Raw genomic sequence first — 194,531 nt, 5'->3', positions numbered from 1 at the left:
CAGGCGGCGCGGCCACCTCGACGGCCGGCAACGGCGCGGCAGGGACGGGCGGCGCGGGCGGCGCTTCCACGGCGACGGCGGCAGCCGGCGGCGCGGGTACGGGCGGCGCTGGCGGGTCGGGCGGTGCTGGCGGCGCGATCAGCGTGTCGACGGGCACGTTCGACATGTCGAACGCGATGTCGAGCGTCGGCCAGTCGGCAGCGGGCATCATGATCGCCAACCAGAACAGCGGCGCGGCGTCATTCGTGCAGCAGGCCGTCACCGTGCAGGCGAATCTGACCGTCGGTCACTGAGCCTCGCGTAGCAGTCAGTGGTACGAACGACTGCGGGGCGCGTAACAGCGCTCCGCAGTCGGGATGCCGCCGCCATGCGGATGCGGCGCTCGCGGGTCCCGGCCACCGGACCGGCGGGTCGCGCAACGCGTGGAGAACATCGCTGACATCGAGCGTGACGCAGCGTCCTGTGCGGACGTGCGGCACGCCAAGGAGACTGCCATGCAAGCGCAAAAACGCTTTGCGCAGCTGGTATTGCCCATGGCCGTTGCGCTGCCCGCGTTCGCGGCGCAGAGCGCGATGGCCGCCGACGTTTCGGGCGCGGCGTCGATCGCGCCCGTGGCGAATCCGCCGGCCACCGCTGCGGTCGTGCCTGCCGCCACCGAAGCGGGCGCGCCCGCGGTCACGGCCGCCGCCGTAGCGCCTGCTTCACCGGCAGCCGGTACGACCGGGCAGGACGCGAAGGCCGCGCAGGACAGCAAGGACACGACGTTCGGCGTTGCGATGAGCAGCGACCAGCTCGACGAACATCGTGGCGGCGACGCGCTGATCGGCACCAACAACCTGACCGGTTCGGTCGAAGGCAATCTCGCGAGCCACGTGGCGACCGGATCGAACGTGGTCGACGGCGGATCGTTCGCGAATTCGAGCGGGCTGCCGACGGTGATCCAGAACACCGGCGCCAACGTGCTGATCCAGAACGCGACGGTGCTGAACGTGCGTTTCGGCGATTGACGCGACCGACGCGGAGACCGATGCGATGAAACGACTTGCCATCCGGATCGCGCTCGCGTGCGCGGCGTGCTGTGCCGCGCTGCCGGCGTGCGCCGACCCGATCATGGTCAGCGACCCGTCGGGTGCGGACTACAACCTGCACGTGACGAGCCTGAAGGAGGCGCGCTTCAAGCGGACCATCCGTCAGCAGTATGACTTCAGCTGCGGATCGGCGGCGCTCGCGACGCTCCTGACCTATCAGTACAACTATCCGGTGACCGAGCAGACCGCGTTCGCCGAGATGTACAACAGCGGCGATCAGGCGAAGATCCGCCAGTTCGGTTTCTCGCTGCTCGACATCCGGCGCTTTCTGATCGCGCACGGTTTCCAGGCGGACGGCTACGAAGTGCCGCTCGACAAGCTGATCGAAACCAACACGCCGGCGATCGTGCTGATCACCGAGCATGGTTACCACCACTTCGTCGTGATCAAGGGCGTGCGCAACGGCCGCGTGCTGGTGGGCGACCCGGCGACGGGCACGCGTTCGATGTCGCGCGAGAGCTTCGAGTCGAAGTGGGAGGACCACGTGCTGTTCGTGATCCACAACCGGCATGAGATGGCGACCTTCAACGACGCGCGCGACTGGCACGTCGCACCGTCGGCGCCGCTCTACACCGGCATTCCGCGCGACAGTCTCTTCAACGTGACGGTGCCGAAGCTGGGCCCGGGCGAATTCTGAACGAACGACATTGCGCCAGGAACTGCGATGAGACCAGAACCCCTCAAGCTCGCCGGCATCGTCACCGTGCTGTTCGGCGGCGTGTCGTGCCTGAGCGCGACCGCGATGGGGGCGGAGCTGCTGGCTGTCGCGGCGGGCAGGATCGTCCCGTTTCCGGATGCGTTGCCCGATGCGGCCGGCGACCGCAGCGACGTGTCGAACCTGCCGGTCGCCAGTCATGATGCAACGCGCGATGCGACGGGCGATGCCGCGTGGCACGCAATGGTGCGCGTCGCGAGTTCGGCGCCCGATGCGCTGAATGGCGCGCGCGATGGCGCGCTGTCGGAGGCGAGCGCCGAACAGTATGCGATCAGCGCGCGCGGCGCGTCGGCGCAGGCCGTGCAGCTCAGCGCACAGGCGGGCGTCACGGACGCGCCGGCGGCGCAGACCGATGTGGACGCCGATGCGATGCCGCAGGGCGCGCAGGCCGCGTTGAACGCGCCTGTCGCTTCGGTCGATACGCAGGCGCATCGTGCGGATGATGACGTGGTCGCTGCGCCGAGTGCGGATGCATCGATCGACGTGAATTCGACGGCACGTTCGGACGTGACGGTCGTGACTGTGATGCCTGCGGTGCCTGCGGTGCCCGGGGCAAGCGCGGCATCCATTCGCGCGGATGCGGTGACTGAGCGCGTGGCTGTGGCGGCTGTGGCGGCCGAACCTCAAGCTGGTGACAGCAACGCGGAGACGGCGAACGCTGCCGATGGCTCGGCACCTCCCGCGCTTGACCCGGCAGCGCCGCCCATCGCGAACGATGCAACGATCCCGACGCGTGCTACAGGAACGGTCGAAGCGGCGACGGCCGATGCCGCGGTGGTGCACGAGCACGACCGCGATCCGGCAGCGACGCCCGGCTTCGCGCTCCACGCAGCAGGTGCGGCGAACGAGCCGCAGCCCGTGCCCGCGACGGCAGCCGCACCCGTGATGGTGCAACCGTCACCGGTCGTAGCGACGACAGCCGGGCGGCCCGAACCGCGGCACGAAGCGAAACACGAAGCGCAACACGAAGCGCAACACGAAGCGCAACACGAAGCGCAACACGAAGCGCAACACGAAGCGCAACACGAAGCGCCGCGCACGCAGCGGCTGGACGCGTCGGCGCTCACGCTCAATAGCAGCGTCTCCGTCGACACCGCGCCGCATTCAGCCAAAGACGACAGCGGCGGCTGGAGCGACGAAAAGCTCGCGTTGGTCAGCAACGACAAACTCGACTCGATGCGCGGCGGCTTCGAAACGCCATCGGGACTGATGGTGTCGTTCGGCATCACACGGGAAGCGTTCGTCAACGGCACGATGGTGTCGTCGGCGTCGGTCACTATTCCGGACGTCGCGCATATGACCACGCAGCAGGCGCAGATGCTCGTCGCAGTGAATTCCGCCGGGCTGATCCAGAACGGCGCCGGCAACATCGTGCAGGGCGCGCTGCCGCAACTCGGCGGCACGACGATCCAGAACACGCTCAGCAACCAGCAGATCCAGGCGCTGACGACGATCAACACGACCGTCAACTCGCTCGCGATCTTCCAGGGACTCAACATCGCGAACACGTTGAACAACGCGCTGACGAGCGCGATCCATCCGCGCTAGCGGATGGACTTCGAACACTGCGCAGCACGAACGCGCGATGCCTTCGGCGAAGGCGTCGCGCGCATCACGTTGTGCGGAAGCGAAACGCGCGTAGGGAAAACGCGCGTTCAAACCCTCAGAACGACATCGGCAGGCGCAGCGTGAGCGTGAGGTCCGGCGTATCGCGCGTGAGGCCCGCGCCGATCGAGAAGTTGATCGTCGTCTTCGGCGACAGCCGGTACGAATAGCCGAGCAGCAGCGTGCCGAGAATCAGGCGCGTGGTGCCCGGCACCGTCGCGCCGTTCTGCGTGGTGGTCATCACGATGCTCTGGTCGTAGCCGAGACTCACCGAGGCCTTCTCGTTCAGCGACAGACCCATGCCGATATTGAAGCCGTACACGTCGCCCGGCTGCACCTTGCCGAGCGGCTCCTTCACGCCGTTGAGCAGCGTCAGGCTCTCGTTTGCGCCGAAGCTGTGCAGGTAGCTGAAGTTGCCGAAGAACACGACCGGGTCGGTCGGAAACAGCCACGTCAAACCAGGCTGGATCGCGTAGAAGCCCGAACCGGTCGGCTGCTGCAGCGGCAGACCGGTGCCCGTGGTGTTCGCGATGCAGGTGGTCACGCAATCCGTGACGACGTCGAACGGGCTCTTGCCGGTGGCGGTCTTGAAGCGCAGCCAGCCGACGTAGTACATCTTGTCCGGGCCGCCCTGGTTCAGCTGGTAGCGCATCGTCATTTCGACGTCGCCGATGCCGTTGCCGTTGCTGCTGATCACCGAGTTCTCGGCGGTGCCCGTGAACACCTGGCGCGAGACCGCGTCGTTGGTCTGGTACACGTACGGCACGCGCACTTCGAATTCGAGCCGGTTCGTGAGGCCGTAACGGAACGCGACGCCGCCCGTGAGCGTCGTCGTCCTGACTTCGCTCACGTTGATGAGGCCGATCAGCAGCGCCGGGATGATCGTATAGCCGACGAGCGACAGCTGGTCTTCGGACGAGTACTGGAACTGGAAGTACGGTTCGACGACGAGCGTGCCCTTCGGCGTCAGCACGCCCGGCTGCTCGAAGATCGGTGCGACGGAGGGCGGCCGGGTGTCCGGCACCGGCGCCTCGCCCACCGGCTGCTGCGCGTTCGGCTGGCCGCTGTTCTGTCCACCGTTCTGCGCGCCGTTGTCAGGATTGTTCTGCGCGACCTGGTCCGCCGCGACGGCTTGCGCCGCGGCCGTCGCGCCGCCCGTCGAAACCGTTGCGTTCGAAGGGCCGCCGCTGGTTGACACCGTCGCGCTGCCGACCGGCTGGCCGTTCACGTCGGGGCTGCCGGCGCCGCGCTCGTTCTCCAGCTTGCCGGTCTCGATCTCGCGGCTCAGCCGGTCGAAGTTCGCCTCTTCGTCGGCGAGCTTGCGCTTGAGTGCGTCGAGTTCCTTGATGCGCTGGTCGAGTTCCGCGCGCAACGCCTTGATGTCGGCCTGGGTCGCATTGGCCGCCTGGGTTTCGAGCGACTGCGCGTGAGCCTCGGTGCCGAACAGCAGCAGCGCCGCTGAGCTGATCGCACTGGCACGACGTAACGGCATGCTCCTCATGATGCTGTCTCCACGAATTCTGGCGTCGGACAACCCCGGAAAATTCGACAACAGCGTTCGGTATCCACGGCCTGGAAATGCTTATGTTGACCTAAACATCGGCTCGCGGAACCTTCTCAGCCTAGTGCATCGACCCTTGCGGCGTCATCAGGCGAACCCTGGCGAACTGGCCGCTTGCGTGCGCTTCCGCACATAGCGGCGGGTACGGGTTTTTCGCGTTCGTACGGCGCATGCATGGGGTCCCACCACCGACGTTCTTGTGCGTTCGCACATCGCGCGCGCTGTGTATCGGGCGCATAATCCATGGCGATCCGCCGCGCGTCCTGGTCGCGCCGTCTTATGCCTCGCGGATCACGGAATCCGAGTTTCGAAGCACAGCGATAGCCGCCCGATGTGGAGGACATCATGCAAGCAAAGAACGAAGAAGCCGTCGCACATTTGATTGACGACGTCGTGGGGTTTGCACGGAGCCGGTTGCCCGAGCCGGCCTTCGCGGCCGTCGAGCCTTTTTTGCGGCACTACTACGATTTCGGCGACGCGGACGACATTCAAAGCCGCGGCATCGCGGATCTATACGGCGCCGCGATGGCGCACTGGCAGACGGCCCAGCGTTTCGTGTCCGGCAACGAACGGCTGCGCGTCTACAACCCGATACTCGAGCAGCACGGCTGGCACTCGGATCACACCGTGATCGAGATCGTCAACGACGACATGCCGTTTCTCGTCGATTCGGTTTCGATGGCGGTGAACCGTCTGCATCTCGCGCTGCATTCGGTGCTGCACCCGGTGTTTCGCATCTGGCGCAGCGCCGATGGCGCGATCGAACGCGTGAGTCTCGGCGCGGAGACAGCCGACGCCAGAGGCGCTGCGGACTCGGGCCGTGCACCGCAGGCGGCGGATGCCGGGTCATCGTCATCGCAACTCGCGTCGTTCATCCATTTCGAAGTCGATCGATGCGGCGATGCGGCAAAGCTCGATGCGCTGCGTGACGAAATCGTGAAGGTGCTCGGCGATGTGCGCGCATCGGTGGAAGACTGGCCGAAGATGATCGACACCGCGCGCAGGACGATCGCGGAAATGAAGGCGAGGGAGAGCGGCGCCGATGCGGTGGAGGCGCGCGCGTTCGTCGAGTGGATGGTCGCCGATCACTTCACGTTTCTCGGTCAGCGCGATTACGAACTGGTGAAGCACGGCGACGGCCTCGGGCTGCGCGGCGTGCCCGGCTCCGGCCAGGGCCTGTTGCGCGAAGACCGGCGGCCGGCGGGCGCGAACGACGTCACGCCGTTGCCGCCCGCCGCGGCCACGATCATCGAGGGCGCGTCGCCGATCTTCCTCACCAAGGCGAACACGCGCGCCACCGTGCACCGGCCTGGCTATCTCGACTACGTCGGCGTGAAGCTCGCCGACGCGAACGGCAAGACCGTCGGCGAGCGGCGCTTCATCGGGCTCTATACGTCGACGGCGTACATGGTGTCGAGCGCGGAGATTCCGATCGTGCGGCGCAAGTGCGCGAACATCGTGCGCCGTGCGGGTTTTCTGCCGAAGGGGCATCTCGCGAAATCGCTCGTCACCGTGCTCGAAACCTGGCCGCGCGACGAGCTGTTCCAGGCGAGCGAAGCGGAGCTGTACGATCTCGCGCTCGGCGTGTTGCGGCTGCAGGAACATCAGCGCACGCGGCTGTTCGTGCGGCGCGACCGCTTCGACCGCTTCGTGTCGTGCCTGCTCTTCGTGCCGCGCGACAAGTACAACACCGATCTGCGCCGGCGCGTCGCGGCGCTGCTGATGGATGCGTACAACGGCAACAACGTGGAGTTCACGCCGCTGCTGTCGGAGTCGACGCTCGCGCGGATTCACTTCGTCGTGCATGCGGAACCCGGCGCGATGCGCGAAGTCGATACGCGCGAACTGGAAGCGCGCCTCGTACAGGCCACGCGCCGCTGGCAGGACGATCTTGCAGATGCCTTGCTCGACGCGTACGGCGAAGAGCAGGGCAACCGGCTGCTGCAACGCTATGGCGATTCGTTCCCCGCCGGCTATCGCGACGACTACGCGGCGCGCACTGCGGTACGCGATATCGAGCTGATCGAACGCGTGCAGGGCAGCGAGCGTCTCGCGATGAACCTGTACCGGCCGATCGAAGCGGGGCCGCGCGCGTTCCGCTTCAAGGTATATCGAACCGGCGCGCCGATCGCGCTGTCGCGCAGCCTGCCGATGCTCGAGCATCTCGGCGTACGCGTGGACGAAGAGCGCCCGTATCTGATCGAAGCACCGGACGTGCAGCCCGCGTGGATCCACGACTTCGGCCTCGAACTTGCCGATGATGCCGAGTTCGACATCGAGCGCGTCAAGCATCTGTTCGAGGCGGCGTTCGAGCAGGTCTGGACCGGCGCGATCGAGAACGACGATTTCAACCGCCTCGTGCTGCGCGCGCATCTCGGTGCGCGCGAGGTCACGATTCTGCGCGCGTATGCGAAGTATCTGCGCCAGGTCGGTTCGACCTTCAGCGACGCGTATATCGAGCGCGCGCTGACCGGCAACCCGGCCATCGCCCGGCAACTGGTGGAACTGTTTATCGCGCGTTTCGATCCCGCGCTCGGCGACGCGCGCGAAGCGAAATCCGAGGCGCTCCTGAATGCGATCGGCCAGGCGCTCGACCAGGTGCCGAACCTCGACGAAGACCGCATCCTGCGGCAGTTTCTCGGCGTGATCAGCGCGACCGTGCGGACCAACTACTTCCTGCGCGATGAGCACGATGCACCGAAGCCGTTTCTGTCGTGCAAGTTCGATCCCGCGAAAGTACCCGGCCTGCCGGAACCGAAGCCGATGTTCGAGATCTGGGTGTACTCGCCGCGTGTGGAGGGCGTGCATCTGCGTGGCGGACGCGTTGCGCGCGGCGGTTTGCGCTGGTCCGACCGTCGCGAGGATTTCCGTACGGAAGTGCTCGGGCTGATGAAGGCGCAGATGGTGAAGAACGTCGTGATCGTGCCGGTGGGATCGAAGGGCGGCTTCGTCGTGAAGAATCCGCCGCCGCCGGGAGACCGCGAGCTGTGGATGCGCGAAGGCATCGCGTGTTATCAGACCTTCCTGCGCGGTCTGCTCGATCTGACCGACAACCGTACCGTGGACGCGATCGTGCCGCCCAGGCAGGTGGTGCGGCACGACCCCGACGATCCGTATCTCGTGGTGGCGGCGGACAAGGGCACCGCGACCTTCTCCGATTTCGCGAACGCGATCTCGCAGGAATACGGCTTCTGGCTCGACGATGCGTTTGCATCCGGCGGCTCGGTCGGCTACGACCACAAGAAGATGGGCATCACCGCGCGCGGCGCGTGGGAGTCGGTGAAGCGGCACTTCCGCGAGATGGGCGTCGATACGCAGACCACCGCGTTCAGCGCAGTGGGCGTGGGCGACATGTCGGGCGACGTGTTCGGCAACGGCATGCTGCTGTCCGAGCACATTCGCCTGGTCGCGGCGTTCGATCACCGGCACATCTTCCTCGACCCGAATCCCGATCCGGTCACGAGCTTCGCGGAGCGCAACCGACTGTTTGCACTCGAACGCTCGAGCTGGTCCGACTACGATCCTTCGTTGATCTCGGCGGGCGGCGGCGTGTTTCCGCGCACCGCGAAGGCGATTCCGCTATCCGCGCAGGTGCAGAGCGCGCTCGGCATCAACGCGCCCGCGCTGGCGCCGGCCGATCTGGTGCGCGCGATCCTGCTCGCGCCGGTGGATCTGCTCTACAACGGCGGCATCGGTACGTACGTGAAGGCGACGCGCGAAACGCATGCGCAGGTGGGCGATCGCGCGAACGACGCGGTGCGCGTGAGCGGCGCGGAGCTGCGTTGCAAGGTGGTCGCGGAAGGCGGCAACCTCGGGCTCACGCAGCTGGGCCGCATCGAGTTCGCGCAACGCGGCGGCCGCATCAATACCGATGCGATCGACAACTCCGCGGGTGTCGACTGCTCGGATCACGAGGTGAACATCAAGATCCTGCTCGGTCTCGTGGTGGCCGACGGCGAGATGACGGAGAAGCAGCGCAATGCATTGCTCGCCGAAATGACCGACGAGGTGGGGCTGCTGGTGTTGCGCGACAACTACTACCAGACCCAGGCGCTGTCGATCGCGGGTCGCTACGCGGTCGAGCTGCTCGATGCGGAAGCGCGCATGATGCGCTGGCTCGAACGCCTCGGTCGCCTGAACCGCGTAATCGAATTCCTGCCCAGCGACGACGAAGTCACTGAACGGCAGAGCGCGAAGCTCGGTTTGACGACCCCTGAACGCGCGGTGCTGCTCGCGTACAGCAAGATGTGGCTGTACGACGCGCTGCTCGATTCCGATGTGCCGGAGGATCCGCTCGTCGCGTCGATGCTGGTCGACTATTTCCCGAAACCGTTGCAGCAGCGTTTCGCGGAACCGATGCAGCGGCACCCGCTGCGCCGCGAGATTCTCGCGACACATCTGACCAACGCGCTCGTGAACCGGGTGGGCTGCGAGTTTGTGCACCGGCTGATGGAGGAGACCGACGCGGCGGCGAGCGACATCGTGCGCGCGTGCATCATGGCGCGCGACGTGTTCGGGCTCGACGACGTATGGCGCAGCATCGATGCGCTCGACAACCGCGTGCCCGACGACATCCAGGCGCGCATGTTCGTCGACGTTGCGCGGCTGGTGGAGCGCGCGGCCGCGTGGTTCCTGCGGCAGATGCAGACGGGCACGGTCGAAACCGGCAGCCGCAATGCGCTGCTCGCGCGCTGCCGCGAAGCGGTGGAGCGGCTCGCGCCACAGCTGCCGTCGCTGTTGCCGCCCGATGCGCTCGATACGCTGTCCGAGCGGCAGCGTGTGCTGGTCGATGCGGGCGTGGATAGCGAACTCGCGGTACGGGTGGCGAGCGGCGACATCTCGGCGGCGCTGCTCGATATCGCGGAAGTGGCGACGAGCAGCGAGCGCAGCCTCGAAGTGGTCGCGGGCGTCTACTTCGCGCTCGGCACGCAGCTGAATTACGGCTGGATCGGCGAGCGCGCGAATGCGCTGCCGACTCCGACGCATTGGGACATGCTCGCGCGTGCCGCGGCGCTGGCCGAACTCGCGCGTCTGAAGCGCGCGCTGACGGCGAGCGTGCTCGCGCATTCGCCGTCGGCGGCGAGTGCGGGTGAGGCAGTGGATGCATGGCGCGACACGCACACGGCGCCGCTCGAACGCTACGCGCGGATGCTCGCGGAGCAGCGCGCGACAGGCGGCGCGAGCCTGTCGATGCTGCTCGTGATCGTGCGCGAAATGGCGGCGCTGGAAAGAGCGGGGTAGGCGCGCGTCGCTCCGTCACATCCGCTTCTTCGTTACGCCTTCGCGACGATGACACTGTTGTATGCTTCACTGCAGCGGGCCGGTCAGGCCCGTTGCTTTTTTCAGGAGCGGGTGCGCGGCGTGCTTGGGTGTGTCCGGCATGCCGTGCCCGATGCCCCGCTGTTTGCGACACAGTCCGCACAACCCGCACGACTCTCAAGACGATCCGCCGATGAAAGAAGAATCGCCGAAAGCCATTTTGTACGCGCTCGCCGCGAACCTCGGTATCGCCGCTATCAAATACGCGGCCGCCGCGTTCACCGGCTCGGGCTCGATGTTCGCCGAGGCGATCCACTCCACCGCCGACTGCGGCAACCAGCTGCTGCTGCTGTTCGGCCTGCGCCAAGCGCGTCGGCCCGCCACGCCGCTGCATCCGCTCGGCGCGGGCCGCGTGATCTACTTCTATTCGCTGCTCGTCGCGTTGCTGCTGTTCTTTGTGGGCGGTGCGTTTTCCGTGTACGAAGGCATCCACCGGCTGATCGCGCGCGAGCCGTTGCAGTACGCGTTCGTCGCGCTCGTGGTGCTCGGCGTGTCGGTCGTACTGGAAACGCTGTCGCTGATGGGCGCGATGCGCGAGATCCGCAAGGAGCATCCGGACAAAACCCTGTGGCGCTGGTTTCGCGAGACGCGAGAATCGGAGCTGCTGGTGGTGGCGGGCGAGGACATCGCCGCGCTCGCCGGTCTTTCGATCGCATTCGTCGCGGTGCTCGCGACCATCGTCACCGGCAACCCGGTGTTCGACGCGCTCGGCTCGATCGGCGTCGGTCTGCTGCTGATGGTGATTGCGTGGCTCGTGGCGCGCGAGGTGAAGTCGATGATGACCGGCGAATCGGCGAGCCCCGAGGTGCGCCGCGCGATCGAGGCGCATCTGAACGCGCGCAGCGAGATTCGCAGCATCATCAATCTGATCACGCTGCAATGGGGGCATCATGTGGTCGTCGCGGTGCAGGCCGAGATGATCGACTACGAGAGCGGCCGCGCGATGGTGGATGCGATCAACGTGATCGAAGCCGATCTGCAGGCCACTTTTCCGCAGGTGCGCTGGGTGTTCTTCGAGCCCGACGTGCCGCGTGCATGACTTTCACATTCAAACGAAGGGAATAACAACGATGAAGCTGTTCCGGTTCACCCTGGCCTGTGCCGCCGCGTTGACGCTCGCCGCGTGCGCGCTGCCGTCCGCCAATCATTCGTCCTCGGCTGCGCAGAATGCTGCGGCAGCGGCGCAACCTCGTCAGGTCAAGGTGATGATCGTGTCGATGTTCGGACCCGAGGGCAAGGTCTGGCTCGACCAGCTTGGACCGTGGGAAGACATTCCGGTCGTGGGTCTGTCGGCTGACTATCCGGCCGTGCACTGCAACCAGCAGGACATCTGCGTGATGACGACCGGTATGGGTCACGCGAACGCGGCCGCTTCGATGATGGCGCTGACGCTGTCGCCGCAGTTCGATCTGCGGCACACGTATTTCATGATCGCGGGCATCGCCGGTATCGATCCGTCGCGCGGCACGCTCGGTTCGGCGGCGTGGGCGAAGTATCTGGTCGACTTCGGCATCCAGTGGGAGATCGATGCGCGCGACGCGCCGCGCAGCTGGCATGGCGGCTACCTCGGCATCAACACGAAGAACCCGACGCAGAAGCCGCCGCTCGACTATCGCACCGAGGTGTTCCAGCTGAACCCGAAGCTCGCGGATGCGGCGTTCGCGCTGTCGAAGGATGTCGAGCTGGAAGACAACAGGCAGGCGCGTGCGGCGCGCGCGAAATACCGCTATGCGCCGGCGAACCGGCCGCCGTCGGTGATTCAGTGCGACACGCTCGCGGGCGATACGTGGTGGTCAGGTACCGCGATCGGCAACCGCGCGCGCGAATGGACGAAGATCCTCACGGACGGCAAGGGCGTGTACTGCACGACGCAGCAGGAAGACAACGCGACCTACGAGGCGCTGAAGCGCGCGGCGGCCGCACAGCGTGTCGATCTGGATCGCGTCGCGGTGCTGCGTGCGGGTTCGGACTTCGACCGGCCGCATCCGGGGCAGACCAGTGTCGATAATCTGTTGAACTACACGTCGCAGGGTGGTTTCCCGATCGCGGTGGACAATCTGTTCCGCGCGGGCAATCCGCTCGTGCAGGACATCGTCACGCATTGGGACGATTGGCAGCAGGGTGTGCCGGCTCGCTGAATTTCAATGTACTGAAGTCGTGCTGATGAACCGGGGCCCGACTGAACGCACCGATGAATGATGGCATTTATTCACGCGTTCAGCCGGGCCTCGTTGCGTTCAGTGACGGAACGGAACCCACACGGGTACGTCGTCGTTCCAGTCGTCGAGTTGTGATGGGCTCATGATGTGACTCCTCGATCGATCATCCAGCGTTCAACTTACTGAGCACGGGCGAGACGTTCTTCGCGATGGTTTTCCTGAACCGCGAGACGTTCCGCTTGCGTGCTGCCGATGAGACCCTGGCTCGGGTACGTGGTCTTGTTCAGCGCGGGCAGCGTGCCGTCGCGATACGACGCGTTGAGTTCAGCGCGAACGTCGGCGCGCGACTGCGTGGCCTTGCCGGCCCACGAGTAGTCGTTGTAGCTGCCTGCGTGGCCGATGCCGCCACCGTCAGCGAATGCCGGTGCAGCCACTGCGAACGAAAGAACGAGACCTGCGAAAAGGGTGCGCTTCATGATCCACTCCTGTGTCTATCCGTTTGCGGCACCGACCGTTCGGCGCTGCGACAGGGTGAAATGTAGGCGCGTCGAAGCGCCGGATAAACCGACGATTCGCGAAATGAATTGTTGGAAATTCAAAACAATTTGAGATACGCGCGTGCTGGAAACGCGCGCTGAAGCCCGACTGATGCGGGCTTCGGCTCGTAGGAAGATAGTGCTGGGATAGCGCGCTTCTACGAATGAGAAGCGCAAAAGAAGACGCGCGCTTGGCGCGTCAAACGCTCACGCCACCCACTCGGTGACGATCGGCGTATCGTGAGGCGGCGCGGATTCGCGCTGCTCCGGGGTCTTCAGCGAGCAGGCCTTGTCGAGACTGCCGCGGCCGCTCAGCAGCGGGCAGCGATCGAAAATTTCCGCGATCCAGTCGACGAACACGCGCACCTTCGACGACAGATGCCGGCTGTGCGGATAGACCACGGAAATCGGCATCGGCAGCGGCTTCAGGTCCGGCATCACCTCGACGAGCTGCCCGGTTTGAAGATGCGGCCGCACCATGAAGAGCGGCGGCTGGATCAGCCCGAAGCCTTCCACGCCGCAAGTCACGTACGCGTCCGCATCGTTCACGGACACGCTGCCCTTCATCTTCACCTCGACTTCCTTCCCGTCCACCAGAAACGCCCAGTCGATCACGCGGCCGGTGCGGCTCGAGAAGTAGTTCACCGCGCGATGGCGTTCGAGGTCTTCGAGCGAATGCGGCACGCCGTAGCGTTCCAGATATTCGGGCGCCGCGCATGAAATGCCTTCGAATAACCCTACACGCCGTGCGACCAGCGACGAATCCTGCAATGCGCCGACGCGCACCACGCAGTCGACGCCTTCCTGCAGCAGATCCACCGGCCGGTCGGAGAGGCCCATCTGCAGATCGATATCCGGGTAGCGAGTGTGGAATTCACACAGCGAAGGAATCACGATCAGCCGCCCGATCGCGCCCGGCATGTCGACGCGCAGCTTGCCGTGCGGCTTGCGGTTGCCGCGCTGGAAGCTCGATTCGGTCTCTTCCACTTCCTGCAGGATGCGCACGCAACGCTCGTAGTACGCGGCGCCGTCCGGCGTCAGCGACAGACGGCGCGTGGTCCGGTGCATCAGGCGCGTGCCGAGAAACGCTTCGAGATTCTGGATGATCGTCGTGACCGACGCGCGCGGCATGTCGAGCGTCTCCGCGGCGCGCGTGAAGCTGTTGGTATCGACGACACGAGTGAACACCTGCATGGCCTGAAGACGGTCCATGACTTACCTCCGAAAGGGCCGGCGCGGCTGGGACATGAACGCTGGGACGGCGTTGAGCGCCGGGCCACGCGGCGATTTCATCGCCTGCGATTGTTCAGGGGCACCGAATTGTGTTGCCGGATTATAGGCATTTATTTGCGAGTCTGCCGAACACACAATTCACACCATTCGATATTCAATGCGCTCGTGCGCCATCGACATGGATGCTTTCAAAACGCCGTTCCCGTTCGTGACTGCCGCCGCCGAGCTCGTGCCCGAGCCCGCCGCGCCGGAAATCGAAGTCACGGACGTGCGGATCGACGGCCATGCCCAGGCGATCACGCTGAGGCTTTACCGGCGTGCCGGCGCAAGCGGCCTGCCGGTGCTGTTGTACTTCCACGGCGGCGGTTTCGTGCGCGGCTGCGTCGACGATGCCGACACGCCGTCGCGCTATTTCGCCGAGCATCTGCCGGCGCTCGTGGTTTCGGTCGGCTACTCGCTTGCGCCGCAGTTTCCGTTTCCCGCGGCGCCCGAAGACGCGTATCGCGCGGCGCAGTGGGTGCTGACCGGCGCGCGCGCATTCGGCGGCAACCCGAAGCGGATCGGCGCGGCGGGGCACGACTCGGGCGGCCAGCTCGCGAACTGTCTCGCGTTCATCGCGCGCGATCGCGGTGACGTACGGATCGACGCTCAAGCGTTGCTCGGCCCGATGCTCGACCCGAGCCTGACGCGTCTCGGCGACGAACGGCGGCTCAGCTCCGACATCACCGCGAGCGAATGCGCGGCGTGTTATCGCGCGTATCTGCCGCAGGCTTCGCAGCGTCTGCATCCGTACGCGGCGCCGCTCGAATCGATGCGGCTCGCGGGGTTGCCGAAGACGCTGATCGTGACCGCGCAGAACGACGTGCTGCACGTGGAGGCGGAGAAGTACGCGAGCAATCTCATCGCGGCGGGCGTGCATACGCAGGTGGTGCGCTATCCGAGCGTGTCGCATGCGGGCATCGCGAGTTACCCGGCCGCATTGCAGGAAGTCACCCGGTTCTTTCAATGGCGCTTCGAAGTGCGCGCCAGCCGATAAAGCAATTAACCAGAAACCAGAAAACCCGGAGGTCAGAATGGCACAGCTTTCCCTTTCAAAATCGCGTGTCGCGCTAGCGGCGGCTGCAGTGCTCGTCGTCGCGGGGCTTGCGACGTTCGGCGTGATTCGTGTGGATGCGAGCTCGCCGCCGCAATCCGCGTCGGCGATGTTGCCGGAGGTCGACGTCGCCACGGTGATCGACAAGACCATCACCGAATGGCAGCAGTATTCAGGCCGTCTCGAAGCGATCGACAAGGTCGAGGTGCGTCCGCAGGTGTCGGGCACGATCGTGTCGGTGAACTTCAAGGACGGCGCGCTCGTGAAGAAGGGCGACACGCTGTTCGTGATCGATCCGCGTCCGTACCAGGCCGCCGTCGACCAGGCCGCGGCGCAGGTCGCGGCCGCGCAGGCGCGCACCGGTTACACGCAGAGCGACTGGGAGCGCGCGCAGCGGTTGCTCGCGGACAACGCGATCGCGAAGCGCGACTACGACCAGAAGCAGAATGACGCCCGCGAAGCGAGCGCGAACCTGAAGGCCGCGCAAGCCGCGCTCGAAGCCGCGCAGATCAACCTCGGCTACACGCGCATCACGGCGCCGGTATCGGGCCGCGTGTCGCGCGCCGAGATCACGGTGGGCAACGTCGTGTCGGCGGGCGCGAGCTCGGCGCCGCTGACATCGCTCGTGTCGGTGTCGCCGATCTACGCATCGTTCGACGCGGACGAGCAGACCTATCTGCGCTACATCCATCAGGCGAACCAGGGCGGCGCGGTACCGGTCGATCTCGGCCTCGCGGATGAAATGGGCTACTCGCGTCACGGCACGATCGAATCGGTCGATAACCAGCTCGATACGTCGTCGGGCACGATCCGCGTGCGCGCACGTTTCGACAACGCGGACGGCACGCTCGTGCCGGGTCTGTATGCGCGTATCAAGGTGGGCGGCAGCAAGCCGCACGCGGCGCTGCTGATCAACGAAGCCGCGATCGGCACCGATCAGGACAAGAAGTTCGTGCTGGTCGTCGATCAGAACGGGCACGTCGCGTACCGCGAAGTGCAGCTCGGCAGCCAGCAGGGCAACCTGCGCGTGATCACGTCGGGCCTCAAGGAAGGCGAGCGGATCGTCGTGAACGGCACGCAGCGCGTGCGTCCGGGCGGCGAAGTGCGCGTGCACATGGTGCAGATGGACGGCAACGACAGCGACGACGATCAGGCGGCCGCGCAACCCGCCTCGCAACCGTCAGCACAACCTGCGGCACAGGCTTCGGCTAAACCCGCGCAGAAAGCACCGCAGAAAGACGCACAAAACGCGACGCATGGCAACGCGAAGAACTCGTGATCCGGGTTCGTCGTTTCCTGCCTCTGCGTAGACACTTTTTGAGCTTCTCATGAACATATCCAAATTCTTCATCGACCGGCCGATCTTCGCGGGCGTGCTATCGGTGCTGATCCTGCTGGCCGGCGTGATCTCGCTGTTCCAGCTGCCGATCTCCGAGTACCCCGAAGTCGTGCCGCCATCGGTCGTCGTGCACGCGCAGTATCCGGGCGCGAACCCGAAAGTGATCGCCGAAACGGTTGCGTCGCCGCTCGAAGAGCAGATCAACGGCGTCGAAAACATGCTGTACATGCAGTCGCAGGCGAACAGCGACGGCAACCTGACGCTGACGGTCACGTTCCGTCTCGGCACGAACCCGGACCTCGCGACGCAGCTCGTGCAGAACCGCGTGAACCAGGCGCTGCCGCGTCTGCCGGAAGACGTGCAGCGGCTCGGCGTGACGACGATCAAGAGCTCGCCGACGCTGACGATGGTCGTGCACCTGATCTCGCCGAACAACCAGTACGACATGACGTACCTGCGCAACTACGCGCTGCTCAACGTGAAGGACCGCCTCGCGCGGATCCAGGGCGTGGGCGAAGTGCAGCTGTGGGGTTCGGGCGACTACGCGATGCGCGTGTGGCTCGATCCGCAGAAGGTCGCGCAGCGCGGTCTCACCGCAACCGATGTCGTGAACGCGATCCGCGAGCAGAACGTGCAGGTCGCGGCGGGTGTGATCGGCGCATCGCCGTCGGTGCCGGGCACGCCGCTGCAGTTGTCGGTGAATGCGCGCGGGCGTCTGAACACCGTGCAGGAGTTCGGCAACATCATCCTGAAGACCGCACCCGATGGCGCTGTCACGTATCTGCGCGACGTCGCGCGGGTTGAGCTCGCCGCGTCGGAATACGGTCTGCGTTCGCTGCTCGACAACAAGCCGGCGGTCGCGCTCGCGATCAACCAGGCGCCGGGCGCGAACTCGCTCGCGATCTCGTCGCAGGTGCGCGACGCGATGAAGGAGCTGAAGCAGGACATGCCCGATGGCGTGGACTACAAGATCGTCTACGACCCGACTCAATTCGTACGCTCCAGTATCGAGGCGGTGGTGCATACGCTGCTCGAAGCGATCGCGCTCGTGGTGGTGGTCGTGATCGTGTTCCTGCAGACGTGGCGCGCGTCAATCATTCCGCTGATCGCGGTGCCGGTGTCGATCATCGGTACGTTCTCGCTGCTGCTCGGCTTCGGCTTCTCGATCAATGCGCTGTCGCTGTTCGGGATGGTGCTCGCGATCGGGATCGTGGTGGACGATGCGATCGTGGTGGTCGAGAACGTCGAGCGGAACATCGAGCGCGGGCTCTCCGCGCGCGAGGCCACTTACAAGGCGATGCAGGAAGTGAGCGGGCCGATCATCGCGATCGCGCTGACGCTGGTCGCCGTGTTCGTGCCGCTCGCATTCATGAGCGGTCTGACGGGCCAGTTCTACAAACAGTTCGCGATGACCATCGCGATCTCGACGGTGATCTCGGCGTTCAACTCGCTGACGTTGTCGCCGGCGCTGTCCGCACTGCTGCTGCGCGGTCACGACGAGAAACCCGACTGGCTGACGCGCGCGATGAACGCGGTGTTCGGCGGCTTCTTCCGCCGCTTCAACAAGGTGTTCCATCGCGGCTCGGAGAACTACAGCCGTGGCGTGAAGGGCGTGCTGAGGCGCAAGGGCGCGATGCTCGCGGTCTATGCGGTGCTGCTTGCCGCGACGCTCGGCGTTGCGCACATCGTGCCGGGCGGCTTCGTGCCGGCGCAGGACAAGGAGTATCTGATCGCGTTCGCGCAGTTGCCGAACGGCGCATCGCTCGACCGCACCGAGAACGTGATTCGCGACATGAGCGCGATCGCGCTGAAGCAGCCGGGTGTGGAAAGCGCGGTGGCGTTCCCGGGTCTGTCGGTGAATGGCTTCACGAACAGTTCGAGCGCGGGCATCGTGTTCGTCACGCTGAAGCCGTTCAAGGATCGCGGCAGCAAGGCGCTGTCCGCCGGTGCGATCGCGGGCGCGCTGAACCAGCAGTACGCGCAGATCAAGGACTCGTTCGTCGCGGTGTTCCCGCCGCCGCCGGTGCTGGGCCTCGGTACGCTCGGCGGCTTCAAGATGCAGCTGGAGGACCACGGCGCGGTGGGTTACGCGGCGCTCAACAAGGCCACCCAGGACTTCATCAAGAAGGCTTCGCAGACGCCTGAACTCGGGCCGACGTTCTCGAGCTACCAGATCAACGTGCCGCAGCTGAACGTGGATCTGGACCGCACGAAAGCGAAGCAGCTCGGCGTGCCGGTGACGGACGTGTTCGACACGATGCAGATCTATCTCGGCTCGCTGTACGTGAACGACTTCAACAAGTTCGGCCGCGTGTATCAGGTGCGGGTGCAGGCGGATGCGCCGTTCCGCAAGAACGCGGACGACATCGGTCTGCTGAAGACGCGCAACGCCGCGGGCGACATGGTGCCGCTGTCGTCGCTCGTCACGGTGACGCCGACGTATGGGCCGGAGATGGTGGTGCGCTACAACGGCTACACCGCAGCCGACATCAACGGCGGTCCGGCACCGGGCTTCTCGTCGGGCCAGGCGCAGGCGGCGGCCGAACGGATCGCAGCGCAGACCTTGCCGCGCGGCGTGAAGTTCGAATGGACCGATCTGACCTACCAGCAGATTCTTGCCGGCAACGCGGGCCTGTGGGTGTTCCCGATCAGCGTGCTGCTCGTGTTCCTCGTGCTCGCCGCGCTGTACGAGAGCATGACGCTGCCGCTCGCGGTGATCCTGATCGTGCCGATGAGCGTGCTGTCCGCGCTGACCGGCGTGTGGCTCACGCACGGCGACAACAACATCTTCACGCAGATCGGCCTGATGGTGCTGGTGGGCCTCGCATCGAAGAACGCGATCCTGATCGTCGAGTTCGCGCGCGAGCTGGAGCATGACGGGCATTCGCCGCTGTCGGCGGCGATCGAGGCGAGCCGCATGCGGCTGCGTCCGATCCTGATGACCTCGATCGCTTTCATCATGGGCGTGGTGCCGCTGGTGCTGTCGTCGGGTGCGGGTTCGGAGATGCGTCACGCGATGGGCGTCGCGGTGTTCTTCGGCATGCTGGGCGTGACGCTGTTCGGCCTGATGCTGACGCCGGTGTTCTACGTGGTGCTGCGCACGCTCGCGGGCGGCAAGATCCACGTCGCGCAGAAAGACTCGCCGCGAATTGCCGTTCCGGCGGCCGAATAAGGAGAACCAGAAAAATGGAACGGAATGTATTTTTCGGCGGCCTGGGTCCGCTAGGTCGATTAAGCCGGGCGGCAGGCAGCGCGTTGCTGCTGGCGCTGCTCGCGGCGTGCTCGGTCGAGCCGCCGTACCACCGGCCCGATGTCGCGGCGCCGGCGGCCTTCAAGGAAGCGCCTGCGCTGCCGGCGAGCGAAGCCGGCACGTGGAAGCCCGCACAACCGGCTGACGACGCGCATCGCGGCGAATGGTGGACCGTGTTCGGCGATACCACGCTGGACTCGCTCGAACAGCAGGCCGCCGATGCGAACCAGAACCTGAAGGCTGCGGCGGCGCGCGTGCAGGAAGCGCGGGCGGTGACCCGCGCAGCGCGTTCGCAGTGGTTCCCGTCGATCGACGCGGGCTTCAGCCCGACGCGCGAACGGCTGGCGCCGGTGACGCTCGAAGAGCCGCAGAACGCGAACGTGCCGACGCAGACGGTGTGGACCGCGCAGGCCACGGTGTCGTACGAGGCGGATCTGTTCGGCCGGGTCAGCTCGAACGTGAACGCGGCCACCGCGGACGCGCAGCAGAGCGAGGCGCTGTTCCGCTCGGTGCAGCTCGCGCTGCAAGCCGACGTCGCGCAGAACTACTTCCAGCTGCGCGAGCTCGATACCGAAGTGCAGCTGTACCGCAAGACCGTGTCGCTGCGCGAGGACACGCTGAAGCTCGTCGAGCGCCGCTTCAAGGAAGGCGACATCAGCGAGCTGGACGTGGCGCAGGCGCGCAACGAGCTGTCGACGGCGCGCGCGGATGCGGTTGGCGTTGCGCGGACCCGTGCGGCGTCCGAGCATGGACTCGCGATCCTGCTCGGCAAGGCGCCGGCGAACTTCACGTTCCCGGAAACGCCGCTCGATCCGGTGACGGTTCGGATTCCTGCAGGTTTGCCTTCGGCGCTGCTCGAACGCCGTCCCGACATCGCGGCGGCCGAGCGGGCGATGGCCGCGGCCAACGCACGCGTCGGGCTCGCGAAGTCGGCGTTCTTCCCGAAGCTCGATATCACGGGCGCGGCAGGCTTCGAATCGGCGACGCTCGGCGATCTCTTCATGTGGTCGAGCCGCACGTTCCTGCTCGGGCCGCTGTCGGGCACCGCGCTGACGCTGCCGATTTTCGACGGCGGCCGTCGCAAGGCCGATCTCGCGCAGGCGCGCGGCAAGTACGACGAAGACGTCGCGCAGTATCGGCAGCAGGTGCTCGTCGCGTTCCGCGAGGTAGAGGACAACCTGTCGGACCTGCGGCTGCTCGACGATCAGATGCACTCGCAGAGCGACGCGGTGAATGCGTCGGAACGCGCGTCGCATCTGTCCGACGTGCAGTATCAGGAAGGTCAGGTGAGCTATCTGAACGTGATCGATGCGCAGCGCTCGGTGCTCGACTCGGAGCTGCAGGCGAGCCGGTTGCAGGGCGTGCAGGCGGTGTCGACCGTCAATCTGATCCGCGCGCTCGGCGGCGGCTGGGGCGATGTCCAGGTGGGCGATGCGAAGACGCAGGATGCGGCGAAGGTGTCGTCCGCGGCGCCGGCTTCTGCTTCCGCGGTTGCAGCCGCTACGGTCGCAGCAGTGGAGCAGAAGGGTACGACGAATCGCTGATATCGCTGACGTTGTGCGCAGCGGTTCGCTTACCGCTGACGAAACGGCATGCGCGAGTCACCTCGCGCATGCCGTTTTTCATTGGCGCGCAACCCCTCGTGCTCTTCGCGAACCTATATCGCGTCTGACGATTTCCTTTGAAAAAACGCTTGGTAGACCGTCGAAACCCGCGTCACTATCATCGTCTGTTTCTCAGTGGCGGTGGACCTTGCGGAGGCACCATGAACGATCCACGCGAAGCGACGAAGCTCGATGCGTCTTTCCAGTCGGTGCTGGATGCGCTGGTCGAACGGCTGCGCGCGAGCGCCGCAACGCGCGATCGTGCCGGCGGACATGCGTCGGAAGAAAAACAGTGGATCGCCGATACGGGGCTGCTGACGCTCGCGGTGCCCGCAGCCTTTGGCGGCGAAGACGAACGCTGGCCGCGCATCTACGCGACGATCCGCGCGATCGCGCGGGTCGATAGCGCGCTTGCGCACCTGCTCGGCTTCCAGTTTCTGCAGACCGTGAGCGTCGACGTGTGGGGCAATGCGGCGCAGCGCGAACGCTATCTGCGTGGCACGGTTGCGCATCGCTGGTGGTGGGGCAACGCGGTGAATCCGCTCGACACGCGTCTCGTCGCCACCGCGACGGGCGACGGCGGTTATCGGCTCGACGGCGTAAAGGGCTTCTGTTCGGGCACGCGTGGCTCCGCGATGATGACCGTGTCCGGGCACGACGCCGCGAGCGGCCAGCCGGTCTTCGGCGTCGTGCCGACGGACCGCGCTGGCATCACCGTCAACGAGGACTGGGACCCGATCGGGCAGCGCCAGACCGACAGCGGCAGCGTGTCGTTCGCAGAGGTTCGGCTCGAACCCGACGAGGTGCTCGTGAGGCCGGACACGCCGCACGCGTCGTTGCGTACGCTGATCTCGCAGCTCGTGCTGACCAACCTGTTCGCGGGCATTGCCGAAGGCGCGATCGACGAAGCGCGCCGCCACGTGCTCGCGTCAGGCCGGCCGTGGATCGCATCCGGCGTGGCGAAAGCCGCCGACGACCCGTATCTGATCCAGCGCTTCGGCGAGATGCGCGTGCACGCGGTGAGCGCGGCAGCACTGACGGACCGCGCCGCCGAGGCGCTCGAAAGCGCGTGGCGCAACGGCGATGCGCTCGATGCGAACGGTCGCGCGGAGGTCGCGCTCGCGGTATCGGAGGCGAAGATCGTCGCGCACCGCGCGGCGCTTTATGCCGGCGAAAACCTGTTCGACGCGTGCGGCGCGCGTGCCACGGGCCAGGCCGCCGCGCTCGACCGCTTCTGGCGCAACGCGCGCGTCCACACGCTGCACGACCCCGTCGACTATCGCGTGCGCGACGTCGGCCGCTATGCGCTCTCGGGCATTCTGCCGGAGGTTTCTTTGTACACTTGAGTCCGCCGGCGGCGTGCCGGCGCCGCCCTCGGCCGGTGAAGCCCGGGCGCTATTCATGATTTCGCCTGACCTCGGGGAGCGCCGGTCTTGCCGTACAAACTACCCACCACCGCCACTGCGCCGTTCTGTCCATCGGAAGTGCAGGGCAGCGTCTTCGTGCCGCCCGGCGCGCCGCTCTGGAAGAAGATCCTGCAGTTCGCGGGGCCGGGCCTGCTGGTCTCGATCGGCTACATGGACCCGGGCAACTGGGCCACGGATATCGAAGCCGGCTCGCGCTACGGTTACAGCCTGCTGTTCGTCGTCGTGCTGTCGAGCCTCGCGGCGATGGTGCTGCAGTGCCTGTGCATGCGGCTTGGGATCGTCACCGGGCAGGATCTCGCGAAGCTCTCGAACCAGCGTTATGCACCGTGGGTGGCGCGCGTGCAGTGGATCCTGGCGGAGATCTCGATCATTGCGTGCGATCTCGCCGAAGTGCTCGGCGGCGCGCTCGCGTTCCATCTGCTGCTGAAGTGCTCGCTGCTGGTGGGCGTGATCCTCACCGCGTTCGACACGGTGATCGTGCTGGGCCTGCAGGGCAAGAAATTCCGCGACCTCGAGGCGATCATCCTCGGCCTGATCGCGACCATTGGGCTCGGCTATGTCGTCGAGCTCGCGCTTGTGAAGCCGCACTGGCCCGCGGTGTTCGCGGGGCTGGTGCCGTCATGGAGCGCGCTCGACTCGCGCGAGCCGCTGTATCTCGCGATCGGCATTCTCGGCGCCACCGTGATGCCGCACAACCTGTATCTGCATTCGTCGATCGTGCAGACCCGCGCGGTCAAGCGCGATCATGCCGGCATCGCGCAGGCGATCCGCTTCTCGCGGCTCGACACGATCGGCGCGCTGACGCTCGCACTGCTGATCAACGCGGCGATCCTGATCCTCGCGGCCGCCGCGTTCCACGCGACGGGCCACAACCAGGTGACCGAAATCGAGGACGCTTACCGGCTGCTCGCGCCGATCGTCGGCACAGGCGCGGCCGCGGTGCTGTTCGCGGTCACGCTGCTGGCGTCGGGCCAGAGCTCGACCTTCACCGGCACGGTGGCGGGGCAGGTGATCATGGAAGGCTTCCTGAACCTGAAGATTCCGTGCTGGCAGCGGCGGCTCGTCACGCGCGCGCTCGCGCTGATTCCGGCGCTCATCGGCGTCGTCGTGCTGGGGAATGGCGCGGTCGGCCAGCTGCTGGTCGCGAGTCAGGTGGTGTTGAGCCTGCAGTTGCCGTTCGCGCTCTATCCGCTGATCCGGATGACGGACGATCGCGCGCTGATGGGCGCGTTCGCGAACCGCTGGCCGACGCGCATCGTCGTATGGACGCTGTTCGTGCTGATCACGGCGGCGAATCTCTGGCTGGTGGTGCAGACGGTCGGATGGATCGCCTGAGCGTCGGGCTTGCGCTCAGGCGGTCTGGACCGGGTTGAATCTGCTGGGAAACTGCTTCGGACCGGCGCGTAGTGGACTGAATGTCCGGGCGAGACTGCCGCTACGCGCGGTGTAGAGCCGGGTTGAATCCCGGGTTGAAACCTGTCACGCGGCTTCGGGGATCGTGATGGTTTCGGCGGCGACGATCTGTTCGACCGGCGGCACCACTTCTTCCACTTCGACGGTAACCGGCGTCACGATGACGGTCGGTTGCGCGGCTTCCTTCGCGGCGGCCTTCTTCGTCTTGCCGGCACGCGACGGCGGCTGGCATGCGCCGCACACGACGTTGTTCTGCAGGTCGTGCTTATGAGCGACGAACTTGCCGCTGCAACGGCAGCACGGCGTCAGCTGCAGGATCTCAGCGTCGAAGAAGCGCACCAGCGTCCACGCGCGGGTCAGGTCGAGCACCGGCTCCGTGTCGCTGTGCTTGCAGTGCTCGAGGTACAGACGAAAACCCTTCGTCAGCGCGTCGAGGTGCGAGCATTGCGCTTCGTTCTTCAGGAACAGGTACGTGTTGTAGAACAGCGACGCGTGGATGTTCGCGAGCCACGTCATGTACCAGTCCGCCGAGAAGGGCAGCATGCCCTTCGGCGGCGATACACCCTTCACTTCGCGGTACAGGCGGATCATGCGGTCGCGGGAAAGCGTGAGTTCGCTTTCGAGGACCTGCATGCGGGCGCCGAGTTCGATCAGGGCGATCGCGCGGAACACGTCGGCTGCGTCTTCCGTGAGGCTGCGCTTGAGCATGGCCGTCTCCGTCCGGTTACGCGAACTGTTCCGCGGGCTGACCTGCGAGCAGGATCGCCGCGTGCGTCGAAGCAACCTCTGCGTGCTTCGTGGTCTGCGTCAACGCCGACAGCATCGTGTGGTCGTTGAAGCGGAAGAAGCACAGGAGCTGGTCCGAACTCGCCAGCTTGACGACCTGCGCCAGCGAAAGGCCGGACAGCAGATCAGCCATCTGCGACGACAGACCAAGGCGGAACATGCCCACCGCCTTGTCCTCACGCAGCATGCGCTGCGCAAGCATGATGTAGGAAAGATTGATTTCGCGGATTGAATCCAGCGTCTCGCTGCTACGGTCCATTTTGAAAGATTCCGAAGCCCCGATGTCATCTTCGGCATTTTTTGCCGTTATCTTTTATGCCCTTGCCGGTCGGTAAAATCTGCCGGACTTGTTACATCCCGCCGATACAACTTGTTACATGTCGTAACAGCGTTGAGCGAATTGTATGAAGGTGTTTTTGATAAAGCAATACCTATCTCAAAATTTTTTTCGAAAAAACCACAGCGCCATTCGGCAAAATTTTCCGCTGTCAAAAATAAAACATAAAAGGCAATTTCGGGCGCCATTACTGGAGCACTTTTTCGCGCGGAAACCCTTATACAGCAAGGCTTTATGCGGATTGGTGAAAACCCTGCTTCAAACAGGCTATGAAAAGGAAAATCAGCTTCAGAGCAGAAAGGCGCTAGAAAGCAGGCAAGATTTTCGGTAAAAATGACGCCGCTTTCGTGGTCAGACGAAAAGTATCCGACCCATAATTTTGAGCGGCGGGTTTGTATCATCGCGGTGCAGATTTGTAACTCTCGGGTCGAACCCTTAGACACAGGTCGTTACAAGTGACGTTTGTTATAGACAAACTGGTTAGCCAAAAACGCGAAAATTGTGGCTAAAAAGTGTATTTATAGGCGTTTTAGGTGGGGTCACTGTAGGGATTTGCTGATTTTTCGGTAAGTTCGCCCGTTTCGAACTGACGATGGACTGGCGGCGAACGGGGCGTGGATGCGCGTGGCAGGGGGTGCCCGGCACGTGTTACGGCAGGACGGCGGGCCGCCGCTGGCGGCCGCGGAGGAAGGATGCGGGGGAGTTACTCGGCGTCGTGGAAGATCACGCCGAGCGTATGGCGGTGGCCTGCGCGCAGGCGGCTCACGCCATGGCGCAGGTTCACGCGGTAGACGCCGCGGGTGCCTTGCACCGGGCGGTGGTGCACAGCGAACACGACGCCATCGCCCTGCGCGAGCGGTACGACCTCGGCGCGCGACTGCATCCGCGGCCGCTGCTCGGTCATCACGAACTCGCCGCCGCTGAAGTCGCGGCCGGGTTCGGACAGCAGGATCGCGATCTGTAACGGAAACACGTGCTCGCCGTACAGGTCCTGGTGGAGGCAGTTGTAGTCGCCGGGGCCGTATTGCAGCAATAACGGCGTCGGGCGGCGCTGGCCGGCCGCGTGGCAGCGCGCGACGAACGCTTCGTGCGCGGGCGGGTAGCGCGTGTCGATATTCATCGTGGCGTTCCAGCGGTTCGCGATCGGCGCGAGATGCGGATACGCGGCAGTGCGCAGCGCGCCGACCAGATCGGGCAGCGGATAGCGGAAGTAACGGTACTCGCCGCGCCCGAAGCCGTGGCGCGCCATCACGACGCGGCTGCGGAACACGTCGTCATCCGTGTAGAGCGCGCTCAGCGCCTGGCAGTCGGCGGGATCGAGCAGGTTCGGCAGGGTCGCGCAGCCGAACGCGTCGAGCTCGCCGCCGACGCGCGGCCAGTCGAGCGCGTCGATCCGTTGCGCGATGGTTTCGATGGTTCTCGCGGACTGCGGGCGAGGGTGGCGGCTGGACGCTCGTGCGGTTTCTGAGGCCGTCGTGGTGTCGTCGACGTCGTCTGTCGGCAGGGAGAGCTGGTGCATATCGGGTCCGTGCAAGGGAGATGCTGATGAACCCAGTGTACGGATCCCGCGAGCCGCGGACACTCCACCGCTTGCTCTCTCATTCGACGCCAACGTGCCGCAACCTCCGCCGCGGGCGATGCAGCACGCCGCGGTGCGCTGCCGTGCGCGCCGCGTCCTGCGGCTGCGGCGGCAGATCCGTCGGACGGTCGATCGGCTCGCCGGGAAACAGGGTCGCGTAGCGGTTCGCGAGTTCGTTGGCCGTTTCCGCCGCCTTGCGCCATTGCTGGATGCGCCGGTGCGCTTCGGTCAGCCGCTCGACGCCGCGGTGCGAGACGTCCGCGCGCGAGCCGCCGGACGCTGCGATCTGGCGCGCCACGTCGGCTTCGGCGCTGGCTTCCTGGGCGGTCCAGTAGCGTTCGCCTTCTTTCGCGCGCCACCACGCCTGCCCGACGATGCAGCGGTACGACGCGCGGCGGATCCTGAGCCGCGCATGCCGGAAGTCTTCGCCGCCCGCGTTTGCGTTTTCAACGGCGGCGAGCGGCGGCGCATCGGCATGGTTTGCCAAAGCGGCGCCGGCATGACCCGTATCGAACTGATGCAGCAGGAACCGGTACGCGCACAGCTCGCTGATCAGGATCGTCACGGTGTTCTCGACCTGGTTCGGCTCGAACTCGATCAGGTCGCGCACCGCCTTGCGCGCGCTTTCGAGCATCAGGAACTGCATGTAGAGCACGGTCGCGAGCCCTTCGTGCCATGCGTCGTGCGGCTTGCCGCCGGTGGTGGGCGCGGGGATGCGCGAGAGATTGCGCAGCGCGTCCTTCATCGCCTTCAGGTAGGTGTAGAACGCGGTCACGTTGGTGACGACGTTCGCGTCGAGCGCGCGCAGGTCGCTCGCGTTCTGGTCGAACACGGGCGTGTAGGTCTCGTTGCTCGGCTCGTGATCGAACGGGTGACGGATCCGCTCGATCAGTTCCGGGTCCGGCGCGCGGCGGTTGCCGAGATCGGCGTTGAACGCGTCGACGTAGCGGCGCGCGAGATCGACGATCGTGAACACGCGGCAGAGTGTGGTGATCTCGCACGCGAACAGATCGACCACGCCGAGCCGCGCGCTGCCCGACTGGTAGGCCCAGCCCATCACGCCGCAGCCGATCGCGAAGACGACGCTCACGAACGGCCCGCTATCGACGATCGCGTCGCTTGCGAGCGCCATCCACGACCTGACGCTGTGCGGCCGGGCGGGGTCGGCGGGCGTGGCGTCCCAGATGATGCGCGCCGCCTCGAAGAACACCGCGAACACGAAGCAGAACGCGACGGCATAGAGCGTGAGCGACACGATCAGACGCAGGTCGGCGACGTGGCGCGAGCCCAGCAGCCGGTTGAGCGTCGCGGCCGAGCCGTCCTCGCGCAGGTGCCGCACGATCTTGACCGGCGACAGGATTTCGGAGAGGGCCATGCTTGCCTCCTGCTGACGACGTGCGACCGGTGTTGCGATTTGCTGTGCGAACCGCAGCGTGGCGCATGGCGAGGCTGTCCGCGGCCGCGCCATGCGCCGGAGCGCATCGTGCGCGCTCGCGGCGCCGTCCGCCCCGATGATTAGACGGCGAGCGGCGGGAGGGTTTTGAACGGCGGTTTCAAGCAGGCCGACAAACAGGCAGACAAAAGAACGACTAGGCCTGCGCGTTCTCCTTAGCCGCATACGCGCGCAACGCTTCCGCGGTCGCTGCATCGGCGGGAAAGAACGCCTCGATCGCGAGTTCGGACAGCGTGACGTCGACCGGCGTGCCGAAAACCGTCGTCGTACTGAAGAATGATAGTAGGCCCAGCGGCGTGCGCATCCTGAGCGGCACCGCGATCTGGCTCATCGCGGCGGCAGCGGGGTCGTCGTTTGCCGTGGCGTCCGCATGCGGCGGCGTCGCATAGGCGGCGAGTTCCTCGCGCAACGCGGCAAGCGTGGCGTTGCCGCTCACGTCGATCTGCCGCTGCAGGCGGGCGAGGATGTGTTCGCGCCACGCATGCCAGTTGACGATCGAACCGGCGAGACCGTCCGGATGCAGGCTCAGGCGCAGCGCATTGACCGGCGGTGCGAGCAGCTTTGGGTCGGCGCCCGCGACGAGCGGCGCGAGCGCGGCATTCGCGGCGACGATCGTCCAGTGCCGGTCGATCGCGAGCGCCGGATACGGCTCGTGTCCCTTCAGCACGAGTTCGATCGCGTGGCGCGCGCTGTCGAGCTGCGGATCGTCGAGCGGCCGCTCGCGGAACATCGGCGCGTAGCCGGCCGCGACCAGCAGCGCGTTGCGCGCGCGCAGCGGCACCTCGAGCCGTTCGGCCAGATGCATCACCATCTCGCGGCTCGGCAGCGCGCGGCCCGATTCGACGAAGCTCAGGTGGCGCGTCGAGATTTCCGCTTCGGATGCGAGCAGCAGCTGGCTCATGCGGCGACGCTGGCGCCATTCGCGCAGCATTTCGCCGACCGTGCGGCTGACGGAAGCGGCAGATAAAGCAGACGAAGCAGACGAAGCCGGCGACGGTGCGCCGTGCGGAAACGGGATCGTGTTCATGTTGCCGATGATAGTCAAACGCCGCCGCGATTCCATTACCTCATGAGTAATCGACCCGCGGCCTCCGATCGACGACGCTTCGATCTGTGCCGACGCGTTTCCTGCTCCGCAACAACGCGAAGCAACGCGCCGAGCCGCTCTTCGTCAACCTGCTGCAAGGAGTCTGTGATGACTACGCATACCGATCTGATCGACCGCTACTTCGATGCCTGGAACGAGACCGATACCACGAAGCGCCGCGCGCTGATCGCGGCGACGTGGACCGTGGATGGCGCCTATGTGGATCCGCTGCTGTCCGGCGATGGCCATGAAGGCATCGACGCGATGATCCACGCCGTGCATGGGCGCTTTCCCGGCCACACGTTCCGCCGCACGACGCAGGTGGACGGCTTCGCGAACCGGGTGCGCTTTTCGTGGGAACTGACGACGCCGGACGGCAACCCGATCGTGAAGGGCTCCGATTTCGGCGTGGTCGATGACGGCGGACGGCTGCAGGCCGTCACCGGTTTTCTGGACGCGCCGCCGGCCGCGGCGTGACTTACGAGGCAGCCTGCTCGTGCACGACGTCGGCGGTGTCCGCAACCTCGGCAACTTCAGCGGCGGCGTGCGCGCTGTCACCGGCCAGCGCGAGCTGCGCTGGAGCCGCTACAGCCGGCACGGCGGCCGCCGCGCTGCCGTCGCGCCGCGTGAGCTTGCCGTCGATGGCCGCGCCGACGTCCATCCGCAGCTGCTGGTACAGGATGTTGCCGGTCACGTACGCATTCGGCTGCAGCTCGACGAAATGCTCCGCATAGACGTCGCCGACGATGCGGCCGTTCACGATCACGTCGTAGCCGTGCACGTTGCCTTCGACCGAGCCGCGGTCGCTCAGCACCAGCAGCGTCTGCGTGCCGCTCTTGCCGATCACGTTGCCCTTCACGTGGCCGTCGAGACGCAGACCGTCGCTGAATTCGAGATCCCCCGTGATGCGCACGTCGTGCGCGACGAGCGTCGCGAGCTTGGTCTGCTGGATGACGCCAGGCTTCGTTTTCCTGAACATGGATACGACCTTCGATAGAGTGAAACAGCGGCGTCGTGAGGGCGACGCCGTGGCCCGCGGGCAGCGCGCTTCGCGCGGCGCCCGCATCGCTCAGCGCGGCTTGTTCGCCTCGCCGCGCAGAAACTTCAGTTCGGTGTCGAGCCGGCTCGCTTCGGCCGCCGACGCATCCGCGCTCTTCTGCACGGCCGCGCGCGACGCCTTTTCCTGCGCGAGCGCGAGCCGCGTGCGTTCGAGTTCGGCTTCGACATCACCGGGCGCGGACAGCGTGGCAGCTGGCAGCGCCGGCGCCGCGCAGGGCGCCGCCGCCGGCTCGCTGTGCGCGAAAGCGCTTGTGCCTGCGCCGCGCAGCTGCCATGCATGCATCGACAACGCGCCGCCCGCGAGTCCGAGCAGCAGCAGCCCGACCGGCACGCCGACACGCATGAACGCGGGCCGTACCTGCCGCAGCGCGTAGCTGCGCTGCGACAGATGCAGTGCGCGGCGGTCGCGCGGATTGCGCTTCGTCGCGTTAGCCATGCGGGCCGGCGCCGAACAGCGCGAGATAGGTGACGGGATCGACGGGCGCACCGTCCACCAGCACTTCGAAATGCAGATGCGGACCGGTCGAGCGGCCGGTCGTGCCGACCAGCGCGATCGGCTGGCGCGGCAGCACGATGTCGCCGGCTTTCACGAGCAGCTTCGATGCGTGGCCGTAGCGCGTCATCAGCCCGTTGCCGTGATCGATCTCGACCGCGTTGCCGTAGCCGGTCTTCTCGCCGGCGAATACGACGCGGCCGCCCGCTGTCGCGAGGATCGGCGTGCCGGAGGGCGCGACGAGGTCGACGCCGGGATGAAAGCTGAGGTGTCCTGTGAACGGGTCGATGCGGTTGCCGAACGGCGAGCCGAGGCGCGCGCCGTCCACCGGCATGCGGCCGGGAAACGCGGTGTACGCGAGCGCGTCCTGCGAGGTCAGCTGTTCGAGCAGCGACAGCTCCACGGACAGACAGTCGATCTGCTGCTGCGTCGCCGCCGCGTTCAGATGCGCCGAGAGCCACGTGCCGCGCGGGCACGGACGCGGCGGCAGTAGCGGGCCGCCTTCGCCGTCGTCGTCGCTCGCGGTGTCGGGATTGCCTGGTTGTGCGGACGAAGCGGCGTTCGGGTCGCGCGCGCGCAGCGCTGCGCCGGAGCCGGTACCGCCCGCGGCTGCGCTTGCCGACGCGGCGGCTGCAGCTGCAGCCATACGACGGCTCAACGCCAGCCGTTGCGCGCCAGTCGAGGTGGCCGCGGGCGCCTTGCCGCCGAGCCGCGACTGGAAGCTGCCGAGCGCGTCCACCTGGCTGCCGAGCCGTTCGATGCGCGGTCCGAGCTGCGACAGCTGCGCGTCGAGCCGGCCGAGCTGGTCGATCGTGTAGTCGTGTTCGAGGCTGGGTTTCGTCGGCACGACTTCGCGCTTCGTCGAAGCAAGATGAAGGCCGATCACGATACCGGCGGCAAGTGACACCGCCGTGGCGACGCCGGCCGCGGCCAGCGCGAAGTGCGCGGCCGCGCGGCGCGTGATGAAGCTGACCTCGCCGTGGCTCAACGTGCGGGATGTGCCGAAGATCGAAGCCATCAGCGCCTCTCCCCGGACGTGGGGCAGTGCCCGGCCAGGGGCAACGGGGACAGCGGAAACAGGAAGGAATGCATACGGGTCGTCACGAACGTGGCTCTCGCGCGCTGCGTCGCTGTGAAGGGGGAAAACTGAACCCGTGATTGTCACCCAGGTCCGGCGGAATCCGTCTCAAATTTAAGTCGCGCAATGTGCGCTGCATAGCCATACGGCCTTACACAATGCCGTCCATTCAGCACAAACCCTGAACAGAGCGAACCATAACAACACTTGTTATGATCCTATCAAGTGATGTACAGTGAATGAGAACAACCGATCAGCGGTAAGTGTGCATTGCACCATTTTTGCCGCGCTCTTCGTGGTCTCAACGGACGTCTCATGCCTGAAGTCTCCATTCCGAGTTCGTCGGTCGTCGCGCTGCATCGCGGCACGACGGCCCATCCGGTGCGCAACCCCGGCCTGCCGTTCGATGCGTCCTGGCTCGACGGCCTGCGCGTCAACCAGTCGGCGGTCGAACGCCGTACCGCCACGCTCGCCACGCGCCGCACCGTCAAGAAGGATGCGCAGGCCGCCTGGCTGCTGAAAGCGGTCTCGTGCATCGACCTCACCACGCTCAACGGCGACGACACCGAAGGCCGCGTGCGGCGCCTGTGCGCGAAAGCCCGCCAGCCGGTGCGCGCCGATCTGCTCGACGCGCTCGGCGTCGCGCCGCACGAGCTGACCACGGGCGCCGTCTGCGTCTATCACCGCTTCGTCGCAGCCGCGGTCGATGCACTGGCCGGCAGCGGCATCCCGGTCGCGGCGGTCTCCACCGGCTTTCCCGCCGGCCTGATCCCGCATCCGCTGAAGCTGAAGGAGATCGAGGCTTCGGTGGCGGACGGCGCACGGGAAATCGACATCGTCGTCACGCGCGAATATGTGCTGACCGGCAACTGGCAGGCGCTCTACGACGAGGTGCGCGACTTCCGCGCCGCCTGCGGGCCGGCGCACCTGAAAGCGATCCTCGCGACGGGCGACATCCGCACGCTGTCGAACGTGGCGCGCGCATCGATGGTGTGCATGATGGCCGGCGCGGATTTCATCAAGACGTCAACCGGCAAGGAAGGCGTCAACGCGACGCTCGACGTGTCGCTCGTGATGGTGCGGATGATCCGCGAGTATCTGGAGCGCACCGGCATCCTGATCGGCTTCAAGCCGGCGGGCGGCGTGTCGAACGCGAAGACCGCGCTGTCTTACCAGATCCTGATGAAGGAAGAGCTGGGGCGGCCGTGGCTCGAACCGGAGCTGTTCCGCTTCGGCGCGTCGAGCCTGCTCGCGGATATCGAGCGGCAGCTCGAGCACCACGTGAGCGGCCGCTATTCCGCGTTCCATCGCCATCCCGTCGCGTGACGCGCCGGCAGCACCTGCACCGAGACCAACCGAACCGATTCAGCCCATGAGCGTAGCCGAGTATTTTTCATCGATGGACTACGGTCCCGCACCCGAGGACGACGCGCCCGCGCGCGCATGGCTTGCGCAGCACGACGCGAGCTTCGGGCATTTCATCGACGGCGCGTGGCACGCGCCGCAGTCGGGCGAGCGCTTCGCGTCGCATGCGCCCGCCAGCGGCGAGCTGCTCGCGCAGATCGCGCAGGGCGACAGCGCCGACGTCGACGCGGCAGTGACCGCCGCGCGCGCCGCGCAGCCCGGCTGGCTCGCGCTGGGCGGCCATGGCCGCGCGCGTCACCTGTATGCGCTCGCACGCATGGTGCAGCGGCACAGCCGCCTGTTCGCGGTGCTCGAAGCGCTCGACAACGGCAAGCCGATCCGCGAAACGCGCGACATCGACATTCCGCTCGTCGCGCGCCACTTCCTGCATCACGCGGGCTGGGCGCAGCTGCAGGACGCCGAGTTCGCGGACTTCGCGCCGCTCGGCGTGATCGGCCAGATCGTGCCGTGGAATTTCCCACTGCTGATGCTCGCGTGGAAGATTGCGCCCGCCATCGCGCTCGGCAACTGCGTGGTGCTGAAGCCGGCCGAATACACGCCGCTCACTGCGCTGCTGTTCGCGGAGGTCGCGCATCGCGCCGGGCTGCCGAAGGGCGTGCTCAATGTCGTAACGGGCGACGGCCGCACGGGTGCCGCGCTCGTCGAGCATGCGGACGTCGACAAGCTCGCGTTCACCGGTTCCACTGAAGTAGGCCGGCATATCCGCCAGGTCACGGCGGGTTCGGGCAAGTCGCTGACGCTCGAACTCGGCGGCAAGTCGCCGTTCATCGTGTTCGACGACGCGGATCTGGACAGCGCCGTCGAAGGCGTGGTCGACGCGATCTGGTTCAACCAGGGGCAGGTGTGCTGCGCGGGTTCGCGGCTGCTGGTGCAGGAAGGCGTCGAGGCGCGCTTCGTCGACAAGCTGAAGCGCCGCATGGCGACGCTGCGCGTGGGCCCGTCGCTCGACAAGAGTATCGACATCGGCGCGATCGTCGATCCGGTGCAGCTCGATCGCATCACGTCGCTGGTCGAAGCGGGCCGCCGCGAAGGCGCGGAAATCTGGCAGTCGCAGTCGCCGGATCTCGATCTGCCCGGCAAGGGCTGCTTCTATCCGCCCACGCTGATCACGAACGTTGCGCCCGCATCGACGCTTGCGCAGGAAGAGATCTTCGGCCCGGTGCTGGTGACGATGAGTTTCCGCACGCCGGACGAAGCTATCGCGCTCGCGAACAACACGCGCTACGGGCTCGCCGCGAGCGTGTGGAGCGAGACCATCGGCCGTGCACTTGATGTTGCGCCGAAGCTCGCGTGCGGCGTGGTCTGGGTCAACGCAACCAATCTGTTCGACGCGGCTGTCGGGTTCGGCGGCTATCGCGAATCGGGCTATGGGCGCGAAGGCGGCCGCGAGGGCATCTACGAATATCTGAAGCCGAAGGCGTGGCTTAAGCTGCCGAAGCGCAAGGCGGTGGCGCGCAAGGCGCACGTCGAAGCGGAATACGACGCGCTCGACACGGGTCTGAATTCGAACGTCGCGCTGCTCGACCGCACGCCGAAGCTGTATATCGGCGGCAAGCAGGTGCGGCCCGACGGCGGCAACTCGCTGACGGTGCGCGCGCCGGATGGGCACGTGGTGGGCGAGGTCGGCGCGGGTAATCGCAAGGACATCCGCAACGCGGTGGCGGCGGCGCGCGGCGCGGCCGGCTGGTCGGCGACGAGCGCGCACAACCGCGCGCAGGTGCTGTACTACGTCGCGGAAAATCTCGCGGTGCGCGGCGCGGAGTTTGCTGCGCAGCTCGTCGCACGCACGGGCGTCGAGTTGAAGGATGCCGAGGCGGAAGTGGACGCGTCGATCGCGCGGTTGATGACCTACGCCGCGTGGGCCGACAAGTTCGATGGCGCGGTCCATGCTCCGCCATTGCGTGGCGTCGCGCTCGCGATGCACGAGCCGCTCGGCGTGATCGGTATTGCGTGTCCGGACGAAGCGCCGCTGCTCGGCTTCGTGTCGCTGGTGGCGCCGGCGCTCGCGATGGGCAACCGCGTGGTGGCGATTCCGAGCGAAAGCGCGCCGCTGACGGTGACGGACTTCTACCAGATCGCGGAGACCTCGGATCTGCCGGCGGGCGTGCTGAACATCGTCACTGGCGAACGCAATGCCGTGTTGCCCGCGCTCGCGCGCCACGACGACGTGGACGCAGTATGGTGTTTCGGCCATGCGGACGACGCGGCGCAGGTGGAACGCGATTCGACCGGCAACCTGAAGCGCACCTTCGTCGATCACGGCCGCCAGTTCGACTGGCACGACCGCGCGAGCGAAGGACCGCTGTGGCTGCGCCAGGCCGTGCAGGTGAAGAACGTGTGGATACCGTATGGCGACTGACACTGCCTGAGCAGGCAAGCCAACCGAACATTGGAGGAGACAACGTGCTGAAGAATCTGGACCCGCTGCTCAACGCCGACATCCTGCACGCGCTGCGCGCGATGGGACACGGCGACGAAGTCGTGATCTGCGACGCGAATTTCCCGGGCGACTCGGTCGCGCGCCAGACGGTGCTCGGCAAGCTGCTGCGGCTCGACGGCGTCGATGCGCCGCGCGCGATCCGCGCGGTGCTGTCGGTGCTGCCGCTGGATACCTTCGTCGAAGATCCGGCGTCGCGGATGGAAGTGGTCGGCGAGCCGAACACGATTCCGGCCGTGCAGCGCGAAGCGCAGGCCGAAGTGAACCAGGCGGAAGGGCGCGAGGTGCCGTTCGCGCCGATCGAACGCTTCGCTTTCTATGAGCGCGCGAAAAAAGCCTACTGCGTGATCGCGACCGGCGAGGGACGCGGCTACGGCTGCTTCGTCTTCAAGAAAGGCGTGTTCCTCGCGCCCGACGCACCGAAGGCCTGACCCGATGAATACGCCAGCGAAGCAGGGGCGCGTCGTCATTCTCGGCATCTTTGTCGCCGACCTGACGTTTCGCGCGCCGCGCATGCCGCAGATCGGCGAGACGATCGCGGGCACGTCGTTCCTGATGGGACCGGGCGGCAAGGGCTCGAACCAGGCGGTCGCGGCCGCGCGCGCCGGCGCCGACGTGGTGTTCTGCACGCGCATCGGCAACGACGCGTTCGGCTCGATCGCCCGCGCGACGTGGGCCGCCGAGGGCATCACCGCGCGCGCGAAGGTGCTCGACCACGTGTCCACCGGCGCCGCGCACATCTTCGTCGACGAGAACACCGGCATGAACGCGATCATCGTCGCGTCGGGCGCAGCGGCCACGATGGACGCAAGCGACGTCGATGCGATCGAAGCCGACATCGCGTCCGCGCGGGTGTTCGTCACGCAGCTCGAGCAGCCGCTCGCCGCCGCGCGGCGCGGTCTCGAAACCGCGCGCAAGCACGGCGTGACGACGGTGTTCAATCCCGCGCCGGCCACGCCGCTCGACGATTCGATTTTCCCGCTGTGCGACTACATCACGCCGAACGAAACCGAAGCCGAGATCCTGACCGGCGTGCCGATCAGGAGCGTCGACGACGCGCGCCGCGCGGCCGATGTGCTGCTGGAGAAAGGCGTCGGCACCGCGATCGTGACGCTCGGCGAGAACGGCGCGCTGTTCCATAACCGCGAGCAGTCCACGCACGTGCCGGCGTTCAGCTGCGGCAAGGTGGTCGAAACCGCGGGTGCGGGAGACGGCTTTACGGGCGGCTTCGCGGCGGCGCTCGCGCGCGGCGACGAACCGCTCGCCGCGGTGCGTTTCGGTTCGGCGCTCGCGGGCATTTCGGTTACGCGCGCGGGCACCGCGCCGTCGATGCCGACGCAGGACGAAATCCAGCAGGTGCTGAGCCAGTCGCCTCAGCCGGTGTGATGTATCGCTCGCGATGCGCGCGGGAGGCCGGTCGTCCGGTTCCGCGCAAACCGCATCGCGCAGCCTGAACGGAGTGCAGAGTTGCCATGAAGTCCTCGTTTGCCGCAAGCCGGCTGTTCTCCGACCGGCAGCTGAATTTTCTGCTGCTCGTCAACGTCGTGATCGTGCTGATCGGCACGGTGCTGTCGCACGGCCAGTTCGTCGACATCGACAACATGCAGTCGATGGGCGGCCAGTTGCCGGAGCTCGGGCTGCTCGCGCTCGGCATCATGCTGTCGATGATCTCGGGCAACGGCGGCATCGACCTGTCGGGCGTGGGGCTCGCGAATCTCTCTGGCATGGTCGCGGCGCTCATCGTGCCGAAGTTCGTCAGCGGCGACGATTCGCCCGCGTCGTACACCGCGCTCTTCTGCGTGATCACGATCGCGATGGGTTTCGTCGGCGGGCTGATCAACGGCTTCGTGATCGCGAAGCTGCGCCTGACGCCGATTCTCTGCACGCTCGGCACGCAGCTGCTATTCACGGGCACGGCCGTCGTGCTGTCGAACGGCGCATCGGTGCACGTCGATTACGTGGATCCGCTGTCCGACATCGGCAACGGCAACTGGTTCGGCGTGCCGATCGCGTTCTGGATCTTCATCGCCGCGGTGCTGTGGTTCGGCTGGCTGCTGAAGCGCAGCCCGTTCGGCCTGCGGCTCTACCTGATGGGCACCAACCCGAAGGCCGCGTTCTATGCGGGCATTCCGCGCGACCGGATGCTGGTCCTCACGTACATGATGTGCGGCGTGCTCGCGTCGATCGCGGGCCTCATCAGCACGACGCACACGCTCTCCGCGAAGTGGGACTACGGCAACTCGTACCTGCTGATCGCGATCCTGATCGCCGTGATGGGCGGCGTGAATCCGGCGGGCGGCTATGGCCGCATCGTCTGCGTGTTCTTCGCCGCGACGATGCTGCAGTTCCTGTCGAGCCTGTTCAATCTGATGGGTGTGTCGCAGTTCTTCGGCGACTGCACCTGGGGTTTCCTGCTGTTGCTGTCGCTCGCGTTCGCCGGCGGCGAGCGGGTGCGCGCGATCTTCGGTCTCGCGCGCACGAATTCGCCGGCACAGCGTTAGCGGCATCGACCGCCACACACCATTACCACCGTTCGAAGCGATTCAAAACAAGGAGACAACGTAATGAAACTGACCCGACTGGGCGCCGCGCTGGTGGCTGGCGCGCTCTTGACCGGCGCCGCTGCCGCGTATGCCGCGAACAACTACACGATCGTGACGGTCGTGAAGGTGACGGGCATCAGCTGGTTCAACCGGATGGACGAAGGCGTCAAGGAATTCGCGAAGGACAACGCCGGCGTGACCGCGTATCAGACCGGGCCGGGCCGCGCGGACGCCGCGCAGCAGCTGCAGATCATCGAGGACCTGATCGCGAAGAAGGTGAGCGCGATCGCGGTCGTGCCGTATGACCCGCCGACGCTCGAACCCGCGCTGAAGAAGGCGATGGACCGCGGCATCAAGGTCGTCACGCACGAAGCGGACAACGAGAAGAACACGATGGTCGACATCGAGGCGTTCGACAACAACGCCTACGGCGCTGGCCTCAACGAGCGTCTCGCCGCCTGTATGCACGACGAAGGCAAGTGGGCCGTGCTGGTCGGTTCGCTCGGCAGCCGTTCGCAGGTGCAGTGGGCCGATGGCGGCATCAACAACGCGAAGGCGAAGTATCCGAAGATGGATCTCGTCGAGCCGAAGCTCGAGACCAACAACGACGGCGAGCGCGCCTATGAAGTGGCGAAGGAAGTGCTGCGCAAGCATCCGGACCTGAAGGGCTTCCAGGGTTCGTCGTCGCTCGACATCATCGGTATCGGCCGCGCGGTTGAAGAAGCCGGCCTGCAGGGCAAGATCTGCGTGTACGGCACGGGTCTGCCGACGGAAGCCGGTAAGTACCTCGAAAGCGGCGCGGTGAACGGCATCGCGTTCTGGGATCCGAAGCTCGCGGGCGAAGCGATGAACAAGATCGCGCTGATGCTGCTGCAGGGCAAGACGGTGAAGAACGGCGACGACCTCGGTCTGCCGGGTTACAACAAGGTCACGGTCGAGAAGGGTCCGGGCAAGGGCATCATCGTGCGCGGCCAGGGCTGGGTGAACGTCGACAAGTCGAACTACAAGAACTATCCGTTCTGATGCAGTGACGTCGCGCCGCGCTTCTTCGGTTCTTGAAGCGCGGCGTGCCGTTTAACGATTGCGGTATTGCCATGACGAATCAGGATGCAGGGTCCACGCCGTTCCTCGAAGTGGTCGGCGTGCACAAGCGGTTCACCGGCGTGCATGCGTTGCGCGGCGTGAGCCTGTCGTTCCAGCGCGGACAGATCTACCATCTGCTCGGCGAGAACGGCTGCGGCAAGAGTACGTTGATCAAGATCATCTCGGGCGCGCAGCCGCCCGACGAAGGCGAGCTCGTGATCGAAGGCCAGCGGCATGCGCGCCTCACGGCGCTGCAGTCGCTCGCGGCCGGCATCGAGACCGTCTATCAGGACCTGTCGCTGCTGCCGAACATGAGCGTCGCGGAAAACGTCGCGCTGACCGGTGAGCTCGCCGAGCACGGCGGCCGGCTCGCGCGCACGTTCGATCGTAAGGCGCTCGCGCAGACGGCGGCGCGCGCATTGAAATCGGTCGGGCTGCCGGGCGACGCGGAGTTCCTGAACACGCTGATCGAGCAGCTGCCGCTCGCGACGCGCCAGTTGGTCGCCATCGCGCGGGCGATCGCGAGCGAGGCGAAGTTCGTGATCATGGACGAACCGACCACGTCGCTCACGCAGAAGGAAGTGGACAACCTGATCGCGGTGCTCGCGAATCTGCGCGCGCACGGCGTGACCGTGCTGTTCGTGAGCCACAAGCTCGACGAATGCTATGCGATCGGCGGCGAGGTGATCGTGCTGCGCGACGGCCAGAAGATGGCGCAGGGGCCGATCGCGAACTACACGAAAGCGCAGATCAGCGAGCTGATGACGGGCCGGCAGCTGTCGAACGAACGCTATCGCGACGGCGATCCTGGCAACGATGTCGTGCTCGATGTGCAGGGCTTTACGCGCAACGACCAGTTCCGCGACGTGTCGTTCAGGCTGCATCGCGGCGAGATTCTCGGCATCACGGGGCTGCTCGACTCGGGCCGCAACGAACTCGCGCGCGCGCTCGCGGGCGTGTCGCCCGCAACGGCGGGGCACGTGACGCTCGATGGCCAGCCGGTCGCGCTGCGCACGCCGTCGGACGCGAAGTTTTTCCGCATCGGCTACGTGCCGGAAGACCGCCTGAACGAAGGGCTCTTTCTCGACAAGCCGATCCGCGACAACGTGATCACCGCGATGATCTCGAACCTGCGCGACCGCTTCGGGCAGATCGACCGCAAGCGCGCGATGCAGCTCGCCGAACAGACCGTGAAGGATCTGCAGATCGCGACGCCGGGCGTCGACAAGCCGGTGCAGTCGCTCTCCGGCGGCAACCAGCAGCGCGTGCTGATCGGCCGCTGGCTCGCGATCGACCCGCGCGTGCTGATCCTGCACGGTCCGACCGTCGGCGTGGACGTCGGTTCGAAGGACATCATTTACCGCATCATGCAGCGGCTGTCGAAGAACGGGATCGGCATCATCCTGATCAGCGACGACCTGCCGGAACTGCTGCGAAACTGCGACCGGATCCTGATGATGAAGAAGGGCCGCGTCGCCAGTGAATATCGCGCCGAAGCACTCGACGAAGCCGAGCTGTATCGCGCGCTGCTGTCCGAGGCTGCGTCGGACGCTGCCGAGGACACTACCGTATGAGCCGCACCATGACGACCCCCACCGTGATCGACGTCGCACCGCACGTCAAACCGCCCGGTTTGCGCGCACGTCTTACCCGTCAGCCGGAATGGTTCACCTTCGCGCTGATCGTCGTGATGTGCGCGGTGGTCGGCGCGATCAATCCGCGCTTCTTCCAGTTCGCGACGCTGTTCGACATGCTGCATTCTGCGACCACGATCGCGATCTTCGCGATGGGTACGCTCGTCGTGCTCGCGTCGGGCGGCATCGACGTCTCGTTCACCGCGATCGGCGCGCTGACGATGTACTCGATCACGAAGGCCGTGTTCGCGTGGTGGCCGGACGCGCCGTTCGCGCTGATCCTCGTGATCGGCGCGGTGGGCGGCACGCTGCTCGGGCTGATCAACGGGCTGCTGGTGCACCGGCTGAAGGCGCCGTCGCTGATCGTGACGATCGGCACGCTGTACCTGTACCGCGGCATCCTGCTGACCTTCGTCGGCACGACGTTCTTCATGACGATCCCGCACAGCATGGACCACTTCGGCCGGCTGTCGCTGTTCTCCTACGAAACCGCCGACGGGTTGCGCGCGGTGCTGCCGGTGTCGGTGCTCGCGCTGTTCCTCGCGGCCGGCGTCACGTGGTGGCTGCTGAACCGCACGATGATGGGCCGCGCGGTCTACGCGATGGGCGGCAGTCTCGCGATCGCCGAGCGCCTGGGCTACAACCTGCGCGCGATCCATCTGTTCGTGTTCGGCTATACGGGCATGCTGGCGGGCGTCGCGGGCATCCTGCACGTCGCGAACAACCGGCTCGCGAATCCGTTCGACCTGGTGGGCTCGGAACTCGACGTGATCGCGGCGGTGATTCTGGGCGGCGCGCGCATCACGGGCGGCACGGGCACGGTGGTCGGCACGCTGCTCGGTGTCGTGCTCGTGACGATGATCAACAACGTGCTGATTCTGGTGGGCGTGCCGAGCACCTGGCAGAAGGTGATCGTCGGGCTCTTCATTCTGCTGGCGGGTACGCTGTTCACGCTGCAACGCAAGAACTGAGCCGCGCGATGTGACGCGATACGACGACGTGACGATGTGAAGAAGGCCGCGTGGATGCGCGGCCTTCGTGTTTTCTTTGAGTCTTTGAGAAGGGCTCCCGCTACTGGCGTTGCCGCTTTTCCTGACCTTTCTCGGTGATGATCGAATCGAAGTCGTCGATCTGCGAGAAGCGCACGGCCTTCACGACGCCCATCTTGCTCGTATCGACGACGAGATGGCGCTCCACCGCGCTGGCCATCGCGGCCTGTTTCACCGCGACTTCGTGGAAGTTCCAGCAGGTCACGCCGCGCGCTTCATCGACGCCGCCCGCGGAAATGAACGCCTTGTTGATGCCCATACGGTGCAGCACGTCGATGCCGTCTTCGCCGGAGAACGAATCCGACGACGGCATATAGACGCCGCCCAGCAGGATCATGCGCACGTTCGCCTTGCGCCGCAGTATCTCCGCGACGTTCAGCGAGTAGCAGACGACGGTGACGTGCCAGTCGTTCGGGATCAGCCGCGCGAGCGTGGTGAGCGTGGTGCCGCAGTCGATGAAGAGGGTTTCGTGATTCGCGACCAGTTCGGCCGCGAACCCGGACGCTTCGGCTTTGGCCTGCGCGAAGTGGTCTTTTTCCTGTTCGAGCGAGTAGCCCGCGCTGCCGCTGTTGGGGACGTCGTTCGCGCTGACGATGTAGCCGCCGAGATAGGTGAACTGCCCGGGGCTCGCGGCGATATCGCGCCGCACGGTCATCTCCGACACGCCGAGGAGCGTGGCCGCATCGCGCAGACGCATCACGTTCTGGCGGGCCAGTGCATCGGCGAGCGCGCGAAGGCGTTCAGGTTTCTGCATGACGGAGCGGTCCTCGGGGATGCGTTATGTTTTGCTCGTAATTCTGGGAGGATTGTAACAGGCGCAAACAGAATCGGTGTGCTTAAAAATAGTGCGGCGCACTGCGAGTCGTGGTGGCATGGTGGGCATGCGCGAGACTTCCAGCGTTTGGGTACGCGGTCTGCACAAACGTCCCGATGCGCTTATGCTCGCAGGCGATGGAAGGCCGCATCTGCCGCATGGCGGGGGAACTGTGACGGGGCGGCCCGGTCTGTGCTTTATCTTTGAACAGGAGCGAACTCATGACGCGACCCGTCGATTCCGGCGTAATTCTCATCGCACGTCTTGCACTGGCCGTGCTGTTCCTGTGGGGCGGTGTGATGAAGCTGATGGGCTACGCGGGCTTCGTCGGATATCTGCACTCGAAGGGCGTGCCGTTCGTGCAGGTCGCGGCGCCGATCGCCACCGCCATCGAAGCGCTCGGCGGCCTGTGCCTCGTGCTCGGTTTCAGGATGCGCGCGGTCGCGCTGATCATGGCGGTCTACACGATCGCGACGGCGGTGCTCGGGCACGACTTCTGGAACGTCACCGATGCGGCGTTGCAGCGCGATATGGTGATCCACTTCTGGAAGAACGTCGGCATCGCGGGCGGCTTTCTGCTGCTGTACGTGACGGGCGCGGGGCGCATCAGCATCGACGGTGCGCGCGCGCCGCGCAGCGGTCTCGGGCTGTGATGACCCCGGCTTCCATGAAGCGGAGGGTTCGCGCAATGCGTAGCATCGTTTTCGAAACGAACGGAGAGGCGCAATGATCGAAAATTTCGACGCGACGGTGGGCGGTCAGGTGCAGCAGTTCTGTGCGAGTCTGGGCGAAGGGCCACGGCCGCATCGCGTGATCATCAGCAGTGCCGACACCGCGAAGACGCTGGTGATCTTCGATGTGTCCGGCTTGCTCGGCGCGCTCAAGGCCGAGATCGAGGAGCCGGAGAAGCTGATCGCGGATGCGATCAGCAAGGCGCAGGAAGACGGTCTGCTCGAAGTGGCGTTGCGGACCGGCGAGATCCAGGAGGCGGCGCTTTAACGCGCGCTTGTTGCGCACTTAATGCGCGCTGGCCTGCGCCGCACTGCGTTGCGCTTCCTCGTGGCGCGCATGCGGATGCGGGTGCACGAGGCGGCCGAGCACGGCGCCGGTGAGCAGCAGACACACGGCCACGAACGTCGACGCGTGCAGGCCGAACACCACGTGCTCCGCCGTGCCGCCGCTCGCGAACGCGCCGAACAGCGCGACGCCGACCGCGCCCGCGGCCTGGCGCGCGGTATTGAGCACGGCGGACGCGGTGCCGGCGCGCTTCGCTTCCACTGACGCGAGCACCGCGGTCGTCATCGCCGGCACGGCGAGTCCCATCCCCGACGGAATCAGCAGGAACGGCACGAAGATCAGCGCGATCGGCGTCTGCGCATCGACGAAATGGAGCAGGCCGTAGCCGAGCGCGCCGACCAGGCCGCCGATCACCATCGGCACGCGCACGCCGTAGCGTCCTATGACCCAGCCGCTCGCGACGTTCGATACGAGAAAGCCGCCTGTCAGCGGCAGGAACGCGAGGCCCGCCTGGAGCGCAGTGTAGCCGCGCGCCTGCTGCAGGTAGAGGCTCAGCACGAACACCGTGCCGTAGTAGGTCAGGTTCACGCAGATGCCGAACAGCACCGCCGACGTGAACGTGCGGTCGCGGAAGAACGCGAGCGGCACCATCGGTTGCGCGGTCCGCGATTCGGCGATCACGAACGCAATGCCGGCCGCGACCGCCAGCGCCAGCCCGCCGAACACGAGCGGATGCCCGATGCCGAGCGGCCGGCCTTCGATCACCGCGCCGGTGAACGCGGTCAGCGCGACGATCGCGAGCAGCTGGCCGGGCAGGTCGATGCCGCTGGCGCGCGCGCCGCGCGGTTGTCCCGGCGCGTGCGGCACCCACGCCCAGATCGCCCACAGGCCCGCCGCGCAGATCGGCAGGTTGACGAGAAAGATGCTGCGCCAGCCGAACGCGGCGATCAGCAGGCCGCCGATCACCGGGCCCGCGGCGATCGAGATCGCGCCTGCCGCGGTCCACAGGCCGACCGCGCGTGCCCGCAGCTTCGGATCGTGCCGGCAGGCCTGGTTCAGCAACGCGAGCGAGTTCGGCAGCATCGCCGCGGCGCCGACGCCCTGCACCGCGCGCGCGACCACGAGCGTCGTCGCGTTCAGCGCGAGGCCGCACGCGAGCGACGATACCGCGAAGAGCGCGATGCCCGCGGCGAACATCCTGCGTGGACCGAAGCGGTCGCCGAGCAGGCCCGCCGAGAGCATCAGTACGGCGAACGCAAGCGTGTACGCATCGACGATCCATTGCAGACCTGCGACGCGAGCGTGCAGATCCGTGCCGAGCTTCGCGAGCGCGATGTTGACGATGGTCACGTCGAGCTGCGTGACGACGAAGCCGACGCTGACGGTCGCAACAAGCTTCGCGAGCGCCGGCGTGAAGGAGGAGGATGGGTTCGGGTTCATGGCTACATCGTAGGGCGGGGACCCACGACGATGTTTCGGCGTCACGTGAAATATGCGTGCAGCGTCGGGTGCGCCATTGTGCGCGATTCCAGGTCGGATATGCGCGTCTTTCTTAGATTGGCAAGCGGTCTCGCGTGATACGTGACCGCGAACCTTCTGCTGTATATGCCGACATTTCTGCAAACGAAGGCAATTCGGATAAGTCCGAGCTACCCGCTGTGGGCCGCTTCGCACAATCGCGTGGCGTCGTTGTTCTTTTCGAACATCGGCCGCGTGCTGTCGCGCGATCACATCTTTGCGATGGTCTGGGGTCGCGAGTTCCGCGAGTGCACGCGCACGATCGACAGCCACGTATCGCGGCTGCGACTGTTGCTCGAGATCGAGCCGCAAAACGACTTTCGTCTGCAGCCGGTTTACAAGAGCGGCTACCGGCTCGTGCAGCTGAGCGGTGCGGAACGGAACGCGGAACGGCTCGCCGAAAGGCAGTTCGGCACGCTGGGAGAGCGGATTCCTGAGCGGACTCCTGAGCGGATCCCCGAATGGCCTGCCGAGCGGCTTCCCGAATTGCTCGCCGAACGTCGCGGCCGCCGTGGCGAGCCTCGCGCCGCGAGCAGTGCGGAACCGCTCGACGAAGCGCTTCGTGTCGAGCGCGCCGCGGCCTGAACGGTTTCAGCGGCGGTTTTCAGCAGCAGATTTCAGTAGGTGGGGTTGAGGGCGCGCCCGCATAACGCGGTGCGCGCCTTTTTTTCCCCTTTCGCCCTTCGTGCTTCGGTCAGAGCTTCGGCAGCGCCGGGCGCGTTTCCAGCGCATGACGGATCAATGCTTCGACCGCCTTGCGCTCGTCGCCGGCGAGCGGCAGGCGCGGCGGCCGGACCGGCTCCGTGCCGAGGCCGACCATCGCTTCCGCGAGCTTGATGTTCTGCACGAGCTTCGACGAAACGTCGAGCGCGAGCAGCGGCGCGAACCAGCGATAGATCGCGCGCGCTTCCTCGAGGCGGCCTGCTTTCACGAGTTTGTAGATCGCCACCGTCTCGTTCGGGAACGCGCACACGAGACCCGCCACCCAGCCGTGCGCGCCCATCAGCAGCGCTTCCATCGCGAGATTGTCGACGCCGCAGAGAATCGCGTAGCGATCGCCGACCGCGTTGATCAGATCCGTCACGCGCCGCACGTCGCCGCACGACTCCTTGATCGCGACGATCTTCCTTTCATCGGCGATTTCCGCGAACATCCCGGGCGTCATGTCGACGCCGTATGCAAGCGGATTGTTGTAGATCATCAGCGGCAGCGCGCTCGCATCGGCGACCATGCGGAAGTGATTGAGCGTCTCGCGCCGGTCCGACAGATAGCGCAGGCCCGGCAGCACCATGTAACCGGCCGCGCCACGCTTCGCGCCGGCCTCGGCCTGGCGGCAGCCGTCGAGCGTGCTGTTCTCGGCGATCGTCAACAGCACCGGCACGCGGCCGCGCGATGCGTCCACCGCGATGTCGAGCACCGTCAGTTTCTCGTCGAGCGACAGCGTCGACGCTTCGCCGAGCGAGCCGCACACGATGATGCCGTCCACGCCCGCGTCGATCTGCGCTTCGATGTTCTGCTTCGTCGCTGCTGCGTCTATGCTGAAATCCGCGTTGAACTTGGTGGTGACGGCAGGCAGTACGCCTTCCCAGATATGTGCCACGACTGCTCTCCTGAGTGGGATGATGTCGACGCAGTGTAAGCAGCGGAAAACGCGGCGTCTTGCGCGATTCGCGCGCCGGCGATGACGATTTTGGCATAGCGTTGCCCGCCGTCCGATGTTGTGCCGATATCGTCATCATTCGCGCTGAACGCCGACAAGACGCGTGGGCGCCGCGTTTCTACCATGGCGCCATGAAAACCCTCAACGTGATCGATTCCCATACCGGCGGCGAGCCCACGCGCCTCGTCGTTTCCGGTGGGCCCGAGCTCGGCGGCGGCACGCTCGCCGAGCGTCTCGACGTGTTTCGCACGCGCTTCGACGTGTGGCGCGCGGGCATCGTCAACGAGCCGCGCGGCTCGGACGTGGTGGTCGGCGCGCTGCTCTGCGAGCCCGACGATCCGTCGTGCGCGGCGGGCGTGATCTTCTTCAACAACGTCGGCTATCTGGGCATGTGCGGACACGGCACGATCGGTCTCGTCGTGTCGCTTGCGCACATGGGCCGCATCAAGCCGGGCCGCCATCGGATCGACACGCCGGTCGGCGTCGTCGAGGCGACGCTGAACGACGACGGCAGCGTGTCCGTGCGCAACGTACCGGCATACCGTTATCGCCGCGCGGTGAGCGTGGATGTGCCGGGGCACGGCATGCTGACGGGCGATATCGGTTGGGGTGGCAACTGGTTTTTCCTCGTGGCGGATCATGGCCGCTCGCTCGATGCATCGCGCATCGGCGAATTGACCGCGTTCTCGTCGACGATCCGCGATGCGCTGATCGCGCAGCAGATCACCGGCGCGGACGGCGCGCTGATCGATCACATCGAGCTGTTCGGTCTCGCGTCGCGCGACGGTCTGGACAGCCGCAGCTTCGTGCTGTGTCCGGGCAACGCGTACGACCGCTCGCCGTGCGGCACTGGCACCAGCGCGAAGGTCGCGTGTCTCGCCGCGGACGGCAAGCTCGCGCCAGGCGCGGTGTGGCGCCAAGAGAGCATCATCGGCAGCGCGTTCGAGGCGAGCTACGTGGCGGCGGACGCGCAGGCGGCCCGCACGGCGGAAGCGGCCGGCGCGCAGGGACCCGCGGTGATCCCGACGATCACCGGCAGCGCGTTCGTCACCGCCGAGGCGCGTCTCGTTTTCGATCCGCGCGATCCGTTTGCGTGGGGCATTCCGACGGCTTGACCCGAGCGTGCATGAGCGCATGACACAGATGGTGATTCGATGAACCGCGAGGCGAGTCCCGCAGTGCGTCCATCTCGCAACGCAACCGCGGACGTCGTGATCGTCGGCGCGGGCATCGTCGGCGCGGCGTGCGCAGCCGAGCTCGCGGCGCACGGCCTGCGCGTCGAAGTGGTCGATGCGCGCGGCATCGGCGGCGGCGCGACGGCGGCGGGCATGGGCCATCTCGTCGTGATGAACGATTCGCCGGCCGAATTCGCGCTCTCGCGCTATTCGCGCGATCTCTGGCTGGAGCTTGCGCCGCAGCTGCGTTCGCGCGACGCTTTTTCGCGTTGCGGCACGCTGTGGGTCGCCGCCGACGACGAAGAGCTCGACGCCGCGCGCGCAATGCACGCGGCGCTCGCGACCCAGGGTATCGAAGGGCAACTGCTCGACGTCGCCTCACTAAGAGCCGCGGAGCCGGCGCTCGCTGCGTCGATGGCGGGCGGCCTGCGTATCGAGCACGACGCGATCGTCTATGCGCCGACGGTCGCGCAATGGCTGCTCGAAACGTCGCCGGCCGCGGCGCGCATCGGCTTGCGGCTCGGTCGCGAAGTCGCGCGGGTCGACGCGCATCGCGTCATGCTCACGAACGGCGAGCATCTCGACGCGGCGCACGTGATCGTCGCGAACGGCATCGGCGCGCGCGCGTTGCTGCCGGCGCTGCCGATCGAGCCGAAGAAGGGCCATCTGCTGATCACCGACCGCTATCCCGGTCTCATTCGCCACCAGCTGCTGGAGCTTGGCTACATCAAGAGCGCGCATCACGCGACCGGCACGTCGGTTGCGTTCAATGCGCAACCGCGTCCGACCGGGCAACTGCTGATCGGTTCGTCGCGCCAGTTCGATACGACCGACCCCGCCGTCGAGATGCCGGTGCTCGCGCAGATGCTCGCGCGCGCCGCGCGCTATCTGCCCGCGCTGCCGACGCTGAACGGCATTCGCGCGTGGACCGGCTTTCGCGCGGCAACGCCTGATGGCTTGCCGCTGATCGGGCCCGCGGGCGAGTTCGCACCCGGCGTGTGGCTCGCGGCGGGTCACGAGGGGCTCGGCGTGACGACGTCGCTAGCCACTGCAAAGCTGCTTGCCGCGCAGATCGTCGGTACGCGTGCGGCGATTCCAGTCGACCCGTATTGGCCCGCGCGGTTCTTCGAACGCGCGGGGAACGTGGGCGATGCAAATGACGTGCGTGGTTCAGATGCGTCGAACGGCGCGTCATGCACGCCAGGCGCGCCGGCCACGGCCGGTACGCTCGCCACGCCAGGCGCACACAGCAAGGACGCCTGACATGCAAACGGGCCCGGTGGTCAATCTCATCCACGTCAACGTCGACGGCGAAACCGTCGAAGTCGCCGCGGGCGCGACGGTCGTCGCGGCCCTCGCGCTGCGCGGTATCGGCGGTACGCGCCGGTCGGTCACGGGCGAGCCGCGCACGGCGATGTGCGGCATGGGCATCTGCCAGGAGTGCCGCGTGACGATCGACGGACGGCCGCACGTGCTCGCCTGCCAGACGCTGTGCGTGGACGGCCAGACGATCCGCACGATGGCACCGCTGGAGCCGCAATGACGACGCACTACGACATCGTGATCGCGGGCGCGGGGCCGGCCGGTCTGCACGCGGCGCAGGCGGCGGCCGCCGGCGGCGCGCGCATCGCGATCCTCGACGACAACCCGAGCGCCGGCGGCCAGGTGTGGCGGCAGGGGCCGTCGCATCCGGTGTCGGCACCGCTGCGCGCGTTGCTCGACGAACTGCGCGCGCGCGACAACGTCGACTGGTGGCCGGGCGCGCGCATCGTCGCGGCGCTCGCGCCACGGCGTGTGCTAGTGGAATCGGCGGCGCGCGGCAGCGTGTGGCTCGACTGGAGCCGGCTCGTGATCGCGACCGGCGCCCGTGAGCGGATGCTGCCGTTCGCCGGCTGGACGCTGCCCGGCGTGACCGGCGCGGGCGGCCTGCAGGCGCTGATCAAGGGCGGTGTGCCGGTGCGCGGCGAGCGCATCGTGATCGCCGGCAGCGGGCCGCTTCTGATCGCGGCACTCGCGACCGCGCGCGATGCCGGCGCGTGCGTCGTCGCGGTCGTCGAGCAGGCGAGTGCGGCGGCCGTGATGCGCTTCGGCGCGGGGCTCGCGGCGACGCCATCGAAGCTCGTGCAAGCGGCGAGTCTGACGCGCGGCTTCGCGGGCACACGGTATCTGACGGGCAGTGTCGTCGTCGAAGCGCGCGGTGCGGGGCGCGTGGAAACCGCGACGATCCGGCGCGCCGATGGCACCACGATCACACTCGACTGCGAACGCATCGCGTGCGGCTACGGGCTCGTGCCGAACCTCACGCTTGCGCATGCGCTCGGCTGCGCGTTGCGCGACGACGCGATCGCGGTCGACGGCGCGCAGCGCACTTCCATCAGCGACGTGTTCGCGGCGGGCGAGTCGACCGGCGTCGGTGGGATGGAGCTGGCCGCGGTGGAAGGGCGCATTGCGGGGCTCGTTGCGAGCGGTCATGCGGGCGAGGTCGATGCCACGCTCGCGAAACGTCGCGCGCACTGGCGGCGCTTCGCGGCCCGCGTGGACCACGCGTTCGCGCTCGGCGACGCGGCGCGCGCGCTGCCGCCGCCCGACACGCTGATGTGCCGCTGCGAGGACGTGAGCGTCGGCGACGTGAGCGCGCATGCAACCTGGCGCGACGCGAAGCTGCATACGCGCTGCGGGATGGGCGCGTGCCAGGGCAGGATCTGCGGCACCGCGGCCGCGACGTGGTTCGGCTGGCGGCCGTGGGATGCGGCCACGCCGCGTCCTCCGTTCAGTCCTACGTCGATCGCGACGTTGATCGCCGCGTGCGATGGCGACGCTGACGCAGCACCTCAGGCACTGCACGAAGGCAGCGAGCCGCGCAGCTAGCGAGCGTCGAAGCGCAGCTGCAGGCGTCGCCGCGAACACACGGCATACCTGTTCTGCACGACGCCCCACGCTTCTATAATCGACCGCAGGCTGTCGAACAAAAATTCGCACACCGCCACGCAAAAAATACCCGCGCACCCACGCACGCCATCGACATGATCACGCCGCCGAACCCGCCTTTGTCCGACGCTTCGCTCGACAGCATGCTCGCGCATTTCACGCAGCTCGAACCGGTGTTCGACGCGATGCCCGACGTGGTGTTTTTCGTGAAGGACGTGCACGCGCGCTACGTGCTCGTGAACCGGACGCTCGTGCAGCGCTGCGGCCACAAGAGCCGCGACGCGCTGCTCGGCCGCACCGCCGAAGACGTGTTTCCGCGCCGCTTCGGGCGCATCTATACCGCGCAGGACAACGCGGTGGTCGCGGTCGGCAACCAGCTGGTCGATCAGCTCGAACTGCATCTGTATCCCGGCCGTCAGCCGGGCTGGTGTCTGACCTGCAAGACGCCGCTGCGCGATGCGTCCGGACGCATCGTCGGGCTGGCCGGCATCTCACGCGATCTGCGCGCTGACGAAAGCAGCCATCCCGCGTATAGCCGGCTTGCGACCGTCGTGCAGTACATCCAGGACAACTACGTGCAGCCGCTGAACCTGAAGCATCTCGCGGCGATGGCGGACATGTCGGTGGCGCAGCTCGAGCGCTACTTCCACAAGGTGTTCCATCTGACGCCGCGCCAGGTGCTGCTGAAAACGCGGCTCGACGCGGCCACCGCGCTGCTCGTGTCGCACGACAAGGTGACCGACGTCGCCGCGCTGTGCGGCTACACCGACCACAGCGCGTTCACGCGGCAATTCAAGGCGACCGTCGGCGTGACGCCGACCGAGTACAGGATGCTGCTGCACGGCGCGCCGAACGGTTGAACCCGGCGGCGCTCAGGCGGGGGAATGGTGGGAATGCGGGAATGCAGTGCGGGTGCGCGACGTGATCGTCACGCGACCCGTTACTTCAGGCCGAAACCGAGGCCGCGCAACACGGCGTTGCCTTCGGGCGTGAGCTGGATGCGCTGTGCATCGCTATCGGCGCTGGCGACCGTTTCCACGAGACCGGCTTCCTGCAGCATCGGGATCTCGGGTTTCGCGTGCGCGTCGATCGGCGCGTGGAGCAGCAACAGGAGCGTTGCGAGCTCATGGTGACTCAGCAGGCGGCGCAGGATGGTCGGCCGCTTCTGTTGGGCCGGGGCGCCGTCCCGGCTACGGCTGATTGTAATCATTCGATACACCTCATACGGGACTTCGTCGGAAAGCATCTTGGGGAGCGAGGCTTAAATGAAACTTAAGGGGCCTCGCTTCCACGTCGGCGACAAGTTTCCTCGAATTACGGGTGTCGATGTGGTGACAAAGTGTGTCAGAAAATGTCAGATGCAAAAAACCTCGCGGCATGCGCTTTCGCGGCACGGTTTCATGCTGGCGACATATTCGTTGTGGCCGCTCGTGCGGCCCTGATGCAGCCCTGATGCAGTTGATCCGGCAACCGGCCGGGGCACGGTTCAGGGCGCGCAGACCTTGCTCGCGCCTTCGATCCACAGGTTGTTCGCGTGGCGCTTGCCCGCGTAGTAGCGGTAGAGGGTCGCGCCGTTGTCGCTGCGGACCTTGATCACGTTCGAGTCGGCGAATTCGAGCATCGTGCCTTGCGGGATCGCGCTCGTCGTATAGCTCGCGTGGTGCTTCGCGGCTTCCTGCTCGACGCAGGCGATCACGTCGCCGGCCGGCCGCTGGGTCTGCTGTTCGACGACCGGATCGCCGGCGTCGGGGTTCTGGAACTGCGCACAGGCGGCCAGCAGAACGGGGAGAACGGAAACGGCGAGGGCGGCGGTGGACTTCTTCAATGGGTCTCCCGGATGTGATGGCTTGCGGCGGCTGGTTCGAGTGACGCACGGCATTCGCCGGCAACAGGTTCAAACCGACGGCCCCAAATGACGGCGAGGGCAGCAGGCGCCATGCCTGCTGCCCTCGCATCGCGGCTTGAAGTCGCAGTTAGCTGTGCGCAGTCAGCGGCGCGCAGTCAACCCGATCAAGCGCCATTATATCGGCCTGCCGCTGGATGCCAGCCGGCCGCTTGCCCAGGAGCCCGCTCCGATCAGAACAGCACCGCGATGCCGAGCATGCCGACGAACTGGCCGCTCGTCGCCGACGGCGTCGAGTTCTGCGAGTCGCCGACCGCCGGCGTCGCCGCGACGATATTGCCGACGCCCTTCGCGCCGAGCGTGTCGCCGCTCGCGTGCTGGTACGCCTGAAGCGCGTACAGCGTGGTGCGCTTCGACAGGTGGTACGCCTCTTTCAGCGAGAACTGGTTGTAGCGCGCCGCGTCGGTCACGCCGTTCGACTTCGAGGCCGCCGTGTACGCATAGGCGCCGGCCACGTCGAACGCCGGCGTGAAGCGGTACACCGCGATCGCGCCGAACGTGTTGAAGATGGCCGTGTCGGTGAAGAGCGAGTGCGCGCCGCGCGCGTACTGCACGTTCGAGTACGACAGGCCGAGCATCAGGTTGCCGATCGTGTAGTCGCCGGCCGCGGCGATGTGCTGCAGCGAACCTGCCGACGCATAGCCGGTGTTGAGCGACGACGTGCCGAAGCTGCCCGTCGCGTTCGGGTCGAACGTGCCGCTGGTCAGGTTCGTGTTGTCGAGCTTCAGGTAGCCGGCCGCGAGGCTGAACGCGTTGGCCGAATAGCGCACCGCGCCGCTGTACGTCTGGCCCTTGCCCATGCTGCCCGCGATGCCGCCGAACGCATACATCGCGCTCGCCTGCAGGCCCGCCCAGTTCGGCGACGTGTAGGTCAGCGAGTTGTTGATGCGGATGGTGGTGTCGAGACCGTCGATATCGCCCGGGTGCGCGCCGGTTGCGCCCGTCAGCCAGTTGCTCGAGGCGAGCGGACCGACGAACAGGTAGTACGGCGTGTACTGGCGGCCCATCGTCGCCGTACCGTACGTCTGGTTCTGCAGCCCGACGAACGCTTCGCGGTTGAAGATCTGCGTCGACGAAGACAGCGCACCGGAGTTCGGATCGAAGCCGTTCTGCAGGTCGAAGATCACGCTGGTGCCGCCGCCGAGATCTTCCGTGCCCTTCATCCCCCACTTCGACGCGTACAGGTTGCCCTGGCGCAGATAGAAGTTCGAATGGCCTTTCTGGTTGCTGGCGTAGACGAACGCGTCGTCCACGGCACCGTACAGCGTGACGCTGCTTTGTGCGAACGCCGGCCCGGCGATCGCGGCCACGCCGGCCGTAAACACGGCTTTTCTGACGATACCGCCTGCTTTCATTGTGCTGTCTCCTTACCTGTGTCGAAAAGTGATGCTGTTTTCCCAGGACTGCCGCCCGGATTTGTTGTCAAATTTTCGGCGAGTATAACGTTTTACTTGTCTGACAACGGGGATTTTTCATGCTGCACTGCGCTTGCGTTGCTGGGCCTGAGCGGCCAGCCGGACCGCCGCGTTAGCGGCGCCGTAACCGTCGTAACCGCCGCGCCGCTCGACGATTTCGAGGAAGAAGCGTTGATCGAGCGCCTCGGTATACGCGTGGAAAAACTCGCCGCCGCGTTCGTCGCGGTCGTAGAGGATGTGGTTTGCCTGCAACGCTTCGAGGAGCTCGTCCGCCAGCGCATAGCGTGCCGCGAGGTCGTCGTAGTAGTTGCGCGGGATCGGCAGCACCGGCAGTCCTTCGGCGGCGAAGCGCGGCAGCGCGGAGAAGATGTCGCGCGTGCCGAATGCGACGTGGTTCAGGCCGGAACCGCGGTAAGTGTGCAGCGACTCGGCGACCGCCGTATGGCGATCCACCGACGCGTTCAGCGCGATCCGCACCGAGCCGTCGCGGCTGCGCAGCGCGCGGCTGCGCATGAGCCCGTACGGGTCCGGCACGAGCCACGCAGGCTCCGCATCGAAGCCGAACGCGGCGCGGAAGAACAGCACCCAGGTGTCGAGCGAACCGGCCGGCATCGACAGCGACACGTGGTCGATGCCGGTCAGCAGATCCTGCGGCGCGGTGGCGGGCGCGAGCACGAAGTCGGCTTCGAAGAGCGTCGGCGCGTCCGGCGTTTCGTCGACGAAGTACTGCAGGCTGCCGTCCGGCGCCTGCACGGCGGGCAGCACGCGTTCGTTCGGACCGACCCGGCCCGAGAATGGCGCATAGCCGAAACCGGCGGCGCGCTCGAACGCGAGCTTCGCGTCGTCGACGCGAATCGCCGATGCGCACAGCGACAGCCCGTGCTGCTGGAAGAACGCGCTCGCGAACGAATCCGCTTCGGCATTCAGCACGATCGACGCCGCGCCGTGCTGGTACAGCGTCACGTCCTTCGAACGGTGTTCGCCCGTGCGCTGGAACTGCAGCTTGCCGAGCCAGTCGGCGAGCCGGGCGCGCGCGGTGTCGTCCACCGCGAACTCGAGGAACTGGAAGCCGACGTGGGCCGGCGCGGGCGGCGGCTCATACAGCGCAGTGGTGGCGGGCGCAGTCTCCGCCGGCGCACGGGATGCGATCAGCGCGCGCGTCTGCTCTTCCAGATACAGCAGCGACCGGTAACCATCGGCGGCTGTGAGCGCGGTCGGCGCGGCGCGGAAGCCATCGTTGAAAATTTCGAGCGACAGCGGACCGGAGTAACCGTTTTCCACGATCTTCGACGTGAAATTCGCGACGTCGAAGTCGCCCTGGCCAGGAAAGCAGCGGTAGTGGCGGCTCCATTCGAGCACGTCCATCGCGAGCTTCGGCGCGTCGGCGATCTGCACGAACGTGATCCGCTCGCCCGGCACGTCGGCGATGCCGTCCACCGAATCATCCAGCGACAGCGTGTGGAAGCTGTCGAGCACGAGCCCGAGATGCGGATGGTTCACCTTGTCCACCAGCCGCCACGCGTGGCTCCAGCGGCTCACGTGGCGTCCCCACGCGAGCGCCTCGTAGCCGGCGAACACGCCCGCGGCGCCGGCGGCTTCGGCAAGCGCGCCCAGCTGGTCGACGATCAGCGCGTCGTCGCCGATCGTATCGGGGGACACATTGCTGCACACGAGGATGCGATCCGTGCCGAGCTCGTGCATCACGTCGAACTTGCGTTTCGCGCGGTCCAGATTGCGCAGCAGGCGCGCGGCGCTCACGCCTTCGAAGTCGCGGAACGGCTGGAACAGCATGATCTCGAGCCCGAGATCCGCGGCGATCCGGCGCACGTCGGCGGGCGAACCATCGAAATAGAGCAGGTCGTTTTCGAAAATCTCGACGCCGTCGAAGCCGGCCGCCTTGATCGCGGTCAGCTTCTCGACGAGCGTGCCGCTGATGGAGACGGTGGCTATCGAGCGCTGCATGTGAAGAACTCCTGTCCGGCCGACGCGGCTGCCTTCTTGTGAAAAGACGGGCCGCCGCGCCGGCGAATCGTGCTGCGTTGCGTCACAAAGTGTACCAATCGGTTAATCCGAAACCGCGTACACCACGACAGAATACGATCAAACAGCGTGAGTCTATACAAACTAACTAGATCGTACAAATTCGTGGAAACCCCGAAAGACAACCCGCGCGCGCGGCGGCACACTGCGGTCACGCTGGCCTGATGTCGCGATCGCGGCGGAAGGCCGAACTACACGGAGCTGTCGAATGAGCAATGCGTCGGTGCTGGTCCTGAACGGACCCAACCTGAACCTGCTGGGCACGCGCGAGCCCACCATCTACGGCGCGGAGACGCTCGCCGACGTCGAACGGCGCTGCCGCGATGCGGCCGCCCGGCTCGAACTCCAGATCGATTTCCGCCAGTCGAACGCCGAGCATCAGCTGATCGACTGGCTGCATGAATCCCGCACGACCGTGCAGGGCATCGTGATCAACCCTGCCGCGTACACCCACACGTCGGTCGCGCTTGCCGACGCGCTTGCCGCGATCGACAAGCCGGTGATCGAGGTGCATATCTCCAATGTGCATCGTCGCGAGGCGTTCCGCCATCACTCATATGTGTCGGCGCTGGCCGAGGCGGTGATCATCGGCTGCGGCACGCAGGGCTACGAGCTCGCGCTCGAGCGGATGGCGACGATCCTGAAACAGAAGGCGAAGGTGCAGTAATGAGTTCGAAATCGTTTCTCGTAGGACTGATCGGCTCGGGTATCGGCGGCTCGCTGAGCCCGGCGATGCATGAGGAAGAGGGCCGTCAGCTCGGCCTCAATTATGTATACCGGCGCATCGACCTGCAGGCACTGTCGGTCGAACCCGACGCGCTGCCGGAACTGCTCGCGTCCGCCGAGCGGATGGGCTTCAACGGCCTGAACATCACGTACCCGTGCAAGCAGCTGGTGATTCCGCTGCTCGATGAACTCTCCGACGATGCTCGCGCGCTCGGCGCGGTGAATACCGTGCTGCTGCGCGACGGCAAGCGCATCGGCCACAACACCGACTGGTCCGGTTTCGCGCGCGCATTCCAGCGCGGTCTGCCCGATGCGGCGATGACGCGCGTCGTGCAGCTCGGCGCCGGCGGCGCGGGCGCGGCGGTCGCGCACGCGGCGCTGATGATGGGCGCGAAAACGCTGACCCTGTTCGACGTCGAAGCCGAACGCGCAGCGTCGCTCGCCGCCGAACTGCAGCAACGCTTCCCGCACGTGAAAGTGCGCGCGGGCGGCACGGAAATCGATCTGCCGGCTGCGATGGAAGAAGCCGACGGCCTGATTCACGCGACCCCGACCGGCATGGCGAAGCTGCCCGGCATTCCGTTGCCCGCCGAACTGCTGCACGCGCGCCTGTGGGTGGCCGACATCGTGTATTTCCCGATCCGCACCGAGCTGCTCGCCGCGGCGGAAGCAGCCGGCTGCCGCACGCTCAGCGGCGGCGGCATGGCGGTCTATCAGGCAGTGGATGCATTCCGTCTCTTCACCGGACTCGAACCGGACGCGGAGCGGATGTTCGCGCATTTTCAGTCGTTGCTGAACCCGTAAGCCAAACTATCAGACGTGGAGGAAGACATGCCGCAATCGTTCCGTGCGGGCGAACCTGGATCGCTCGACTCGCCTAACCAGTCCACCCGGACGGAAGACGGCGCTCGCCCGCAGGCCCCGGCCATGCGCCGCTCGAAGGCGCGTTACCGGATTCTCGCGCTGCTCGCGGTCGGCACGATGATCAACTATCTCGACCGCACGGTGCTCGGCATCGCGGCACCGCAGCTCACGAAGGAGCTCGGCATCAACGCCGCGCTGATGGGCCTCGTGTTCTCGATGTTCTCGTGGAGCTACGTGGTCGCGCAGATTCCGGGCGGCCTGTTTCTCGACCGCTTCGGCAGCCGCGTCACGTACTACCTGTCGATGACGCTGTGGTCCGTGTTCACGCTGCTGCAAGGCTTCGTGCACGGACTGGGCGCGCTGATGACCTGCCGGCTCGGGCTCGGCGTGTCGGAAGCGCCGTGCTTTCCGACCAATAGCCGCGTCGTCGCGACATGGTTTCCGCAGAACGAACGCGCGATGGCGACGGGCACCTATACCGTCGGCGAATACATCGGGCTCGCGTTCTTCAGCCCGCTGCTGTTCGCGCTGATGGGCGCGTTCGGCTGGCGCTCGCTGTTCTACGTGGTCGGTGCCGTGGGTATCGTGTTCGGCGTGGTCTGGTGGCTCTGCTACCGCGAGCCGCGCGACCATCCGGCCGCGAACGAAGCGGAGCTCGCGTATATCGAAGCGGGCGGCGGTCTCGTGCATCGCGACACCGGCAACGCGCAGGACAAGAAGGAATCGCAGAGCCGTCCGTTCGAATGGCGCACCATCGGCAAGCTGCTCAAGCACCGTCAGCTGACGGGCATCTGCCTCGGCCAGTTCGCGGGCAATTCGACGCTCGTGTTCTTCCTCACGTGGTTCCCGACCTATCTCGCGACCGAGCGCCACATGGGCTGGCTCAAGATCGGCTTCTTCGCGATCATGCCGTTCATCGCCGCTTCGGTGGGCGTGATGTTCGGCGGCACGCTGTCGGACTGGCTCCTGCGCCGCGGCAAGTCGGCCAACGTCGCGCGCAAGCTGCCGATCATCGCGGGTCTGCTGCTCGCGTCGACGATCGTGCTGGCGAACTACGTGCAGAGCAACGTCGTCGTGATCGCGATCCTGTCGCTCGCTTTCTTTGCGCAGGGCATGGCGGCGCTCGGCTGGACGCTCGTGTCGGACATCGCGCCGGACGGCCTGCTCGGCGCGACGGGCGGCATCTTCAACCTCGCGGCGAATCTGGCCGGCATCGTGACGCCGCTCGTGGTGGGCTTCATCGTCGCGGCGACCGGCTCGTTCGTCGGCGCGCTCGTGTTCATCGGCGCGATCGCGCTGGTGGGCGCGCTGTCGTACATCTTCATCGTCGGCGACATCAAGCGGATCGTGATCACGGATTGATGGCCTGGCGTGTGTGTGCCGGCGCGCAGGATTCAACGCGCGCTGGATAGACGCAAATGAAAAGCCGCCCGGTGCGTATGCGCCGGGCGGCTTTGTTTTGTGACCTGGGCGGTTGACCTTGCGCAGCAGGCCGCGCGGGACGTCAGACCTGTGGCGGCGCCCGCAGCACGAAGCGCATCACCGCATCGACGACCATCGCGCGATGTCGCGCCCGCAGCCGCGGATGCGACGGGTCGCGGCCGAACGCGGAGCCGAACGTGTGGCGGTTCGCGACGCGGTGAAAGCACAGCGAGCTGATCAGCAGATGCAGGTCGATCGCGTCGATGTCGTCGCGGAACTCGCCCGCGGCGACGCCGCGCGCGAGCAGATCTTCGATCGTGCGCACCACACTGGCGTTGCGCGTCTTGAACGACTTCAGCTGCTCGATGTACTTCGCGCCGTGGATGTTCTCGATCGTCACGAGCCGGACGAAGTCGCGATGACGGTCGTGGTAGTCGAAGGTGAATTCGACGAGCGCGCGCATGCCGTCAGCCGGCGGCAGTTCGTCGATGCGCAGATCCTGTTCGAGCGTGCGGATGTCGCCGTAGACCTTCTCCAGCACGGCTTCGTACAACCCTTCCTTGCTGCCGAAGTAGTAGTACAGCATGCGCTTGGTGGTGTTGGTGCGTTCCGCGATCGCGTCGACGCGCGCACCCGTGAGGCCCATCGACGAAAATTCCTGGGTCGCCACCTCGAGAATGTTGCGTTTGGTCTCTTCGGGATCGTATTTGCGACGGGCTTCGGATGGGGTGCCGTCGTGTTCCGGCCCGGCGGCCGTGCTTGCCTTTTTCATTGTGCGAGGTGGGAGTTTTCAGGCGGCGATAACGGACGATTCTAGCATTTGCTCAACGAAGCCAACGCATCGCGCGCCTGCATGGCCGAGTAGGTGAGCTGCGCGGCCGCAAGCCCGAGGCGCCCGTACGCGCGCGTGAGGCCGAAGCGCGCGAACGCGTCCGGCACCGGACGCTCGCCCGCGATCGCGGCGGCGAGCAGTTCGCCGGAGACGGTGGTGGGCGCCATGCCGTGACCGCCGAAGCCGACCGCGTACCAGACGCCGTCCGCGTTCTGCCCGATCTGCGGCATCTTGTGCCGCGCGTAGCTCATCAGGCCGCCCCATGCGTGGTCGATCTTCACACCGCGCAGCTGCGGATAGACCTTCAGCAGATCGCGCCGCAACAGACGCGCGATCGCGTCCGGCTCGCGCTCGAGAATCGAAATGCGGCCGCCCCACAGGATGCGTGTGTCCGGCAGCGGCCGGTAGTAGTCGAACGCGAAGCGCGTGTCGTACACCGCCGACTGGCAGTCGATCGCGTCGTTCAGTTTCGCGCCGAGCGGCTCGGTGGTCATCACGTAAGTGGCGATCGGCAGCACCGCGCGCTCCACCGGCCGGTAGACGTTGCGCGCATAGCCGCCGCCCGCGAACACCACGTGGCGCGCTTCGACCGTGCCGTTCGCGGTGTCGACTTCGAAGCCCGCGCCGGCGCGCCGCACCGCGACGACCGGCGACTGCTCGAAGAGCGTCGCGCCGCCGGCCGCCGCCGCGGCGGCCACGCCGAGCACGTATTTGAGCGGGTGGAAATGGAACGCGTTGTGCTCCAGCAGGCCGCCGTGATAGCGCGCGGTCTTCAGCTTCGCTGCGAGATCGGCAGCGCTCACGGGTTCCCACTCGACGCCGAACGACGCCTGCATCAGACGCCGCTGCGCATCCAGTCGCCGCGGTTCGTCGAACCAGTTCGCGAGGATCACGCCGGCGTCCGTCGCGTCGCACGCGATGCCGTAACGCTGGATGCGCGCGCGCATCAGGTCGACGGCATCCGTGGTGAGCGTGTAGAGCTCGCGCGCTCGCTCGGGGCCGAGCGTCTTCAGCAGGTCCGCGCAGTCGAGGCTGTAGCCGCCGAACACGAAGCCGCCGTTGCGTCCCGACGCGCCGAAACCGACGCGCTCCGCGTCGAGCACCACGACGTCGCGCACGCCGCGCTCGACGAGACCGAGCGCCGTGGACAGCCCCGCGAGCCCGCCGCCGACGATGCACACCGACGCGCCATGACGGTCTTGCAGGCGAGGGCGCGCGGGCCGGTCGACGGTGGCTTCGTAGAAATTCTGCATCGGAGGGCGGCGTTGGAAAGCGGGGGAAGCGTGCGATCGCGACGGCCGATCGACGTCGGGATGAAACCGTTTGGGATGCCAGGCAGCAGGGCGGTCGGCACCGCGATTCACAGCGCAATCAGGGGCGGATCGATGCCTTGGAAAGCCGCTTGCAGCAACGGTTCCGCAATCGGAAATCGCTGAGTGTATCCGGGAGTTCGACGCGCGAGAAGCCCCCGATAAAAAGTGTTGTTGCGGGTAAAAACGCATCCTGGAACGCGTTCGCAAAGCGCTAGACTTGTCTCAATAAGTGGTCTCTTTTTGAAGTCGACTGGATATTGACGGGGAGAGCAGCATGAACCGACCGCTGCTTAGGTTTCCGCTTCGCACGACGACCGTGGTGCCGGTGTGGCGCTGGGTCAAATGGTCGCTCGTTGCGGCGTTTCTGGTGGTCGTCGTGATCGCGGTGCGAATCGCGCAGATCGAGATCGAAACCTCCCGTTTGCAGGCGCACTACCTGTCCGAGTTGACGCGCGACGTCGGCTTCACTGTGGATGCCGGTCCGAGCGACCGCATCCGTTTCCCGTCCGGCACCGGTCCCTACGATCAACGTTTAGGCTATGCGCAGCTGCCCGCCTTCACGAAGCGGCTCGAAGCGCGCGGCTTCGTGATCGCGTCGCAGGCGCGCGATAGCGACCGCATGCTGTCGCTCGCCGACGACGGCCTGTTCCTGCCGTACGCCGAAAAAGACCAGGCCGGCCTGCGGCTGTTCGACGCGAACGGCGACAAGCTGTTCGGCTTCCGCTACCCGGGCCGCGCGTACGACAGCTTCGACGCGGTGCCGCCGCTGATGGTCAACTCGCTGCTGTTCATCGAAGACCGCTACCTGCTCGACGCCGACCAGCCGAACCGCAATCCGGCGATCGACTGGGGGCGCTTCAGCCGCGCGCTCGTCGATCAGGGCGTGCGCATCTTCAACCGGCATCAGTCGCAGCCGGGCGGCAGCACGCTCGCTACGCAGATCGAGAAGTTCCGCCACTCGGCCGGCGGCCGCACCGCGACGCCGCCGGAGAAGCTGCGGCAGATCGCGTCCGCGTCGGTGCGCGCATATCTAAACGGACCGCAGACGATGCCGGCGCGCCGCCAGATCGTGGTGCGCTATCTGAACTCGGTGCCGCTTTCCGCGCGGCCGGGCGCGGGTGAAATCCAGGGCATCGGCGACGGGCTCGCCGCGTGGTACGGCCGCGATTTCGACGACGTGAACCGCATCCTGAAGGCGCCGCAGACGCCCGCGAATCTTGGCGACCAGGGCGTGGCGTTCCGTCAGGTACTGTCGCTGATGATCGCGCAGCGCGCGCCGTCGTGGTTCCTGCGCAAAGGCTACGGCGATCTGCAGAAGATGACCGACAGCTACCTGCGCCTGCTCGCGTCGAACGGCGTGATCAGCGCGCGGCTGCGTGACGCGGCGCTGGCCGCGCATGCCGATCGCGTCGCGCCGGACGACGTGAAGCGGCCGGTGTCGTACGTCGGCCTGAAGGCGGTGACGTCGATCCGTTCGCAGCTGCTCGGCGCGCTCGGCATTCACGATACCTACGACCTCGACCGGCTCGACCTGCGCGCAACCTCGACGCTCGACAACGGCGTGCAGCAGGCAGTCAGCGCGAAGCTCGCGGAAGCCGCAACGCGCGACGGCGCGAAGGCGCTCGGCCTCGTCGGCTTCGAGATGCTGCGCGCGGGCGACGATCCGTCGAAGATCGCGTACAGCTTCACGCTGTTCGAGCGCCGCGGCGGCGAGAACCTCGTGCGCGTGCAGACCGATAGCGTCAACGAGCCGTTCGACATCAACTCCGGCGCGCGCCTGAATCTCGGTTCCACCGCGAAGCTGCGCACGGTGATCACCTATCTGCAGATCGTGACGGACCTGCACGCGCGCTACGGCGCGATGAGCGCGGCGGAACTGCGGGCCGTGCAGCCGGAGAAGCAGGACGCGCTGACGCGCTGGGCGATCGACTATCTGGCTACCGCGAAAGATCGCTCGTTGCCCGCGATGCTCGATGCGGCGGTGGAGCGCAAGTATTCGGCGAGCCCCGGCGAGCTGTTCTACACCGGCGGCGGCGCGCAGGCCTTCACGAACTTCGATTCCGACGACAACGGCCGCGTGCTGACGCTGCGCGAAGCGTTCCAGCACTCGGTGAACCTGGTGTTCGTGCGGCTGATGCGCGACATCGTGCGCTACGAGATGATCCAGACCTCCGGCCCGTCGTCGCAATGGCTCGACGATCCGGCGCAGCGCACGCTGTATCTGAACCGCTTCGCCGATGAAGAAAGCCGCGTCTATATGCAGCGCTTCTACGAGAAATATCACGGCGTGCCCGCCGACGACGCGATCGCGATGCTGATGCGCCGCGTGCGCAAGGCGCCGCCGAAGATCGCGACCGTGCTGCGCAGCATCGCGCCGGACGAGCCACGGTCGTGGTTCGACGCGCAGATGCGCGCGGCGCTGAAGGGCACGCCCGCGGCGACGTCGCTGACCGATGAAGACCTCGCGAAGCTGTACGCGAAATACGCGATCGACAAGTTCAATCTGAACGACCGCGGCTTCATCGCGCACGTGCATCCGCTCGAACTGTGGCTCCTGAACTACCTGCGCGCGCATCCGGACGCGACGCTGAAGCAGGTCGACGATGCAAGCCGCGACGTGCGTCTGCAGACTTATTCGTGGCTCTTCAAGACGCGTTTTCACGCGACGCAGGACCGCCGCATCCGCCACGAAGTGGAGCTGCGCGCGTACGACTCGATCGGCAAATCGTGGCGCGCGCTGGGTTACCCGTTCGAGACGATCACGCCGTCGTATGCGGCCGCGATCGGCGCATCGGGCGACCGGCCGCTCGCGCTCGCGCAGCTGATCGGGATGGTCGCGAACGACGGCGACCAGTCGCCGACGCACAGCGTGTCCGAACTCGACTTCGCCGAAGGCACCCCGTACGCGACGAAGTTCACGCACGCGCCGGCTGAGCAGAAGCCGATGTTCTCCGCCGATATCGCACGCGTGGTGCGCAGCATGCTGCGCGACGTCGTGCAGGGCGGCACCGGCAAGCGTCTCGCCGACGGCATCACGTACGCGGACGGCCGCACGTTGGAGGTGTACGGCAAGACCGGCACCGGTGACCAGCGCTTCGACGTGTATGCGCCGGGCGCGCGGCTGATCGAGTCGCGCAAGGTGAACCGCAGCGCGACGTTCCTGTTCGTGATTGGCGGCCGCTACTACGGCAGCCTCACCGCGTGGGTGCACGAGCCGTACGCGGCGCACTACGATTTCACGAGCGCGATGTCGGTGCAGTTGCTGAAGTCGCTTGCACCGGCGTTGCAGCCGCTGCTCGACCGGCCGGACGATGGCAAGGACGCGGTCAGGACGGCGAGCACCGAAGCCGCGGCGAATCCGGTCAGCAGCGACCGCTAACACGCATGTGATTCGCGCCGGGGACGATATCGAATCGTCCCCGGCGCAGTTTCATCACGCACTACGCGCGCAACGCTTACGAACTGCTCGCCGTATGCGTGGGCGTGCAATCCCGCATGTACTCCGCATTGAGCCGCGCGCGGGCATCGCTGATGTCGGGCGAGTAGTTGTCGATGGCCGGCCGGTAGCCGACCGCTTCCAGCTCCGTCAGCTCGCGCGTCATATCGTCCTGCGTGACGGGACCGTGCGTTGCCGCGAACGGATAGCTGCGGCATTCCCGCGGCGTCAGATGCGGGGACGCGAAAGCCGCCGAGCTTGCTGCGACCAGCAGCGCGGGCAGGCAGCGCTTCAGTGCTGCGTTCATGATTGTCTTCCTCCATGCGATGGGATCGGGTAGCGGTCCGCTCTTCGATGCGGCTCGGCTACGGACCCAGCTTAGGTGCGGGCGCTTCACAGCCCGGCGTCACGCGCGTGAACGTTTTTTCATGCGGCGACGCGCGACTTCGCTGCTGCATCCATTGCTTCGCCTTTCGTCACCGCGACGCGGTAGCGCGAACCTACGATGCCAGGTTACGGAAGCGACGACGTCTTCCATTCCGACCATCCTCCCGGCTGGAGCCTGGACATGAAGCTCACGAGCATCTTGCAGTGGGGTACGCGCACCGGCGCGCAGGAAGAGAGCGCCGCGCAGTCGCCGGTCGAAGCGGACGCGGCGCGGCGCGCGCGCGAGAGCTCGGCGATGCCCGAGGGTTTGCGCAATCTCGCCGACCGCGTGACCGCGCGCAAACAGTCGGCGACCGCGCGCGACCTGAGCGACGACGACCTGCAGACGTTGATGCGGAACACCACGCTCGGCGGCCGCGCGACACGTGCCGTCTATCGCGAAGTCGTGGCGCGCAACAAGGCCGCGAGTGCGGCGGAGGAAGCGCCGGTGGAACTGCAACCGCTACCGCCGCGCACATCGAGACTGCCGGACGCGATGCGCGTCGCGCTCGACAACCGGACCGCGCGCAGGCAGATCGCGCAGGCTGCGCAGCTCAGCGACGCGGAACTGGAGCAGCATCTTGCGCAACCGGCGCTGCTGTCGAAGCGCGGCGTGCGCGCGCTGCAGCGCGAAGCCGCGAAGCGGCGGGAAGAGCCCGCCGAAACCGAACCGGTGGTGGCGGAACACGAATCCGGTAACGGCGTTGCGCTTGAGGAAGGGCGGGTCGTGCTTGCAGCACCCGTGACCGCCGCTGTCGAGACGCCGCCGCCGGCAACAGTCGCGCGGCCGGGCGGCGCCGTGATCGATCAGGATTCGGGCGCGCTGGACGCCACGCATCTGCGCCAGACCGTCGATGCGCTGACGGCCGCGCTACCCCCGATTCCCGCCGACGTCGCTCGCGTGCATCCGCGCAGCCAGGCGCTGCATGACCGCCTCGCGAGCGAACTCGCGGCGATCGGCGCGGTCGCCGAAGACCCGAACCTGCGTCCCGACCAGAAGGGCCTCGCAATCCGCGACGGCTACGCGCGCGCGGCGCGGACCTCGAAGGTGCTGGCGCGTTATCTGGATCGCGACTACGTGAACCGCGGCGTCGGTGCTAAAGGCGAAGCGCCGGCGCGCGAGCAGGCGATGTCGTACTACCTGATCGCGGGCCTGATGACCGAGCTCAAGCGCACGCATCTCAGCGCAGCGGCGCCGGACCTGATGGCGCACTACGCCGGCCGGGAAGTCGCGAGACTCGAACGCGTCGCGCCCGGCATCAGCCAGGGTGTGTCGGGCCCGAACGTCGCGACCAGCAGCGGCGTGAGCCTCGGTTATTCGGTGGGAGTGGGCAATGTCAGCGGCGGCGCAACGTCCAACCGCGAGTTCTTTTCCGACGACGATCGCGATATCGACTTCTGGACGTCGTACGGCGTCGCGATCCAGGGCGGCCTGGGCAGCAAGATCTCGAACTGGGCCGCGCGCCTGAACGGACAGGCCGCGTACCAGGGCGGCGGCACCTACTTCGAGCACGGCGATCTGAACGAACTGGTGAAGCTGATCGCGAACATGGACGCGAACCGCTCGTGGATCACGTCGTCCGGTCCGAAGACGCGCAAGCTCGTGCATGGCATGGAACGCTTCAAGGGCGCGGTGTCGCAAAGTCTCGACCGCAACTATGTGCCCGCGCCGGAGCGGCCGTATTTCCTGACCGACAAGAAGCTCGCGAAGGGCTTCAACGGCGCGAAGACGGCGCTACTCGCGATGGCGCTCGACGAAGAGCAGCGCAAGCAGGGCGTGACGCCGCGCTTCGGCTCGATCGTCGAGACCGCGTATCCGGCGGTCGGCGACGTGGTGCGGCAGCGCTTGACGGAGGGCCAGCCGCTGCCGCCAGCCACGCGCGGCGACGTGCCCGATTCCGTCGCGTATGCGGACCGCCGCGTGGCGTTCCGGGAAGCGACGCTTGCCGTCGACGGCAGTCTTGGCCGTTCGACGAGCGGCGATGCGAACCTGGGCGCGGACGGCAACTTCGATCTGCTCGCGCGCGGCGACCTGATGCAGTTCTTCACCGAGACCGCCGGCGCGCCGCATCAGATTCTCGATCCGGCCCATCACAAGGATCTGAAAGCGACGCTCGGCGTGCATCGGCAGCTCGACGAGCTGTGCATCGATCCGCCTCCGCGCGCGCTCAGGCTCTACGACGCGACGCGGAAAAAGCTGCAGGGCGAGGGCAGCACCGAACCGATGCCGGCGATGACGGAACGCGACCGCGCGATCTACGGCGACGAAGCGTCGATTCCCGCGCAGTTCCGCAACGCGATCGCGCGTCCGTCGGGGGAGCAGCTGCAGCGCGCGGCAACTGAAGCCGAAGGACTCAAGCATCTGTACCTGAACTTCATCGAAGACGGCGCGACGGTACTCGCGCGCAGCGACCGCGCGTTGCCGCGGCCCGCGCGCGATCAGTTGAACGCGCTGCGTTCCGAAGCGTTCGCGCGGATCAATACGGAGGTGTGGCAGGGCCGCTATCCCGAAGCGGAGGCGCTCAAGCATCCCGAGGACTTCATCGCGCGCAGCCATGCGAGCATCAGTCTTGCGCTCGGCGCGGTCGGCACGCATATCGGCATCGCGAAGGAGCGGCTGTCGCGCGACGCGAACTGGGGCGACGCGCACGCGGTGATGCAGGCGGACCGCAGCTACGCGGAAACCCGCGAGCTGCTCGACAAGCTCTATCTGCCGATGAAGAAGTACGACGTGCAGAAGAGCGGCCCGCTGAAAGACGAGGCGCTGTGGCAGCGCTGGGACGTGCTGCTGCGGGGCACGGCGTCGGGCGGCGCGGAAGTCGATGCGATGGGCGCGCTGCTGGGCCATTGGCACAAGTCGCTCGGACCCGTCAGCCTCACTAACGATACCGGCGGCGTGAGCTTGAGCGCCGAAGCGAAATACCTGTACGCCGACCATCAGATCAACCCCAGCCGGGTCGGCAAGTTCTGGCAGATCACGCTCACGGCGAACGGCGGCAAGCCGCTCACGGGCGCGGCGCTCGAGACGGCGGTGCGCAAGTCGGTCGGCAAGCTCAACGCGGCGCTTGCAACCGATCAACCCAAAATCGACCACGCGGAAATCGCGCGGCAGATGCAGGGCCTCGTGTTCGACGCGAGCGAAGGCAGCTCGATCGTGATCAAGCTGCGTCAGCCGCCGGGTTCGGGCGTGAAGGCGACGCACCTGCAGTACGTGCGCGTGCTCAACAACCAGAACGCGGGCCTCAATGCATCAGTGACCATTCCGACCCACGTCGGCGTGTTCACGCCGGGTATTTCGCATACCGATGCATCGCAGGGCTTCGAAGGTGAGATCGTCGGCACCGATCTGAGCTATCAGATGCTGCAGCACCCGCGGCTCACCGCGTTGCTCGATCATCCGGACGCGGCGACGCCCGAGGGGATGAAGGCGCTGTTCGACGCGAATCCGCGCGTGCGCAACGGCTACTTCGCGACGCCGTCGACGATCGTCGATACGGTGCAGCGCTACTCGGATTTTCTCGGCGCGAAGGCGCGCGCGGTGCAGGAAGGCACGCGCATCGAAGACGCGCCGAAGGTCAACGAGTTCTTCCGTTACTACGCGTCGGAGCCGTTCAAGCGTGTGGCGGAGAGCGCGCAGCACGTGCAGCGGCACGCGCCCGGTTCGACAGTGCCCGGCGCGCAGCCGGCCGCGGCGCCGGCTCCGCTGACGGAAGACGTGAGCCTGGATGGCATCGATCTCGCACAGGCACGCGTGCGGCTCGAAGCCGCGGGATCGATCGAAGCGCGTACCGCGTATCTGTGCGGAGAAGGGCGGCCGTTGCTGGATGCGTTCGCGGCGATCGTCAGCAAGACGCGCGAGATCAACGCCGGCGCGATGTTCCATGCGGAGTCGCGCAATATCGGCTTCCAGACCGTGCTGCGCGATCCGGATGCGCTGCGTCGCGAGAATGCCGAGACGCAGGCGGCGCTGCACGGCAAGACGCCGAGCGGGATTCGCGGACAGTTGCGCAGCGTGTTGCGGCCTGTCGGCAGCGCAGTGGACGCGTTGCCGCTCGAACAGGTCGAGCAGCTTGCGAATGCTTCGACGGATTCGCCGCTGCGCTCGGCGGCGCGGGCGGCGCTTGAACGGCGGCGGACGAAGCTCGATTAGCGGCGCGTGGGCTGGCGCTGGTGCTGCCGATGCGGATAACTAAGCTTCCAGCTCCGTCGCCGGCTTGAGGAACAGCTCGTGGCTCGGCGCGAAGTGCGCGTAGAGCGGCAGGATCGCGCCGCCCATCGCGCGCGCGTCGGCGCCGATCGTGCCTTCGAGCAGTTGCGGCCGCACCATCCCTTCCCACTCGAAGTGATCGAGCACGCGCTCCGTGCGACGGATGATTTCGCGCAGCAGCTGGCGGTCGAGCTGCCCGTCGATCACCACGGCTTCGAGATCGAGCAGCGCGGCCGCGTTCGTCAGCGCGTTCGCGATCGCGGGGCACGCGCCGTCGAGCCATTGTTCCGTGTAGCGCCACAGGTCGGGCGCCAGCGCGCGATGATCGTGCGCGGCCGCGGGCGGCGCGCCGACGTCGCTGAAGAGCTTCTCCAGCACGAATCCCGATGCGGTATGCAGCAGCTGCTTCGCCGGCTGCTGCGCACCGCCGACGATGCCGCCCGCGGTCGGAATCGAGCCGACCGCGCCGGCGTTGCGATGCGGACCGCCGTGCAGGCGTCCGTCGATCACGAGCCCGCCGCCGATGAAGGTGCCGACGAACAGATAGAGGAAGTTGTGAATGCCGCGGCCCTGGCCCATCACGAGCTCGGCGGCGCACGCGGCGGTGGTGTCCTTCGCGAACTCGACCGGCAGGCCGGTCATCGCGGCGATGCGCGCGCCGATGTCGATGTCGTCCCACGCGGCGAGCGCGTCCTCGGGCGCGCCGAGGAAGTTCTGCCAGCCGCCGAGCCACAACGGCGCCGCCACGCCGACGCCGACGATCTTCTTCGCGTCGGCGCCGAGCGAGTCGTTGATGCGCGCGAGCCTCGCCTCGAGCGCGGGGAACAGCTGCTGCGGATCGGGATACGCGTATTCGAACAGATCGCGGCTGCAGATGCGGCCGGTGAAGTCCATCGCCAGCACGTCGAGGCTGCGCCGACCCACCTTCACGCCGACTGTATACGCACCGTCCGGCCGCAACGCGATCGGCACCGACGGCTGCCCGATGCGGCCGCGCACGCGCGGCTGCTTCGCGAGCAGGCCATCGTCGATCAGCCGGTCGATGATCATCGAGACGGTCTGCATCGAGAGCCGCGTCAACCGCCCGACGTCCGCCTTCGGCAACGCGCCGTGCAGACGGATCGCCTGCAGCACGATGCGTTCGTTGAACTGGCGCATGCCGACCTGGTTGGAGCCGACCGGGCGTTTCAGCGGTGACGGGCGAGGTGAGTGCATCGTCGGTTCAGGGTTGCGTGCTGGTTGCCGCGAAGCTGCTTGCGTTCGGAGGTCGCTCAGGCGATCGCCTTCACGTCCGCTTCCTTCGCGCCGGTCATGATCGCGACCGCCTCGGACATGTGAATGTCCGCCTTGTTCACGAGCGCGGCGCGGCGGCCGAGACGCTGGATGTGGATGCGGTCGGCGATCTCGAACACGTGCGGCATGTTGTGACTGATCAGGATCACCGGCAGCCCGCGATCTCGCACGCGCCGGATCAGCTCGAGCACCATGTTGCCTTCCTTCACGCCGAGCGCGGCGGTCGGTTCGTCGAGAATCACGACGTGGCGCGCGAACGCCGCGCTGCGCGCGACGGCCACGCCCTGGCGCTGGCCGCCGGACAGCGTCTCCACTGCCTGACGCATCGAGCGGATACCGATCTGCAGGTCCTTCATCGCGTTGGTGGCTTCGTCGAGCATGCGGCGCTTGTCGATCATCTTGAGCCACTTGCCGCGCCAGCCCGGTTTCACGATTTCGCGGGCGAGGAACAGGTTCTCGGCGATCGTCATCGCGGGCGCGACGGCGAGGTCCTGGTAGACGGTTTCGATGCCCTGTTCGCGCGCATCGATCGGGCTCTTGAAGCGTACCGCGTTGCCGTCGAGCAGGATCTCGCCTTCATCGGGCACGGTGGCGCCGGACAGCGCCTTGATCAGCGACGACTTGCCGGCGCCGTTGTCGCCGATCACGGCGAGGATTTCGCCGGGCTTCACTTCGAAGTCGCAGCCGTCCAGCGCGGTGACCTGGCCGTAGCGTTTGACGAGACCGCGGGCAGCGAGCACGGGCGTGGCGGAGTTCGAGGCGGTTTGGGTGGTCGACATGACAGGCTCCTTGCGCGAATCAGCGGCGATGCGACATTTTGTCGGCGGCAACGGCGAGAATCACCAGAATGCCGGTGATCAGCACCTGGTACACGGACGACACGCCCATCAGCGTGAGGCCGTTGCGGAACACGCCGACAATCAGCGCGCCGAGCAGCGTGCCGACGATCGTCCCCCGTCCGCCGAAGAGACTCGTGCCGCCGAGCACGACCGCGGTGATGCTGTCGAGGTTTTCGGTTTGCCCTGCCTGCGGATCGCCCACGCCGGTACGCGCGACCGACAGCAGCGCGGCGATCCCGTAGATCGCGCCGGCGAGCGTGTAGACGGTGAGCAGGATGCGTTGCGACGACAGGCCCATCAGGCGCGCGGCTTCGGCGTTGTTGCCGAGCGCGTACAGGTGACGGCCGGGCACCGTGTCGCGCAGGATGAACCACGTGCCGAGATAGAGCAGCAGCGTGAGCACGGTGCCGTAAGTGACCTCCGCGCCGCCGATGCCGAACGTGTTGCCGAAGAACATGATCGCGTTCGGCAGGTTCGACACGCTCTCCGCATTCGAGTAGATCTGCGTGACCGCGAACGCGATGTTGAGCGTGCCCAGTGTGACGATGAACGCGGGCAGCTTGATGCGCGTGATCAGCACGCCGTTCAGCAATCCGAACAAAGTGCTGGCGGCGACGCCGCACAGGATCGCGACGACCGGCGGCAGCCCGAGCACGACGGCGAAGCGCGTCATCACGATCGAGCCGAATGCCATCACCATCCCGCACGAGAGATCGATGCCGCCCGTCAGCACGATGAGCGTCTGGCCGATCGCGATGACCGCGACCACCATCGTCTGCTGAAGGATCAGCGAGAGATTCTGCAGCGAGAGAAAGCGGTTGCTCTGCGTGATGAAGAACACGCTTGCGAGTATCAGCGCGAGCAGCGGTCCGATTTCCGCGAGCGACGGCATGTGCTCGCCGAATTTCCGTTGATTGGGCATAGGGGCGGTGGGAGTGGGCATGATGATGTCCTTGAATCCTTGATGCTGCCGCGTACTGGGTCCGGCCCGCCATGCGTTGCGGCGGGTGCGGGACGCGGTCGGTCGCCGGCTGATCCGCGCGGTGCGCGGATCGTCCGGTCCTTCCCCGTGTTACTGGTTACTGGCTTGACGAGTTGACGTGCGTGGGCTGCGTGTGGTGCGCCGCGCGCGTCACTGCCTTAATTGCCCCAGCAGTTCTGCAGGCCGAAGCCCGTGTCCTTGCTCGGTACACCCGACATCGGCTTGTCGGTGATCAGCGTGACACCAGTGTCCTTGTAGCCGCTGACCTTCTTGCCCGTCTTCGCGTATTCGACGCCGGCCTCCACGCCGAGCGCCGCCATCTTCAACGGGTATTGCTGCGAAGTCGCGGCGATCGAGCCGGCCTTCACGTTGCGCACGCCTTCACAGCCGCCGTCGATCGAGACGATCATCACGCCTTTCTCCTTGCCCGCGGATTGCAGCGCGCGATACGCGCCAGCTGCGGCAGGTTCGTTGATCGTGTAGACGAGGTTGATGTTCGGGTCCTTCTGCAGGCAGTTTTCCATCGCCGTCTGGCCCTTCGCCTGATCGCCGCGCGTATCCTGGCTGCACACGATCGACGCATCGCCTTCCTTGATGCCGAAGCCCTGCAGGAAGCCGTTATGACGCAGCACGCCGACCGAGATGCCCGGCGCGAGGTCGAGCGTCGCGATCTTCGCGGGCTTGCCGGCCATCGCGGCCTTCGCGTATTCGCCGATCAGCACGCCGGCCTTGAAGTTGTCGGTGGCGAAGAGGGCGTCGGTCGCGTCCTGCGGCTCCGTCGGCGTATCGAGGGCAATCACCATCACACCCGCCGCGCGCGCCTTCTTGATGCTAGGCACGATCGCTTTCGTGTCGCTCGGCGTGATCAGGATCGCTTTCGCGCCGGCCGTCATCATGTTTTCGATCGCGGTGACCTGGCTCGCGTTGTCGCCGTCGAACTTGCCGGCCGCGCTCAGCAGCTTCGCGCCGTCCTTCTTCGCCTCGGCTTCGGCGCCTTGCTTCATCTTCACGAAGAACGGGTTCGTATCGGTCTTCGTGATCAGGCCGACGATCGGCTGATCGGCATGCGCGAGCGTCATGCCCGCGCACCAGAGCGCGGACGTGGCGGCGCACAGCACAGCGAGCTGCTTTGCGACAGAGCGGGTGCGGGATTGCTGGTTCATGGGTAGTGCCTCCTCCGGTTTGATTGACCACGACGTTGTGACTGAGACTGACAGTCCGACTCCACGATGCCGTGGCGCTCGGGCGCCGCTTCGAACCTGCGCCATCGGGCGGTCGACTAAATCAATCTGTTTTATTTAGTACAGCAGGGCGGCCGGGGAGTGTCAAGGAAGGGTTCAGGCGGGAGGTGCAGGAGGGGATGCGGCGGGTTTTTCGCAAAGCCTTGTGCGGCTTGGGTTTGAGAGTGACTGTGAGACGCTTCGGGGCGCGATGGAATACGGGTAAATCAGGAGAGGGGATCGCGTCGACTAATGTTCATTTGCTCTTTTAATGGGCATTTGATCGGGTTGGGGGGCCGATACATGAGCGATGCATGAGCGTTGATAGAGCGCGACACGACGATCGGGTATCGTGTGTTGAATACCTTGTGCCGTTCGTCCTTCTTCGTCCAACCTAGCCCATGTCTTCAGCCAAATCGGAAACCGGCACGCAGTTCGCCACCTGGTCGCAACGTGCCCGCGCACTCTTCATCGACAGTCTCTGGTGGACCGTGCTGATGGCAGTGATTCCGGTGGGCCCATCGGCGGACGATCTGATGCTCGACCCGGATCGCTTCGTGTCGACGCTCGTGTTCTGGCTGATCGTGCTGCAATGCGTGCCGATCGTCGTGACGGGCGTGCTGTGGCTCGTGTGGGGCACGTCGCCGGGCAAGCGGCTGCTGCGTCTGCGGATCGTCGATGCGGAGTCGCTCGCGCCGATGTCGACGCGTCAGGCGCTGTTGCGCACGGTCGGCTATCTGCTCACGTTCGCGATGTGTGGCGTGGGCTTTCTGTGGGTCTTCTTCAATCCGAAGCGGCAGGCGCTGCACGATCGCATCGCGAATACCGCGGTGATCAGCGATCCGGCCATGCTGGCCGTGTCGGTGCGCAAGGCGAAGGCGGTTGACCGCTGAGATCAGTGCGGCAGGATCGCCCGATGCTGCGCGAACTCGCACAGTGCTTCGGCGCGCTGCTGCGGCATGCCTTCGTGAAAATCCACCGAAAGCGGATGACGTGAGCGTTCCAGCACGATCATCGGTTTCGTGCCGCTGGCCTGCGGACGCATCTGCGACTTCAGGCCGATCGGCGTCGGATAGCCGGGCAGCACGTTCGCGAGCCAGCTGAAGTACGGGCCGCCCGCCCGCCCGCGATCGACCGCGCCGAGATAGTCGTAGAAGCTCTTTTCGCTGAGCGACACCCACATGTCCCACACGAATGGCTCGCCCGAGCCGCTGACCGGAATCTCGAGACGCGCGCGCGCATAGAACTGCCGGTTGTCGATGACGCAGACGTCATCGGACCACCACGCGCGCCCGTCGCGCAGGCCCGCGGGAATGTTCCTGAGATTGTCCGGCATCGCGAATCCGATGCGCGGCAGTTCTTCGTGCCACGCTTCGCATTGACTGCATTGAAACCTGAACATCGGTTCGACACCCTCGTGAGAACGATATGACCGACCTCTGCGTCGGTCCGTCCTTGCTTTCTTGTGGTCGCGCGCGGACCCCGTGCCGCTCGCGGAGGGAGCGCTCAACGTTGCCGCGACGCGCCCGTCCAGCCGGATTAACGGCAGCATGGGGTGATTCTTCAGTGGAAAATCAGGGTTGGACCGGAGCCAGCCCAGAGGGCCTCGATCCGCAGTACAGTGCAAGTGCGCTGCGTGCATTCGGGACCGGTGCTTGCTGAACCAGCAAACAGCCTGAAAAAAGGCGCCCGGGAGGCCGGCGCGCGCTGTGCGTATCCACGCGGCGACGCACCGTGGGCGTTGCATGACCGACGTCGCGCGGTAGGACCGGCCGCGAAGCGATTCTGGCAACCATGGAGAACGGAAAATGACGATCGAATTTACCAGCCGGCGGCATGTGGTAGCCGCCGCGCGAGTCGCATTCGAAGCGAGTGTCAGCGGCAAGGAGGTCTGGTGTAGTGTTTCGCTCGATGCACTAAACGATCACTTCGGGAACCAGGGTACGTCGTCCCATCAATTGATCGCGTCGTTCGAGGCGAATCGCCAGAGGATCGAGACGGCCGCCCGGCGCGTGCTCGAATCGAACGGCGGCCAGTCGGTCGAGCTGGAAACGCGCGACTTCGACTAGCCTCCTTTCATTTCATGCGGCGGGCATGCTTCACGCCGGATTGCTCGCGATGAAGTTCTTGAACGCCGCATACCCCTGCTTCTTCGTCACGCCGTCGTTCTGGATCAGGCCGAAGTTGCCGTCGCCGGTGACGTCGTAGAGTTCGTAGAAGCAGATGCCCGCGATGTTGTATTTCGCGCGGTCCGCAACGTACTCCGCGAGCGCCTTCGAGATGTAGGCCGCACCCTGATCCGCATCGCCCGGATTGAAGCCCACCTCCGTCAGCCACACCGGCACGCCGTACTGCTGCAGGTTCTGCAGCACGTTCAGCGAGGTCGACGTGCCGTCGTAGGCCGACACGATATCGCCGCTCGTCTCGTACCAGTGCCAGCCGGTGTAGTCCCACTGCACGAGCGGATGACCCGTGGTGCCGTCGGGCTGCGTGCCGTTCCACAGCATGTTGTTGAAGCCGACCTCGGTCGTCACGCAGCCGCCGCGGATGATCTTCGCGTTCGGCTGCACCGAGTGGATGCCGTCCGCCGCGCCGCGCAGGAAGCCGCGCACCAGCTGGTAGCGCGTGTTGTCGAACGAAGCCGCCGTTTCGCCGACGCCGATCGAGCACCACTGGTCGATCTCGTTGCCGATCTCATAGATCGGGCAGTAAGCGCTCAGCACCGATGCGATGTTGATGCCGCACTGGTACGCCCAGTTGTAGTTGTCCTGCTCGCTCGACATCATCATCGGCTGGCTCATCGCGAAGCACGGCACGATCGTCACGCCGTTCGCCGCGCCGAGCTGCGCGTAGGTGAGGATCGTTTGCGCATCGCTCGTCGCGCCGTAGCAGTCCAGACGATAGACGGTCACGCCGAGATCGACGAGCGTTGCGATCTGCTGCGCGGGCGTCTGCGTCGCGAACGCACCGACGTTATCGAGCGGATGGCCGTTCATGCCGTAGAAGATCGGCGTCGACGTGAGGCGCGGATCCGCCGACACCTTCCACACGTTGTTCACGTTGATGTACCACGTGCCGTTCGCGTTGCGCGCGTAGATCGTGTGATTCCAGTAGAGCACCAGCGCCGCGCTGACCGGGCAGCCCGTGTTCACGCCCGCCCGCATCACCTTGCCGCTCGAGAGCGTCCACTTGATCAGGTTGCCGTCGATGATCGACGTTCCGGACGGGACCGTCGTGCCCGACGCGGACTCGACGAGCGTCGTCGCTTTCGTGCTTTTCGCGGACGCGGCAACGGCCGCTTCGCTCAGCGTGCTGGTGCCTTCGCTGCCACCGCCGCAGGCGGCGAGCGCAAGCGACCCGGCGCCCATCGCAAGGCCGGTGAGAAACCGGCGGCGCGATTGCAGCGTACCCGCGGCCGGGGCGGCGTCCGTCGACGCGGAGACGGCGGCAGCGCGGAGCGCGCGCACTGCGTTAAACGATTTTTTCAGCGACACGATAGGATTCCTGATTAAAACCACGCGTTCGGTTCGAGATCACGCGTGATCGGTACGACGGGATGGGCGGGCATGGCGCGGAAGGGGGGCCTGTGACGACGCTTCAGCCGGATGCCGTCGCTATTGAGAGCGCCGGCGATCGGTATGGGGTGGCGGCAATATATTCCGATGCTTGCTCTAATTTACGGCATCTTTTACTGTTTAATTAGACGATTGCCAGACTGCCACCTGCAATCAGGAAGGAAATTCCTGGCGCGTTGCGAGTGTATCGGTCGGATTTGCTCTGTCGTGAAAACGCCGAAAAGAAATGCTCGCAAACGTTAAAAATTCGCAAAACAAGAAGTAACGAGAAGTAACAAGATGTGAGTGAGGATGTAACGGGAGGTAACGATTACGTGTCGGAGGCCTGCTGGACCGAGCATGGCGACGGGTGTCGCGAGCGGTTGCCTGACAAGATTGCGCGCGACCGGGCGCGACCTCGATCGCACCGCGGCGCGCGCTATCATTCCGTGCAGGGCCTTGCTTCGTGACGATCCCGCTTCCCAACGGCCGCAGGCGCGGGGTACGATGACGCGTCACGCAACCTGTCAGACAACTGACCACTTATCCGGAGTACCGTATGACTGCATCGGACCAACGCGTCAGCGACGCCGCGCTCGAACAGCTGCGCCACGTCAGCACTGCGACGCTGACCACCCAGCTTTTCAAGCGCGGTCTGCGCAACGTGTTCCTGCAAGGGGTCGCGCCGCTCGTGAAGCCGGCGCCGGGTGCGCCGAACCTGGTCGGGCCGGCGTTCACGCTGCGCAACATTCCCGCGCGCGAGGACCTCGACCACGTCGGCGTGTTCCAGAACCCGGACCATCCGCAACGCAAGGCGGTCGAATCGGCGCCGCCGGGCAGCGTGCTGGTGCAGGACTGCCGCCGTGAGACCGCGACGGCGTCGGTCGGATCGATCCTCGCGCTGCGGCTGAAGACGCGCGGCGTCGCCGGCATGGTGTCCGACGGCCCGGTGCGCGACAGCGGCACGATCGCCGAGCTCGGCCTGCCGCTCTGGTGCGCGGGCGCCGCGCCGACGCTCAACCTCGCGAAGCATCACGCGGTGGATATGAATGTGCCGATCGCATGCGGCGGCGTGCCGGTGTATCCGGGCGACATCGTCGTCGCGGATGCGGACGGCGTCGTGATCGTGCCGAAGGAGATGGCGGAGGAAGTCGCGCGCGACGCGACCGAGCAGGAGCGCCTCGAAGCGTTCATCACCGAACGCATTGCGGAAGGGCGGCCGTTGCGCGGCACCTATCCGCCGAACGAGGAAACGATGGCCGCTTACGCGGAGTGGTGCGGGAAGCGGTAAAAGGGCGGCGGCGGTGGTTTGTTGTTATCTACCGGGATCTACCAGGATCTATCGGGAGCCGCCGCACCGCTTGTGCTCACAACCTCACGCCTCCAGCGCGAGCGTCGCGAAACTTGCGAGCCAGTGCTCGCCCATGTAGTCGCCGGCGACGTGAGCCAGCGCGGAATCGAGATGCCGGTTCGCGGCATCGTCGAGCAGCGCGATGCGCGGATCGCCCGCGGGCAACGCGCGAGCCAGCGACCGCTGGCACCACGCGCGGCTCAGGTTCAGCCCGTCGAGGTGCGCGATCTTGCCGTCGGAGCGATCGGTGACGGTGACGGGCGTGAAGAGCGTCGCGGGTTCGCTCGCGGCGAGATCGGGCAGGAAGCGCGTGAACCAGCCGACGAACGCATCGCCCGGCAGCACGCGGCGCATCAGTTCGGCTTCCATTAGCGACGGCGACAGAAACTCGTCGCCGGCCGGTTCCCACGCCTGGCAGCCGGCGTCGTTCAGATACCAGCGTTTCGCTGTGTCCACAACCAGCGCTTCGAGCGACGCGCGCGACGTCTGCCGCGCGAAGTCGAGCGTGAGCGCGAGCGCGAACGCCATGTTGAAGTGCGTGCCAACGCGCAGCGGATAGGTCGCCTTCGGCAGGAACTCGCTGAAGCGCTCGACGAAAATCTCCGTCAGCGGCGCGAAGTCGCGCTTCCACGCGGCGGCCTGCGGCACGCTGCGTTCATCGAGCGCTTCGAGCTGCGCCGACAGCGCAAGCAGCCACGCCCAGCCATACGGCCGCTCGAAGCCGCGATTGTGCGGCAGGTTCAGGTACGCGCATTCGCCCGCCACGTTGTGCGGCGTGAAGTGTTCATCAACTGTCGCGACGATTCGCGCCGCCTGCGGCAGATCCGGAAAACGCGCGAGCAGATGCAGCACGAGCCAGTAACCGTGCACGCACGAATGCCAGTCGTAGCTGCCATAGAAAATCGGATGCAGCGCGCGCGGTCCCTGCACATCTTCAGGACCGGCGAGCGCATGCGTGAGCTTGTTCGGATATTCGCGCGTCAGATGCGCGAGCGCCAGGTCCGCGAATTTCGCGGCGATCGGCGCGTCGAGTCGGGCAGTCATCGTTGCCTCGTTGCGGAGTGAGGGTGAACTGAGCGGGAGCGACACAGCCCGACGATTATGCCGCAACGCAGTGATGTAGCCCGCCGCGCCCGCATGCCGCCTCGCGCATGAATGCTGCGCGGACCGCGTTCGAAGCGAAGCGCGCGTGACGGTCGCGTCTTGCCGTCACCCCACAACCACGTGCGCGCGCCGGTGCAGCGGCCCGAGCGCCATCGAGAGCCCCGTGCAGAGCGCGATGATCGCGACGAGCGCGAACATCGACAGCTTGAACGCCAGCGCGTAGTCGTGCGCGCCGGGTTGCGCGCCGAGCTTCGAGAAGAACAGGCCACCGAGCGTCGCCGCGCCGACCGCCGCGCCAATCTGCAAAGTGGCGGTGATCATGCCCGACGCGACGCCCGCGCGTTCGGGGTTCACTTCGGCGAGCACGATCCGCACGACGGACGGCAGCACCAGCCCCTGGCCGATACCCATCGCCGCGAGCCCCAGATAGAAGCCGGCCGGCGGCGCACTCGCGCCGGCGAGCGCGGCCGCGAGCCCGAGTCCGCACGCGATCGACGCGAACCCGAGCGTCAGCACGCGATGCCCGCCGAAGCGCTGCACGAGGCGCGTGGTGAACAGCGGACTCGCGAGAAAGCCGAGCCCGAACGGCAGGATCGCGAGCCCCGACATCAGCGGCGACCAGCCGAGGCCGCTTTGCAGCCAGATGCCGTAGGTCAGGAAGAACGCGCTCAGCGTATAGAACAGGAACGCCAGCACCAGCCCGAGCGCCACCACCGGATGACGGAACAGGCGCAGATCCAGCAGCGGATCCTGACCCGCCGACAGCTTGCGCCATTCCACCCGCAGCAGCAGCGCGAGCACCGGCAGCGTGCCGATCAGGCACAGCTGCATCCACAGCGGCCAGCCTTCCTCGCGGCCGCGCGTGAGCGGGTAGACGAGCATCAGCAGGAACAGCGACAGCAGCAGCGTGCCCGGCAGATCGATGCGCGCGCCGCGCGGCGGCCGGCTCTCGGGAATGAAGCGCCAGCTGCCGACGAGCGCCAGCACGCCGATCGGCAGATTGACGAGGAAGATCGAGCGCCAGCCGAGCCCGAACGGATGCAGGCTGATCAACGCTCCGCCGCCGAGCTGCCCGATCACCGCCGCGACGCCGTACACGAAGCCGAAGAAACCCATCACGCGCACCTGTTCCTGCGGCGTGAACACGCTGCGGATCGTGGCCAGCACCTGCGGCGTGAGAATCGCGGCGAACAGCCCTTGCAGCACGCGCCCCGCCACCAGCACCGAGCCGCTCGCCGCAAAACCGCACACCGCCGACGCTATCACGAAGCCCGCCATGCCGAGCATGAACATCCGCTTGCGGCCGTACAGGTCGCCGAGCCGGCCGCCGGTGATCTGCATCACGGCATTCGCGCACGCGTAGGCTGAGATCACCAGCTGGAGCTGCGCCGAGCTGGCGGCCACGCCGTCGTGGATGGCCGGCAGCGCGAGGTTGACGATGAAGTAGTCGAGCGGCGGCAGGATCGCGCCGACCAGCAGCACCACGAGTGCCCAGCCGTGGTGACGATGGGCGGGCGTGCAGGGTGCTTTGGCGATGGGTGAGGCGGTGGCGAGGGCGTTGTCGGGCATCGGGGAGCCTGTCGGGAAGAGAGCAGTCGATCGAAACGATATTCTGCCGCTCGCGCATCTGACGGAAAAGCTGGAATAGGTGGTAATATCCATCGAGTTAATCGATAGATGGTGGACCCAGACCATGCGCGGCTTCGAACTCGACCAGTTGCGAACTTTCACCGTGGTGGCGGACTCGGGCAGTCTGTCCGCGGCCGCGCCGTCGCTGCATCTGTCGCAATCCACTGTCAGCGAGCAGATGCGCAAGCTCGAGGTGCGCGCCGGCGTGCCGCTGTTCGTGCGCAGCAAGCGCGGCATCGAGCTTACGCCCGCGGCCACGCTGCTGCTGGAGCGCGCGCGGCGCATCGTCGCGCTGAACGAGGCGGCGTTCGATGAAATGCGCGGTCAGGCGATCAAGGGCGAACTGCGCGTCGCCATTACAGACTACTTCCGTACCCATGAAGTTGCCGGGATGCTGGCGCGGCTGCGCGAGTGTTATCCGCAACTGAGCCTGCACGTGAGTACGATGAAGAGCACGGAGATCGAGCAGGCGCACGCGAAGGGACAGCTCGATCTCGGCGTCGTGATGAACCTGTCGGCCGGCCCGGTGCGGCCCGCCGTGCCGGACCCGCGCTGGGAGCTTCGCCGCGAGCAGCTCTACTGGGTCTGCGCGCCCACGCTCGCCGATCAGCTGCCCGATCCGCTGCCGCTCGTGCTGCTGCCGGGCGACTGTCTGCTGCACCAGATCGCCGTGCATTCGCTCGAAGCGCAGCGCATCCGCTATGCGCTCGTGCACAGCGCATCGGGCGTGGCGGGGTTGCAGTCGATGCTCGTGGCCGGGCTGGGCGTCGGCTGTCTGAGTGCATCGTCGATCGGCGACGGGCTCGTGCGGCTCGGCCCGAAACACCGGCTGCCGGCGCTGCCCGAGGCGGTGTTCTCGCTGACGCCGCCGCTGCATGGCGAGCGCGATACGGTCGTGCAGGCGCGCCAGGTGCTCGCGCGGCAACTGCTGGTGTGAGCCCGGGCATCCGGCGCGTACCGGGGAGCGTCACGCGCGTGGCATGGAACGGCGGTATCGTCGGATGAACGCGGCGTCCATGCGCTGAGGCTTTGAGCTTTCATCGCAAACGGGGTGACTCGTCGTCGCGCAACGCTTTGCATTTCTTTTCGTTTGCAACTATCACTGAATGACGCGCGCCTCCGCGCCAGGTTGCGCCATTCGTTTCAATGCTTGCAGGCAGGTTCCAGCGGTCGATCCCGGCCGACATTGCTCGAGCGGTCCAACCCGAGTCCACGCCCGATGCTCAACGACATTCCCGAGTCGCAAGCCGTCTGTCTTCCCGTCACGCGAAGCGCGATCTTCATGGTCGCGACCGTCGGCACGTCCAGCGACGATGCCGCCGCCGTGCGCGCATGGTGCGCCGACATCGCGGCGCTGGTCCGGTCCGTCGGCGCACGCGCGCCGACTGCGAATCTGTCGTGCGTCTGCGGCTTCGGGTCCGACGCGTGGGACCGGCTCTTCGGCGCGCCGCGTCCCGCCGCGCTGCATCCGTTTCGCGAGACTGGTCCAGCCGGGCGCCACGCGCCCGCAACGCCCGGCGACGTGCTGCTGCACATTCGCGCGGACCACATGGACCTGTGCTTCGAGCTCGCGACGCAACTGCTCGAACCGCTGGGCGATTCGCTGACCGTAGTCGACGAGGTGCACGGCTTTCGCTACTTCGACCTGCGCGGCATCATCGGTTTCGTCGACGGTACCGAGAATCCGGCCGGCAACGAAGCCGTGAAGTTCACGACGATCGGCGACGAAGACCCGACGTACGCGGGTGGCAGCTACGTGATGGTGCAGAAGTATCTGCACGACATGTCTGCGTGGAATGCGCTGACCGTCGAACAGCAGGAGCGCGTGATCGGCCGCACGAAGCTCTCCGATATCGAACTGAATGCGGCGGTGAAGCCTTCGTCGTCGCACAGTTCGCTCACGACGCTCGACGAGAACGGCGAGGAAGTGAAGATCCTGCGCCACAACATGGCGTTCGGCCATCCCGGCGCGAAAGAGTTCGGCACGTATTTCATCGGCTATGCACGCTCGCCCGCGCCGCTCGAACAGATGCTCGACAACATGTTCGTCGGGCGGCCGCCGGGCAACTACGACCGGCTGCTCGACTACAGTCGCGCGATCACGGGCGGCCTGTTCTTCGTGCCGGCCGTCGCAATGTTCGACGAACTCGCTTCGAGCGATCCGTCCTCCGTCGGCACGAACGCATCGCAGTCAACACCTCACGTGGAGCCCATGTCTACCGACGAACACGACGATGGGTCGCTGAAGATCGGCTCTCTCAAAGGAATGCCCCAGCATGAATAACCTGCATCGCGAACTCGCGCCGATTTCCAGTGCCGCGTGGGCGCAGATCGAAGCGGAAGTGGCGCGCACGTTCAAACGTTCGGTGGCGGGACGGCGCGTGGTCGATGTGAAGACCGCGGGCGGCGCGAGCCTCTCGGGTATCGGCACGGGCCATCAGACGACGATTGCCGCGCCGAGGCAAGGCGTAAGCGCGAAGCTCGCCGAAGTGAAGGCGCTCGCGCAATTCACGGTGCCGTTCGTGCTGCAGCGCGACGCCGTGGACAGCGTGGAGCGCGGCTCGAACGACGGCGACTGGCAGCCCGCGAAGATCGCCGCGAACGAACTCGCGCTGGCGGAAGACGGCGCGATCTTCAACGGTTATCCGGCGGCGGGTATCACGGGTATCCGCGACGGTTCGTCGAATGCGCCGATCGATCTGCCCGCGGACGTGAGCGCGTATCCGGATGCGATCAGCCGCGCGCTCGAAACGCTGCGGCTCGCGGGCGTCGACGGGCCGTACTCGGTGCTGCTCGGCGCCGATGCGTACACCGCGCTCGATCAAGGCAGCGACCAGGGCTATCCGATCGCGCAGCACATCAAGCGGATCGTGAACGGTGACATCATCTGGGCGCCGGCGATCGAAGGCGGTTGCGTGCTCACCACGCGCGGCGGCGACTACGAACTGCACCTCGGGCAGGATGTGTCGATCGGTTATTCAAATCACACCGATACGACCGTGCAGCTCTATCTTCGCGAGACGCTCGCGTTCCTGATGCTGACCGGTGAAGCGGCGGTGTTTTTCGCATCCGGCGAATAAGGCATTTTCGCCACGGCTGACCGGATGGCGATGCGGCGGTCCGGTCGGCATCCTTGCGCGCGGGTGATTCAACAGCGCATTGCCCGCGTGTCACCTCATTTTCATAGTTCAACGCAAAGAATAGCGCGTGTGCGTCAGGGTGAACTGGCCGCTTGAAGCGCTGCGTCGAACTATGCGTGACAGGTCTTCGGTGCCGGTTCGCTTATTTAAATCGGTAGTGCAAAATAAACCGAGGGCATCGCATGACCAGAATCTTTACCGCTACGGCGTCGTCGAAAGGCTTCACTGTGAAGGCTTATACCGGTGACCGGTGCGTGATGCTCGCATTCGATTTGAGCGACCATCTGACCGACAAGCTCGCCGGCTTTGCGATTCGCCGCCGGCTTCAGGCGTCGGAAGACTGGACGTGGCTCGGCAACCGCCTGTCGTTCGACGGCGATTTCACGAAGCGGGCGGGCGATGACGAAGGCAAGTTCTTTCCGTCGAACGATGCGCCGTTCCAGAAGTTCTGGTGGCTGGATTTTCCCGCGGACGGAACCAGCGGCACATTCTGCTATGAAGTGGTCGTCAAGCGGTTCGTCGACGATCAGTCCGGCAAGCTGAGCGACGACCAGAGTGTGCAGCTGACGATCGACGTCGGCCCGTTCCAGGAAGGCAACATCGAGGTGGCGTTCACGCGCGGCTATCTGTCGTCGCAGGCGTATGCGGACAGGTTCAGGAATGAGCCCTATGCGCCCAAGGTGACGGCCGCGAACTGGGACTTCGATCCAGCGGATTACATCGCCAGATGGGAATGGCTGGGCGGTCATGCGCGCCAGACAATCGATGCCTTTCTGACCGAGGTGCACAACGAGGACGGCGCGACGATCGATGCGTTCGTGTATGACCTCAACGAACCGCAGATCATCGCTGCATTCGCGCTGCTTGCGCAGGCTGGCAAACTCAGGCTGCTCGCCGACAACTCGAAAGAACACGCGGACGGAACCGTCGCAGCGCTGGCGTTTGAAAAAATCCTCCGTTCGGCACCGCAGGCGCAGCAGCAGGAATGCTTCAGACGCGGCAAATTCAAACGCTTCCAGCACAACAAGATCCTGATCAAGCGCGATAAACACGGGAAGGCGGTCAAGGTGCTGACGGGTTCGACGAACTTCTCCATTACCGGCCTGTACGTGAACGCGAACCATGTGATCGTGTTCGACGATGCGGCGGTGGCCGCGCAGTACGAAGAGGCGTTCCAGACCGCGCTGAACGGCGAACTGTCCGCGCCGTTCTTCTACTCGAAAGAAATTTCGATGAAGGAGTTCACGATCAGCGAGCCGGGCATGCCGTCGCTCGTGTTCTCGTTTGCGCCGCACAAGGTGCCGGATGTCGGGCTGAAGCGGGTGTTGAACGCCATCGACGGCGCGGAGAGTTCCGTGATCTTCGCGGTGATGGACCTGAACGGCAAAGGCGAGGTGCTGAAGGCGCTGTCGCAGCTGCATGCCGACCGCAAGGTCTTCTCGTACGGCATTTCGGATTCGGTCGATCCCGACGACGACACGGTCAACGGTACGACCGTGTTTACGCCATCGTCCAAAGGCGGCGAACTGGTGTATTCGAAGGCGAATCCCGAGCGCTTTCCTGCGCCATTCTCAAGCGAACTGGAGGTGCACGGCGCGGCTTCGCACATCGTGCATCACAAGTTCGTGGTCGCCGATTTCAACGGGACCAACCCGGTCGTGTTCTGCGGTTCGTCGAATCTGTCGGAGGGCGGCGAAGAGAGTAACGCGGACAACCTGATCGCGATCTACGACCGGGCGATCGCCACCGCGTTCGCGATCGAAGGCATCCGTTTGATCGATCACTATGCGTTCGCGGAGGCGCTGAAAAAGGCTGGAAAGTCCGCACAGCCGCTGCGTCTCAAGCTCGACGGCGAGAAATGGTGGTCGAGGTATTACACGGCGAACGATATCCGCGAAAAGGAGCGGCAGCTGTTTGCGCGGTAGGCGCGTGTTGCCCTGCGATCACGCCGCCAGCAGTTCTCTCACACGGTGATAGAACATCCCGATCGCGAGTGCGGGCCTGCGCATTGCGGGCCCGCCTGGAAACCTCGCATGCCGCAGTTGCGCGAAGAGATCGAACGCGCCGCGCTCGCCGGCGATCGCACTGGCCACCACGCGCCCGGCGATTCCAGTCAGCGCGACGCCGTGCCCTGAAAATCCCTGCACGTAGTAGAAGTTCGGATCGATCGCGCCGAAGTCCGGCGTGCGGTTACGCGTGACGTCGACGAAGCCGCCCCATGCGTAGTCGGTCTTCACGTCCGCGAGTTGCGGGAACACCATGAGCATTCGCGCGCGGATATCGCCCGAGAGCTGGTCGGCCGATGCGCCGCTCGAACTCGCGCGTCCGCCGAACAGCACGCGATGGTCGGCGGACAGGCGGAAGTAGTCGAGAAAGAAGTTGTTGTCGCAGATCGCCTCGCGCTGCGCGATCAATGCATCGGCGCGCGCTTTGCCGAGCGGCTCGGTTGCGATGATGTACGACGCGATCGGCGCGATGCGCGCTTCGATGGAACGCGGCAGCACACCTTCAAGCGTTGCGTTGCCGCATGTCACCACGAAGCGGCAACGCACTTCACCCTTCGGCGTGCGCACCACCGGCCGCGCGCCGCGTTCGACCGACACCACCGGCGAATGGGCGAACAGCTGCGCGCCTTCCGCGCGCGCGGCGGCCGCGAGACCGAGGCAGTACTTGAGCGGATGCAGATGCCCCGAGCGTGCATCGTAGACACCCGCGAGATAGCGCTCGGACGCAATCCGCGTGCGGATCGCGTCGCGCTCGAGCCACGACAGATGCTGGTAGCCCCAACGTGTCGACGCGGCGTCCATCCACGCGCGCAGATCGGGCACGCGCTTGTCGCGCGTCGCGACGGTCAGATAGCCCTGCGTGAAATCGCAGTCGATGCCGTAGCGTTCGATGCGCTCGCGCACCAGCGTCACGCCATCTTCAGAGAGTGCCCACGCGGCGCGCGCACCTTCGGTGCCGAGCTGCCGTTCGAGTTCCTCGTCCTTCGCGAAGCCCGCGATCATCTGACCGCCGTTGCGGCCCGACGCGCCCCAGCCTGGCCGATGCGCGTCGAGCACGACGACGGAGAGCCCGCGTGCACGACATTCGAGCGCGACGGAGAGACCCGCGAAGCCCGCGCCGATCACGCAGACATCGGCCTCGAGCGTGCTGTCGAGCATCGGGTCGTCGTGCGTCGGGCGCGCGACGCTTGCTTCGTAGTAAGAGTGGCGCGCGAGTGCGTCGGCGCGCCGGTCGAGACTGTCGTTCGTCACAGCAGGTCCTTCATTCGATACCAGGCCATCGCGAGTACGAGGGCAGGGGTGCGCAGTGTAGCGCCGCCCGGGAAATCGCGGTGACGAATCTTGTCGAACAGGTCGAAGCGCGACGCCTGGCCGTCGATCGCCTCGGCGATCAGCTTGCCCGCGAGCCCGGTCGTATTGACGCCGTGCCCGGAGAAGCCCTGCGCGAAATAGACGGTGGGCGACAGCCGGCCGAAATGCGGCGCGCGGTTCATCGTGATGTCGACGAAGCCGCCCCATGCGTAGTCGATCTTCACGTCGGCGAGTTGCGGGAATGTCTTCAGCATGTCGCGCCGCATCGCGTCGGCGAGATTGCGCGGCGCGAACGTCGAATAGCTGACCTTGCCGCCCCACAGCAGCCGGCCATCGGGCGACGGCCTGAAATAGTCGAGCACGAAGCGCGAATCGCAGACTGCGGCCTGCGCGGGCATCAACGCTTTCGCGCGCGCTTCGCCGAGCGGCTCGGTTGCGATCACGTAGGTGCCGACCGGCATGATCTTGCGCGCGAGATCCGGCGCAAGCGGGCCGAGCCAGGTATTGCATGCGAGCACGACGAAGCGCGCTTTCACGCGGCCGCGTTCGGTTTCGATGACGTGCGCGCCGTTTTCCTCGCGCAGCGCCGTGACGCAGCTGTCTTCGAAGATGCGCGCGCCCGCTTCCACGGCAGCACGCGCGAGGCCGAGCGTGTAGTTGAGCGGATGCAGATGGCCGCTGTCCGGATCGTAAAGACCGCCAAGGTAGCGCGACGACTGTACGTAGCGCGGCAGGTCCTCTTCTTCGACATACCGGAAGCGGTTGTAGCCGAAGCGGTTTGCCGCTTCGTCCTGCCACTTCCGCAACGAAGCGACATCGCGCGGTTTGTTCGCGGCAGTCAGATAGCCGTCTGTGAGATCGCAGTCGATCCGATGCTTCGCCACGCGTTCGCGGACGATCGCGAGCGTTTCGAGTCCCATCGCCCACATGCGTTTCACGTCCGCTTCGGGCAGGTGCTTTGAAAATTCGTCGACGCCGCACGCGAAGCCGCCGATCATCTGGCCGCCGTTGCGCCCACTCGCGGCCCACCCGACTTTCGACGCTTCGAGCACGACGACGCGATGGCCGCGCTCGGCCAGATTGAGCGCGGCGGAGATGCCGGTGAGGCCCGCGCCGATCACGCACACGTCGGCGTCGAGCGATTCGTCGAGCGCGGGGTGGCGCGTGGTGTCGTTGACGGTGGCCGCGTAGTACGACGCGGCGTGCGGCTGGTTCGCGAAACGGAGCATAGGCAGTGTGCTGGTGCGAAGCACGGCGCTTCCGGAAGAACACGCCGCGCTTCGAGGGACTTCAGCTCAGGTGAGGTTAGAACGCGTAGATGAACTGCGTCGCGATGATGTCGTTCGACTTGCCGTACGAACCGTCGCTGCGCAGGAACGTGTCCTGGGTCGCCCAGTCGTGACGGTATTCGACCTTCACGGTGATCTGCTGGGTCGGATAGAACAGCAGGTCGAGCGCAACGTCCTGGTGCACCGCGCCCTTGCACTCGAAGCCGAGGCCGCCGTTCGCCTTCGAGTTCGCGAGACAGCTCGCGCCGATGCCGAAGCCGTCGTACGGGTCCATGCCGTTCGAGTTCAGCGCGATGCCGCCGCCACCGCCGCCGTTCTTCGTATCGGCGAGCACGTCGTAGCGCGCCGTCACGCCCATCCGGCCGAGGCCCGCGATGTTGAACTTGCGGTGCGCGAGGAACGACAGGCCGTACCACTGCGCCTGGCCGCCGTTGAACGCGGCGTTCTGCTGCTGGCCGTAGTCGACTTCGGCGTTGTACTGGATGTCCGCGAGCGTGTAGGACGCGTCGAGTTCGCCGAAGAAGAACGTGCCGAACGCGCTCGGCGCTGCGCCGCCCACACCGTACACCGGCACGGTGTTGCCGTTCGCGTCGGTCGTCGTGCCGGACGCCAGCGTCTGACGGCCGATGTTGAACGAACCGCCGATATCGAGCGCACTGGACTTCGTGTAGTCGAAGCGCGCGGTGAAGGTCGGGATCTTGTTGCTCTGCGTGATCGGGTCGCCGAGCGCGTTCGTGCCGGTCTGCACGACCGAACCGTAGGTGCGGTACTGCTCGTTCGCGAGCATGAACTTCCATGCCCAGCTGCTGCCGTCCGGCGAGTAGTTAAGGCCCACGCCCACGTAGCTGCCCGGATCCGAGAAGTCGTACAGCAGGCCGTGCGTCAGCGTCAGCATCTGGTTCGACTGCTGCACCTCGTAGCCGCCGAAGCTCGGCATCAGGCCGGCGACGAAGGTGGTGGTCGCCGTCAGCGGCACCGTGACCACCGCGGTGTTCAGGATGTTGTCGCTGATCGTGCCGTGCTCGTTCTGCAAGAGTGTGATGCCGTTGCCGCGGTTCGGCATCAGCGTGACTTCCGCCGATGGCGCCATCGGGCCTACGCCGAAGGTCTTCTTGATGTCGAGGTACAGGTCGCCGAACGAGCTGTTGAAGTAGTTGTACGAACTTTCGTGGTTGCCGAACAGGAACGACGACGAGCTGGCCGAGCGGTTATACAGATACGTCGGATCGATATAGCCGGTGACCGACAGCCCGGCGATCGGTCCGGTGGTGGCCGCGTCGTTCAGCGAATCGACCTTCAGCTGCTGGTTCGCGACCTGCTGCTTCAGCGCGGTCAGGTCGTCGTTCGAGATCGTCGCGGGCGCCTTGCCCCAGTCCGGCGACGACACGTCGACCGGCGCCGGCGCGGCCGCAACCGGCGCGGCGGCTGCCTGCGGCTTCGCCGCGACTTCCGCGCGCAGCTGCTTCACTTCCTTCTGCAGCGCGTTGAGCTGCGCCTGCAGCGCCTTGATCTGGTCGCTGGTCGCATCTGCCGACGCGAGTCCTGGTAGACATCCCGCTACCAGCACGCAGATGAGTTTCTTCTTCATGCACGTTCTCCTTGTTAGTCGTATTGCGAAGTCGGGGTCAGGCGCGGGCCGCGTCGAGCGAACGGCGCGCGACGGCGGCGGGGGCGGGCGCGGGTTCGGCATCCGCGGCGGCGAACGCCTGCTGCATGTCGCGGGTGCGTTTTCGTTCGCGCGCAGTCATCCATTGATTGACGGCGATCACGCCGATCGTCACCGCGCTGATGAAGATGGTGGCGAGCGCGTTCATCTCGGGGTTTAGGCCGAGCCGCACGCGCGAGAACACGACGAGCGGCAGCGTCGTCGAGCCAGGGCCCGACAGGAACGCGGACAGCACGAGGTCGTCGATCGACAGCGTGAACGACAGCAGCCAGCCGGACATCAGCGCCTGCGAGATCAGCGGCAGCGTGATCAGGAAAAACACCTTGAGCGGGGTCGCGCCCAGGTCGAGTGCGGCTTCTTCGAGCGAGCGGTTCAGCTCCTTCACGCGCGACTGCACGATGATCGCGACGTACGAAACGCACAGCATCACGTGGCCGATCCAGATCGTGAAGATGCCGCGACCCTTCGGCCAGCCGAGCATCTGTTCGAGCGCGACGAAGAGCAGCAGCAGCGAGATCCCCTGGATCACCTCGGGAATCACGAGCGGTGCGTTGATCATCCCGGTGAACAGCGTGAAGCCGCGAAAGCGGCCCATGCGCGCCAGCACGAAGCCCGCCCACGTGCCGATCACGACCGAAGCGCACGCGGTCATCAGGCCGATCTTCAGCGAGAGCCAGGCGGCGCCCAGCAGCTCGTCGTCCTGCAGCAGCGCGCCGTACCACTTCAGCGAAAAACCGGCCCACACGGTGACGAGCTTCGACTCGTTGAACGAGAACACCACGAGGCTCACGATCGGGATGTAAAGGAACAGGAATCCGAGCGTCAGCACGGTGGCGGACAGCGTCTTGTTCGGCTTGATCATTTCGCGCCCTCCAGTTCCTTGACCTGGTAGTACTGAAAGACGGCCATCGGCACGAGCAGCAGCAACACCATCGCGACGGTGACGGCGGACGCCATCGGCCAGTCCATGTCGTTGAAGAATTCGTCCCACATCACGCGGCCAATCATCAGCGTGTCCGCGCCGCCCAGCAGCTCAGGAATCACGTACTCGCCGACCGCGGGGATGAACACCAGCAGGCTGCCGGCGATGATCCCGTTCTTCGACAGCGGCAACGTGATGCGCGTGAACGCGGTCCACGGTTTCGCGCCGAGGTCGTACGCGGCTTCCAGCAGCGTCAGGTCCATCTTCACGAGGTGCGCGTACAGTGGCATCACCATGAATGGCAGGTACGAATAGACCATGCCGATATAGACGCCGATGTCGGTGTGGTACAGGCGGATGGGCTCGTGAATCAGCCCGATCGCCATCAACGTGTGATTGAGCAGACCGTCGTCTTTCAGGATGCCGATCCATGCATAGACGCGGATCAGGAACGACGTCCAGAACGGCAGCATCACGCCCATCATCAGCAGGTTGCGCGTGGCGGGCGCCGAGCGCGCGATGTAGTACGCGATCGGATAGCCGATCAGCAGGCAGAACGCCGTCGAGATCGCGGCCATCTTCAGCGAGCTGATGTAGGTCGCGATGTAGAGATCGTCCTGCAGCAGGAACGCGTAGTGGCCGAGATGGATCGCGAAGTTCACGACGCCGTCTTTCATCGTCATCAGCTGCGAGTACGGCGGAATGCCGAGTTGCAGTTCAGCAAAGCTGATCTTCAGCACCAGCACGAACGGCAGCGCGAAGAACAGCGTCAGCCAGATGAAGGGCACGCCGATCACGGTGGTGCGGCCGGACGGCAGCAGTTTCGCGAGGCGCTGCCTGATGCCCGCGAACGCGGGCGCGGCGCGCGGCGTATCGAGCGCCGCGGAGGGGAGCGGGGTATTCGTACTCATTGCGTCAGCACCACGCCGCTGGCGGGCGACCAGGAGACGAACACGTCGTCGTTATAGGAGGGCGCACCCTGCTGCATCAGGTGCGAGCTGGAGAGGTTCGACACGACCGTCTTGCCGCTCGGCAGGCGCACGTGATACAGCGAATAGCTGCCCATGTACGCGACATCCGACACGACGCCGCGCGCCCAGTTGTGTTTGCTGGTGGGCTTCTGCAGCGAGACCGACACCCGCTCCGGGCGCACCGAGATACCGACCGGCATGCCGAGCGGACCCGTGATGCCGTGGCTTACGTACATGCGCGCTTCGAGGTCCTCGCTCTCCACGAAAATATGGTCGGGTTCGTCCTCCACGACGAGGCCTTCGAACAGGTTGGTCGAGCCGATGAACTCTGCAGAGAAGCGGCTGTTCGGAAATTCGTACACCTGACTCGGCGTGCCGATCTGCACGATGCGGCCTTCGCTCATCACCGCGAGGCGCGACGCCATCGTCATCGCTTCTTCCTGATCGTGCGTGACCATCACGCAGGTCACGTCCACTTTTTCGATGATGTTGACGAGCTCCAGCTGCGTTTTCTGGCGGATCTTCTTGTCGAGCGCGGACATCGGCTCGTCGAGCAGCAGCAGCTTCGGACGCTTGACGAGCGAGCGCGCGAGCGCAACGCGCTGCTGCTGGCCGCCGGACAGCTGATGCGGCTTGCGCTGCGCATAGCGGCTCATCTGCACGAGGTTGAGCGCGTCGGCCACGCGCTCCTTGATCTCCTTCTTCGGTACGCCTTCCTGCTTGAGGCCGAACGCGACGTTCGCTTCCACCGTCATGTGCGGAAACAGCGCGTACGACTGGAACATCATGTTCACCGGGCGCCGGTATGGCGGCAGCGTCGCGAGATCTTCGCCGTCGACGAAGATGCGGCCCGACGTCGCGGTCTCGAGACCTGCGAGCATCCGCAGCAGCGTCGACTTGCCGCAACCCGAACTGCCGAGCAGCGCGAACAGCTCGTTCTTCTCGATCGTCAGGTTGACGTTGTCGACCGCGGTGCTTTCGCCAAACTTCTTCACGACGTTTTCGATGCGAACGAATTCGCGCGTATCGGAAGACTTCGTGACCGTGTTGCGCACCGTGTCGGCGGTGCGGCTTGAGGATGTCGAATTCATGGCTTTGACCATTCGTTGCAGATCGCGGGCACGAGCGCTCCCATACGAGGTGCGCAAGGCAACTCGCAGACAGGCTCCAGCGATCGGGGATACGGGACTGCGCGGTACTACGTGCGGGCAGGGATCGAGCGATCCCTGCGCCGCGAATCGTCGGCGTTCAGGGGATCCGGCAGCGCGGCCCGGATCAGGTCGTCACGGAAAGAAGGCTCGGTGGAAGACTCGGCAGAAGACTCAGTGGCCCGTCTTGAGCTGCGCCCACAGACGGTTTTCGAGCCGCAGGATGTCGGTCGGAACCGGCTTCATCAGCGTCATCTTGCTCAGCACCTCGTCCCCCGGGTAGACGGTCGGATCCTGAGAAACCGCGGGCGTCACGAACTGGCGCGCGGAGCGATTGGCGGTGGGGTAGAACACTTCGTTGGTGATCGCTGCGTTGACCTTCGGATCTTCGATGTAGTTGATCCACTTCATCGCGGCTTCAGGGTGCGGTGCATCCTTCGGGATAACCATCACGTCGAACCAGAGCAGGCCGCCTTCCTTCGCGTTGGCGAACTTCACCTGGTACGAACGCTTGGCCTCGGCGGCGCGGCGGCTCGCGATGCCGACGTCGCCGGACCACCCCAGCGCGACGCAGATGTCGTTGTTCGCGAGGTCGTTGATGTAGCCGGAGGAATTGAACTGCGTGATGTACGGGCGGACTTTCTTCAGCACTTCGAATGCAGCCTGGTAGTCGGCCGGGTTCGTGCTGTTCGGATCCTTGTGCATGTACTGCAGCGTCGCGGCGAACACGTCCACGGCCTGATCGAGGAACGACACGCCGCAGCCCTTCAGCTTCGACAAGTTCGCGGGGTCCAGCACGAGCGCCCAGCTGTCCACCGGCGCATTCGCGCCGAGCGCTTTCTGCACGGCTTCGACGTTGTAGCCGATGCCGTCGGTGCCGTACGCCCACGGCACGCCGTACTGGTTGCCCGGATCGGCGTCGGCGATCATCTTCATCAGCACGGGGTCGAGGTTCGACAGGTTCGGCAGCTCGGCCTTGTTGAGTTTCTGGTACACGCCCGCCTGGATCTGCTTGGCCATGTAGTTCGACGTCGGCACGACGATGTCGTAACCCGAGCTGCCCGCAAGCAGCTTCGCCTGGAGCGTGTCATCGCTGTCGTAGTTGTCGTACTTGACGTGAATGCTGGTCTGCTTCTCGAAGTTCGGGATGGTGTCCTTCGCAATGTAGTCGGACCAGTTGTACACGTTCAGCTCGGTGTCCGCGGCGAGCGCGGGGGTAACCGGCAGTACGGTGAGCAGCGCGGCGGTGGCCAGCGTTCCGGCAACCGAGGCCGCTACGATCGTATGACGAAGATGACTGACGCTCATGGTGGTTTTTCCCCTGGGAGATGAATTTCCAGCCGGCGCTCGTGATTCAGGTTGTGCGCGCCGGCCGGAAGGGTCGGACGTTACGAATGGCCGAGTTGCTGGGCGGTCGCATCAATGGCGTGCTTCGCCTTCGACACGATCTCGTCGATTTCCTGTCTGCTGACCACGAGCGGCGGCGACAGAAGCATCCGGTCGCCGGTCGCGCGCATGATCAGGTTGCCGCTGAAGCAGAAGTCGCGGCAGATCGTGCCGACGTCGCCGCCGTTCGCGAAACGCTGGCGGCGCTGCGGATCCTGCGCGAGCTGCAGACCCGCGACGAGCCCCGTGCCGGCGATCTCGCCGACGATCGGATGGCCTTCGAAGGTTTCGCGCAGACGCTGCTGGAAATACGGCCCCGTGTCGGCTTTCACGCGTTCGACGATGCCCCCGTCGCGCAGCAGCTTCAGGTTCGCCACTGCGACCGCCGCGGCCACCGGATGGCCGGAGTAGGTGAGGCCGTGATTGAATTCGCCGTTCTCGACGATCGCTTTCGCGATGCGGTCGTGGATCGCGACGGCGCCCATCGGCACGTAGCCGCTCGTCAAGCCCTTCGCGAGCGTCAGCAGATCGGGCTCGAAGCCGAAGTGCTGATGCGCAAACCATTCGCCGGTGCGTCCGAAGCCGCCGATCACTTCATCGGCGACGAGCAGCACGTCGTACTTGCGGCAGATGCGCTGGATTTCCGGCCAGTAGGTTGACGGCGGGAAGATCACGCCGCCCGCGCCCTGGAACGGCTCGCCGATGAACGCGGCCACGTTGTCCGCGCCGAGTTCGAGAATCTTCGCTTCCAGTTGCTGTGCGCGCGCGAGGCCGAATTCTTCGGATGTGAGGTCGCCGCCGGCTTCGCCGAAAAAATACGGCTGGTCGATGTGCACGATGTGCTCAACCTTCGACGGCATCTGCTCGTGCATGTAACCCATGCCGCCGAGCGTGCCGCCTGCGATCGTCGAACCGTGATAGCCGTTGCGGCGCGAGATCACGTATTTCTTCGCCGGCTGTTTCTGCGTGAGCCAGTACTGATGCACGATGCGCAGCACCGTGTCGTTGCCTTCCGAACCGCTGTTGCAGTAGAAGAAGTGGTTGAACGGCGCGGGCGCGATCTCGGCGAGCAGCGCCGACAGTTCGATGACCGGCGGATGCGTGGTCTTGAAGAACGTGTTGTAGAACGGCAGTTCCTGCATCTGGCGATACGCGGCATCCGCGAGTTCCTTGCGGCCGTAACCGATGTTCACGCACCACAGCCCCGCCATGCCGTCGATGATCTGGTTGCCTTCCGAGTCCCACAGATACACGCCCTCGGCCTTCACGATCACGCGGCTGCCTGCGCGGTTCAGCGCGCCCATGTCCGAGAACGGATGGATGTGGTGCGCGGCGTCGAGCGCGCGATATTCGGCGGTACTGCGGGCGGTACTGCGCGCGGCCTGTGCCTGTGCCGCGGCCGGCTGGATGAATGCGGCTTCCTGTCTGTAACTCATGTTGCCTCCGTGTTTTGCCTGCTTTTCGTCGTCTCGAGGTGCGGCTCGCTCAGACGTGCAGCAGCAGGTGTTTGCGTTCCCACGAGCTGATCACGCGGAAAAACGCTTCGTATTCGGTTTCCTTCAGCGCGAGGTAGGCCTTGATGAACGGCTCGCCGAGAATTTCCGCGAGCGGGTCGCATGCGCCCATCAGCGTGAGTCCTTCCTCGAGATTGCGCGGCAGCTGATACGGCAGGTCGTAGCCGTCGCTCGTGAGCGGTTCGGTCGGCTTGAGGCGCTGCTGCATGCCGATATAGCCGGCCGCGAGCGTCGCCGCGATCGCGAGATACGGATTGCAGTCCACGCCCGGAATGCGGTTCTCGATACGGCGTGCGGCCGGTCCCGAGTGCGGAATGCGGAAGCCGACCGTGCGGTTGTCGTAGCCCCACTGCACGTTGATCGGCGCGGCCATGAAGCGCGACAGGCGGCGGTACGAATTGATGTACGGCGCGAAGATCGGCATCAGCGCGGGGGTGTATTTCTGCAGGCCCGCAAGGAAGCCGTAGAACATCTCGGTCGGTTTGCCGTCGCTGCCGGTGAAGAGGTTGTGGCCGGTCTCTTCATCCACGATGCTCTGGTGCACGTGCATCGCGGAGCCGGGTTCGTTCTCCATCGGCTTCGCCATGAAGGTCGCGTACATGTGGTGACGCAGCGCGGCTTCGCGCACCGTGCGCTTGAACAGGAACACGCGGTCGGCGAGATTGAGCGGATCGCCGTGCATGAAGTTGATCTCCATCTGCGCGGCGCCCACTTCGTGAATCAGCGTGTCGACCTCGAGTTCCTGAATTTCGCAGTACTCGTAGATGTCTTCGAAGAGTGGATCGAACTCGTTCACCGCTTCGATCGAGTATGCCTGGCGGCCGGTTTCCGCTCGGCCGGTGCGGCCGATCGGCGGTTGCAGCGGCAGGTCCGGGTCCTTGTTCATGTCGACCAGATAGAACTCGAGCTCCGGCGCGACCACGGGCTTCCAGCCTTTCGCCCGGTACAGCTCGAGCACGCGGCGCAGCACGCGGCGCGGCGAGATCGCGACCGGCGTGCCGTCGAAGTGCACGCAGTCGTGGATCACCTGGGCGGTCGGGTCGACGGCCCACGGAATGATGCGGATCGTCGAGGCATCCGGCACGCACACCATGTCGGGATCGGTGACGCCGGTGAGCGAGCCGTCTTCGGGATAGTCGCCGGTGACGGTCTGGATCATCACCGCCTGCGGCAGACGCATCGACTCGCCCAGTTCGAACTTGCTGCGCGGAATGATCTTGCCGCGCGCAATGCCGGCCATGTCGGGGATGATCGCTTCGATCTCGGTGATGCGATGCTTCTTCAGAAATTCATCGATGTCGTGCATGTTGATTCTCTCGTTATGTGCGAGGCGGGCTCAACCCTGCGCCGCGGCAGCGCCGGCAACAGGGGAGCCCACCCGGGTTCGCATCCGTTCGCGACATGCCGCGCCGAACGCACGGAAGATCGCGACCGATAGCGGATCGGATGCGTGTTTCCATTCGGGATGCCACTGCACGCCCAGCGCGAACGCGCGTGCATCCCTGACACTGACGGCTTCGATCAGGCCATCCGGCGCGACCGCTTCGGCAACGAAGTTATCGGCGAGCCGCGCAATGCCCTGGCCGTGCAGCGAATTCACGTGCGCCACCTCCGCTACGCCATTCGCCGTTGCAACGCGATGCAGCAGGCCGCCCGCGGTGAGGCGGATGGTGTGTGACGGACCGTACTGCGCATCGAGCGGATCCGCCTTGTCTTCGCGGTGATCGGCGAGACCGTCCACTTCATGCACGCGTTGATGCAGCGAGCCGCCGAACGCGACGTTCAGCTCCTGGAAGCCGCGGCAGATCGCGAGCACCGGCACGCCGTGTTCGATCGCGGCGGCGAGCAGCGGCAGCGTCGTCGCGTCGCGGTCGGCGTCGTGCAGCGTGCCGGGTTCGCTCGGCTCGCCGCCATAGCGGTGCGGCTCCACGTTCGAATAGCTGCCGGTGAAGAGCAGACCATCGACCGCGGCGAGCAGGTCGCTCGCGTGCTGACGCTCGCCCAGCGCGGGCACCAGCAGCGCGAGCGCATGCGCGCCGTCCACTACCGCGGCGATGTACTTCTCGCCGGTGACGTGCGACGGATGGGCTCCGATCATCGTACGGTCGGCAGTCACACCGACGATTGGCTTCATTTGCATACCTAACGAATGGCTGACAGTCACGGAAAGACGGCTATCGCGATACGACGGCTGCATCGGATGGCGGTAACGTGGTTCGTTTTGACCGGACGCGAGTTCGCCCGCAGCGCTGCGTTCGGGAACGCCGCTGGGATGAGCGGGGCCGGTCGGGCTGGCCCGTCGCGACGTCAGCGGATTGCGCCGCGTGTCGCGATGAGCCATGCGGTCCGGATTGGTTCGATGCGCGGCATTGGCGGCAGGCGGCGTATGCGCGGCGCGTTTGTGACGCGGCGATACACGCGCCGTGACGAGTTACGCCAGCGCGAACAGTCGGTCCAGACCGGGAAGGGAAAGGCGCTACGGAAGCAGCGAGGCGACTTCATCCGTGTGCACGGCGATGAACGCACGGGCACACACGACGTTATGACGCCGCACTGAACGGCGGGACAGGATGGTGAAAACGGACAGGAAGCGGCGGAACGCAAGCTCGCCGCTGCTGCCGATGGCGGCGGCCCGGTCAGCGCGAAGACACCTCGCTGGCTGACTACGATCCCACCTGACCAAAGGGCCTCGGACTCTCACGATGACACTCGACTGGCGACGTTGTTGAAAGTTTTGAACACCCTGTTCATTGAACGCCGGGGCGTTTAAAGAATCAGGGCATCCGGTAGTCGCTTCTGCGTTTCGCGAATCGGGTTTCCAGACTGCCGGCACACCCGATGACGAATGCATGACGACGACCTGTGTTTCAGGATATACGAGCCAATATGGCCGTCAAATGTTTTTTCGAGACAGTGTGCCTAGGGGTTTCCCTGAGCACTGAAATGGTTCATTCGACGCTGCGGTGGCGTTTGACATTTGAATTCAGGAATCGCCGATACGGGTTTCCCCCAAGAGCCGCGCCATTAAAGTGATTAGAATATTCAACATGCACGCGGCCCTGCGTGTACCCCTTCACTACCTGCTCCTGCCCGGGAGAGCACCGCGATGTCCATCGAAGTAGCGACCCGCCTGCAATACATCCGCAAGAAGCATGGCCTGTCGCAACGTGAACTGGCGAAACGCGCCGGCGTGACCAACGGCACGATTTCGCTGATCGAGCAGAACCGCGTGAGCCCGTCGGTGGGTTCGCTGAAGAAACTGCTCGAATGCATACCGATGAGTCTCGCGGAATTCTTCACGTTCGAGATCGAGGAAAACCGCACGGTCGTTTCGCGCCGCGCCGACATGCCGAATCTCGGCAACGATCGCGTGGAGTTCTACCTGGTCGGCTCGGGCACGAAGGATCGCAACATGAGCATTCTGCGCGAGGTGTACCAGCCGCTTGCCGATACGGGCGGCGACATGCTCGAGCATTCGGGGCACGAGGGCGGCGTCGTGGTGAGCGGACAACTCGAACTCACGGTGGACGGCACCACGTGGCTGCTCGACCCCGGGGACGGCTATTACTTCGAAAGCCGCCTGCCGCATCGCTTCCGCAATCCCAGCGCGGAAAGCGTGTGCGAGGTGGTGTCGGCGAATTCTCCGCCGAGCTTCTGAACTCACTCGCAGTCGAAGCAGTTCGCGCTGCTTCGAAACCGGAACATTGAGGCATCCTATGGAAAAGAAAACCTTCTCCGACTGGCAGCAACTTGCAGTACAACTGAAGATCGAAGGCCGCGCGTTCATCGACGGCACGTATCGCGATGCGGCTTCGGGTCGCCGCTTCGACTGCGTGAGCCCGATCGATGGAAAGGTGCTCGCCGCGATCGCCGACTGCGGCGAAGCGGACGTCGATGCGGCGGTGGCGGCCGCGCGCCGCGCGTTTGACGCCCAGGTGTGGGCCGGCCTGAATCCGCGCAAGCGCAAGGCGATCCTGCTGCGCTGGGCGGCGCTGATGCGCGAGCATCTCGACGAACTGTCGCTGCTGGAAACGCTCGACGCAGGCAAGCCGATCGGCGACACCACCACCGTCGATGTGCCGGGCGCCGCGTACTGCGTCGAATGGTTCGCCGAAGCGATCGACAAAACAGGTGGGGAAGTGGTGCCCGCCGATCATCACCTGGTCGGTCTCGTCACGCGCGAACCGATCGGCGTGGTCGCCGCGGTGGTGCCGTGGAATTTCCCGATCCTGATGGCGTCGTGGAAATTCGGTCCGGCGCTCGCTGCGGGCAATAGTGTCGTGCTGAAGCCGTCGGAGAAGTCGCCGCTCACCGCGATCCGGGTCGCGCAGCTCGCGCATGAAGCTGGCATTCCCGCAGGCGTGTTCAACGTCGTGCCGGGCGGCGGCGAGCCGGGCAAGCTGCTCGCGCTGCATCGCGACGTGGACTGCATCGCGTTCACCGGCTCCGCCAACGTCGGCAAGCTGATCATGCAGTACGCGGGGCAATCGAACCTGAAGCGCGTGTGGCTCGAACTGGGCGGCAAGTCGCCGAACATCGTGATGCCGGATTGTCCCGACCTCGATCGCGCGGCGAATGCGGCGGCGAGCGCGATCTTCTACAACATGGGCGAGATGTGCACGGCGGGTTCGCGGCTGCTCGTGCATCGCGACATCAAGGACGCGTTTCTCGAGCGGCTCGTCGCGGCGGCGCACGCTTACACGCCGGGCCATCCGCTGGATCCACACACGTCGATGGGCGCGATCGTCGATCAGACGCAGCTTGACCGCGTGCTCGGCTATATCGAGTCGGGCAGGAGCGAAGCGAAGCTGCTGCTGGGCGGCGCGCGCGTGAATGCGATCGACGGCGGCTTCTATGTCGAGCCGACGATTTTCGACGCGGGTGATGGGTCGGCACGCATTGCGCGCGAGGAGATCTTCGGGCCGGTGCTGTCGGTGATCACGTTCGATTCGGTGGATGAGGCGGTGAGCATTGCGAACGCCAGCGAATATGGCCTCGCCGCCGCGGTCTGGACTGCGAACCTGACCACTGCGCACGACGTGGCGCGCAGGCTGCGCGCGGGTACCGTGTGGGTGAACTGCTACGACGAGGGCGGCGACATGAACTTCCCGTTCGGCGGCTACAAACAGTCGGGCAATGGCCGCGACAAGTCGCTGCACGCGCTCGAGAAGTACACGGAACTGAAGTCGACGCTCGTGCGGCTGCGGTAATTGCGATCAGCCGAGATCAGGCGCGATCAGTCACAAAGGGACCGGCCGTGCGCGCGAGCATCAAAAGCGCGCACGGCATGCAGGCGTTACAGCGAAGTTTTACCAGCGGTGATACCCGTAGCCGCCATGGTAGTAGCCCCATTCGCGCTGGTTGTACCAGCGGCGGCCATCCCAGTAGCGGCCGCTATGCCAGCCGATCGTGATCACCGGAGCGGCCACCGGCACCACGGCAACCGGGGCGGGTGCGTACGCAACGACGGGCGGCGGCGGGGGCGGCGGTGCGTAGACCGGAGCCGGCGCCACGTACACCGGCGCGGGAATGCCGAGATTGAAGCCCACCGAGACCCCAGCCATCGCAGCCTGCGATGCGACCAGGACCGTTGCCCCGAGGCCCAGGGCTGCGATTACTTTGCTTTTCATTTTGAGCTCCGTCGTCGAATGAAGTTGACGGTTCCCAATGTAGCGACTGGCTTCGCGCGCTGAGTTACAAGAGTGCAACAATCTTGTCTGCTGAAATGGAAGACGCCCGTGCGACGGGGCCTCGCGATTGCATTTTTACGGATCAGGGCGTTTGGTATTACTGGCGCGTCGCGCGCAGGCGACGTCACGCGTCGCGCGAGGGGTCGTTGTCGCCCGGTTCGTACGGATGATCTGGTTCGGCGGCGGCGCCGTTCGTGCCTCGGCCGTTGCCGTTCCCGTGGCCATCGCTGTTTTCGTGCTGGATGCGGCCGAGCTTCTCCATGATGCCCGCAACGCGTTCGCCGAGGTAATCGCCCGACGCGCCTTCCATCGCGCGGTTCATTTCGCTCTCGACCAGCACCATGCCGAGCGGACGCACCTGCCAGATCGTGTCGACGAGCGCCGGTACGTCGTCGGGCGGCGGCAGTTCGCCGGCTTCGTAGCGGTCGAGCTGGCGCACGACCAGGTCGACGAGCACCTTCGCGATCGCGTTGAAATGCGGACGTGCGGAGCGTACCGCGTCGAGCAGGTCGGCCGCGGGAATGCCGGCGCGCGCCATCGTCGCGCCCGCCGACAACGCGGTCGGGCTGTTCGCGACGAACGAAAGCCCGTCGCGTTCGAGCAGGCCGAGTTCGATGGCCTTCGCGAGCATCGACGGCGACGCGCGGCCGCCGAACAGCTTCGCGAGTTCCGGCAGCGAATAGCGGTGTGGCCGTTCGTGCGACCACGGGCTGCCGATCGCGCTTTCGAGGCCGAGGATCGAGCGCAGGTCGTGGCCTTCGTCGATCGCCTTGATCAGGTCCTGGATGTTCGCGAGGGTGTAGCCGCGTTTGAGCAGATGATTGATCAGCTTCAGACGCGACACGTGCGTGTCGTCGTAGACGCCCACGCGGCCGCGTTTTTCCGGCGGCGCGAGGAGCCCGCGGTCCTGGTACGCGCGCACGTTGCGCACGGTGGTATTCGTGACGCGCGCGAGTTCGTCGACGGTGTACTCGTTGCGGGACTCGTGCGCGCCCGGCGCCGTATCGGCCGTTGCGCGCATGGGCGCGGGCGGCGGAGCTGAGGAAGGCGTACGGGAGATTTTCGGCATCCGACGATTTTAGCGCGGCAGGTGACCCGCCACGCATCACACGGTTCGATTTGCCTGGCAGTGTCGCGCGAAGCGTTGGGCGCCGATTGTGCGGAACGCCACTTAGCGGCGTTCCGCGAAGTCGGTTCAGCGGCGTGGGCTTAGCGGTTTGAGCTCAGCGGTGCGGGTTCAGCAGTCGTGCGGCGGCTCGTTCGCGCCGCTGCCGAGCGTGCGCTGCATCAGCGTGGTGTCGAGCCAGCGCCCATGTTTGAAGCCGACCGCGCGCAGCGTGCCCACCAGCTCGAAGCCCGCGTCGCGGTGCAGCGACAGCGAGCCGCCGCTGCCGTTGTCGGCGATCACGGCGATCATCTGCCGCCATGGCCCGCTCTCGCAGCGCTCGATCAGCGCGCGCAGCAGCAGTCTGCCGAGGCCGCGCCCGCGATACGCGTGGCCGATGTAGATCGAGTCTTCGATCGAATGACGGTACGCGGCCCGCGGACGATACGGCGTCGCATAGCAGTAGCCGGCGACCACGCCGTCCAGTTCCGCGACCAGATACGGCAGGCCGTGCGAGCGCACGCTCGCGAGCCGGTTGCGCATGTCGTCGACGTGAGGCGGCGTCTCCTCGAACGAAGCGACGCCCGTCAGTACGTGCTCGGCGTAGATGGACTGGATGGCGGGCACGTCGCTGTCGGTGGCGTCGCGCAGGACGGCCTGGGTGGAGGAGGTCAGAGTGCTGCTGCCGGGTGTGTCGAAGCTCATGGTGTGGAGATGGATCGAAGTGCGGGGCGCATGAAGTCGCGCACGAAAACGTCTAGATGACACCATCACTATGCCCGCATGACGCGGGCTTCGGCTAGTCCGACAAAAATGCCGGCGCGGTGCGCTGCCTGCCGCAGTTCACGTCCTGTCACGGCGATGTTGTATATCCTTGTGGCTGCTCTTTCACCACCACGAGGACCAACACATGCGATCTGCATTGGCTGTCATTACGCTTGCACTGGCTACGGCTGCGACGGGAGCCTGGGCCCAGAGTTCCGCACCGGCTGCCGCGTCCGCTCCCGCCTCCGGCGCGAGCGCGCCGCGCGACAGTCATGTCGAGGCGCGCATCACCGCCCTGCATTCGCAGTTGAAGATCACGAAGGACGAAGAGGACCAGTGGGCGAAGGTCGCCGACGCGATGCGCGACAACGCCCGCACCATGCATGACCTGTTCGAGGCGCGTAGCAGCAACGTCGGCCACGAGACGGCGATCGACAACCTGAAGTCGTGGGGCGACATCGCGCAGGCGCACGCCGATGGCAACAAGGCGCTGATCGCGGCCTTCCAGCCGCTGTACGACAGCATGCCGGACGCGCAGAAGAAGATCGCGGACCAGGTGTTCCGCGGCGCCAGCGCGCCGCATCGCGCGCGCAAGCCGTCGTCGGGCGAGTGAGCCGTTGCACCGTCAAAGGGTTGCCGCACCGCACGTAATGCGCGGTTGTGCGGGTTGCACGCGCCGGTAGTCGCGGCAACTTCGCGCGGTGACTTCATCTCGATCGGTTACGACGGATTCCGGAGCCTCCCATGAAACGACGCCTTGCGGCAGTCTCGTTGTCCGGCGCGCTCGCTTTGGTCGCGCTGGCCGCCAGTCCCGTTGCGAACGCGCGGGTCGACCTCAGCATCAATCTCGGCCTGCCCGGCCTTGCCGTCGCACCGCCGCCGCCGGTGGTGTACGCGCCGCCGGGCAACTACGGGCCGCCGCCGCCCGTCGTCTACAACGGCTACTACGGGCCGGGCTGGAATCACCCGCACTATCGCCGGCCGCCTCCGCGCCCGCCGATGCACCGGCCGCCGCCGGGACGCGGGCCGGGCCCGGGCGGTCGGCCCCACTGAGCGCGGGTCGGTCGGCTGCATAGTGGTTTGACGCGCGTCGTACGGACGGGTCCGTGCGACGTGCGTTGTGTGCTTTTCATTTGCACGTGCCGACATGCCTCCGCATTCGCGCAGCGGATTCGCAAAATTTTGTGCCTTCCCGCGTCGCGCGATTTACGGGATACCCACGCTTCTATACTCGCCTGCCTCGGCGAAACGCATCCCTCGATGCCTCGCCGCTTCCAGAGCGAGTCGATGAGCATCAACCTGATTCAGACCGTCCGTTCGGCCTTGCCCGACGGCGTCAAGCAACAACTGTCCGCGCATTTCGGTCTCACGCCCGAGGCCACCGAGCGCATCGTCGGCGCGAGTCTGGCGCCGCTCGTCGCCGCGCTGATGAGCCGCGCTACGTCCGTCGACGGCTCGCGCTCGCTGTTCACCTCCATCCTGACGCCCGAGGTCAACGCGCATATCGCGGACGAACTGCCGCGTCTGCTCGCTACGGCGCCCGGCGTGTCGCAGATCGCGATGAGCGGGCGGCGGCTGCTCGAACAGGCGATCGGCCGGCGCGTGGACAGCCTCAGCGAGACGGTTGCCGCGCAGGCCGGCACGCCGCTGTACGCCACCTATGCGTTCACCGGCATTCTCGGCGCGGTGGTGCTCGGGCTGATGAAACGCCATCTGCTGTCCACGCACGGCGGCGTCGCGCAGTTGCCTACGTTGCTCGGCCATCAGTTGACCGCCATCGGCGCGCAGCTGAAGGACGGCCCGATGCTGTCGCTGGGACTCGGCGCGGCAGCGCCCTTCGTCGGTCACATCATGCAGCAGTTGATCGCGGTGTCGTCGCAGCTGGCGGCGCCTGCGGTTGCGGCGGATGCCGCGGAGCCTGCAGTGCCGGTGGCGCCGGTCGCACCGCCCGCTTTGCCCGTGCTCGATACGCCGCTTGCCGCGCCCGCCGGGGCGACGCCCGTGCAGACGCTCGGGGTCGAACCGGCCACGCCGCGTGTTTCCGCTGCGGAAGAAGCACGCGGCGCTCATCCGTTCGCGTGGGTCTGGTGGCTGCTCGCTTTGCTGGCGTTGATCGCCGCTGCGCTGGCATTCATGCCGGAGCGCGATCGCAACAGCCTGATCGGGGTGGGTGGCGCGCAGGGTGGCGCTGCAGCCAGCACGGTCGCGGCAGCAAGTAGCGCCGCACCGTCGTCGGGCGCTGCCGGGACGCAAGCCGCGCAGGCGGCGCGTTCGGACGATGCGTCGGCCGTGGCTGCGCCGGCGAGCGCGGTTGGCCCGACGCAAGCAGGCGCCGGGCAGACGACGGACCCGTCGGCTCCGCATGCTCGCGTTCGGTGGTCGTCCCAGTCAGGTGCGAGCGCAGTCGTCCCGGCGAGTGCGCCGCGGGCAGTAGTCGCGTCCGATGCAACCGCGGCTTCAGCGGCTCCAGCAGCTTCCGCTTCGAACGATATCGCGCCGCGGGCGAGTGGCCAGGCCGATACGCCCGCACCCGTGGCAACGCTGCTGCGCTCGTTCCGCGACGCGATCGACGCGTTGCTCGCGCCGGGCGCGTCGTGCGAAACCGCCGTCATCACGCGGGTGATGAACATGGCGCCGGTCCGGTTCGCGTCCGAGGACGCGCAGGTCTCCAAACCGGCGTCGGCGGCGCTGCAACAGTCGGCGCGCGTGCTGAACGCGTGCGTGAAGAAGTTCGCGCCGGCACGCATCGAGATTGCCGGTTACTCGGACAACGCCGGCTCCGCGGCGACGAGCCTCGCACTGTCGAAGGCGCGCGCGAACGCCGTGCGCGGCGTGCTGATCGATGCGGGCGTACCGGCGTCGACGTTGTTCGCGCGCGGCTACGGCCAGCTGCGTCCGGTCGCGCCGAACGACACGGAGCTGGGGCGCAGCCAGAACCGCCGCGTCGAGTTCGTGCCGGAGCGCGACTGACGCGCGCAGCGACCTGCGCGCCCAGCCTTTACTTCCCGCACAGCAGCAGCACGCGCTCCTGGTCGGTGCAGTTCGGCTTAGGCTTGGCCGGATCGTCGGTGGTGGTCGCCGTGGTGGCGGCCGCCGTCGTGTGATGCGCGAAGCACGCCTTCATGCGCGCCTCCATCGGCTTGTAGTACTGCCAGTCCTTGCCGAGGCTCGGCAGTTCGGGCTTCACTTCCTTCCACTTCGGGTGCCCGTGCTGCTGCAGCATGTCGAAGTTCGAGCACAGCGAATCCGCGAAGCGGTCCAGATTGCCGACGGTATCGCGCAGGTTGTAGTCGTAGGTCACGAGGAACGCCTTCACCGTCAGCGTCGGCACATCCTGCTTCAGCCAGTTCGGGTAGCTGCTGGTGCGGATCGTGGCCGGGAAGTAGGTCTGCTTCGCGCGCGCGGTTTCGGGCGCGGTCGGGTCGAGTTTCAGGAAGCGGATCTGCGCGAGCAGGTCGGGATTCATGTCGGTGAAGAGCTTCGCCGGCTGGCCGGCCACCACGATCGCCACGTCGATCTTGCGCACGATCAGCGCGGCCAGCGCATCTTCGTTGCTCAGGTGCTGGGCGTTCTCATCCGGAATCTGCTGACCGAACATCAGCCGGTAGAGCGTCGTGGCGGACTGCGCAGTGCCGCTGCCGATCAGCCCGACGCTGATCGTCTTGCCCTTGATCTCGTTGATCGTCTGCATCGGCGAGTCGTTACGTATGACGAAATAAATCTCCTCGTCGTAGAGCGGCATGATCAGACGCAGCGGACGGATGATCTGGCCGGCCTCCGAGTTGCCGTTCTTCGCCATGTCGAGATAGGCCTGGTACACGTCCGACTGCACGAGCGCCAGCTTCACGCCGGGGGCATAGCGCAATTGCTGCACGTTTTCCGCGGACCCCTTCGACGCGAGCACATCGAGATCGATGCCCGCCGGCGCCGCGACGTATTTCGCGAGGTCGGCGCCGATCTGGATATACGTGCCGCGTTCCGGGCCGGTCACGATCTTGTAGTGCGCGTCTCCGGCATAAGCCGCCGGCAGCGACAGCAGCACACCCAGCAGGCCTGTCAAAGCCGTCAGTTTGATTCTCAGCATGGCGCACCTGTTCGTCTGTCTGGTTATGGGCGAGCGCTCGCCGCGAGGTCGAGGCCCGACTAGCGAATCCGAATAAGGTGGGCGCGCCGGCAAGCATGGCTTCCGGCTGGGTCGTTGTCGCCGCCGCGGCTGCCGCTGCCGCGATCGGCGTAGTTATTGTGATCGTCGTGGTGCCCGCGACGCTGGCGGTCGCGGCGCGCCGGTCTATCTCAATGCGTCTTCGCGGCGCTGTTGCCTAGCACGGCGCCGGCGTCCGGCGGCAGCGGCGGATTGCGCCAGCCGGATGCTTCGATCGCGCGCTCCGCCGCTTCGACGTTGGTCGTGTCGGTGGTAGCCGCGGTCTGCTGCGCGGGCGCGGCGGAGGTCGCCGGCTTCGCAGACGAGTTCGACCAACCCGACGCGAGAATCGCCTGCTCGAGCAGCGCCTGCGAAATGCGGTTGCTTGAATCTGCCGCGAGCGCTTCCTGCGCGTTGTTACGCACGCAGCCCCACAGCTGGTCTTTCGCGCACGCGATCGCCACCTGCATCGCGGCATCGCGGCGTTGCTGATGCTGCACCAGCTGTTGCTGCAGTGCGCGTGCGTCGGCGTTGTCCGGCTGGGTTGCGAAGATGTCGTCGAGCGCGGCCTTCAGCGCGACGAGGTTCGCACTCTGCAGATCGGCGCGGGCCGCCTGCAGGTCGCTCGCCACGTCACCGGGATGCAGCGCGGGCGCGGGTACGGTCACGAGCGGCGCTGCATTATCGTTCGACGAATGCGTCGCGGCCGGCGCGGTCGCATAGTCGACGGCGTTCGCATTGCCGGACGTGCGTGCTTCGATCGCGCCGTTGATGCTGCTCGACGCCGACGGTGAATCGTTTGCGCTCGAGTGGTCGCGATCGATGAAGACGGCGTACACGGCCAGCGCCAGCGAAGCCAGCAGCAACACGAGCAGCAGGCCCTTCGTGATCATCCAGCGGGCGGCCACATACCAGAGCGGCATGGGCGCGTCGAGCGGCGGCATGGGTGCGTCCGGCGACACAAGAACCGGGGCCGGCGGAACCACAAGCGCGGGCGCCGGCGCCGGCGCAGTGTCCGGATCCGCTTCGGGCGGGTAGTGGAGATGGATCGGATGCGTATTCATGCTGGCCTCATGTGGTTTTTCCACGCCTCAGTGCGGACAGAAGTCGAAGTGTTCATACAGCATGCTGCCGCAGCGCCTGCATGGTGCCGGAGGTTCATCTCGGCGACGTGTGCTCTGGGTGGACATGGCGGCTTCCACCAGACTAGCGATGCATCACCGGTATGTTTCGGACCACGATGTAGTCCGTCTCACCCGTGCAACTGATAATACGCCAGCCAAATCCCAATGGGTCTGAGCGCCAGGCCACATAACCGGCGAAGTTTTGCTTGCTTATCGAGGCATGCGTTGCAGCCGCGCACCGTCAGCGAAAAGTGGGCCACGGTACAGCGGAAGAACGATTCGCGATGCGCGTTTTTATAGTGCGGGGAAGCGTGTCGGGAAGCGCGATGCCGGCGAATGGTCGGAGGAAAGCGACGCGTGAAACGCGTCTTCGGCATACGAAGGAAACCGCATCGAGCGATGCGGGTTTACCCACGAGACGACACGCGTGTGCGTGTCGTCTCGTGCGTCAGGCGAGTACTTCGGAAGAGCCCATCAGCGATGCGTGCTGCGAAGCGGATAGTCCTTGAGAAACAGCGACAGCACGAACGCGAGCGCGACGATGCACGCGGCGACGATGAACACCGTATGCAGCGAACCGGCGAACGCCTGCAGGTAGTCCGCGCGCAATACATCGGGCAACTGATGAATCGTGGCCGGTCCCGTCGCATGGGGCAGCTCGGCGCCGGCGGGAACCAGCTGCTGCAGCCGCGACGCGAGACCGTTGGAGAACACCGCGCCGAACGTCGCGACGCCGATCGAGCCGCCGATCGAACGGAACAGCGTCGCACCGGACGTCGCCACGCCCATGTGGCGATGCTCGACCGTGTTCTGCACCGCGAGAATCAGCACCTGCATCACCATCCCGAGACCGCAGCCGAGCAGGCCCATGTAAATGTTGAGCGTGGTGAGCGGCGTATCGAGCTTCAGCGTGGACAGCAGCACCATGCCGATCGCCACGAGCAACGTGCCGGCGATCGGAAACATCCGGTACTTGCCGATGCGCGAAATCAGGCGCCCCGCGACGATCGACATCAGCAGCACGCCGCCCATCATCGGCAGCAACTGCATGCCGGCGGCCGTCGGCGTGGAGCCTTTGACCACCTGCAGATAGAGCGGCAGGAACGTCACGCAACCGAACAGCGACACGCCGACGATGAAGCCGATCGCGCAGCACAGCACGAACGTGCGCTGGCGGAACAGTTCGAGCGGCATGATCGGCTCCGCCGCGCGCCGTTCTTCGTGGATGAAACCGCCGAGCGCCACGATGCCGAGCGCAAGCGTGAACCACAGTTGCGGCGACGACCACGGCAGGATCGCGCCGCCCTGGCTCGTGAACAGGATGATGCAGGTGAGGGCGGTGGCGAGGAAGCCGGCGCCCCAGTAGTCGATCAGGTGCTTCACGTGCGCCGTATGCGGACGGAACGCCGCGCCGATCACCGCGAGCGCGAAGAGGCCGAGCGGCAGGTTGATGTAGAAAATCCAGCGCCACGAGAAGTGCTGCACGAGAAAGCCGCCGAGCAGCGGGCCGATCACGGTGGCGAGCCCGAACACGCCGCCGAACATGCCCTGGTAGCGGCCGCGTTCGGCGGGCGGCACGACGTCGCCGATCGCCGCCATCGTGATCACCATCAGGCCGCCGCCGCCGAGCCCCTGCAACGCGCGCAGCAGGATCAGCTGCGTCATGTTCTGCGCGAGTCCGCACAGCGCGGAGCCGATCAGAAACAGCACGATCGCCGACTGCAGCACGACCTTGCGGCCGAACAGGTCGCCGAGCTTGCCGTAGAGCGGCACGACGATCGTCGAGGTCAGCAGGTACGCGGTGACGACCCACGACAGGCTGGACAGCCCGCCGAGTTCGCCGACGATAGTGGGCAGCGCGGTGGAGACGATGGTCTGGTCGAGCGCGGATAGCAGCATGACCAGCAACAGCGCGGGAAACAGCAGGCGCAGCGGTGTGTGCGGCGCACTCGGCGTGGCGGTCAGCGAAGCTTCGGTTGTGGCAGTCATGGGATGACGGTTGAAATTAATTAACTCGGAGATTAATATAGGAGAAGTCCTAGTTCTCGTCAATTCGTCTTTTCAGATCATGGCCTCTAACCGCTCGACGTCACGTTCCGCCACGCCCGTTCCTTCTGCCGGTCTCGCGGCCGATCAAGACCGGGGCGAGCCCGCCAGCCGCGACGCGAAGCCGGCGGCGGCCGCGCCGCGCCGGCCCGGCCGTCCGGCGGGCAGCGTCCGCGGTCCGGAGCAGCGCGAGAAGCTGCTCGAAGCGGCGCTGTCGCTGTTCGCGCGGCAGGGGATCGTCGATACGACGCTTGGCGCGATTGCCCGCGAGGCCGGCGTGACGTCGGCGATGGTGCATTACTACTTCAAGACCCGCGACCAGCTGCTCGACGTATTGATCGACGAGCGCATCGCGCCGATGCGCGTCGCGATCGGCGCGGCGTTTCGCGACAATCACGACGATCCGGTGGCGGCGATCGTGGCGATCGCGCAGCGGCTGATCGATACGGCGCGCGCGCGTCCGTGGTTCGCGCCGGTCTGGGTGCGCGAGGTGATCAGCGACGGCGGTCTGCTGAAGCGGCGCATGCACGAGCGCTTCGGCGACGAGCATCAGCGCGAGTCGATCGCAACCATCGAACGCTGGCAACGTGAGGGGCGGCTGAATCCGGATCTGGAGCCGACGCTGATCTTCATGTCGCTGTTCGGTCTCGCGATCCTGCCGTTCGCGGCCGCGAAGACGTTCCGCGACGAACCGATCCGCCAGCACATCACCGACGATCACATCGCACGACATGCGATCGCGCTGCTCGTCAGCGGTCTCGCGGTTCCGGGCAAAGACCACGCGAAGACCTGACGTCGCGCGCCGCTGCCCGGCAGTTTTTTCAGCACCGCACGCCGGAACCGTGAAAGGCGTTCGTCATGATGCGCGGCTTCACGATCGTGTCGCATGCGGCATTCAGACTGCGTGCGCCGTCGTGCTCGATCTGCGCGACGGCGCGGCCTTTCGCGCGAGCGGTGGGCACCGATTGGTACCGATTGGCACCGACAGGCACGTGGATTGCTCCTATCGGGTGCCAGTCGTCTATGCGAAATGCTTCGTCAGCTCGCCAGACCTCCGGCGCACATGGGATTCGCGCCATGCGAATCGCGATGGGCGCGAACCCGCCGGTCGCGATCCGAACCGCTCCGAAAATTTGCTGCAACTCGGGGCATCGGCGACGGTCCCAGGTGCAGTCCGGTTGCCGCGCGGTCCGATTCCGTTAGAATCGCCGCCTCGATTTTTATAATGGCAGCCGCCGGCGGGTCGAGCGAACGAGGCAGCACACGCTGGCGCGACCCGTTAATTTCAGGTGCTTTTAGCCATAGAGAACATGAACGGCGTACTCAAGCTCGATCAGGCCACGATCGTGCTCGTCGAGGATGACCCGCACAGTCGGGCATCGCTCGCCACCCTGCTTGAATCCGAAGGCGCACACGTAGTGGCCGTCGCCGATGCGGAAGAGGGAGTCGAAGCGGCAATCCGGGAAACGCCCGACGCGCTGGTCTGCGATCTGGATCTGCCCGCGATGGACGGTTTCTATCTGATCCAGCGGCTTCGCGATCACGAAATTTCCAGCGACCGGACACCGACCGTCGCGGTCGCGCTCACGGGACACACCGATGAGGCTTACCGGCTGCGCAGCATCGGCGAAGGCTTCGAGCATTTCATGACGAAGCCGGCTAGGCCGGACGAACTGGTGAGCCTGCTGTGCAACGCGATCGAGGCGCGCGCCGCGAGCTGAACGCGCGGCGGTGGGTGGGATGCTGGTGGTGCCGGGGTCAGGACTTGACTGCGTCGGCGGCTGCCTGGCATTCCGCGCACAGCCCTTTGAGCTCGATCTCATCGCCGGCGAGGCGGTAGCCTGCGAGTTCGATCTGTGCGACGAGCGCTTCGCGCAGCGCGGGCTGATGCAGTTCCGCGACGTTGCCGCATTGCTGGCAGACCACCAGCATGCCGTGCTGGCAATGCGTGAGGTCGTGGCAGACGGTGAACGCGTTGATCGACTCGATGCGATGCACGAGCCCGACCGACAGCAGGAAATCCAGCGCGCGGTACACCGTGGGCGGCGCCGAGCCGGGATGGATCTGGCGCATGTCGTCGAGCAGCGAATAGGCCTTGGTTGCGCGACCCGACGCGAGCAGCAGTTCGAGCACCTTGCGGCGGATCGGCGTCAGCTTCTCGCCGCGCTCGCGGCAGTATTCGTCGGCGAGTGCGAGCGCTGCGTCGGCGCCCGCGGCCCCGGCCGCTGCGTGCGCGTGACCGTCGTGCGCGTGCTCGTGGGCGTGATGATGGCCGGCGTGATCCGCCGCGCCATGGTCCGCGGACGGACCGGCGGCAAGCTTCTCGCGGCCGGCGGTGAACTTTACATTCTTCATGCGTCGATTATACGGGGCAGCGACGCCAGCCTGCTCGCCGCTCAGGTCAGCTGCAGATCCACATACTTCTTGAAGCCAGTGCGCGTGGCGAGCCGCGCGTACCAGCGTTCGAGATTCGGCAGCGACGGCCGTTCGACGCCTTCGAGCCCGAACCAGCGTTTTGCGTACGCGCCGAGCACGATGTCGGCGAGCGTGAATTTATCCGTCTCGAGAAAGAAGCGGCCCTGCAGATGCGTATCGAGCTGCTTCCACAGCGCGGTGACGGCGGCGAGGTCCTTTACGAGTTTCGGCTCGTCGCGTTCGGCGGCCGGCGTGCGCACGAGGCACTGGAACACCGGGCGCTCGGCGGGCTGCAGCGTGGACAGCGACCAGTCGAGCCAGCGCTCGATGCTCGCGCGCACTTTCGGCTCGCCGGGATAGAGCAGGCTCGTCGGACCGTATTCGAGCGTCAGGTAACGCAGGATCGAGTTGGACTCCCACAGCACGAAATTGCCGTCCACAAGCGTCGGTATCTTGCCGGTCGGGTTCATCTCCAGATACTCGGGCTCGTTGTTGCGGCCGTACTGCATCCCGGCTTCGATGCGTTCGAACGGCAGCACCAGTTCGTCGCATACCCACAGCACCTTCTGCACGTTGACGGAGTTGGCGCGTCCCCAGATCGTGATCATCGGGTCAAAATCCTTTCCACATGGTTGGCAAGCCGCACCTGGCGTGCGGCGTTCAACCAGTAACGATACACGAAGCATTCATCCCTGATCGCTTCCCGGGCTTGTGCTGCCGGCCGTACAGACCGGTTGCGTACAATAGGCGCACCCGAACGCGACGAGGCTCCCGCATGGCCCGCATTGTCCCCGACGACTGGAAGCAGCTCGCCGTCACCGGCGCCGCCGCCCGCGAGCGCGAAACGCTGAGCCTGCTCGAACACGCGCTATCCGACGATTACACCGTCTATCACGGTGTGCATTGGACCCGGCTCAACCAGAGCTTCACCGTGTTCGGCGAAGCGGACTTCGTGGTTGTGAGTCCGTCGGGGCGCACGCTCTTCATCGAACAGAAAACGGGCTTTCTGCGCGAGACGCCGAAAGGGCTCGTGAAGGTTTATCTGCAGACCGAGCGCAATGTGTCGATCGCGCTTGCGCGTACGGTCGAAAGCATGCATCGGCGCTTCACGGCCGCGTTCGGCGCGGGTACCTACTACATCGAAGAACTGCTGTACTGCCCCGATCATGGGGTGCGGGACGCGGCGATTGCGGGCGTGAATCCGGCCCGCATCGTCGACGCGACGAGGAAGGAGCGGCTCGCCGCGATCATCCGCGAGATCCTGCCCGCCGACGAAGCGCGTCTGCCGAGCGCCGCGAAGATTCACCACTTCCTCTCCGACGAACTGTCGCTCACGCCCGATGCCGGCGCGCTGGTCGGCCAGGCGGGCACGCTCGTCACCCGGCTTGCGGGCGGCCTCGCGACGTGGGCGCGGCGTCTGGAATTTGCGCCGTTCCGGCTGCGCGTGATCGGCACCGCGGGTTCGGGCAAGACGCAGCTCGCGGTGCAGGTAATGAAAGACGCGGTCGCGCGCGGGCAGCGGCCGCTCTACGTGTGCTTCAACCGGCCGCTCGCCGACCATATCGCGAAGGTGGCGCCGCCCGAGGCGAGCGTGACCAACTATCATCATCTGTGCGCCGCGGTTGCGCGCGAAGCGGGCACGCCGCCCGACTTCACCGCGCCCGACGTGTTCACGCAACTCGAAGCGATCTTCGCGCGCACCGCGATCGACGCGCGCCGGCAATGCGACGTGCTGATCGTCGACGAAGGACAGGATTTCCAGCAGCCGTGGGTCGCCGCGCTCGAACGCCTGTTGCGGCCGGGCGGCGCATGGTGGTGGCTCGAAGATCCGCTGCAGAACCTCTATATGCGCGCGCCGGTGGAACTGCCCGGCTGGACCGAGCTGAAGGAAACCACCAATTACCGCAGCCCGCGCGACATCCTCGACTTCGTGCGCGACGTGGTGGGCGGCGAAGTGCCGCTCGCGGCGAGCCTCGCGTCGGGCAGTCCGTTCGACGGTTCAGATGTGAGCGTGTCGGTGTACGACGAAACGCACGCCGCGCAGTCGGCCGTCGAGGCGACCAAGCGCGCGATCACGCAGGCGCTGTCGCTGGGGTTTCGCAAGCAGGACATCGTGGTGCTGTCGTTTCGCGGCCGCGAGGGCTCGGTGCTGACGGCGGTCGAGCAGCTCGGCCCACATCGGCTGCGCAGCTTCAGCGGGCAGTACGATCTGTTCGGTAATCCTGAGTATCGCGAAGGCGACGTGCTGCTGGAATCGATCTACCGCTTCAAGGGACAGTCGGCGCCGTGTGTGATCCTGACCGAAGTGGATTTCACGGCCTTCGACGAGCGTGCGGCACGCAAGCTGTTCGTCGGCGCGACGCGGGCCACGATGAAGCTGATCGTGGTCGCGTCGCGGCGCGCGGCGAAGCATCTGCGCCCGGACGCGCTCGCCGACGAGCCGGCCGAGGGCGCGGCGGCGGCGCTGCTGGCCGCGCGCCGGCCGTAGATTGACGCTATGATGCGTGCGCGGTTCGCATCGGACGAAACGCGAGAGACCAGAACACGAGGGTAACGACATGCGCAGTACCCGGATCAACACGACGAACTGGAAGGCGGGGATGCGCCGGGGGCTGCTGCACGCGTTCGTCGGCATGACCAGCGCCGCCGCCATGACCGCCGCGCTCGCCGCTACACCCGCGGCTTCCGTGGGTTCCGCGGCTTCCGCTGCCACGACGCCGATCCCGCTCGCGCTCGACGTCAGCGGCAAGATCCACAACACTACAGATTCCGCCCACACCGTCTATCACTTCGACCAGACGAAGCTGCTCGATCTGCCGGTGCACGCCATCTCCACGTCGACCACGTGGACGCCGAAGTCGACGTTTCAGGGTCCTTCGCTCGCGGATATCCTGAAGACCGTCGGCGCATGGGGCAGCCAGGTCGAAGTCCACACGTTCGACGACTATTCGTACACGCTGCCCGTCTCCGATGCCGGGCGCTACGGCGTGGTGCTCGCGTACAGCATGAACGGCAAGCGCCTGACGATCTCGGACTTCGGGCCGCTGTTCCTGATCTATCCGCGCGACCAGTATCCGACCGAACTGTCGGGCTCCGAGGCCGATTCCAAATTCGTATGGCAGATCAAGGCACTGGTGATCAGATAACGCGCACGCCGCTGCGGCGGTTCCTGCTCGTCGTCATCTGGCTGACGGCGCTGGCGGCGCCGATCGCGTCGATCGCCTTCCTGCTGTACGAGAACCTGCTGACGCCGGGCGCGACCCAGCCGCTGATCGGCACGTACGACGGCTTCTACTGGGACGCCGCGCAACTGCAGATCGCGTATACGCGTTTCGAGGAGCAGCTGCTGCGCTACCGCAACGGCATGGATACGGGCAACCAGACGTTGCTGTTGCGCTATCACCTGCTGCAGTCGAAAGTGCGGGTGCTGCAGGGCTCGACGCGGATCCTCGCGCGCCAGGCCGCGCTCGCGCAACATCAGCAGACGCAGCTCGAAGCGCTGTCGAAAGAGCTCGTCGCGCTGCGGCCCGATCTCGACGCGCCGCCCGGCGACAACGCGCGCATCGATCACGCGATCGACGTGCTCGAATCGCACTGGGAAGAGGTCAACGACCTCGCGCTGAGCCGCCGCATCGCCGACGTCGACGACCGCGAAGCGCTCAATCGCGACTTCATCGCGAAGCGTCGCGCGATCTTCGCGGGGGGCCTGCTGCTGTTGCTGCTGTCCACGGCCGCGACCGTGCTGCTCGTGATGAACGGCCGCCGCCGCACGCGCCTGATCCGGCAGCAGCGCGCGGCGCTCGAAGCCGAGCACCAGGCGAGCCGTGCCGCGCGCGATGCGAGCCGCGCGAAGGATGCGTTCCTCGGCATGATCAGCCACGAGTTGCGCACGCCGTTGCATGCGATCGTGTCGTCGATCGAGCTGCTCGGTTTTCACGAGCACTCGGAAGAGGACCGCAAGGTGATCCAGCGGCTCGACACGGCGGGTCGTCATCTCGAAGCGCAGATGCGCGATCTGACCGACTATGCGCGGCTCGGCGCGGGCAAGCTCGAACTGCGCCACGAGCACGTCGATCCGCGCGTGCTGCTCGCATCGATCGTCGATGAGCACGAGCCGGCCGCGCGGCTGAAAGGGCTCACGCTGGAGAGCGGGATGCGCGGCGGTCCGGGCAACATCGATTCCGATCCGCACCGGATCCGGCAGATCGTCAGCAACCTCGTGACCAACGCGATCCGCTATACGGAGAAGGGCACGGTGCGCGTGCACTTCGACCAGCAGCCGACGCTGCTGACGATCGTCGTGCGCGATACGGGGCCGGGCGTGCCGCAGGAAAAAATCCCGCTGATCTTCGAGGAGTTCACGCAGCTCGACGCATCGCGATCGCGCCGCTTCGAGGGCGCGGGGATGGGACTCGCGATCGTGCAGGGGCTCGTCGCGCTGTTCGGCGGGACGGTGAGCGTCGAGAGCCGGGTGGGCGAGGGCACCACGTTCACGGTGGTGCTGCCGGCCGTCGCGGTGCCGGCTCCTGTCGACGAGGTGCCGTCCGGCGCCGCGATGCCGGGTCGGGAGGATGGCCGCCGCCCGCACGCGCTCGTCATCGACGATAACCCGCTCGTGCGCGAATCGCTGCGCGAGATGCTGGCGCACATGGAGTGGGACGTGACGGCGGCCGGCAACGCGGGCGAGGCGCTCGAAGCGCTGGACTTCGGCCACTTCGACGTGCTGCTGCTCGATCTGCACATGCCCGGCGTGGACGGCTTTGCGTTCCTCGAACGCTTTCACGCGCGCGATCCGGATTCGATGCCGACACCGCCCGGCGTGCCGGTGATCGCCGTCAGCGCGCTGGCGCCGGACGGCGAGGACGCGGCGGCGTTCTTCGACTATCTGGTGAAGCCGGTGCACTACGACGTGCTGCGCGACGCGCTGCGGCGCGCGCTATCCGCGCGGCGTGCGGGTTGAGCGCGGGGTTACGGCCGGTTCAGCCGCTTCGACAGATCCGCGACGAGAATTGCCATGCGCGCCGGCTTCTCATAGCACGCCACGTCATACGTTCGCACCACGTCGCTGATTTCCGACTCGCTGGCCTTGCCGGTCAGCAGCTCGCCCGTCAGTACGAAGATCGCGGCCTCCGGGTTCTCCGAGTTGCGGATCGCGCGGATCGCGTCGGCGGCGGTCTGACTGCCGAACAGCCAGTCGATCACCACGCCGTCGAATACCTGGCTTTGCAGCGTTTCGGCGAACGCGGCCAGGCCGTAGATGGCCAGCGCCGCGAAGCCGCTGCGTTCCAGGTACTCGCGCAGGTTGTCCGCCGACGCCCGGTCGTCGTCGACGACCGCGATCAGCGGCTTGTCGTTCTCCGCGCGGCGCGGGTAGATCTCGATCTTGTGGACTTCAAACGCGTTCTGATAGAGCGCGCCGTCGTAGCGCGCAACGCGCCACTGGCCGAGCTTCGAGTACGCGACGAACTCGGGCCGGCTGCCTGGCTCCAGCGGCGCACCGACCCAGGCCGTGCAGGCCATCTCGATCGCGCCGACCGTAAACACCGCTTCCTGCGCGGTCGCGCCGACCATGCCGGCGTCGAGCGTCTGCGCGTCGAACAGTTGCGCGGCGGGCTCGTCGTAGACTTCGGCGACCTTCTTGATCTGCGCGAGCGTCCACGGGCTGTTGCCGCGCAGCTTGCGATGTCCCTGCGAAAAGCTGAGGTCGAGGATGCGGCACAGTTCGGTCGTCTGCTGACGTTTGCCGATACCGTGGCGGCTCATCAAGTCACGCACGCGTTCAGCGACCGCGAGCGAATCGGCTGAGAGTGCTTCGTTGGCCATGCTGCGAGAATGCCCCGTTCAGATGATGCTTCTGTTGGTTCAGATCGGCGCGCTGCGGGCTGTGCCGGCGGGAGCCGGCATTCGCAGTTCGCTCTATGCGAGTCCGATATTCTAGCGAGGAAATCGGCGCATTTCCGGTACTTTGAGATTCAGCCGATATCTGTTTCAGTGCGTGCATTTAAAACACGCAATTGTTTCAACCGTTGTTAAGCAAGCGCCGCGTCGATGCGGCGAGGGGCCATGCGATATTCGACCGATGACGATCGATCCGTCGCGCCATTCGGCGTGCCGTACTACACGCAGTGGGGAAGTCCGGAATGGGTTCGGGCCATTGCCGAGGAGGGCGCCGACCCGTGCGACGATCCCGGCTGGCGGCGCAGCGGCTTTACGGATGCGGCGCGCTACCGGTTCTGGAGCCAGCGGCTGTGCGGCTTGACCTGCCTCGAGTCGGCGCTCGACTTCTGGGGCATCGGGCACCCGTCGCAGGCCGCGATGCTCGACGACGCGCTGCGCCGCGGCGTGTACAAACTGCGCGACGACGGCGGCGTGGATGGGCTGATCTACCGGCCGTTTGCGGACTGGGTAGGCGATGCGTTCGGCGTGACTGTCGACGTGCTGCCGGACGTCGCGCTGACCGCGATCGCCGAATCACTGGATCGCGAGACGTTCGCGATCGTGTCCGTCAGCCCCGAGATTCGCCGCCCCGAGCGGCCGAACACGAAGCGCGGCGGGCACCTGATCCTGCTGCACGGGCGCGATGCCGAGGGCGTGTGGTTCCACAATCCGTCGGGCGTGCCGCCGTGGCAGGCGGACGCCCGGCTGCCGTTCGACACGATGGAGCGTTTCTACGCCGGGCGCGGAATGGTGCTGCGCCGTTGCGCCACAGCGCGCGCTCAGGACGAGCGTGCCGCGCAGACTGAAGGCGCTGCCGGCACTGCGGGCTGAGAAGCGGGGTGAAGCGAGGGCTTAGCGGCCGTTGTCGCGGCGCTCGCGCACGACTTCGCTGAGCACGCCGTAGTTGCGGCCGCCGGCGAGCATCACCTGATACTGGCTGTGACGCAGGTACGACTGCCACATATCGCGGGCGAGGCTTTGCAGCGAGGCCCAGAAGCTGGAGGACGGACGGGAAGTAATCGGATGGCTGGACATGGTATTGACCTGACTAGGGTTAGTGCCTAAGGGTAAACCATTATATCTGATTTTGGGATAGGGCGTCGTGAAACTTGACCGCATGATCAGCACGGTGGAAGTGCACACGGGCGGGGAGCCGTTCCGCATCGTCACGAGCGGACTGGCGAAGGTGCCGGGCAAGACCATCGTCGAGCGGCGCGCGTGGCTGAAGGCGAACCGAAGATGGGCGAGACGCTCGTCAACGAATCGGTGATCGGCACCGTGTTTCGCGGCCGCGTGCTGTCGGAGACGAAGCTCGACCGCTTCGACGCGGTGATCCCCGAGATCGAGGGCGACGCGCACATCTGCGGTTTCGCGAACTGGCTGATCGACGAGCGCGATCCGCAGACGTACGGGTTTCTGGTGCGTTAAGGTTCCGGCTGCAACCCGTCGCATCCCGTCACGAGGAAACCACGACACATGACCCGTACCGCCCAGATCTTCGACGCCCACGAAACCGCACACCTCACCCCCTATCCCGCACTCGTCGATGCGCTGAAAACCGCCGCGACCGACTACGCGCAAGCCCGCATCGCGAGCCCCGAGCGTCTCGTCGTGCCGCTGAACGAAGGCGGCATGCTGCTGTCGATGCCCGCCGCGGCGAGCGACCTTGCGATCCACAAGCTCGTCAACGTGTGCCCGACCAACCGCGAGCGCAACCTGCCGACCATCCACGGCCAGGTCACCGCCTGCGACGCGCACACCGGCGAGGCGCTGTTCGTGCTCGATGGCCCGACGGTCACCGGCCGTCGCACCGCGGCGATGACGATGTTGGGCATCGCGCTGCTGCATCGCGCCACGCCGCGCGACTTCCTGCTGATCGGCACCGGCACGCAGGCCGCGAATCACGTCGAAGCGATCGCGGCGCTGTACCCCGACGCGACCGTGCGCGTGCGAGGCAGTTCACCGTCGCGCGCCGAAGCATTCTGCGCATCGCACGCAGCGACACATACGAGGCTCGTGCCTCTGCCCGACACGACGACGCCAGATTCAGTCGACGTCGTGATCGCGCTGACCACGAGCCGCCAGCCCGTCTACGACGAAGCGCCGCGCGCGGACCGCCTTGTGATCGGCGTCGGCGCGTTCATGCCGGCGATGATCGAGATCGGCGCACGGACGGTGGCGGGCAGCGTGCTGTATGTCGACGACAAGGCCGGCGCGAAGCACGAAGCCGGCGACTACATCCAGGCGGGCGTGGACTGGGCGCGCGTGACGGGCATCGCGGCGCTCGTCGACGGCAGCGCCGCGCCGCGAGCAGCGAACGAGGCCGCGGTGTTCAAGACGGTGGGATGCGCGGCATGGGATCTGGCCGCGTGCCGGGTCGCGGCGAAAGGCGTGTGAAGCAGGGCGCGGGCGTTCGCGCCCGCGCCGCGACAACAGCAGCAACCGCGACGACAGCGAAAACCTAAAACACGTCCATCCGCCCCGGAAACGTCTCGTCGATCTCGGCGGCGTTCGCGTCGGGCACGCCTTCATGCTGTTCGCGGAACATCACCGGCGGCACGCCGAACTGCTTGCGGAACTCGCGGCCAAGATGCGACGCATCCGAGAAACCGCAGCTCGACGCGATGTCCGCAACCGTACGGTCGGAGCTCGTCAGCAGCCACGCAGCGGTCCGCAATCGCACCTGCTTCGCGAACGCCTGCGGACTCCTGCCCGTCTCCGCCTTGAAGAGCCGTTCGAGCTGACGCGGCGACAGGTCGAGCTTGTACGCGAGCTCTTCGAGCGGCAGCGAACGCCCCACGTGCTGCTCCATCAGCAGGATCGCGCGCTTCACCTTCGGATGCGTCGCCGGTTCGAGCCCTGGCGGATGCGGCTGCGGCGCATTGCCCTTCTGCATCTCGCCGACGAGCAGGATGCGCAGCGCCTTTTGCACCGTCGCGTGCTCGAAGTGGCGCAGCAGAATGGCTGCGGCGACGTCGATCGAAGCACGCCCGCCGGAGCAGGTGATGCGCCGCCGGTCGATCACGAACAGCCGGTCGGCGACGAGCGCATCGGGGTTCGCCGCCGGAAAGCGTTCGACGAAATCCCAGTAGTGAAACCAGCTCACGCAGATCCGGTGCTCGTCGAGCACGCCCGCGCGCATCAGCGCGAACACGCCGGTGCAGATGCCGACGAGCGTCGCCTGTGCGCGCGCGGCGTTGCGGATGAACTGCAGCGTCTCGTCGCTCGCCTGCGGGCCCGAATGCAGCAGGCCGCCCACCACCACGACGTAGTCGAACGGCTCGGCGTCCGCGAAGGTCTCCCACGGCGTGATCTGGATGCCGCAGCTCGCGCGCACCGGCGCGAGCGTGTCGCCGATCACGCTCCACGAGCAGCGCACCGGCTTGCTGTAGTCGCCTTCGTCGGCGGACAGCCGCAGCATGTCGACGAAGCCGGAGAACGCCGTCAGCGTGAAGTTGGGCAGCAGGACGATGCCGAAGCGGATCCGCTCGCGCGATTCGCCTTGCGAGGTGGCGAGCGGCGCGGCAATGCCGCCGGTGGGCTTCGATACGGCAATCGTCATGGTGGATGGGGCCAGTTGCCCGGTTACGTCCCGCTTCATTGAATCCGTCTGCTGAAAACGGCCAGCGGCGCCGGGCCGTGCAATCCGGCCGCCACGCGGCCTTCGCGCCGCAGGCACACCGGTTCCAGCGTACGCCCTAGCGTCGCCGATCGGCCGCCGCGCCGCTTGCGCTTTTGCGCCGCGAACCATCGCGGAAACGAACGGCTTTTGCCCATTTCCGCACGTTGGCGTCGGCATCCCACGCCGATGCCGTTTTTGTTCTATCGGCCAATTTTACGCTTTGGTGTACTGGCGCCATCGAGAAACGGTCGCGGCCTCACCGGTCAGCCACCCGTTCCTCCCACTACTCACCAGAGCCTGCCCATGAACGTCAGCGTCTTCGATCTGTTCAAGATCGGTATCGGCCCGTCGAGCTCGCACACGGTCGGCCCGATGATCGCAGCTTGCCGCTTTGCGTCGCATATCGAGGACGCCAACCTGCTCGCCTTCGTGCGCCGCGTCGAGATCGAACTGTTCGGCTCGCTCGGCGCGACCGGCAAGGGTCACGGCACCGACAAGGCGGTGCTGCTCGGCCTCGAAGGCAATCTGCCCGACACGATCGACCCCGACCTGATCGAGCCGCGGCTTGCCGCGATCCGCAAGGAGAAGACGCTCGCGCTGCTCGGCAAGCATACGGTGCGCTTCGAAGAGAAGGAGCATCTGGCGTTCTATCGCCGGCTGATGAGCGGCACCGGCAGCGTCGTGCATCCGAACGGCATGCGCTTCCAGGCGTTCGACGAGAACGGCCAGCTGCTCGTCGAGAAAGAGTATTACTCGGTCGGCGGCGGCTTCGTCGTGAACCGCGAAGGCGATCGCGTGAACGGCGCGCGCGGCGGCAGCGAAGTGCCGTATCCGTTCCGCACCGGCGACGATCTGCTGCGTGTGTGCCGCGAAAGCGGCCTGTCGATCGCGGAAGTGACGCTTGCGAACGAATGCGCGTCGCGCTCGGCCGACGAGGTACGCGAAGGCCTCCTGAACATCTGGCGCACGATGGCGGCCTGCGTCGAACGCGGCTGCAAGGTGCGCGGCGAGCTGCCGGGCCCGATGCGCGTGAAGCGCCGCGCGGCCGAGCTGTCGCAGCAGCTGCGCACGCGTTCGGAAGAGTCGCTGCGCGATCCGCTGTCGATGCTCGACTGGGTCAATCTGTACGCGATGGCCGTCAACGAGGAAAACGCGGCGGGCGGCCGGATCGTCACTGCGCCCACCAACGGCGCGGCCGGCGTGATTCCCGCGGTGCTGCACTACTACGTGAAATTCGTGCCCGGCTCGAACGACAAGGGCATCGTCGACTTCCTGCTGACCGCGGCCGCGATCGGCATCATCTACAAGGAAACCGCGTCGATCTCCGGCGCCGAAGTGGGCTGCCAGGGCGAGGTCGGCGTCGCGTGCTCGATGGCCGCGGCGGCGCTCGCCGCAGTGATGGGCGGCACGCCGACGCAGGTCGAGAACGCCGCGGAAATCGGCATGGAGCACAACCTCGGCATGACCTGCGATCCGGTGGGCGGGCTCGTGCAGATTCCGTGCATCGAACGCAACGCGATGGGCGCGATCAAGGCGCTCAACGCATCGCGGATGGCGTTGAAGGGCGATGGCCAGCACTACGTGACGCTCGACAACGTGATCAAGACGATGCGCGAAACGGGCGCGGATATGAAAACGAAATACAAGGAGACGTCGCGCGGCGGTCTGGCCGTGAACGTCATCGAATGCTAACGGGGAAATCCGTTTGAACTGTTTGAACCACATGAGCAACGACAGAGGGTCAGCGAGATGAGCCGCTATTCGATATTCAGTCTGTTCCGCAACGGGTTGTCGTATCACGAGAACTGGGAGCGGCAGTGGAGAAGTCCGGAGCCGAAGAAGGAGTACGACGTGGTGATCGTCGGCGGCGGCGGGCATGGTCTCGCGACCGCGTACTACCTTGCGAAGGAGCACGGCATCACGAACGTCGCGATCCTCGAGAAAGGATGGATCGGCGGCGGCAACACCGCGCGCAACACGACGATCGTGCGCTCGAACTATCTGTGGGACGAATCGGCCGCGCTGTACGAGAAGGCGATGAAGCTGTGGGAAGGCCTCGCGCAGGACCTGAACTACAACGTGATGTTCAGCCAGCGCGGCGTGATGAATCTCGCGCACACGCTGCAGGACGTGCGCGACACGCAGCGCCGCGTGAACGCGAACCGGCTGAACGGCGTCGACGCCGAGTTCCTCACGCCCGAGCAGATCAAGGAAATCGAGCCGACCATCAACCTCAACGCGCGCTATCCGGTGCTCGGCGCGTCGATCCAGCGGCGCGGCGGCGTCGCGCGGCACGACGCGGTGGCCTGGGGCTTCGCGCGCGGCGCGGACCAGCGCGGCGTCGACATCATCCAGAACTGCCAGGTCACGGGCATTCGCCGCGAAGGCGGCCGCGTGACGGGCGTCGATACGGTGAAGGGTTTCATCAAGGCGAAGAAGGTCGCGGTGGTGGCGGCCGGCAACACGACGACGCTCGCCGACATGGCGGGTGTGCGGCTGCCGCTCGAAAGCCATCCGCTGCAGGCGCTCGTGTCCGAGCCGATCAAGCCGGTCGTCAATACGGTGGTGATGTCGAATGCGGTGCACGCGTACATCAGCCAGTCCGACAAGGGCGACCTCGTGATCGGCGCCGGCATCGATCAATACACGGGCTTCGGCCAGCGCGGCAGCTTCAACGTGATTGAAGGCACGCTCGAAGCGATCGTCGAGATGTTCCCGGTGTTCTCGCGCGTGCGGATGAACCGCCAGTGGGGCGGCATCGTCGACGTGTCGCCGGACGCATGCCCGATCATCAGCAAGACCGACGTGAAGGGCCTGTACTTCAACTGCGGCTGGGGTACCGGCGGCTTCAAGGCGACGCCGGGTTCGGGCTGGGTGTTCGCGCACACGATCGCGAAGGACGAGCCGCACCCGATCAATGCGCCGTTCTCGCTGGACCGTTTCTACACGGGCCATCTGATCGACGAACACGGCGCTGCCGCGGTCGCCCACTAACCGCACGCGTGAGCCGAGGAGATATCACCATGCTGCTGATCGAATGCCCCTACTGCGGACCGCGTGCCGAATCCGAATTCACCTGCGGTGGCGAAGCCGACATCGCGCGCCCGCTCGAACCCGAGAACATGTCGGACAAGGAGTGGGGCGAGTACGTGTTCATGCGCAAGAACCCGCGCGGCGTGCACCGCGAGCAATGGCTGCACACGCAGGGCTGCCGCCGCTGGTTCATGGCGACGCGCGACACCGTGACGTACCAGATTCACGGCTACGAAACCTTCAAGACGTCGTCCGCCCATGGCGCGACGGCCGGTGACGCTGCAAACAAGGGCGAAACGAAATGAGCCAGAAAGACCGCCTCGGCGCCGGTGGGCGCATCAACCGCGCGATTCCGCTGACCTTCACGTTCAACGGCCGCGTGTACCAGGGTTTTCAGGGCGACACGCTCGCGTCTGCGCTGCTCGCGAACGGCGTGCACTTCGTCGCGCGCAGCTTCAAGTACCACCGTCCGCGCGGCATCGTGACGGCCGACGTCGCGGAACCGAACGCAGTCGTGCAGCTGGAGCGCGGCGCGTACACGGTGCCGAATGCGCGCGCGACCGAGATCGAGCTGTATCAGGGACTCGTCGCGACGAGCGTGAACGCCGAGCCCGATCTCGAGCACGACAAGATGGCGATCAACCAGAAGTTCGCGCGCTTCCTGCCCGCGGGCTTCTACTACAAGACCTTCATGTGGCCGCGCAAATGGTGGCCGAAGTATGAAGAGAAGATCCGCGAAGCGGCGGGTCTCGGCAAGGCGCCCGAGGTGCTCGATGCCGACCGTTACGACAAGTGCTTCGCGCACTGCGACGTGCTCGTGGTCGGCGGCGGCCCGACGGGTCTCGCGGCGGCGCACGCGGCGGGTTCGGCCGGTGCGCGCGTGATTCTCGTCGACGATCAGCGTGAACTCGGCGGCTCGCTGCTGTCGTCGCGCTGCGAGATCGATGGTCGCGCGGCATCGCACTGGGTCGAGAAGATCGAGAGCGAGCTCACGCGCATGCCGGATGTGAAGATCCTGCAACGCAGCACCGCGTTCGGCTATCAGGACCACAACCTCGTGACGGTCACGCAGCGCATGACCGAGCATCTGCCGGTGTCGATGCGCAAGGGCTCGCGCGAAGTGCTGTGGAAGATCCGCGCGAAACGCGTGATTCTCGCGACCGGCGCGCACGAGCGGCCGATCGTGTTCGGCAACAACGATCTGCCGGGCGTGATGCTCGCGTCGGCGGTGTGCACGTATATCCATCGCTTCGGCGTGATGCCGGGCCGCGACGCGGTCGTGTTCACGACCAACGATGCGGGCTATCAGGCCGCGCTCGACCTGAAGGCGGCCGGCGCGAAGGTGACGCTCGTCGATCCGCGTCCGCAAGGCAACGGCGCGCTGCCGGGCGCCGCGCGCCGCCATGGCGTGAAGGTGCTGAACAACGCCGTCGTGACGGCCGCGCATGGGCGCCAGAAGGTGTCGTCGGTGGACGTTTCTGCGTATGCGAATGGCAAGGTCGGCGCGAAGCAGGAGAGCATTGCGTGCGATCTGATCGCGATGTCGGGCGGCTTCAGCCCGGTGCTGCACCTGTTCGCGCAGTCGGGCGGCAAGGCGCACTGGAGCGACGAGAAGCTGTGCTTCGTGCCGGGCAAAGCTGCGCAGGCCGAAACGAGCATAGGCGCCGCGGCGGGCGAATTCAATCTCGCAGCCGCGCTGCGTCTCGCGGTCGATGCCGGCATCGAAGCCGCGAAGGCAACGGGCTTCAGCGGCACGCGTCCGCAGGTGCCGAACGTGGCCGACGTCGCGACGGACAAGGCGGCCGCGCTGTGGCTCGTCGGTAGCCGCGAAGCCGCGCCGCGCGGACCGAAGCAGTTCGTCGACTTCCAGAACGACGTGTCGGCGGCGGACATCCTGCTTGCCGCGCGCGAAGGTTTCGAGTCGGTCGAGCACGTGAAGCGCTACACCGCGATGGGCTTCGGCACGGATCAAGGCAAGCTCGGCAACATCAACGGCATGGCGATTCTCGCGGATGCGCTCGGCAAGACGATTCCCGAGACCGGCACCACGACGTTCCGTCCGAACTACACGCCGGTCACGTTCGGCACGTTCGCCGGCCGCGAGCTGGGCGATCTGCTCGACCCGATCCGCAAGACCTGCATCCACGAATGGCACGTCGAAAACGGCGTCGAGTTCGAGGACGTGGGCAACTGGAAGCGCCCCTGGTACTACCCGCTGCCGGGCGAAGATCTGCACAAGGCGGTTGCGCGCGAATGCCTCGCGGTGCGCACGAGCGTCGGCATTCTCGACGCGTCGACGCTCGGCAAGATCGACATCCAGGGGCCGGACGCGGCAAAGCTCCTGAACTGGGTCTACACGAACCCGTGGAGCAAGCTCGAAGTCGGCAAGTGCCGCTATGGCCTGATGCTCGACGAAAACGGCATGGTGTTCGACGACGGCGTGACGGTGCGCCTCGCCGACCAGCACTACATGATGACCACGACGACGGGCGGCGCAGCGCGCGTGCTGAACTGGCTCGAACGGTGGCTGCAGACCGAATGGCCCGACATGAAGGTGCGTCTCGCGTCGGTCACGGACCACTGGGCGACGTTCGCGGTAGTCGGGCCGAACAGCCGCAAGGTGCTGCAGAAGGTCTGCAAGGACGTGGACTTCGCGAACGCCGCGTTCCCGTTCATGAGCTATCGCAACGGCACGGTGGCCGGTGTCGCATCGCGCATCATGCGCATCAGCTTCTCGGGCGAACTCGCGTATGAAGTGAACGTGCCCGCGAATATGGGTCGCGCGGTGTGGGAAGCGATCATGGCCGCGGGCGCCGAGTTCGACATCACGCCGTACGGCACGGAAACGATGCACGTGCTGCGTGCGGAGAAGGGCTACATCATCGTCGGTCAGGATACCGACGGTTCGGTCACGCCGTTCGACCTCGGCATGGGCGGGCTCGTCGCGAAGTCGAAAGACTGTCTCGGCAAGCGCTCGCTGTCGCGTTCCGATACGGCGAAGGCCGGGCGCAAGCAGTTCGTCGGCCTGCTCACCGACGACGCGCAGTACGTGCTGCCCGAAGGCGCGCAGATCGTGCCGCACGGCATCAACGTACCGGCCGGCATGACGGGCGACCTCACGCCGATGCTCGGTCATGTGACGTCGAGCTACTACAGCCCGATCCTGAAGCGTTCGATCGCGCTGGCGGTCGTGAAGGGCGGCCTCGACAAGATGGGCGAAAACGTGACGATTCCGCTGGCGGACGGCCGGAACATCACCGCGAAGATTTCGAGCCCGGTTTTCTACGACACCGAAGGAGCGCGTCAAAATGTGGAATGAAGCTAGAAACAACGCGCCGGACTCGACCGGTGCGATCGCCCGCCAGGGCGCGGGCGGCGTGTGGCAGGAGTCGCCGCTCGTCGGTGTCGCGGATCTCGTGAAGGCGCAGGACGTTGGGTCGTCGAAGAAGTTTCATCTCGGCGAACGCGCGTTCCTCGAACTCGTGAACGTGCGCGGCGACGTGACGGACAAGGCGTTCGTCGACGCGGTGGAGAAGGTGACGGGCGCGCGCGTGCCGGCGAAAGCGAATACGGTGGCGCGCGGCAACGGCTACGACGTGCTGTGGCTCGGTCCGGACGAATGGCTGGTGCGCTCGCAGCAGCCGCAGGCCGCGATGCTGGAAGCGAAGCTTGCCGAAGCGCTGGCGGGGCAGTTCGCGTCGGCAGTGGACGTGGGCAGCGGCTACACGGTGCTGGAAATCAGCGGCGAACGCGCGCGCGACGTGCTGTCGCGCGGCTGTCCGCTCGATCTGCATCCGCGCGTGTTCGCGCCGGGACAGTGTGCGCAGAGCCATTACTTCAAGGCGTCGATCGTGCTGATCCCGCTCGCGGACGACGCGTACGAACTCGTCGTGCGCCGCAGCTTCGCCGACTACTTCTGCCGGATCATGCTCGACGCGGCCGCGCCGCTGCTGCTGTGATTCCGGTCGACGAAGGGATCGCCGCGGCGCTCGCCGCGCACACGGCCGACGCGTCGCGTGCGAAAGGCCGCGGCTGGCGGGTGTTCGTCGACGAGCTGGTGGCCAGTACGCGCATCGGCATCCACGACTACGAGCATCGCGCGCCGCAGCCTGTGGTGCTCGACGCGAGCCTCGTGTATCGCGGCGAGCCGTCGGAAAGCGGCATTGCCGCGATGATCGACTACGAGCGCTACTGCGAACTCGTCACGTCGTTCCTCGCGACGAAGCCGCATACGCGGATGCTGGAGACGCTCGCGGTGGAACTCGCTGTGCTGTCGTTCGGCGAATTCGCCGCGCTCGATGCGCTGACGCTGTCGCTGCACAAGCCGAAGATCCGCGAAGGCACGCGCCGCATCGGCATCGAGCTCGACTGGACGCGTGCGGATTACGATGCATGGCGCGCGACGCATGGTGGGTCGCGGCACGTTCCGGCGCCGCTACGCTGAGCATCGGGCGCTGGTTGCACATGCATCGCACGACAGCGAACGGAGACGGCGATGTCGCGTGAACATACCTCACTGCTGCTGAAGCGCGCGTACGATGCCGGCGACAGCGGCGCCGCACTCGCGCTGCTCGAACAAAGCATCGCGCTCGGACACCGGCGCATCGCGTTGATCCGCTATCTGCAGGCAAGCCATCTGAACGCGCCGCTCGACGAGCGGCATCACGCGTATGTGCGCGACGTGGCCGCGTGCATGAGCCCAACGACGCTCGCGCGGATCGTCGGCGAAGCGCGTGTACGCGCAACGCGTCATGCGGCAACAACACACGGCGATGCCTCGCTGGAGATGACGTTGCCTCCTCACCTTACGTGACGCCCCGCTTGCGCTAGACTGTGCGGTCTGTCGAGGAGACGACCATGATCCGCAAAACGCTCAACGCATCGAGGCTTCAGGAACAGGTTGCGAGGCGCCTCAACCGCATGCCGTCGATCGTCGAAGACGGCGTGAAGATCACGGTGCCGCGGCCGTCGTTGTTATCGGAGCCGGACAGGACCGGCTGCAACTGGACGATGAAGCACTTTGGCAATGCGGCTGGTTTCGAGCGCGACATCGACACCGTGCTGCAAGCCGTGCAGCGCGAATACAACCTCGCGGACGATGCGTCGGATACCGCGAGCGCCGTGAAAAAGCCCGTCAATCCGTTCGAATGAAGCGCCTCGAACAGGTCGTGCTCGCCGCCGATCTGGCCGGCACCGTCGTGTTCGCGATCGAAGGCGCGAGCGCCGCGATGCATGCTGATCTCGATCTGCTCGGCGTGCTCGTGCTGTCGTTCGTCGTCGCGCTCGGCGGCGGCGTGATCCGCGATCTGCTGATCGGCGCAGCACCGCCCAGCGCGGTACGCGACTGGCGCTATCCGGCGCTTGCATTCGTTACCGGGCTCCTCACGTTTCTCTTCCATACGCGCGTCGCGGCGTTTTCAGCGCCCGCGCTGACCACGCTCGACGCCGCCGGTCTCGGCCTCTTCGCGGTGGCGGGCGCGGAGAAGGCGCTCGAATTTCGCATCCATCCGTTCATCGCAACGCTGATGGGCACGATCACCGGTTGCGGCGGAGGCGTGGTGCGCGACATGCTGCTCGCGCGCGTGCCGATGGTGCTCGTCGCGGATATCTATGCGTCGGCCGCGTTCGTGGGTGCGGTGGTGGTGGTTGTTGGCCGCAGGTTGGGCTGGCCGCCGGCACTGGCGGCGGTGTTGGGCGCCCTGGCGTGCTTCGCGCTGCGGATGGCGGCAGTGACGTACGGCTGGCAGTTGCCGAAGATCGCGGCGTGAACACAGCAGCCGCGCTTCCGTTTCGCCTACCGCGCCAGATAGTTCTGCGAAAGCGCCTTCGAAGAACCGATCAGATCGTCGAGCATCAACGTGCGCTTGTCGGGATCGGTATCGCGGCTCGTCATGAAGCACAGCGCCGCGACCGCTTGGCCGTTGCGATCGTAGATCGGCGCGGCCATGCAGAGCCGGAACGTATGCGATAGCCCTTCCGTGCAGCAGTAGCCCAGTTCGGCTGCGTGCTGCACGTCGCGCAGGAAGTCGTCGAACACGACGCGCTTGCCGTTGTCGAGCAGAAAATCGTCGTCGGGAATCAGCGCGCGGATCTGCTCCGCGCTGAGATGGCCGAGCAGCAGGCGCCCGGTCGCGGTCCACGGAATCGGCACCTTCACGCCGATGTCCGAGCTGATGTTGAATGGCCGCGAGCTGTTCTCGGACAGCACGACGGTGTACTTGTTGCCTTCCAGCATGCAGAGCTGCGCGGTTTCGTCGTGCTTGCGCACGAGTGCGAGGATCGCCTGATGCGCGCGGCTGATCAGGTCGTTGTGCACCGCATAGTCGGCGCCGTAGTAGTGCATCTCGCGGCCGAAGAACACGCTGCCGTCGGTGCGCGTTTCGAGCCAGCCTGCTTCGGTCAGGATCGTCACGAGTTCGTAGATGCTGGAGCGGGGCGAGCCGGTCGCTTCGATCAGCTCGCGCATGGTCAGCGGCCGCCGCGCAACGTGCAGTTGCCGAAGGATGCCGATCACGCGGTCCACGCCGCGCGCTCTCGAGTTTTCCTGTGTCGACATGTGTGCGGCTCGTCAGTGATCCAGCACGCGATGCAGGAACTGCCGCGTACGTTCGTTCTGCGGATTCGTGAACATCGCCTCGGGTTCGCCTTGCTCCGCGATCACGCCCTTGTCCATGAACACGACGCGGTCCGCGGTCTTGCGCGCGAAACCCATTTCGTGCGTGACGACCACCATCGTCATGCCGTCGCGCGCGAGGCCGCGCATCACCTCAGTCACTTCGCCGACCAGTTCGGGATCGAGAGCGGACGTCGCTTCGTCGAAGAACATGATGCCGGGCTCGACCGCGAGCGCCCGCGCGATCGCGACGCGCTGCTGCTGGCCGCCGGACAGCTGGCTCGGATAATGTTCCGCGCGATCCGCGAGACCCACGCGTTCGAGCGTTTCCATCGCACGCTTGCGCGCATCGGCGGGGCTCATCCTGCGCGCCTTGATCAGCGCGAGCGTCACGTTACCGAGCGCGGTCTTGTGCGGGAACAGGTTGAACTGCTGGAACACCATGCCGACGTGGCCGCGAATTTCTTTCGCGCGGCGCGGGTCGTGCAGCGGCACTTCGTTGACCCAGACTTCGCCGGAGTCGGCGGTTTCGAGCCCCGCCATGATGCGCAGCACCGTGCTCTTGCCCGAACCCGATGCGCCGATCAGCACGAGCACTTCGCCCGGCCGCACGTCGAGATTGATTTCCTTCAGCACCTGGGTGGCGCCGAACGACTTGCTGACGCCGGCGAGATTGATGGCAGGCTTCGACGTAACGCTCGTGCTCATGACGGCAGACTCCTGGTGGCATGGTGGCGCACCCACTGCGACAGCGGGAAGCACACGACGAAATACAGCACCGCGACGAGACCATAGATCTCGACCGGCTGGCCGACCCGGTCGACGATCGCCTGGCCGCCGTGCATCAGTTCGGACGCGCCGATCATGCTGACGATCGACGTGTCCTTGATCAGCGACAGATACTGACCGACGAGCGGCGGCAGCACGATCTTGCCGGTCTGCGGCAGCACGACGGTAAAGAACGTCTGGGTCTTCGAGAGGCCGAGAATCTGCGAGACCTCCCACTGGCCCTTCGGTACCGCTTCGATGCCGCTGCGGAACACCTCCGCGATATACGCGCCCTGATACACGCTCAAACCGACGACACCGGCCGCGAACACATCGATCGCATAGCCGAAGTACGACACGCCGAAGTAGATGAACATCAGCGTGATCAGCACCGGCGTGCCGCGGAACAGTTCCGTGTAGAGGCGGGCAATGGTAGGCGTGCCCCACGGCCCGAACGAGCGCAGGATCGCCGCGAAAAGGCCGATCAGCGTGCCGCCGGCAATCGCGGCGACCGATAGCAGCAGCGTCATCAGCAGGCCCTGCAGCAGGATCGACAGGCTCGTCGTCAGCAGTTCGGTCGACATGGCAAGTCTCCGGTTAAGCGGATTGTGCTCACGTGCGCTTCGGCTGGCGCGGCATCGCGAACGGCAGGCGGCGGCGCGGCTTTATCACGAGCGGCGGATGGAAGATGCGCGCGCCGAGCTGACCGGCGAGCCACGACAGCACATTGCTCAGCACCAGATACGCGATCAGCGCGACGGTGAAGGTCTGCACGTACAGCAGCGTGCGCGAGTTGATCACCGTTGCCGTGCCGGTCAGCTCGGGCAGCGCGATGGCCGACAGCAGCGACGTGCCGAGCAGCAACTGGATCAGGTTGTTGACGATCGCCGGATAGACGGCACGCGCGGCCTGCGGCAACACGACCTCGACGAAGATCTGCGAGCGTTCGAGGCCGAGAATGCCGGCCGCTTCGATCTGTCCGCGCGGCACCGACTGGATGCCCGCGCGGAACACCTCGGCGAGATACGCGCCGACGTTTACGCCGAGCGCGATCACGCCGGCCGTGTACGCGCTCATGTTCAGACCGAGCGACGGCAGACCGAAGAACACGATAAAGATCTGCAGCAGCACCGGCGTATTGCGGATCAGCTCGATGTAGCAGCTTGCGACTGCGCGAAACACCCGCACACGCGATGCGCCCGCGAGCGCGGTCACGAGGCCGAGGATCAGCGACAGACCGAACGCAAGCAGCGTGACCTGCAACGTGAGCCATGCCGCCCTGAGGAAGTCGGGCACGTAGCCCCACAAGGTTAGCCATTGGTAACTCATCGATTGCTCCTGTGCTTCGGTTCGCGTGCCGTGTTGCCTGTCGCCAGGTCTGCCGTCGTTCCCGCGGGTTAGAACTGCGGGTTCAGCGGATATCGCGGATCGGTGCCGAACCACTTCTTGTACAGCTCGGCGTTCTGCTTCGACGCGTTGATGTTGAACAGGAACAGGTTCAGGTAGTTGAGCCACACCTGATCGCCGGCCTTCACGCCGAACGCGTTGTACTCGAGCGGCACGAGCGCTTCGTTGGTCACGACGAGATCCGGATCGAGCTTCGCCTGATACGCGAGGAAGTTGTTGTCCTCGATCATCGCGTCGGCCTGGCCTTGCTTCACCGCGAGAATCGCGGCTTCCGAGCTGTCGTACTCCTGGATCTTCACCGGGATGCCCATCGAGCGCACTTCGTCGCCGTTCGTCGAACCCTTCACGGTGGCGATCGTGCGGTTCGCCATGTCCTTCGCCGACTGGATGCCGCTGCTCTTCTTGACCAGCAGCGCCTCGCTTGCCACCACATACGGCGTGGTGAACGCGATTTCCTTCGCGCGCTCCAGGTTGCGGGTGAAGTTGCAGAACACCACGTCGACCTTCGCCGTCTGCAGGTTCGGGATCCGGTTCGCGCTCGTCGTGTTCACCACTTCGAGCTTCACGCCCATCTCTTTCGCGAGTTCCTTCGCGAGGTCGACGTCATAGCCGTCGGGCTGGCCGTCCTTGTTGTAGAAGCCGAACGGCGCGAAGGTCAGGCAGTCGCCGACGCGCAGCGTGCCGCGTTGCAGGACCTGCTGCAGCGTGGACGTCGACGCCGTGTCCTGCCCGGGCGGATTGACCTTGGTGCAGCCCGCGAGCGCCAGTACTGCGGTCGCTGCGAGCAGACAGGCGAACTTCGCGCTTGCTTTGACGGGTTTCATCTTTCGATCCTGATCTGAGGTGAAAAGCCGATGCGTGCGCAACGGCGGTCGGGCCGGACCGCCGGTCGTCATGCGTCGGAAACGGGATAACGGTGATCGCCTGCCTGATTTCGGTTGTCCGATATACCGGACTACAGTCCGATACCGTGGATGAAGGGCAGTGTTTCACGGAAAAAAACGGCTGGCAACCGGGTTTACGCGATGCCGATAGCATCGATGCGATTGCCGTGAAAGCCGCACGGGCGTGCGGTTCGGGAGGGTGATCCTGGCGTCAGCTGCCGATGATCAGATACAGGAGCCCCATCGGGGCCTTCGATCCATTCGGCACGGCGGCACGCAGCGGCCAGCCGTACGTGGCACGCAGATTCACGTAGCGCGCGAACTGGAAGCGCACGCCGCCGCCGACGCTCATCAGCGAGCCGTTGTTCGGCTCCGCGGGCTCGTCGATCCGGTCCCACACATGGCCCGCGTCGACGAACACGAACGGCTGCAGCGCCGCGCCGCTCGCACCGAACAGAAAGGGCGGCGCGCGCAGCTCGCTTTGCACGTTCCAGCCGCGGTCGCCGAGCACGACGTACGGGTCGTAGCCGCGCACGCTGCTTTCGCCGCCCAGGCCCAGCTCTTCGCTCGGCAGCAGCGTGTCGGGCGTCCATTGCGCGATGCCGTGCGCCCACACCGAGAAGCCCGCGCCGATCTGCAGGTCCCGTTGCGCCGACAGTTGCGCGTACACGTAGCGGGCCGTCGCGCCCGGCCGTGCCGCTTCGAATGCGGCGTCGCTGTTGTCGCCGTCGAGATGCCCCGGACTGAAGACGAACGTCGCGCTTGCGCTCGATGTGCCCGAGGTGTCGGCGCGATTGAGATCCCACGCTACGGAGAACTGATGGATATGCGTGTTCGAGTTGAACACCTGCAGGCCGCCGAATTCGAGGTCGTTGTTCGAGCGCTTGAAGTCGTAGCCGAACTGCAGCTGCTGCTGCCACGTGCCGAGCGGCGGGAGCCGCCAGTCGTAGCGCGCGCTCAGCTGCGCCGAGATGCCGCTCTGGTTGAAGCTGTCCGGCAGGCGCGGCGTGCTCTGCGCGAACATGCCGAACAGCTCGACGCGATCGAGCCACGGCAGCGGCGCGCTGTAGTTCAGCGCCTGCGCAACGAGCCGCGGGCGGTTGGGGCGTCCTTCGATGTCGGGATTGCCGCTCAGCGCGTCGTTGCTCGCGGTGACCTGGTAGTCGATCTGCTGGTCGAGCCCGAACAGGTTGCCGTAGTCGATGCCGGCGAAGAAGCGGTCGCGGCCGAGCGCGGCCACGCCGTCGTTGTCGTAGCCGGCGCTCACGCGCAGCGGCAGTCGGTCCTGGGTCTGCAGCACGACGTCGGTGGCGTCGGTCGCGGTGCCGGGCGCGTACACCACGTTCACGCTGCGATACGGGTTCGCGTTCAGCAGCGCGAGGCCGGACGACACGTCCGCTTCTCGGATCGTCGCGCCGGGCGTGAGCGGCATTTCGCGCGTCAGCAGCGCATCGGAGAAGTAGCGGTTGCCGCGCGCCTCGACCTTGCCCACGCGATAACGCGCGACCACGATCGTCACGACGCCGCTCGTCACGTCCTGCTCCGGCGTGTAGACGTCGACGAGCGGTTCGCCTGCAGTGCGGTAGCGCTGCACGACCGCGCGGCGAATCTCGACGAGTCGCGCGAAGGTCAGCGGCTTGCCGAGGTCCGCCGCGAACTGCTGGAGGAACGATGCATCGAGCACTGGCAGATGCGCCGCGCTGATCGCGCCGCCGGCGACGCTGGTGGAGGCTGCCGCGTTCTGCTTCGCGCTCGTTGCGTCGGCGACGAAAGCGAGGCCGCGCAACGTCGCAACGGCGATCTGCTGCGAGCCGTCCGCGGCGCCGGGAGGAACGGGCGGTGCGCTCGGGCGTGCGGCGGCCGGCGGTTGGGTAGGCTGCACGTCGCGATACGCCTGCGCATGCGCGGACGATGCATAGACGAGCGACACGGCCAGCGCGAGCGCACGCGCTGCCCGCGCGTCGCGCCGTTCAGGCACGACGCGCGCTATCGCTTCGGCATGCGGGCCGCGCGGCGCGCTCAAGGCTCAGTTTGCCATCGCAGCACCGGATGGGTCGCGCCGGCCGGCATGGCCCACGCGCCCGTCGGGCTGAAGTCCCACGTCGCGCCGAAGCTGGCCGGATCGCTCATCTGCGCGGTGGTGAGTGCGGCGATTGCCGGCACCGGGTTGCCTTGAACGACACCCGTGGTTGCCGCGGACACGCTGCTGTTCCAGTAGCTGTCCGTGATCGTGCCGGTGTTGGAGTCGGCAATACCGCCGGGCGTGCTCGGCGTGTACGGGTTGACGTTGAGCGGCGAACTCGTGAACGACTGCACGATCGAGCCGTAGTTGAACGCGACGAGGCCGGCGAACGGGCCGCCGCCATTGATGGTGCCCGCGGAGTACGACTGCTCGATCAGGCCGGTGTTGTAGGCGGCGAGCCCGCCGGTGGTGGCGTGCGTCCCGCCATTGATGGTGCCGCTTGCGAACGACTGCAGGATCTGGCCGCTGTTGTCGCCGACGAGGCCGCCTTCGTGGCCGAGGCCATACATCGTGACGTCCGCCGACGACTGCTCGATGGTGCCAGTGTTGTTGCCGACGAGGCCGCCGTGTCCGACATCGATGCCGAAGTCGCCCGTCACCGTGCCGCTCGCGTTCACGTGCGTGATCGTGCCGTCGTTCTCGCCAGCGAGCGCGCCGACCGGTCCGGTGTTCGCGGCCGACGCAATCGCGTTGGCGAGCGTCAGGTTGCGGACGACGCCGGCGGTGCCGATCAACGCGAACAGGCCCGAGTTGGCGCTCAGGTTGGTGGTGTCGTTGGCGCTCATCAGCAGGTTGGCGATCGTGTGTCCCATGCCGTCGAACTGGCCCGTGAACGCGAGGTTGGACGGTCCGCCGATCACCGGTACCGCGTTGGGTGTGTCGCTCGCGTCGAGATCGGTGCCCAGCGCGTAGTTGCCTGCGAGGTTGTTGTTGATCGCGTTGAGATCGGCGATCGAGTTGACGAGCTGGTACGCGGTGACCTGCGTGACGAGTCCGCTGAACGGCGCGGCGCTCCAGCTGGAGTTCGTATTGATGGTGCCCGGCGTGTAGCTGCCGTTCATGTCGTACAGCGCGGACACGATGCCAGTGCTCCCGGACCAGTCGAGCGTGCCGTTGTTCGTGACGCTGCCGGCGTTGTCGAGCGAAGTCGCGTCGGCGCGCAATGTCAGGTTGCCTGCGCCCGTGTTCGCGATCGTCGTGTTCGGCGCAACGGTGATCGAGTGGTACGCGTTCAACGCCAGCGATGATGCGCCGTTCCAGCTGAGATTCGACTGCACGCCGATGTCGCCGGTTGAGCCGTTGGCGCCGGTCGTGTTCACCGCTACGGACGTTCCTGCTGACAGGCTGTTCGTCAATGCCGCTGCAGTCGGCGCATCGATCGTGAACGTCGGCGCGGTGAGATTCCACTGACCGGCGGTGACCGTCGCGTTCTGCACGTTCAGCGTATCGCCTTGGGTATCGACGGTGCCGCCGCTGCCGTCGGCGTTGTGCGCATCGATCGTCGCGCCTTGCGCGTTGACCGTGCCGCCGTCGGCGACGAGCCATACGTGACCATCGCGTGTTGCAGTGCCAGTGGCGCGCAGCACGCTGTGGTTGCCGGCGAGCGCGTACACGTTGCCGTCGGTGGCCTGCAGATCGATCTGCGCGGCGCGAATGGTGCCCGCGTTCAGCGTCTGGCCGCCGTTGCCCGCCAGCACGAACACCTGCTGGCCGCTCGACGAATCGGAGAGCAGCACCTGGCTGCCGGTGGCGAGTTCGGCGGTGCCGGTCGGTGCATCGATGGTGCCGACGTTCGCGACGGATTTGTTCGCGACGAGAAACACGTCGCCGCCGCTCGAACTGATGTGGCCGAGGTTGACCACCACGCCGTTCGACGCGCCGCTCAGGACGAGCGGACCGCCCTGCATGAACGTGGTGTTGTCGGCATCGAGCGTGGACGCGACGAAACGCCCGCCGGTGCTGATCACACCGCTCGGACCGACGAGCACGCCGTTCGGGTTGATCAGATACACGCTGCCGGTGGCGTTCAGGTGGCCGTTCAGCTGCGACATCGCGCTGCCGGTGACGCGGTTGAGCGTCGAGCCCGAGCCGTTGCTGAACGACACGGTGCGGCCGGGGCCGATCGAGAAGCCGGTCCAGTCGATGATGCAGCGGTTGCTGGACTGCGTGATATCGAGGTTCGCGCCGTTGCGCGCGATGCTGCCGGTGCCGTCGACGAACTGGCCGTTCTGCGGCAGCGGCGGGGCGGCGAGCGCGGGCAGGCTGGCCGTGAACGCGAGCGCGACGAGCACCGACAGCGGCCGGGGCTTCAACGACGAAACGGGGAAAATGGAAAAGGAAACGGGCGAAATGTCCGCGATGCCGATTGGGCAATAACTGGAATGCCGCATATGCACCTCCCGTGCACAAACATCCCCGTCTCCTGTCGACGAGCGTTGAACGCTGTCAATGGTCTTATTAATGGATGTCGTGGATGCGAAGTGTAGCAGATTAAATCTGATTTAATGGAATGGTTTTTGGGGTGTTTGTGTGAATCTGCTGTGTCGGAATTGGTGTGGCCTTTGTGGATGGGCGTCTCGGAGAAAATGTAACTAAGTGAGCTTCCGCACAGAATGCGAAAAGCGATTTGCAATGCATCAAGCTGTCCAAATGACGGAAGTTAAACGCTGATTCTGTTTTTATCGGAATCGCTACGGGAATTCGTGGTTATTCGAGGTGAATTCGGATTCATGCCTGTTTATTTAATGGAATTGAGTAATTTTGAATTGACGGATCGCATAAATGACGTGTTTTACCGGTTGATTGGCGGTGGGTAATCATATGGGAACGCGCGCGTCGAATGCTCGGGGTTTAGCGCTGGTTGAGCGGTGTGAATGGAGGAGAATGAAGGATCACGAGCGTCCCACCCCGCCCACTATGTACGACGCCCCTTGCGAATTCGCGTTGACTGCCTGCGTGCGGTACGCTTGTGTTCTCGCGCGAACGTCCGCGTCGCGCGGTTCATCGCATCCCACCAGATCATCCGCTCAGCTATGACGAGAAACATCAAGGTCGCGATCGCCGGCGTCGGCAAGATCGCGCGCGACCAGCACCTGCCCGCCATCGCCGGCAACAACGGCTATACGCTGGTCGCCTGCGCGAGCCGCAACGCGCAGGTCGACGGTTGCCGCAACTACCGCACCATCGAAGAACTGCTCGCCAGCGAACCCGAACTCGACGCCGTGTCCTTGTGCGCGCCGCCGCAGGTGCGTTTTGCGCAGGCGCAAGCCGCGCTGAAGGCCGGCAAACATGTGATGCTTGAAAAGCCGCCGGGCGCAAGCGTGACCGAAATCTCGCTGCTGTCCGCGCTCGCACGCGAGCAGGGTGTCACGCTGTTCGCGTCGTGGCACTCGCGTCATGCGCCGGGTGTCGAACCGGCGCGCGTGTGGCTCTCGGACAAGACGGTGACGTCGGTTCAGGTGCGATGGAAAGAGGACGTGCGACGCTGGCATCCGGGCCAGCACTGGATCTGGGAACCGGGCGGTCTCGGTGTGTTCGATCCGGGCATCAACGCGTTGTCGATCGTCACGCGCATCTTGCCGCAGGCATTTTTCCTGACGTCGGCCGAATTGCTGGTGCCGTCGAACCTGCAGAATCCGATCGCCGCGAACCTCGTGTTCCAGGACGCGAAAGGCGCGCCGGTCCGCGCCGAATTCGACTGGCGTCACGGTCCCGTCGAGCAGTGGGAGATCGAGGTCGAAACCGATCGCGGTACCGTGCATCTCGCCCAGGGCGGCAAGGTGCTGACGATCGCGGGCGCCACGCTCGACGTCGGGCCGGAGCGCGAGTATCCGGGCCTCTATGCGCATTTCCACGACCTGATCACGCGCGGTGCGAGCGACGTGGACGTGAGCCCGCTGCAGCATGTCGCCGATGCGATGCTGCTGGGTGGGCGGACGCTGGTGGAGGCGTTTGTGGAGTGAGGTAAAGGTGTTGATTGGCGCGCGGGTTGGCTTGCGAGTCAGGCCGGCTCGGTGAGGCGCGTCAGCGTCTTGTACATCAAGGTGGTTGCGTCGAGTCTAGTGAGAGCGGGGTCGACGCAATAGCCGGGAATCACCCCGACGGTCGTATAACCCAGCGATGTGTAGAGCGGTTCCGCGTGGTCTCCGGTACGGGTATCGAGGGTGAGCAACGTACGCTCGTGAATGAGCGCAAACCGTTCGATCTCCAGCATCAGCGAGCGTGCAATGCCTCGCCGGCGCATCGCCGGGTCGACGAGCAACTTGCGCACTTCTGCGCGATGCGGCTGGTTGGCTGGTGTGTCCCAGTCGAGTTGCACGGAGCCGATGATCTGCTCACCGCACTGTGCGACCAGCACCGCGCGCGTGCCACGTCGAACCGCGGGCAACACCTGCATCGTCCAGAATTCGGCTGCGTGGCGGACCGCGAATGGCAGCACGAACCCGATGCTCGCGTGAGCGTTCACGCACGCGTGCAGCAGCGCGGCGAATTCCGGCAGCCGGCGTTCCATCTCGTCGGCGTCCTGCGTTGTGTACGTGACCGGTCGATTGGCTTCCATCGCTTGTTTCCCTCTAGACGACGAACAGCAGATAGCGCGCGGCTAGCCGTGGCGGCGTGACGAACGCGCTGGCGCCGAACAACTGGTAGCGCAGGCAATCACCGGGGCGCAGTTCGTGCGTCTGTCCGTCGACCGTCACGGCTAGCCGGCCTTCGATCAGCACGAGGTGATGTTCGAGTCCCGGGCGCGGCGTGGCGTCATAGGTGATCTGCGTGCCGGCGGGCAGCGAGCATTCGAGCGTCTCACCCGCGAGTGTCTGCGCGGGCGGCGACACGGAGCGCCGATGAAAACCGTTGCCCGGATCGATCCACACAGGCTGTGCATCGCGACGCACCACCGGCGCGAAGTCGCTTTCCACCATGCGCATCAACCGCGACATCGGCAGTCCGTATGCGGAGCACAGCTTGCCGAGCATGCTGGCTGTGCCGCTGACTTCCGCGTTCTCGAGACGCGATAGCGTCGCGCGGCTCACGCCGCTGCGTGACGCGAGTTCGCCGAGCGACCAGCCGCGCTCGGTGCGCAGTTCACGAAGCCGCTGCGCGATCAGGCGGTCGATCGAGGTTTCTTCTGCTGAGTCGGTCTGGATTCCCATATTCGAGATATTTTCCCGAATGTGGGACGGAGTCAAGCGATCAAAATAGCGACGGCGGTTGGGTAGGGAGCGATCGCCCTCGCGCGCCGGTGGCCCGCCATGAATATCGTCGAATCTTGAGCGGCGGGCCTCAGCGCAGACCCGTCAACGGCACCGTGATGTCGAGCCGCCCGGTCTGTACGCCCATCGTGTTGCGCATAGGCGGCTCGCGGAACGCGCCGAGTTTCGCGCGTTGTTCCTGCGTGCCGATGCCAAGTTGTTCGAGCAGCGCCGCGACGATCCCATAAAGGATCGTCGCATTGCCGTCTTCCACTTTGACCGCGATGCCGAGCGCACCTTCCGCGCCCAGTTCGGCGGTTCGCGCCGATGCGCGCACGCCGATCGCGTAGCTCGCGTCCGCACCGACCTTGCCGACGACCGTGCCTTCGAATGCGCGCATCAATGCCGTGCAGAAGCGGCCTTCGCCTGCGACGAGTTCGGGGTAGGTGGTCATCGCACGATATATACGGCCGAGCGCCGCGACACGCGGCGTGACGTCACTTGAAGCGGCCAGGTGTGCAGGATCGGTACGGTCGCCAGCATCGGCGATCTTCGCGAACAGGCGCGCGAGACGATCGAGCGGGAAGGCCGGCGTGGGCAGATTGCAGCCGTCGATCGACCATTGCACGCCGTCGTCAGGCAGATCGCAGACTGCCGCGACGACGTGTTTCACATGCTTCTGCAGCGGATGCTCCGGCAGATGGTAGTCGCGAACCGCGGCGCCCAGCGCCTGCGCGCCGGCGACCATGCCCGCGTGCTTGCCGGAGCAGTTGCTGCACGCGGCGGTGGGCGTGAAGTCGCGCTTGATCCAGTCTTTCCACACCGCGTCCGAAATGGCCGGGTGGCCGCCGCAACGCAGGTCGGTCTCCTGCGCGTCCGCCTTCGCCAGCATGGCCAGCGCCCGTTCCACATGACGCGGCTCGCTGCTGTGCGACGCACACATCAGCGCGAGATCGGCGTCGTCGAAGCCGAAGCGCTCGAGCGCGCCCGTCTCGACCACGGCCAGTGCCTGAGCCGGCTTCGCGGCGGAACGCGCGAGCGTGATGCGCGATGGCGAGCCGAAGCCGTACAGCAGCTTTCCATGTGCATCCACGACGGCAACGTGAGCGACGTGCGAGTTTTCGATCGCGTCGCCGCGATAGACGGTTGCGGCGATCGGACTGATGGCGGCTGATGGCATGGGCGGCTCCGGGTTCGATGAAGCTGGATCATACGGGATCGGTTGACCGCGCAGGGAGCGAACGGATACTGGAATCGGCTCCGTTTTGTGCGGAATTGGCTCAATCGAGCCGGCGAATCGGCTCAATGTGGCCGATATCGGCTCGATTCAGTGGCAATTCGCACCGAATCAGGTAGTATTGGTTCAAATAGAGCCAATTTATGAGCCGCGACGTGAGCCGATTGCTGGTGATGTGAGCCAATAACGGCAGCGTATCGCGGCAGAATCGGCTCACGAACCTGCCAACCGATCCATCCATGCCAAACCGGTTCACCACTGAAGCCTTGATGCGCGCCATCCGCCTGCTTGCGTACCAGCACGACGGCGCATTCGGCTCGTCCGACCTCGCAGACACCACCGGCCTGAGCCGTGCGACGGTGAAGCGCATGCTGGAACGCCTGTGCGAGGACGGCACGCTCATTCGCGAAGGGAAGGCACGAGCAACTCGCTACCGGCTGTCGGGCGGGCTGTCCGGCGGCGCGTCGGACATCGAACCCGCGCAGGCGTCGCCCCGAGCCGGCGCGCCACGCGTTGGCGGAGTCATCGCCGAAGACACCGACGATGACGTCACGTACAACACCGGCGAGTCCGCGGTCTGGCCGTCCGCGAACCACGCGTTGCGGCAGCGTCTTGCAATGCCGCTCGGCATGCGCGAACCGGTTACGTATCACCGCGCATTCGTCGATCGTTACGTGCCGAATGAGACCTGGCTGCTGCCGCAGGAGCTCGCGGTCGAACTCGCGCAGATGGGCCGCATGCAGGGCCAGCAGCCCGCTGGCACGTATGCGCGCAAGGTGCTGGAGCAACTGCTGATCGATCTGTCGTGGGCGTCGTCGCGGCTCGAGGGCAATCGCTACACGCTGCTCGCCACGGAAGAGCTGTTCAAAAGCGGCATCACGAACGGCGACACCGACGCGATCATGCTGCTCAATCACAAGAGCGCGATCGAGTTTCTCGTCGATACGGTGCCCACGCATGGGCTCTCCACGGCGCTCGTCCGCAATCTGCACGCGGTGCTGATGCAGGACCTGCTGCGGGATACGGACGCGCTGGGCACCATCCGTCAGACGGTCGTGAACATCACGGATACGACTTACGTGCCGATGCAGGTACCGTCCATCCTGCAGGAAATACTCGACCTCATCGTCGCGAAGGCGTGTCGCGTGAAGAACCCGATCGAAGCGGCGTTTTTCGTGTGGCTCAACATCGCGTACCTGCAGCCGTTCGAAGACGGCAACAAGCGCACCAGCCGGCTCGCCGCGAATATCCCGCTGATGCTGTACAACTGCGCGCCGCTCGCGTTTCTCGACGTAGACCAGCATGACTATGCGCTGGCCATGATCGGGGTCTACGAGTTTCGCGACGTGTCGCTGGCGGTCAGCCTGTTCGACTGGACCTACCGTCGCTCGGTGAAGAAATATGCGGTCGCACTGGAGTCGATGGGGGCGCCGGATCCGCTGCGTCTGCGCTACCGCGAGGCGCTGAATGCGGCGATCGGCCTCGTCGTGCGGGATCGCAGGCCACTGGAGGAGGCGGTAACGGAACTCGGTCTGAACGACGAAACGGCGCCGGGCTTTCGCGCACTGCTGGTGAAGGAGCTGACGCAGCTGGAAATGTTCAACTGCGCCCGCTACCGGTTGCCGATGAACGTCACGCAGGCATGGATCGACGAGGGGCGCCCGCAATGAAGCTGGAACAACGGGCGCCCGCCTCGCAACGCACGGCGTTTATGCCTCGTGCAGACCGCGCAGAATCTGCCGCACGCGCGACATATCCTCGTCCACCTGGCCGCGCTGGTCGAACAGTTCAGCGAGCCAGTCGACGAACGCGCGGACGCGCGGCGACACGAGGCGATTCTTCACGAACGCCACCGAAACCTGCATGGGCACCGGCTTCCATTGCGGCAGCACTTCGCACAGCGCACCCGATTCCAGATACGGTTGCGCCGCGATCCGCGCAGGCTGGATCAAGCCGTGTCCGCGCAAGCCGCAGGTGAGGTACGCCTGCTCGTCGCTGACTCTGACGAAGCCGGGCACCTTCACGTTCGTCGCCACGCCGTTCACTTCGAAGTCGAAGTCCACCGCGCGGCCGTTCGAAGGCGACATGCAGTTCACGGCCACGTGCTGCGCGAGATCGTCGAGCGTCGTTGGCATGCCGTGCCGCTCGATGTACTCGCGGCTCGCACAGGTCACGTGTTCGAGCGTGCCGAGCCGGCGCGCAACCAGATTTGAATCGGGCAGTGCGCCGAGCCGGATGCTGCAATCCACGCCTTCGCCAACCAGGTCGACGTTGCGATGACTGATGCCGATCGCAAGATCGACATTCGGGTAACGCACGTGGAAGTCGTCGAGCGCGGGCAGCACGATCGAAGTCGCCACGGCGCCGGGCATTTCCACGCGCAGGCGGCCCGACAACTGGTCGCCGGCTTCGCGCAGGCTCGCTTCCATCTCGTCGATGTCGGCGAGGATCTGCGAGCAGCGCTCGTAGTAGGCAGCGCCTTCCGGGGTGAGGCTCAGGCGCCGCGTCGTACGGACGAGCAGCGGCGTGCCGAGCATCGCTTCGAGGTTCTGGACGATGGTCGTTGCAGTGGCGCGCGGCAGGTCGAGCGATTGCGCGGCGCGGGTAAAGCTGTTGGTATCGACAATGCGGATGAACACTCGCATGGCCTGAATTCGGTCGATCACGTAACTCTCCTATTGATGGACCTTCGCGGAGAAAACACGAAACCTGCATACCGCTTGCGGACTGGAAAATCGGTGAAGCTGTCCGCGGCGCAAAAAAGGCGCGCAAAAAGGACAGGCAGGCCGCACGGAATCCATCCGTGCAGCCTGCCGCGTCGTAGGTGTGTCGGGGGTGCTTCGAGCTGCCTGTGACCGTCCGCCGCGAGGTGTCACCGGTTGCCGGCGCCGGTGGAACCGGCTGCCGGCGCGATCTTCACGATCGGTACCGGGAAACCCGCGGCGGCGATCCGTGCGCCGAACGCGTTGAAGCTGGCGTTACTTGCGCAGCGAATCGAGATCGATCACAAAGCGATACTTCACGTCGCTCTTCAGCATCCGTTCGTACGCGGTGTTGATCTGCTGCATCGGAATGATTTCGATATCCGACGTGATGCCATGCTGGCCGCAGAAATCGAGCATTTCCTGCGTCTCGGCAATACCGCCGATCAGCGAACCGGCAAGACGGCGGCGCTTCAAAATCAGGTTGAACACCTGCGGCGACGGGTGATCGTGCTCGGGCGCGCCCACCAGCGCCATCGTCCCGTCGCGCCGCAGCAGGTTGATGAACGGGTTCAGATCGTGCTGCGCGGCCACGGTGTTGACGATCAGATCGAAGCTGTTCGCGTGCGCAGCCATCTCGTCTTCGTTCTTCGAGATCACCACTTCGTGCGCACCGAGCCGCTTCGCGTCTTCGATCTTCGACGCCGACGTCGTGAACAGCACCACGTGCGCGCCCATCGCATGAGCCAGCTTCACGCCCATGTGACCCAGCCCGCCCAGTCCGACGATGCCGACCTTCTTGCCCGGGCCCGCACCCCACGTGCGCAGCGGCGAGTACGTCGTGATGCCGGCGCACAGGAGCGGCGCGACGCCGGCCGGGTCGAGGTTGCCGGGCACGCTGAGCACGAACGCTTCGTCAGAGATGAGCTGCGTCGAGTAGCCGCCGAAAGTCGGCTCGCCGCTCACGCGGTCGGTGCCGTTGTAGGTCGCGACGAAGCCGTTCTCGCAGTACTGTTCGAGACCTTCCTGGCAGCTCGCGCAGGTGCGGCACGAGTCGACGAGACAGCCCACGCCGACGAGATCACCCACCTTGTGGCGCGTCACGCCGCTGCCAACGGCGGTGACACGTCCTACGATTTCATGGCCCGGCACCACCGGGTAGATCGTGTTACGCCATTCGTCGCGCGCCTGATGCAGGTCCGAGTGGCAGACGCCGCAGAACAGCACGTCCATCTGCACGTCGAACTCACGCAACGCGCGACGCTGGATTTCAAACGGGGCAAGCGCGGATTTTGCGTTCTGCGCTGCGTAAGCGTGGGTTGTGGTCATGAGGCCTCCGGCAAAGGATTGAGGAAGGGATCGCCCCGAAGCGGCCGCCGAAGCGACGTTGCAGCAGGGCCGGTCCACGAGAAGGAAAGCGCGACCTGGTGTGACGGTCGGCGCCGGAATGGTGCTCCGGCAGGGTTCCCATCGTACGAATCGGGCGCCGCCCAGGGAATACCTGAACGTCTCGAAGATTTGCCTGATTCTCCTGGCGGCTGCTAAGGCGCGCTATTTGGTGCTAGATTTCAAGCCTGATTCTCTTTCTCTCGACAGAGCCATCATCAAAATGACACATCAGCAAAACTTCGCCGCCGTCGCGCAGGCGCGCATGGTGGAATTGCTGGCCACGCTCGCGCCGGGCGAGGGCATGCGCGCGTCGCCGCTGGAGGGCGTGCAGTTCCTGCGCGCGAATCACGCCATGCCGCGCCGCCCGGTGATGTACGAGCCGTGCATCGTGATCGTGTGCCAGGGCCGCAAGCGCGGCTATCTCGGCGATCAGGCGTGGCTGTACGACGCGCAGCAGTATCTGGTGCTGTCGGTGCCGCTGCCGTTCGAATGCGAGACCGAAGCGAGCGAGGAAGAACCGTTCCTCGGCATCTCGATCCGCACAGACATGACGCTGATCGCGGAACTGCTGATGCAGCTGAACGACACGCACGGCGCCGCGAGCAACGAGCCGCGCGGCATCTATTCGACGCCGCTCGACAAGCCGTTGTCGGACGCGGTGCTGCGTCTGCTCGAAGCGCTCTCGGTGCCGGATGACGCGCGCATTCTCGGGCCGTCGATCGTGCGCGAGATCTGCTACCGCGTGCTGACCGGCGTGCAGGGCGATGCGATCCGCGCGGCGTTGATGCACCAGCATCACTTCGGCCGCATCGCGAAAGCGCTGCGCCGTATCCACAGCGATTATCGCGGCGATCTCGACGTCGATACGCTGGCGCGCGAGGCCGGCATGAGCCTCGCAGTGTTCCATGCGCAGTTCAAGACGGTGACGTCGACGTCGCCGATGCAGTACGTGAAGACCACGCGGCTGCATCACGCGCGTCTGTTGATGGTGCAGGACGGCGTGAGCGCGGGGGCGGCTGCCGCGCGGGTCGGCTATGAAAGCGCGTCGCAGTTCAGCCGCGAGTTCAAGCGGCTTTTCGGGCTGAGTCCGCTCGACGAACTGCGCCGCGTGCGCGCAACCATCGAAACCGCGCCGCCGCGGGCCCAACCGCCGGCGCCGCGCTATGTGACGGCAGCGTAGCTGCCGCTAACCGAGACGCTAACGCAAGCGCTCACAGCATCACGCCAGTGCGCGATCGAAATCGCCCACGCCGACGTACACGTGCGACAGCATCATAGGTCTGCCGCGCCTTGCGTGTGCTGCGGATCCGCGTAGTACGCGCGTTTTTCCTCGTACATCAGCAGGTCGGCACGCCGCACCGCGGCCTCGATGCGCTCGCCGCGCTGACAGATCGCCACGCCCATCGAGAAGCTCAACGTCGAGCCCGGATAGAACTGGTTGTTGAGTTCGACGAGCTGCCGGATCGTGTCGATCATCGCCGCGCCGCTGCGCTCGTCGGCGCCCGGCATCAGCACCGCGAACTCGTCGCCGCCGATGCGCGCAGCCTGCACCGGCGCCTCGACCGCCTTCGACAGCACCTCGCCCGCGCGCCGCAGCAGCGCGTCGCCGGCCGCGTGGCCGAGCTGGTCGTTGACCTTCTTGAGACCGTTGAGGTCCGCGATCACCACCGTGACCGGGAACGGACCTTTGCGTTCGAGCCGGTTCAGCTCGTCGACGAAGAACGATCGGTTGCGCAGCTTCGTCAGCACATCGTGCTTGCCGAGGAACTCCAGATACGCTTCCGCCTTCTTGCGCGCGGTGATGTCGGTGAGCGACACCAGCACGAGATCCCACTTGCGCTCGTGACCGGGAAACACCGCGAACTGCAGATGCACGTGCAGTTCGGTGCCTTCGAGCGAATAGTTGAGCACCTCGCGCTGCTGGAACAGCTTGCCGTCCCACAGGTCGATCAGCTGCTCGCGGAAATGCGGCCGCATGTCGTCGCGGAACACGTCCGCGAGGCGGGAAAGCAGCGTCGCTTTGTCCGGCGCCGCGAACATGTCGAGCGTATGCCGGTTCACATCGAGCACGTGAATTTCCTGCATGCAGCGCTCGACGAATTCCGGATGCACGTCGGTGAAGGTGCGGAAATCGCTGATGCCCTGCGAGCGCGCCTCGTCGATCAGCTGTTTGACCGAGCTGAAATCTTCCACCCACAGCGACACCGGCGAATGCTCGAAAAGGCCGCGCGAGTATTCCTCGGCCATCGTGACTCGACGATGCGCGCCTTCCAGTTCGGTCACGTCTTCCACCGACACCAGCACGCGATCGAGCCGCGCCTCATGTCCCGGCAGCACGTTGCCGCGCAGCAGCACGTCGAGCCGCCGCCCGCCGAGCGTGTAGTTGACCGTGCGGCTGACGAAACGCGAGCGGCCTTCCCACAGCTGGCACAGCTCTTCAATGTGCGTCTTCAGCATGTCGTCGCGGAACACGCTCGCGAGGTTGCTCGTCAGCGCATCGAGGCTCGCCGCTTCGAACAGATGCAGCGTCCAGCGGTTGACCTTGATCACGCGGATTCTCGACGAGCATTGCGCGACGCGCGAAGGGTCGGCCGCGAAGTGCGCACGCAGATCGGTGACGCCGTCGGCGCGCCAGCCGTCGAACAGGTCCTGCACGCCGCTGAAGTCCTCGAGCCAGAGCGAGACCGGCGCGAGATCGAACATCTCGGAGTCGTCGCGGGCGGTGGTCGCGGTGTTGCGCGGTTCGTCGGGCGCGGTGAGCGGATCGGGCATGACGGGTCCTGTGTGAGGCGGTCAGTTATTTTAATGGGTCGCGGCAAGCGCCAGAACTGGCGCGTGACTCTACCGCTTGACCGTGATGACGGCGCGGGGCGGCCGGTACTTGAGGATCGACCCGCGCTCAAAGTATAAGTGCGGGCCGTCCTTTCTTACCGCCGCTTTCGATCTGCCGACGATACACCCCCGACGCGGCGGCGGACGTGCCCGCGTCGAAGCAGCGCGCGAACGCCCTTGTTACACTGGCCCGGATCTTCAATTCCCGTCATTTGATCCGCCGCGACTGACTTTCGACCGACCTTCCACTGGCCATGAAGCCCTATCTGCTCATCCTGATTCCGCTGACCGACGACAGCCGCGCGACGATCGACGCATCGCTTTCCGAGCGCTTCGAAATCCTGTACGCACCGACTCGCAACGAGCGCACTGAAGCCGTCGAACGACATGGCGCCGGCGTGCAGATCGTGCTGACGAACGGCAGCACGGGCCTGACCGGCGACGAGATCGCGAAGATGCCGTCGCTGGAATTCATCAGCGCGCTGGGCGCGGGCTACGAGCACATCGCCGTGGATGCGGCGCAGCCACGCGGCATCGTCGTCGTGAACGGCGCGGGCACCAATGCGGACTGCGTGGCGGATCACGCGTTCGCGCTGCTGCTGGCGGCCGTGCGCGAAATTCCCCGCCTGGATCGCGTCGCGCGTGAAGGCGTGTGGCGTGACGGACTCAAGGAGCAGCCGCAGATCGCGGGCAAGCGGCTGGGCGTGGTCGGGCTCGGGCATATCGGGCGGAAGGTTGCGCGGCGCGCGGCCGGCTTCGACATGGAAACGGGTTATCACAACCGCAAGCCGAAGCCGGACACGACGAGCCGCTATTTCGACAGCGTGCTGGCGCTGGCCGAATGGAGCGACGCGCTGGTCGTCGCGACGCCGGGCGGCGCGGCGACGCATCATCTGATCGATGCCGGTGTGCTCGCGGCGCTCGGTCCGAAGGGCTATCTGGTGAACGTGTCGCGCGGCAGCGTGGTGGATACCGCGGCGCTCGTCGATGCGCTGGAGCGCGGCGCGATCGCGGGCGCGGGCATCGATGTGTTCGAGGAGGAGCCGCCTCCGGTCGATCTGCCGCTGCTGCATCTGGACAACGTGGTGGTCACGCCGCACATCGGCGGTCGCTCGCCGGATGCGATTGCCGCTTCGGTCCGTCATTTCATCGAGAACCTCACGCGGCATCTGAACGGCGATGCCGTGCTGACGCCGGTGGGCTAGACGCCGCGCCAAACCGACACACCGCGCCACGCTTGCGACGCGATGGAGAAACCCGCACCATAGCGCGTGGATCCGATCACCACGCGAACCCAAACGCACGCCTATGTCCGCTTTCCAGCCCGTTGCACTCGAACACGCGAGCCGCCTCGTCAACCATGGGCCCACGGTGCTCGTCACCAGCGCCGACGGAAGCCGCCGCAACGTGATGGCGTCGGCGTGGTCGATGCCGGTGGAGTTCACGCCGCCGCGTATCGCGATCGTGATCGACAAGAACACGTTCACGCGCGAGCTCGTGATGGCGAGCGGCAGGTTCGGCGTCTGCATTCCGGGCGCCGCCTTCATCGATATCACGTATGCCGTGGGCAGCGAGACCGGACGCGACGAAGACAAGTTCGCGAAGTACGGCATCGCGCACGTGCGCGGCCCGGTGCTCGGCCTGCCGCTGATCGAGACGAACTGCGCGGCGTGGCTTGAATGCCGGCTGATCCCCGAGCGGCATACGGAAGATGCGTACGACACGTGCTTCGGCGAAGTGGTGTCGGCGGCGGCCGATCCGCGCGTGTTCAGCAACGGCCACTGGACCTTCGACGAATCCAACGTGCCGTTGCACACCATCCATCATCTCGGCGCGGGCAACTTCGCCCGCGCGTCGACCATGCTGAAGGCGAAGCCGGTCTAGTCCGCCACCCACGCCGCCACGTCACCCGTGGCGATCTGAGGGCCACCCAGCACGAAGCTCGCGTTAGCAGGCGCCGGCACGTCCGCCGGCGCATCGCCGAAGTTGAACGCGAACATGACGTTGCCTCTGCGCCGCAGACGAATACCGTCCGGCAACGCGTGAACGGCCACGCCGGCGTCGTGTGCCGCGCGACGCAACAGCGCGCGGTGCAGCGCGTGATCGAGCCACGCCGCCACATACCGCACCTTGCCGCTGCCGACGATAGCCGGCCAGCCGTCCTCGAAACGTGCGTCGATCCGAGTCGCGTTCGCCACCGACAGATGCTCGCGCCAATGCACGGCGATCCCTTCGGTATCGTCAAACGCGGTAGCAGGTTTCAATGTCGGGCGCAGCGATTCGACTTCGAGCACCTGCATCGGCAGCACTTTTTGCAGCGGGCCGGGCGGCAGATTGCCCGGAATCGCGAAGCCATCGGTCTTCGAACCGCTGCGCGGACCGAACACCCACTGCGCCGTGCTCTGTTCGATCTGCGCGACGAGCGCATCGGTGACGACCGCAATACTCGGCACCACGACCAGCTTGTAGCGGCTCAGGTCCGCAGTCGCCGGCACGATGTCGACGTCCACGCCCATTTCGCGCAGCACCTCGTAGTAGTCGAACGCGAGCATCTGGTAATCGAAGGTGCGGCCGTGGCGCTGGATCTCGAACATCCATTGCGTCTCGTAGTCGAACACGAGCGCGACGGCGGCGGGCGATGTCGCTTTAGCGGGCAACGTGGACAATTGCGACGATGCGGCGATCTCCTCCGCCGCACGCTGCAATTCACGGCCGCCGGGCGACAACTGACCATCGGGCAGATGCAGCCCGGAATGCATCTGCTCCTGTGCAAACGGGCACTGACGCCAGCGGAAATACGACACGAGTTCCGCGCCATGTGCGAACGCTTCGAACGCCCAGAGCCGGATCATGCCCGCCGCGGGAACCGGATTCCATGCAGCCCAGTTCACCGGTCCCGCCTGTTGTTCCATTACCCAGAAGCGTCCACGTCCGACGCCGCGATAGCGGTCGTGATCGAACGCGGACACGTCGGGGTGCGCGGTGCGGGCATAACGCGCCTTCTGTTCCTCGGCGATACCGATCGTCTCCGTGCGCGCGAGCGGGTAGCTGTCCCACGCGGCGACGTCGATGCTGTCGTCCGCGGCGAAGCGATAGTGATCGAACGTCGTGAAGAAGCCCATGAAGTTGTGCAGCACGTCCGCATCCGGCGCATGCCGGCGCAGCACGTCCACCTGCTCGCGATGGAAGCTTGCCACTTCGTCCGACATGAAACGACGGAAGTCGAGCAGATGGATCGGGTTCGCGTCGGTGGGCGTGAGGTTCGGCAGACGGATCGCGTCGAACGACGCGTAGGTCATGCTCCAGAACACGGTGCCCCACGCGTCGTTCAATGCATCGATCGTTTCGTAGCGGCGTTGCAGCCACGCGTGAAAACGTTGCAACGCAGTGGCTGAATAGGTGGGCACCGTGTCGTGGCACGCGAGCTCGTTGTCGGTTTGCCATGCGACCACGGCTGCGTGACGCCCATAGCGGCGCGCCATCGCTTCGGTGATCTTCAAGCCGGCCGCGCGGAATCCTGCGTGACTGATGTCGTAATGCCGGCGCGACCCGCTGTTGAAGCGCACGCCGTCCGCGCGCACGGCCAGCATGTCCGGATGACGGTCGGTGAGCCATGTGGGCGGCGCGGCGGTCGGCGTGCCTAGGATGATCTTGAGGCCCGCGTTCGCGAGCGTGGCGACCGCTTCGTCGAGCCAGGCCCAGTCGTATTCGCCGTCGCGCGGCTCGATGCGGCTCCACGCGAATTCCGCGATGCGCACGTGTGTGATACCGAGTTCGGCCATTCGCTTCGCGTCGTCGGCCCACAGCGAGCGCGGCCATTGTTCAGGGTAGTAGCAGACACCGAAATTCATGTAGGGGTTCTCGTATCGAGTGAGAGGTCAGCCTTTGCTCGCGCCGAACGTGAGGCCGGCCACGAAATGCTTCTGCATCGCGAAGAACATCAGCACTGAAGGCAGCGCGGCCAGCACCGAGCCCGCCGCGACCAGATTCCACGCGGTGGTCCATTGCCCTTTGAGCGCGGCCACGCCGACGGTGATGGGCGCGGCGGCATCGCCTTGCGTGAGGCACAGCGCCCAGAAGTAGTCGTTCCACACGAACGTGAAGACCAGAATGCCGAGCGCCGCGAGCGCGGGGCGCACGAGCGGCAGCACGATGCGCGCATACACGGTCCACTCGCTCGCGCCTTCCACGCGCGCCGCCTCGATCAGCTCGAACGGCAACTGCTTGATGAAGTTGCGCAGAAACAGCGTGCAGAAACCGGTCTGGAACGAGATGTGAAAGATCACGAGCGCCCACAGCGTGTTGAAAAGACCGGTTTTCAGCGCCATGTCGCGCACCGGAATCATCAGGATCTGGATCGGCACGAAGTTGCCGGCCACGAACATGAACAGCAGCGCGGTGTTGCCGCGAAAGCGATAGGTGGCGAGCGCGAAACCGGCCATCGACGCCAGCGCGATCGTGCTGATCACTGACGGCACCGTGATCAGCACGCTGTTCGCGAAGTAATGCAGCATCGGCGTCTGCGTGAGCGCGGTACCGTAGTTGTCGACGAGCGCGAAGTGCTTCGGCCAGGTCCAGTAATCGCCGGCGCTGAGTTCGTCGGACGAGCGGATCGATGTGACGAGCACGGCCAGCATCGGCAGCAGCCAGATCAGCAGCGCAACTGGTAAGGATGCCTTATACAACACGCGATTCCGCGGTTTCCAGCGTTCGATTGGCAACGGATACATGAGACGTCTCCTTGAGCCGGGCGGTCAGCGTTCTTCGCGCAGCATGCGGCGCAGATGGAACACGATGTAGACGAGCATGATCGCGAACAGCACAACGGCGATCGCCGCCGAATAGCCTTCGCGGTAGTACTTGATCGCCTGGTCGTACATGAAATAGGCGAGCACGGTGGAGCTGTCGAACGGTCCGCCGCCGCTCATCACGGCGATCAGATCGAAGCTGCGCAGCGCGCCGATCACGGTCAGCACGACGGCCATGAAGGTGGCCGGCCGCAGCTGCGGCAGGATCACGTGCCACAGCAGGCGCCAGCCTTTCGCGCCTTCCATGCGCGCCGCTTCGACGATCTCCGGGTTGATGCCCGTGAGTCCCGTCAGATACAGCACCATGCAGAAGGGCGTCTGCGGCCAGAGCGCCGCGAAGATGATGCCGAAGGTGACGGTCTTCGGATCGCCGAGCACCGGAATGCCGTGGCCGACGATCAGCTTCAGCAGGCCGAAGGTCGGGTCGTAGAACCAGCTGAACACGAGCCCGACCACCACACCCGACAGCACGAACGGTGCGAAGAACAGCGATTTCACGACGCGGATGCCACGCGTCTGCTGGTTCAGGTACAGCGCGAACACGAGACCGAGCGGCGGCGCGAGCAGGAAAAACACGAGCCACAGCAGGTTGTTCTTCAGCGCGGTGTAGAACGTGTCCGACTGGAACAGCTCGACGTAGTTGGCGAGGCCGACGAAGCTCTTCGCCGTCATGCCGTCCCAGTTGTAGAAGCTCAACGTGATGCTGCTGAGAATCGGATACACGACGCACAGGCAGAACAGCGCACAACCCGGCAACAGGAACCACAGCGCGGCGCGGCGTTGCCGTTGCCGCGTGCTGGATGCGCGCCGGCGCGGGGCCGCGATCAGGCGGCCTGCGGCAGGATGAGACATGGTCGGGCCTCGTCGTAGTCGTCGTAGGGCGGAGGAGAGCGTCGGCCGTCGTCGCGACGGCCGGCGTGTGACGCGCGTGCCTGCGTTACTGTTTGGCGTAGATGCGCTTGCGGGTCGTTTCGAGGTGCGCGAGGATCGAGTCGAGCTGCGAAGGATCGTTGTAGAACTCCTGCATCGCCTTCATGCCTTCGTCGGCCATTTCCTTCGTCATGTCGCGGTCGTAGAACTGCGCGATGCCGCCCTTCGTGTTCGCGAGCGTCTGGAAGCCGACCTTCGAGATCGGATCGTCCGGTTCGGCTGCCTTGCTGTTCGACGGCAACTGGCCCCAGCCGCGCGCGAGATCCGCGTTGATCTCGGGCTGCTCCATGAACGCGAGCAGTCGGTGCGCGTCAGCCTTGTTCTTCGCCTTCGCCGGAATCAGCAGCACGTTGACGGGACCGTCTTCGGCCGTCGGCACGTTCGGGTCGACCACCGGGAAGCGGAAGAAACCTGTTTCCGGCTTGACCGATGCGGGAATGCTCGCGGAGAAGAACGTGCCCATCAGCATCATCGCGGCCTTGCCGTTCACGAGGAACGGCGCGATCGAATCGAGATCGTACGAAAGCGCGTTGTCGATGAAGTAGTGGTTGTCGATCAGCACCTTCCACTGCGTATAGACCTTCTTGACGCGCGGGTCGGTGTACGGCACCTTGCCAGCCATCAGCTGCTGGTGGAATGCGTTGCCGTTGATGCGCAGATCGAGGTAGTCGAACCATGCGGCGAGCGTCCACGCATCGCGTGCGGCAACGGCGATCGGCGCGACGCCGCTGGCCTTCAGCTTCCTGCACGCGTCGAGCAGTTCGTCCCACGTTTGCGGTTCGCCGTGAATGCCGGCTTTCTCGAACAGGTCCTTGCGATAGAAGAACCCGTACGCGTCGTAGCCGAGCGGCGCGGCGTACTGCTTGCCGTTGTATGTCGACGCTTCCTTCACGGACGCGTACTGCTGCGACCAGCCGTTCTTGTTCCAGTCGTTCGACAGGTCGTCGAGCAGGCCGCGCTGCGCGTAATACGCCATCCGTTCGCCGTCGTGCCACGACACCACGTCGGGCGGGTCGGTCGCGAGCCAGCCGCCCATCTGCACCTTGTACGCTTCCTCGGTGATGTACGTGACCTTGAGGTCGACGTCGGGATTGGCCTTCTTGAACTTGTCGAAGGCATCCTGCCATGTCGAGCGCTGGTTGCCGCGCGCCGATACGTTGACGTTGAGCGTGGCGGCGTCCGCCGGCGTGACCGACGCGCTGGCGACGGCCGCAACCGTTGCGACCGTGGCCGTGGTGGCCGCGGCGCATGCCAGACGCCGAAGGCGATCTGCAATCATTTCGTGTCTCCTTGACTGTCTTCCGACTACCTGGTTAGCCGGCAGCATGATGCCGCCGGTCGATGTAAACGGCTCTTCGCGGCCGGTTGAAAATCTGTCGTGCGATCTCTCAGGCTGGCTCCGGCGCTAATGGTGTCAGCGGTGCTGCAGCCCATGCGGTTCGCGTGAGCGCCATCCCGTCCGCGTCGAACAGATGGCACGCATGCGGCGGCACGTCGATCGAAACGTGTTCTCCCGGCGTTGCATTTGCATCGCCCGGCGCCTTGACGACCAGCGTGCCGCACGGATGCTCGACGTGCAGATAGCTGTGTTCGCCGAGCCGTTCGGTGAGCACCGTCACGCCCTGAACGGACTGTTGCGCATGGCCGATCGCGAGATGCTCGGGGCGCACGCCAAGCGTGACCGGCTGGCCGCGCTGCAGCCGCTGGCCGTCGACGCAGACATCGATCTGCTCGCCGCTTTTCGCGAGCACGACCATCACGCGATCGGTCATGACGTGAGCCACGGTCGCATCGATGAAATTCATCCGCGGCGAGCCGATGAAGCCTGCAACGAAGCGCGAGCGCGGGTGGTGGTACAGGTCGAGCGGCTTGCCTTGCTGCGCGATGCTGCCGAAACGCTCGGCATCCGCGCCGGTCTGCAGCAGCACGATGCGGTCGGCGAGCGTCATCGCCTCGATCTGATCGTGCGTCACGTACACGACGCTCGCATTGCGAAAGCGCTGATGCAGGCGCGCGATCTCTATACGCGTCTGGCCGCGCAGCGCCGCGTCGAGATTCGACAGCGGTTCGTCGAACAGGAACACGCCGGGCTCGCGCACGATCGCGCGGCCGATCGCGACGCGTTGCCGCTGTCCGCCGGAAAGCGCTTTTGGGTGCCGGTCGAGCAACGTATCGAGTTGCAGGACGCGCGCGGCTTCGCGCACCTTGTGGTCGATCTCGGCTTTCGGCGTCTTCGCGAGCTTCAGGCCGAAGGCCATGTTCTCGTACACCGTCATGTGCGGAAACAGCGCGTAGCTCTGGAACACCATCGCGACGCCGCGCGCGGCCGCGGGGACGTCGTTCACGAGACGGCCGTCGATGGAGACGTCGCCATCCGTCGCGTCCTCGAGACCCGCGATGATGCGCAGCAACGTCGACTTGCCGCAACCCGACGGGCCGAGGAACACGCAGAACTCATGCGCGCCGATGTCGAGGCTCACGTTGCGGATCACCGGCGCCTGATCGCCATACGCCTTGCGAACGCCAGCCAGCTGGATGCTTGCCATGTCGAGATCCGATTTAAGCGCTTAAATTTTGCTGAAAAAAGAGCAGGGAAAGCCTTGTGCAACAGGGATTTAATCGCTTAAATTGTCGACCGGACGTGTCGCGCATGATGGTGTCTCCTGATGTGTTTTCACGAACGTTACCAACGCCGCGCGCGGCTCGCAACATCTGAGTTGCTTTCCCTCAATGTGGGACTTGCCTATGGTTACCCTGGCCGAAGTCGCGAAGCGGGCGCGCGTCACTGCAGCCACCGTCTCGAACGTGCTGCGCAATCGCGAGAAGGTCAAACCCGAGACGGTCGAGCGCGTGCTGGCCGCGATCAACGAACTGGGCTACCGGCCCAATCTCAACGCACGCGCGTTGGCGGAAGGGCGCTCGCCCACGCTCGCGCTGATGCTGTCGAACATCACGAACCCGTTCTATCCGGAGTTCGTGCTCGCGGCGGAACGCGCCGCGCGCAAGGCGGGCTTCTTCCTGATGGTGTGCAACACCGACGACAACGCCGACATCGGCCGCGCGTATCTGAACCAGATTGCCGGCACGCTCGCGGAAGGCATGCTCGTGATGAATACCGACATCGAGATCAACGAGTTGTGTGTTTCCGCGATGAACAACGCGCCCATTCTGCTCGCGATGTGGGAGCACCCGGAAGCGCCGCCCGCGTTGCCGTGCGTGGCGGTGGAGTTCGCGAAGGCCGGCGCGCTTGCCGCGCGTCATCTGCTGGAATTAGGACACCGGAAGATCGGCATGCTGGTCGGCGACGGTTCCGGCGGTTTGCAGGATGCGCGTCACGACGGCTTCGCGGCGGAAGTCGCGCGAGCGGGGTTGCGGATCGACGCAGCCGCGGTGATGCGAACCCGCGATTCGATCGACGCGGGCTACGCGGCGTGCGTGCAGTTGATGGCAGCGCAGCCGGATCTGACTGCGATCTTCGCGACCAACGATCTGATGGCGATCGGCGCGGTACAGGCGCTGATCACGCTCGGCCGGGTGGTGCCCAACGACGTGTCGGTGATCGGCATTACGGACATCCAGCTCGCGCGTCAGGTGCATCCGCCGCTGACCACCGTCGCGATCGACACGACGGCGATTGCGGAGCTGTCGGTCACGTGTCTGATCGAGCAGATCGAGCGGCCGCGACAGCCGCCGAAAATGGTGATCGCGCCGCCGCCCGTGTTGATTGTGCGCGCGTCGACGCGCGCGCCGGCGCGGGGCTGAGCCGCGTGGATTTACTGGCTCAAACCGGATCCGAAAAGCGGAACAGTTCGCGCGCCGAGTGCGTGAGGATCGCGTGTCGCTTCGCTGCGTCGATCACCCAGGTGTCGAGCGCGTGGCGCGACGCGTCGTAATCGATCACGTCGTGATGCTGTGTATGCGGCCAGTCGCTACCCCACACCAGGCGCTGTTCGCTGAACGCATCGAGCAACGCCGCTGCGAGGCGCGCGCCTTGCCGTTCGCCCGATTCGCCGTTCACGCTGCGATACGCCGCGGACAATTTCACCCATACGCAGCCGGTATCGGCAGTCGAAAGCAGATACCGGAATCCCGGATCGTCGACGCCCGATGTATCCGGCCGGCCGAAATGATCGACGACGACCGTGCAGCGCTGCTCCAGCAGCGGACCGACGACGGCGGGCAGGTCAGCTGCCGGCCGATGCACCTCGACATGCCAGCGCCGCGCGTTGATCCGTTCGAACAGACGTCGCCACGATGCGTCGCGCAGATCGGGCAGCGGCAGTCCCACCAGATTCAGCCGGATGCCGACTACGCATGACTGTTCGAGCGCATCCAGTTCGTCATCCGAAACATCTTTAGAGACAACTGCGACGCCGCGAAAGCGGGCAGGGAAGCGCCGTGCGATACCGGCAAGATAGCTGTTATCGGTTCCCAGAAAGCTCGGCTGCACAAGCACGGCGTGCGATACGCGATTCGCCAGCAGGTGAGCGACGTAGGCGTCGAGCGTCGCGTCGTAATCCGGTGCGTGACGACGCTGCGCCGCGAGCGGCAAGCCGCGTACGAACACGTGCGCATGCGAGTCGATCGCGGTGATCGAGTCTGCGCCGAGCCCGAGCCATTCGGTGGATAGGGACTCGGGATTCTCTGCGTCGACACTGACCGCTGGTGACGAATGGGTGATCGAAGTCATCTTTTCTATCGACAGATACTTGAGAGCAGGCAACACAAACGCATTGCACGTGCACTAGCCGCGCGTGGCTGTTGCGGCGTCAGCCGGCAGCGACGCAATGCGCCGTCCACGTGTTTCCGGCAGCAGCAAGGCAGCCACCACGACGAGTCCATACGCAGCGCCCGCATCGATACCGAGCGCCGAGCCGAGCGGCATCGAGCTGCCCATATGACCGACGAGCACCGGAAACACCGCCGATACCACGCGGCCGAAGTTGTAGCAGAAACCGACGCCGGTGCCGCGCACGCCTTGCGGATAGAGCTCGTTGAAGAGCGCGCCGAGCGTCGCTGGAATGCCGGCGGAAAAGAGGCCGAGCGGGAAGCTCAACAGCAGCATCGTCAGGTTGCTGACCGGCAGGAACACGTAGACGTTCACCGTCACCGCGCAGCAGATCGCGAACAGGATCACGTTCCAGCGCCGGCCGATGCGGTCCTGCAGCCACGCGCTGACGAAGCAGCCCACGATGAACGCGACGATCACGACCGCGAGATAGCCGCCGGTGCCGAGCACCGACAGATGACGCTCCGTCTTCAGATAGGTGGGCAGCCACGTGGTGATCGCGTGATAGCCGCCGTGCGCGCCGAGTCCGATGAGGCCACCTACGATCGTCGTGCGCAGCACCGAGCGGTCGAAGATGCCTGCGAGGATCGCGAACGAACCGCGTTCGTCGAGCTTGCGCGCGGCGGGTTCGCGCTCAGGCTCCGCAATATTTCTGCGCAGGTACAGCACCAGCAGCGCGGGCACGACGCCGATTGCGAACAGCACGCGCCACGCCCATTGCGGCGATACGAACGAAAACACCGCGAGATACAGCAGCACGGCGCCGCCCCAGCCGAAGCCCCACGCGCTCTGCACGATGCCCATCGCCTTGCCGCGATGCTTCGCGTTGATGGTCTCGCTGAGCAGCACCGAGCCTGCGGTCCATTCGCCGCCGAAGCCGAGCCCTTGCAGCGTCTTCAGCGCGAGCAGCTGGTCGAAGTTCTGCGCGAATGCGCAAAGGAACGTGAAGAGGGAGAACCACAGCACCGTGACCTGCAGCGCGCGCACGCGGCCGATGCGGTCCGAGAGCACACCGGCCAGCAGGCCGCCGAGCGCGCCGGCCGCGAGCGTCGCGCCGCCGATCAACCCCGCCTGGCCTTTGCCGATGCCCCACGTCACGAGCAGCGTCGGGATCACGAGGCTGAACAGCTGCGTATCGATGCCGTCGAGCGCCCAGCCTGCAAAGCAGCTCCACAGCGTGCGCCGCTCGGGCGAGGAAATCTCTCGGTACCACTTCATGGCTGTCTCCGGATATGTGGTTATCGTCGCGCGGTGCTGGACCGCGCGGTGTAGTTCGGTCGACGGCGCGAACCGCATACCCGCATGAGTCATGACGCGGGCCGCGACGTCGATTGGCGCATTCTAGGAACGAAAGATGCGGCGGTACACTATGAAAATGTTCGATATTCATATTGAAACGATATGGAAGCCGCCCGCAATCTTCGCTACTTTCTCGCCGTCGCCGATGCCGGCAGTGTGACGCGCGCCGCCGACCGGCTCGGCATCGCGCAGCCTGCGTTGAGTCAGGCGTTGACGCGACTCGAACGCGATCTCGGCGTGAAGCTCTTCAATCGCACGCGGCGTGGCGCGGCACTGACGAGCGCGGGCGAGGCGATCGTCGACGACATCCGGCTGAGCGTCGCGCGCATCGACGCCGCGTCGCATCGTGCGCGCGAAATCGGTGCGCAGCGCGGTGGGCGACTCACGATCGGCTTCGTTTCGGCGGCGTTGTTCGAGCTGCTGCCGAAAGCCATCGCGGACCTGCGCCGCGAGGTGCCGAACGTCGAACTGGTGCTGAAGGAGATGAGCAACGCCGAGCAGGCGAACGCGCTCGAGAAAGGCGAGATCGACATCGGCATGCTTCATACGCCGGTCGCGGTAGGCGGACGGATGCGCGAAAAGCTGATCGCGAGCGAACGCTTTCTCGCGGTGATGCCGTCGTCGCTGCCGGTCGCGAAAGACGGCAAGGTCGGCTTGAAGGAACTGTCCGAAGCGGGGCTCGTGTGGTTTCCGCACGACCAGTTGCCGGTGATCCGCGCTGGCATTCTCAGCGCGTTTCGTCAGGCCGGCTACGAGGCGAGCGTTGCGCAGGATGCAAATCGATCGCTGACGGTGCTCGCGTGTGTCGCGGCGGGCTGTGGCGTGTCGTTGCTGCCGCAATCGGTGCAGGCGCTGCAGTTCGCGGGCGTTCGCCTGTGCGAAGTGCGCGACGGCGCAGCATTGCCGCGCTTCGAACTGAGCGCGGTGTGGCCGCATCGTTCGCGACCCACGCTCGCGGATCGATTCGCCGCGCTGTTCGCGCCTTACGAAGCGGCGAATGGTTGAGGATCGTTGAGCTTTGGGTTTTGCGAAGGGTGCTTGGAGCGCGCCCGGTGGATAACCGGAAAGCGGCTCAGCTTATCCACAGTTTCTGTTCAAAACTCTGTGGACAAATCCGGGACCCCGTCGCTATCTCGTTGATGTGCTTCGCTTTCTGTCGGCGTGCGTCGAAGCGGGCAGACTGTGCGTCTCATGCTGGACGCGGTTGCGCACGCGAACGGAATCACGCACGCGTGTTAGCGCTTTCACGTTTTTGTGTATCGCAGCCACACCGCGCCATGGGCGGCCTTGTTGACGGACTTCAGCGCCAGAGATGTGGGCGCGGTCCAGCGGTCCATCGCAATCTCGAACGACGACGGGTGCTCGCAACGACCATCCACGATCGGCACCAGCAGCACGCTCACTTCGTCGACGATGCCGGCGTTCACGAATGCGCCGCACACATGCGAGCCGCCCTCGACGATCAGCTTGTCGATCTTCAGTTCGCGTTGCAGCGTATCGACGACCGCGGCGAGATCGAGTTCGTGCTTGCCGCCGAACAGATACGACACGCCGATCGATTGCAGGTACGCGAGATAGTCGTCTGACACGGCTTCGCTCAGCACTTCCACCACGTGCGATTTCAGCGCGGTGTCGCTTTGCCACGCGACCTTGCCGTGTGGATCGATCGAGATCGCGTACTGGCTCGCATCGCGATTCGTGAAGCGGTCGGTGCGAGGAACAGGCGCGCTCGCAAGGCCTTTCGGATAATCGGTGCCGTGCGAGATTTCCTGCATCGTCACGCGGCCGCAGACCCATGCATCGGCTTCGAAGGTCGCGGCGGTGTTCTCGTACAGATCGGTGGCGTAGTCGAGATTCCAGCCGTCCGTCAGACTACGCCCGTCGATCGACGACATCATGTGGCACACGATATGAGGCTTGCTCATCGGGTTCTCCTTGCGTGGTTGTATCGTGCGCAAGGTGACAGCAAGCAGCGTTCCGGGTGCTGTTCGACCGGCTGCGAGCGTTGATCGCTATTCGTCTGCCGTGACGCGATACGCCGATGCAGCGTCCGGTTCGTCCGCGGCCGCAAGCGATTCGAGTGCGAGCCCGCGCGTCTCGATGCCCATCACCCACACCGCGAGCGCCGCCACCGCGAACGACAGCGCGCCGAGCGTGAACACGCCGCCTTGCCCGAAGATGGGCAGCACCACACCAACTGCGTAAGGTCCGATCAGCGAGCCGATCCGGCCGATCGCCGATGCGAAGCCCGAACCGGTGGCGCGCGCGCCGGTGCCGTACAGTTCGGGCGTGTACGTGTAGAGCGCGGCCCACATCGCGAACAGGAAGAACTGCATCACGAGGCCGGTGGAGATCAGCAGGCCGACGTTATTCGCGTGCAGCGCGGTCTGCCCGTAGACGAACGCCATCACGCCGCCGCCCACGAGCGACGTGACGCACACGGGCTTGCGGCCCCAGCGTTCGACAAGCCATGCCGCGCACAGGAAACCGGGCACGCCACCCAGCGAGATCAGCATCGTGTAGAGCACGGACTTCGTCACCGCGACGCCGGCCTGCTGCATCAGCGCGCCTAGCCACGACGTGAGCCCGTAGAAACCGAGCAGCGCGAAGAACCACAGCAGCCACACCATGATGGTGCGCGAGCGGTACACGCCGCTCCAGATTTCGCGGAACGCACCGCGCGAGCGCACGATTGCGGGTTCTTCGAGCATCGACGGCGCGGGCAGCGTTGTGCGTCCGGTCGCGCGCATCACCTTCGCTTCGATCTGCGCGAGTACCGTGTCCGCGTCCGCGGGGCGGCCGCGATGCTCGAGCCAGCGCGGCGATTCCGGCACGATGCGCCGCACGATCAGCACGAATACCGCGGGAATCGCGAGCAGTGCAAAAACCGTGCGCCAGCCGTACGACGGCAGCACGAAGTAGCACACAATGCCCGACGTGATGAAGCCGAGCGGCCAGAAGCCATCCATCAGCGCGATCAGGCGGCCGCGCGAAGCCGTCGGCACGAACTCCGAGAGGAGCGTTTGCGCGATCGGAAACTCCATACCCATGCCGAGGCCGAGCAATACGCGCCACGCGATCAGCGAGTCGACGCTGTGCGCGGTCGAGCACAGGTACGATGCCACGCCCCACAGCACCATACTCCACTGAAACACGGGCCGACGGCCGAAGCGATCGGCAAGCAGCCCCGCAATCGCGGCGCCGCCCACCATGCCGAAGAAGCTCGCGCTCGCGACGAGACCCGCCGTCGCGCTCGACAACCCGAACTCCGTCTTGATCGAGCCGAGCACGAAGGTCATCGTGCCGAGATCGATCGAGTCGAAGAAGAACGCGATCGCGATGATCACGAAAATCGTGCGGTGATAGCTGGAAAACGGCAGGCGTTCGAGCCGTGCGGCGGCGCTGGCGCGGGCGCTGCGGGACGACGAGGCGGGTATGGCGGTCGGCATGGCAACCTCTGATTGGACCCGGAGAGAGCCCCCGGTTCCTTTCAGTAGACTTGACCATTAATCCGTCACATAGAACGAATCCGGCAATCGGGTGGAATGGGTGCGTCATGCTCCCTGGCCGGCGCGCCGTTCGCTACGTAGTACGCGGCATTCGAACGCGGCAGCGGCGCGCGTCCGCGAATCCGGTCAGCGATCTTTTCCGCGAGCATGATGGTCGGCGCATTCAGGTTGCCGGTGGTGATCTGCGGCATGATCGACGCGTCGACGACGCGCAGTCCTTCGATGCCATGCACGCGTCCGTCGCCATCCACGACCGACATCGCGTCTTCGCCCATCGGGCACGAGCACGACGGATGAAACGCAGTTTCGGCGCGCGCTCGCACGAACGCATCGAGCTGGGCATCGCTCGTCAGTTCGGCGCCGGGATTCAGCTCACGGCCGCGATAACGGTCGAGCGCAGGCTGCCGGATGATCTCGCGCGTGGCGCGGATCGCGTCGCGGAATTCGCGCCAGTCGAGCGCGTCGGACATGTAGTTGAAGAGGATCGACGGATGCGCGTGCGGATCGCGCGAACGCAGCTTCACGCGGCCGCGGCTCGGCGAGCGCATCGAACCGACGTGCGCCTGGAAACCATGCATCCGGATCGCGTTCGAGCCGTTGTAGTTGATCGCGACCGGCAGGAAGTGATACTGGATGTTCGGCCACTCATCGTCGTCGCGCGTGCGGATGAAGCCGCCCGCTTCGAACTGGTTGCTCGCGCCGATGCCCGTGCCGCGCAGCATCCATTCGAGCCCGATCTTCGGCTGGTTGCGCAGCAGCAGTGCAGGGTAGAGCGATACGGGCTCCTTGCACTCGTACTGCATGTACATCTCGAGGTGGTCCTGCAGATTGCGGCCCACGCCGGGCAGATCGAGCACCACTGGAATGTCGAACTCGCGCAGCCACTCGCCGGGGCCCACGCCCGAGCGCTGCAAAATTTGCGGCGACGCGATCGCGCCGCTCGACAGCAGCACTTCGCGATGCACATGCGCGCGGACCGTCGCGCCTTGATGCAGATATTCGACACCCGACGCGCGTTTGCCGGTGAACAGGATGCGGTCGGTCGTCGCGTGCGTGACGATCGTGAGGTTCGGTCGCGCGCGCGCCTGATCCAGATAGCCGCGCGCGGTGCTCGCGCGCCGGCCGTGCGCGGTGACGGTGCGATCCATCGGGCCGAAGCCTTCCTGCTGATATCCGTTGAGGTCGTCCGTGTGCGGATAGCCCGCCTGCACGCCGGCTTCCACCATCGCCTCGAACAGCGGATTGACGCCAGGCTTGCTCGTCGTCACGTGCACGGGGCCGTCGCCGCCGTGATAGTCGTTCGGGCCCACGTCGCGCGTTTCCGCCTTGCGGAAGTACGGCAGGCAATCCAGATAACTCCAGTTTTCGAGGCCCTTGCGCTTCGCCCAGTGATCGTAGTCGAGTGCGTTACCGCGGATGTAACACATGCCGTTGATCAGCGACGAGCCGCCGAGCCCCTTGCCGCGTCCGCATTCCATGCGGCGATTGTCCATGTGCGGTTCGGGATCGGTCTCGTACGCCCAGTTGTAGCGCCGGCCTTGCAGCGGATAGGCGAGCGCGGCGGGCATCTGCGTGCGGAAATCGAAACGGTAGTCGGGGCCACCTGCTTCGAGCAGCAGCACGGTCACGTTTGGGTCTTCGGTGAGACGCGTTGCGAGCACGTTGCCGGCCGATCCCGCGCCGATCACGATGTAGTCGTATTCGTTGTTCGCCATGGAGGGTTCCTTCTTCTGCTGCCTGCTGCGTGGTGTTTTCTGTGTTTCGCGTGTTTCGCGTGTTTCGCGGGTTTGCGTATTTCGCGTCACGCGTCGCGTATCAGAACACCGCGTTGTACGGGCCGAGTTCGACCTGCACGGACTTGATGCGCGTGTAGTGTTCGAGCGTCGTGATGCCGTTCTCGCGGCCCACGCCCGATTGCTTGTAGCCGCCCACCGGCATCTCCGCGGGCGATTCGCCCCACGTGTTGATCCAGCAGATGCCGGCTTCGAGCCGATGGATCACGCGATGCGCGCGCGACAGGTTCTCGGTGACGACACCGGCCGCGAGACCATAAGCCGTATCGTTCGCGCGCGCGATGACTTCGTCTTCATCGTCGAAGGTCAGCAGGCTCATCACCGGGCCGAAGATTTCCTCGCGCACGATCTTCATGTCGTCGCGGCAATCCGCGAACACCGTCGGCTGTACGAACTGGCCACGCGCAAAGGCGCCATCGGTCACGCGCGCGCCGCCCGCGACGAGCCGCGCGCCTTGCTGTTTGCCGCTATCGATGTAACCCAGCACCTTGTCGAGCTGCGCGGCGCTTGCGAGCGGCCCGAAGTTGGTTGCGTCGTCAGCGGGCATGCCGATACGGATGCGCTTCACGCGTTCGGCGATCTTCGCTTCGAACGCCTGCTGCACGCCGCACTGCACGAACACGCGTGTGCCGTTCGTGCAGACCTGACCCGCGCTGAAGAAATTCGCGGTGGTCGCGATATCGGCCGCGCGATCAAGGTTCGCATCGTCGAACACGATCAGCGGAGACTTGCCGCCAAGCTCCATCGTCACTTCCTTCAGCGACGATCCGCCCGCCAGCGACATCACCTTCTTGCCGGTTTCCACGCCGCCGGTGAACGACACCTTCGCGATACCGTCATGCGCCGTCAGCATCGCGCCGACGCGGCCATCGCCCTGCACGACGTTGAACACGCCCGGCGGCACGCCCGCTTCGATATAGATCTCCGCGAGTTTCGATGCGGACAGCGGCGTGATTTCGCTCGGCTTGAAGATCATCGCGTTGCCGGCTGCGAGCGCCGGCGCGGACTTCCAGCACGCGATCTGGATCGGGTAGTTCCATGCGCCGATGCCGGCCGTCACGCCGAGCGGTTCGCGCCGCGTGTAGACGAACGAGTCGGCGCGCAACGGAATCTGCTGGCCTTCGATCGCGGTGGCAAGGCCCGCGTAATACTCGATCACGTCGGCGCCGGTGACGATGTCGACGCTGCGTGTCTCAGCGATCGGCTTGCCGGTGTCGTGCATTTCGAGCAGCGCGAGTTCGTCGTTGCGCACGCGCAAAAGGTCCACCGCGCGCCGCAGGATGCGCGAGCGCTGCATCGCGGTGAGCGCGGCCCACGCGCGCTGACCTTCGCGCGCGGACTGCACCGCGCGGTCGATGTCCGCGGCGCTGGCCTGCTGGACGGTGGCGAGCACGTCGCCCGTGGCGGGATCGACGCTCGTGAAGGTTTCGCCGCTGGTGGCGTCGACATATTCGCCGCCGATGAAAAGACGTTGCAGACCGTAGGAAGGCATCGAAACTCTCCGTCAATGCTTGTTTTGCCCGTGCGCTTTTCGTGAAAGCGCGGAGGCAGGAATCAGGACTCGCTGCGCGGCAGCAACTGGTCGATATAGTCGTTCGCGAGACGCATCGCGGCTTTGGTATCGAACGGGTCGCCGGACAATGCGCCGCGCAGCCATAACCCGTCGATCATCGCGGCCAGTCCGCTCGCGGCGCGGCGCGCCGCCGAGCGCGGCAACGCTTTTGCGAACTCGGCGCACAGGTTCGAATAGAGGCGCCGCGTGTTCACGCGCTGCAGACGCCGCAGCGCGGGCTCGTGCATGCTCTGCGACCAGAACGCGAGCCACGTCTTCATGACCGGACCGCTCACCTGGCTCACGTCGAAGTTCGCCGCGACCATCGCGCGTAACCGTGTGCGCGCCTGCGGCTTCGATGCGAGCCGGCGGCGCGTGGTGGCCGCCCACAGATCGCGCAGGATGTGCCGCATCGTCGCTTCGAGCAGGCTGTCCTTGTCGCCGAAATAGTGGCTGACGATGCCCGTCGAAATGCTCGCGCGCTGCGCGACCGACGCGAGCGTCGTGCCGGCTAGCCCGACCTCGTCGATCGTCAGCAGCGTGGCGTCGATCAGCTGCGCGCGACGCACTTCGCGCATTCCCAGTTTCGGCATGGTGACGTCCGCTCGGTTGGTTCGCGTGGCAAGCGTGTTTGACGGAAGTCCCAAGTCTAGGGATTTTTTATTGAACGTTCAATCAATAAAAACCGTGGATGACCGGCATGTCGGCTTTGGTCAAACCGATGTCGGATTGAGGCATCTCCTTGCCACCCCCTGGCGGCTACGCTCGGGGAGCGGTGCCCCAATGCGGGGCGCCCTGGCGGCTCGCGCCGTTAGATCAACATTGGAGACGAGACTATGAGCAGCAATCGCGGTGTCGTGTATCTGGGACAGAACAAGGTCGAAGTGCAGTCGATCGACTATCCGAAGATGATCGATCCCCGCGGCCGCAGCATCGGCCACGGCGTGATCCTGAAGGTGGTGTCGACCAACATCTGCGGCTCCGACCAGCATATGGTGCGCGGCCGCACGACCGCCGAGGTCGGTCTCGTGCTCGGTCATGAGATCACGGGCGAAGTGATCGAGGTGGGCCGCGACGTCGAGACGCTGAAGGTCGGCGATCTGGTCTCGGTGCCGTTCAACGTGGCGTGCGGGCGCTGCCAGACCTGCAAGGAGCAGCATACGGGCGTGTGCCTGAACGTGAATCCTTCGCGTGCCGGCGGCGCGTACGGTTATGTCGATATGGGCGGCTGGATTGGCGGCCAGGCCGAATACGTGCTGGTGCCGTATGCCGACTTCAATCTGCTGAAATTCCCGGACCGCGATCGAGCGATGGAGAAGATCCGCGATCTCACGTGTCTGTCCGACATTCTGCCGACGGGTTATCACGGCGCAGTGATGGCGGGCGTGAAGCCGGGCTCGACGGTGTATATCGCGGGCGCGGGTCCGGTCGGCATGGCTGCTGCCGCGTCGGCGCGGTTGCTCGGCGCGGCCTGCACGATCGTTGGCGACATGAACGAGGCACGCCTCGCGCATGCGCGCGCGGTTGGCTTCGAGACGGTGGATCTGTCGAAGGATGCAACGCTTGGCGAGCAGATCGCGCAGATTCTCGGCACGCCGGAAGTGGACTGCGCCGTGGACTGCGTGGGCTTCGAAGCGCGTGGTCATGGCAGTCACGGCAGCCAGGAAGAGGCGCCGGCCACGGTGCTGAATTCGCTGATGGATATCACGCGCGTGGCGGGCTCGATCGGCATTCCGGGCCTGTACGTGACGGACGATCCGGGCGCGGTGGATCCGGCGGCGAAGCGCGGCAGCCTCAGCATCCGCTTCGGTCTCGGCTGGGCAAAGTCGCATTCGTTCCACACGGGCCAGACGCCGGTGCTGAAGTACAACCGCAACCTGATGCAGGCCATTCTGTTCGACCGTCTGCCGATCGCGGATGTGGTGAATGTGTCGGTGATTTCGCTCGACGACGCGCCGCGCGGCTATCACGAGTTCGATGGCGGCGCGCCGCGCAAGTTCGTGCTCGATCCGCATGGGTTGTTGAAGGCGGCTTGATGCGATTTCTGCCTGGCGTCTGACCGGAAAATGATTGCTTCTTGCTGTTAGCGACGTAGCGTGCCTGGCGGTGCGCTACGTCGCGCGCGTTTTAGCGACGATTTTGCAAATCTCCACAAATCGCTTCGCGCATCGTGGTACTAAACGGTTCTTCACTCAAATAAAAGAAAGGAGAACCTGTGCCAACGCCTTTACACCTTTGGCTAAAGGACAATCGCGGCGCGGATATGCGCAGATCGAGTACCGTCGCGGGACGCGAAGGCAGTATCGAAGTATTGAGTTTTGCCCATTCCGTCCGTGCCCCTGCTGATCGCGTGACAGGCAATGCGTGCGTACGGCACGTTGGAGGTTCGATGAAACGAGCCTTCCAGCGTACAGTCAGCACCCTCGCTTTCATCGCGGCTTCCATTGTCGGTGGATGGTGGCTAGGCAAGTTCATATCGATGTTTTCATTCGAGATGCCGATATGGCTCGCAATCGCGATCAAAGCGGTAATGCACCTCGCGGGCGCAACGGATCCAATTGACCCAGACGACATCGAACTACTGGGTCTGTTCGGGCTGTTCCTTGCCTGTTGCATTGTCGTCGCGGTCGTGCTGGCTATAGCCCTCGCGGCAGTGCGACGGTATCTGAAGAGACGTCGGGCTCGATGAAGCGGCTAATCCAACGTTTGATCTACGCGCTCGCATTCGTCTCCGCGTCCGTCATCGGCGGTTGGTGGCTCGGCAGACTCCTGTCGCCGATTTCATTCGGAATGCCGCTATGGCTCGATATCATGATCGAAGCGGGAATGCACCTCGCCGGAGCAACCGATCCGCTGGACCCGGAAGACATTGAGCTAATTGGCCTGTTCATCCTGTTCCTTGCTTACTGCATTATCGTTGGCGTTGTGCTGGCGGTTGCGCTTCGGACCTTGCGGCGATACATCAAAAAGCGCCGCACTCCATGAAAAAAGGGCCGTGCATTCATGCACGGCCCTTCTTCATCTGCATCGACGTCACACAAGCAGCATTACACACTAAGCATGCAACACCACCGCCGCCGTCTCCCTCGCAAGCGTCGCCCCTAGCGACGGAGCCGCAAGCGGCGCCACCTGCTTGCGACGCTCGCGCGTCGGCGCGGTGCCGAATGCGTCGCGATAGCTCTTGCTGAAGTGGCACGCCGACTGGAAGCCGCAAGCCATCGTGATGTGCATGATCGACATATCGGTCTGCAGCAGCAGTTCGCGGGCTCGCCGCAAACGTAGCGTCAGGTAGTAGTGAGTCGGCGTCATGCCCAGATGTTCGCGGAAGAGCCGCTGCAACTGTCGTTGCGACATGTTGGCCAGCCGCGCGAGTTCTTCGCGCGACAGCGGCTCCTCGATGTTGTTCTCCATCAGCGCGATCACCTCGAACAGCGACTTGTTCGCCGAACCGAGCCGCGCGACGAGCGGCATACGCTGCTGCGCGTTCGTATCGCGCACGTGTTCGACGATGAACTGCTCGGCGATCTGCGTAACGCGCGCGGTGCCCACGCGCGGCACGATCAGGTTCAGCATCATGTCGAGCGGTGCGACGCCGCCGGTGCACGTCACGCGGTCGCGATCCACCACGAACAGCTCTTTCAGGAAGCGCGTATCCGGAAACTCTTCCTTTAGCGCCGACATGTTTTCCCAGTGAATCGCGCACGCATAACCGGCCAGCAGACCGGCGCGCGCAAGCGCATAGGTGCCGGTGCAGAGGCTGCCGAGCACGGTGCCCGTGCGTGCGAAACGACGCAGCGTCGCGAGATGTCCAGCGGTGGTTTCGCGCTGCACGTCGATGCCGCCGCAGACGAATACGATGTCCGGTTGCCCGATGCTGTCGGCCGGCACGGTGTCGACGCCAAGACCGTTGCTTGCGTGGACGAGTCCGCCTTCCGGACTGATCACGGACCACTTGTACAGGTTCTGGCCACTCAGGTAGTTGGCCATGCGCAGGACTTCGATCGCGTTCGTGAACGCGATCATCGTGAAGTTCGGCACCGGCATGAAGGCGAAGTGCGAGAGCGTTGCGGCGCGATCCGGCGACATGGGACGGAATTCCTTCGAGCGGTTCTTTGCGACCGTCGTGGGGATGACGGATTTCATATTCTGGAAGTGAGGGCAACAAGCATGCCATACGGCTAAACCCTGACCAGCCTGCCGCTGGTGCACCTGCGCAAGACGCGAACGCACTGGCGAAGTGCGCGGCTGGCACCGCTGACGGGCGAATCGCACCGCTCAGGAAGCGCTTCCAGAAAACGCGTTGCGCTGCATCGCAACATGTCGCTTCCAGACAAGTCCGGCGAAGGCGATGACAAGTGGAACCCTAAGCCAGACCTGGTTTAGCACGATCGGCCGGGTTCTCGCGACTTGTCCAAAACGGACTCGCATGGCGGAAAAGGCAAAGAACGCGTCTGAATTCATAAATTGGCGCTCAAGGCGGCGGAGAAGAATAGAGCCGTCGGTCAAGCGCCAGCGTAGAGCCAGAGCAGTTCGCTACGGGCGTCGGACCCAGGCCTTATCTCACTCACGGATGCCAGGACGCCTCATGTCGAACGCCAATCCCTTTTTCTCGCAGTCGCTAGCCGAGCGCGACACGGCTGTACGCGGGTCGCTGCTTAAGGAACTCGAGCGGCAGCAGTCGCAGGTCGAGCTGATCGCTTCGGAAAACATCGTGTCGCGCGCCGTGCTCGAAGCGCAAGGCTCGGTGCTGACGAACAAGTACGCGGAAGGTTATCCGGGCAAGCGTTACTACGGCGGTTGCGAATTCGCGGACGAAGTGGAGTCGCTCGCGATCGGCCGGATCAAGCAGCTCTTCAATGCCGGGTTCGCGAACGTGCAGCCGCATTCGGGCGCTCAGGCGAACGGCGCGGTGATGCTCGCGCTGGCGAAGCCGGGCGATACGGTGCTCGGCATGTCGCTCGACGCGGGCGGCCACCTGACGCACGGCGCAAAGCCGGCGCTGTCGGGCAAGTGGTTCAACGCCGTGCAGTACGGCGTGGACCGCGAGACGATGCGCATCGACTACGACCAGGTCGAAGAGCTTGCGCAGCAGCACAAGCCGTCGCTGATCATCGCCGGTTTCTCCGCATATCCGCGCGTGCTGGATTTTGCGCGCTTCCGTGCGATCGCCGATAGTGTCGGTGCGAAGCTGATGGTCGACATGGCACACATCGCCGGCATCATCGCGGCGGGCCGTCATCCGAATCCGGTCGAGCATGCACACGTGGTCACGTCGACGACGCACAAGACGCTGCGCGGTCCGCGCGGCGGCTTCGTGCTGACCAACGACGAAGACATCGCGAAGAAGATCAACTCCGCGGTGTTCCCTGGCCTGCAGGGCGGTCCGCTGATGCACGTGATCGCGGGCAAGGCGGTCGCGTTCGGCGAAGCGCTGCAGGACGGCTTCAAGACCTACATCGACAGCGTGCTCGCGAACGCGCAGGCGCTCGGCGAAGTGCTGAAGGACGGCGGCGTCGATCTGGTCACGGGCGGCACCGACAACCATCTGCTGCTCGTAGATCTGCGGCCGAAGGGCTTGAAGGGCACCCAGGTCGAACAGGCGCTTGAGCGCGCCGGCATCACCTGCAACAAGAACGGCATCCCGTTCGATACGGAAAAGCCGACGGTCACGTCCGGCATCCGTCTCGGCACGCCGGCCGGCACGACGCGCGGTTTCGGCGTGGCCGAGTTCCGCGAAGTGGGGCGCCTGATTCTCGAAGTGTTCGACGCACTGCGCGCGCATCCGGAAGGCGATGCCGCCATCGAGCAGCGCGTGCGCCGCGAGATCTTCGCGCTGTGCGAGCGCTTCCCGATCTACTGATAACGAGCATCGAGCGAGACAACGAGCCGCGCACCGCGCGCCCTGCATCAGCCCACACGCGATTCATCCGGAGCACCCCATGAGCACCCTGCACGAAGACAGCATCATCATCGACGGTCTGAACATCTCGAAGTTCGAACGCTCGGTATTCGAGGACATGAGAAAGGGCGGCGTGACGGCCGTCAATTGCACGGTTTCCGTGTGGGAAGACTTCCAGAAGACGATCGACAACATCGCGGAAATGAAGCAGCAGATCCGCGATTACAGCGAGATTCTCACGCTGGTCCGCACGACGGACGACATCCGCCGCGCGAAGCAGGAAAACAAGACCGGCATCATCTTCGGCTTCCAGAACTCGTACGCGTTCGAGGACAACCTCGGCTATATCGAGGTGTTCAAGGAACTCGGCGTGAACGTCGTGCAGCTTTGCTACAACACGCAGAACCTGGTCGGCACCGGCTGCTATGAACCGGATGGCGGTCTGTCCGGCTATGGCCGCGAAGTGATCCAGGAGATGAACCGCGTAGGCATCGTGGTGGACCTCTCGCACGTGGGCGGCAAGACTTCTTCCGATGCGATCGCATGCTCGAAGAAGCCGGTCACGTACTCGCACTGCTGCCCGTCGGGCCTGAAGGACCATCCGCGCAACAAGACGGACGAGCAGTTGCGTGAGATCGCCGATGCGAACGGTTTCGTCGGCGTGACGATGTTCTCGCCGTTCCTGAAGAAGGGCCCGGATGCGACCGTCGACGACTATCTCGAAGCCATCGAGTACGTGATCGACGTGATCGGCGAAGACAAGGTCGGCATTGGCACCGACTTCACGCAAGGCTACAGCACTGAATTCTTCGACTGGATCACGCACGACAAGGGCCGCTATCGCCGTCTGACGAACTTCGGCAAGGTCGTGAATCCAGAAGGTATCCGCACGATCGGCGAATTCCCGAACCTCACGGCCGCGATGCAGAAGGCAGGCTGGAGCGAGCCGCGCATCAAGAAGGTAATGGGCGAGAACTGGATGGGCTTCTTCGACCAGGTCTGGAACGTCTGAACGCACACGCACAACAAGGAACCCCGCGATGCAACCGCAACTGCCGATCGACGTCGATCCCAACACCGGCGTCTGGACCACCGACGCGCTGCCGATGCTGTACGTGCCGCGCCATTTCTTCACCAACAATCATGCCGCGGTGGAAGAAGCGCTGGGCGTCGAACAGTATGCCGGGATTCTCTACAAGGCCGGCTACAAGTCCGCGTACTACTGGTGCGACAAGGAAGCGAAGCAGCACGGTATCAGCGGCATGGCGGTGTTCGAGCATTACCTGAACCGTCTGTCGCAGCGTGGCTGGGGCCTGTTCCGCATCATCGAGGCGGATCCGGCTGCGGCGCTTGCGCGTATCGAGCTGCGCTATTCGTCGTTCGTACTTCAGCAGCCGGAGAAGAATGGCAAGCTTTGCTACATGTTCGCGGGCTGGTTCGCCGGCGCGATGGACTGGGTCAACGACACGACCGAAGGCGGCAAGCATGCGCCGCGCTCGCAGTCGAAAGAAGTGCAATGTGCGGGCGAGCATCACAGCCACGAAGGTCATTGCATCTTTGAAGTTTCGCCGTTGGCAGCTTGAGCCGTTTGTTCAGGCACACGGCTCGATAAACAGAACCCCACGATTTCACCGCACTCCGCCCGAGGTCGTTCGCGATGCGTTACCCGAATCTGTTCAAACCCTTGACGCTGAACCAGCTGACGCTGCGCAACCGGATCGTCAGCACGGCGCATGCCGAGGTGTACGCCGAGCCCGGAGGTTTGCCCGGCGACCGCTACATCCGCTACTACGAAGAGAAGGCGAAGGGTGGTCTTGGCCTCGCGGTGTGCGGCGGTTCCAGCCCGGTGTCGATCGATAGCCCGCAAGGCTGGTGGAAGTCGGTGAACCTGTCGACGGACAAGGTGATCGAGCCGTTGAACCGTCTGGCCGAAGCCATGCATCGGCATGGCGCGAAGATCATGATTCAGGCCACGCACATGGGCCGCCGCTCGGCGTTTCATGGCGAGCACTGGCCGCATCTGATGACGCCGTCGGGCGTGCGCGAGCCGGTGCACCGCGGCAACGCGAAGATCATCGAGATCGAGGAAATCCGCCGCATCATCGGCGACTTCGCGGTAGCCGCGAAGCGCGTGCAGGACGCGGGCATGGACGGCATCGAAATCTCGGCCGCGCACCAGCATCTGATCGACCAGTTCTGGAGCCCGCGCACGAACTTCCGTACCGACGAATGGGGCGGTTCGCTGCAGAACCGGCTGCGTTTCGGTGTCGAGGTATTGACGGCTGTGCGTGAAGCGGTCGGCAAGGACTTCTGCGTCGGCTTGCGGATGTGCGGCGACGAGTTCCATGAAGACGGTCTCGATCACGAGCAGTTGAAGGAAATCGCGCAGGCGATGTCCGAGACGGGCCTGATCGACTATATCGGCGTGATCGGCTCAGGCGCCGACACGCACAACACGCTCGCGAACTGCATGCCGCCGATGGCGCTGCCGCCCGAGCCGTTCGTGCATCTCGCGGCGGGCATCAAGCAGGTCGTGAAGCTGCCGGTGATGCACGCGCAGAGCATTCGCGACGCGGGTCAGGCTGAACGTCTGCTCGCGAGCGGCATGGTCGACCTCGTCGGCATGACGCGCGCGCAGATCGCCGATCCGCACATGGTCATCAAGATCCGCGATGGCCGCGAAGATGAAATCAAGCAGTGCGTCGGCGCGAACTACTGCATCGACCGCCAGTACAACGGCCTCGACGTGCTGTGCGTGCAGAACGCCGCGACGTCGCGCGAAGCGACGATGCCGCACGTGATCGAGAAATCGCGCGGTCCGAAGCGCAAGGTCGTCGTGGTCGGCGCGGGCCCCGCGGGTCTCGAAGCGGCGCGCGTCGCGAAGTCGCGCGGGCATGACGTCGTGCTGTTCGAGAAGAACGACGCGGTGGGCGGCCAGATCCTGCTTGCGGCGAAAGCGCCGCAGCGCGAGCAGATGGCGGGCATCGTGCGCTGGTTCGACATGGAGACGAAGCGGCTCGGCGTGGACCGGCGTCTTGGCGTCGCCGCGGATGTGAAGACGATCATGGCGGAAAAGCCGGACATCGTCGTGCTCGCGACGGGCGGTTCCAGCTTCACGCATCAGGTGCCCGCGTGGGGCGTCGATGACGGCTTCGCGGTCAGTTCGTGGGACATCCTGTCGGGCAAGGTCGAGCCGAAGCAGAACGTGCTCGTGTACGACGGCGTCAGCACGCATGCCGGCGCGGGCGTCGCGGACTTCATCGCGAGTCGCGGTTCGAAGGTCGAGATCGTCACGCCGGACGTGAAGGTGGCCGACGACGTAGGCGGCACCACGTTCCCGATCTTCTACCGGCGCCTCTATGCGCAGGGTGTGATCCATACGCCGAACTACTGGCTCGATCGCGTCTACGAAGAAGACGGCAAGAAGATCGCGGTGCTGCGCAACGAATACACGGAAGAGCAGGAAGAGCGCGCGGTCGACCAGGTCGTGATCGAAAACGGCAGCGCGCCGAACGACGAGCTGTACTGGAAGCTGAAACCGGAGTCGGTGAATCGCGGTCAGGTGGACGTGCACAAGCTGTTCGCGTCCGAACCGCAGCCGTCGCTGTCGGAAGAGCTCGGTAACGGCCGCTTCCTGCTGTTCCGCGTTGGCGACTGCATCTCGATGCACAACATCCACGGCGCGATCTACGACGCGCTGCGTCTTACCAAGGACTTCTGACGATGAGCCCGGCGTTCCTGATCACCGCGCTCCTGTGGGTTTCGGTCGCGGGACTTGCGTTCGCGCTCGCGAAGCGCGCATCGTACTGGCGTCTCGGCCGCGCGACGGCGGCCGGGCAGTTCGGCTGGACCAACCTGCTGACCATCCCGAAGCGCTATTTCGTCGACCTGCACCACGTGGTGGCGCGTGACCCGTACATCGCGAAGACGCACGTCGCGACGGCCGGCGGCGCGATTGCCGCGTTCGCGCTGGTGTTCCTCAATTACGGCCTCGCAATTTATTCTCCCTGGCTGGACAAACTGATCTTCCTCGCGGCGCTCGCGATGCTGGTCGGTGCGGTGTTCGTGTGGCGACGCCGTCGCGATGTGAAGGCGATTCCGGCGCGGCTGTCGAAGGGCCCGTGGAATACGCTGCCGTGGCTGCTCGGTTCGTTCGCGCTCGGCCTCGTGCTGTTCGTCGTGTTTCCCGCTTCGGCGATGTCGGGTGGGCTCGCGGTGCTGTTCGCGCTGATGATCGCGGCAGGCGCGTTCGCGATGACGCTCGGCGCGGCGCGCGGCGGTCCGATGAAGCACGCTATGGCGGGCCTGCTGCATCTTGCGTTTCATCCACGTCAGGAGCGTTTCCACTCGCACGCTGTCGATACGCAGGCTTCCAGTACCACTACGCGTACCGCGTCAAACGACGCACGCGAAGCGATCCCGCCCACCGCATTGAAAGCACCTGTGCTCGAGCAGAACGAATACGGCGTCGGCAAGCCGGTCGAATTCCGCTGGAACCAGCTGCTGAGCTTCGATGCGTGCGTGCAGTGCGGCAAGTGCGAAGCCGCGTGCCCCGCGTTCGCGGCGGGCCAGCCGCTGAATCCGAAGAAGCTGATCCAGGATCTCGTGACCGGTATGGTGGGTGGGTCGGACGGCGCGTACGCCGGCAGCCCGACGCCCGGCATCGAGATCGGTCACCACGCGGGTGAACCGAACCGGCCGATCGTGTCGGGTCTGATCGAAGCGGACACGCTTTGGTCGTGCACGACGTGCCGCGCCTGCGTGCACGAATGCCCGATGCTGATCGAACACGTCGACGCGATCGTCGACATGCGCCGCAACCAGACGCTCGTGTTCGGCACCGTGCCGGGCAAGGCGCCCGAGGTGCTCGCGAATCTGCGCGAGACGGGCACGGCCGGCGGCTACGACAAGACCGCGCGCTATGACTGGTCGGTGGATCTGAACGCACCGGTCGCGCGGCCGGGTCAAGCGGTCGACGTGCTGCTGGTGGCGGGCGAAGGCGCGTTCGACATGCGCTATCAGCGCACGCTGCGCGCGCTCGTCAAGGTGTTGAACAAGGCCGGCGTGAACTACGCGGTGCTCGGCGAAGAAGAGACGGATACCGGCGACGTCGCGCGGCGTCTCGGCGACGAAGCCACGTTCCAGCGAATGGCGAAGCAGCTGATCGGCACGCTGAACACACTGAGCTTCCGCACGATCGTCACCGCGGACCCGCACGTGATGCACAGCCTGCGCAACGAATACCGCGCGCTTGGCGGCCGCTACGAGGTGAAGCATCACACCACCGTCATCGCGGAGCTGGTCGCAATGGGCCGCCTCTCGCCGAAGGCAGCGGAAGTGCTGCGCGACAAACGCGTCACGTATCACGACCCGTGTTATCTGGGCCGCTACAACGGCGAAACCGAAGCGCCGCGCAATCTGCTGAAGACGATCGGCATTCCGATCGTCGAGATGGAGCGGCATGGCAAGCGCGGCCGCTGCTGCGGCGGCGGAGGCGGTGCGCCGCTGACGGATATCCCCGGCAAGCAGCGCATTCCCGACATCCGCATTGCCGATGCCCGCGCGATCAACGCGGACGTCGTCGCGGTCGGCTGCCCGAACTGCACGGCGATGCTGGAAGGTGTCGTGGGGCCGCGCCCGGAAGTACTGGACGTGGCGGAACTGGTTGCGGCGGCGCTGGAGTGACGCGATGAATACGAGTCCGATCAAACGAATCGATCCGCGCCGCCCGTTCACGATCACGGCGGCAGGACTCAGGCGCATCACGCTCGGCGCGCTGGCCGGTGACGGCAGGCTTTTCGACGATGCAGCGCATCGCGCGCACGGTCAACACGGTGCAGCCACGAAGCCGCTGCGCACCAGTCAGCCTGCGGAGCACACGCTGCTCGTCGCGGCGCACAGCGATCGCGGCGCGCTCGACGATCACACGCGTCAGGCGCTCGCGGCCGCCGCGCTGATCGCGGATGCGCTTACGCAGGTCGTGCTCGTGGTGTTCGGCGAATTGAAGGACGACGCGGCGGCGCTCGGCGCGGACCGCATCGTCGAGCTGCCGTCGTTCGACCGCAGGACGTTCGCACCCGAACGCGAAGTCGAAGCGCTCGCTGCCTGCGTTGCGCAACTCGCGCCGACGCACATCTTCCTGGCCGACAACGCAACGGGTGACGGCGATCTCGGCCGTCGCTATGCGGCGTATGCGGGCGCGAGCATCGCGACGCACGTCGTCGAGATCGCGGCGGATCATGTCGGCACGTTCGTGCGCGCGAAACGCGGCTTCGCGACGCGCGCCTTGCCCGATGTGGTGCTGCTCGCGGCAGGCAGCGTCGAAGCGCGGCTGCCGTTCGTCGGCGCGGGCGAGCGCATCGACATCGTCGGTGTACCCGCGGCAACGGAAAACGGCAAAGCAAATGCGTACCGCGATCTCGGCATCGAAGAGATCGACGCGGCACAGGTGGCGCTCGAAGAAGCGGATTTCATCGTATCGGCAGGCAATGGCGTGACCGACATTCCGTTGTTCGAAGGACTGGCGGGCGCATTCGGCGCGGCGATCGGCGCGAGCCGCGTGGCGGTCGACAACGGCCTCTTCACGCGCGACAAGCAGATCGGCGCAACCGGCAAGACCGTCGAGGCGAGCGTGTATATCGCGTTCGGCATCTCGGGCGCGGTGCAGCACCTGCAGGGCATCAAGGACTGCCGCCACGTGATCGCGGTGAATCTGGACGGCAGCGCGCCGATCGTCAAGCGCGCGAACCTGACGATCATCGGCGACACGCACGACACGATTACGGCGCTGATCGACGAGGTCGCGAAAGCACGTGCATCGCGCGGCAATGCCGCCGTAACCGAACCGGCAGCGACCGCGCCGCTCGTCGAAGGAGTCGCAGCATGAAGGGCAAGCTCGAACGGATTGCCGTGCTGGTGTCGGCAGGCCGTCATCCGGTCAGCGGCGCGCCGCGCTACAGCCGCAACGATGCGGCTGCGCTGGAGACCGGCCGGCAGCTCGCGCAGCGGCACGGCGCGAAGCTCGACGTACTGCACTCGGGCGATGCATCGAACCCCGCGCTCGAAGAATACCTGGCGCTTGGCGCGGAACGCGTCGAGGTGCTGATCTGCGGCGAATACGACGATGCGGTGACCGCACTCGCGCGGCGTCTGCAAGGCTACGACCTGGTGCTGACCGGCACGCGCGCCGAAGGCGCATTCGATACCGGCATGCTGCCGTACCGCATTGCCGACGCGCTCGGCTATCCGCTGGTCGGTTCCGCGGTGGACGCGACCTTCGCCGAGGGCGCGGTCACGGTCCGGCAATTTCTGCCGAAGGGCGTGCGGCGCCGCGTGGAAGTCACGCTGCCGGCCGTCGTTGCCGTGCATCCGCTCGCCAACGTGACGCCGCGCTACGCGTACGCGCGGCAGCGCGCCGGTTCGATCGGACGCAGCCAGACCGACATGCCGGTGGATCGCGAAACGCAGGCGTGGACGCTCGCAGCCGCGCGCAAACCCGTCAAACTCGCCGCCGCCGAAAAGCGGGGCGGCCACGCGCGGATGCTGTCCGCCGTGACGACCGAAAGCCGTGGCGGCAGCGTCGTAATTGAGGGGAGTTCGGTCGAAAAAGCACAAGCCATCCTTGAATATTTGCGCGAGCATCAACTCATCGACTACTGAAACATCACGCGCATCGCGGGAATACAAGCCTTCCGGAGCATTGACAGATGAAAGTATCGGCAGACATCCGCGCGCTCGTCGACCGGCGCAAGCAGGGTTACAGCCTCGAAGCACCGTTCTACACGAGCGAAGAGATTTTCGCGCTCGATATGCAGGCGATTTACGGCCAGCACTGGATCCAGGTTGCCGTGGAGCCGGACATTCCCGAGCCGGGCGACTATCTGACCGTCGAGCTCGGCCGCGAGTCGATCCTGATCGTGCGCGACGACGACATGGGCATCCGCGCGTTCCACAACGTGTGCCGTCACCGCGGCGCGCGGCTGTGCAACGAGGACAAGGGCACGGTCGGCAACATCGTGTGCCCGTATCACAGCTGGACCTACAACCTGTCGGGACAGCTGATGTTCGCCGAGCACATGGGCGAGCAGTTCGACCGCTGCAAACACAGCCTGAAAAGCGTGCACGTCGAGAATCTCGCGGGCCTGATCTTCATCTGTCTCGCCGAGAAACCGCCGGTCGATTTCGCGGTGATGCGTGCCGCGATGGAGCCGTATCTGCTGCCGCACGATCTGCCGAACACGAAGATCGCCGCGCAGATCGACATCATCGAAAAAGGCAACTGGAAGCTCACGATGGAGAACAACCGCGAGTGCTACCACTGCGTCGCGAACCATCCCGAGCTGACGATTTCGCTGTACGAGTACGGCTTCGGCTATCAGCGCTCGCCGGCGAATGCCGACGGCATGGACGCGTTCGAGCGCACCTGCGTGGAGCGTGCGAAGGAATGGGAAGCGATGGATCTGCCGTCGGTTGAAGTCGACCGGCTGTCGGACGTCACGGGTTTCCGCACACAGCGGCTGCCGCTCGATCGCGGCGGCGAATCGCAGACGCTCGATGCGATGGTCGCGTCGAAGAAGCTGCTCGGCGAGTTCCAGCGCGCGGATCTGGGCGGGTTGTCGTTCTGGACCCAGCCGAATTCGTGGCATCACTTCATGAGCGATCACATCGTGACGTTTTCGGTGATCCCGCTGTCGGCCGGCGAAACGCTGGTGCGTACGAAGTGGCTCGTGCACAAGGACGCGGTGGAAGGCGTGGACTACGACGTGCCGAACCTGACGGCGGTGTGGAACGCGACCAACGACCAGGACCGCGCGCTCGTCGAGTTTTCGCAGTCGGGCGCGAACAGCAGCGCGTACGAGCCGGGTCCGTACTCGCCGTTCACGGAAGGCCTCGTGGAAAAATTCAGCGACTGGTATATCCGCCGGCTCGCAGTGCAGATCGACCAATGAGCGAAGGCCGGGCCTTGCAGGATGCAACGCCCGACCGCTCGATTTCAGGCAGGTGGAGCGAATGATGATGCGGGATGCAGCGCAATTCGAACCCGTTGACAGCCGGCTGACGCAGCCCGATTTCTGGCAGACGCTACAGTCGCGCTGGTCGAGCGACGACGAGGAAACGCTCGTCTGCTGCCAGGTACGGCAGGAAACGCACGACGTGAAGAGCTTTTTCTTCCGTTCGCCGCAGGGCCGCACGTTCTCGTTCGAGCCCGGCCAGTTCATCACGCTCGAACTCGAGATCGACGGCGAGACCATCAACCGTTGCTACACGATTTCGTCGTCGCCGACGCGGCCGCACACGATCTCGATCACGGTAAAGCGCGTGCCGGGCGGCAAGGTGTCGAACTGGCTGCACGACAATCTGCAGGCTGGCGCGCCAGTGCGCGTGCTGGGACCGGCCGGCGAATTCACCTGCGCGCGTCACCCGGCACGCAAGTATCTGTTTCTTTCCGCAGGTTCCGGCATCACGCCGCTAATGTCGATGTCGCGCGCGCATCACGAACTGAGCGAAGATCGCGACATCGTGTTCGTGCACAGCGCGCGCACGCCGGACGACATCATCTTTTCGCGCGAGCTCGATCTGATCGCGTCGAACCAGAACCAGTTCCGTACGGCGTTCGTCTGCGAACGGATCGGCAACCGCACGAACTGGCATGGTGTAACGGGTTTTCTGTCGTTGCCGCTGCTCAAGCTGATCGCGCCGGATTTCATGGAGCGCGAGATCTTCACATGCGGGCCCGCTCCGTATATGCAGGCCGTGCGCGATCTGCTCGACGAAGCCGGCTTCGAACGCAAGCACTATCACGAAGAAAGCTTTTCGTTCGAGAGGCTGACGGGCAGCGCGCCGGAAACGGACGAGAGCGCGGTCGCGCAGGCGACCACCGAAACGTTCGAGGAAGCCGCAACGTTTACGGTCACATTCACGAAGAGTCATCGCGAGATCACGTGCGGCGCGCAGCAGCACGTGCTCGAGGCCGCGCGCCAGGCAGGCGTGCGGCTACCGGCTTCATGTACGCAAGGCATGTGCGGGACCTGCAAGGTCAAGCTCACGTCGGGCGAGGTGGAGATGAAACACAACGGCGGTATCCGGCAACGCGAGATCGATCAGGGCATGGTGCTGCTGTGCTGCAGCAAGCCGCTATCCGATCTCGTCGTGGAAAAGTAGATTCGGAGCCGCAAACATGCAGGTCGCATTTCGACAAACGGATGTCGCAACGCGTACTTACCTGCGGATTCTGGCTGGAGATGCTGATAACACACCGCACCCGCGGCTATGAGGAGATCGACCATGAAAGGCTTGAAGCAACTGCTGATGTGTAGCGCGCTGGTCACTGCGGCCATCGTGACGATCGGCACCACGGCGACGGCGAGCGCCGACACCAAACCGACGATCAAGATCGGTTACGTGGAAGGTTGGGACGATAGCGTCGCGACGTCGAACGTCGCCGCCACCGTCATCGAGAAGAAGCTCGGCTATCCGGTGCAGCTCGTGCCGGTGGCGGCGGGCGTGATGTGGCAGGGCGTGGCGCGCGGCGACCTGGACGCGACGCTGTCCGCGTGGCTGCCGGTGACGCACGCGGCGTACTACGACCAGTTCAAGTCGAAGGTCGAAGACGTCGGCGTGAATTTCCCGGATGCGAAGATCGGCCTGATCGTGCCGGCGAGTCTGCCGGAAAACAGCATCCCCGATCTGGCCGGCAAGAAGGCTGACTTCCAGGGACGCATTGTCGGCATCGATGCGGGTGCGGGCGTGATGAAGAAGACGGATGAGGCGATCAAGGCCTACAACCTCGACTATCAGCTGATGCCGAGCTCGGGCAGCGCGATGACGTCGGAGCTTGCGCGCGAAATGCACGCGAACAAGCCGATCATCGTCACGGGCTGGGCGCCGCACTGGATGTTCGCGAAGTGGAAGCTGAAGTTCCTCGAAGATCCGAAGAAGGTTTTCGGCGGCGCCGAGCACGTCGACAACGTGATCAACCCGGAACTCGATCAGAAGGCGCCGGCTGTCGTCGCGTTCCTGAAGAAGTTCCAGTGGAAGCCGGGCGAGATCGACAGCGTGATGCTTGCCGCCGAGAATGGCGAGAAGCCGGCTCAGGCCGCGCAGCAATGGGTCGATCAGCATCCGGATCGGGTGGCTGCGTGGACTTCGCAGTGATGGTTTGAGCAGTTGAGCGCGGCTCGTCGAGTCGCGCAACGAAAATAGCCCGCCGAGTGCGGGCTATTGTCATTTGCGTCGCCAAACGCTGGTTTTTACAACACCACCGTCCGATCCCCATTGATGAACACGCGCCGCTCGACAAACGCCTTCACCGCGCGCGCGAGCGTGATGCACTCAACGTCCCGTCCAACCGCAAGCAGCTTCTCCGGCTTGTACGAATGATCTACGCGCTCGACGACCTGCTCGATGATCGGGCCTTCGTCGAGATCGTCGGTGACGAAGTGCGCCGTCGCGCCGATCAGCTTGACGCCGCGCGCGTGTGCCTGGTGGTAGGGCCGCGCGCCCTTGAAGCCGGGCAGGAACGAGTGGTGGATGTTGATCGCGCGCCCGGAGAGCTTGCGGCTCGTTTCGTCCGACAGGATCTGCATGTAGCGCGCGAGAATCATCAGCTCGGCGCCGGTCGATTCGAACAGGTCGAGAATCTGCGTTTCCTGCTGCGCGCGGTTGTCCGCGTTCACCGGCAGATGCGTGAACGGCAGACCATGCTGCGCGGCAAGCGGCACGAAGTCTGGATGATTCGACGCAATGCCAACGATATCCATCTGCAGTTCACCCATGCGCCAGCGGAACAGCAGGTCGGCAAGACAGTGCTCGAGCTTCGATACGAGGATCAGCACCTTGGGCCGCACGGTCATGTCGTGGATCGCCCACGTCATGTCGAAATCGGCGGCGATCGGCGTGAACTCGCGCCGCATCGCATCGACGTGCCACGCGGCCTGCTGGTCGGCGCGCACCACATGAAAGACGCAGCGCACGAAAAAGCGCGAGCTGATGTCGTCGTCAAAGACGGTCAGTTCGTCGACGTAGCAGCCGTGACGGTCGAGAAAGCCGACCACCGCGGCGACCTGGCCGGCGGCGCTCGGGCACGACAGCGTCAGCGCGAACTGGTGCGGGGCGGAGGCCTCGGCGGCATTCGATGTAACTGCGGACATGATGCGGGTTCCTTCGTCGTAAGGCGCGCCGCTTGAACGGACGGGCGCGATGACGAAGTAAAGCAGCGCACAAAAACGCCGCATAGAACCGATGCGCCGTCGTGCTGGTATCGGCGCGTCAAGGCCGCCCGACGAGCCGGAGCGAGGCCGGCGGCGTCAGAGCGCCTGCGCAGCGGCCGTGTGGCATTCGTCGAACAGCCAGCGCCGGAACAGCGGCACGGCGGGCGCTTCGGGCCGCGCGAGCGGCCGTACGAGGAAGTAGCCGCGCGCGGTGACCACCGGCGCATCGATCAGACGCACCAACTGGCCGCTCGCGATCAGTTCGTCGATCAGCGGCGTCCAGCCGAGCGCGACCCCCTGGCCCATCAGTGCCGCGTGAATGACGAGCGCGTAGCTGTTGAACGTCATGCCCTGTTCCTTGTCCGGCGCGGGCAGATGGTGCGCCGCAAACCACGCGGCCCACGACAGCCAGCGCGCCGGCTCGGTGGGCTGTACGTGCAGCAGCGGCAGCATCGCGAGGTCGGCGGGTTCGGTCACGTGCCGGTGCTGGTCGCGAAACGCGGGCGAGCAGACGGGCGTGACTTCTTCAGGGAAAAGCCGGGTGGACGTGCACGGCGTCCAGTCGCCATCGCCGAACGCAATCGCGACGTCGGCGTGATCGTGGCGCGGATCGAAGGTCTGCTGCGACGTGACGATCTTGACGCTGACATCGGGCATCAGCCGTTTCAGGTTGGCTAAACGCGGGACGAGCCAGTAAGTCGCGAAGCCCGCGTCGGTCAGGATGGTCAGCGCGCCGGCCGCGCGCCGCGCGCGGATTTCGGTGGTGGCGTCGCGGATCGTCGCGAGACTCTTGCGCACGGCTTCGTACAGGCGCTCGCCATCGGCGGTGAGCGTCACGCCCCGATGGCCGCGCTCGAAGAGCGGCACGCCGAGGTCTGCCTCCAGCTGCACGATGCGCTGGCTGACGGCGGGCTGTGTCGATCCAAGTTCGCGCGCAGCTGCGGTGAAGCTCGCGAGCCGCGCGGCGGATTCGAATACGGACAGCGCCTGCATCGGCGGCAAACGATCCTGTTCCGGCATAAGCACCCCTTATGAGCCCATAAGTTGCGAGCGTCTTCACGCGCGTTTAATGAGCCGACATATTTACGTTACGCGCTTCGCTGGCAATGCGATTGTGCGCCGCCAATAAGCCGTGTGGCTGCGCTGCAATGCAATGTGGACGTAGCGTACATCTGCAACCCGCTGGCCTCGATTCTAATCGTCCTCGCTCATGAGCCTTAGTACCAGAAAGAATATCCTTATCCTGATGGCGGACCAGATGACGCCGTCGTCGTTGCGCGCATATGGCAACAGCGTATCGAAGACCCCGCGCATCGATGCGCTGGCGCGCGAAGGCGTGGTGTTCGACTCCGCGTATTGCGCAAGCCCGCTGTGCGCGCCGTCGCGTTTCGCGTTGATGGCGGGCAAGCTGCCGTCGAAGATCGGCGCGTACGACAACGCCGCCGAACTGCCCGCGCAGACGCTGACGTTCGCGCACTATCTGCGCGCCGCTGGTTATCGCACGGTGCTGTCGGGCAAGATGCATTTCTGCGGCCCCGATCAACTGCACGGCTTCGAAGAGCGTCTCACCACCGACATTTACCCCGCGGATTTCGGCTGGGTGCCCGATTGGGATCAACCCGAAGTGCGCCCGAGCTGGTACCACAACATGAGCTCGGTGCTCGACGCCGGCCCCTGCGTGCGCACGAACCAGCTCGATTTCGACGACGAAGTCACGTTCACGGTGCGCCAGAAGCTCTACGACATCGCGCGCGAGCGTCAGGCGGGCGCGGATGCTCGGCCGTTCTGCGTGGTTGCGTCGCTCACGCATCCGCACGATCCGTACGCGATTCCAGCCGAATACTGGAACCTCTACCGCGACGAAGAGATCGACTTGCCGCGCACGTCGCTAAGCTACGAAGAGAGCGATCCGCATTCGAAGCGCCTGCGGAATGTGAGCGAAGTCGATCGCACGCCGCCGACCGAACAGCAGGTGCGCAATGCGCGTCGTGCTTACTATGGCGCGCTGTCGTACGTGGATACGCAGTTCGGCGCGATCCTCGATGCGCTCGAAGCAAGCGGCCTTGCCGACGACACGATCGTGATCGTCACGTCCGATCACGGCGACATGCTGGGCGAGCGGGGGCTCTGGTACAAGATGACGTTTTTCGAAAACGCGACGCGCGTGCCGCTGATCGTGCATGCGCCGAAGGAGTTCGGCGCGCATCGCGTGGCGGGTTCGGTGTCGACGATCGATCTGCTGCCGACGCTCGTCGAGCTTGCCATCGGTACGCGTCAGACCGCGTGGCCCGATCCGGTGGATGGCCGCAGCCTCGTGCCGCATCTGGTGAACGACGGCGGCCACGACGAGGTGTTCGGCGAATATCTGGCCGAAGGCGCAATCGCGCCGATCGTGATGATCCGGCGCGGACAGTACAAATTCATTCACACGCCGGCCGATCCGGACCAGCTGTACGACTTGCAGGCGGACCCGCAGGAACTGCGCAATCTGGCGGACGATCCGGCGCATCAGCATACGGTCGAAGCATTTCGCGCGGAAATCGCGAACCGCTGGAATCTCGCGGCGGTGCACGACGACGTGCTCGCGAGCCAGCGCCGCCGCCGTTTCCACTATCACGCAACCACGCAGGGGCGCATCCAGCCGTGGGACTGGCAACCGTTCACGGACGCAAGCCAGCGCTACATGCGCAATCACATGGAGCTGGATACGCTCGAAGCGATGGCGCGTTTTCCGCGCGTCGGTGGCAAGTGACCGGCGCGACGAACCTCGAAATCAGATATCAACCACACGCACGACGACACAGGAGCGCAGCATGAAACACGACAGGTCGAACTGGTTCAGACGGATTGCGTCCGCGATGCTGTGCGCGGCCGCGTTCGGAATGGCGTTCACGACGCACGCCGCGGAGCCGCAAAGCTGCACCCAGGTTCACATGGCGGACCCAGGCTGGACCGACATCGATGCGACCAACGCGATGACGGGCGTCGTGCTGAAGGCGCTCGGCTATCACCAGAGCGTGTCGAACCTGTCGGTGCCGATCACGTACGAAGGCCTGAAAAAAGGGCAGATCGACGTGTTCCTCGGCAACTGGATGCCCGCGCAAGGGCCGATCGTGAAGCCGTTCATGGATAGTCATTCGATCGACGTGCTGCACGCGAACCTCACGAACGCGAAGTTCACGCTCGCGGTGCCCGACTACGTTGCGGCGGCGGGTGTCCATTCGTTCGCCGATCTCGCGAAGTACGCGGACAAGTTCGACGACAAGATCTACGGCATCGAGCCCGGCGCGCCGGCGAACCAGAACATCAAGAAGATGATCGGCGACAAGGCGTTCGGTCTGGGCAGCTGGTCGCTCGTCGAATCGAGCGAAACCGGCATGCTGACGCAGGTGGAGCGCGCGGTGCGCGACAAGAAGTGGATCGTGTTTCTCGCGTGGGAACCGCATCTGATGAACACGAAATTCCACCTCACGTATCTGTCCGGCGGTGACGCTTACTTTGGTCCGAACTACGGCGGCGCGACGGTCAACACCGTGACGCGCACCGGCTTCGCGGACCAGTGCTCGAACCTCGCAAAACTGTTCAAACAGATGACGTTCAACGTCGATCTGGAAAACCAGATCATCGCGAATGTGCTGCAGGACAAGGTCGATGTGAACACGGCCGCGCAGAACGCGCTGAAGAAGCACAGCGATCTGCTCAAGCCGTGGCTGGATGGTGTCACCACCGTAAGCGGTGCGAACGGCCTGCAGGCGGTCGACGCGGCGATCGGCGCGCATTAGCGGTTTCCCCGAGGTGTCGCAGGCAGGACAAACGATGTCGCCTCGGGTCGCTTTCCCATGAATATGGGTTTGTACTGTCGCATCAACGTCGCGCAAGGTCGTTGCCGCGCGACGTGCGCGTGATTCACCGCGCGACTTCTGCAATTACAACCAAGGTGTCCGCCCCGGTTTGGCATGCCGTTTCTGACGGCATGACGGGCGAACTTTGCTTTCCATCCAGCAGGCAAGAGAGAACACGATAATGAAAAGACTGAATGCCGCAGCACTATCGGGCGTGGCTTTTGCGCTCGCCAGCCTCCCCGCCGTGAGTCACGCGCAAAGCAGCGTCACGCTATACGGCATTCTCGATGCGGGCATCACGTACGTGAACAACACGGGCGGCTCGCACGTGGTCAAGTTCGACGACGGCATTTCGTACGGCAACCGTTGGGGTGTCAAAGGCACTGAAGACCTGGGCGGCGGATTGTCCACGGTGTTCGTGCTCGAAAGCGGTTTCCACCTGGGTACGGGCAATCTCGCATTCGGCGGTTCGGAGTTCGGTCGCCAGGCTTATGTGGGCCTGTCGAACCAGTGGGGCACGCTGTCGCTCGGCAATCAGCTCGACATGACCGAAGAGATGGTGTTCCTGTACAACATCTCCGCGTGGGCGAGCGGCTACGCGATTCACCAGGGCGACTTCGACCGCTTCAACGGCGACCGTCTGCCGAACTCGATCAAGTTCCTGTCGAAAGACATGGCGGGCCTGACCTACGGCGCCATGTATTCGTTCGGCAACGTGGCCGGCAACTTCCACGAAGACAGCGCGTACAGCCTCGGCGCGCACTACGCGCATGGTCCGTTCACGATCGGCGCGGCGTACACGCAGCTGAACAACCCGCACGGCATCTATGCGTTCGATCCGTACGCGATGATCGGCACGCACACCTTCCTCGGCCAGCCGACGGTGAGCGTCAATGCCTCGACGGGCGCGGTCACCGATCTCTATTCGAGCACGTCGTTCCCGGTCGACAAGCAGGGCACGTTCGGCATCGGTTCGAGCTATGCGATCGGTACCGTCACGCTGGAGGGCAACTTCACGTACACCACGATCAAGGGCTTCGGCCAGTCGTCGCATATGCAGGTCGGCGAGGGCGGTGCAACGTGGCAGGTCACGCCGGCGTTCAGCGCGGTCGGCGGCTATCAGTACACGCACTTCGAAGGGCATCACTGGAACCAGTTGTCCGCGGGCCTGCACTACCTGCTGTCGAAACGCACGGACGTCTATATTTCGGGTGACTATCTGAAGGCATCGAGCGGCGTCGACGCGGTGATCGGCTACAGCTTCACTCCTTCGAGCACCAGCACCCAGGCGGACGTACGGATCGGCATGCGCCATTCGTTCTGACGCAACCAGTCTCCTCGTAGTACTTGGGAAGCGGGCGATACCTTCGCGGTATGGCCCGTCTTTTTTATTGCGCGGCGGTTGACGCGGGTGCGAGTGTCGGATCCGCGGGTTGCGTCGCGGTCTGCGTGAGCGTCGGCGCAAGTGTTCGCCTGAGCGGACTGCGATCGTGCCGCGGGCTCGCGCCGTATTTCGCGCGATAGGTGCGCGAGAAGTGCGATGGCGATTCGAAGCCGCACGCAACGCAGATCG

Annotated in this window: 166 protein-coding genes and 3 pseudogenes (1 of these 169 running past the window's edge); 88 read left to right on the top strand and 81 right to left on the bottom strand. The window is 65.5% G+C overall.

What is annotated here, in order from left to right; genetic code table 11:
• From DVS29_RS10340 to DVS29_RS10325, 4 genes and pseudogenes are all read left to right on the top strand, one after another.
• Positions 1-293, top strand: a pseudogene (locus tag DVS29_RS10340) (hypothetical protein); the annotation flags it as partial.
• 201 nt (positions 294-494) lie between these two features.
• A complete protein-coding gene (locus tag DVS29_RS10335) occupies positions 495-1,007 on the top strand; it encodes a hypothetical protein (protein WP_118180351.1) in 513 nt (170 codons plus the stop codon).
• 25 nt (positions 1,008-1,032) lie between these two features.
• Positions 1,033-1,725 carry a C39 family peptidase gene (locus tag DVS29_RS10330; RefSeq protein WP_118180350.1) on the top strand — a complete coding sequence of 231 codons (693 nt, stop codon included), beginning with the start codon at positions 1,033-1,035 and terminating at the stop codon, positions 1,723-1,725.
• A 27-nt stretch (positions 1,726-1,752) separates the two neighbouring features.
• Positions 1,753-3,351: a hypothetical protein gene (locus tag DVS29_RS10325; RefSeq protein ID WP_118180349.1), complete on the top strand. Its 1,599-nt coding sequence runs from the start codon at positions 1,753-1,755 to the stop codon at positions 3,349-3,351.
• 115 nt (positions 3,352-3,466) lie between these two features.
• Here the strand turns inward: DVS29_RS10325 and DVS29_RS10320 are convergent, their stop codons facing one another.
• The gene (locus DVS29_RS10320; protein WP_118180348.1) at positions 3,467-4,909 is read right to left on the bottom strand and encodes a coiled-coil domain-containing protein; all 1,443 of its coding nucleotides are present in this window, start codon (positions 4,907-4,909) and stop codon (positions 3,467-3,469) included.
• Positions 4,910-5,314: 405 nt separating this feature from the next.
• On the opposite strand from DVS29_RS10320, the gene DVS29_RS10315 reads away from it, so the two are divergent.
• From DVS29_RS10315 to DVS29_RS10305, 3 genes are all read left to right on the top strand, one after another.
• Complete coding sequence (locus tag DVS29_RS10315) at positions 5,315-10,210, top strand: NAD-glutamate dehydrogenase (protein WP_118180370.1); 4,896 nt, start codon at positions 5,315-5,317, stop codon at positions 10,208-10,210.
• 211 nt (positions 10,211-10,421) lie between these two features.
• The gene (locus tag DVS29_RS10310; RefSeq protein ID WP_118180347.1) at positions 10,422-11,327 is read left to right on the top strand and encodes a cation diffusion facilitator family transporter; all 906 of its coding nucleotides are present in this window, start codon (positions 10,422-10,424) and stop codon (positions 11,325-11,327) included.
• A 31-nt stretch (positions 11,328-11,358) separates the two neighbouring features.
• On the top strand, positions 11,359-12,426 hold the full coding sequence (locus DVS29_RS10305; RefSeq protein ID WP_118180346.1) for a purine-nucleoside phosphorylase: 1,068 nt from the start codon (positions 11,359-11,361) through the stop codon (positions 12,424-12,426).
• Positions 12,427-12,626: 200 nt separating this feature from the next.
• Here the strand turns inward: DVS29_RS10305 and DVS29_RS10300 are convergent, their stop codons facing one another.
• The gene (locus tag DVS29_RS10300; protein WP_118180345.1) at positions 12,627-12,923 is read right to left on the bottom strand and encodes a DUF4148 domain-containing protein; all 297 of its coding nucleotides are present in this window, start codon (positions 12,921-12,923) and stop codon (positions 12,627-12,629) included.
• Positions 12,924-13,190: 267 nt separating this feature from the next.
• Complete coding sequence (locus DVS29_RS10295; protein WP_118180344.1) at positions 13,191-14,195, bottom strand: LysR family transcriptional regulator; 1,005 nt, start codon at positions 14,193-14,195, stop codon at positions 13,191-13,193.
• 199 nt (positions 14,196-14,394) lie between these two features.
• On the opposite strand from DVS29_RS10295, the gene DVS29_RS10290 reads away from it, so the two are divergent.
• The 6 genes from DVS29_RS10290 to DVS29_RS10265 all read left to right on the top strand — a co-directional run bounded on the left by DVS29_RS10290 (position 14,395) and on the right by DVS29_RS10265 (position 24,264).
• Positions 14,395-15,252, top strand: a complete 858-nt coding sequence (locus DVS29_RS10290; protein WP_118180369.1) for an alpha/beta hydrolase — start codon at positions 14,395-14,397, stop codon at positions 15,250-15,252.
• Positions 15,253-15,289: 37 nt separating this feature from the next.
• Positions 15,290-16,588, top strand: a complete 1,299-nt coding sequence (locus tag DVS29_RS10285; protein WP_118180343.1) for an efflux RND transporter periplasmic adaptor subunit — start codon at positions 15,290-15,292, stop codon at positions 16,586-16,588.
• Between the two features lie 49 nt (positions 16,589-16,637).
• Positions 16,638-19,820 carry an efflux RND transporter permease subunit gene (locus tag DVS29_RS10280; protein ID WP_118180342.1) on the top strand — a complete coding sequence of 1,061 codons (3,183 nt, stop codon included), beginning with the start codon at positions 16,638-16,640 and terminating at the stop codon, positions 19,818-19,820.
• Positions 19,821-19,834: 14 nt separating this feature from the next.
• Complete coding sequence (locus DVS29_RS10275; RefSeq protein ID WP_118180341.1) at positions 19,835-21,442, top strand: efflux transporter outer membrane subunit; 1,608 nt, start codon at positions 19,835-19,837, stop codon at positions 21,440-21,442.
• 221 nt (positions 21,443-21,663) lie between these two features.
• A complete protein-coding gene (locus DVS29_RS10270) occupies positions 21,664-22,848 on the top strand; it encodes an acyl-CoA dehydrogenase family protein (RefSeq protein WP_118180340.1) in 1,185 nt (394 codons plus the stop codon).
• 87 nt (positions 22,849-22,935) lie between these two features.
• Positions 22,936-24,264, top strand: coding sequence for an Nramp family divalent metal transporter (locus DVS29_RS10265; RefSeq protein WP_118180339.1), 1,329 nt, complete (start codon positions 22,936-22,938; stop codon positions 24,262-24,264).
• A gap of 144 nt (positions 24,265-24,408) precedes the next feature.
• Here DVS29_RS10265 and flhC read toward each other — a convergent pair whose 3' ends face one another.
• From flhC to DVS29_RS10240, 6 genes are all read right to left on the bottom strand, one after another.
• Positions 24,409-25,050: a flagellar transcriptional regulator FlhC gene (flhC, locus tag DVS29_RS10260; protein ID WP_118180338.1), complete on the bottom strand. Its 642-nt coding sequence runs from the start codon at positions 25,048-25,050 to the stop codon at positions 24,409-24,411.
• 16 nt (positions 25,051-25,066) lie between these two features.
• Positions 25,067-25,387, bottom strand: coding sequence for a flagellar transcriptional regulator FlhD (gene flhD / locus DVS29_RS10255; protein WP_118180337.1), 321 nt, complete (start codon positions 25,385-25,387; stop codon positions 25,067-25,069).
• A 47-nt stretch (positions 25,388-25,434) separates the two neighbouring features.
• Positions 25,435-25,908: a hypothetical protein gene (locus DVS29_RS36850; RefSeq protein ID WP_124800622.1), complete on the bottom strand. Its 474-nt coding sequence runs from the start codon at positions 25,906-25,908 to the stop codon at positions 25,435-25,437.
• Between the two features lie 260 nt (positions 25,909-26,168).
• Positions 26,169-26,984, bottom strand: coding sequence for a 2OG-Fe(II) oxygenase (locus DVS29_RS10250; protein ID WP_118180336.1), 816 nt, complete (start codon positions 26,982-26,984; stop codon positions 26,169-26,171).
• Positions 26,985-27,063: 79 nt separating this feature from the next.
• Positions 27,064-28,419, bottom strand: a complete 1,356-nt coding sequence (locus DVS29_RS10245; RefSeq protein WP_118180335.1) for a hypothetical protein — start codon at positions 28,417-28,419, stop codon at positions 27,064-27,066.
• A 214-nt stretch (positions 28,420-28,633) separates the two neighbouring features.
• A complete protein-coding gene (locus DVS29_RS10240; protein ID WP_476704096.1) occupies positions 28,634-29,524 on the bottom strand; it encodes a helix-turn-helix domain-containing protein in 891 nt (296 codons plus the stop codon).
• Positions 29,525-29,692: 168 nt separating this feature from the next.
• On the opposite strand from DVS29_RS10240, the gene DVS29_RS10235 reads away from it, so the two are divergent.
• Positions 29,693-30,061, top strand: a complete 369-nt coding sequence (locus tag DVS29_RS10235; RefSeq protein ID WP_118180333.1) for a nuclear transport factor 2 family protein — start codon at positions 29,693-29,695, stop codon at positions 30,059-30,061.
• 1 nt (position 30,062) lies between these two features.
• Here DVS29_RS10235 and DVS29_RS10230 read toward each other — a convergent pair whose 3' ends face one another.
• The 3 genes from DVS29_RS10230 to DVS29_RS10220 form a co-directional block, all read right to left on the bottom strand.
• Positions 30,063-30,563 (bottom strand): bactofilin family protein, encoded by a 501-nt coding sequence (locus DVS29_RS10230; RefSeq protein WP_118180332.1) that lies wholly within the window; start codon positions 30,561-30,563, stop codon positions 30,063-30,065.
• Positions 30,564-30,653: 90 nt separating this feature from the next.
• Positions 30,654-31,079 carry a hypothetical protein gene (locus tag DVS29_RS10225; RefSeq protein ID WP_118180331.1) on the bottom strand — a complete coding sequence of 142 codons (426 nt, stop codon included), beginning with the start codon at positions 31,077-31,079 and terminating at the stop codon, positions 30,654-30,656.
• A complete protein-coding gene (locus DVS29_RS10220) occupies positions 31,072-32,154 on the bottom strand; it encodes a M23 family metallopeptidase (protein WP_118180330.1) in 1,083 nt (360 codons plus the stop codon). Before DVS29_RS10220 ends, DVS29_RS10225 begins: the two co-directional genes overlap by 8 nt.
• A 375-nt stretch (positions 32,155-32,529) precedes the next feature.
• Here DVS29_RS10220 and deoC point away from each other — a divergent pair, with 375 nt between their 5' ends.
• The 8 genes from deoC (at position 32,530) to DVS29_RS10180 (ending at position 42,307) form a co-directional block, all read left to right on the top strand.
• Positions 32,530-33,540, top strand: coding sequence for a deoxyribose-phosphate aldolase (gene deoC, locus DVS29_RS10215; RefSeq protein ID WP_118180329.1), 1,011 nt, complete (start codon positions 32,530-32,532; stop codon positions 33,538-33,540).
• Between the two features lie 46 nt (positions 33,541-33,586).
• The gene (locus tag DVS29_RS10210; protein WP_118180328.1) at positions 33,587-35,998 is read left to right on the top strand and encodes an aldehyde dehydrogenase family protein; all 2,412 of its coding nucleotides are present in this window, start codon (positions 33,587-33,589) and stop codon (positions 35,996-35,998) included.
• 44 nt (positions 35,999-36,042) lie between these two features.
• Complete coding sequence (locus DVS29_RS10205; RefSeq protein WP_118180327.1) at positions 36,043-36,507, top strand: RbsD/FucU family protein; 465 nt, start codon at positions 36,043-36,045, stop codon at positions 36,505-36,507.
• A 4-nt stretch (positions 36,508-36,511) separates the two neighbouring features.
• Positions 36,512-37,462 carry a ribokinase gene (gene rbsK, locus DVS29_RS10200; RefSeq protein ID WP_118180326.1) on the top strand — a complete coding sequence of 317 codons (951 nt, stop codon included), beginning with the start codon at positions 36,512-36,514 and terminating at the stop codon, positions 37,460-37,462.
• Positions 37,463-37,548: 86 nt separating this feature from the next.
• Complete coding sequence (locus DVS29_RS10195; protein ID WP_118180325.1) at positions 37,549-38,577, top strand: ABC transporter permease; 1,029 nt, start codon at positions 37,549-37,551, stop codon at positions 38,575-38,577.
• A gap of 63 nt (positions 38,578-38,640) precedes the next feature.
• Positions 38,641-39,642, top strand: coding sequence for an autoinducer 2 ABC transporter substrate-binding protein (locus tag DVS29_RS10190; protein WP_118180324.1), 1,002 nt, complete (start codon positions 38,641-38,643; stop codon positions 39,640-39,642).
• Between the two features lie 71 nt (positions 39,643-39,713).
• On the top strand, positions 39,714-41,276 hold the full coding sequence (locus tag DVS29_RS10185) for a sugar ABC transporter ATP-binding protein (RefSeq protein ID WP_118180323.1): 1,563 nt from the start codon (positions 39,714-39,716) through the stop codon (positions 41,274-41,276).
• On the top strand, positions 41,273-42,307 hold the full coding sequence (locus DVS29_RS10180) for an ABC transporter permease (RefSeq protein WP_118180322.1): 1,035 nt from the start codon (positions 41,273-41,275) through the stop codon (positions 42,305-42,307). The genes DVS29_RS10185 and DVS29_RS10180 overlap by 4 nt, the downstream gene beginning before the upstream one ends.
• Positions 42,308-42,407: 100 nt before the next feature.
• Here DVS29_RS10180 and DVS29_RS10175 read toward each other — a convergent pair whose 3' ends face one another.
• Complete coding sequence (locus DVS29_RS10175) at positions 42,408-43,139, bottom strand: DeoR/GlpR family DNA-binding transcription regulator (RefSeq protein ID WP_118180321.1); 732 nt, start codon at positions 43,137-43,139, stop codon at positions 42,408-42,410.
• A gap of 281 nt (positions 43,140-43,420) precedes the next feature.
• Between DVS29_RS10175 and DVS29_RS10170 the strand changes: the two genes are divergently transcribed.
• Both DVS29_RS10170 and DVS29_RS10165 read left to right on the top strand, forming a co-directional pair.
• Complete coding sequence (locus DVS29_RS10170; protein ID WP_118180320.1) at positions 43,421-43,852, top strand: DoxX family protein; 432 nt, start codon at positions 43,421-43,423, stop codon at positions 43,850-43,852.
• Between the two features lie 73 nt (positions 43,853-43,925).
• Positions 43,926-44,198: a hypothetical protein gene (locus DVS29_RS10165; RefSeq protein WP_118180319.1), complete on the top strand. Its 273-nt coding sequence runs from the start codon at positions 43,926-43,928 to the stop codon at positions 44,196-44,198.
• Between the two features lie 18 nt (positions 44,199-44,216).
• Here the strand turns inward: DVS29_RS10165 and DVS29_RS10160 are convergent, their stop codons facing one another.
• A complete protein-coding gene (locus tag DVS29_RS10160) occupies positions 44,217-45,656 on the bottom strand; it encodes an MFS transporter (RefSeq protein ID WP_118180318.1) in 1,440 nt (479 codons plus the stop codon).
• Positions 45,657-45,893: 237 nt separating this feature from the next.
• Here DVS29_RS10160 and DVS29_RS10155 point away from each other — a divergent pair.
• A pseudogene (locus DVS29_RS10155) lies at positions 45,894-46,136 on the top strand (winged helix-turn-helix domain-containing protein); the annotation flags it as partial.
• A gap of 292 nt (positions 46,137-46,428) precedes the next feature.
• Here DVS29_RS10155 and DVS29_RS10150 read toward each other — a convergent pair.
• Positions 46,429-47,334: a dihydrodipicolinate synthase family protein gene (locus DVS29_RS10150; RefSeq protein WP_118180317.1), complete on the bottom strand. Its 906-nt coding sequence runs from the start codon at positions 47,332-47,334 to the stop codon at positions 46,429-46,431.
• 191 nt (positions 47,335-47,525) lie between these two features.
• Here DVS29_RS10150 and DVS29_RS10145 point away from each other — a divergent pair, with 191 nt between their 5' ends.
• The 5 genes from DVS29_RS10145 to DVS29_RS10125 all read left to right on the top strand — a co-directional run bounded on the left by DVS29_RS10145 (position 47,526) and on the right by DVS29_RS10125 (position 52,357).
• The gene (locus tag DVS29_RS10145) at positions 47,526-48,509 is read left to right on the top strand and encodes a 4-hydroxyproline epimerase (protein WP_118180368.1); all 984 of its coding nucleotides are present in this window, start codon (positions 47,526-47,528) and stop codon (positions 48,507-48,509) included.
• A gap of 39 nt (positions 48,510-48,548) precedes the next feature.
• Positions 48,549-49,832, top strand: a complete 1,284-nt coding sequence (locus DVS29_RS10140) for an NAD(P)/FAD-dependent oxidoreductase (RefSeq protein WP_118180316.1) — start codon at positions 48,549-48,551, stop codon at positions 49,830-49,832.
• A gap of 1 nt (position 49,833) precedes the next feature.
• The gene (locus DVS29_RS10135) at positions 49,834-50,112 is read left to right on the top strand and encodes a 2Fe-2S iron-sulfur cluster-binding protein (protein ID WP_118180315.1); all 279 of its coding nucleotides are present in this window, start codon (positions 49,834-49,836) and stop codon (positions 50,110-50,112) included.
• Positions 50,109-51,437 carry an NAD(P)/FAD-dependent oxidoreductase gene (locus tag DVS29_RS10130; RefSeq protein ID WP_118180314.1) on the top strand — a complete coding sequence of 443 codons (1,329 nt, stop codon included), beginning with the start codon at positions 50,109-50,111 and terminating at the stop codon, positions 51,435-51,437. The genes DVS29_RS10135 and DVS29_RS10130 overlap by 4 nt, the downstream gene beginning before the upstream one ends.
• A gap of 155 nt (positions 51,438-51,592) precedes the next feature.
• The gene (locus DVS29_RS10125) at positions 51,593-52,357 is read left to right on the top strand and encodes an AraC family transcriptional regulator (RefSeq protein ID WP_118180313.1); all 765 of its coding nucleotides are present in this window, start codon (positions 51,593-51,595) and stop codon (positions 52,355-52,357) included.
• A gap of 80 nt (positions 52,358-52,437) precedes the next feature.
• Here the strand turns inward: DVS29_RS10125 and DVS29_RS10120 are convergent, their stop codons facing one another.
• The 4 genes from DVS29_RS10120 to DVS29_RS10105 all read right to left on the bottom strand — a co-directional run bounded on the left by DVS29_RS10120 (position 52,438) and on the right by DVS29_RS10105 (position 56,777).
• Positions 52,438-52,707: a hypothetical protein gene (locus DVS29_RS10120; RefSeq protein WP_118180312.1), complete on the bottom strand. Its 270-nt coding sequence runs from the start codon at positions 52,705-52,707 to the stop codon at positions 52,438-52,440.
• Positions 52,708-52,983: 276 nt separating this feature from the next.
• Complete coding sequence (locus DVS29_RS10115; RefSeq protein WP_118180311.1) at positions 52,984-53,322, bottom strand: hypothetical protein; 339 nt, start codon at positions 53,320-53,322, stop codon at positions 52,984-52,986.
• Between the two features lie 251 nt (positions 53,323-53,573).
• Positions 53,574-54,755 carry a porin gene (locus DVS29_RS10110; RefSeq protein WP_118180310.1) on the bottom strand — a complete coding sequence of 394 codons (1,182 nt, stop codon included), beginning with the start codon at positions 54,753-54,755 and terminating at the stop codon, positions 53,574-53,576.
• 117 nt (positions 54,756-54,872) lie between these two features.
• Positions 54,873-56,777, bottom strand: a complete 1,905-nt coding sequence (locus DVS29_RS10105; RefSeq protein WP_118180309.1) for a bifunctional sugar phosphate isomerase/epimerase/4-hydroxyphenylpyruvate dioxygenase family protein — start codon at positions 56,775-56,777, stop codon at positions 54,873-54,875.
• A 286-nt stretch (positions 56,778-57,063) separates the two neighbouring features.
• Here DVS29_RS10105 and aroQ point away from each other — a divergent pair, with 286 nt between their 5' ends.
• From aroQ to DVS29_RS10090, 3 genes are read left to right on the top strand one after another with little or no spacing between them, the layout of a single operon-like run.
• On the top strand, positions 57,064-57,522 hold the full coding sequence (gene aroQ / locus DVS29_RS10100; protein WP_118180308.1) for a type II 3-dehydroquinate dehydratase: 459 nt from the start codon (positions 57,064-57,066) through the stop codon (positions 57,520-57,522).
• The gene (locus DVS29_RS10095) at positions 57,522-58,385 is read left to right on the top strand and encodes a shikimate dehydrogenase (RefSeq protein WP_118180307.1); all 864 of its coding nucleotides are present in this window, start codon (positions 57,522-57,524) and stop codon (positions 58,383-58,385) included. Before aroQ ends, DVS29_RS10095 begins: the two co-directional genes overlap by 1 nt.
• 27 nt (positions 58,386-58,412) lie before the next feature.
• Complete coding sequence (locus DVS29_RS10090; RefSeq protein ID WP_118180306.1) at positions 58,413-59,807, top strand: MFS transporter; 1,395 nt, start codon at positions 58,413-58,415, stop codon at positions 59,805-59,807.
• Between the two features lie 142 nt (positions 59,808-59,949).
• On the opposite strand, the gene DVS29_RS10085 is transcribed toward DVS29_RS10090, so the two are convergent.
• Together DVS29_RS10085 and DVS29_RS10080 are read right to left on the bottom strand one after the other, a co-directional pair.
• A complete protein-coding gene (locus DVS29_RS10085) occupies positions 59,950-60,639 on the bottom strand; it encodes a TetR/AcrR family transcriptional regulator (protein ID WP_118180305.1) in 690 nt (229 codons plus the stop codon).
• Positions 60,640-60,680: 41 nt separating this feature from the next.
• On the bottom strand, positions 60,681-61,952 hold the full coding sequence (locus DVS29_RS10080; protein ID WP_118180304.1) for an NAD(P)/FAD-dependent oxidoreductase: 1,272 nt from the start codon (positions 61,950-61,952) through the stop codon (positions 60,681-60,683).
• A 334-nt stretch (positions 61,953-62,286) separates the two neighbouring features.
• Between DVS29_RS10080 and DVS29_RS10075 the strand changes: the two genes are divergently transcribed.
• A complete protein-coding gene (locus DVS29_RS10075) occupies positions 62,287-65,391 on the top strand; it encodes a transglycosylase domain-containing protein (protein ID WP_118180303.1) in 3,105 nt (1,034 codons plus the stop codon).
• 76 nt (positions 65,392-65,467) lie between these two features.
• On the opposite strand, the gene DVS29_RS10070 is transcribed toward DVS29_RS10075, so the two are convergent.
• Positions 65,468-65,755 (bottom strand): DUF4148 domain-containing protein, encoded by a 288-nt coding sequence (locus DVS29_RS10070; RefSeq protein ID WP_118180302.1) that lies wholly within the window; start codon positions 65,753-65,755, stop codon positions 65,468-65,470.
• Between the two features lie 261 nt (positions 65,756-66,016).
• On the opposite strand from DVS29_RS10070, the gene DVS29_RS10065 reads away from it, so the two are divergent.
• Complete coding sequence (locus tag DVS29_RS10065; RefSeq protein ID WP_118180301.1) at positions 66,017-70,024, top strand: type III effector protein; 4,008 nt, start codon at positions 66,017-66,019, stop codon at positions 70,022-70,024.
• Positions 70,025-70,063: 39 nt separating this feature from the next.
• On the opposite strand, the gene DVS29_RS10060 is transcribed toward DVS29_RS10065, so the two are convergent.
• From DVS29_RS10060 to DVS29_RS10045, 4 genes are all read right to left on the bottom strand, one after another.
• The gene (locus tag DVS29_RS10060) at positions 70,064-71,296 is read right to left on the bottom strand and encodes an ROK family transcriptional regulator (RefSeq protein ID WP_118180300.1); all 1,233 of its coding nucleotides are present in this window, start codon (positions 71,294-71,296) and stop codon (positions 70,064-70,066) included.
• Positions 71,297-71,352: 56 nt separating this feature from the next.
• Positions 71,353-72,153: an ATP-binding cassette domain-containing protein gene (locus tag DVS29_RS10055; protein ID WP_118180299.1), complete on the bottom strand. Its 801-nt coding sequence runs from the start codon at positions 72,151-72,153 to the stop codon at positions 71,353-71,355.
• Positions 72,154-72,172: 19 nt separating this feature from the next.
• Positions 72,173-73,156, bottom strand: coding sequence for an ABC transporter permease (locus DVS29_RS10050; RefSeq protein WP_118180298.1), 984 nt, complete (start codon positions 73,154-73,156; stop codon positions 72,173-72,175).
• A gap of 197 nt (positions 73,157-73,353) precedes the next feature.
• Positions 73,354-74,358, bottom strand: a complete 1,005-nt coding sequence (locus tag DVS29_RS10045) for a sugar ABC transporter substrate-binding protein (RefSeq protein ID WP_118180297.1) — start codon at positions 74,356-74,358, stop codon at positions 73,354-73,356.
• A 458-nt stretch (positions 74,359-74,816) separates the two neighbouring features.
• Between DVS29_RS10045 and DVS29_RS10040 the strand changes: the two genes are divergently transcribed.
• Positions 74,817-75,308 carry an RDD family protein gene (locus DVS29_RS10040; RefSeq protein ID WP_118180296.1) on the top strand — a complete coding sequence of 164 codons (492 nt, stop codon included), beginning with the start codon at positions 74,817-74,819 and terminating at the stop codon, positions 75,306-75,308.
• 2 nt (positions 75,309-75,310) lie between these two features.
• Here DVS29_RS10040 and DVS29_RS37275 read toward each other — a convergent pair whose 3' ends face one another.
• Positions 75,311-75,817 carry a DUF2199 domain-containing protein gene (locus DVS29_RS37275; RefSeq protein ID WP_164707888.1) on the bottom strand — a complete coding sequence of 169 codons (507 nt, stop codon included), beginning with the start codon at positions 75,815-75,817 and terminating at the stop codon, positions 75,311-75,313.
• A 406-nt stretch (positions 75,818-76,223) separates the two neighbouring features.
• Between DVS29_RS37275 and DVS29_RS10030 the strand changes: the two genes are divergently transcribed.
• The gene (locus tag DVS29_RS10030) at positions 76,224-76,484 is read left to right on the top strand and encodes a DUF1488 family protein (RefSeq protein ID WP_118180294.1); all 261 of its coding nucleotides are present in this window, start codon (positions 76,224-76,226) and stop codon (positions 76,482-76,484) included.
• A 30-nt stretch (positions 76,485-76,514) separates the two neighbouring features.
• On the opposite strand, the gene DVS29_RS10025 is transcribed toward DVS29_RS10030, so the two are convergent.
• Positions 76,515-77,909 (bottom strand): hypothetical protein, encoded by a 1,395-nt coding sequence (locus DVS29_RS10025; RefSeq protein WP_118180293.1) that lies wholly within the window; start codon positions 77,907-77,909, stop codon positions 76,515-76,517.
• Between the two features lie 619 nt (positions 77,910-78,528).
• Here DVS29_RS10025 and DVS29_RS10020 point away from each other — a divergent pair.
• Entirely contained in the window at positions 78,529-79,260 is a 732-nt protein-coding gene (locus tag DVS29_RS10020; RefSeq protein ID WP_118180292.1) for a ribonuclease activity regulator RraA, read from the top strand.
• Between the two features lie 84 nt (positions 79,261-79,344).
• Here DVS29_RS10020 and DVS29_RS10015 read toward each other — a convergent pair whose 3' ends face one another.
• Together DVS29_RS10015 and DVS29_RS10010 are read right to left on the bottom strand one after the other, a co-directional pair.
• Positions 79,345-80,364, bottom strand: a complete 1,020-nt coding sequence (locus tag DVS29_RS10015) for a DUF2891 domain-containing protein (protein ID WP_118180291.1) — start codon at positions 80,362-80,364, stop codon at positions 79,345-79,347.
• Between the two features lie 165 nt (positions 80,365-80,529).
• Positions 80,530-81,993 (bottom strand): MFS transporter, encoded by a 1,464-nt coding sequence (locus tag DVS29_RS10010; protein WP_118180290.1) that lies wholly within the window; start codon positions 81,991-81,993, stop codon positions 80,530-80,532.
• 124 nt (positions 81,994-82,117) lie between these two features.
• Here DVS29_RS10010 and DVS29_RS10005 point away from each other — a divergent pair, with 124 nt between their 5' ends.
• The 4 genes from DVS29_RS10005 to DVS29_RS09990 all read left to right on the top strand — a co-directional run bounded on the left by DVS29_RS10005 (position 82,118) and on the right by DVS29_RS09990 (position 87,118).
• Positions 82,118-82,990 carry a LysR family transcriptional regulator gene (locus tag DVS29_RS10005; protein WP_118180289.1) on the top strand — a complete coding sequence of 291 codons (873 nt, stop codon included), beginning with the start codon at positions 82,118-82,120 and terminating at the stop codon, positions 82,988-82,990.
• A 282-nt stretch (positions 82,991-83,272) separates the two neighbouring features.
• Positions 83,273-84,337 (top strand): Dyp-type peroxidase, encoded by a 1,065-nt coding sequence (locus DVS29_RS10000; RefSeq protein ID WP_118180288.1) that lies wholly within the window; start codon positions 83,273-83,275, stop codon positions 84,335-84,337.
• Entirely contained in the window at positions 84,330-85,133 is an 804-nt protein-coding gene (locus DVS29_RS09995) for a family 1 encapsulin nanocompartment shell protein (RefSeq protein WP_118180287.1), read from the top strand. Before DVS29_RS10000 ends, DVS29_RS09995 begins: the two co-directional genes overlap by 8 nt.
• A 242-nt stretch (positions 85,134-85,375) precedes the next feature.
• Complete coding sequence (locus tag DVS29_RS09990) at positions 85,376-87,118, top strand: phospholipase D-like domain-containing protein (RefSeq protein ID WP_118180286.1); 1,743 nt, start codon at positions 85,376-85,378, stop codon at positions 87,116-87,118.
• A gap of 18 nt (positions 87,119-87,136) precedes the next feature.
• Here the strand turns inward: DVS29_RS09990 and DVS29_RS09985 are convergent, their stop codons facing one another.
• The 11 genes from DVS29_RS09985 to DVS29_RS37800 all read right to left on the bottom strand — a co-directional run bounded on the left by DVS29_RS09985 (position 87,137) and on the right by DVS29_RS37800 (position 100,089).
• On the bottom strand, positions 87,137-88,450 hold the full coding sequence (locus DVS29_RS09985; protein ID WP_118180285.1) for an NAD(P)/FAD-dependent oxidoreductase: 1,314 nt from the start codon (positions 88,448-88,450) through the stop codon (positions 87,137-87,139).
• The gene (locus DVS29_RS09980; RefSeq protein ID WP_118180284.1) at positions 88,447-89,739 is read right to left on the bottom strand and encodes an NAD(P)/FAD-dependent oxidoreductase; all 1,293 of its coding nucleotides are present in this window, start codon (positions 89,737-89,739) and stop codon (positions 88,447-88,449) included. Before DVS29_RS09980 ends, DVS29_RS09985 begins: the two co-directional genes overlap by 4 nt.
• A 76-nt stretch (positions 89,740-89,815) precedes the next feature.
• Positions 89,816-91,387, bottom strand: a complete 1,572-nt coding sequence (locus DVS29_RS09975; RefSeq protein ID WP_118180283.1) for a DUF3138 family protein — start codon at positions 91,385-91,387, stop codon at positions 89,816-89,818.
• Positions 91,388-91,424: 37 nt separating this feature from the next.
• Positions 91,425-92,327, bottom strand: coding sequence for an ABC transporter permease subunit (locus tag DVS29_RS09970; protein ID WP_118180282.1), 903 nt, complete (start codon positions 92,325-92,327; stop codon positions 91,425-91,427).
• Positions 92,324-93,298, bottom strand: a complete 975-nt coding sequence (locus DVS29_RS09965) for an ABC transporter permease subunit (protein WP_118180281.1) — start codon at positions 93,296-93,298, stop codon at positions 92,324-92,326. The genes DVS29_RS09970 and DVS29_RS09965 overlap by 4 nt, the downstream gene beginning before the upstream one ends.
• Positions 93,295-94,449 (bottom strand): ABC transporter ATP-binding protein, encoded by a 1,155-nt coding sequence (locus DVS29_RS09960; protein WP_118180280.1) that lies wholly within the window; start codon positions 94,447-94,449, stop codon positions 93,295-93,297. Before DVS29_RS09960 ends, DVS29_RS09965 begins: the two co-directional genes overlap by 4 nt.
• A 231-nt stretch (positions 94,450-94,680) precedes the next feature.
• Positions 94,681-95,814 (bottom strand): polyamine ABC transporter substrate-binding protein, encoded by a 1,134-nt coding sequence (locus DVS29_RS09955; RefSeq protein ID WP_118180279.1) that lies wholly within the window; start codon positions 95,812-95,814, stop codon positions 94,681-94,683.
• Positions 95,815-95,894: 80 nt separating this feature from the next.
• Positions 95,895-97,328 (bottom strand): aspartate aminotransferase family protein, encoded by a 1,434-nt coding sequence (locus DVS29_RS09950; RefSeq protein WP_118180278.1) that lies wholly within the window; start codon positions 97,326-97,328, stop codon positions 95,895-95,897.
• A 49-nt stretch (positions 97,329-97,377) separates the two neighbouring features.
• A complete protein-coding gene (locus DVS29_RS09945; protein WP_118180277.1) occupies positions 97,378-98,712 on the bottom strand; it encodes a glutamine synthetase family protein in 1,335 nt (444 codons plus the stop codon).
• A gap of 30 nt (positions 98,713-98,742) precedes the next feature.
• Positions 98,743-99,546 carry a gamma-glutamyl-gamma-aminobutyrate hydrolase family protein gene (locus DVS29_RS09940; protein WP_205962424.1) on the bottom strand — a complete coding sequence of 268 codons (804 nt, stop codon included), beginning with the start codon at positions 99,544-99,546 and terminating at the stop codon, positions 98,743-98,745.
• Between the two features lie 336 nt (positions 99,547-99,882).
• Positions 99,883-100,089 (bottom strand): hypothetical protein, encoded by a 207-nt coding sequence (locus tag DVS29_RS37800; RefSeq protein ID WP_118180275.1) that lies wholly within the window; start codon positions 100,087-100,089, stop codon positions 99,883-99,885.
• A 423-nt stretch (positions 100,090-100,512) separates the two neighbouring features.
• Between DVS29_RS37800 and DVS29_RS09930 the strand changes: the two genes are divergently transcribed.
• Positions 100,513-101,064 carry a cupin domain-containing protein gene (locus DVS29_RS09930; RefSeq protein WP_118180274.1) on the top strand — a complete coding sequence of 184 codons (552 nt, stop codon included), beginning with the start codon at positions 100,513-100,515 and terminating at the stop codon, positions 101,062-101,064.
• 58 nt (positions 101,065-101,122) lie between these two features.
• Positions 101,123-102,616 carry an aldehyde dehydrogenase gene (locus DVS29_RS09925; RefSeq protein WP_118180273.1) on the top strand — a complete coding sequence of 498 codons (1,494 nt, stop codon included), beginning with the start codon at positions 101,123-101,125 and terminating at the stop codon, positions 102,614-102,616.
• 99 nt (positions 102,617-102,715) lie between these two features.
• On the opposite strand, the gene DVS29_RS09920 is transcribed toward DVS29_RS09925, so the two are convergent.
• The 3 genes from DVS29_RS09920 to DVS29_RS09910 form a co-directional block, all read right to left on the bottom strand.
• The gene (locus DVS29_RS09920) at positions 102,716-103,036 is read right to left on the bottom strand and encodes a hypothetical protein (RefSeq protein ID WP_118180272.1); all 321 of its coding nucleotides are present in this window, start codon (positions 103,034-103,036) and stop codon (positions 102,716-102,718) included.
• A 184-nt stretch (positions 103,037-103,220) separates the two neighbouring features.
• Positions 103,221-104,117 carry a MerR family transcriptional regulator gene (locus DVS29_RS09915; RefSeq protein ID WP_118180271.1) on the bottom strand — a complete coding sequence of 299 codons (897 nt, stop codon included), beginning with the start codon at positions 104,115-104,117 and terminating at the stop codon, positions 103,221-103,223.
• Positions 104,118-104,333: 216 nt separating this feature from the next.
• Positions 104,334-104,906: a GNAT family N-acetyltransferase gene (locus DVS29_RS09910; RefSeq protein ID WP_118180270.1), complete on the bottom strand. Its 573-nt coding sequence runs from the start codon at positions 104,904-104,906 to the stop codon at positions 104,334-104,336.
• A gap of 205 nt (positions 104,907-105,111) precedes the next feature.
• Between DVS29_RS09910 and DVS29_RS09905 the strand changes: the two genes are divergently transcribed.
• The 3 genes from DVS29_RS09905 to DVS29_RS09895 all read left to right on the top strand — a co-directional run bounded on the left by DVS29_RS09905 (position 105,112) and on the right by DVS29_RS09895 (position 107,936).
• The gene (locus DVS29_RS09905; protein ID WP_118180269.1) at positions 105,112-105,579 is read left to right on the top strand and encodes a Spy/CpxP family protein refolding chaperone; all 468 of its coding nucleotides are present in this window, start codon (positions 105,112-105,114) and stop codon (positions 105,577-105,579) included.
• A gap of 131 nt (positions 105,580-105,710) precedes the next feature.
• Positions 105,711-106,019: a hypothetical protein gene (locus DVS29_RS09900; RefSeq protein ID WP_118180268.1), complete on the top strand. Its 309-nt coding sequence runs from the start codon at positions 105,711-105,713 to the stop codon at positions 106,017-106,019.
• 234 nt (positions 106,020-106,253) lie between these two features.
• Positions 106,254-107,936 carry an OmpA family protein gene (locus DVS29_RS09895; protein WP_164707887.1) on the top strand — a complete coding sequence of 561 codons (1,683 nt, stop codon included), beginning with the start codon at positions 106,254-106,256 and terminating at the stop codon, positions 107,934-107,936.
• Between the two features lie 28 nt (positions 107,937-107,964).
• Here DVS29_RS09895 and DVS29_RS09890 read toward each other — a convergent pair whose 3' ends face one another.
• The 3 genes from DVS29_RS09890 to DVS29_RS09880 form a co-directional block, all read right to left on the bottom strand.
• Positions 107,965-109,050, bottom strand: coding sequence for a TAXI family TRAP transporter solute-binding subunit (locus DVS29_RS09890; RefSeq protein WP_118180266.1), 1,086 nt, complete (start codon positions 109,048-109,050; stop codon positions 107,965-107,967).
• A gap of 209 nt (positions 109,051-109,259) precedes the next feature.
• Positions 109,260-110,171, bottom strand: coding sequence for a hypothetical protein (locus tag DVS29_RS09885; RefSeq protein ID WP_118180265.1), 912 nt, complete (start codon positions 110,169-110,171; stop codon positions 109,260-109,262).
• Positions 110,172-110,705: 534 nt separating this feature from the next.
• Positions 110,706-112,220, bottom strand: coding sequence for an MDR family MFS transporter (locus DVS29_RS09880; RefSeq protein ID WP_118180264.1), 1,515 nt, complete (start codon positions 112,218-112,220; stop codon positions 110,706-110,708).
• Between the two features lie 79 nt (positions 112,221-112,299).
• Between DVS29_RS09880 and DVS29_RS09875 the strand changes: the two genes are divergently transcribed.
• Positions 112,300-113,070: a TetR/AcrR family transcriptional regulator gene (locus DVS29_RS09875; protein WP_118180263.1), complete on the top strand. Its 771-nt coding sequence runs from the start codon at positions 112,300-112,302 to the stop codon at positions 113,068-113,070.
• A gap of 517 nt (positions 113,071-113,587) precedes the next feature.
• The gene (locus tag DVS29_RS09870) at positions 113,588-113,998 is read left to right on the top strand and encodes a response regulator (protein WP_118180262.1); all 411 of its coding nucleotides are present in this window, start codon (positions 113,588-113,590) and stop codon (positions 113,996-113,998) included.
• A gap of 37 nt (positions 113,999-114,035) precedes the next feature.
• Here DVS29_RS09870 and DVS29_RS09865 read toward each other — a convergent pair whose 3' ends face one another.
• Positions 114,036-114,632, bottom strand: coding sequence for a Fur family transcriptional regulator (locus DVS29_RS09865; RefSeq protein ID WP_118180261.1), 597 nt, complete (start codon positions 114,630-114,632; stop codon positions 114,036-114,038).
• 41 nt (positions 114,633-114,673) lie between these two features.
• Positions 114,674-115,300 (bottom strand): glutathione S-transferase family protein, encoded by a 627-nt coding sequence (locus DVS29_RS09860; RefSeq protein WP_118180260.1) that lies wholly within the window; start codon positions 115,298-115,300, stop codon positions 114,674-114,676.
• Between the two features lie 167 nt (positions 115,301-115,467).
• Here DVS29_RS09860 and DVS29_RS09855 point away from each other — a divergent pair, with 167 nt between their 5' ends.
• The 3 genes from DVS29_RS09855 to DVS29_RS09845 all read left to right on the top strand — a co-directional run bounded on the left by DVS29_RS09855 (position 115,468) and on the right by DVS29_RS09845 (position 119,652).
• Positions 115,468-117,180: an ATP-binding domain-containing protein gene (locus tag DVS29_RS09855; RefSeq protein WP_118180259.1), complete on the top strand. Its 1,713-nt coding sequence runs from the start codon at positions 115,468-115,470 to the stop codon at positions 117,178-117,180.
• A gap of 145 nt (positions 117,181-117,325) precedes the next feature.
• Positions 117,326-117,838, top strand: coding sequence for a putative pterin-binding protein (locus DVS29_RS09850; protein WP_420816095.1), 513 nt, complete (start codon positions 117,326-117,328; stop codon positions 117,836-117,838).
• On the top strand, positions 117,808-119,652 hold the full coding sequence (locus tag DVS29_RS09845) for an ATP-binding response regulator (RefSeq protein WP_118180258.1): 1,845 nt from the start codon (positions 117,808-117,810) through the stop codon (positions 119,650-119,652). The genes DVS29_RS09850 and DVS29_RS09845 overlap by 31 nt, the downstream gene beginning before the upstream one ends.
• A gap of 8 nt (positions 119,653-119,660) precedes the next feature.
• Here the strand turns inward: DVS29_RS09845 and DVS29_RS09840 are convergent, their stop codons facing one another.
• Positions 119,661-120,515, bottom strand: a complete 855-nt coding sequence (locus DVS29_RS09840; RefSeq protein ID WP_118180257.1) for a helix-turn-helix domain-containing protein — start codon at positions 120,513-120,515, stop codon at positions 119,661-119,663.
• A 240-nt stretch (positions 120,516-120,755) separates the two neighbouring features.
• Here DVS29_RS09840 and DVS29_RS09835 point away from each other — a divergent pair, with 240 nt between their 5' ends.
• Positions 120,756-121,460, top strand: a complete 705-nt coding sequence (locus DVS29_RS09835) for a C39 family peptidase (RefSeq protein ID WP_118180256.1) — start codon at positions 120,756-120,758, stop codon at positions 121,458-121,460.
• Between the two features lie 21 nt (positions 121,461-121,481).
• On the opposite strand, the gene DVS29_RS36845 is transcribed toward DVS29_RS09835, so the two are convergent.
• Positions 121,482-121,664 carry a hypothetical protein gene (locus tag DVS29_RS36845; RefSeq protein ID WP_124800621.1) on the bottom strand — a complete coding sequence of 61 codons (183 nt, stop codon included), beginning with the start codon at positions 121,662-121,664 and terminating at the stop codon, positions 121,482-121,484.
• Positions 121,665-121,746: 82 nt separating this feature from the next.
• Between DVS29_RS36845 and DVS29_RS09830 the strand changes: the two genes are divergently transcribed.
• From DVS29_RS09830 to lhpI, 3 genes and pseudogenes are all read left to right on the top strand, one after another.
• A complete protein-coding gene (locus DVS29_RS09830; protein ID WP_118180255.1) occupies positions 121,747-121,899 on the top strand; it encodes a proline racemase family protein in 153 nt (50 codons plus the stop codon).
• Positions 121,872-122,057: pseudogene (locus DVS29_RS09825) on the top strand (proline racemase family protein); the annotation flags it as partial. The gene DVS29_RS09830 and the pseudogene DVS29_RS09825, both read left to right, overlap by 28 nt.
• Before the next feature lie 48 nt (positions 122,058-122,105).
• Complete coding sequence (lhpI, locus tag DVS29_RS09820; protein WP_118180254.1) at positions 122,106-123,026, top strand: bifunctional Delta(1)-pyrroline-2-carboxylate/Delta(1)-piperideine-2-carboxylate reductase; 921 nt, start codon at positions 122,106-122,108, stop codon at positions 123,024-123,026.
• Positions 123,027-123,090: 64 nt separating this feature from the next.
• Here lhpI and DVS29_RS09815 read toward each other — a convergent pair whose 3' ends face one another.
• Complete coding sequence (locus tag DVS29_RS09815; protein WP_240655530.1) at positions 123,091-124,191, bottom strand: GlxA family transcriptional regulator; 1,101 nt, start codon at positions 124,189-124,191, stop codon at positions 123,091-123,093.
• A gap of 363 nt (positions 124,192-124,554) precedes the next feature.
• Here DVS29_RS09815 and DVS29_RS09805 point away from each other — a divergent pair, with 363 nt between their 5' ends.
• Genes DVS29_RS09805 through DVS29_RS09765 form a run of 9 tightly spaced genes read left to right on the top strand, consistent with a single transcriptional unit; the run spans position 124,555 to position 133,052 of the window.
• Entirely contained in the window at positions 124,555-125,943 is a 1,389-nt protein-coding gene (locus DVS29_RS09805; protein ID WP_118180252.1) for an L-serine ammonia-lyase, read from the top strand.
• A 57-nt stretch (positions 125,944-126,000) separates the two neighbouring features.
• Positions 126,001-127,245 carry a sarcosine oxidase subunit beta family protein gene (locus tag DVS29_RS09800; RefSeq protein ID WP_118180251.1) on the top strand — a complete coding sequence of 415 codons (1,245 nt, stop codon included), beginning with the start codon at positions 126,001-126,003 and terminating at the stop codon, positions 127,243-127,245.
• A 29-nt stretch (positions 127,246-127,274) separates the two neighbouring features.
• A complete protein-coding gene (locus DVS29_RS09795) occupies positions 127,275-127,589 on the top strand; it encodes a sarcosine oxidase subunit delta (RefSeq protein ID WP_164707886.1) in 315 nt (104 codons plus the stop codon).
• On the top strand, positions 127,586-130,603 hold the full coding sequence (locus tag DVS29_RS09790) for a sarcosine oxidase subunit alpha family protein (protein WP_118180250.1): 3,018 nt from the start codon (positions 127,586-127,588) through the stop codon (positions 130,601-130,603). The genes DVS29_RS09795 and DVS29_RS09790 overlap by 4 nt, the downstream gene beginning before the upstream one ends.
• Complete coding sequence (locus tag DVS29_RS37795) at positions 130,593-131,243, top strand: sarcosine oxidase subunit gamma (protein WP_118180249.1); 651 nt, start codon at positions 130,593-130,595, stop codon at positions 131,241-131,243. The genes DVS29_RS09790 and DVS29_RS37795 overlap by 11 nt, the downstream gene beginning before the upstream one ends.
• Positions 131,240-131,728 (top strand): dihydroneopterin aldolase, encoded by a 489-nt coding sequence (locus tag DVS29_RS37790; protein WP_420816094.1) that lies wholly within the window; start codon positions 131,240-131,242, stop codon positions 131,726-131,728. The genes DVS29_RS37795 and DVS29_RS37790 overlap by 4 nt, the downstream gene beginning before the upstream one ends.
• 51 nt (positions 131,729-131,779) lie before the next feature.
• Positions 131,780-132,097 (top strand): hypothetical protein, encoded by a 318-nt coding sequence (locus DVS29_RS09775; RefSeq protein WP_240655525.1) that lies wholly within the window; start codon positions 131,780-131,782, stop codon positions 132,095-132,097.
• Positions 132,098-132,141: 44 nt separating this feature from the next.
• Complete coding sequence (locus tag DVS29_RS09770) at positions 132,142-132,435, top strand: hypothetical protein (RefSeq protein ID WP_118180248.1); 294 nt, start codon at positions 132,142-132,144, stop codon at positions 132,433-132,435.
• Positions 132,432-133,052, top strand: a complete 621-nt coding sequence (locus DVS29_RS09765) for a trimeric intracellular cation channel family protein (RefSeq protein WP_118180247.1) — start codon at positions 132,432-132,434, stop codon at positions 133,050-133,052. Before DVS29_RS09770 ends, DVS29_RS09765 begins: the two co-directional genes overlap by 4 nt.
• A gap of 26 nt (positions 133,053-133,078) precedes the next feature.
• Here DVS29_RS09765 and DVS29_RS09760 read toward each other — a convergent pair whose 3' ends face one another.
• The 7 genes from DVS29_RS09760 to DVS29_RS09730 all read right to left on the bottom strand — a co-directional run bounded on the left by DVS29_RS09760 (position 133,079) and on the right by DVS29_RS09730 (position 141,291).
• Positions 133,079-133,840, bottom strand: a complete 762-nt coding sequence (locus DVS29_RS09760; RefSeq protein ID WP_118180246.1) for an IclR family transcriptional regulator — start codon at positions 133,838-133,840, stop codon at positions 133,079-133,081.
• 12 nt (positions 133,841-133,852) lie between these two features.
• Positions 133,853-134,605, bottom strand: a complete 753-nt coding sequence (locus tag DVS29_RS09755; protein WP_118180245.1) for an amino acid ABC transporter ATP-binding protein — start codon at positions 134,603-134,605, stop codon at positions 133,853-133,855.
• Positions 134,602-135,249, bottom strand: coding sequence for an amino acid ABC transporter permease (locus DVS29_RS09750; protein WP_118180244.1), 648 nt, complete (start codon positions 135,247-135,249; stop codon positions 134,602-134,604). The genes DVS29_RS09755 and DVS29_RS09750 overlap by 4 nt, the downstream gene beginning before the upstream one ends.
• A 28-nt stretch (positions 135,250-135,277) precedes the next feature.
• The gene (locus DVS29_RS09745) at positions 135,278-135,994 is read right to left on the bottom strand and encodes an amino acid ABC transporter permease (protein ID WP_118180243.1); all 717 of its coding nucleotides are present in this window, start codon (positions 135,992-135,994) and stop codon (positions 135,278-135,280) included.
• A 68-nt stretch (positions 135,995-136,062) separates the two neighbouring features.
• Positions 136,063-136,896, bottom strand: coding sequence for an ABC transporter substrate-binding protein (locus DVS29_RS09740; protein WP_118180242.1), 834 nt, complete (start codon positions 136,894-136,896; stop codon positions 136,063-136,065).
• A 271-nt stretch (positions 136,897-137,167) separates the two neighbouring features.
• A complete protein-coding gene (locus DVS29_RS09735) occupies positions 137,168-138,934 on the bottom strand; it encodes a ShlB/FhaC/HecB family hemolysin secretion/activation protein (RefSeq protein WP_118180363.1) in 1,767 nt (588 codons plus the stop codon).
• Between the two features lie 41 nt (positions 138,935-138,975).
• Complete coding sequence (locus DVS29_RS09730; RefSeq protein ID WP_240655524.1) at positions 138,976-141,291, bottom strand: beta strand repeat-containing protein; 2,316 nt, start codon at positions 141,289-141,291, stop codon at positions 138,976-138,978.
• A 720-nt stretch (positions 141,292-142,011) separates the two neighbouring features.
• On the opposite strand from DVS29_RS09730, the gene DVS29_RS09725 reads away from it, so the two are divergent.
• Positions 142,012-142,941: a Gfo/Idh/MocA family protein gene (locus tag DVS29_RS09725; RefSeq protein WP_118180240.1), complete on the top strand. Its 930-nt coding sequence runs from the start codon at positions 142,012-142,014 to the stop codon at positions 142,939-142,941.
• Between the two features lie 38 nt (positions 142,942-142,979).
• Here DVS29_RS09725 and DVS29_RS09720 read toward each other — a convergent pair whose 3' ends face one another.
• The 3 genes from DVS29_RS09720 to DVS29_RS09710 all read right to left on the bottom strand — a co-directional run bounded on the left by DVS29_RS09720 (position 142,980) and on the right by DVS29_RS09710 (position 145,348).
• Positions 142,980-143,537, bottom strand: coding sequence for a GNAT family N-acetyltransferase (locus DVS29_RS09720; RefSeq protein WP_118180239.1), 558 nt, complete (start codon positions 143,535-143,537; stop codon positions 142,980-142,982).
• A 13-nt stretch (positions 143,538-143,550) separates the two neighbouring features.
• On the bottom strand, positions 143,551-144,129 hold the full coding sequence (locus tag DVS29_RS09715) for a helix-turn-helix domain-containing protein (protein ID WP_118180238.1): 579 nt from the start codon (positions 144,127-144,129) through the stop codon (positions 143,551-143,553).
• 130 nt (positions 144,130-144,259) lie between these two features.
• Positions 144,260-145,348: an asparaginase gene (locus tag DVS29_RS09710; RefSeq protein ID WP_118180237.1), complete on the bottom strand. Its 1,089-nt coding sequence runs from the start codon at positions 145,346-145,348 to the stop codon at positions 144,260-144,262.
• Between the two features lie 296 nt (positions 145,349-145,644).
• Here DVS29_RS09710 and DVS29_RS09705 point away from each other — a divergent pair, with 296 nt between their 5' ends.
• Complete coding sequence (locus DVS29_RS09705; RefSeq protein WP_118180236.1) at positions 145,645-147,075, top strand: Fic family protein; 1,431 nt, start codon at positions 145,645-145,647, stop codon at positions 147,073-147,075.
• Between the two features lie 39 nt (positions 147,076-147,114).
• Here DVS29_RS09705 and DVS29_RS09700 read toward each other — a convergent pair whose 3' ends face one another.
• The gene (locus DVS29_RS09700) at positions 147,115-148,071 is read right to left on the bottom strand and encodes a LysR family transcriptional regulator (protein ID WP_164707885.1); all 957 of its coding nucleotides are present in this window, start codon (positions 148,069-148,071) and stop codon (positions 147,115-147,117) included.
• 312 nt (positions 148,072-148,383) lie between these two features.
• Positions 148,384-149,436 carry an NAD(P)-dependent alcohol dehydrogenase gene (locus DVS29_RS09695; protein ID WP_118180234.1) on the bottom strand — a complete coding sequence of 351 codons (1,053 nt, stop codon included), beginning with the start codon at positions 149,434-149,436 and terminating at the stop codon, positions 148,384-148,386.
• Positions 149,437-149,716: 280 nt separating this feature from the next.
• On the opposite strand from DVS29_RS09695, the gene DVS29_RS09690 reads away from it, so the two are divergent.
• Positions 149,717-150,676 carry an AraC family transcriptional regulator gene (locus tag DVS29_RS09690; RefSeq protein ID WP_118180233.1) on the top strand — a complete coding sequence of 320 codons (960 nt, stop codon included), beginning with the start codon at positions 149,717-149,719 and terminating at the stop codon, positions 150,674-150,676.
• 92 nt (positions 150,677-150,768) lie between these two features.
• On the opposite strand, the gene DVS29_RS09685 is transcribed toward DVS29_RS09690, so the two are convergent.
• Positions 150,769-152,268 (bottom strand): sensor domain-containing diguanylate cyclase, encoded by a 1,500-nt coding sequence (locus tag DVS29_RS09685; protein ID WP_118180232.1) that lies wholly within the window; start codon positions 152,266-152,268, stop codon positions 150,769-150,771.
• 314 nt (positions 152,269-152,582) lie between these two features.
• Between DVS29_RS09685 and DVS29_RS09680 the strand changes: the two genes are divergently transcribed.
• Both DVS29_RS09680 and DVS29_RS09675 read left to right on the top strand, forming a co-directional pair.
• Positions 152,583-153,533: a 2-hydroxyacid dehydrogenase gene (locus DVS29_RS09680; protein WP_118180231.1), complete on the top strand. Its 951-nt coding sequence runs from the start codon at positions 152,583-152,585 to the stop codon at positions 153,531-153,533.
• Positions 153,534-153,636: 103 nt separating this feature from the next.
• Positions 153,637-154,212 (top strand): flavin reductase family protein, encoded by a 576-nt coding sequence (locus tag DVS29_RS09675; protein ID WP_118180230.1) that lies wholly within the window; start codon positions 153,637-153,639, stop codon positions 154,210-154,212.
• Here DVS29_RS09675 and DVS29_RS09670 read toward each other — a convergent pair.
• From DVS29_RS09670 to DVS29_RS09650, 5 genes are all read right to left on the bottom strand, one after another.
• The gene (locus DVS29_RS09670) at positions 154,209-156,179 is read right to left on the bottom strand and encodes a beta-galactosidase (protein WP_118180229.1); all 1,971 of its coding nucleotides are present in this window, start codon (positions 156,177-156,179) and stop codon (positions 154,209-154,211) included. The genes DVS29_RS09675 and DVS29_RS09670 overlap by 4 nt on opposite strands.
• Before the next feature lie 27 nt (positions 156,180-156,206).
• The gene (locus DVS29_RS09665; RefSeq protein ID WP_118180228.1) at positions 156,207-157,058 is read right to left on the bottom strand and encodes a carbohydrate ABC transporter permease; all 852 of its coding nucleotides are present in this window, start codon (positions 157,056-157,058) and stop codon (positions 156,207-156,209) included.
• A 24-nt stretch (positions 157,059-157,082) separates the two neighbouring features.
• The gene (locus DVS29_RS09660) at positions 157,083-157,988 is read right to left on the bottom strand and encodes a carbohydrate ABC transporter permease (protein ID WP_118180227.1); all 906 of its coding nucleotides are present in this window, start codon (positions 157,986-157,988) and stop codon (positions 157,083-157,085) included.
• 85 nt (positions 157,989-158,073) lie between these two features.
• Complete coding sequence (locus DVS29_RS09655; protein ID WP_118180226.1) at positions 158,074-159,345, bottom strand: ABC transporter substrate-binding protein; 1,272 nt, start codon at positions 159,343-159,345, stop codon at positions 158,074-158,076.
• A 109-nt stretch (positions 159,346-159,454) separates the two neighbouring features.
• On the bottom strand, positions 159,455-160,612 hold the full coding sequence (locus DVS29_RS09650) for an ABC transporter ATP-binding protein (RefSeq protein WP_118180225.1): 1,158 nt from the start codon (positions 160,610-160,612) through the stop codon (positions 159,455-159,457).
• A 199-nt stretch (positions 160,613-160,811) separates the two neighbouring features.
• Here DVS29_RS09650 and DVS29_RS09645 point away from each other — a divergent pair, with 199 nt between their 5' ends.
• Positions 160,812-161,828 carry a LacI family DNA-binding transcriptional regulator gene (locus DVS29_RS09645; RefSeq protein ID WP_118180224.1) on the top strand — a complete coding sequence of 339 codons (1,017 nt, stop codon included), beginning with the start codon at positions 160,812-160,814 and terminating at the stop codon, positions 161,826-161,828.
• A 19-nt stretch (positions 161,829-161,847) separates the two neighbouring features.
• Here DVS29_RS09645 and DVS29_RS09640 read toward each other — a convergent pair whose 3' ends face one another.
• The gene (locus tag DVS29_RS09640) at positions 161,848-162,756 is read right to left on the bottom strand and encodes an amidohydrolase family protein (protein WP_118180223.1); all 909 of its coding nucleotides are present in this window, start codon (positions 162,754-162,756) and stop codon (positions 161,848-161,850) included.
• 54 nt (positions 162,757-162,810) lie between these two features.
• Positions 162,811-164,073 (bottom strand): MFS transporter, encoded by a 1,263-nt coding sequence (locus DVS29_RS09635; RefSeq protein WP_118180362.1) that lies wholly within the window; start codon positions 164,071-164,073, stop codon positions 162,811-162,813.
• Positions 164,074-164,256: 183 nt separating this feature from the next.
• Here DVS29_RS09635 and DVS29_RS09630 point away from each other — a divergent pair, with 183 nt between their 5' ends.
• Positions 164,257-165,159 carry a LysR family transcriptional regulator gene (locus tag DVS29_RS09630; RefSeq protein ID WP_118180222.1) on the top strand — a complete coding sequence of 301 codons (903 nt, stop codon included), beginning with the start codon at positions 164,257-164,259 and terminating at the stop codon, positions 165,157-165,159.
• A 239-nt stretch (positions 165,160-165,398) separates the two neighbouring features.
• Here the strand turns inward: DVS29_RS09630 and DVS29_RS09625 are convergent, their stop codons facing one another.
• The 5 genes from DVS29_RS09625 to betI all read right to left on the bottom strand — a co-directional run bounded on the left by DVS29_RS09625 (position 165,399) and on the right by betI (position 171,601).
• The gene (locus DVS29_RS09625) at positions 165,399-166,079 is read right to left on the bottom strand and encodes a dihydrofolate reductase family protein (RefSeq protein WP_118180221.1); all 681 of its coding nucleotides are present in this window, start codon (positions 166,077-166,079) and stop codon (positions 165,399-165,401) included.
• A gap of 87 nt (positions 166,080-166,166) precedes the next feature.
• Complete coding sequence (locus tag DVS29_RS09620) at positions 166,167-167,603, bottom strand: MFS transporter (RefSeq protein WP_118180220.1); 1,437 nt, start codon at positions 167,601-167,603, stop codon at positions 166,167-166,169.
• A gap of 65 nt (positions 167,604-167,668) precedes the next feature.
• Positions 167,669-169,378 carry a choline dehydrogenase gene (gene betA / locus DVS29_RS09610; RefSeq protein ID WP_118180219.1) on the bottom strand — a complete coding sequence of 570 codons (1,710 nt, stop codon included), beginning with the start codon at positions 169,376-169,378 and terminating at the stop codon, positions 167,669-167,671.
• 100 nt (positions 169,379-169,478) lie between these two features.
• Positions 169,479-170,948 carry a betaine-aldehyde dehydrogenase gene (gene betB / locus DVS29_RS09605; RefSeq protein WP_118180218.1) on the bottom strand — a complete coding sequence of 490 codons (1,470 nt, stop codon included), beginning with the start codon at positions 170,946-170,948 and terminating at the stop codon, positions 169,479-169,481.
• A gap of 62 nt (positions 170,949-171,010) precedes the next feature.
• Positions 171,011-171,601 (bottom strand): transcriptional regulator BetI, encoded by a 591-nt coding sequence (gene betI, locus DVS29_RS09600; RefSeq protein ID WP_118180217.1) that lies wholly within the window; start codon positions 171,599-171,601, stop codon positions 171,011-171,013.
• A 243-nt stretch (positions 171,602-171,844) separates the two neighbouring features.
• On the opposite strand from betI, the gene fdhA reads away from it, so the two are divergent.
• The 3 genes from fdhA (at position 171,845) to DVS29_RS09585 (ending at position 173,993) form a co-directional block, all read left to right on the top strand.
• Positions 171,845-173,044 (top strand): formaldehyde dehydrogenase, glutathione-independent, encoded by a 1,200-nt coding sequence (gene fdhA, locus DVS29_RS09595; RefSeq protein ID WP_118180216.1) that lies wholly within the window; start codon positions 171,845-171,847, stop codon positions 173,042-173,044.
• 353 nt (positions 173,045-173,397) lie between these two features.
• Complete coding sequence (locus DVS29_RS09590; protein ID WP_118180215.1) at positions 173,398-173,697, top strand: hypothetical protein; 300 nt, start codon at positions 173,398-173,400, stop codon at positions 173,695-173,697.
• A complete protein-coding gene (locus DVS29_RS09585) occupies positions 173,694-173,993 on the top strand; it encodes a hypothetical protein (protein WP_118180214.1) in 300 nt (99 codons plus the stop codon). Before DVS29_RS09590 ends, DVS29_RS09585 begins: the two co-directional genes overlap by 4 nt.
• 69 nt (positions 173,994-174,062) lie before the next feature.
• Here the strand turns inward: DVS29_RS09585 and DVS29_RS09580 are convergent, their stop codons facing one another.
• Positions 174,063-175,094 carry a GlxA family transcriptional regulator gene (locus DVS29_RS09580; RefSeq protein WP_118180361.1) on the bottom strand — a complete coding sequence of 344 codons (1,032 nt, stop codon included), beginning with the start codon at positions 175,092-175,094 and terminating at the stop codon, positions 174,063-174,065.
• Positions 175,095-175,593: 499 nt separating this feature from the next.
• Here DVS29_RS09580 and DVS29_RS09570 point away from each other — a divergent pair, with 499 nt between their 5' ends.
• From DVS29_RS09570 to DVS29_RS09525, 10 genes are all read left to right on the top strand, one after another.
• The gene (locus DVS29_RS09570; protein WP_118180212.1) at positions 175,594-176,868 is read left to right on the top strand and encodes a serine hydroxymethyltransferase; all 1,275 of its coding nucleotides are present in this window, start codon (positions 175,594-175,596) and stop codon (positions 176,866-176,868) included.
• A 79-nt stretch (positions 176,869-176,947) separates the two neighbouring features.
• Complete coding sequence (locus tag DVS29_RS09565; RefSeq protein ID WP_118180211.1) at positions 176,948-177,919, top strand: dipeptidase; 972 nt, start codon at positions 176,948-176,950, stop codon at positions 177,917-177,919.
• Between the two features lie 28 nt (positions 177,920-177,947).
• Positions 177,948-178,490, top strand: a complete 543-nt coding sequence (locus DVS29_RS09560) for a DUF5943 domain-containing protein (protein WP_118180210.1) — start codon at positions 177,948-177,950, stop codon at positions 178,488-178,490.
• Between the two features lie 74 nt (positions 178,491-178,564).
• Positions 178,565-180,628, top strand: coding sequence for an NADH:flavin oxidoreductase (locus tag DVS29_RS09555; RefSeq protein WP_118180209.1), 2,064 nt, complete (start codon positions 178,565-178,567; stop codon positions 180,626-180,628).
• A gap of 2 nt (positions 180,629-180,630) precedes the next feature.
• The gene (locus DVS29_RS09550; RefSeq protein WP_118180208.1) at positions 180,631-182,592 is read left to right on the top strand and encodes a (Fe-S)-binding protein; all 1,962 of its coding nucleotides are present in this window, start codon (positions 180,631-180,633) and stop codon (positions 182,590-182,592) included.
• Positions 182,593-182,596: 4 nt separating this feature from the next.
• On the top strand, positions 182,597-183,793 hold the full coding sequence (locus DVS29_RS09545; protein ID WP_118180207.1) for an electron transfer flavoprotein subunit alpha/FixB family protein: 1,197 nt from the start codon (positions 182,597-182,599) through the stop codon (positions 183,791-183,793).
• Positions 183,790-184,566 carry an electron transfer flavoprotein subunit beta/FixA family protein gene (locus DVS29_RS09540; RefSeq protein WP_118180206.1) on the top strand — a complete coding sequence of 259 codons (777 nt, stop codon included), beginning with the start codon at positions 183,790-183,792 and terminating at the stop codon, positions 184,564-184,566. Before DVS29_RS09545 ends, DVS29_RS09540 begins: the two co-directional genes overlap by 4 nt.
• A gap of 47 nt (positions 184,567-184,613) precedes the next feature.
• Complete coding sequence (locus DVS29_RS09535) at positions 184,614-185,855, top strand: aromatic ring-hydroxylating oxygenase subunit alpha (RefSeq protein WP_118180205.1); 1,242 nt, start codon at positions 184,614-184,616, stop codon at positions 185,853-185,855.
• 61 nt (positions 185,856-185,916) lie between these two features.
• Positions 185,917-187,068 carry an FAD-binding oxidoreductase gene (locus tag DVS29_RS09530; RefSeq protein WP_420816090.1) on the top strand — a complete coding sequence of 384 codons (1,152 nt, stop codon included), beginning with the start codon at positions 185,917-185,919 and terminating at the stop codon, positions 187,066-187,068.
• A 123-nt stretch (positions 187,069-187,191) separates the two neighbouring features.
• Positions 187,192-188,061: a glycine betaine ABC transporter substrate-binding protein gene (locus DVS29_RS09525; RefSeq protein ID WP_118180204.1), complete on the top strand. Its 870-nt coding sequence runs from the start codon at positions 187,192-187,194 to the stop codon at positions 188,059-188,061.
• A gap of 95 nt (positions 188,062-188,156) precedes the next feature.
• On the opposite strand, the gene purU is transcribed toward DVS29_RS09525, so the two are convergent.
• Together purU and DVS29_RS09515 are read right to left on the bottom strand one after the other, a co-directional pair.
• Positions 188,157-189,056: a formyltetrahydrofolate deformylase gene (gene purU, locus DVS29_RS09520; protein ID WP_118180359.1), complete on the bottom strand. Its 900-nt coding sequence runs from the start codon at positions 189,054-189,056 to the stop codon at positions 188,157-188,159.
• Between the two features lie 156 nt (positions 189,057-189,212).
• On the bottom strand, positions 189,213-190,136 hold the full coding sequence (locus tag DVS29_RS09515; RefSeq protein ID WP_118180203.1) for a choline sulfate utilization transcriptional regulator: 924 nt from the start codon (positions 190,134-190,136) through the stop codon (positions 189,213-189,215).
• A gap of 190 nt (positions 190,137-190,326) precedes the next feature.
• On the opposite strand from DVS29_RS09515, the gene betC reads away from it, so the two are divergent.
• The 3 genes from betC to DVS29_RS09500 all read left to right on the top strand — a co-directional run bounded on the left by betC (position 190,327) and on the right by DVS29_RS09500 (position 194,282).
• Positions 190,327-191,868: a choline-sulfatase gene (betC, locus tag DVS29_RS09510; protein ID WP_118180202.1), complete on the top strand. Its 1,542-nt coding sequence runs from the start codon at positions 190,327-190,329 to the stop codon at positions 191,866-191,868.
• Between the two features lie 61 nt (positions 191,869-191,929).
• A complete protein-coding gene (locus DVS29_RS09505) occupies positions 191,930-192,898 on the top strand; it encodes a choline ABC transporter substrate-binding protein (protein WP_205962422.1) in 969 nt (322 codons plus the stop codon).
• A 241-nt stretch (positions 192,899-193,139) separates the two neighbouring features.
• Entirely contained in the window at positions 193,140-194,282 is a 1,143-nt protein-coding gene (locus DVS29_RS09500; RefSeq protein WP_118180201.1) for a porin, read from the top strand.
• Between the two features lie 64 nt (positions 194,283-194,346).
• Here the strand turns inward: DVS29_RS09500 and DVS29_RS09495 are convergent, their stop codons facing one another.
• Positions 194,347-194,531: the final stretch of a GlxA family transcriptional regulator gene (locus tag DVS29_RS09495; protein WP_118180200.1), read on the bottom strand. Its footprint extends 841 nt past the window's final position; 185 of the gene's 1,026 nt are visible here — the last part of the coding sequence; its start codon lies off the right edge, out of view; it ends in the stop codon at positions 194,347-194,349.

Origin of the sequence: Paraburkholderia phosphatilytica, assembly GCF_003443895.1 — a bacterium.
GTDB lineage: Bacteria > Pseudomonadota > Gammaproteobacteria > Burkholderiales > Burkholderiaceae > Paraburkholderia > Paraburkholderia phosphatilytica.
The sequence above is the reverse complement of the archived record's forward strand: the minus strand, read 5'-3'. Positions and strand labels throughout refer to the sequence as shown.

Bases quoted from the DNA above. Each gene is read 5' to 3' on its own strand.
- DVS29_RS10125 (WP_118180313.1), top strand. From the start codon at position 51,593: ATGATCACGCCGCCGAACCCGCCTTTGTCCGACGCTTCGCTCGACAGC.
- DVS29_RS10070 (WP_118180302.1), bottom strand. From the start codon at position 65,755: ATGAACGCAGCACTGAAGCGCTGCCTGCCCGCGCTGCTGGTCGCAGCA.
- DVS29_RS09765 (WP_118180247.1), top strand. From the start codon at position 132,432: ATGAAGCGCCTCGAACAGGTCGTGCTCGCCGCCGATCTGGCCGGCACC.
- DVS29_RS10005 (WP_118180289.1), top strand. From the start codon at position 82,118: ATGCGCGGCTTCGAACTCGACCAGTTGCGAACTTTCACCGTGGTGGCG.
- DVS29_RS10225 (WP_118180331.1), bottom strand. From the start codon at position 31,079: ATGGCTAACGCGACGAAGCGCAATCCGCGCGACCGCCGCGCACTGCAT.
- DVS29_RS09740 (WP_118180242.1), bottom strand. From the start codon at position 136,896: ATGAAACCCGTCAAAGCAAGCGCGAAGTTCGCCTGTCTGCTCGCAGCG.
- DVS29_RS10310 (WP_118180347.1), top strand. From the start codon at position 10,422: ATGAAAGAAGAATCGCCGAAAGCCATTTTGTACGCGCTCGCCGCGAAC.
- DVS29_RS10235 (WP_118180333.1), top strand. From the start codon at position 29,693: ATGACTACGCATACCGATCTGATCGACCGCTACTTCGATGCCTGGAAC.
- DVS29_RS09835 (WP_118180256.1), top strand. From the start codon at position 120,756: ATGCGATATTCGACCGATGACGATCGATCCGTCGCGCCATTCGGCGTG.
- DVS29_RS09905 (WP_118180269.1), top strand. From the start codon at position 105,112: ATGCGATCTGCATTGGCTGTCATTACGCTTGCACTGGCTACGGCTGCG.
- DVS29_RS09515 (WP_118180203.1), bottom strand. From the start codon at position 190,136: ATGCCGGAACAGGATCGTTTGCCGCCGATGCAGGCGCTGTCCGTATTC.
- DVS29_RS10245 (WP_118180335.1), bottom strand. From the start codon at position 28,419: ATGGCCCTCTCCGAAATCCTGTCGCCGGTCAAGATCGTGCGGCACCTG.
- DVS29_RS10055 (WP_118180299.1), bottom strand. From the start codon at position 72,153: ATGTCGACCACCCAAACCGCCTCGAACTCCGCCACGCCCGTGCTCGCT.
- DVS29_RS10135 (WP_118180315.1), top strand. From the start codon at position 49,834: ATGCAAACGGGCCCGGTGGTCAATCTCATCCACGTCAACGTCGACGGC.
- flhD (WP_118180337.1), bottom strand. From the start codon at position 25,387: ATGGACCGTAGCAGCGAGACGCTGGATTCAATCCGCGAAATCAATCTT.
- DVS29_RS09645 (WP_118180224.1), top strand. From the start codon at position 160,812: ATGGTTACCCTGGCCGAAGTCGCGAAGCGGGCGCGCGTCACTGCAGCC.
- DVS29_RS09505 (WP_205962422.1), top strand. From the start codon at position 191,930: ATGAAACACGACAGGTCGAACTGGTTCAGACGGATTGCGTCCGCGATG.
- DVS29_RS10075 (WP_118180303.1), top strand. From the start codon at position 62,287: ATGAACCGACCGCTGCTTAGGTTTCCGCTTCGCACGACGACCGTGGTG.
- DVS29_RS10160 (WP_118180318.1), bottom strand. From the start codon at position 45,656: ATGAACCCGAACCCATCCTCCTCCTTCACGCCGGCGCTCGCGAAGCTT.
- DVS29_RS10090 (WP_118180306.1), top strand. From the start codon at position 58,413: ATGCCGCAATCGTTCCGTGCGGGCGAACCTGGATCGCTCGACTCGCCT.
- DVS29_RS09860 (WP_118180260.1), bottom strand. From the start codon at position 115,300: ATGATCACGATCTGGGGACGCGCCAACTCCGTCAACGTGCAGAAGGTG.
- DVS29_RS09970 (WP_118180282.1), bottom strand. From the start codon at position 92,327: ATGATCAAGCCGAACAAGACGCTGTCCGCCACCGTGCTGACGCTCGGA.
- DVS29_RS10180 (WP_118180322.1), top strand. From the start codon at position 41,273: ATGAGCCGCACCATGACGACCCCCACCGTGATCGACGTCGCACCGCAC.
- DVS29_RS09965 (WP_118180281.1), bottom strand. From the start codon at position 93,298: ATGAGTACGAATACCCCGCTCCCCTCCGCGGCGCTCGATACGCCGCGC.
- DVS29_RS10280 (WP_118180342.1), top strand. From the start codon at position 16,638: ATGAACATATCCAAATTCTTCATCGACCGGCCGATCTTCGCGGGCGTG.
- DVS29_RS09685 (WP_118180232.1), bottom strand. From the start codon at position 152,268: ATGCCCGATCCGCTCACCGCGCCCGACGAACCGCGCAACACCGCGACC.
- DVS29_RS09915 (WP_118180271.1), bottom strand. From the start codon at position 104,117: ATGCGCGCAACGGCCGATACGGCGCCGGGCGCGCACGAGTCCCGCAAC.
- DVS29_RS09570 (WP_118180212.1), top strand. From the start codon at position 175,594: ATGTCGAACGCCAATCCCTTTTTCTCGCAGTCGCTAGCCGAGCGCGAC.
- DVS29_RS36845 (WP_124800621.1), bottom strand. From the start codon at position 121,664: ATGTCCAGCCATCCGATTACTTCCCGTCCGTCCTCCAGCTTCTGGGCC.
- DVS29_RS09695 (WP_118180234.1), bottom strand. From the start codon at position 149,436: ATGACCACAACCCACGCTTACGCAGCGCAGAACGCAAAATCCGCGCTT.
- DVS29_RS10325 (WP_118180349.1), top strand. From the start codon at position 1,753: ATGAGACCAGAACCCCTCAAGCTCGCCGGCATCGTCACCGTGCTGTTC.
- DVS29_RS10040 (WP_118180296.1), top strand. From the start codon at position 74,817: ATGTCTTCAGCCAAATCGGAAACCGGCACGCAGTTCGCCACCTGGTCG.
- DVS29_RS09555 (WP_118180209.1), top strand. From the start codon at position 178,565: ATGCGTTACCCGAATCTGTTCAAACCCTTGACGCTGAACCAGCTGACG.
- DVS29_RS10015 (WP_118180291.1), bottom strand. From the start codon at position 80,364: ATGACTGCCCGACTCGACGCGCCGATCGCCGCGAAATTCGCGGACCTG.
- deoC (WP_118180329.1), top strand. From the start codon at position 32,530: ATGCCTGAAGTCTCCATTCCGAGTTCGTCGGTCGTCGCGCTGCATCGC.
- betC (WP_118180202.1), top strand. From the start codon at position 190,327: ATGAGCCTTAGTACCAGAAAGAATATCCTTATCCTGATGGCGGACCAG.
- DVS29_RS09680 (WP_118180231.1), top strand. From the start codon at position 152,583: ATGAAGCCCTATCTGCTCATCCTGATTCCGCTGACCGACGACAGCCGC.
- DVS29_RS09875 (WP_118180263.1), top strand. From the start codon at position 112,300: ATGGCCTCTAACCGCTCGACGTCACGTTCCGCCACGCCCGTTCCTTCT.
- DVS29_RS09590 (WP_118180215.1), top strand. From the start codon at position 173,398: ATGAAACGAGCCTTCCAGCGTACAGTCAGCACCCTCGCTTTCATCGCG.
- DVS29_RS09625 (WP_118180221.1), bottom strand. From the start codon at position 166,079: ATGAGCAAGCCTCATATCGTGTGCCACATGATGTCGTCGATCGACGGG.
- DVS29_RS10185 (WP_118180323.1), top strand. From the start codon at position 39,714: ATGACGAATCAGGATGCAGGGTCCACGCCGTTCCTCGAAGTGGTCGGC.
- DVS29_RS09890 (WP_118180266.1), bottom strand. From the start codon at position 109,050: ATGCTGAGAATCAAACTGACGGCTTTGACAGGCCTGCTGGGTGTGCTG.
- DVS29_RS09705 (WP_118180236.1), top strand. From the start codon at position 145,645: ATGCCAAACCGGTTCACCACTGAAGCCTTGATGCGCGCCATCCGCCTG.
- DVS29_RS10220 (WP_118180330.1), bottom strand. From the start codon at position 32,154: ATGGCTTCGATCTTCGGCACATCCCGCACGTTGAGCCACGGCGAGGTC.
- DVS29_RS10020 (WP_118180292.1), top strand. From the start codon at position 78,529: ATGACTGCATCGGACCAACGCGTCAGCGACGCCGCGCTCGAACAGCTG.
- DVS29_RS09775 (WP_240655525.1), top strand. From the start codon at position 131,780: ATGTCGCGTGAACATACCTCACTGCTGCTGAAGCGCGCGTACGATGCC.
- DVS29_RS09540 (WP_118180206.1), top strand. From the start codon at position 183,790: ATGAAGGGCAAGCTCGAACGGATTGCCGTGCTGGTGTCGGCAGGCCGT.
- DVS29_RS10330 (WP_118180350.1), top strand. From the start codon at position 1,033: ATGAAACGACTTGCCATCCGGATCGCGCTCGCGTGCGCGGCGTGCTGT.
- DVS29_RS09500 (WP_118180201.1), top strand. From the start codon at position 193,140: ATGAAAAGACTGAATGCCGCAGCACTATCGGGCGTGGCTTTTGCGCTC.
- DVS29_RS09940 (WP_205962424.1), bottom strand. From the start codon at position 99,546: ATGCAAATGAAGCCAATCGTCGGTGTGACTGCCGACCGTACGATGATC.
- DVS29_RS10065 (WP_118180301.1), top strand. From the start codon at position 66,017: ATGAAGCTCACGAGCATCTTGCAGTGGGGTACGCGCACCGGCGCGCAG.
- DVS29_RS10165 (WP_118180319.1), top strand. From the start codon at position 43,926: ATGATCGAAAATTTCGACGCGACGGTGGGCGGTCAGGTGCAGCAGTTC.
- DVS29_RS09565 (WP_118180211.1), top strand. From the start codon at position 176,948: ATGAGCACCCTGCACGAAGACAGCATCATCATCGACGGTCTGAACATC.
- DVS29_RS09745 (WP_118180243.1), bottom strand. From the start codon at position 135,994: ATGAGTTACCAATGGCTAACCTTGTGGGGCTACGTGCCCGACTTCCTC.
- DVS29_RS09855 (WP_118180259.1), top strand. From the start codon at position 115,468: ATGGCCCGCATTGTCCCCGACGACTGGAAGCAGCTCGCCGTCACCGGC.
- DVS29_RS09795 (WP_164707886.1), top strand. From the start codon at position 127,275: ATGCTGCTGATCGAATGCCCCTACTGCGGACCGCGTGCCGAATCCGAA.
- DVS29_RS10335 (WP_118180351.1), top strand. From the start codon at position 495: ATGCAAGCGCAAAAACGCTTTGCGCAGCTGGTATTGCCCATGGCCGTT.
- DVS29_RS09920 (WP_118180272.1), bottom strand. From the start codon at position 103,036: ATGAAAAGCAAAGTAATCGCAGCCCTGGGCCTCGGGGCAACGGTCCTG.
- DVS29_RS10030 (WP_118180294.1), top strand. From the start codon at position 76,224: ATGACGATCGAATTTACCAGCCGGCGGCATGTGGTAGCCGCCGCGCGA.
- DVS29_RS09955 (WP_118180279.1), bottom strand. From the start codon at position 95,814: ATGAGCGTCAGTCATCTTCGTCATACGATCGTAGCGGCCTCGGTTGCC.
- DVS29_RS09550 (WP_118180208.1), top strand. From the start codon at position 180,631: ATGAGCCCGGCGTTCCTGATCACCGCGCTCCTGTGGGTTTCGGTCGCG.
- DVS29_RS10270 (WP_118180340.1), top strand. From the start codon at position 21,664: ATGAACGATCCACGCGAAGCGACGAAGCTCGATGCGTCTTTCCAGTCG.
- DVS29_RS09910 (WP_118180270.1), bottom strand. From the start codon at position 104,906: ATGAGCTTCGACACACCCGGCAGCAGCACTCTGACCTCCTCCACCCAG.
- DVS29_RS09790 (WP_118180250.1), top strand. From the start codon at position 127,586: ATGAGCCAGAAAGACCGCCTCGGCGCCGGTGGGCGCATCAACCGCGCG.
- DVS29_RS09560 (WP_118180210.1), top strand. From the start codon at position 177,948: ATGCAACCGCAACTGCCGATCGACGTCGATCCCAACACCGGCGTCTGG.
- DVS29_RS10045 (WP_118180297.1), bottom strand. From the start codon at position 74,358: ATGAACCAGCAATCCCGCACCCGCTCTGTCGCAAAGCAGCTCGCTGTG.
- DVS29_RS10140 (WP_118180316.1), top strand. From the start codon at position 48,549: ATGAACCGCGAGGCGAGTCCCGCAGTGCGTCCATCTCGCAACGCAACC.
- DVS29_RS09850 (WP_420816095.1), top strand. From the start codon at position 117,326: ATGACCAGCGCCGCCGCCATGACCGCCGCGCTCGCCGCTACACCCGCG.
- DVS29_RS09755 (WP_118180245.1), bottom strand. From the start codon at position 134,605: ATGAGCACGAGCGTTACGTCGAAGCCTGCCATCAATCTCGCCGGCGTC.
- DVS29_RS10060 (WP_118180300.1), bottom strand. From the start codon at position 71,296: ATGCACTCACCTCGCCCGTCACCGCTGAAACGCCCGGTCGGCTCCAAC.
- DVS29_RS09535 (WP_118180205.1), top strand. From the start codon at position 184,614: ATGAAAGTATCGGCAGACATCCGCGCGCTCGTCGACCGGCGCAAGCAG.
- DVS29_RS09800 (WP_118180251.1), top strand. From the start codon at position 126,001: ATGAGCCGCTATTCGATATTCAGTCTGTTCCGCAACGGGTTGTCGTAT.
- DVS29_RS09665 (WP_118180228.1), bottom strand. From the start codon at position 157,058: ATGTATCCGTTGCCAATCGAACGCTGGAAACCGCGGAATCGCGTGTTG.
- DVS29_RS10210 (WP_118180328.1), top strand. From the start codon at position 33,587: ATGAGCGTAGCCGAGTATTTTTCATCGATGGACTACGGTCCCGCACCC.
- DVS29_RS09690 (WP_118180233.1), top strand. From the start codon at position 149,717: ATGACACATCAGCAAAACTTCGCCGCCGTCGCGCAGGCGCGCATGGTG.
- betA (WP_118180219.1), bottom strand. From the start codon at position 169,378: ATGGCGAACAACGAATACGACTACATCGTGATCGGCGCGGGATCGGCC.
- DVS29_RS10315 (WP_118180370.1), top strand. From the start codon at position 5,315: ATGCAAGCAAAGAACGAAGAAGCCGTCGCACATTTGATTGACGACGTC.
- DVS29_RS09805 (WP_118180252.1), top strand. From the start codon at position 124,555: ATGAACGTCAGCGTCTTCGATCTGTTCAAGATCGGTATCGGCCCGTCG.
- DVS29_RS09960 (WP_118180280.1), bottom strand. From the start codon at position 94,449: ATGAATTCGACATCCTCAAGCCGCACCGCCGACACGGTGCGCAACACG.
- DVS29_RS09650 (WP_118180225.1), bottom strand. From the start codon at position 160,612: ATGGCAAGCATCCAGCTGGCTGGCGTTCGCAAGGCGTATGGCGATCAG.
- DVS29_RS09670 (WP_118180229.1), bottom strand. From the start codon at position 156,179: ATGAATTTCGGTGTCTGCTACTACCCTGAACAATGGCCGCGCTCGCTG.
- DVS29_RS10170 (WP_118180320.1), top strand. From the start codon at position 43,421: ATGACGCGACCCGTCGATTCCGGCGTAATTCTCATCGCACGTCTTGCA.
- DVS29_RS09950 (WP_118180278.1), bottom strand. From the start codon at position 97,328: ATGAGTTACAGACAGGAAGCCGCATTCATCCAGCCGGCCGCGGCACAG.
- DVS29_RS09865 (WP_118180261.1), bottom strand. From the start codon at position 114,632: ATGAAGAATGTAAAGTTCACCGCCGGCCGCGAGAAGCTTGCCGCCGGT.
- DVS29_RS09995 (WP_118180287.1), top strand. From the start codon at position 84,330: ATGAATAACCTGCATCGCGAACTCGCGCCGATTTCCAGTGCCGCGTGG.
- DVS29_RS09655 (WP_118180226.1), bottom strand. From the start codon at position 159,345: ATGATTGCAGATCGCCTTCGGCGTCTGGCATGCGCCGCGGCCACCACG.
- DVS29_RS09630 (WP_118180222.1), top strand. From the start codon at position 164,257: ATGGAAGCCGCCCGCAATCTTCGCTACTTTCTCGCCGTCGCCGATGCC.
- DVS29_RS09620 (WP_118180220.1), bottom strand. From the start codon at position 167,603: ATGCCGACCGCCATACCCGCCTCGTCGTCCCGCAGCGCCCGCGCCAGC.
- DVS29_RS10130 (WP_118180314.1), top strand. From the start codon at position 50,109: ATGACGACGCACTACGACATCGTGATCGCGGGCGCGGGGCCGGCCGGT.
- DVS29_RS10110 (WP_118180310.1), bottom strand. From the start codon at position 54,755: ATGAAAGCAGGCGGTATCGTCAGAAAAGCCGTGTTTACGGCCGGCGTG.
- DVS29_RS10145 (WP_118180368.1), top strand. From the start codon at position 47,526: ATGAAAACCCTCAACGTGATCGATTCCCATACCGGCGGCGAGCCCACG.
- DVS29_RS09530 (WP_420816090.1), top strand. From the start codon at position 185,917: ATGATGATGCGGGATGCAGCGCAATTCGAACCCGTTGACAGCCGGCTG.
- DVS29_RS10195 (WP_118180325.1), top strand. From the start codon at position 37,549: ATGAAGTCCTCGTTTGCCGCAAGCCGGCTGTTCTCCGACCGGCAGCTG.
- DVS29_RS09585 (WP_118180214.1), top strand. From the start codon at position 173,694: ATGAAGCGGCTAATCCAACGTTTGATCTACGCGCTCGCATTCGTCTCC.
- DVS29_RS10290 (WP_118180369.1), top strand. From the start codon at position 14,395: ATGGATGCTTTCAAAACGCCGTTCCCGTTCGTGACTGCCGCCGCCGAG.
- DVS29_RS10010 (WP_118180290.1), bottom strand. From the start codon at position 81,993: ATGCCCGACAACGCCCTCGCCACCGCCTCACCCATCGCCAAAGCACCC.
- DVS29_RS10285 (WP_118180343.1), top strand. From the start codon at position 15,290: ATGGCACAGCTTTCCCTTTCAAAATCGCGTGTCGCGCTAGCGGCGGCT.
- DVS29_RS09980 (WP_118180284.1), bottom strand. From the start codon at position 89,739: ATGCTCCGTTTCGCGAACCAGCCGCACGCCGCGTCGTACTACGCGGCC.
- DVS29_RS10190 (WP_118180324.1), top strand. From the start codon at position 38,641: ATGAAACTGACCCGACTGGGCGCCGCGCTGGTGGCTGGCGCGCTCTTG.
- DVS29_RS09895 (WP_164707887.1), top strand. From the start codon at position 106,254: ATGAGCATCAACCTGATTCAGACCGTCCGTTCGGCCTTGCCCGACGGC.
- DVS29_RS09815 (WP_240655530.1), bottom strand. From the start codon at position 124,191: ATGACGATTGCCGTATCGAAGCCCACCGGCGGCATTGCCGCGCCGCTC.
- DVS29_RS09580 (WP_118180361.1), bottom strand. From the start codon at position 175,094: ATGTCGCCGGATCGCGCCGCAACGCTCTCGCACTTCGCCTTCATGCCG.
- DVS29_RS09845 (WP_118180258.1), top strand. From the start codon at position 117,808: ATGGCAGATCAAGGCACTGGTGATCAGATAACGCGCACGCCGCTGCGG.
- DVS29_RS37275 (WP_164707888.1), bottom strand. From the start codon at position 75,817: ATGTTCAGGTTTCAATGCAGTCAATGCGAAGCGTGGCACGAAGAACTG.
- DVS29_RS09975 (WP_118180283.1), bottom strand. From the start codon at position 91,387: ATGAAGAAGAAACTCATCTGCGTGCTGGTAGCGGGATGTCTACCAGGA.
- DVS29_RS10275 (WP_118180341.1), top strand. From the start codon at position 19,835: ATGGAACGGAATGTATTTTTCGGCGGCCTGGGTCCGCTAGGTCGATTA.
- DVS29_RS09880 (WP_118180264.1), bottom strand. From the start codon at position 112,220: ATGACTGCCACAACCGAAGCTTCGCTGACCGCCACGCCGAGTGCGCCG.
- DVS29_RS09640 (WP_118180223.1), bottom strand. From the start codon at position 162,756: ATGACTTCGATCACCCATTCGTCACCAGCGGTCAGTGTCGACGCAGAG.
- DVS29_RS10000 (WP_118180288.1), top strand. From the start codon at position 83,273: ATGCTCAACGACATTCCCGAGTCGCAAGCCGTCTGTCTTCCCGTCACG.
- DVS29_RS09750 (WP_118180244.1), bottom strand. From the start codon at position 135,249: ATGTCGACCGAACTGCTGACGACGAGCCTGTCGATCCTGCTGCAGGGC.
- DVS29_RS09660 (WP_118180227.1), bottom strand. From the start codon at position 157,988: ATGTCTCATCCTGCCGCAGGCCGCCTGATCGCGGCCCCGCGCCGGCGC.
- fdhA (WP_118180216.1), top strand. From the start codon at position 171,845: ATGAGCAGCAATCGCGGTGTCGTGTATCTGGGACAGAACAAGGTCGAA.
- DVS29_RS09945 (WP_118180277.1), bottom strand. From the start codon at position 98,712: ATGCACGACATCGATGAATTTCTGAAGAAGCATCGCATCACCGAGATC.
- DVS29_RS09840 (WP_118180257.1), bottom strand. From the start codon at position 120,515: ATGGCCAACGAAGCACTCTCAGCCGATTCGCTCGCGGTCGCTGAACGC.
- DVS29_RS10295 (WP_118180344.1), bottom strand. From the start codon at position 14,195: ATGGACCGTCTTCAGGCCATGCAGGTGTTCACTCGTGTCGTCGATACC.
- lhpI (WP_118180254.1), top strand. From the start codon at position 122,106: ATGACCCGTACCGCCCAGATCTTCGACGCCCACGAAACCGCACACCTC.
- DVS29_RS10120 (WP_118180312.1), bottom strand. From the start codon at position 52,707: ATGATTACAATCAGCCGTAGCCGGGACGGCGCCCCGGCCCAACAGAAG.
- DVS29_RS10085 (WP_118180305.1), bottom strand. From the start codon at position 60,639: ATGAAAAAGGCAAGCACGGCCGCCGGGCCGGAACACGACGGCACCCCA.
- DVS29_RS09930 (WP_118180274.1), top strand. From the start codon at position 100,513: ATGTCCATCGAAGTAGCGACCCGCCTGCAATACATCCGCAAGAAGCAT.
- DVS29_RS09710 (WP_118180237.1), bottom strand. From the start codon at position 145,348: ATGCCATCAGCCGCCATCAGTCCGATCGCCGCAACCGTCTATCGCGGC.
- DVS29_RS09525 (WP_118180204.1), top strand. From the start codon at position 187,192: ATGAAAGGCTTGAAGCAACTGCTGATGTGTAGCGCGCTGGTCACTGCG.
- DVS29_RS09720 (WP_118180239.1), bottom strand. From the start codon at position 143,537: ATGGAAGCCAATCGACCGGTCACGTACACAACGCAGGACGCCGACGAG.
- betB (WP_118180218.1), bottom strand. From the start codon at position 170,948: ATGCCTTCCTACGGTCTGCAACGTCTTTTCATCGGCGGCGAATATGTC.
- DVS29_RS10105 (WP_118180309.1), bottom strand. From the start codon at position 56,777: ATGCAGCGCTCGATAGCCACCGTCTCCATCAGCGGCACGCTCGTCGAG.
- betI (WP_118180217.1), bottom strand. From the start codon at position 171,601: ATGCCGAAACTGGGAATGCGCGAAGTGCGTCGCGCGCAGCTGATCGAC.
- DVS29_RS09760 (WP_118180246.1), bottom strand. From the start codon at position 133,840: ATGTCGACACAGGAAAACTCGAGAGCGCGCGGCGTGGACCGCGTGATC.
- purU (WP_118180359.1), bottom strand. From the start codon at position 189,056: ATGTCCGCAGTTACATCGAATGCCGCCGAGGCCTCCGCCCCGCACCAG.
- DVS29_RS09715 (WP_118180238.1), bottom strand. From the start codon at position 144,129: ATGGGAATCCAGACCGACTCAGCAGAAGAAACCTCGATCGACCGCCTG.
- DVS29_RS10305 (WP_118180346.1), top strand. From the start codon at position 11,359: ATGAAGCTGTTCCGGTTCACCCTGGCCTGTGCCGCCGCGTTGACGCTC.
- DVS29_RS37795 (WP_118180249.1), top strand. From the start codon at position 130,593: ATGTGGAATGAAGCTAGAAACAACGCGCCGGACTCGACCGGTGCGATC.
- DVS29_RS09830 (WP_118180255.1), top strand. From the start codon at position 121,747: ATGATCAGCACGGTGGAAGTGCACACGGGCGGGGAGCCGTTCCGCATC.
- DVS29_RS09885 (WP_118180265.1), bottom strand. From the start codon at position 110,171: ATGAATACGCATCCGATCCATCTCCACTACCCGCCCGAAGCGGATCCG.
- DVS29_RS09900 (WP_118180268.1), top strand. From the start codon at position 105,711: ATGAAACGACGCCTTGCGGCAGTCTCGTTGTCCGGCGCGCTCGCTTTG.
- DVS29_RS09990 (WP_118180286.1), top strand. From the start codon at position 85,376: ATGACCAGAATCTTTACCGCTACGGCGTCGTCGAAAGGCTTCACTGTG.
- DVS29_RS10300 (WP_118180345.1), bottom strand. From the start codon at position 12,923: ATGAAGCGCACCCTTTTCGCAGGTCTCGTTCTTTCGTTCGCAGTGGCT.
- DVS29_RS09635 (WP_118180362.1), bottom strand. From the start codon at position 164,073: ATGAAGTGGTACCGAGAGATTTCCTCGCCCGAGCGGCGCACGCTGTGG.
- DVS29_RS10250 (WP_118180336.1), bottom strand. From the start codon at position 26,984: ATGCACCAGCTCTCCCTGCCGACAGACGACGTCGACGACACCACGACG.
- DVS29_RS09870 (WP_118180262.1), top strand. From the start codon at position 113,588: ATGAACGGCGTACTCAAGCTCGATCAGGCCACGATCGTGCTCGTCGAG.
- DVS29_RS10050 (WP_118180298.1), bottom strand. From the start codon at position 73,156: ATGCCCACTCCCACCGCCCCTATGCCCAATCAACGGAAATTCGGCGAG.
- DVS29_RS10320 (WP_118180348.1), bottom strand. From the start codon at position 4,909: ATGAGGAGCATGCCGTTACGTCGTGCCAGTGCGATCAGCTCAGCGGCG.
- DVS29_RS09675 (WP_118180230.1), top strand. From the start codon at position 153,637: ATGTCCGCTTTCCAGCCCGTTGCACTCGAACACGCGAGCCGCCTCGTC.
- aroQ (WP_118180308.1), top strand. From the start codon at position 57,064: ATGAGCAATGCGTCGGTGCTGGTCCTGAACGGACCCAACCTGAACCTG.
- rbsK (WP_118180326.1), top strand. From the start codon at position 36,512: ATGAATACGCCAGCGAAGCAGGGGCGCGTCGTCATTCTCGGCATCTTT.
- DVS29_RS10175 (WP_118180321.1), bottom strand. From the start codon at position 43,139: ATGCAGAAACCTGAACGCCTTCGCGCGCTCGCCGATGCACTGGCCCGC.
- DVS29_RS10240 (WP_476704096.1), bottom strand. From the start codon at position 29,524: ATGAACACGATCCCGTTTCCGCACGGCGCACCGTCGCCGGCTTCGTCT.
- DVS29_RS10095 (WP_118180307.1), top strand. From the start codon at position 57,522: ATGAGTTCGAAATCGTTTCTCGTAGGACTGATCGGCTCGGGTATCGGC.
- DVS29_RS09545 (WP_118180207.1), top strand. From the start codon at position 182,597: ATGAATACGAGTCCGATCAAACGAATCGATCCGCGCCGCCCGTTCACG.
- DVS29_RS09925 (WP_118180273.1), top strand. From the start codon at position 101,123: ATGGAAAAGAAAACCTTCTCCGACTGGCAGCAACTTGCAGTACAACTG.
- flhC (WP_118180338.1), bottom strand. From the start codon at position 25,050: ATGCTCAAGCGCAGCCTCACGGAAGACGCAGCCGACGTGTTCCGCGCG.
- DVS29_RS09770 (WP_118180248.1), top strand. From the start codon at position 132,142: ATGATCCGCAAAACGCTCAACGCATCGAGGCTTCAGGAACAGGTTGCG.
- DVS29_RS09725 (WP_118180240.1), top strand. From the start codon at position 142,012: ATGACGAGAAACATCAAGGTCGCGATCGCCGGCGTCGGCAAGATCGCG.
- DVS29_RS10230 (WP_118180332.1), bottom strand. From the start codon at position 30,563: ATGTTCAGGAAAACGAAGCCTGGCGTCATCCAGCAGACCAAGCTCGCG.
- DVS29_RS10080 (WP_118180304.1), bottom strand. From the start codon at position 61,952: ATGCAGAATTTCTACGAAGCCACCGTCGACCGGCCCGCGCGCCCTCGC.